A 230686-nucleotide genomic window follows, 5' to 3' on the forward strand; every position below is an offset into this window, starting at 1 on the left:
CCAGCGGCAACGTCGCAGCGATTCGTTGTCCGATGCCGACGAAACGGTCTACCGTCAGCAGGTCGCCCAAGCGGATCGGGTCTCTCCCAGCATGGCTGGGATCAAGGTCGATACGACCGCCGACATGCCGGCGATCCTCGAAGAAATTCGCCTCGGTCTCGTGTAAACGCAATACCGTTCAACGAAAAGGAGCCTCGGACCGTCGAAAGAATTAGCGGCGGGACGTAGTGGACGAGGTTACGAGTCCCAGCAATTTGGTCTGATGCAAAAGGACTCGTAACCTCGTCCACTACGCTTCGTTGGACGGTATTGCTTGTAAGCGATCCGGCCGCGTCGGGGCGTCTCGAATCGCCCGGCGGCCTCGATCTTCATCTCTTGTCGGCACGTGGTTTGCGACGTTTGTAGCGTATCGATCCGATGGGCGATCGTCCCGATTGGAAGCTCGTGGAGCGATATCGGCGATCGCTCGCGGTGTCGGATCTACCGAACTGGACGATACGAAACCAACTTGCAAATGGAGACCGATGATGAAGATGCGAATCTATTCTTGCGCGGCACTGGTGGCACTCGCTGTCGTGGGCTGTGAGGAACCGGGCGACTACACAACGCCCAACGCGGCGAGCCCGACGTCGACCGACGCGTTGCCCGTCGCCCCAATAACCGTCGCCCCGGTCGCGGTCGACCCGGCGACCAATGTTCCGGCGGCTAGCGATCCGAAGACTGGCGATCAGGCAGCACGTGTCGATGAGTCGACGTCAGCTGTTGCGATCTGCGAATTGGTACCGGTCGGCGACAGCAAAGTCCGCGGTGCGGTGCGATTTGCTCAGGAGGGTGATGTCGTTAAAGTCCGTGGCGAGGTGACCGGGTTAACTCCTGGAAAGCACGGCTTCCACGTTCATGAGAAGGGAGACCTCTCGGACAAGGAGACCGGCAAATCGACTGGCGGTCACTTCAATCCGACCGATCAGCCGCACGGAAAGATGACTGATGAAAAACGCCACGTCGGCGATCTCGGCAACATCGAAGCGAATGAAGAGGGGATCGCTATGATCAAAATCGACGATTCGGTGATCTCGTTGAAAGGCGAACATTCGATCGTCGGACGTGCGATCGTGATCCACGCCGAAGCCGACCAGTTCACGCAGCCGACGGGCGACGCGGGGGCTCGCGTTGCGTTCGGTAAGATCGAAAACGCTTCAGCTGAATAAGGCGTTTGCTGCTCATCAAGCTTTCTTTCCCTGCCGGGCGATCGAGGCGAGGCCGTCTGCCTCGATCGTCCATGCGGCAGGGTTTTCCGTTTAATGTGGAGATCAGACCGATGCCACAGTGGAGCGACAAAGACCAGCGGCAGTACGAACACATCAAAGAGAGCCAGCTGGATAGCGGAAGGTCGGAAGAGCGAGCCGAGGAGGTTGCCGCCCGGACTGTTAATAAACAGCGGCGCGAGGAAGGTCGCACTCCCAACAAGACGACGCAGGGAACCGGAAATCCCCACACTCCGTTGGAAGACCGGACTGTCGATGAACTGCGGAACATTGCGTCGAATCTAAATATCAGCGGCCGCAGCAAGATGCGGAAACATGAACTGATCGACGCGATTCGCAGTCGCCGCGCCTAGACCGATTCAATCGGTCGTCTCTTCTCCGCCGCCGAACCGGCGGCATGAACGGTTCTCAACCAGGCTGGTTCGCAAACGCTCGAAAGCGATTTGCCAGCTTTTCCGGCAGTCGGAGCTGACTGTGGCAAGTGGTGAGCCGAGCGGTTGTCGGCGTGCAAACCGCGACCGCCGCGGGGGCGGAAGAAGCTGGTTCAAGCGATGTTGGTACATCGTTTGCATTATCTCCCGCTTCGGCTGCTTGCAACTTGGAAGGCTACAGAAAGCGAATCACAAGCGGCATGACTTCTAACCAACAAAGGCAAACCCATGGCAACAAAACAACAGATCAGTGGAGAGTGGAATTCGATTCAAGGAGCCGTCAAAGAGAAGTACGGCCAGATCACCGACGATGAACTTCGCGAAGTCGAAGGGGAGAAGGAGCAGTTGATCGGCCTGATTCAACAGAAGGTTGGCGCGGCGCGAGCGGAGGTCGAGTCGTTTGTGAACAAGATCTATCAGGAGTGCGGCGAAAGTTGTTCGCATCTGTCGGATCGTGCGGCCAACTATGCCGAAGCGACGGGCCAGCGGCTCCGCGAAGGCTACGACCAATCGACGCGAGCTGTCGCCCGGCGTCCGATGGAATCGATCGTGACCGCATTTGGTGTCGGGGTGCTGGCTGGCGTCGCGATCGGATATTCGCTGGCCGCCGACCGCTACCGCGAACCGACCTGGCGCGACCGCTTGATGAACCGCTAACCCGCACCGGCGTGCGGCTGCTTCCGTCGTTCCAATTCACTCATTCATACAGGACCTCAATCTCATGTCTACTGGAAATCGAACTCAACAACGAAACGCGTCGAGTAACGAAGTAAATCGCCAAGTCGAAGGAGCCGCGCATTCGGCGGCTGAAAGTATTCAGGAGTATGGCAGCCATTACGTTGCCGAACCCGCCAAGGACATCTTCGGGCTGTTGAGCGATTACGCCAAAGACCGCCCCGACGTGATGGCGGTCTGGTCCTTCGGTCTGGGCGTCGTGGTCGGATGGAAACTGCGCGGCTAGCCCCAAACGCTCGCGGCAAATTTTGATGCCCCGCTTTTCCAAGCTGTTGGATGCGGGGCCGGTTTGCGTCGGCTGACGCAGACATGACCGATGGGAAACGACGTGACCAGGGAGTCATCAACAGGTGAACGAACAACCAACAGATCGAACGAATTCTGAACCGCCAGCGAACTGGAAGGGGCTGTTTTCGGTTCGCGTTTGCGCGATCATGTTGGTCTTGTACGCTCTGTATTACGCGCGGTCGCTGGTCATCCCCGTGGTGACGGCGATCGTTTTGTACCTGACACTGCGGCCGATCATTCGTCACGGGCAGCGGATCGGAATCCCTTCGACAGTCAGCGCCGTCGGGATCATCGCGGGGATCGCTCTGACGCTGGGGCTGGGAACCTACCTGGTTATCGAGCCAGCAAAGGCGACGATTGCCGAAGCCCCGCAGCATCTTAGCGTCGTCAAAGAGAAGCTCTCCTTTATCACCGACCGACTGAAAGAGGTCGACAAAGCGACCGAAGAGCTTGCCGACGCGGAGGAGGAAACGGCTGGCAAACCGAAGGAAGAACAACCGGTGCCGGTCGAGATCAAGCAGCCGACGTGGACCAGCGGTTGGTCCTACCTCAGCGGCACCGGCAACCTCGTCTCGTTCCTGACGATCTGCATCGCGATGCTCTACTTCCTGCTGGCCAACGGCGATAACCTGTTGCGCAGCATCATGCATTCGCTGCCCAACTTCACCGCCAGGCGGAAGCTTGTCGAAGTGATCCAGAAGGTGCAGGAGGGGCTGGGCAGTTACCTCGCCAAGATCTCCACGATCAATGCCTGTCTGGGAATGAGCGTCGGGATCGCGATGTGGGTGCTTGGCATGCCGTCGCCGGTGCTCTGGGGTGCGATGGCGTTTGCCTTCAATTTCATCCCGATCCTCGGCGCGATCACCGGCGGCGCGATCATCTTCGTAGTCGCGTTGGTCAGCTTCGAAGCGACCTATTATGCATTTTTTGTAGCTGCGACGTTTCTGACGCTCACCTCGTTGGAAGGCCAGTTCATCACTCCGGCGATACTCGGGCGATCGATGAGCATGAGTCCGGTGCTGGTCTTTCTGTCGATCGTCGTATGGGGCTGGATGTGGGGCGTGATGGGCGTATTTTTGAGCGTGCCGATGTTGATCGCAGCTCGCATGGCCTGCGAAGGTTACGAGGGACTGGGGCCGTTGGCGATGATCCTTGGTGCCGAGGTGCCCGAATCGAAGTCGGCCTCTGCAAGCGGACGCGGCGGGTCGGATTCGACCGCCGACAATCCACCCGCCCCACAAACCTATCTGAACATCGTGCAACCATCGGTCGCCGGCTCCGAGAACCAATGACCGCGCTGGAGTCGAGGATTTATCCGACACACTCCCCATCGCGCTGGAGTCGAGGCTTCAGCCGACTCGCTCCCCGACGCGCTGGAGTCGAGGATTCATCCGACACACTCACCGTCGCGCTGGAGTCAAGGATTTATCCGACACACTCCCCGACGCGCTGGAGTCAAAGGCTTCAGCCGACACACTCCCCATCCATCTCAGCTCGACGTCTTCGCCGACTGCCGGTATTTGCTCGGCTGAACTCCGACCACGTTTTTGAACGCCACCGAGAGGTATTCGTCGTGGCGGTATCCGGTGCGGCGAGCGATCTCGGCGAGCGAGAGATCGGTCTGCACCAACAGTTGCTTGACGCGATCGATCCTCAGTCGCGTGATCTCTTCGTGCGGCGACCGCCCCAAGATTTTGACGAACCGTTTTTCGAGCACTCGCCGCGAAACGGGGACTTCGTTCAACACGTCGACAACTTTGATTCCGTCGCAAGCGTGCTCGCGGATAAAACGGACCGCCGCGGCGACATCGGGATCGTCGGTCGCGAGGATGTCGGTCGATTGGCGAGTCTGGATCCCCAGCGGTTCCAGTAAAACCTTCTCCGCCCCGATCGTGTCGCCCGCCATCATCCGGTCCAGCATCGCCGCGGCTTCGTATCCGGTCCGCCGCGTGTTGCAACTGACGCTCGAAAGCGGCGGGTCGGCGAGGTCGCACAACAAGCGGTCGTTGTCGACACCAAGGACGGCGATCTGTTCGGGAACGGCGATGTTCAGCTCGCGGCAGACGTCCAGCAATTGCTGCGCTTTGATGTCGTAACAGGCAAAGATTCCGATCGGATGCGGCAGTTGTTTCACCCATTGGGCGAGCCGCGCCCGTTCGCTGTTCCACGAATATTCGGGATCGTGGCGGGGGATCGAATCGTACTGGTAATAGGTTCCGCCGGCCTGCTGGACGTATTGCTCAAAGGCTTGTTGCCGCCACTGCGACCAATTGAATCCCGAATCGCCACAGAAGGCGAGGTGCCGGAAGCCTCGCTCGACAAGATGTTCGACGGCGATCCGAGCGATCGCATCGTCGTCGGTTTCGACCCAGGGGACGCCGGGCAGGTGGCGAGCCGCGCTGACATCGACGACTGGGCACTGGGTGCGCCGAATCGCTTGAGCGATCTCGTCGGTCTCGATCCGAGCGATGATGCCATCTCCCTGCCAACGCTGCAGCCAGTCGGGCGGCCGCGCTCCGCGTTCCTGCTCCGGCAACACCAGCGACCAGCGTTGATGTTGCTGGATGTAATCGATGATGCCAGCCAAGACGCCGCGGGCGTAGGCGTTGGATGTTTCGACTAGCAGAGCCACCGAGCGACGCTGTTGCACAATCTTCATGGCTTCCGTTGGATTCCGTAGGTCCGCTGAGCAGTGATCGAGCCGAGGACCCATTATGCCAGCTAACTCTTTCGGGGGTGCGAGTGTTCGGTGAAAAAACTCAAATGTTGTGCGCACAAGCTCATGGCTTGAAATCCGGTACGGCCGATAATGTTTCCGTCGGTTGCGGTTTGTTGCCGCCCAGCTGCCGTTGTCGGAAACGTCGGCTGCCCAATGAGTGGACCGAAATCTAAGATGTGCGACAGGTAGAGCTGGATGAACGGAAAAGTAAACGGGGCGATGATTGGGCTGGGGTTTGGAGCTGAGTTTTTGCCGATCTATGCGGCGCATCCTCAGGCGAACATCGGGGCGATCTGCCGCCGCAACGCCGCCGAGCTGGAGAAGACGGGGAATCAGTTCGGGATCGAAAAGCGATACACCGACTACGATGCGGTCCTCGCCGATCCCGAGATCGATTTTGTCCACATCAACAGCCCGATCCCCGACCACGCCTGGATGACGCTCAAGGCTTTGGATGCCGGTAAGCATGTGATGTGCACCGTTCCGATGGCGACGACGATCGAGGATTGCCAGAAGATCGTCGAGAAGGTCAAAGCGACGGGGCTCAAATACATGATGGCCGAAACGGTTGTCTACAGCCGCGAGTATCTGTTCATTAAAGAGATGTTCACTAAGGGAGAGCTGGGGAAGATCCAGCACCTGGCCGCGTCGCATCCGCAAGATATGGACGGCTGGCCCAGCTATTGGGAACAGATGATCCCGATGCATTACGCTACGCATGCGGTCAGCCCCTGTCTGGGCTTGGTCGATGGATTGGCGGAATACGTCAGTTGCTTCGGTTCGGGAACGGTTCGCGACGACATCGCGGAGAAATCGGGGAACAAGTTCGCCGTCGAAAGTTGTCACATCAAGGTCAAGGATAGCGATCTGACGGCGCACATCTGGCGGTTCCTATACGATGTCGCTCGGCAGTACCGCGAGAGTTTCGATGTCTACGGAACGAAGAAGAGTTTTGAGTGGACGCTTGTGGAGAACGAACCGCACGTGCTTCATACCGCCAAGAAACCGGAGCCGGAGATTGCGGAGAAGGTGGAGGTGCCCGATTATGCCCATCTGTTACCCGCCGAGATTCAGAAGTTCACTCAACCGGCGGAGATCCACGATTCCGAACACCTCTCCTTTATTCAAGGTGGCGGTCACGGCGGTTCACATCCGCACTTGGTGCACGAGTTCGTCTCGGCATTAAAAGAGGATCGCGATCCGATGCCCAACGCGGTGACCAGCGCTAACTGGACCTGCGTCGGAATCTGTGCGCATCAATCGGCGCTTCGCGGCGGTGAGATCGTTCGCCTGCCCGAGTTCACATTGGGCTAAGTCGTCGCCCATGTTCCCGTTGCAGATAGTCGCCTTTCGCTCCGCGAAAGTGCGCTCGCCCTAAGCGTCTCTACAGAGCTTCAAGGCAAAACTTGTTCGTGCTCCTCTTCTGTTAGTTGAATAAACGCTATGCCTCGCTCTCGAACACAAAACTCCGCAACGGTCCTCTTCGTTTTATTCGCCTGCCTCGTCACGGCAGCGGGCAATCGTCCTGCTGCCGCGGCGGAACCGTTGCGGTTGTTGTTTATGGGAGACAACGGGCACCATCGTCCCGCAGCGCGATTCCTCGAACTGGCGACCGCGCTCCAGCCGCGAGGGATCTCGCTGCAGTACACCGATCGGATGGACGATCTCAACCCCGATACACTTGCTGGGTATGACGGGTTGGTGCTGTACGCAAACATCGACAAAATCGAAGACGATCAAGCCGCGGCGGTGTTGGATTTTGTCGCTTCGGGGAAAGGCTTCATTCCGCTGCACTGCGCCACCTATTGTTGGCGGAACCATCCCGAGATGATCGCGCTGATGGGAGCTCAGTTTCAACGCCACGGCGGCCGCGTTTTCTCAACTGAGATCGCCGCGCCACAGCATCCGGTGATGCAGGGCTTCGGCGGCTTCACCAGCTGGGACGAGACCTATATCCATCACCTGCACAATGAAAAAGATCGCACGGTGTTGGAGTATCGGGCCGAGGGAGAGCAGGCCGACGGAAAGCAGCGGGAACCGTGGACGTGGGTTCGCACGCATGGCAAGGGCCGCGTTTTTTATACAGCTTGGGGGCACGATCAACGGACGTTTGATCAGCCGGGATTTCACAACTTGGTCGAGCGAGGAATCCGTTGGGCCTGCGGCAGCGATCCAGGCGAAGTCCCCGCGTTTGTGTCGGCCGATCGATTTCCTGTGCCAACAATGACGACGATGCCTCGCGATCGCAAGCCGTTCGAATTTGTCGACGTTGGCCCGAAGATCCCCGATTACACGCCAAGCGAAAAGTGGGGCGTGCAGGCGGAGAATCAAACGTTGATGCAGCAACCGCTGTCGCCCGAGGAGTCGATCAAACATTTTGTCACGCCCGAGGGAATGGCGGTTCGCCGCTACGCCGACGAACGCGACTTTCAAGCCAAACCGATCGCGATGGCGTGGGATGAACGAGGCCGGTTGTGGGTTTGCGAGACCGTCGATTATCCCAACGAACTGGGACGCAAGCGAGATCGAATCCGGATCTGCGAGGATACCGATGGCGATCAGGTCGCCGACAAATTTATCCTGTTCGCCGAAGGCTTGAGCGTACCGACGGCGATCGCGATCGTCCGCGGCGGAGCTGTCGTGCAGGATGGTGCCGAAACGGTTTACTTGAAAGATACCGATGAAGACGACGTCGCCGATCAGCGAACCGTTTTGATCAGCGATTGGAATCTACGCGATACGCACGGCGGCGTCAGCAATTTCCGCTACGGATTGGACAACTGGATCTGGGCGATGCAGGGGTACAACAACAGTGCGCCGAAGGTGGGCGATGAATCGGCTCAGGCGTTTCGGATGGGATTTTGGCGGTTCAAGCTGTCGCAAACCGATCCGCCTCGAGTGACCGATCTGGAGTTTGTGCGTTCGACCGACAACAACACTTGGGGGCTGGGGATCAGCGAAGAGGGGCTGATCTTCGGTTCGACGGCCAATCGCAATCCAAGCGTCTTTATGCCGATCGCTAACCGCTATTACGAGAGCGTTCGCGGTTGGGCTCCGCCCGGCTTGGGGAGCATCGCCGACACGCATCGCTTCGCCCCGATCACTAAAAACGTTCGGCAGGTCGATCATCACGGCGGCTACACCGCAGGTGCCGGGCACGCGTTGTATACGGCGCGGGCGTTTCCGCAGCCTTGGTGGAACAAGACGGCTTTTGTTTGTGGCCCCACCGGGCACTTGGTCGGCACGTTTGTGCTGCGTCGCGATGGCGCCGGATACACGTCGACAAGTCCCTGCAATCTGTTGGCCAGCGACGATCAATGGTCGGCTCCCATCATGGCAGAAGTTGGCCCCGACGGCGCTGTTTGGGTGATCGATTGGTACAACTATATCGTCCAACACAATCCAACCCCTAAGGGTTTTACAACGGGGAAAGGGGCTGCGTACGAAAGCGATCTGCGCGATAAGAAACACGGCCGGATCTACCGCGTCGTTCCCACCGACGGGCAGACCGATCGGACACATGCCTTCACCAGCCTCGCCGATGCTACCGATGTTCAACTGGTTGAAACGCTCCGGCACCCGTCGTTTCCTTGGCGTTTGCAGTCGCAGCGTCTGCTGATCGAGCGGCAGAGCGAGGGCGTTTTGCAACCGCTGCTGGCCCTGCTCGCCGACTCAAGCGTCGATTCGATTGGACTGAACGTCGCGGCGATCCATGCGCTGCACACATTGCAGGGATTGGGTTACATCCGATTGGACGAGCGTCTGCTCGCGTCGGGTAGCGTCCGCCGTGGGCTGCAGGAGGCGTTGGGACATCCGTCGCCGGGAGTCCGCCGCAATGCGCTGGCGGTGCTGCCACACGATTCGCATGGGCTCGAACTAGTGATGGCCAGTAGGTCGCTGCTGGAAGACGCCGATCTGCAGGTGCGGTTGCAAGCGATCTTGACCCTCGCGGACATGCCGCCGTCATCGCAGGCGGGAGAACTGGTGGCCGAGTTGGCCCAGGCGACGACCGATCGCTTGTTGTTGGAAGCGCTCACGTCGGCTGCCGCTAGGCATAACAACGGATATTTGGCGGCAGTGTTGGCGTCGACGACTCAAGTTGCGCCAGCGAACTTGCAGATTGCAGCACGTGTTGCCGAGCATGTGGCACGCGGCCGTCCCGATGCCGAACAATTGCAGTCGCTGTTGGCGGGTGTCGCCGGTTCGTCGCATCCGGCGCTGGTCGATGCGGTTCTCGATGGGCTGATCCGCGGCGTTCCTCGCGACTTTGCATTGAAGTCGTCGCCGGCGTTGGATGCTGCGTTGGTCGCGGCGTTTGAAAAGTCGCCAGCCACTGCGAAAAACAAACTGATTCGACTGGCGCTGCAGTGCCGTACCAACGCGCTCGATTCCCATCTGGCCGCGACGGTGCTGTCGCTGACAAACCTAGTCGCCAACATGCAGGCGACCGATGCGGCGCGTGTCGCTGCGGCGAAGGAGTTGGTTGGGTTTCGCAGCGATGATGTTGAGGTTGTCGAAGAGATCCTCGACCAGATCACGCCTCAGACGCCGCCGGGATTGGCGACGTCGTTTCTGCAAGCGGTGCAGGGGAGCAAGTCGGATGTGGCGGGAGAGGCGATCGTCGACGCGGTTGCTGCGCTGACGCCGGGGCTGAAATCCGATGCGATCTCGGCTCTGCTGAGTCGCCCGGCCTGGGCCCGTTCGCTGTTGGACGGGATCGAATCGCGAGCGGTCGAACTGTCCGATCTCTCGCTGGAACAGAAGCAATCGCTGGGGGCGTTCCCCGATCCCGAGCTGAAGGCGCGGGCCGGCAAGCTGTTGGCGATGGGGGGCGGATTGCCCGATGCCGATCGCCAGGCTGTGCTCGATTCGCTGCATCATGTGACGCTGCAGAAAGGGGACGTCGACGCCGGGTTGGCTGTCTTTAAGAAGCATTGTGCCGCATGCCACGTGCACGGTGAAATCGGTAAGACGTTGGGGCCCAATCTGACCGGAATGGCAGTCCATCCCAAAGAGGAGTTGTTGACTCATATCATCGATCCCTCGCGGAGCGTCGAGGGGAACTTTCGGATGTACACCGTGCTGACGGCCGATGGGCGTGTCGTCAACGGAATGTTGGCGGGCGAGAGTCGCACCAGTCTGACGTTGATCGATTCGACGGCAAAAGAGCTCAGCATCCAACGCGAAGATATCGATGAACTTGTCGCTTCGCGGAAATCGGTGATGCCCGAAGGGTTCGAGAAACAGATCGGCGAAGTGGAGTTTACCGACCTGTTGGAGTTTCTCACGAACAAAGGGAAGTTTGTTCCGGTGCCGTTGGATCGTTACGCGACGGCGATCAGCACGCGGCCGCTGTTCTCAAAGACCAGCGACAAGAACTCGCCCGATCGGATGATCTTTGCCGATTGGCAACCGAAGATGTTTGCTGACGTTCCGTTTGTGCTGGTCGATCCGCAGGGAGCGACCAGGCCCAACATCATCTTGTTAAACGGACCACACGGAACGCTGCCGCCATCGATGCCACGCTCGGTCTCCATTGCCTGTAACACCGCGGCAAAGAAGATCCATCTGTTGGGCGGCGTCGGCGGATATTCATTCCCCTATGATCGCCAGCAGACGGTTTCGATGATCGTGCGATTGAAGTATGCCGACGGGCTGGTGGAAGAGCATCCGTTGGTCAACGGGATTCATATCGCCGACTACATTCGCCGCGTCGATGTTTCCAAAAGTGAGTTTGCGTTTGCACTTCGCGGTCAACAGATTCGCTATCTCGCGATCGTGCCCAAGCGTGACGATACGATCGAAACGATCGAACTTCGCAAGGGGCCCGATGGTTCGGCGCCGATCGTGATGGCGGTGACTGTCGAGCGGTGACAACGCGTGCGATAGAAGGTTCGGTCGCATCGACGCGAGGCTATTTCGCGTCGGCCATCGCTTCTAATTGCGTCAGCGAACGACTCTGTTCCTTCTCCAGGAAGGTTCGTCCGTATTTGACGTTCACATGATCCCAGGGGAGTTTGTCGGTCAGTCCGTATTGCGTGTGGACCTGTTGGTCGATGTCGATTCCCGCGTCGGCGATCGCGTCCCACCAACGCTGGGCGTCCATGTGTTCGGTCCAGCCGTCCATCCGCGCGCCGCGTTGCCAGGCGAGTTCGATCGCTTTGCCGGTGCGGCGATCTCCGCGGCTGAGCACGCCTTCCAGCAGGCTGGTGTCGATGTCGTGGCACTTGATGTTGATGCTGCGGATCTTCCGGCGGCTCCACAGATATTTGTGCGCCCATTGGAAATATTCGCGTCGCTGCATGCCGTTCCATTGATAGGGCGTGTGCGACTTGGGGACAAAGTTCGAGACGCTGGCGGTGACTCGCACATAGCGGCCTTTGACCTCTTTGCCGATCCCCGCGATGTGTTCGGCCATGTCGACGATCCCGTCGAGATCGACAGGCCGCTCGCCCGGCAAGCCGCACATGAAATAGAGTTTGACGCTGTCGAAGCCGTTCTCGAACGCGTTGCGACATCCGGCGAAGAGGTCTTCGTTTTTGATCTTCTTGCGAATCTGTTCCCGCATGTCGTCGCGGGCGACTTCCGGGGCGAGCGTCAGCGATCCGCGGCGTTCGGATCCGATCAGGGCAGGGAGAGTTCGCAGCGTTTCGTTGACACGCAGGCTGGGGACGCTGATGTTCACGCCCAGCGGCCGGAAGACTTCGTGCAGTCGTTTGACTAGCTCTTCGAAGTGCGGGTAATCGCTCGACGACAGCGACAGGATGCTGATCTCGTTGAATCCGGTGTTGCGATACGATTCCATCGCCGCGTTGATGATCGTATCGACGCTGCGGATTCGCAGCGGTCGCTTGATCACGGTGCTCTGGCAGAACCGGCATTGCCAGGGACATCCGCGCATGATTTCGATCGCGATCCGATCGTGGACGCATTCGACGTAGGGGACGATTGGGCTGGTCGGCAGCGGGATCCCTTCGAGATCGCGGATCACGCTCGGTTCGATCGTCTCGGGGACATCGTTTCGCGTGCGATTGAGTGCGACGACGCGGCCGTCTTGATATTCGGGTTCGTAGAAGCGGGGGACGTAAGCAAACGGCAACTCGGCGGCGATCTTCTGCAGCGCATCGGCGCGTTGCTGCACACCGGCGGCTCCTTCAGCGAATCCTGCGGCGCGGGCTTGCTCTCGCAGCTCCAGCCACATGTCGCAGATCATCGGCAGCGCCGGTTCGCCATCGCCGGTGACAAACAGGTCGATGAAATCGGCCATCGGTTCGGGGTTTTGGCAGCAGGGGCCGCCGGCAAGGACCAACGGATCGGCCATCGTGCGATCGGTTGCGTGCAGCGGAATGCCCGCCAGATCGAGCATCGTCAGGACGTTGGGGCTGCTGACTTCGTATTGCAGCGAGATCCCAAAGACATCGAAATCGGAGACCGCGGTAAACGTTTCCAAGCTGTACAGCGGCACGTTGTGTTCGCGCAGCTGTGCTTCCATGTCTTGCCACGGACAGAACGCGCGTTCCGCCACCCAGTCGTCGCGGCGGTTCATCAGGGAGTAGAGGACCTGCAGCCCGTGGTGGCTCATCCCGATCGTGTAGGCGTCGGGGAACGCGAGGCAGATTTTTCCTTTGACAGTGCGGTGGTCCTTGACGATCGCATTGCGTTCGCCGCCAAGGTATTGTGAAGGCATCGACACCTTATGCAGGATACGGCTTTCGACAAATTGCTTCCGTTGGCTATTGATCATCGTTGTCTGTCTTTCGGATGAGATCACGTCTGAATCGCAGAAACTGGCAATCTTTGGCTGGCCTCCCCTTGCCGATGCCCCTTGCCCCTCCCTAATTTGTCAGATATCCCCATGCCCTTGCAAGAGACGAATCGATGAGCGACTTTGAGACCGTTGGAAAAGTAGAAGATTTTGAAGATGGCAAAGGCCAAGCGATTCCGGTCAACGGACGGATGGTCGCCGTCTTTCGCGTGGGAGAGGAGTTCTACGCGATCGACGACCTCTGTCCCCACATGGGCGCATCGTTAGCCGAAGGGCACGTCGACGATGAGAAGGGAGTCACCTGTCCCTGGCACGCGTGGCGGTTCTGCATCAAAGACGGCACCTGGTGCGACAACCCCAAAGTCAAGACCGAAGCCTTTGAAGTCCGCGTCGTCGACGGCGAAGTCCAAGTCCTCGTCTCCGACGACTGATCGAACCCGTCGCGCTTCACAACGCCACGCCGCATCAGCCGCGGAGTGGCGATCGCATAGAGCCTGGTGCGCAAGCCCCGGGCCGGATTACATTTCCCGGACCTGCAACCGGTAGATGACGACTTCGCCGTACGCGTCGTCGGCGTCACCTTTGCTCGGATTCGACTGAGTGTAGCAGCCGGCTTTGAAGTAGCATCCAGCCTTCGATACCTGCCAATCCATCTTCAGCTCCTCTTCGTACCAAACCTTCACGCGCCCGCCGCCGGCTTGGATCTTTACGTCAAAAGGCGTTCCCAGTTGGTACTTGCGTTCGAGCATCACCGTATCCAACGCATTGCGTTCGATGAACAGCTTTGTTCCTTCCAGCCGGATCATGATCAGATCGTCTTGGGCGTCGTGGATCTGAGCGCAGACGACGTGCTTCTTTTTCGCGGGCGTCTTCGTGATCGCGACGCGCATCGTCATCGTATGGAGCGTTTGCCCGGCGGTGCTCCAGTCGGCATCTTCTCGGCCGCGATCGGTCATCTGCCGCAGTTCGCTGCGAGGGAATTTTGAACCCCTTGTTGTGGCGCCGCCACAATGGGCGCGAAAGACGATCCCGTCGCCCCCCTCGTTGACGAAGAAGTGTCGCGGATCGACAAACGTCTTGAGCTCGGGCGAAACGATCTCGTCGGCTCCGCCCGAATCATCGGCGTCGATGGGGAGTGTCAGTTTCCAGTTCGATAGATCCAGAAGCTTTGCCGGCGGGTCGGCATCCACCAGCGAAACGGGGATCGCCAGAGCGAGAAACATTACAGCAAATTGGAGCATGGTGGGGTCCAGTTAACAGTCGGTAGGGCCGGGGCTCGCGTTGGCGCCGGTGTCGTCTCCGCGTAGAGCGTAATTGTAATGCGGCGCGAGTCGTGAGAGAGATAGCGTTTTCGGTGTTTGATCTGTTTCGGAACCCAAGCCATTGGGTAGGGCCGGCCCCTTTGGGCCTCGTGCGTGTGTTGTTCGCGGCCGATTTCCCAGGGCGTTGCCCTGGGCTGGCGTATCGCCGCCCCTTTGGGCCTGATGAGACGCGAAACAATCGCTCATGTTTTGGCTTCGATGCACAGCGGGCCAATCGTTCGGTTTCGTTGCCCGATCGAATCGAGTGTTCTACGCCCCAACGGGGGCGGCCCTATGTCAGCCCAGGGCAACGCCCTGGGACTCGATGTCGGAAACGTTTCGGCTACCGTCTTCGATCCCGTCGGGATGTCGGTGGCAAGATCGTTTTCAAAATAGAGGGGCGCTGATGTATTTCACGCCCGGACAAACGACTGCACCCAATGAAAAATACCCTGAGCGGGACTCGAACCCTAGCGGAAATCGTTGTTCAAACGGCGCGGAATCGGATAACACCCCATTATCCACCCCACCGATTTTCCAAGTCACCGATCCGGTGGAAGCTGAATTGCTGGCGCTCTGCCGGTCGCTGGGACCTACAGGACGGAATGAGCTATTGATGGTTGCCGCGAGGAAGGGGGGCTGCAAAGCTAGTTTTGCTCTAGTCCTTCCTTCAATAAGTTCTTGTCAAGCGACTTATCTTCGGCAACGTCACTGGTAGCTTCGGTAACGGTATCGAGGAGTTTGACTTGCTTCATTGGCACGTTAGCTAGCTTCGTGGCCGACGTGACTGATGGTACAGCTGCGAAGAAATCCACTGGCGAATAAGTTTCCTCCGTAGGATGCCGTTCATCCCGGTGTTGCATCGAGGCGAGTGAGGTCTCACTCTCGCCTTGAAAACTAGCCATAGCTGCGCTGCGGTTCAGTTGATTTATGACCCGCAAGGCATCGAGGGCAGAAACGTAACCATCTCCTGAAGTGTCGGGGAATCTTATCGATCCGGAGAGTTCACTACCGTTGGGAACCTCAATTGCCGACGAACCAGAATGCCGGCCTAATAGGTTAATGATTTGCAATGCGTCCAGTGCCGTGACTCCGTTCTTCGCGTTTACGTCGTTTGGTTCAACAGTGTTTTGCCACGGCGAGATCAGCTGAACTTCAACTGGTAGCTTTCCGCTCTGACCTTCCTGGTTGATCGCGTGATCTCTGGCGACACTCACAAAACGATAAGACTTGCCGAAAGTTCCAACGTAAATTGATTCTTGCGCACTCGTTGCAGTGAGCCAAGGTACCATGGGGCCGTCGTCTTCCGCGACAAAGATATCGAACGAGCGAATTCCAGTGCCGGCGTTATCGTCCAACCCCGACCAAGTAACCGTGATCTCTCGTGAGTCCTGTGTCTCGGATGGGAGTTCGATAACGCTGGTCGGTGCCGTCTCATCATCAGAAAACTGTCCCCATGCGAGTTGGAGCGTCGTTGCTCCAGGACCGCTCGTGCTGGCAATGTTACCCTCGGAATCTAGAACAAGGATTTTGCTTACCGTAAACGGGCCATCGATTCGTTGATCCAGGATGTCACTTGCATCAAAGGCTAAATCGATCGTGGTGTCGCCAGGGACTAGGGGCAGGCGTTGATAGGTGTCCGCGATGGATTGCCCGTTGGGGCCCGTTAAGATAGCGGCGAAGGAGTACTCCCCAGCGTCTCGGATCTCCGCCTGCAACGAAAATGTGATTTCAGGTTCGCTCGTTTCGGTTTCACTCGAACTGTTCTGTCCAAAGTCTCCAAGGGAAGTCGATTGGATTAGAACTGGAAATTCGGGGAAAAGTCGTTCGTCAGGCAGCGCGGAAGACGTTAGGCTGCGAACGAAATCCAACTCATTGCCTTGGTCGTCTTGGACGCGAATGTTTCGGACTTCAAACCCCATCTCTTCCTCGCCGAAACTGCGAGAAAACGATTCGAATCGAAGCGAAAGTTGATCGTCCTCGCTGGAGACGGTTTTTTCTTGTGAAGAATAACCAACGGCGTTCCCGTCGCTGTCATACAAAAATGCAGTCACCGTCACGTCTCTCGGTTGCTCGCCCGTGACGTTTAGGGTCAATGTCGCATCGACATAGATGCCAGCGGGTGTGATGACACCTTCAAGATCGTTGAGTTGCCCGATGGATAGATCGTCGGTCTCGCGGAATTCGACATAGTTGTAAGACTTTGTTGTGTAGTCGACTTGGGAGGGGGGGGCGTTCTCGGCGCTAACCGATGAAATGCCGCGTAGTTGAAGTGATCCGTCAATTCGTTGCGTTTTCAGCAGGTGACCAGAGATTTCAAACTCAACGGTGTTGATGCCCGGTTCTAATTCGCCGCTAGACTCGGCGAAATAGGTATTGCCGTGTTCGTCTTCGAATCGAGCGTTGATGAAATAGGTTCCCGCAGTAGTCGCCTCGACTTCGCCAGAAACCACAAGCGTCTTTTCGCCTTCATCGTTGTCGCGAATCTGGTCATCCGTGAATCCAACGAACTCGAAATTTGCGAACTCAGCATCGGAGATGAATTGGAAGGCAGGTTGAGTATTGCGCCTGGGATTCGCTTCGTCGGCACTGTTGTTAGGCTGGTAGTTGACTACTTCATCAATGAGGCCGAGGCTTGCCAGATCTGCAAAGTATTCTTCATCGCTGCCATCCGACGTGTTGAAACCGTAAGCTGCTAGGCTATCTGGATTATATGAATCAAATCCGTACCGCTCGTATTTTATCTCAAGGAAGTCAGGGACCTGATCGCAATCGGAATCTGGGGCTGCATCGACACCTACAAAACAACTGCCAGGGACTCCGTCATTTGGGATTGGGTACGTGTCGCGCAAGTAGTCGTGAGCGCGTTCGTGAGCCAATGTGCTTTCAACGGCATCGATCCCCTCTGAAACGACTTCGCTTCTGGTCGGACTGCTATCCGGCGTTTCGAAGGTCCAGTAGCTTACGGTCTTCGATAGGGCAGCGTGGTCATACAGAATGATCTCTCTGTTTGATGGAACGTAACTGCCGTAGAGTGTGCCAGGAAATGATAGTGCAGGGCCACCATACAAATATGTCAACGTTCCGTCGTTTGCCCCATGCTCTCGGTGACTTGTCGCTCCATCTTGGTCTTCAGACCAATATTGGAACCAGTTCTTGATGCCATCTCCGTCATCGTCTCCAAATTTTTCAAAGAAGATGTCCAGCGGATCAGATTGTTGCTGGTCTAGGTGATGCCCTGTTGCGAGCCCTGTATCCTCGGAGTTCAGTGTTACAGTGAATGAGTTTCCCGTGCCATAATGTTCTGAGGCTGGGTAGACAAGCGTGCAAAAAATGGCATCGCCGTCTTCAATAAGTCCCTCTTCTATCAAAGCGAGACGACAGTTTTCATCGGTCGAATCGCTGTCGACTTGGATCGGTAGACTGAGCGACTGCGATTCGCCTGCTTCAAAATCCAGATCAAAATAGGCCTGGCTTTCAAATCCGCTTTCTTGGGTTGTTATGGCAGCGAGCCAAAGTGGTTGTTGTGTTGTCGGTTGGTGGCTCAGCGAGTGGCCGTCAGAGCCATCGATTGTTGGCTTCGGAAAAGCCGGAATTGCATGGAGGGACTTGATCGCGGGAGGAGTCGGCTCGGGAAGCGACCCATTGAGCGTCATGCTTACCGAGACATCTGCATCCGCGTTAAAGTCTCCGTGATAGACGCCAGCTGATTCCGACATCGCCCACTGGAACGCGGCTTGGACGGCTGCTGTCCCCAGCTCTGAATAGCGAACTCCGTCGACTTCAATTGTTGTGACGTTCGTTCCAGGGGCAATGTTGATCGGGTAGGACGATGCGCCTGAGCTGTTAGAAACGTCTTCGTTTGTGAACGGGAGGCTGATGGAAACACCACTGCCGTCGGCTTCTCTGCAGGTGCCGGTCCAAGGATAGCCCGGCGTGGTATAACAGTGGCTTGTGTTTCCTTCCCGTGTGATTTCAACGTCGATCGAGCCCTCCAGCTTGTGGATTAACGCAGGGTCAATTCTCGCAAAGATAGTGACTTCGGACGACGCAAGCTCAACGTTCTTGAAGAAGGGGCCGCCCGAGCCACCGCCAAGATAATCGATGGTTCCGTTGACGGTTACCTGAAAGCTCCGGTCGCTGGTGGCGCTGCCGGACGCACTGTAAAACAGTTCGCCCGTGGCCGTTCCGGGCGTTGGGACATTTTGCACCTGCGATGTAAACTCAAGGTCAACAGACTCGGCAAGTTCTTCGCTTTCAGTGCTAAGAATCCGCGATTCGCCAACGCCGAAATCAAATTGCTCTTCGAGCTTCCCGTTCGCAGAGAAGAGGAACAGCGGGAGATTCTCCGCATCCAAGCACAGTCGCGATTCGAGAACCTCGAAGGAGAAGGACAGGCGTAACTTAGAGCTAGGCCGCCGGTTCTTCAGATGAATTGGCTTGCGATTCATGTTGACCCCTTAGGAAAGTGTGGCAAGGTAGCTAAATGCTACATTGGGTGGGGCTGGCTCTCTAGCGGGGGATGATCGATGTCGTTCCGTATCGGATTTCCTTGACTGGCGCAGAGTGGTTCCGGCTCGAACGGCAGACGCACCAAGGCCGGTTGGTTAAGAGCGGTTGTCTGAAGCTTTGCTATGGGGACCGCGAGCAAACGCCAGCAGGACGGCACAGGCGGTAACGTCAAGAAGTTATGTAGAGCACCGCTATCGTTGCCTGGGCATGTCGGCGCACTGAGGTCGTTGTTAGCGAACGAATTGCACTTTGCGTCCGATATCCGCTACCGTCGGGGGCCTGCAGTTTCAACGACGAAGTCCATCTAAACTAACGGCTGATTTAAAGTCCCAGCAGGGACGACGGCGACTGGCCAATCAACATCAGCCGCCGGCGTTTTCTTGGGGGGCGATTCCGCGAAACACGCAAGTCGAGAAAGCACGCCAACCCGATGAAGATGAAAAAGTACCCTGAGCGGGACTCGAACCCACGACCTACGCTTTAGGAAAGCGTTGCTCTATCCAACTGAGCTACCAGGGCGGTTGATGGGGCTGATTATCGCTTCCCTTGCGGCGTTGGTAAACGGTGCCTGAGGATGAATTTCCAAATCGTTGTGGGCGATCGAGAGAAGGGTTTAGGCTAGAATTGAGGCTGCAAATCGGTGGCGTTCGGCTGCTGCCGACCGCTCGATCCTCGCTCGATCCTCGCTGGATGCCCGCCATGTCTCCGCTTCGAATCGCCTACTCTTTCTGCCTGGGGATGCTGCTGTTCGCATCGCCCGCATCGGCTCGCACCTGGACCGATAGCACGGGAGCTTACAAGATCGAAGCTGATTTTGTTGGCTTCGACGGCTCGATCGTGCAACTGAAAAAGGCTGATGGTTCGATCTCGCGGCTGCCGATCGCTCGATTGAGCCACCGCGATCAGGTGTGGGTTCGCGCGGAGATGAAACGGCAGACCATGCCGACCGATAAACCGGCAGCTTCGGCAGCGGAGGGACTGGCGTCGACCGATTGGCCCGGGTGGCGCGGTCCGCAGCGCGATGGGATCTCGCGCGAACAGGGGCTGCTGAAAGAATGGCCCAGCGGCGGCCCGCCTCTTCTGTGGTCCTCGCGTGGACTCGGCAACGGGTTTTCTTCTTTGGCGATCGCCGGCGACAAGATCTATACGATGGGAAAGAAAGCGGGGCAGGTTCAGCTGGTCTGCGCTAGCCGCGACGACGGGACGGTGATCTGGGAAACGCCGGTCGGCGACGGCAGCGATCCCAATTGTACGCCGACGTTGGATGTCGAAGCCGGTCTGGTCTACGGACTCTCGCATGCAGGAGACTTGCTGTGCGCGTCGGCCAGCGACGGCGCGGTCGTTTGGCGAAAGAACTTTCCGAATGATTTCGGCGGCCGGATGATGTCGATGTGGGGCTACAGCGAATCGCCGTTGATCGATGGCGATCGACTGATCTGCACTCCCGGCAGCGATCGAGCGGTGATGGCAGCTCTCGATAAAAAGACAGGGGATGTGATCTGGCAGACGCCGATGCAAGAGGGAACGGCGGGGTATGCGTCGCCGGTGATCAGCCACGCCGGTGGGATCAAACAGTATGTGAATCTGGTCGGCAAAGGATTGATCGGCATCCGCGCCGCCGATGGCGAGCCGTTGTGGCATTACCCTCGCGTTGCGAACACCACAGCCAATGTGCCGACACCACTTGTCGACGGGAATTTTGTCTTCTGTTCCAGCGGGTATGGCGACGGCGGCAGCGCGCTGTTGGAACTGAAGAAGCAGGGGCGGACGATCCGGTATCGCGAGGTCTATTATAAGGACAACCGCACGCTGCAGAATCATCACGGCGGGATGATCCTGATCGATGGCAAGATCTACATGGGGCATGGCCACAACCAGGGCTTTCCCCGCTGTGTCGATCTGCGCAGCGGACGGACGGTCTGGGGCGAAGGGCAACGCGGGCCGGGCAAAGGTTCGGCGGCGATCGTGGCGGCCGATGGGCATCTGGTCTTTCGCTACGAAGATGGCGTCGTGGCCTTGATCGAAGCGAATCCCGGCGGCTACCAATTAAAGGGAGAGTTCAAGCCGGCGTCGGTCAACGGCAAAGCTTGGGCGCATCCGGTGATCGCGGGCAAACGGTTGTATCTGCGCGATCAAGACGAACTGCACTGTTACGACATCGGTGCGGGATCATGATTAGAGAAAGGGTGGATGGAAAGGTGCGGGGTTTCAGGCAGGGAAAAGACCGAAGCGATCGCATCGGTATGGGAGCATAAAGGGATGGATGGAAAGGAAGCGACGGCCAGCGGCGTCTGGCGGATCTTGGACGCGTCGTGGAATCGGGCCAGCGAAGGGCTGCGGACGATCGAGGAGTACGCGCGATTTGTGCTCGGCGATCCGCAGTTGTCCGAACAGCTGAAACAGCTGCGCCATCAGACAGCTACCGCAGCGGAGGGCTTGCCGCGTTCGCAGCTGTTGGCCGCTCGCGACACGCCCGGCGATGTCGGCACCGCGATCGAAACGCCTACCGAAACCGAGCGCGTCGACGCGTTAGCGGTGGCGATCGCCGCTGCGGCTCGCGTGCAACAATCGCTGCGTTGCCTGGAGGAGTACGGCAAGATTGTCGACAGCGGGATCGGCCGCGCGTTCGAAGCCTGCCGCTACCGCTCGTACACGCTGTTTGCGACGCTGGAACAATTGAGTCAACGGCGCGATCGGTTGGCCGATTGCCAGTTGTATGTGCTTGTCGACGGCGGCGATTCGATCGAAGCGATGACTGCTACGATCGCAGAGCTTGCGGAGGCGGGAGCGGATTTGATCCAGTTGCGCGATAAGCGATTGAACGATCGCGAACTATATGAACACGCCGCGGCGGCAGCGGCGACGCTGAGGCCCAGCCGCTGTCTGTTTATCGTCAACGATCGCCCCGACATCGCGGCGGCGGTGCATGCCGACGGCGTGCACGTTGGCCAAGACGAACTGCCCGCCACGGTTGTTCGTCAGATCATCGGTCCGGAAAGATTGTTGGGGGTGTCGACGCACTGCGTGGCTCAGGTCGAGCAAGCGGTTTCCGACGGAGCCGACTACATCGGTTGCGGACCGACGTTCCCATCGGGGACGAAGTCGTTCGAAGCGTTTCCGGGAACCGAATTCTTACGCGATGCAGCGGCAACGACAACTCTGCCCGCTTTTGCGATTGGCGGGATCGGGGCGGAGAACCTGGAATATGTGCTCGACGCCGGATTCTCGCGCGTTGCGGTGGCGGGAGCGATCACGCGGAGCGAGTCGCCATCGGCGATGGTGGCGGAACTGAAACAACGGCTGCTGCGGCAGGATGAATCAACGAACAGGTGAACGTGTCGATGAAATTTTCTAGTCAAGGAACTGTCGGTCTGTTGTCGGCGATGCTGTTGTTGTTGGTTGTCGGCATCGGAGTCGCCGCGTCCGGTCCCGCCGCGGATGAAGCGGGGATCGAAAGCACGCAGTGCACGATCGAGTGCAAGGATGTGGGGGAGAGCAGTGGTGTGGCGGCGTCGTGGCGGCACGAGGGGATCTTGTGGACGCATAACGATTCGGGCGATTCGCCGCGATTGTTTGCGATGGATCAGCAGGGACGTCATCGCCAGGAGGTCGAGATCTCCGGCGCCAAGCATGTCGATTGGGAGGACATCGCGTCGTATGAGTTGGACGGCCGGCCGCAATTGCTGATCGCCGATGTCGGCGACAACGGGCGGCGGCGAAAAGAAGTCGTCTGCTATCGCGTGAACGAACCGAAGCTGGGGAACAAGCGGATCAAGGTCGACCAGATCTGGCGGATCCAATATCCCGACGGGCCGCGCGATTGCGAAGCGGTGGCTGTCGATGTGCAGGAGCGGGTGATCCTATTGGCGTCCAAGGTGAGAAATTTTGCGGCGGACGTTTATAGCGTTCCGTTGGAGACGGGGGAGAAGGATGCGAAGGTGATGGCAACGCGCGTGGGAACGATCGCGATGCCGATGATCACCGCGATGGATATCGATCCGCGCGATGGGCGGATCGTGGTCGCATCGTATGTCGACGCGATGATCTTTCCCCGGAAGCAGGTTGCTGGCGGCGGGAAGACCGATTGGGAAGCGACCTTCGCTCAAACGCCGACGCTGTTGCGGACGCCTTGGCGTCGCCAGGGGGAAGCGATCTGCTTCGACCGCCACGACGATGCTGTCTGGCTGACGAGCGAAAAGAAGCCGGCGCCGCTGATCCGCGTCGCGGTCCCTCGCTAGTGAGCGGCAGTTAAAAGACAACGGTCCTCGCTTAAACACAATGCCGTTCAACGAAGCGTAGTGGACGAGGCTACGAGTCCTGTTGCATGCATCAGACAAAATCGCTGGGACTCGTAACTTCGTCCACAACATCCCGCCGCTAATTCTTGCGACGGACCGAGGCTCCTTCGTTGCGCGACTGAGTACGAGCACGATGATTGAATCGTGCGTTCGGCGATCTAGCTGTCCAGTCGCCGCTTCGTCCAGTCCGCCGGTGCCCGTCAATTGCGACGGCGGCTAGGATTGTGAATATTCAAAGGTGACGGGTTCGCGACCAACGTCAGTTAACCTACCTTCAGCACGCGGTTTATCCACGGATTTGCTTGCCGCCACCCGACCAATCCAACGAGCGCAACGATGTCCCAATACGAAGTCGAACTGAAATTTCCGGTCGCCGATCTGGCGGCGCTTCGCAGGCAATTGATCGATCGCGGCGCGCGGCCGCTGGGGATCCAGCAGCATCGCGATACCTATTACAACCATCCCTGCCGCGATTTTGCCGAGACGCACGAGGCGCTGCGGATCCGCCGCGTCGATGATCAGCCGATGATCACCTACAAAGGGGCCAAGCTGGATAGTCCGGTGAAGACGCGGATCGAGCTGGAGTGGGCGTTGGGAGCTGGCGACGTCGACGGTTCGAACACCGAAGCGATGTTGGTTCATCTGGGATTCCGCCGCGTGGCCGAGGTCGCTAAGCAGCGAGAGTCGTTTGCGGTTCAGCCGGAGGCGCCGTCGAGCGAGTTGACGGTGACGTTGGACGATGTTCAGCGAGTCGGCACGTATGCGGAGATCGAATGCATCGCCGAGGCCGACGGGATCGAGCGGGCTCAGGAATATGTGCAAGCGTTTGCCGAATCGTTGGGCTTGCAGAATCCCGAAAAACGAAGCTATCTGCGGATGCTGCTGCAGGCCGATGGCTAGGCCCGCTCGCGGCGGATCGTCGTCGCATTCGAGGATCGCACGTGGCAAACCGCCACACATCGCAAGCGATCCCCCTTTGTTCGTTTCGGCTGCCGCGGTTTAAACTGCAAGTTGTTCCGCAGATCGGTGGCCCATCGTGCCGCCGCCGCGTTGCGATCTGCCGCGACGCTGCATTTCAGTTCTCACAGCCCAGGAATCGGTCATCTCCGAGCTCATCGAAAGCTCTCCCGCCAGCAACGACGACGCGGACGTTCCCGATCGGGAATCGCCCGTCGAGGATCGCGTGCCCGCCGCGGCGTCGAAGAACTTCATCGTATTGATGCTGTATCAGGTGGTCTTGCGGGTCGGTTGGATCTTCAAGACCGAGAGCGTGATCATGCCGGCGGTGTTGGACTTTTTGGGAGGCAGCGGGATGCTGCGCGGCTTGCTGCCGCCGATCAACCGAGTCTGCCAAAGCTTGCCGGCGCTATTGATGGCCGGGCAGATGCAGATGGCTCCACGGAAGAAGAGCTGGTTGTGCGTTTGCACGGTGTTGATGGCGATCTGTTTTGCGTTGCTAGCGGTCGGGTTCTGCTTGCTGGATGCGCATCCCGTCACGCTGCAGGTCTTTTTCATCGCCATCTACGCGATCTTCTTTGTCGCGACGGGGATGACGCAGGTGCTGTTTCATACGCTGCAGGGCAAGTTGATTCCGGTGGGAGATCGTGGTCGTTTGCTGTTGGTGACAAATGTCGTTGGCGTGACGGCGGCGGTCGGGGCTGTTTGGATCTGCATGCCAGCTTGGGTAACGGCTGAAGGAGTCGAATTCCATTGGTTGTTTGCCACATCGTCGATCGCGTTTTTCGTCGCCGCAGCGATCGCTTGGTGCGTCGACGAACCGGCGGTGATCAGCGAAGCGCCCGAAGCGGTTCAGGGAATACGGGCGCGGTATGCGGAAGCTGTCTTGCCGTTTCGCGACGACCCCAATTTTCGACGGCTCGCAATCGCAGCGGCTCTGTTTGGTTCGACGATCATGTTGTTCCCGCACTACCAATCGCTTGGCCGCGGCGGATTGCTGGGGGGCGATTTTCGCAGCCTGATGTTGTGGTTGATCGTGCAGAATCTGGGGACCGCCGCGTTCAGTATGGTCGTCGGTCCGTTAGCCGATCGTCGCGGCAATCGGATCGCGCTGCGGTTGGGATTGATCGGTGTGACCGCGGCGCCGTTGTTGGCGATCGGGTTGGTTTGGACCGAGATCGCGTGGGCGTTTCCGATCGTGTTTGTGTTGGTTGGGCTGACGCCGGTGTTGCTGCGATTGTTTATGAATTACACCTTGGAAGTCGCCCCGACCGACAAGCATCCGTCGTATCTGGCGGCGATCAGCGTCGCCACGGGATTGCCGGTGCTCTGTTCTCCGGTTGTTGGAATGATGATCGATCGGGTAGGTTTTTCGCCGGTATTTGTGGCGATTTCGCTGTGTGGCGTCGCAGCGTGGTGGATTTCGGGGCGACTGGAAGAGCCACGTTGTTCGCAGAGCAACCGAAAGCGATGATGGTCGTCGTTGGAACCGCGAGAGCGATCGCATGTGGCGGTCGTTCGAACGATCGGACTCTTAGGAAATTGAGATCATGAAGGTGGTATGGGGATGTTAGCCGAGCCGGGACGAACAGCTTACGACGTGAACTTTGGACTGCTTGGGTTTCCCGTTCGAATCTCGATCGGGTTCTGGATCATGGCGCTTGTTTTTGGGTACGACCTCGTCACTCAACTGGCCCAATTGTTTCCGGGCAGCCGGGGTCCATTGTTGCTGTTGTGGATCTTGTCGGTCTTCGTATCGATCTTGGTTCACGAGCTTGGACACGCCTTGGCGATGCGAGCGTGCGGGCAACATGCGTCGATTGTGCTGTATCACTTTGGCGGCTTAGCGATTCCGCAAAACACGTTTGGCGCGGGGTTTTCCAAAAAAAACAACTCGAAAGCAGAAAAAATTTTTATCACCGCTGCGGGCCCGTTAGCTCAGTTAATGCTGGCGGGGATCGTGATCGCGGTCGCTAAGGCTCGCGGGTTTGAGATTTTGTTGATGCCCGAATTTCTCGCGTCGTTGCCGAGCTTGGCAGGGGGACAACCCATCGATTCCCCTGGTATGTTTGGCTTGGTAAATTTTTTGGTCTGGCCCAGCGTGATGTGGGCTCTGTTGAACCTGATCCCGGTGTATCCACTTGATGGAGGGCAGATTGCCAAGGAAATCATTGAGCTTTTTGGTGGAACCGCCTATCACGCGATCGTCTTGTCACTGGTTTGCGCGGTGCTGATGGCGGCCTGGGGAGTCACTTCGGGGCGATTGTTCATGACCCTGTTGTTTGTTTCGTTAGCGTACAGCAACTACGAGATGTTAACCGGCGGCGGTCCGCGACGCCGCTTCTGAACCGCTGGATCGTTGGCGATTCGCGTTTGGTGGACTCTGTTTTTTGTCTCTTCAGAGGCCGTGGAAACTGCGATTCCGACGCCCTGTTTTTGTGGAAAAGATGTTGCATTAACTTGCAATGTTCGTACAGTTACGCGACAGAACGCCAGTCGTGGACTGCGTTTAGCGTCTTGAACGGTCAAGGCGTATACACCATTACGGTGTTCAATTCGTCGGCGGGTGTGGCCGGTGTCGGGTGAACCATTCGACACAAGATCCCGCCGGGCATTCCCCAAGCGGAGGAAAACAGTGGCAAAGAAAAAAGCGACCAAGAAGAAGGTTACCAAGAAAGCGGTAGCGAAGAAGGCACCTGCCAAGAAGGCAACCGCCAAGAAGGCGCCTGCGAAGAAGAAGGCAGCTGTCAAAAAGGCTCCCGTGAAGAAGGCTGCTGCTAAGAAGGCGCCTGCGAAGAAGAAGACGACCACGAAGAAAGCCCCCGTAAAGAAGAAGGCTGTTGCTAAGAAGGCTCCTGTGAAGAAGGCTGCCGTCAAGAAGAAAGCAACCAAGAAGGCTGCCAAGAAGGCTGCCGTCAAGCGAAAGACCACCAAGAAGCGCTCTTAAGCCTCTCTCATCGTCGATCCATTCAAGACGCTGTTCCACGAAGATGTGGAACAGCGTTTTTTGTTTGCCCAGCGAAGCTGGCAAACCCAGTCGGTGCTTGTCACCGACCAAGCCCTGTTCATGGGGAATTGAATCCGATTCGCAAGGGTTCCGCCGGTGACTGCGGGTCTGAAGGAAGCGATAGGATGACGATGGAACGTAGCGAAAGCGAACCCGATTCGGCTGCCGGCGGGGGCGAGCGTGCAAAAAGTCGCGATGCCCGATACATGAACAGCCGCCGGAAGTGTTTGGGGACGTCATCATCGTCAGGGAGCCAGTGCAGTAACTGGGGAGACCTGACATTATCCGTGGCCGCGTTAGCTCCCCCAAAGGCGAAGCGTGAGAAGCCGGTAAGGTCGCTTCAAGTGGAAACACAAGAAGCGATCGATGTGGTGTCAGGAGTCAGATGAACCCGTAGTAGTGAATAAGTCGCGGCCCGTGAAAGCTGGTAACAGTCTGGAGGACAAAACCGTGGCGACGACGTGCAAAGCATCGGCGGTAACCGAAGCGAGTCACGCCGGACAGAGATGACTCAAAAGGTCATCACTGGATGCGAAGGGGTGAAGTTTTACTTGTGATTGGAGAGAACACCGAAAACGAGCAATCGGCAGCCGACACAATCCGAGAAGATCGAAGGTCTCGGGGAACGGTCCACAGTGGCGATGCGGGGAACTGCTGAGCTGCTCGATTCGTCCGTCGGCGTGGAAGTAACTCAGCAAACTCGACGCCTCGCGATTGTCCTTTACTGGAATAGCACACGAGGCGTCCGCTGAGTGAACCGCCACCCTGCCAACCGATTCGACAGAAAGCGATCGACCCAACGAAAGACCACCGACCGACAGTCATGAAGCGAACCTACTACAGCCTCTACGACCGACTGCTTGATCGCCGAGCTTTGGCTCGCGCGTTCGAGAAAGTCCGACGTGCCAAGGGTGCACCTGGCATCGACGGGCAAGCGATCGATGCGTTTGAAGCTGATTTACTGGGGGAGCTGACGCGGTTGGTGAGCGAACTGCGGAGCAAGACTTACCGGCCCAGTGCGGTCCGCCGAGTTTCGATTCCGAAACCGGAAGGCGGCCAGCGGCATCTTGGCATCCCAACAGTTCGCGACCGAGTCGTCCAGCAAGCGTTGCTGGACATCCTGCAGCCGATCTTTGATCCTGACTTTCATCCATCAAGCTACGGTTACCGACCGGGCCGCAGTTGCCAACAGGCGGTTGCCAAAGCAACGATGTTCATCCGGCGATATGGTCTCGACCAAGTCGTCGATATGGATCTCTCGAAATGCTTTGACCGGTTGGATCACGGCTTGATTCTCTCGTCGATCCGTCGTCGGGTGACCGATGGCAGCATTTTGAATCTGATCAAAATGTTTTTGACCAGCGGAGTGATGAACGAAGGTGTCTGGGATGCGACGGAGCTTGGCAGCCCGCAAGGCGGTGTTGTCAGTCCCCTGATCGCCAATATTTACCTGGATGCTTTCGATCAGGAGATGATGCGTCGTGGTTACCGAATCGTTCGGTACGCCGACGACATTCTGATCCTGTGTCGGAGCAAGCGATCGGCGGCTCATGCGATGAGCGTTGCAGTGGAGATTCTGGAAGGTGATTTGAAGTTGACCGTCAATCGCGATAAGACGCACCTGACTTCAGCCTGTGAGGGTGTGAAGTTCTTGGGCGTCGTGATCGGCAGCATGCACACTCGCATTGCTGCCGAGAAAGTCGCGGCCTTCAAGGCGAAGGTCAAAGTGATCACTCGCAAGAACAGCCCGGTGAACTTGGAGAAGGTCATTGCTGACCTGAATCCGGTGCTTCGTGGCTGGGGCAGCTACTTCCGGATGGCGAACTGCAAAGGTCTGTATCGCGAGTTGGCTAGATGGATTCGGCGACGATTACGGGCCAAGCAACTCGCGTTGTGGAAGAAACCGACGCGTCTGATTCGCCGCTTGCGGCAGGTCGGCGTTCGTGGTGACCTCCAGAAGATGCGAATGACCGCGTGGCGTACGTCGCGTAGTTCTTACGCCAGTATGGCCATCAGCAATGGCTTCCTGGCGGAACTTGGCCTGTTTGACTTGACCGAATTGGAGACCGGAGTCCTTCCTGGATTAACCTAGGCAAGTAAAACAGGAGCCGTATACGGACCCGTACGTACGGTTCTGTGAGAGGGCTGAGTCAGCGGTCGCTCCGCTGGCTCACCCTACTCGATTGTAGCTTGATCCGCGTCGATGCCTCGCTCGATGCCTGCTCCGCGCAACCACCGCACCTCCGCTGCGGCTTTCGGCTTTCGTGCGGGCGTGGCGGGCGTGGCGGGCGTGGCGGGCGAAGTGCCGGATCTCACGCGAGCCGCATCGATCGACTTCTCGGATTGCCTCTGCAATCCAATCCCACGATTCGCCGCTGCTGTGCGGCTGTGGACTGTTCTGCGCGACCGCTCTCTTTGCGTCCGATCGAATTCACGCTGCGCCGCGGTAGCGCGGGAGGCTGTTTCGGGGACTGTAGGGACTCAAAAAACAGGCTCTTGCTGTCGTGGGAATGCCATCGCCGGGGGCGGCACGGTATCTGTCTGACGTCTGTCGCGGCTGTGCTTAAGTTTGTGACTTCCGATGCTCAAGCTCTGGGCATATCGCCCTTGAGAGGTAAGGGCGAGAAGGGGCGTGAAGAAAAAAAAGGAACGCTTTGGGACGGCGTTTTGCAGTGAATCGGAGGTCAAATTGCGAGTGGTCAAAAGTCTTTGGCATAGCCGTTGCAATAAGCACACCTCCAGCTGACCTAGCACCGATCCGGTCGAGACCACAATGGCCCGGGCAAACAACGGATCGAGGCAAGGAGCGATCAGCAAACACTGTTTAGGCGGCTGAGCGTTTCTGCCGTTCCTCGCGTTAGTCAAAAGTCCTCAGAAAACAGAAGAGAATCATTCATGTTACAGGTTGGAAGAATTCCGGGATGGTCGCTTGCGATCATCGCTATCGGGTTGTTGGGGGTGAGTCTGTCACTTACGTCGGTTGCATTTGCGCAGGATGCGGAACCGGCGACCACGGAAGCCACTGAGGCTGCCGGCGTAAGTGACGCTCCGCCCGTCGAAGAAGAGGTAGTGGTTGAAGAAGAAGTCGAAGCGGGTTCGGAAGTTGGTTACGCGTTGGACAACGCGATCTTGTTCTTATGTGCTGTTTTGGTTTTGTTCATGCAAGCTGGCTTCGCGATGGTCGAAGTTGGTTTGAACGCTGCCAAGAACACGATCAACATCCTCTACAAGAACGTGATGGACCTTTCGGTCGGTGCGTTGTTGTTCTTTGTGATCGGCTTCGGATTGATGTATCCGGGCAGCTACAAAGAAGATCCCAACCCTTATTTCGACTTTGGTGGCGTGGGAATCTACGCTGCTAGCGAAGGTCAAACCTTCAGCCCCGATGTCGATTGGTTCTTCCAAGCCGTCTTTGCTGCGACCGCTGCGACGATCGTTTCGGGTGCTGTCGCCGGCCGGATGCAATTCAAGGCTTATTTGATCTACAGTGCGATCCTGACCGGGATCATCTATCCAATCAGCGGCTACTGGAAATGGGGCGGCGGATGGTTGACCCAATTCGATGGCGGATTGGCTTTCCAAGACTTCGCCGGATCGGCAGTTGTCCACGCTTGTGGCGGTTTCGCTGGCTTGGCTGGTGCGATCATCTTGGGCCCACGCCTGGGACGTTTCGCGAGCGACGGAAAATCGGTTCCAATGCCCGGTCACAACATCGCTTTCGCAGCCCTGGGTGTCTTCATCCTGTGGGTTGGATGGTACGGATTTAACCCTGGCAGCCAATTGGCATTCCAATCGGCAGCCGACATCGACGCGACCACTTTTATCGCCGTCAACACAACCCTTTCGGCAGCCGCTGGTGTTGTCGCTGCAACGGTCGTCAGCTGGATCATGTTCGGCAAACCCGATCTTTCGATGAGCCTTAACGGTGCTTTGGGTGGATTGGTTGGCATCACCGCTAACTGCGATTGCTTCAGCAACACGTGGGCGATCGTTATCGGTGGCGTCTCGGGTGTGATTGTTGTCGCCGCGATCGTCGCTTTGGACAAATTGAAGATCGACGATCCCGTCGGTGCCTTCCCCGTACACGGTGCTTGTGGAGTCTGGGGCTGCTTGGCCATCGGATTCCTGCCAAACACTCACTTGGACGGTGGAGCGACAAACTTCATGGTGCAGTTGATCGGTACCGCCGCGATCTGTGCATGGGCGTTTGTCACGATGATGGTCCTGTTCCTGATCCTCAAAGCTGTTGGTGTTCTGCGTTGCTCGGCTGAAGAAGAGACCGCTGGCTTGGATATCTCCGAGCACGGTATGCACGCTTACCCAGCAGAAAGCTTGGCTCCAGCAGCCGGCTAATGTTCGCTCAAGAGTGGCTGTGAGCTAGCCTGGCTCGCGGACGCTATTTGAATCTTCTCGGCTCTTGCCTGGGCCAGAGGATACCCCAATGGCTCGCGGTGGATGTCCGCCTCATCCACCCGAGCCGGGGTTTTTACTTCTCTTTGCACCGACCGATTCCAGTCGGTGCCTCGATCGCAAACACGAGCGATCGACTCGCGATGCAGCCGGTTGTTGCCCCTTCCAAGATCAAGCCTAGTTGTCACGGCGTGTGATCGTTGGCTAGATTCATCGCAGTCTCTCACTCCTTTCGATCGCGCCGATCCACCGGAAAGCCCCGTCTGATGAAACTGATCATTGCCATTATCCAGCCCGACAAACTGGAAGCGGTCAAGAAAGCGCTGACCGAGGTCGAAGTCTTCCGCTTGACGGTTGTCGATTGCCAAGGCTTCGGCCGCCAGAAAGGTCAAACCGGCGTCTATCGCGGCCACGAGTTCTCCGTCACGCTGCTCCGCAAAGTCCAGCTGCAGATCGCCGTCAACGACGAGTTTGTGCAGCCGACAGTCGATGCGATCCTCTCCGGCGGTCGAACCGGCGAAGAGGGGCAGATCGGCGACGGCAAAGTCTTCGTCTTGCCAATGGACGATTGCGTGCGAATCCGCACAGGCGAACGAGGCACCGAAGCGATCTAAAGCGGGTTTGCGACGATCCCGAAGCACGCGATGATCCCGTGCGAGACGTTCCCGCAGGGACCGCAGACGGTAGCCGGAGGTCGTCGCGCAGCGGCGCCCTCCGGATGACGCGGCCCAAACGCTCGCGAAAATCCCGGAGGGATTGCAGATCGATGTGCGACCCCGTCGGGGGCGGTGTGCGATAACACGATTCGTACCGTGTTCGATCCCGTCGGGATCTTGGGGGGCGACTCGCACGGTTCGGCTGAAGCCTCCACTCCAGCTGTTCGCTACGCTCAAACCACCGGCTACCGTGTTCGATCCCGTCGGGATCTTGCGGACGACTCGCGCGGTTCGGCTGAAGCCTCGACTCCAGCGCTCGCTACGCTGGGTCGTAGCCTTGGCTGCCGATGCCGCGTCCCTTGGGCATGAACTTGCACAGACCGATGCCGAGGAAGTAGAGCAGGATCAGGGGGACCATCAGGGCGATCATGCTGTAGATGTCCGCAGGGGTCAGAATCATCGAGAGGACTGCGATCACCAGTACCGCGATCCGCCAGCTGGAGATGTAAGCTTCGGTTGCGAACAGCCCGATCCGCTGCAGGAACAGCATCACCAACGGCAGCTGGAACGCGATTCCAAAGCCCAGTGGCAGCAGCAGCACAAAGTTCACGTAGTTGCTGAGCCGCGGCACCAGGTCGACGTTAAGCGTGGCGTTAAACGTCAAAAGGAAGTCGAGGACATACTGCAGCACCAGGAAGAAAGCTAACACGACGCCCGAAACGAATAGCACGACGCTGAAGGGCATGTAGATGTAAACGTATTTGCGTTCGTGTTCGTACAGTCCCGCCGCGACGAAATTCCAGATGTGGAAGAAGATTCCAGGGCTGCCGATAATCGCACCGATCACCAGGCCTGCTTTCAGCCAGATCATGAACGGCTCTTCCATTTGGAACGAGCTGAGGCCCGCTCCGGCCGACCGCCAGATCGTGACAGGTTTTAGATTCTTTTCGGGGTTCTCGAAGACGGCGTCGGGGACCTGAGCATCGATCGTTGTCAACGAACCGCCAGTCGCCTCGGTGGCTTTGGCTTCCGTCTCGCCGGCAGTCGGTTTGGCTGGCTCCGCCGACGGTTTGGCGCCGGTTGGCTTGGGCTTGGCCGCTGGCTTCGCTTCGTCGTCCGGCTTTGCGGCAGGTTCTTTCTCGCTCTTTTTCGCTGTATCCGCTTTTGCAGCGGCTGCCGGTTTCGGCTTGGCAGCGGCGGCAGCTTTCGCCTTTTGTTCGTTCTCTTGGCGTTGGGCTTCCTCCTGCTCGACAGCTTTCTCGTCGACCATGTAGATAGTCTCGTAGATCATCCCCTTTTCGATCAGCCATCTCTTCATCGGCTGAGCATCGGCGGCGTGGGGATCGATGTCCATCTTGTAGAGCGTCTGGTCGGCCATGAAACGCGTGATCGCACCCTCCAGCGGCACCTGCACAAACTGGACGACTCGATCGGCGAAATAGAGTCCGATGGCGAGGCCAAAGGCGAGCCAGACCGCCGCTTTGAGCAGCGATTTGCGGAGTTCTTCGAGATGTTCGCCGAACGTCATCGTCGAACCCTCGAACAGATCGTCTTTGGGCGCTTTGGCGGTATTCAGTGCGTTTTGTGCTTTGGCTTGATTCACGGTTCTATCAAACAACTGAAAGGGAATGGATGGAAGGAGGTCGGTGGCATGTGGGGCGCCAGCGTCGCGATTTCATCGAATGCAGTCCCAGCGTACCGGGAGCTTTATCGTGTGGAATCAGCGGAAACGACTCGCCTGTTGGGCAACTGCGTCGCGGTAAACGCGAGCGAATTGGGTGGCCATGGGATCTCTCTGCCGTGGATGAATGAGACGATTTTTAGCCACGGCGAAAGCAAACAAATCAACCAGATTGGGACTGTTTGGACCGCGAGAATTTGGGGGAGCCTTTCCAGGTGTTTGAAACCGGTTATCCACACAGGCCTTGCCGTTGGCTGAGCCGCGTGGATCGGAAAGCCTTTTCAGTCTAGTTGATTCCCTCCACAAAGCAATACAATAGCGACGCCGATTGTTCTCTGGTGCGAAGCGATCGCTTCGCTTCGACAGTTTTCGGCTGCTCCCACTCGTTCTCCCTTTTCACCCCGGCGCCACCGATGCAAGCTCCGCTCCGCTTCCAACCCCTGTTTCGCGAATACATCTGGGGGGCGCGTCGGTTGGGGAGTGTGTTGGGCAAGCCGATTGGCGATGCTCCGCGGTACGCCGAGAGCTGGGAGATCGTCGACCACGGCGAGGATCAAAGCATCGTCGCCGACGGGCCGCTGGCCGGCCAATCGCTCTCGGATCTGCTCCGCACTTCCGCCGCCGATCTGCTGGGGGCCGAACTGGCCTGCGACCGCTTTCCGCTGCTGCTGAAATACCTCGACTGCGACCGCGTCCTGTCGGTCCAAGTCCATCCCGACGACGCCTACGCGCAAAAGATGACGCCCCCCGATCTGGGCAAGACCGAAGCCTGGTACATCATCGCGGCCGATCCGGGCAGTCTGATCTACGCCGGGCTCAAGGCTGGCGTGGGGCCCGATGAGCTTCGCGCCGCGTGCGCCGCCGGTCGCACCGAAGATGTTCTGCACACCTTGCAGCCATCGGCTGGCGATTGCGTCTTCATCCCCGCCGGGACGGTCCACGCGTTGGGGAGCGGTTTGTTGGTCGCCGAAATCCAGCAGTCGAGCGATACGACGTTTCGGCTGTTCGACTGGAACCGCGTCGACGATGCGGGGAACAGCCGCCCGCTGCACGTCAGCCAAGCGATCGAAGTGACCGATTACGGTCGCGGGCCTGTCGAGTTTCAAAAGCCGCAATCGCTGCCGACCGGCGGCCAGCGATTGGTCGGCTGCGATAAGTTTTTCCTCGATCGCTACTGCGGCGGTTCGCAACACGAAGTCGGCGGCGACGGGCGGTTCCGGATCCTGACAGTCGTCACCGGGGGGGCGTCTGTCGCTTGGGGGGATGGGCAGTCGATGCCTCTTCCGCTGGGCCAGACCGTTCTGTTGCCCGCGTCGCTGGGCCAGGTGCAGCTGTTGGGAGGCGACGCCGATACCGTCGTCCTCTGCATGGGAATGCCGTAACGCACGCGGGGACCCTCGACTTGGGTGGGACGCCTGGCATTAAATTGTGCGGCGTGTAGCGGTCCTCTGCCGCCGGGATCTGTTGTTGCAGAAGCGGCCGACGGCGTGCCGATCCCTAACACCAGTCATGACGCTTTGCTAGCAAGTGAAGTTGCCATTGGCGGGCGGTAGCTGAAAAACCTATGCTCCCACCCCTCCCCCTCTCCATCAGTTACTGGCAAAAGGCACATCCCATGCGATATTCCCTCGCGATCATCGCTGCGATTGGCTTCGTTTCGGTTGGCTGCCGCGGGTATAGGACGCCGTTCAACACGTCCCCCGGCACGACACAACAGCAACGATTTGAAGCGGTCGCACACGATCCTTACCCCGAAAACGACTTGGGGCCTGCAGTTGTCGGCGGTCGCCCGCGGGACTATCAGAAACCGATTGCCGAACCGGTCCGCGATAAGATGTACAGCGAGAAACGCTCCTGGTTTTCCAATTGATCCGCCTCGGCAGTGCTCCGGTCCGACCGGTCACAGCCCTCTCAATCGGTCGATCGCAGGGAAAAGTAGGACGATAAGGGCAGCTTGTATACGCCCGTACCCTACTCTAATGATCAGGGTTTACGTTATCGTTGATGTTTGAATCGTCCGCTACAACATCAAGCGGGACCGATCAGTGTTTCAGTTTGAGGTATCAGCCGGCACGCGCTAGCGTCCGGTTCTCCGGACAACCGGACGCTAGCGCGTGGCGGCTGATTTGCGCAGAGACAAATTACTGATTGGCCCTGCATCATCAAGTCGAGCCAGATGCCCAACCCGCCCCGCAAAAAGAAGAGCCCTCAAACGAAAGTCGCCAGCGAATCCGAGACCTCCATGGTGCGGCTGCAGCGCGTGTTGGCATCGGCCGGATTTGGCAGCCGGCGGAAGTGTGAGGAGTTGATCACCGAGGGGCGTGTCGATATCGACGGCCAACCCGTCATCGAACTCGGGACCCGCGTCGATCCGCGCGCGTCGAAGATCCGCGTCGACGGCGTTTCGATCAGGCCGGCCAAACTTGTCTACTTCGCGCTCAACAAACCTGTCGGGATCGTCACGACGAATCGCGATCCGCAAGGCCGCCCGCGGGTGATCGATCTGATCAACGAACACCAACGCGTCTTTCCCGTCGGTCGATTGGATCGCAACAGCGAAGGTCTGATCTTGATGACCAACGATGGCGACCTTTCGGAAATGCTCGCCCACCCGCGGCATGGCGTTCGGAAGACCTATCAGGTGACGGTGGCGGGACTGGTTCAAGCCGAGACGCTCAAGCAGATGCGCGAAGGCGTCCACTTCCACGAGGGACGGTTCCAAGTCGAGGGTGTCAGCATCAAGCGGACCCGCGGCAAAGCGACCGAGTTGGAGATTGTGCTTCGCGAAGGGAAGAACCGCGAAATCCGCCGGATCCTGGCTCGGTTGGGACATAAAGTCGTCCAGCTGAAGCGGACAGCGATCGGAACATTAAAGCTGGGCGATCTGCCGACCGGCGCCTATCGGCCGCTGAACAGTCGCGAAGTCAAGAAGCTGCGCGATGAAGTCGTTGCGTCGCAAGCGGCTGCCGAAGCCGAACAACCGCCGCGTCCTCGCAAGGGCGGAGCGCGAAAGGGTGTCGCTCGAAAAACCGGCCCCGCGACCGGAAGACCTACTGCCGGCCGACCCGCTGCGGGCAAGCCGTCAGCTGGCGGCAAGATGGGAGCTGGCCGAGGGAAGGGCGTCGGGCGATCGGCCCAAGCCAAGCCGGCTGGCCGACGACCCGGATCAAGCGATATCATTATTTCGTCCGAATCGACCGGCGGCTTGGGCGGGACCGTGATCGGAGCTCCCGAACTGGCAGCTCCTCCGGCGAAGCCCAAGCGTCCTGCGGCGGGCCGTCGCGGGACCAAGAAGGGTGCAACGCGTGGCGGTGCCGCAGCCCGCGGTAAACGCAAACGCCGATAGGCAGACGAACACGCCGCGGGGCATATGAACACGCCGATAGGCCAGAAAAGGCGTTGGATCTTTCCGGCCGTGGCAAAGCTTTCGTTCGGCGGACGATCTCCGCCGCCGCAGCGTCTCCGATTGGATCGCTGCTTCGCAACATCTCTGTTGGCGACGGAGGTGTATCCCACCCAGCAACTGCATCATTACTCGCGAGGATCGCTCGATGACCAGCCCGCTCCATGCTCAACACTACGCCGACTGTGCTGCTTCGCTTCGAGCGGTTGTGACCGCGTCGGACCTGATCGCCGAAAAGACCTACCGCCTGCGGTTGCACGCTCCCGAGATCGCCAGCCAGATCGTGCCGGGGCAATTTGTCATGATCCGCTTGGACGGATTCAACGATCCGTTGATCGGTCGCGCTCTGGCGGTCTACCGCGTCGTCGCTAATGGCGATCAACCGCCCGAGGAGTTGGAGGTCGTCTACATCGCCAAGGGCAAGCTGACGACTCGTCTGGCTCGCATCCAAATCGGCCAGCATATCGGCATCTGGGGACCGCTGGGCAATGGCTTTCCCACAGTCGAGTGCGAGCATCTGATCATGGCGGCCGGTGGAATCGGGCAGACTCCGTTTCTGGCGTTGGGATCCGAAGCCTTGGGCCGCGAATCGTTTCCGGGGCGGACCAGCGGTTACGCCGGTCGAGCGACATTGTTGTACGGAGTTCGCAGCGCGAGCCTCGCCGCTGGCTTGGACGACTTTGCCGCCGCCGGGATCGATCTGGATCTCTGCACCGATGACGGCAGTCTTGGGACGCAGGCGTTGGTCCCCGATCGCTTGGCAACCTTGTTGGCCGCGCCCGATCGCGCTGCGTCGACGCGCGTCGTCTGCTGTGGTCCCGAAATCATGATGCAGCGAGTGGCCGAGGTTTGCGCTGCGGCGGGCGTTCCCTGCACCGTCTCGTTGGAAACTCCGATGGCTTGTGGGATCGGGATCTGTTTCTCGTGTGTCGCCAAAGTTCGGCAGGCCGATGGCGAATGGGACTACAAGCGAACCTGCGTCGAAGGGCCGGTCTTCGACGCTGCTAGCGTTGTCTGGTGATCCACCAGGCTGGGGTGACTTTAGCGATTCTTTTCCGAATTCCAAAATTTCTGCCAACGGTCGCTGTTTCGTAAGTGACCGCGCCGCAACAGGTTGCGGATTGCAAGAGCGATTACCGCAGCGCAACTTGCACTTGCTCCAGTTGCTGCTCTGCAGCACTATCCCGACTTCGTTCGACCTCACCCGCGCCGTGAACCTGGCAGCATGGATGCTTGCATTGGGGTTCACTTAGGCTCGTTTGATAGCCGTCCATGGAGGGACTTTGGCAATGCACATGTTGTGCTATTTATTGCTCGCCGCTGGCGTTTCCGGCAGCAGCGATTCGGTTCTCGTCGAGTTCACACAGCCCGGTTGTCACGCTTGTGTCACGATGGAACCGGTGGTTGGCCAATTGCAGCGCGAAGGCGTTGCGATCCGCCGCGTCGACGCCGCTCGCGAAAGTCATCTCGTTCAACGCTATCGCGTTACCAGTTTCCCAACCTATCTTGTCCTTTCCGGCGGCCGCGAGATCGCTCGCCTGCAGGGGACGCAACCGATCCAAACGCTGCGGCAAGCACTTGCCAACCGCCAGGGCCAGCGGATCCGTGACACCGGAGCTCGGAACGTTCAACCGGAAGTTCCGCAGACACCGTTGTCCGCCGTTGCGGCGAGTCCTGTTTCTCAGGCGATCCCCGGCGAAGCGATGCCCAGCATCGATCTGGCACAAGCGGTCGAACGCGCTCAAGCCGCAACGGTTCGGATTCGAGTTCGCGAACAGGGAGCGGTAGGTGTCGCGACCGGAACGATTATCGACACACATGGAGAAGAGGCGTTGGTGCTGACCTGCGGCCACGTCTTCCGCGATTCGCAAGGCAAGGCACCGATCGAGGTCGAGCTGTTCATTCAAGGACAGATCCACACCGTGCCGGGGCAATTGATCGACTACGAAGCGAAGACCCGCGACATCGCCTTGGTCTCGATCAAGCCGGGCTTTCCGGTTCAGCCGGTTCCTGTGATCTCGAAGGATCAACTGCCGACATCGGGGACCGCCGCGTTCAGCTTTGGCTGCGATCGCGGAGCCGATCCAACTCGCCGCGACACGCGGATCACCGCTGTCAACAAATACAACCAACACCTGGGTGCATCAAATCTGGAGATCGCCGGCGCCCCGACGATCGGCCGCAGCGGCGGTGGGCTGTTCGATCACCAGGGCCGAATCGTTGGCGTCTGCAACGCCGCCGATTTTGAAGATGACATCGGCATCTATGCCGGTCCGGGGACGATCCAGTGGCAACTCGACCGCGTCAACCTCGCCTCGCTCTATCAGCCTCGCGCTGCAGTCGCCGCGGCAACGCCTCGTTCGAACGTTCCCGCACCGCCCACGCGTTTAGCCGCCGTCACATCGCCAGCCGCATCCGCTCCCGCGGCACAGATCGCCTCCAATCAAGAAGTGATCGTGATCCTTCGAGACAAGAACCGTCCCGACAACCCAACCAAAATCAAAACCTTCGACCAGCCGACACCCGACATGCTAAAGCTGCTCGGCCTGACTCGGTAACAACACGATCGCTTACCAGCACGAAGCGCAAGCGAGTGGTTTTCACGGCACCAGCGATTGGAGTTCGAGATCACTCGCTTGCGCGTCGTGCTAGTATGTTTGCCCCGGTTGCTGACCTTCTGCAGGGCGACTCACACTCCCATACCAGCACGAAGCGCAAGCGAGTGAACCCCACCGCACCGACGCTTGGCTTTCGATCACTCGCTAGCGCTTCGTGCTAGTATGTCGATCGTTAGGGTGCCGCTGATGCCGGGGCGGAGGAGCCATTGGGGCTGGCCGTTGGCGGCGGGAAGCTTGCGGTTGTCGGTCGCTGTCCAGACAAGGTAGTTGCCGTCCAGATCGACTTCCGGACTGCATCGCGTAATCGTCAGATTGTCCATCACGATCGGTTGCTCGCCGGCGATCTGGAATGTCGCTGATGCTTTCATGCCGATGATCCGATGCGGCGCGATGTCTCGCAGATTCACGATCGCTTGGACCGTCAAGCGATCCATGCGCAGGATCCGCACCACAGGATCGCCTTGGCGACACCATTCCGATTGGAATCGGAACTGTTTGACGATCGTGCCGGCGAAGGGCGAGACGCTGCTACGCTGTTCCAAGTCGATCTCCGCAACCGATAGTTCCGCTTCGGCGACCTGCCGAGCGTAGAGGTCCTCGCGCCGCGCGGCCTCTGCGATTTTCAGCTCCGCCGCACTGCGATCCTTGTTGCTGGCCGCACGGTAGCGCTCCAGGTAGGGGACGCGGCCGACTTCATCCAGCAGTTCGGTCTCTTTTGTATTCTTCGCCAGTTCGATTTCGGCGGCGCGGATGTTCCATTGGTTCTCCGCTTTGATGGTCGCTTGGTCGAGTTCCGCTCTTGCGACTTCCAGCCGCGCCTTGGATTCGACATCCCCAAGTTGAAACAGCAACTGTCCGGCGGCGACGTCTTCGCCGGTGCGCGCATGCAGCGTGGTCAGCAGTCCGTCCCGCTCGGCGGCCAAATCGACTTGGTCCAGAATCATCAATAGACAGTCGGTTTCGACGCCCGACGGTTGCGAGCGATCTTGCCCGTGACTGGTCGAACCGACGAGCAGTGCGATCGCGATCAGGAGGTGAAGTGGAGCGATAGGTTTCATGAGATTAGACATATTTGAACCAGATTCTCTTGGCCCAGTCGAAGAATTCGTAGAGTTTGCAGTAACCGATCGAACTCCGCCCGACGTGAATGTGGGCGATGACTTCGGTCCCCGGGCGGGTGCGGACTTCGGAATCGGCGGGCTGTTTCCCGATGTCGACGTAGACGCGGATGATGTTCCCTTGATCTTCGTCGACGTCGGCGCTGCGAGCGATCTCGCGGATCGTTCCCTCGCGGACCAGGGTGGGATGCGAGGCGAGAACATACGACGTCTTCAAAGAGCCTGTGTCAGCGTCGTCGTTTTCGGCAGCGTTGGTTGCTGTCGGTTGTTCGTCGATCACATCGCGAAGGTATCCGCTGCGTTTATCGGCCAGCTTCAGTTCCAATTCCCAGGGGCCCTTGGGATCGGCGATCGTTAATAATTTCTGCCCCGGTTGAACCGGACGCGCTGTCAGGCGTTGCGGCATGTCCCAGGTGACGATCTGGCCGTCGGCGGGGCTGGTGATCTGCAATTGAGCCTGCTTTTCGAGCAGCAGGTCGTATTGGTCTTGGATCTTGCCGAGGCTCGCTTCAAATCCGGCGCACTGGCGGACATTGGTCTGCCGTTGTTCGTCGTCTTTGAAGTCGCCGAGCAGTCGCTGCAAGCGGCATGTTTTCAGCTTCTGCCGCGTTTCGCGGAGCTTCCCTTCGACGTCGGCGATCTCGGCCGAGAGAGCCGGATTGGAGAGGGTCAGGAGAACTTGGCCCTGTTGGACCCATTGGCCGTCGCTGACAAGCAATTGGTCGACCACGCCTTCGGTCTGCGCGTAGACCTTGCTGCGCTGCGTCGGTTGCACGATTCCTTCGCATCGCAGTTTGAAGTCGGCCGGGACGAGGCTGAGGGCGGCGATGATCGCGACCAGCAACAGCGTGATCCCGATCGCTTTGTTGCGGTGGTGTCCGCGGAACAGGTTGGTGAAGTGTCCCAGTTCTTTCCAGACCGGCATCAGGAACAGACTGTTGTGGCGGCGGGCGTTGGCGACCGCGTTGACGACTGGCAGTTCGACAGCTTGCCACATCGGCAGGATCTCATCGCGGCACAACGGCCGCTGCAGACCTTCGATCGCAAGGACGCCCACGACGTCGCCGGGGCTCGCGTCGCGATCGCGAACGATGGCGGCGAGGTCGTCGGGATCGTTGGATGGTTCCCGTTTTTGGATCAGCGGGATGAAGGCGACCGATTGCGCATCGGTCGCTTCGTAATAGATGTCCAGCAGTCGCGTCAATTCGGGCGGCAGGTCGGAGGCTTGCTCGGGAGACCAGATCGCCAGCCGCGCGGTGGCTGATCGCGTGGCGAGCCGCTGGATTGCGACAACCGATTCGCTCCGCCGGTCGAAGACCTGTTGATTGCTGATCGCCCGCACGACACAACTCTGCCCGCGAAAGATCGACAGACTGATTCGCCCCTCGCCAAAAAATGCGTGCAGTTCGTTGACGACGTCAAACGCGACTTCGGTCTCGTGCAGGCTGCGGCCGACAATTTCGGCAACTCGCATCGCTCGGGCCTGCAATTCTGGCGGCTGCACCATGCGAGCGATTGGGGCTGGGCTGGCGACTTCGGCAATCGCCCGTTCGGTTGGTTCAGGTTCTGGTGGCGATGTGTCCGTTTCGAGATCCGTAGGATGCGTCGCAGGAATCGGGTCCTCAATCGGTTCGACTTGCGCGGCCGCATCGGGTTCATCGACGGTTTCCTCCGGGGCAGCGACTTCCTGCGAAGCGCTCTCCTGTTCTGTCGCTTCGTCGGGCGAGCTTGCTTCGTCGCTCGGAGGATTCTCTTGGCTTGCCGTTGCTGCGATGGCGGCTAGCGGTGCGGCGGTATCGAGAATTTTTGTGGAGGGTACCGTGTCGGGTTCGGCTGGCGCGATCGAGCGTTCGAGTTGGGTCTGCACTTGTTGCAGGTCGGCCAGAGTCCAGTGGCTTGTTTCGGGAAGGCGGCTGGGTTGGAACAATTCGACGACCGCTAGCGTCTGTTGTTCGCGGCGGATTGGAAAGACGAGTTGGCGGTGGAACAGAACCAGTTCGCGAATCGGGGCGTCGTCGATATCGTGCGGCGGCGCGTCGGGCGATTCATGATCGCCGCGGCTGTCGAATGCGGGGGATGATTCGGGAGTGATGAAGATGTCGGCCTGTCCCGCCGCGTAGACTCGTTCGGCGTTGGCGACGATGTCGGCGGTGAAATCGGAGTCGGGGGAAGCGTCGGCCAGTTCGACACCGTGGCTTGCCTGCCAGCGAAATCCGCCTCCTTCGGGACTCCACACGATCGCCGCTGTGGCGCTGCTAGCGTCGCACAGTTTGGGCAACCGCTGGGCGATCGAGGCCAGCGGATCGTCGGGCTGTACCGGTGCCGCAGCGATCGCCGACAGCAGTCGCGACAGGTCGGTTGGGTGATCGGAATGCATGCTAGTGTCGGCGGACATCGGTCGTGCAAGGCATCGGTTAAGTGGTTCGTCTGCGGGCAAGCTCGCGCGGAGATGCCGTTTGCGAATCGGCGTACTGGGCAGCGAGAAGCGGTCGGAGAACGATCGCATCGTCGCAGGAAACCGTGGCTGAACCCTCTCGGGCTGGAGGATCGGGAGTCGCGGAACGCTATCTCAAGTCTAGTTTGGCCACAGCGAACGTGCGGGTTTCGGTTGTCGATGTGTGGCAAGATAGGGTGGTTTGTGTTGATTTTGCCAGCATTTGGCGGTCAGCCGGCGGGTTGGCGGGACGTGGTGGGGAATCGGGCGATTTCGATTGGCTGCCGAGGATCGGTGCGACCGATCTAATCGTTATATTCGGCGCAGGCTGCCCGATGGTTAGGCTTTCCGCACATTTGACGAGGCGATGGACTCACCCCGCCCACCATTTCGAACCGCTAGCATTTCGCTATGTTGCGTCGTAGCTGTCTGCTGCGCCGTCGCGCGGGCCGACGATTTGGGCCTCGACGGGCCGCTGATCACGCCTCGCAGCCTGTATCGCAACAATCCAACCCGCTCGATCGACAAGGGATCGCCGCCGCCGAGAGACCATCGGTTTAGCGTCGAGTCGGGGTTGGTGAAGATGCCACGAGGCGAATCTGTGGCGGTGAGCGAGCCGGACGGCGCAGAGCCTTCGCCGCCGACGGCAACGGCTCCGCTGTCACAGCCGAATCTTTCTGCGCCTTTGCCGCGTGTTGATTCGCCTCCGCCAGTGGTCCGCGAACCGCAGGTAGCTCAGCAGGCGAGCGGTCGCGCGCGAGGGCCGGTCGTCGAGCGGTCGCAGAGTCGCGAGCCGGCTCAATCGCCAGCCCAAGCGGATGTGCGGACCGACGCGTTGCCGCAGTTGTCGACTTTGTATTTTCCCGTGATGCAACGCGTTGTCGCTGCTGAAACGCCAGCGATCGAGACTCAAAGCCCGCCCGAAGAACCGGGGCAGGGATCGCTTCGGCGGACGTTGTCGATCGACCCGACGCTGCAGTTGAGTGCTCCGGCGCTAGAGCCCACGGCGCCGATTCCGCTGGCAAAAGATCCGCTGCTGGCCGATCCGAACTTCGACGCTCAGCGGTTCTCGATTACTCAGATCATCAAAAACGCAAAGTCGACATCGATCCTGACCGATCGACCGGCGGTGATGTTGTCGGTCAACGATCTGTTGGCGAGGGCGTTGTTCCATTCGAAGACCGTCAAAATCTTGCGGATCCAACCTGTCGAAGACCGGCAGGTGGTCGATCAGGAATTTGGTCAGTTCGATTGGGCCGCGTTCTTCGAGAATCGGTTGGTTCACAATAACACGCCTGTGAACCAATTGAATCAAGCGGGCGTCGGTCAGTTGCTTATTCAGGGAGATGATCTGCAATTTCAAACTGGAATGCGAAAGCAGACGACGACCGGTGGGCAGTTCGAAGTCCGTGAATCGATCCGGTTTTTGGATGACAATTCCGGGCGATTGCAGCCATCGGATCAGGCGATCTCGGCGCTGAGTCTCGTCTATTCGCAGGAGTTGTTGCGCGACGGCGGCCGCGACGTGGTGCTGAGTCAAGCGTTGGTCGCCAGTTACCAGGCGGACCAATCGCAAGCCGAGTCGGTGGCGTTAATCAGCAGCCGATTGCAGGAGGTGCTGAATCAGTACTGGACGCTGTTCGAAAACCGCGGCAACTATTTCGTTCAGCTAGCTCTGACTCGATGGGCTCATGAGACGCTGATGCAGTTGGAGTCGCGGCGTCGGATCGATGCTCAGGAGAATTCGATCGAACAGGCGCGAGCACTGTTGCTGGAGGCGAAGGCGGATCTTGTCGACGCGGAGGTACAGGTCCGAATCGCCCAAGATAAGTTGTTCCGGTTGGTCAACGATCCGGCGCTGGATCCCGAGCACGTGGAGATCATCACGACGCATCCGCCGCTGATTGGAAGCGTCTTGTTTGAGCCACGCAGCGAGCTGTCGGCGGCGCTACAAAATCGGGGTGAGATCTACGAGCGGATCGCGGCGATCAGCGAGGCGGCGGTCCAGCATCACGTATCGTTGAATCAGTTGTTACCGCGATTGACGGTTTCGTTGGAATCATCGCTGAACGGGATCGAGGGGCAGCGGAAGTTGTTTGCTGCCAAGGCGAACAGCGTCGATACGTCGCCAACGATCGAAGCGAATTTCAACTTGGAATTCTTCCTGAGCAATCGGGCCGCGCGGGCGACAAACCGGCAGACTCAGTTGGCGTTGCGGCGGTTGCAGTTGGAATACGAAGACACGATCGAACAGGTGCGGCTGGACGTTTCCGAATCGATCCGCACATTAAACGCGTCGGCCGACGTGTTGGATCTGCGCAGCCGCACGTTGCAGGCGAGGCGAACCGAGTTGGACTATTTGAGGTTGCGACGCGATGTGATCCCGCAGGCCGATGCGTCGGTGAGTCTATTGATGGAACAGTTTTTCCAAGCGTTGTCGCGATTGGTTGCGTCGCAGCAGAGTTATTTGCAAGCGGTCGGGAACCAGCAGCGGGCGTTGGCCGATCTGCAGCGAGCCAAGGGGATGTTGATCCACAGCAGCGATGTCGCCGGCGATGCATTTGTCCCGGTGCCCACGATTCCACAGGCGCTTAAGGGCCAGTTGCGAGATAAGGCGGAGCTGCGGTCGGATATCGATCGGTCGGTTGTCCAGCCGGGGATTCAGCGGCGTTGGCAGCCGCAAGCGACGCTTCGGAATCCGGCGGTGTCGTCGCGCTAAAGAGGCTCGCGGCGAATCGCTTCGCAGCAGTGCAGGGTAGGGCAGCGGCGGGAAACCACTGTTCTTATTCGAGGTATCAGCCGCCACGCGTTAGCGTTCGGTTGTCGAATGAAACGGGACGCGAGCGCGTGGCGGCTAATTTGCCTAAGCCTATGCGTATAGCGGCCGTTGCGGGGCGGCGGCCGTCAACGACAAAACTTCGCTTAGTCGGGGAGAGGTGTCCCGGCCGAGCGAAGTTTCGCGTGACGATGGTCGGCGGCGCAGGCGAGTCTTCCTGTTGTACGCATGCGTTTTACGCGTTCATCGACAATAGTTTCTGTGCTGTCGAGCTGAGGCCCGACATCAACACCGACTGTTCCTCGACAGCTGCCGCGGCGGTTGTCGTGTTCGTGCTGACTTCGGAGACGCCATCGGCGATCCCCTTGATCGATCGAACTACCTGTTCGATGTTCGATTGAATGTCAGCGACATTGGTCTCGATGCTGTTGGTCGCTTTAGCGGTCTGCGTTGCCAGTTGTTTCACCTCGGTCGCAACGACTGCAAATCCTCGTCCCGCCTCGCCGGCGCGAGCCGCTTCGATGGTGGCGTTGAGGGCCAGCAGGTTGGTCTGTTCGGCGAGGTCTTGGATCACGCCAACAACTTTGCCGATCGATTTACTGTTGGAGTTCAGTTCTTCGACACACTGGGTTGCCGCGTTGGCATCGGTCGTCGCGGTCTGAGCCAAGGAGGCGGTTTGCGCGATGTTTTGAGAGATCTCATCGATCGCTTGGGCCATCTCGGTGACGCTGGCTGCGATCGACGATCCGACTTCGCTCGCTTGGCGTTTGTTCTCCATCTGGTGCGAGATATCGGTGGCGTATTTAACGACCTTCTCGACGTTTCCCTTGGCGTCGAAGACGGGATTGTAGGTGGCTTGCAGCCAGATTTCTCGCTTCCCTTTGGCGAAGCGTTTGTATTCATCCTGTTGGAACTGTCCTCGCGACAGGGCGTTCCAGAACGCGACGTAATCGTTGCTCTTGGTCCATTCGGGGTCGCAGAACATGCGGTGGTGATGACCGCGGATTTCGTCCAGCGAATAGCCCATCGCATCGCAAAACCGTGGGTTGGCTGTCAAGATCGTGCCGTCGGGACGGAACTCGATACAGGCCTGGGTCTTGTTGATCGCGTCGATTGCTGCCAATCGCTTGGCGCTAATATCGACTGCAAATTTGACCACTTTGTAGACTTTGCCGGCTTGATCGCGGACGGGGTTGTAGGTGGCTTGGATCCAGATTTCTTTGTGGTTCTTGCCAAAGCGTTGGTATTCCGAAGATTGGAATTCACCATTGGCAAGCGCGTTCCAGAAGTCCTTGTACTCCGCCGAATCAGCGTAGTGTGAGTCGACGAAGATGCGGTGATGTTGGCCACGAATTTCGTCGATCGTGTAGCCGAGGCAGCTCAAGAAATTTTTGTTGGCAGTGAGGATCTTGCCTGTCGGGTCGAACTCAATGATCGCTTGGGAGCGGTCGAGTGCACTATAAATTTGCGAATGACTGGATGGTTCGCTTTCGACGGCCTCCGTTGCCTGGTCGAGCACTGCGACACTAATGTCATTTGCTTCGTGTGCTGCGAAGATTCGATTGTTCCACATTTAATTCGCCCCTGCGTAAATTTGGCTGATCCACGAATGTGAACCTTTGCCGCGTTTGAAACATGTTGATACCGAAGCCTAGGTTGGCTTTGCTAGGTGTCAAGCTGCAAGCTGAGGAGAATCGGTTTGTTCGCCGGAGGTAACGTTCGGTTGTAGCTGTTCCATTGCCGCAGGGCGGTCGTCGGTGGAGCGCTTAAGCGCAATACCGTTCAACGAAGCGTAGTGGACGAGGCTACGAGTCCTTTTGTACGAATCAGACCAAATCGCTGGGACTCGTAACCTCCTGTCGATTACCCACAAGTCATTGGTCTGGTCCGAAGGCTTGCCAGCAGAGGGCGAAGTCGAGCATTCGCCGCGTGCCTCGCCAGATTACTTCGGCTCCCGGCGGACCGTCGCCTTGGCGGTGATTGTAGCCGCCAAGGGTCGCAAGGACCGGGATGAATTGTGACAGCTCAGGAGCTTGCTTTGGGGGAGCCGTCTTTTCCACCACTTTCCAGACCGACTTCCATTCCGCTTCGCTGAAGACGACATCACAGGGAAGCTCTGGACACTCGCGGCCTAAGAAGGTCACAAACATGATCCGCCATGCGATCACTTTGTAAAACATCAACGCGCGGATCAGTCGGTCTCTCGCTTCGAGTTGAATCTCTTCGACCCGGCAGCCAGTTTTGAAAACTCGAAAGAATACTTCGATTGGCCAACGAGCCACATACAAATCCACAATCCGCAGCGTCTGGGCAATCGTGTCGACCGGCAGAGAACTCAGTAACAGCCAGTCGACTTCGGTTCCGTCGCCTGGGCCATCGATCTCGCGCACCCAAACGACACTGATCTCGACCGGCGGCATCGAAGACTGCTTGTTGTGTGGCGCACGAAGAGTCATCCGCTTCGCTCGAATTTCTAACTTCGCAGTGCGTGCTTCACGGCCGGGGTGTTGTTTGTTTCCTGATCCTTTGGTTCGCTTGGGCGTTTGGGGAAGCTGGACTTCGCGGTAAGCGACCGGCTGGGCGGATGCGATTTCGGCACGCATTTTCTTATAAGCCGCAGGCCCGCCATCGGGGTCTTTCTCCGGCAACGAGCGTTTTCGCTGCGAGCGAATGACGAACTGAGCCGGTGTTTCATGCTGATCGGCTTCGACGAAAATGTCGTAGATGTCTCCTTCGCGATCGGCCAGCGAAACGATCTGAGTTTCAGGACATTTTCCGGCGATCTCGCAGGCCTTGCGATAACCATCGAGCCATCGTTGCCCTTCGCCGGTGTGTAGGGGTTGGCCTTCTCGCTTCTTGCTGGTGCCGAGCGATTCTTTGTCGCGATCGTAGAACTTAACACCGACCACCCCGAGACAAAGTTTCTCCGGCGTGAAGGCGATGTGGGAATGATCGTAAAGTCCACGGCGGCCTAAGCGATCGAGATTGCGGACGCCTTCGGGCGGATGCGCGGTGTAGTCCAGTTCGGTGGTATCTTGTGCGATGCAAACGGTGTCTTGGGCTTTGATTCGTTGGAGTGTCTTTTCAGCGTGAGCCCCGAGAATGGCTTCTGGATCGACGTTGGGGTTATCGAATAGACGGTAGGCGGCTTTGGTTTCGTCCCAGCCACTGCAAGCTTCGTTGATACTGGCCGAAGGGTTGGCCGCCAGCGAGGCGAGCAACGCTTCGGCTCGATCGTTGAGACGTTTGTCTCCAAGTTGAATATCTTGAAATTCGTATGCGATACTGGTCGGTTGCATGCTTTCACCTTAAGATTTCATTGTGCAAAATGAAATACTACAAGCGCAAATACCGTGCCAAAACGAGCTGTTTTTGCGGCGACTTGTGGGTAATCAACAGCTCGTAACCTCGTCCACTACATCCCGCCGCTAATTCTTGCGACGGTCCGAGGCTCCTTCGTTGAACGGTATTGCGCTTAAGCACGTCACAATGTGTTTTTCGGTTAAAACGCGGGCCCAGTCGGGCCGGGCAGGCATTAAAACGCGGGGCGATGCCCACGCGGTTAAACCAAAAAACTCTGTGCTAGCTGCTTAGGGGAGTTGGATCTGCGCCCAGAAGAAGCGTTGGCGGTCGGCGCGGGTCCGGACATCTTCGAGCATCACGCGCAGGTCGCCGTCGTAGGTCAGCCGCGTCGATTTGGAACGCCAGGAGACGCGGATAGGTTGGTCGAGTTTGACTCCCATTTCCGGAGAGAGCAGGATGGTGCACGAATCGGCTGGGATGCTGGTGATCTGCACGTCGCCGTTTGCTGTGATCTGGGCGTTGATGTCGCCGGGGCGAAGTCGGTCGGCATGCTCCCATAGAAAAGGGCTGACGCTGATCGACGGCTTGAGATCGTTGAGTTCCAGCCACCAGAAGAATTGATCGCCGCTGCGCATCGTCGAGACTTCGATCCGCTGCGGAATTGGTTGCCGGCGATGGCTGCGGAGCTGCATCCACTTCAGCATGTCGTCGATCTCTTCGTGGAAATCCTCTTCGCCGCGGCCGCGGTAGCTGACCAGCATCGTGTCGTATTGAGGCCGCAAGTAGCGTTGCAGGACAGCTCCGTTGCGAATCAGCGGCGCTGGGTAGCCAGCCAGTTCGCCGAGCACGAAGTACTGTGGGAAATATTTGCCGTTGTCCGAGTAGTGTCGGATGTGTTTGTCGGCGTCGGCGGAGATTGCCAAGAGCCCTGCCCAGAGGTCGGGATGCGACAGCGAGATATCCCAGGCGGCCGAACCGCCGGCGCTGTGCCCGCTGAGAAAGACGCGGTTGGGATCGATCGACGTCCGCCGCAACGCGTCGCGCAACGAGCTGAGCACGCGGTAGTGTTCGCGGGGTGTGAAGCGGTAACCCGAGAGATCCTCGTTCTGCCACTGTGGGGCGATCACAACAAAACCATGTCGCGACGCGGGGCCCAGCCGCTGTTGCAGTTCGGCGTTGTAGGATCCCGTCCACCAAGCGATCTGTTCGTCGAGGCTGCGACCGGGTTGGTGCAGGGTGACGATGCAGGGGTAGCTGCGGAGCGGGTCGTATTCGGGAGGCAGTTGAATTAGATATTCGTGGGCAGCGACTTCGCCACGAGCTGGCATCGCGATGCGATAAAGGCCCGGCGTCTCCGGATCGGCCGACTCTTCGGGCAGCGACAGCGGCGGCCGCGTGGTGCGGATGATTCGCGAGACGTTTTCGGGAGTCGCTCCTTCTTGGTTGGCCAGTTCGTCCAGGATCTGTTCACGCCGCGCCGAATCGCTGCTGGACAGATACTCATCGACCAGCTCCCGGACTCGGATCAACGATCGCGCGACAGCAAGGTTCTGTTCGCCGGTTCCCGCTCCCAACAACCAGCCACCGATCGCCAAAGCGATTCGATTTTCGAGGGTGATGTTGTCGACTTCGCCCAGCCGTTGGTAATCGCTCAAGCGGGCGATCGTGACCGGCTTAAGATCGCGTCGGATTTCTTCGAGCAATGGAAGAATCGGTTGGGCCGTTTCCGGAGCGAGTTGTTCGACCTGTTTGGTCAGCCGATCGACGAGGTCGCTGGCTAATTGATCGTCGTCGCGATACTTGCGGAGCGCGTCTTGGACTTTGATTCGGGTTTCGATGGCAACATCATCGATCGGAAAGCTTTGCAGCATTTGCTTGGCAAACTTCGGCTGGCCAGCATCGCGACGGAGGATCGCTTCGTCGAAGATCTGGCTGGCTTCCTGTTGGATCAGCGTTCGCAGTTGCCGCTTCAGCCCCTCGGCTTCGGGGAAGTCTTTGATCGCACGTTTTAGAGTTTCCCGAGCCGCGGCGTAGCGGCCCGCTTCGATGTAAAAGCGGAACAGTTGCAGACGGCCGTCGAGTTCGGATTGGTCGATCCAATTCGAAAGGATCGTGTTCAATTGCTTCGAGGGGAAGGCGGAGGTGGCGATCCGCATGTCCCAGACATACGATCGCGTCGACAGCAGCCCCTCGACTTTGACATAACGCGAGTTGAGTTCGGTGATCCCTTGGTGGATCGTCAGCGGACCTTTGGGGCCCTGCATGCTGAAGGTGCGGCGACCGTAGGGATCGAAGGGGGAGATCCCAAAAATCGATCCGACGGCGCTGACGACGCGGCCGCCGGCGACCGGCGTGCGTTGGTCTAGCAGGATCGGTTGGCCGGTGTCGGCGGGGGCGATGATCGTTGGAGGGACCACCATCGCGCGTTGGTTTAGATAGATCCGCCGCAGGCCGTCGTCGATCAGCCAGATCGGTTTCGCCTCCACCGCCCCTTCGGCGGCAGCTTGGAAAGCGTTCTGGTCGATCGAGGCGAGTTCGACGATTGAGCCTTGCAATTGCAAGCCGTTACGGAGTTGGATGATCCGCTCTGCCGCATCGAGTGCAGTCAGTGGCAGCAGAGCGGCCAGTAGGATCGTCCGGGTGCATGTTGCCAACATCGAGCTGGAGGTTCTCCAAATTAATCGTTCGACACGGTTGGGCAGACATTCGCCGAGTTTTCGATACACTGAGGCCTGCGATGCCGTGCGCCACAAGATAAGCGACATTGGTGGGGCTGTGGGCTCCGCCGGAGGCATCCCCTCGCGGCGGCGGTGGATCTAAAATAGTGATCCCTTCGGCGTCTGCTGTATTGTTCGGGGGGCTTGCTCCCCAGTCAAATCATTCCGCGAACTAGGAACCAACTGCAATGCAGCTGTCACGACTGACCGGCACGATCGCTGTGACTGGACCACTGTTGCTCATGGCGACAGCGATTGAGCTGCTGTCGGCGTGGTCGGGAGATCAGGCGTTTGCGACCTTTTTTGGTACGATCCGAATCGCGATGTTGGTCGGTTTGGTCGTCGGTTTGTCGATCCGCGACCAATAAGACCGATCGGCAACCGCCCGCTGCGGCAGTGCGATCGCAATCGCTGACCGCCGCGCATAACGTTCCCTGGTCGGTTCCAGGCGCCCGTCGAGCGCGATCGCCTATCGTCCGCTGAAGAACTTCTTGAGTGCTTCGCCCGCCGCGTCGCGGGAGTTTTCCGACATCTGCTTCTTTATGCTGGATGGAAGTTTCTGCGGCGGCTTTTTCTCCGGTGGCTTGCGTTTGCCCGACTCATCTTTGGAGTCCCCGTCGCCGACGGACAGTTCACCGCTGAGTTCTTCGTCTCCCTCGATGGTCTTCGAGGCGTCGATGTTCATCTGTCGCGTTTCGGGCTCACCCAACTTGCGGACCCGTTCGATGTTGTCCGCTTCGTCCAACCACGAATTGATGTCGACTTCTTCAAACTTGCTGTCGTCGCCGGAAGCGTTGACGGTTCGTTGGGCGGCATCTTTGACGTCGACGACTTCGGGCTTCTTAGCGCCACCCAAGCCGTACTCGACGAGCACTTCGAACTCCAGTTTGCCGACGGTCAGCGCATCGCCCGGCTTGAGCGCCTTGGCGCGATCCGGTGGCAGACGTTTGCCGTTAACAAACGTCCCATTGCGGCTTTTGAGATCCTGAATCAGCAGCTTCCCGTCGCGTTGGACGAGAATGCAGTGCTTACGACTCACCGATTCGCTCTTTGGGCGAAGCTGGCACTGATCGTTCCGACCGATCAAAAACTTCTCTTGGCTCACCGAGATCTCGCGACCGGCATGGCTTCCTGAGAGAACTTTCAGTTTTACCTGCATCTTGCACCTAGTTTCTTAAACGACAGTTTGACTCTTGTTTTTTTCGACGTTTGCTACTCAGAAGTTGGTAGGAACAAAATGGATGAAAGATATAACGGTCGACGGAAAATAAATTGTAAACCGCAGTCAAGTAAATCGGCTTGCAGGAGTATTAAAGAACAAGCTGAATGTTGCGAGGTGACCCAGAATACGCAGGTTTCCTCGTTTGCTGCCAAAAAAAGTGGTGATGATAAGAAAAAAAAGCTTAAACCACGTCGTTAAGGCAGGCGTAGTGGCGGCTAACGTACCTAAAATAGCGGTTCGCTAAAACACCTTTATGCAGCAATTGTACCAATTTGTTCTAAAGCGGCCAGCAAATTGGGGCGGAGAATTTTGTGTCAAGTAGGTGTGGCGTGCCTTTTGCCACCCTCGCTGGGGGTTAGCGGCGGTGGGTCCAGGCTGGAGAGCTGAATCTGGCGGCGGCGATTTCGGCGGCTCGAGTGGTCTCGGCGGCGGAGAGTTCGACGGGCGTGGTATCGGCATCGAGTGCTTTGGATAGCGTTGCTGTCAGGTGATCGGCGAACTGTGCCGGATCGCACGACTTGCCCGAAACGCATTGCAGTCCGGGTAGCATTGGAGCCGCGGGACTGGTCTGAAGCAGGATGCTGCCGTGCTGCAGGATCGCTCTGCCGACGCGTCGTTGGGCGCTGCCGGCGATCTTGTAGCCCGAGACGACGAGGTCTTCATCGGTCCGACGCTCGAAGCACAAGAAGGCGTCGTCGGCGGCTAGCGGCAGCCAACCGCTGTCGGCAAACCGGCGGGCGGTTTGCATCGCGATCGCCGCAATCGTCTCCATGATCGCGTTGTGGACAGTTGCGTAGATCGTCAGATCGGCGCCGTGCCGCGATTTGGGCGTCGCGATGCTAAGGCTGTAGGTGAGTTCCGCATCGTGCACAATCGCTCCCCCACCGGAACTGCGGCGGACGACGGGCAGGTCGGCGCTCCAGGGGTGCTGTTGGCGATCGTCGTACTGCTGGAAATATCCCAGGCTGAGCGTCGGCGATTTCCAGCGGTACAGCCGCAGGCAGGCTGCGGCTCCCTGGTCGACCGATTCGGCTAGCGCTTGATCGATCGCCATGTTCATCGCGCCGTCAAACGGGTCGCCGATGTGTCGGATCAAGCGAGCGTCCATGAGAGTCCTTTGTCTCGGGCCGGCGGATCAGTTGCCTTCGGCGCACTGCTTCTGATAGGCCTCGTGGTTCAGCAGCTTCGACGCGTCGGGTTCGCCGCTGACCCGTACTTTGATCATCCAACCGGCACCAAAAGCATCACTTCCCAGCAGGTCCAGTTTGCTCGGCAGTTCGGTGTTGATCTCGATCACTTCGCCGGCGACGGGGCTGTACAGCGGGCTGACAGCTTTGACCGATTCGACTTCGCCAAACTCTTCGCCCACGTTCAACTGGCGGCCGACTTCGGGCAGTTCCATGTAGACCAGGTCGGTCAATTGTTCGGCGGCAAAGGCGGTGATCCCGATCGTGGCGACGCCCGATTCAACGTGCACCCATTCGTGAGTTTCCGCGTACAGCAATTCTTCTTGATTCATCTTTTGATATCCCAGTTTCAGGCCAAGGCAGCGACGTTGATCAACGGTTTCGTTTGTAGAACGGTAAGGCGGCGACGGTGGCCGCGGCGCGTTTGCCGCGGATGTCGATCGTTAGCGGCGATCCGATTTCCGAGTGCTCTGCCGCGACGTAACCCATCGCGATCGGATATTGCAGTGTCGGCGAGACGGTACCGCTGGTGATCGCGCCGATGTTTTGCTCGTTGGCGTCGAGGATTTGGCAGCCTTCGCGGGCTGGCCGAACGCCTTCGACGCGAATCCCCACGCGGACGCTTTGCTGTGGGGCGGCTTTGATTTTTGCCAACGCTTCGGAACCGATAAAGGTGCGGTCTTTGAAGTTGCAGGCGAATCCGAGGCCGGCGGAAATCGGGTCGATCGATTCGCTCAGCTCATGCCCGTACAACGGCATCCCGGCTTCCAGTCGCAGCGTGTCGCGGCATCCCAGCCCGGCGGCTTGAATGCCATGCTTGCGTCCGGCGAGCATCAGGTTTTCCCAGATCCGAGCGGCTTCGTCGGCGCGGGTGATCAATTCCAAGCCGTCTTCGCCGGTGTAGCCGGTGCGGCTGACGATCACCGGTTTGTTGAACTGTTCGGTTACGTAGCTGTGGTAATATCCCAGCTTGTCGGCGGGGTGTTTGAACAGACCTTCGACCGTCGCCATGGCCAACGGGCCCTGCAGCGCGATCATCGATGTCAGTTCGGTGCGGTCGGTGCAGATCACGTCGGGGTATTCGGCCATCCGCGGCGTCAGCCACTCGATGATTTTCTGGCGGTTCGACGCGTTGACGACCAGCATGTGGAAGCGGCCGCCGGAAGGTTTTTCGATGTGGTAGACGAGCACATCGTCCAGGATGCCCCCTTCTTCGTTGCACATCAGGCTGTATCGGATGCCGCCGGGAGCGAGGTCGCTGACGCGGCGGGTCAGCAGGCGATCGAGCAGTTCGGCGGAGCGGTCGCCGTCGAAGCGGATGCGACCCATGTGCGAGACGTCGAACAGCGTCGCGGCGTTGCGGCAGGCGTTGTGTTCGGTGACGATCGACCCGTAATGGATTGGCATGTCGAACCCGGCAAAGGGGCTCATCGTCGCGCCGGCGGCGCGGTGCCAGGAGGTCAAAGGAGTGCTTGCGATGCTGTCAGTCATGGGATTGATAACGAGGCCAGTGGGGTGGGCGTCATTCGAGTTGCCAACACCAGCGGGACGTCTCCGGCGAATGATGGAGACGGCTTGTACATCGGGTAACTTGCAAGGAACTGGCGTCGATACATTGCATCGCTTATTGTAACGCTGCCCTTGTGGGCTGCTAGGGTATCGTGCAAACGCGACGGCGGTGTGCACCCTGGATTGGGATCAAGCAACCGTTTTCGCCCCGCGTTGGACTCAGGCAGAATATTCCATTGAAACGTCAGGCTCGTCCCGAAGCATCGATCATCCAACGCGAGGGTGTCTACCGCGAAGCCTCGCGGACCGCTTCGTTGGGGCTGGGCGTCAACGTCTTTTTGGTGATCTTGAAATTAGTCGGCGGGACGATCACCGGTTCGGCGGCGCTGATCGCCGACGCGATCAATTCGGTCGGCGACGTCGCCAGTTCGCTGGCTGTGCACGGTGCGCTTTGGATGGCCCAGCAGGATGAAGATGATGATCATCCCTATGGGCACACAAAAGCGGAGTCGATCGGGGCGCTGAGCATTGCGATTTTGATCGCGTTTTCGGCGGGCATGCTGGCGATCGAAAACATTCGTCATTTGCGCCAGGTCGTTTCGGTGCCGCCGCAGACCGCAGCGATCATCGCGGCATTGTGTGCGGTGCTGAAAGAGGCGATCTATTGGCAGACGCGGCGGGTCAGTAGCCGGATCGATTCGCGGTCGCTGCAAGCCGCAGCGTGGGATCACCGCAGCGATGCGATCTGCAGCGCAGCGATCGCCGTCGCACTCTTTGCGGCTCCCTACCTGGGACCGCTGGGCCGGTTTGCCGATCCCGTCGCGGCGATCCTGGTTTGTGCGTTGTTGATCGCGATCGGAGTGCGGTTGTTCTGGCAGACGGCACTCGAACTGATGGACCAGCAAGCCGATCCAGAGCTTACCGATTCGATCCGCCATCGCGCCGAGGAGATCGGCGAAGTCACGCGGATCGAAAAGCTGCGGGTTCGCAAAAGTGGCTTGGAGTTTTTTGTCGACATCCACGTCGAGGTCGATGCGCAGCTGACGGTCGGCGAAGGGCATCGGATCGGACATCTGGTGAAAGATGAATTGCTGCGCAGCTTCCCCCGTGTCCGCGATGTCCTGGTGCATGTCGAACCGGACGACTGATCCTTGTGCGGCCGAAGTCTTTGTTGCGTTAGTCCTGCCAACGCCAGAACGGCCAGGGACCCGAGCCGGTTGAGTTGGGGGGCTGTTCGGTGAAGCCGTCGCTGGCGGCCATCGAAACCAGATCGCCGGAGCCCTTTGACGGAACGAGGCTGACACGTCCTTGATCGTTTATCTGAACCAGTCGGAACCAGTGCAGCGGGAGCGTCCGCGTACCGGGATCGTCCAACATTACTCGTGGTGCGGGAGGGAGCCAGTCGCGTTTGCCAGCTTGGCGGCTGAGTAGCGGCAGGACAAATCGGCGGCAGCCAACCGCTGCACTGACCGGATTGCCAGGCAGTCCGATGATCGGTTTGCCCGTCGCGGTGACCGCTCCCAAGATCGGCTTGCCGGGTCGAATCGGCAGTCGATGAAAGATCACCTCGCCGTCGTTTTGCCCGATCGCGTCGGGGACGAAATCGTAATCGCCCATCGAAACGCCGCCGGTCAGGATCACGGCGTCGGAGTCTTCGATGGCCGCGGCCAATCGCTCGGCAAGCCCTTTTTGATTGTCGACGACTCGGTCGACGCACCGCACGTGCAACCAGTTCTTTCCCGAGAGCAAAGCGTTCAGCGTGGGGCCGTTTGAATCTCGCAGTTGCCACGGTTGGACCTCCGCATCGACGTCATGCAATTCATCGCCGGTGACCAGGATCGTGATTTGCAATACGCGAGAGACGTCGACCTGGCTGGCGCCAAAGTTTGCCGCCGCCGCGATCGCGCCGGCGTGCAGTGTCGTTCCCGCCTGTAGGATTGCCGAACCCTGGCTGGCGTTTTCACCTTGCCGGCGAATGTTCTCTCCCTTGCGACAGTTGGCGGTCGCGGGAAGCAAGCGGATCGAATCGGGAGACTCTTGCGTCTCCTCGCGTTTGACAACCAGATCGTACTCTTGTGGCACGATCCCACCAGTGAAGACTCGCATCGCGTGTCCCGGTTGAACGTCTGGTGTGGGATGCCCGGGGGCACTCTCTCCCGATACGGGGAGCGGTTCGTTGCGGCCGAGGTCGGTCAGGCGGATCGCGTAGCCGTCCATTGCCGAAACGTCGGCGGCTGGGCTGTCGCGATCGGCGTGTATCGGTTGGCTGAGGATCCGTCCCGACGCGTTGGCTAGCGAGATCGTTTCACTGGCGACTGGGGCGATCCGCCCGGCGAGTTCAGCGATCGCTTGGTCGGGCGTTTTTTCTGACTTCTCGATCATGGTAGGCGTTCCATTGTTCAGGGGTGTCGACGTCTTGGATCGCTTCGCGGCGGATCGTAATCGTTTGGTGTGGTGTGCGACGCAGCCAGCGCATGATGCTGCGGTCGGTTCCGCAAGCGACAGCTGTCAACTGTTCAAGGTAAGTCGCGGGGTAGATCGCGACGAGGGGTTCGGAGAACTGGCCGTCGGCAGTCGCCGCGGCGATTCGGTCGGGATCCGCTTCCCAAGCTGTGATCAAGGGAGCAAGGTCGGTGGAGGTGAGCGCGGGCAGATCGACTGACACGATCATGGCGGCGGCAAATCCCTGTTGGTTCGCCAGTTGTAGAACGCTGGCGATCCCGCTGGCTGGGCCTTGGGAGGCGCCGGTGTCGGGAACGGTTGGTAGCGATGTCGTCAGCTGTTGCGATGGGGCGACCGAGACGACGATCGATCGGCAGTAGGGAGTCAGGCAGGCGTCGACATGTTCCAGCAGCGTCGTGCCCGTGGGCATCGGCAGCATCGCTTTGGAAGAGCCCATTCGCGACGAACGGCCGCCGGCAAGGATCGCTCCCAGTAGCGAGGGGCGTTGTGTCGTTTGGCTGGAGTGGATTGTCATCGCGTCTGCGGGGGAGGGCGGTCCCGGCTGAGAGAGCCGGTTGTTGTTGCGGTCTGTTGGACGTATTGTTGGGGTGGTGGCGGCGAGTGTTCGTGTGTGTTATTGCGTGATGGGCGTCGGACATGCTGAGGATCGATCCAAAAGTCGATTTTGCATTTAAGCAGATGTTGGGGCATCCCGGACATCCAGCGGTCACGATTCACTTTCTTAATGCGATCTTGCAGCCACAGGTGCCGATCCAGCAGGTGGAGATACTCAATCCTATCCAAAGCAAGCAGCGTGCCGAGGATAAGTTGGCAGTCTTGGATGTTTTGGCCTGCGACCACCTTGGGCGTCGTTTTAATGTGGAAATGCAAACCACGCTTCCGTTTGCACTCCCCAAACGCTTGCTGTACTACAACTGTCTTAATTATGTTCGCCAGCTGTCCGAGGGAGAGGGGTATCGAGGGCTCGCTCCGGCGATCAGCATCTGTGTGCTCGATAAAGTGTTGTTTCGCGAGGACCCACGCTACCACTTGAGTTTCCGTTTGCGGAGCGACCAGGTGAGCGATTTGGTTTTTGTTAACGATCTGGAATTTCACACGCTCGAACTGCCCAAGTTTCAGCTGGCGTGTCATAATGTAAGTGCGTTTGCAGCGGAACAAAAATGGTTGTATCTGTTGCAGAACGCCGGATCGATGGACTTGGATGCGTTGGCGGAGTTGCTTGATGATCCGGTCTATCGCGAAGCCTTGGGAGTTTTGGACATGATATCAAAGTCGCCTGAAGAACTCGATCTGTACGAAGCACGGCTGAAAATGTGGCGTGATGAACAGGCGCGAATGGAAGCTGCGCAGATCGAAGGGCTTGAGCGGGGCATCGAGCAGGGGCGTGAGCTCGGAATCGAGCAAGGTCGCGATTTGGGAATTGCCCGAGGGAAGATTTTGGGGCGGCTGCAATTGCTCGCTTCAATGCTCGACATGCCCGAGCCCGCGAGCTGGGGTTCGATGAGCGAGGAGGAGTTGAACCGAGTCGAAGCTGAGCTGCGTGAGCAGTTATCGCGGCGAAACGGAGGCTCCGGCCGCTAGCTCGTTTTTGTCGCGGGCCGCCCGAGGGTTGGTCTGTGAGGCGAGCTGACCTTCTCCGCCGTGCTATCTGTTTTTATGGCTGCTGAGTTTCGGTGCTCTCTTTCGCAGCCGCTTTGGTCAGTACATCTTCGACCCACATCCGAGCACGCATCATCGTGGGGAAGCCGATCGTCGGAGCGGAGAGCATTGCGACGTGTCGCAGTTCGTCGGGCAAGCAGCCCGCTTCGAGTGCCTTGCGGGCGTGCGAATGGGTTCCTCCTTCGAGCCCCGCGCCGATCGAGATCGCCAGTTTTGTCAGGGCGACCGATTTGGCATCCAGCGGCCCCGACTTAGCCGCTGCGGCTGCGAATGCTTCGTAGGCCTGCATGTACTCGGGGAATTGGTCGTGCATCTGTCGGTAGGGCTTGGGGATCATCGGTGCGGTCCATTGGGCTGCGGTTGGAAAGGAATCGCGTTGCAGTTGCGGCGATCGACGATTGGGCGTTTGGCGTATTCGCCATCGCTTGGGGATTGATATCACATGATCTTCGAGCCGTTCGGGGCCGATTTGTTGAACCGGTTGTGCGGCTTGTGCCGATACGAGGGGCAGCGGGTTTCTTGTCAGTAGAAGCCATAGACGCTCTGCGCACACTACCCGAGGGGGATTTGGAATGATTCGTCGATGCCTGATCGCGGCGTTTGTTGCCGTCGCATTTTGCTGTGTTACTGAACAAGCGGACGCACAGCAACAAGCCTATGGGCAAAATTGGGGTGGAGCCAACGGTTCGCGCGACTGGAATCGCTTCTACCACTACCCATACGTCTATTACCCACAGAACTTTTACGCGCCGCAGTACTTCCAGAGTGCTGACGATTTGTATCATCGCTATCCTCAGGAAATGCGGATTCCGGTCTACAATAAGAAGTGGCACAACTACTATCCAGCCGGTCGCCGTTATCATTACGGCCATCACTTCATCCTGGACGTCTTTTAGTCTGCCTGCCATGTGGCCTCGTGGCGGTGGGACTCCATCGCTCACTTAACGGAGGCGGCTCATGTCCGCTGGCTCGCGCGGCACCAGTATCCGACCACTCGGAAAGATTCTTGAAGCGATCGGCGAGCCGGTTTATGTCGTCACTCGCGACGGCCGCTTCGAGTACTTTAACCGAGCGGCTTTGGAATGGCTGGGCTGCGAATCGCAGCCGTTGCTCGACTGGAAACCGTCGCCCGATCGCGATCCCGCGTCGGCGATCGACGCGCTGGCACTGTCGCTGCAGCCGCCAAAGATCCTCCGTCGCGGCCGACCGATCTCGCAACCGATCGCTCCCCGCGTCGAGACCCTTCAGGGGCCAGCGTCCCGAGAGATGTTGTTCATTCCGTTGGGAGAGACCGCCGTCGAATTTGTCGTGGCGGTGGGCGATTGCCACTGGTCGGGTGAGGCGAGTGCGGAGTCGATCGATCTGGTTTCGCTGAGTCGTCAGTTAGCCGCGATCCGCCAGCAGTATCCCCGGCTGAATCAGCTTGGTCCGTTGGTTGGAGCATCGGGGGCGGCGGAGCACTTGCGCCGCCAAGCTTCTTTGGCTGCAGAGTGCTCGTCGAACGTCTTTCTCGTCGGCCGATCGGGTTGCGGGGGCGATCAGCTTGCCTTGGCGATTCATCGCCGCCCGACCGAATCTCCGTCGGCGTGGAGTTCGTTGACGCCAATCGATTGTGCGTTGATGGATGCGGAGTTGTTGGAAGCGGCGCTCTCGCCGGTGATCGCTCGGTTGGGCGGCAGTTCGACCGCGCGGGCAACGGTTCTGCTTCGCAATCTCGATCGCTTGGCCGTCGAAGCTCAGTCGCCGTTGCGGCAAAGGTTGGCCGAGTTCGGATCGCGTTTGCGATGCATCAGTTTGTCGGAGTTGTCGGTCGCCGAATGTCTGCGAAGCGAACATCTGGATGGCGATCTGATCTACCGCTTGGCAACGCTCGAGATCGCCGTTCCCTCGTTGACTCAGCGGATCATCGACCTGCCGTTGATCGTTCAGTTTTTGATTGAACGCCGCGCCAAACCGAATCAAATCATCGACGGCATCTCGCGGCCGGCGCTCGACTTGTTGAGCACCTATCCGTGGCCTGGCGACTTCGACGAACTGGATGCTGCGATCCGGCACAGCATGCGGGAGAGCGGTTCGCCGGTCATTCAGCCGCAACATCTACCGTTGGCGATCCGGTCCTATACGCCCCCGGATCCGGCGGCGACCGCCGACGATCGGCCTATCGATTTGGATCGCTTGTTGGCGCGAATCGAACGCGAGTTGATCGATCGAGCATTGGAACGCAGCGATGGAAATCGGGCCGAAGCAGCTCGGCGGCTGGGGATCAGCCGGTCGCGACTGTTACGTCGGATCGACGACAGCGACGATTCAACCGAAGCGGAGGGCTGAGCCGATGCGATGCGTTTGGCTGCTTTGTGAATCGGGAAATCGTTGGCGTCCTGCGGTCGATCATTTTGCTGTGCAGATGTTGCCGGCGGCCGATGACGTCTTGGAGATCCGCAGCATCGCGAGTCCCGAGGCGTGTCTGACGGCGCTCGCCCAACAGGTCCCCGCGGTTGTTTTGTGGGAGCTTCCGGCGGCCGGGGCGGGCCCGGGTCTGGAGTCGATCTCGCGGGCTGGCGCTCGCGGGGCAAACCGACCGCTGCAGTTCGTCGCGTTGTCGCAGGAGTCGGTCGTGCCCAGCGGGATCGCTGACGAAGTTGAGCTGAACTTGCGCGAACTGGGCGTCGCTGGCGTCGTCGATCGCCCGGTTTCTTTGGCCAATTACGCGGCGATGGTGCGGCGATATTGGCAGCAAAATCAGCGCGACGACAATCTTTCGGCGGTGCGTGAGATCTGGGATCGATTGCCTTGGGCCGGCGATCGGTGAGCAAATCGCTGCATTGCGCGGCGATTTCGGCAACCCCGGTAGACCAACAGGCGTTCAGGAATTTAACCTCATGGGTTGGTTCCCCTGTTTTCTTCACATCTGCAACCGTGGGTTCGCGTCATGACACCCGATGATATTCGTTCGGCGATCGCCGATTTTCCCGATCCCGAAACCGGTCGTCCGATCGGTTCGACCGATCAAATCAAGAGCATCAGCTGTGATTCCGGGATCCAGGTGCAGGTTGGTTTGACCAGCCACTCGGCCGCGCTCAAAGAAGAGGTTGTCGAACAGTTGGCGTCGCGGATTGTCAGCCGATTCGCGGGGCAGAGTCCAGCGATCGAAATCGTCGAGCACGACCGTCCGCCAGCGCGACTGGGGCAGATTGGATTGCGAGTCAAAAGCGTAATCGCGGTTGGTTCGGGAAAGGGCGGTGTCGGTAAAAGTACGGTTGCCACCAGCTTGGCGCAGTGCCTGCAACGCTTCGGTTCGAAGGTCGGGCTGATGGACGCCGATGTCTATGGACCGAGCGTTCCGCATCTGCTGGGACTTTCGGGACGCCCGGAGGTCGATGAGAACAAACGGATCATCCCGATCAAAAAGGGCCCGATGCCGGTGATGTCGATGGGGTTCTTGGTCGAACCCGATCAAGCGGTGATTTGGCGTGGGCCGATGCTGCACAGTTCGGTCACTCAGTTCCTCCGCGATACCGACTGGGGGCTGTTGGACTATCTGATCATCGACATGCCGCCGGGAACGGGAGACGTCGCGCTGACGTTGTCGCAGATCTTGCCGCTGTCGGGGGCTGTGATCGTTTGCACGCCGCAAGAGGTCGCGTTGTTGGATGCCGTGAAAGCGATCGCGATGTTCGGCAAGGTGCACATTCCGATCTTGGGAATGGTTGAAAACATGAGCGGTTTTCAGTGCCCCGATTGCAACAAGCATTACGACATCTTTGGCAAAGGTGGCGCCCGCGATAAGGCGGAAGAATTGCAGACGCCGTTCTTGGGCGGCGTGCCGATCAACATCCCGCTGCGAATCGCGGGAGATCAAGGGAAGCTAGCCGAATGCTTGGACGACGATGCAATTCGGGCGCCGATGGATCAAGTCGCACGCGCGGTCGTCCGGACTCTGGCGGCGAAGAACGCTGCCGCTCCCGCGACGCCTCAGTTGCCAACGCTGTAGCCCGGCAATACGTTGCCTATCCGGCCGACCTTGGCGGCAGGTGAAACACAAAAAAAGCGACCCCATTCATTTGAATGGGATCGCTGATGTGGAGTTCTCGATGGCCGATGCCGCGACGCGTTTAGAACGTCACGATGGCGTCGATGCCAAACGTCGTTTGGTTGCTTCGCGGGCTGTTTGTCGGCGAGTTTGGATTGGGTTCGTTGATACCCAGCGGAACCGCGTCGACATCCCAGTCCCAGCGGACTTCGGGGCGGACGGTGATGAATTCCTTGGGTTTCAGGTTCAGCCCCAATGTCAACGCGTAGACGTCGGTGTGGTCATTGGTGTCGCGGCGATTGTTCCACCATTCGAAGCGAAGGCCGGCTGCGACATCGTCAGCTAGATCGTAGAAGAGGTAGTTGTTGATGCCAAACGTATCGCGAGCGAAGGTGTCGAATTGGTTCTTTGTGTCCAGGCGATCGATTTGCAATACGTGGTTGAAGTTCTCGACGGTCGTGCTGGCGACAATGCTGTGCATCTGGCCACGCTCTTTCATGTCCTGTCCACGCAGTTCGAGGTTCTCGTTCAAACGACCGATTGTGTTGGTGTAAGTGATGGTTGTGTAATCGGTCAGGACAACGCTTATGCCGCCTAGGAAGTTATCGCCATTGTCCGTGTAGCCCGAGTCCCATCCGAGCGTGTATCCACCCCAGACGGTCACAAATTCGTTCGCCTTGTGAGTGACCAATGCACCGGTATGGGTGAAAGGTTCGCTGTTAACCATCGTGTAGGAATGGCTGAAGAAGAAGTTGTCCGGTGCGCTGACAACCTCGTAGCCGATCAAAGTGAAGAAGTGTCCCATTTTGATCGAAGTGTTGCCGTAGGCTGCTTCGCCATACAGTTGTGGCATCGCGCTGCCGTAGATGCCATTGTCCCAACCGGTATCCCACGATCCGTTATCGACTCCGAAGGCTTGCGTGTCTTGCGCGTCGACGCCGTAGACGTAATCGATGCGTCCGCCGAGGTCGAGTCCGTGGGCTCCGTTAGCTTGTTTTCCGGCAAACAGCCACATCTGCGATAGGTTGACTCGGTCGGGGTGATCGTTGAATCGCATCGGCGAGCCGTAGGTGTAGTAGCCGAGTTGGGCCCATCCCCCGTATGTAAAGCCGTCCAAGCAGCTGGCGAAGCAACTTTTGGCTGGCGCTGGGCCGCATGATTCGCAGCTAGCGTTGCCGTAGTATCCGCCATCGCCCTGGTATTTGTAGCCTTCCCCTGAGATGGGGTAACTCTCGCTGGGATATTCTTCGTGCCCAAACTGTTGCCCGACGGCCAGACCTGCGTTGCAGATGCAAGCAATCGCAAAGAACCTGCTGATGAGATTCATCTTTGTAACTCCACGTGCCAATGCGTTCGCGTCGGGGCATGCGAAATGTAACCCCCCCGAGTACCGCCAAAAAGGGAATCTGGCGGCTGCGTTATCACTCTTACTATCGAAACAATCGCCACGACTATTAATGTCTTCCGGTGCAAAAGCTGCAAACCGGTGAGGGGGATTGCTTGGGTTGTGGCAGACTTTGCGGGTTGGGCGGACCGCGGGAGGCGTTAGGGAGTGTCGATGAGTGCTGGGGCGGAAACGCGTCAATGCTAGCGGGCGACGCGGAGCGTGCCGACTGAAATTGTGGGAAGCCAGCGGTGGGGAGGTGTGGCGTCGATCGATTTCACTGTGCAGCCGATAGTGAGTGGCCGGGTGTGGTTGGGAGATTCAACGAAAAAAGCCAGCGAGTTTGATGAACAAACTCGCTGGCTTCTGAATTAACACCAGCCCTCAGAGGGGAAGTCGAATTCGACTTTAGAAGGTGTAGATACCGTCGATTCCGAAGGTCGTTTGGCTAGCAGCACCGTTTTCGTTGACTGCAAAGACCGCGCGGTCCGAATCCTTGTCCCAGGTCCAGCGAACTTCGGGGCGAACGATCCAGTTGGCGTTGCCACGATAGTTCACGCCCAGCGTCAGGTCGTAGACGTCGTGGTTGTCGCCAGGGGCCAGGCCAAACTGGTTGCCTTCAACATTCCACCATTCGAAGCGAGCTCCCAGAGCCCAGCAGTCGTTGACTTGGTAGATCAGGTAGTTGTTGATATCAAACGTATCGCGTTCGTTCAACGACGATGTAGCACCTTGGATCGATGTCTTCAGGTAATCGATCTGGTTGATGTAGGACAGCTTGTTCGTCAACTGCTTCTGAGTGACGACGCTGAACATGTTACCCTTTTCGCCGCCATATCCGGGTTGCGAAACGGTGCCGAAGCGACCTGCAACGTAGGCGAAGGTGATGTTCGTGGTGTCGTCGATCTGTTGCGAGATACCACCGATGAAGTTGTCACCGTTGTCTTCGAAACCGGAGTCCCAACCGGCGGTGTAACCACCGTAGATCGTGGTGCTGTCGCTCAGGTTGTACGTAGCCAATGCACCGGTGTGCGTGAATGGCTCGCTGTTGTTCATGGTGAACGCGTGGCTGTAGAAGAAGTTGTCGGGAGCGGATACTACTTCGTAACCAATGATGGTGTAGAAGTGACCAACCTTGACCGACAGATCGCCGTAGGCGGCTTCGCCGTAGGCTTGTGGCAACGCGTGGCCGTAGATGCCGTTGTCCCAGCCGTTGTCCCAGTGGCTGCCTTGGTTACCGAACGCTTGCGTGTTCTGAGCATCGACACCGTAGACGTAGTCGACGCGTCCACCCCAATCGAGGCCGTCGGATCCGTCGGCAACCTTCTCCATGTAGAACCATGCTTGTTGCAGGTTCACGCGATCGGGATGATCATTGAAGTTCATTCCGTTGCGGCCAGCGGTGGTGTAGCCCAATTGCAACCATCCGCCCTTGTCCCAGCCCCAGTGATTTCCACACAGTTGCCAAGGGTCGCCCAGGTCGCAAGTTCCGCATCCGGCACAAGCCAAGCTTGGCAGGCTGCCGTCTTGGAAGAAGACGCCGCCGCCGCTAGCGCCGCCGCAGCTGTCACAGCCGTAGCTGTCGCAGCCCGCTTCGCATTCGCATGCTGGTTCGCAGCACGATGCATCGAGGCCACAATCGGGTTCGTTGTCGAAACAACCAACCTGAGCGACGTCGCCAAAGTAATTCGTATTGATCTGTTGTGCAGTTGCCGAGCCCGCGTGGATTCCGCATGCAAACGCAGCCAAGAGTGCAAGTTTGCTAATTTTCATTCGATATTCTCCCCAATCCGTGAGTGATGTGCTTAAAACCACTTCTCATGAAATGGTTCTCAGCGTGAACCAAATCCGCCTACCAAGAGTGAACCAATTGAAAAACAGTTTGATTCTGGGGGATTCATCGACAGCGCAGCATATATCCGCACGGGGAAGCACGGAAATCATCGCTGGAACTGCAGTTTGTGGTCCGTTTGTTCCGGTTATGAATTCGTTGCGGAATTCTCGGTTGCGGTGCTGCAGGTCAATGAAAGCTTGTCGCTGAGGTAAGCTTTTCGGAAGGTATCGAATGGTGGCCCGCAAGGGCCTGTTGCCTCCCTCGAACAGGGTTATTCAGGCTTTCCAAGTGAGTCACTGAAGAGCGCTTGAGAGAACATCGGGGCATCGAAGGCGGCCATGTCGTCGATCCCTTCGCCCAGTCCGATGAACTTCACCGGCAGTTCGAATTGCTCTCGAATGGGAATCACGACACCACCTTTGGCGCTGCCGTCGAGCTTCGATAATACGATGCCGGTGCAGCCCGCCGCTTCGCTGAACCCACGCGCTTGGCTGATCGCGTTTTGTCCCGCGGTAGCATCCAGCACTAACAGCACTTCGTGCGGGGCCGAAGGGACTGGTTTGCCGATCACGCGGCGGATCTTGTCCAGTTGTTGCATTAGATGTGTCTGTGTTTGCAAACGTCCTGCGGTATCGACGATCGCAACATCGAAGTTCTCGTCGACAGCTTTCTGCACCGTGGCAAAGGCGACGCTGGCGGGATCGGATTCCGGTTTTCCAGTGACGATCTCGCAACCGATGCGTTGCGACCAGATCGTCAATTGCTCGACTGCGGCGGCGCGGAACGTATCCCCTGCGCCTAGGACCACGCGGTTCCCTTCTTGGGTCAACCGGTTCGCCAGCTTGGCGATCGATGTCGTCTTGCCCGAACCGTTAACTCCGACAACAAGGATCACCGTTGGCCCTTCGTCAGCCATCGACAGTTCGGCCGATTCCTGCGTCAGCATCGCTTCGACTTGGTCGCGAATGGTTGCCAGGATATCTTCCATTTCGACTTTGCGACCGCGAAACTTCGTCGCCACGTCGTCGCGAATGCGACCTGCCGGGCCGGCACCCATGTCGGTCCGGACCAGCCGCGCGAACAGCTCGCCCAGGAACTCGTCCTCCACCAAGCGGCCATCGTTTTTGAAAAGGTCGCGGATATCGGTGTTCAAGACTTGGCTGGTCTTGGTCAAGCTCTTGCGGAATTTATCGAACAGGCCAGCTTGGCTGGTATCCGGATCGTCTGCTTTCTTTTTGGACCAAAATGCCATTGTCTTTACCGTTGTCTAACTGATGTTGGGCGAACGCGTCGTCGGTTGCGGCCCGCAGGTGGGGCGTGGCAACTCTGCCGACTTATTTTAACGCTCGCCGGCATTTGTGCGACCATCCCTTGCCATGACCGGCGGGACCCGTTCAGAATGACGCCGCAGTATTCGGCCAAACGCTACAGTTTGAATGCGACGTCGCTCGGATCGTCCGCAACTGGCTGCCGGGCGTCTCCTCTCCACTTCCCTGACCATGGTTTTTTCATGTTGCGACTCAAATCCAATTCGTCCCAACGCTGGCTTTCGCAGGTGGAGAGTAATCTCGACGAGATCTTGATCGATCACGCGCACTGCGAACGCAAGGCGGCATCGACCGCGATGGGGTTGATGAATTCCTACGCCGAGCGGCGCGAGTTGTGCGACGAAATGGCCAGCATCGTGATCGAGGAACTCGAGCACTACCGCATGGTGCTCGATGTGCTCGACAGCCGCGGGATCCGGTTTCGGCAGCTTAAGCCGAGTCCGTATGGCAGCCAATTAAATGCTTTGATCATTCGCACCGAACCGCAGCGGGCTGTCGACAAGTTGCTGGTCGCATCGTTGATCGAAGCCCGCAGTTGCGAGCGGTTCGATCTGCTGCGTAAGCATGCTCCGGACAAAGTGCTAGCCGATTTTTATGACAGCCTGTTCGAGAGCGAGGCGCGGCATCACGCGACCTACGTTCGGTTAGCCGAGGAGTTTGCACCGCGGGCCGAGGTTCAACGTCGGCTCAACGAATTGTCCGAAGCCGAAGCGAAGATTATCGAAGTCGGCAGCGAGTTGGCTCGCATGCACAGCTGAACGTGGGGCGGCCGATCGTAAGGCCTACTCTCGACGCGAGTTAAGCGAACTCGCTCGGCGACACCTTGAAAACTGCTAGCAACGCCGGGCCGCTCCGGTTTCTCGATTCGTCGCTTGCCTTCGGCGCGACATCGCCGAATACTTTTTCTTGCAACGCCCCAGTGCGTTTGCCCCTTCCGGGACGGAAGCGCGATCGATGGCCGCCGCAGGATTGTGGCGGTTCAACGATCTGTTGACGGGATTGTCAGCACGCCTCACATGCCCACCTCGATTTTGTGGATCGGAGGATCTGCGAGATCAGGCATGAAACGGATGTCTTTAGGTCACCGGAAGGAGAATCTGCTATGCATTCAACACTCAAGCTCAATGCGCTTTTGTTTGCCGCGATCGTTGGCGTCACCGAACCTGCGGTTGCTGCTCGCCCCGCTTCGATTCAATTCGATCTCTCGCCAGTCGCTGCGGCGCAACCCGTTGTTCCCGACGAAGACGCGTTTGTCCCTCCCGGGCACCGTTGGGTCCGGGTGCGATTGGACATCTCGTCGATGATCAATACCGCCGAACAAGCCAAGCCGCACGAATTCGTCTACCGCATCCAGTGCTCGTCGCTCGACAGCCGAGTCGTCGATTATTCGCCGCGGACTCAATTGGCCGCTTCGACAGTCGGCGGAATCCGCGTGGAACAGTCCGATGAGAAATCGAAAAGCCTCGGGCTGGCTCTGAAAGGTTCATATCTGAACTTGGTCGATGGAAGCAGTGGTGCGGACGTGGGATCGAAGGTCTGCAACAAGACGACGTTCGAGAAGGCCGCGCCGCAGGAGATTATGTATGCCAGCGGCACGATCGCTCGCGGCCAAGGCGTCTACTTCAAGCTTCGCGCCACGCCGGCTCAGGTGCTCGATGGGCAGAAGCCATTTACGATCACGCTGCAGGTGCCCGATAAGTGGCGCGGCGATCTGCTGTCGGTGCATCTCAGCGCGACCGAATCGCAGCGCAGTTTCGGCGCGTTGGATCGCGATACAGTGCAGTCGTCGCCCGCTCGTTTTCAGGTCGCTGTGTTCGACCAGTCCGATGACATCGCTCGTCGTTGGGCGTGGCAGCTAGCCGAGGCGGAGCAGCGGTTGCGTGAAAGTTCGCAGCAGTACGCAAGTTCGATTCGCGAGCGATCGCTGCCGACGATCTTCCATCACGTGGCGGCAGCGCTCGATGTGATCGAGCCGCGGATTTCGGAGGATTGGATGCAGCGTGCGTTGTATGGATCGATCGATCCCTATTTTGATAAGCAGATCCGCCAGTTGCCCGTCGCAGTGAAAGTTGCCGTGCTCGACTATGTCGATGCCAAGACGAACTTTCAGGGACTGGTTCGGTCGCAATCGCTTTCCCAGGAGGCGCGTTCGGGGCTGGCGGTCAAATAGTTGACCGCAGGGATCTTTCCAGCTGCCCGGAGCAGGGATGCTCTGACATGAGTGTTGAAAGAGAAGGCGTTTTTAATACGCTTGGCAACACGTTTCTAATTGGCGCTGAATCCAAACGACAGGCTGTGCTCGCGGCCCAGTGGATTCTTTTGATATTGGCGGAAACATCCGCTGCACAAATCGTAGCGTCGACGCTGGTAGACATCTTCGCCGATCGTGTCGCTTTCGTCGTCTCCCAGTCGTTCCAAGATCTCATTTAATTCGAGCAGGTGATCGGTGTCGACGTCCTCGACAAAATCGGTTGGCGTGTCGAAGACCGCTTTGATCTCGACTTGAACGGAGTACCGGAGATCTTCGTTGGGTGTCAGCTCGCAATTGCAACGATCACACGTGTAATGAATCATTCGGCAGAGGTCCTTAACCGCGAGGAGAGAAGCAAGGTGTGGGATCGAGCGTGTCGTCCCTGAGGCGTGAGGCATGTTACCGGCGGTCGCTGTCGCGTGGCAATACAAAAAGCGGTTGCCTTGATCGAAAGTCGATTCAAACGCAAACCCCAACGATGACGACCAATAGAATCATTATTCCGGCGCAGATTTTCCCAACCGTTCCCAACAGACGTCCCCAGAACGCAGCGTGACCGACGGGAATCGTCTCCTTCCACTGCTTGCCGCTCATCCATTCACCCAGCACCGCGCCGGCGGTTGCGCCGAGAGCGCCGAACAACAACGCGGCGATGACGGTGCCGAAGATTGGAATCGGCAAGCCCAGCAGCGCTCCACCCATCGCGCCGACCATCGAACCCACCACGGCCATCACCGTCGCTCTTTTGCTGCCGCCGGCTTTCTTCGCTCCCAACGCCGCGGCGGCAAACTCCAGCACCTCTCCCAGGACGGCAAAACCGATCGCCGCGACCACTTCGGTCGTTCCCAGCGAGATGCGTTGGCCGCTGGGGGCGACCAGGAAGTAGACGACCACCAGAGCTGCGGCGATCCAGTTTCCCGGCAGCGTGACGAAGTTGCTGCCCCACGCCACCGTGGTCAACAGGATCAAACCAATCGGCCAAATTAAGTGCCACCAAGCTTCCATGTGTCGATTCTCTTCCGATTTTCGCGTTGTTTCTGTCGGTTGTGCCGTTGGGGCAGCGAACCCTTGGCGGGGCGAGCGGTCCTTGTTTTCGGCTTTCTTAAGATTTGTTGAAAACCGGTTCCGCGCGGCTGCCAGGGCCTGTGAATTGGTGGTCGCACAATCAACCAAAGGTTAGAATAGGTGCGAAGACACACCCGTCATTGTTCAGACCTTGAGCAATGATGCTTGACAATTGGCCCCGGACGTTTGGAACCGCAGCGCTGCAATAGACATATTTAATCATACCCTGCAAGCTGACCATTCCTGACATCCACAATTTGCGGACCTTGCCTTCATTAGGATCAGGTTTGCATGGAGGACGATACAAAGAATGTCTACTTCGTCAGTTCTTGATTCAAGTGTGCTGATTCTAAATCGCTTTTATATGGCGATCCGTGTCGTCTCGGTGCGACGGGGCTTCACGTTGTTATATCGCCAGTGTGCTGAAGTCATCACGTTGGAAGATGAACAATATACCAGCTACGATTTCACTTCATGGTGTGAGTTGAGTCAATTGACTTCGCTCGAAAAGCAACCTGGCGAAGACTACATCAAAGCCGTCGGTTTCGATCTTCGCGTCCCGCGGATTTGTCGCTTGACGCGATTCGATCGCTTGCCGGTGCAATCGGTGCGGTTCAATCGTAAAAACTTATTTGCTCGCGATAGTCACCGTTGCCAATACTGTGGCCAGGACAAACCGTCGAACCAGTTGAGCGTCGACCATGTGGTGCCACGCAGTCATGGCGGCAAGACGACTTGGGAGAATGTCGTCTGTTGTTGTCTGCGGTGTAATTCTCGCAAGGGCGGGCGGACGCCGTCGCAGGCGAACATGAACCTGCTGACGACGCCGATCAAACCGAAGTTCAATCCGGTGTTGACCCAGCCGATCGTCGATCCGCGGTACGAATGTTGGAAGACGTTTTTACCCGCGGCGGGTTAGTCTTGGGCGAGATCGATGGCTTGCTTGGCAGCTATCTTAGCGCAGCTGCCAGAGGATCGTCCCGATGCCCATCGGGATGCACCACCAAGCGAAGAGATGCAGTCGTCCGCGGCGGCTCCACGCGATCAACCATCGCAGCGCGAAGATCCCCACCAAGAATGCGACCACGGCGCCGACTAGCAGCGGTGCCATGCGGTCCATCGTGAGATCGGATTGGGCGAGGTCTTTCATCTCAAGCACCGTAGCGCCCAGGATCGCGGGGATCGCCAGCAGGAACGAAAACGTGACGGCGTCTTCGTTGCTCAGTCCCAGCATCCGGCCGCCGACGATCGTCGACCCGCTGCGGCTGATCCCTGGCATCAAGGCGAAAGCCTGGAAGGTGCCGATCTCAAACGCCTTTCGCCACGATAGCGATTGGTAGGTTGCGTCGCGCGTCGGCAGGTATTTCAGCAGCAATAGAAGGCCGCCGGTCACCAACAGCATGCATCCCGCGATCAACGGGCTTTCCAGCAAGTGTTTGAACTGTGTCTTGATGATCACGCCTGCGATGCCGGCGGGGATCGTGCCGATAACCAGTAGGGGGATCACCCGTCGGTCGCTGGTCAGCATATCGAGGATTCGTCGCCAATAGACGACAAGAATCGAGGCAAGTGTACCGGCGTGAAGTACGATGTTCACGGTAGCGGACTCTTCAGTAATTCCTAATAATTCGCCGAAGATCACCAGATGTCCCGACGAACTGATCGGCAGGAATTCGGCGATCCCTTGGATAACCGCTAATAAAACCATTTCCCACATCGTCAGTTCGTCCGTTCGGGGGCGTTGCTCGCGTTGGTGGCGCGGTGAAGCATCTCTTGTGGAGGTGCGGAAATATCTTGAACCACTCTCTGTTAGAAGGCTTATCGACCGATGATTCCGCGGAACCCAGGAACGATTGCTGGTGATCTACTAAATTTTGCCAGAGGTTTCTGCATGGGGGCCGCCGATAGCGTCCCGGGGGTCAGCGGAGGAACGGTCGCGCTGATTTTAGGGCACTATCATCAGCTTGTCGCGGCGATCAGTCATTTCGATCGCGAGGCGCTTTCGCTGGCATTGGCGGGCAAGTGGCGTCGGTTGGCCGAACACATCGACCTGCGGTTTCTGATCGCGTTGGGGTTGGGCGTCGGGATCGCCATCGTCTCGCTGGCCAGTCTGCTGCACTGGTTGCTGGAGAACCGCCTGCCGGGAACGCTAGCGGTCTTCATGGGATTGATCGTGGCGAGCATCTGGATCGTTGCTCGCCAGATCCAACGCTGGAGTGCAACCGCTTGGGTGGCAGTCTTGCTGGGAACCGCTGTTGGATATCTGATTAGTTCGCTCTCGCCGTTAGCTGGCGAACCGGGCTTGCTCTATCTCTTCTTTTCCGGCGTGATCGCGATCACCGCCATGATCTTGCCCGGGATCAGCGGCTCGTTTGTGCTTGTTCTGTTGGGTGTGTATCACCATGTGATCGGGCTGGTGAAAGCATTGCCGCGCGGTGAGCTCACGCTGGAGGGCTTGATTCAGATCATCGTCTTTGCATCGGGCTGTGCGATCGGTTTAGCCGCTTTCTCGCGGGTCCTGCGGTGGCTGCTGGAACATTATCAAAATGTGACCTTTGCCTGCCTGCTTGGCTTGATGATCGGTAGCTTGAAAAGAGTCTGGCCGTTGCAGCAGCCGACTGCGGAGACGGCGGCCGAGAAATTCTCTCATCGTGTGTTCGAATTGGTTCCCATCAGCGAATGGGCTCAGCCTCTGTGGCCGTTGTTATTGTTGGGCATTGGGGCTGCGTCATTTGTACTAGCTGCCGAAGCGATCGCAGTTCGTATGTATACGCCCCGTGATGTGGATGCCAAGTTGAATGAAGGTGCGTGACATTAGTACACTTCTTTGGCGTCGACGTTGTGTGATAACAGCCGTCATAACTCCTATGACTGTTGAATTATCATCAATAAACGTGCTCTTTTAGATTGCAGCTTTCTATACGGGCGTATAGGATAAGCTGCGGATTTATAAGTGTACACAAGATGCCGCCATGCTTAGCCTTTGGGCTTTGCGTTTGCGAGGGGAACGATGGCTATTTCGACCCGGCTGACGACGCGACAACAGACCGTTTATGACATGATCCGCGACAAGATTGTGTTGCGTGGTTATGGACCAACGGTTCGCGAGATTGGAGAACATTTCGACATCAAATCGCCCAATGGCGTGATGTGTCATCTGAAGGCGTTGGAACGGAAAGGTCTGATCCGTCGCAGTCCCAATAAATCCCGCGCGATCGAATTGACCAACGATGCCGATCGTTCCGCGAAGAGTATGCCGATGGCTGGCCAAGTGATGGCAGGCAGCGGCACGCTAACCTTTGAGAAGGCCGAGCGTAAAGACCTCAGCGATATGTTCTACGGCGAGGATCGCTTCCTGTTGGAGGTCTCTGGCGATTCGATGGTCGATGCTCACATCACCGACGGCGACATGGTCGTTGTGCAAAAACAAGATCATGCCCAGGCTGGGCAGATGGTCGTCGCCCAGACCACGCAAGGTGATGTCACGCTGAAGTACTGGTATCCCGAAGAGGGACGCATCCGGTTGCAGCCGGCAAATCGCGAAATGGAACCGATCTACGTTCGCGAAGCGACCGTGATTGGCATTGTCGTCGGCGTTGTCCGCTCGGTCTGAGCGGTTCGGAAAGACTTAGGGCCTTCCCGGCCACGCCAGCAGACGATCGCCGTTCTTTACGCCGATCCGATTTGCCTCGGTTGGCTGGCCTCTAATGAGTGCAGCTGCATTCCGCAAAGGCTCGATCTGAGCCCAAAGCAATTCGCTGCAGCCGACTTAGCCAACCGGAGTTGCATCGAGATTCAGCGCTTCTAGCAGGGCATCGAATCGACGCGCCGCTTCGACGTGTCGCTCGACCCGCTCTTCAGCGGACCAGTTCGATCGGATGGCACTTACGCGGCCAGCAATCTCAAAATCAGACAAAGTTGTATCGGAATGAGACTCGGCGATACGCGAGGTTCGGCTGTTTAGCAAAGTTGATGTCGCCATGGATGATTCCTCCTGAATGGTAAACTTTTCAAACGCCAGAGGCTGCTGGCAATTTCCGAAAGATGCGAACTTGTTGCCTGAGCGCCAAATCTCGATCAATCGTTTAATCTGATGCCAACTAAAGCAATTGGCGTGCCAGTCGGCGGAAAAGTGAGGAAATAGTCGCTGGTGGCGACGTAGTTTGTTTTCCTCCCAGGAGTTAGGGCGTTTTTTGGCGAGCTTGTTTCGCGGCCGGGCGATCGGCGGAGTTGAAAAAAGTACCGAGCTGCTACCCGATCTTCCATTCTTGTCGTTCAAAGCTCTGTAACGAGAGCAGTTCCCCCGACTGTAAAAGCTGCACGCTTGGCGATCTCGATTTGTCGCTCGACAGGACGTCGATCAATTCCTGCCAGGTTGCGTGGTCGGAGGTTCCTTGCAGTTGCACATATTGCACCTGTCCGTTGGCGTCGTAGATCATCCCGTCGATATGCAGCGGCGGTGCAGGGCCGCGGTGGACGAACGATCCGTCGAGTTCCAGATGCGTGCGCGGCAAGCGTTCCAGTCGCTCGCAGAGCTGCTCAAAGGAACCGCCCAGCGGACTTAGAGGGGCCGTGTTTGCGGTCGGGCCCGCGGCAGGTGCGTTGGTTTCCGGCGGATCGGATTCCCCGGACCGCTGGGGGCCATGCAGGTTGATGTTGAACGATCGCAGCGTCGCCGGCGATGCCTTGCTCATGACGATGGCTTGGTGGCAAAAGGAGATGGGGTAAAAAACAAACGGCTTGGAGATCGGTTTTGATCTCCAAGCCGTTAATCATTTCAATTGGCCCGAGCGGGCAAAGAGGTTCTGCGGTTTGCCGTTTCCGGCTAGCCGAGCTTACTCTTCGGTGCTCTCGGGTTTGTCCGCGTCGGTTCCCGCCGCAGCACCCACCGGTTCTTCGGGGGCGATGTCTTCGCGGCGTTTTTCACCGTGGAACTTCAACCGCAGCGTCTTGCCTTCGTCGTCTTTGACGGCGTCGACAACGATCGTGTCGGAGCCTTCGAAGGCGCCTTGCAGCAGTTCTTCGCTCAACGGATCTTCGATGCGTTGCTCCAACGCACGACGCAGTGGGCGAGCACCGTAATCGAGGTTGGCACCCATCTTGATCAAGAATTCCTTCGAATCGTCGCTCAAGACCAGGTCGAAACCACGGTCCTGCAGACGCTCGCGAACCTTCGACATTTCGAAGTCGATAACTCGCTTGAGGTCATCTTCGGTCAAGTGGCGGAAGATGATCGTGTCGTCCAACCGGTTCAAGAACTCGGGGCGGAAGACGCGTTCGATCTGATCCATCACGCGGCTCTTCATGCTGTCGTACGAAGCGTCGTCGTCCGGCTTTTGGAAACCGAAGGCCGATTCGTTTTTGATCGCGTCGGCACCCGCATTGGTCGTCATGATCAAGATGCAGTTCCGGAAATCGACGTGGCGGCCGAACGAATCGGTCAACCGGCCTTCTTCCATCACCTGCAACAACATGTTGAAGACGTCGGGGTGAGCCTTTTCGATTTCGTCCAACAGCACGACGGCGTACGGACGGCGACGAATCTTCTCGGTCAATTGACCGCCTTCTTCGTAACCGACGTATCCGGGAGGGGCACCGATCAGACGGCTGACGTTGTGCTTCTCCATGTATTCGCTCATGTCGATGTGGATCAACGCATCCGAATCGCCGAACATGAATTCCGCCAGCGATTTGGCAAGCAACGTCTTACCGACACCCGTTGGTCCGGCGAACACGAAGCAACCGGTAGGTCGTTTCGGATCCTTCAGACCGCTGCGGCTGCGGCGAACCGCTTTGGCGATCGCGCTGACAGCGGCATCTTGGCTGACGACTCGCTTGTGCAGTTCGTCTTCCATTTTCATCAACCGCAGGCTGTCTTCGGTCGACAGTCGGGTCAATGGAATGCCGGTCATCTTGCTGACCACTTCGGCGATCACTTCTTCGTCGACCACACCATCGGTCTGCTGGCTCTTCTCGCGCCATTCGACGGTGATCTGTTCCTTCTTCTTGCGAAGCTTTTCAGCTTGGTCTCGCAGCGAAGCGGCCTTCTCGAAGTCTTGGTTGGCGACGGCGTCTTCCTTGCTCTTGTTCAGAGCATCGACTTCTTCGTCGATCTCTTTCAAGTCTGGTGGACGAGTCATCGTGCGCAATCGCACCCGAGCACCGGCTTCGTCGATCACGTCGATCGCCTTGTCGGGCAGGCAGCGAGCGGTGATGTAGCGTTCGCTCATCTCGACAGCGGCGACAACCGCATCGTCGGTGATCTGCACGCGATGGTGCTCTTCGTAGCGTTCGCGGAGTCCCTTGAGGATCTCGATCGTTTCCTTTTTGCCCGTCGGTTCGACGATGATCTCTTGGAAACGACGCGCCAGAGCGCTGTCCTTTTCAATGTACTTGCGGTACTCGTCCAGCGTCGTCGCTCCGATGCACTGGATCTCGCCGCGAGCCAGTGCTGGCTTCAGCACGTTAGCCGCGTCGATCGCGCCCTCGGCACCACCGGCACCTACAAGCGTGTGCAATTCGTCGATGAACAGGATCGTGTTCTTGGCACGACGAACTTCGTTCATGACCGCTTTGATGCGTTCTTCGAATTGACCGCGGTATTTGGTTCCCGCGACCATCATCGCGAGGTCCAGTACGACGATCCGCTTTTCAGCCAAGATCTCGGGCACTTCGCCTTCGATCACGCGCTGTGCAAAGCCTTCGACGATGGCGGTCTTGCCAACGCCCGCTTCGCCCAGCAGGACGGGGTTGTTTTTTGTACGGCGACACAGAACTTGGATCGAGCGTTCGATCTCGCGTTCGCGGCCGATGACAGGATCCAGTTCGCCCTTCTTGGCCAGTTCGGTCAGGTCGCGGCCGAAGCTGTCCAGAGCAGGGGTCTTCGACTTGCTTCCCTTGCCCGACGAAGCGCCTTCGCCGCCACCTTCGCGTCCGCCGCGGTCGCCGACTTCGGCACCTTCGAGTCCGTGGCCCAGCAGGTTCAGGACTTCTTCGCGAACATCTTCCAGCTTCAGTCCCAAGTTCATCAGAACCTGAGCGGCGACGCCTTCTTGTTCACGCAGCAGGCCCAGCAGGATGTGCTCGGTGCCGACGTAATTGTGGTTCAGGTTGCGAGCCTCTTCCATCGAGTACTCGATCACCTTCTTGGCGCGAGGCGTCTGAGGCAGCTTGCCCATCGTGACCATTTCAGGGCCGCTTTGGACCAGCTTTTCCACCTCTAAGCGAATCTTGCGGAGATCGACTTCCAGGTTCTTCAGCACATTGGCCGCAACGCCGCTTCCCTCTTTCACGAGGCCTAACAGGATGTGTTCGGTACCGATGTATTCGTGATTGAATCGCTGGGCCTCTTGATTGGCCAGTTGCATCACTTTGCGGGCGCGGTCAGTAAATCTTTCGTACATTCTTGGACCCTCTGGATCGTGGTCGCACTTAGTGCGATCAGCCGTTGCATGGATGCGTTTGCTGAAAGCGTTTCCTGAAACAATCGACCGCCGTGCAGCGGGCGATTGATCCTAAATAAATTATGAGCCGCGTCGGGCAGGGCTGCCGATTTGGCGATTTCTTAGCAATACCGTGTAGCTGTGCAAAAAATACGCCGCAGCGACGGCTCGGGGGCGAGATCCCGCTCCCAAGCTGGCGACTTCAGGGGGGCTGGCCGCCATCCGTTACCGGCTAAATCGATTCTACCGTTTTCCTGACTCAGCGGGGATAGGAGGTGATTGTCTGATTTGCCATATCTGCCAGTTCTGTCGCGCATGCTCAACTTGACTTCCCTTCGGCGGTTGCCATCTGGGGCGATTCTGCCACTTCGGCAGTCGGATCGCTTGGTCGATTTTCTTCTGTCGAACTGGACGCTTTGGCAGCATCCGCGGTCTGGCTTCCCTCGGAATCCGCTGGCGACTCCGATTCTTCTTCAGTCTCGGAATCTTCCTGTTGGGCCACCAAGTCGTCGACCATCCGCTTCAGTCGACGCTCCTCGATATCGCGTTCCAGCCACCATGCGTCCCCCGTTTCGAGTGCCGCCAAAGCGTCGAGCGTTTGGGCGGCCGCTGCAAAACGATCGGTCTTACGGTAGACGCTCGCTAGCAAAAGCAGCGACAGCGCGTCCCGCGGGTCGACCTCCAAGCAATGCACTAACAAAGCTTCGGCTTCAAACCATCGACCCTTCAAAAATTCTGTCCGGGCGGCGTCGTATCGGTCTTCTTCGCCCGAGGCGTGCCGCGGTGCTAGCAACATCGGCAAGCCGCGAACCGCCCGTACGAACAGCACCACCCAGATCCCCACAAACGCCCAACAAACCGAACGAACCATCAACGGTTCGAGCCACTGGGGATAAATGAACCGCGACACCAGCAATGTATTGATAGCAATCGCGAAACAGATCGCCGCCGGCAGGCCGCTCATCCGTCCGCGAAACCAGATCTCCGGGAGGCCTGGCCACATACAATAGACATAGTGAGACAACGGCATCGTGCAATTATTTCGCTTGGTGAGGAAATGCTTCTGCGCGGGGTGATTCTAAGAAGAAACCGGCCGTGGGGCCTAGAGCGGATTTTGCCAGCATTTCCATTTCGCGCAGGTCGCTGCGGAGATTCTCACCGCGGTGATCGCGAGCCTGCCAAGCTGAACGATCACGATCCGCTGGTGTCGATAAACGCTTTGTCATCCAGCGGGCGAACCCAGACGTTGCGGAAGCGGACCGCGTTGTCGTGGTCTTGCAGGAAGAGCGGCCCCGTCGAGGTTTTCAACTGACGCTCCCAGATTGCTTTCAAGTAGGGCGTCGCGCCGTAGCGATACGGATGATAGCTCGATCGCGGTTCGCCCAGTTGCAAGTCGCGTTGCACTTGTTGTCCGTTGAGCCACGCGGTGATCGAGCCCTCTTTAGTGATCTTGCCTTGGTCGTCCCGCCGCGGGGCGCGGTAGCGGATGTCGTAAACCTGCCATTGCCCGCGAGGACCGCAAGCATTTGCAAGCGGCTTGGAGAATCCATAGACCGACCCGGCGTCCTGTTGGCTCAGTTCCTGTTTGCCGTGGGAATCGATGATCTGAACTTCGTAGTTGCCGTGGATGTAGATCCCGCTGTTTCCGGTTCCTCCTTCGGGGATCAGGAATTCCACGTGCAGGTCGGCATCGCGGAAGTGCAGCGTCGAGACCAAGTGGTTCGATCGGACAGCTTGCTCCCCTTGGGAGACCGTCGAAACCAAGCTGCCGTTTTCGATCGGCCAGTTGATCGCCGTTCCCTGCGTGCTGCGAAACTTCGGCTCCGATTCGCCATCAAATAACACGATCGCATCGGCTGGCGGTTCGACGGGCAGTTGCGATTGGTCGGGGCGAAACTCTTCGGCCGCCAGAGGCAGAGCGAATCCGATCAGGCTGAGGGCAAGGGCACGTATCATTAATAAGAGGCTTCTAGGAGAGGTGTCTTGTTGTTCGTCCGATCTCCGCGATCGCGGAGGTGTTGCTGGCAAAGTATATCATCCGTCGGCCGGTTTGCTGTCCAATCGCCGCGGCGAACGGTAGACTCTGGCGATGTCAAATCCGCAGAATCTCCCGCCGTCCGACGCTCCCGGTCCTCAACGCAACCCTTCGATGCGGCATTGGATGTTTCCGATGTTGTGTGGGTTTTCGTTAATCGCCTACTTCTGGCCTTCGGGCGGGATCGATCCGTTTGTCGCTTCCAAGGCGTGGCTCTCCTGGATGATCGCGGCGACGATGTTCGCGTTGGGCAGTCTGTTGCCCGAGGATGAAGTCCGTCGACTGCGTCGGCAATTGCCACAGGTCTGTTTGGGAACTCTGACCCAGTGTCTAGTCATGCCGCTGGCGGCGCTAGCGGTCGTCCGGTTCGGCGGACTCGAAGGGGGCTACCGGTTGGGAGTGATCCTTGTCGGATGTGTTCCCGGCGCGATGGCATCCAACGTGTTGACTCTGGCCGCTGGCGGCAACGTCAGTTATTCGGTCAGTCTGACGACGATGGCCACGCTCGCTTCGCCGATCACCGTCCCTTGGCTGTTGGTCTTGATGGCGGGGATCAGCGAATCGGAGGCGCGCATCGAACCGCTGTCGATGATGCTCACGCTCGCTTCGACAGTCTTGTTGCCCGTGATCGCCGGGTTCTCGTTAGCGCGTTGGAGTCCGCGGTTCAAAGCGATCGCCGAACCTGTCGGTCCAATCTTGGCGAACTTTGTCATCCTGTGGATCATCGCCGTCGTGGTGGGACTGAACCGCGACCGCTTGGCCATGATCCCGCTAAGCCTGTTGGCGTCGCTGTTGGTCGTGAACCTTGTCGGTTACGTCGGTGGTTATACCGCGGGAGCTCTCGCGCGGATGGACGAACCGATGCGTCGAGCGTTGACGCTAGAGGTCGGGATGCAGAACGCGGGGCTCGGGACGATGCTGGCCGTCGGCAGCTTTGGCGACCAGTTTCCCGAAGCCGCCATCCCCACAGCCGCCTACACGTTTGGCTGTGTCTTCACCGGCACGATCCTCGTCTCGCTGTGGCGACCACGTTCTGCAGCTGCCGTGTAGTACAATTTGTTGTGGTCGTCTTCAGGTAGGCGGCTTGTGAAGCTAGTTGTGGATGACGCTCGATGACTGGCGTCGGGCTACCGATGGCGAAACTCTGATTCCGATTGCACCACTGGATTGACGATGGCTGATTTGCTGCATGTTGTCGCGATGAACGTGCCTTGTCCGTTTCATCTCGAACTTAAATTTTCCGATGGCGATTCGCGTGTGGTCGACTTGCGACCGCTGTTGAACGGCCCTGCCTTCCTGCCGCTTCACGATCCCGATGTGTTTGCATCCGCGACGATCGATCCGGTGACAAAAACAGTCTGTTGGCCATGTGGAGTCGATTTGGCTCCCGAAGCGCTGAGGTCCCTATCGCCAGCTGATATCCAGCCAGCCGGCTAGCGAGACGCGATATTGCGGAGCGGTGTTGCGGTGGCATCGCTAGTCATCGGACATCGCAATCGATCAAGCCAGCAGCTTCTCGATCACCTTCGCCGGTTGGCCGTCGATCAACGATTGCTCGCGTCCGTTCTGTTCGTAGGTCAGGTTTTCGGCTTCGAGTCCAAACAGGTGCAGCAGAGTGGCGTGGTAGTCGAAATGGTTGACTTGGTCTTCCACTGCGTGGTGGCCAAATTCGTCGGTCGCGCCATGCATTCCCGATCGGAAGCCGCCGCCGGCGACCCACATCGTGAACCCGTAGGTGTTGTGATCGCGGCCGATATTCGCTTCGTTTTGGATCACCGGTAACCGGCCCATCTCGCCGCCCCAGTGGACGACGGTGCTGTCGAGTAATCCGCGTTGCTTGAGATCTTTCACGAGCGCGGCGGCCGGTTTGTCGATCTTCTTGCACGATGCTGGCAACGCTTTGACGATGCCGCCATGGTGGTCCCAGTATTGGTTTTTCGTGAACAGTTGCACAAACCGCACGCCTCGTTCGACAAGTCGCCGCGCGATCAGGCAGCGTTCGCCAAACTCTCGCGTCTCGGGTTGGTCCAGCCCATACATCGCGTGGGTTGCTTTCGATTCGCGGCTCAAGTCGGTCGCTTCGTCCGCCGCAAACTGCATCCGTTCGGCGAGTTCAAAATTAGCGATCCTCGCTTGCAGTTCGTGTTCGCCCGTCCGTTGTTCCGCATGGCGTCGGTTCAACGATTGCAGCAGGTCGAGGTAATTGGATTGAATCTCGCCGTCGAGATGGGGCGGCGGCTGCAGGTTCAAGATCCGCGGCTTCACCGGTCGGATGACGGTTCCTTGAAACAGCGACGGCAACCAACCGTTGGACCAATTCAAGACGCCTGCGACCGGCAGGCCCTTCGGGTCGGTCATTGCGATGTAGGCGGGCAAGCTTTCGCTTTGGGTTCCCAACGCATACGTCAGCCAGCTGCCTAGCGCCGGACGTCCCGCCAAGGGGCGACCGCCGTTCATCGCGTAGATCGATTGGCCGTGGTTGTTCACACCGGTGTGCATCGATCGAATCACCAACGCATCGTCGACGATCGTCGAAAATTCGGGAAGCAGTTCGGAAACGTCGGTCCCATGTTCGCCGTACTTCTTGAATTTCCAAGGCGATCCAAAAACCTTCGAGCTTGCTTGCGCCGCGTTGTCGTATTTGATCTTGCCGGGAAACTTCTGCATATGCAGTTCGTTTAATATCGGCTTCGGATCCAGTAGATCCATCTGGCTGGGGCCGCCTTGCATGAACATCGAAATCATGGCGGTCGCCCGCGGCTTCAGCGGTGGCTGCTTCGGCTTCAGATCGAAACCTTCGGTCCCCATCTTCGGCTTCTTCGGTTCGGCACTGGCTTTCTGGGCCATCAGGCAAGCCAACGCCAGCGGCCCGCCACGCATCGCCGATGAGGCGAGGAAGTGTCGGCGCGAAGATTGCATGTCGGAATTGTTGTTGGTCATCGGTTTTCCGTCGTTTCGCAGGCGGGGATTTTTTGGGAGGGGAGCGGGGCTGTCGCCGACGTTAGTATCGGCGGGGAAGCTGCGGTCGCCGTTAATCCACGTAGAGGAATTCGTTGGAGCTGAACATCGCTTGGCAGGCGCTGGCCAGTGCCAGTCGGTGAGCCGCTTCGGCGGATAGTTTGGCGTCGCGCGATTTGAATGCGGAGGTTTGTCGCGCGACGAAGTCGGTCAGTTCGGTCAGCACGCCATTTTCGATCTCTCGATTGAAGCATCGCTGCCAAGCGTTGGAGATCTGTTGCGGGACTTCGCTCTCGGCTCGGATCGCCTGAGCCGCCAGCTGGTCCGCTTGCTCGATGACAAACGAACTGTTCATCAGCAGCAACGCTTGCGTAGCGACGTTTGAGTAGTTGCGGATGGTGCAGTTGGGGGCGACGGTGGCCAAGTCGAATGTTTCCAGGACGCCCAGCGGTCGGCTGCGGCGAACTTGAACGTAGACGCTGCGGCGACTGGCCTCTTCGCCGAGCTGCGATTTGCCCGTCGGCTTGCGTTCTCCGTCGAGCATCTCCTTGCCCAATACGACTTGCCCCACAGCGTCTTCTTTTACCGGTACCGGCGGGCCGTGCAAGCGATTCGTGATCGTGCCGTTTGCGACGAGCATCGCGTCGCGGATCGCTTCGGATTCCAGCCGTCGGACCGTCATCCGTGCATACAGCCGATTGTCGGGATCGACGCGATCCAGCTGCTCGGTTCGCGTGGAAACCTGCTGGTACGTTTGCGACAGCATGATCATCCGATGCATGCGTTTCAGGTTCCAACCGCCACGCATCAGGTCGGTTGCGAGCCAGTCGAGCAGTTCGGGATGCGTCGGCTTGGAGCCTAGGAAACCGAAGTCGCCCGGCGAATCGACGATGCCTCGTCCGAAGTGGTTTAGCCAAACGCGATTCATCAGAACGCGAGCCAGCAGTGGATGTTTGCCGTTGGTCAGCTGGCGTGCGTAGGCGAGACGTCGGCCAGTCGTGGGGAGATCGGGATCGTTCGCCTCGATCTCCGTGGGCTCGCTGCCTTTCAGGACGGTCAGTTCGCTAGGCCCCAGTTCCTGGCCCGGCTGTTTGTGGTCGCCGCGAATGAACAGATGCGTTGGCGGCACGTGGTTCGCGGGTTCGGTTAAGACGCGAATGAACTTCTCTTTCGGGGCGGTGGCGCGAATCGCTTTGATCTCGTTCAGCATTTTGGCGAGGTCCGTTTTCGCATCGATTTTACGGCAGATCTGGGCGGCTTCGCGATAGCGTTGGAGCTCGGCAAAGCCATCGGGTGAAAACGTTTTCAGCGTGGATGCGTCGACCAGCGGTCCGGGGAACTCCGCCGCCAATTGTTGCTGCTCGCTCGTCCAAGTGTCGGCCGGAATCGATACCAGCGTTGCAATGGCTTCTCGCTGCTCGGATGGAACCTGAGCGAGCTGATCGCTGCGAGTCTGTTCGATCAATTCCTGCTCCAACGCATCGGCGGCTCTTTCGATATCCGAAGCCCGACGCGCTCGCTGTTGAGCGTACAGGTAGAGCGAACCAGGCGAAATGTTGCCGACGTTGGGGAACTCTTCTAGCAGGGCAACCTGCTCGGCGCTCCGCTTCGACTTCTCTGTCTTGAAAGCGGTCTCGAGCGCTTCGCGACGGTCGGCGGGAACCACCAACAGTTCTTCGTAGAGTGTCCTGTCGAGATGTTCTTGCTGGCGTTTTGTGCGGTTTTCAGTGGCTTGTTTGGCTTTCTGTTCGATCTCCTTGCGGACCTGTCGATCTTCTTCGGTATACAGCGACACGCGGCGTTGCCGGGGAGCTTTCCATTTCTTTGGATCGAGTGCCGGTTCGAAAATCGCGCGGAACCGGAAGTAATCGGCTTGGCTGATCGGATCGTACCGATGGTCGTGGCACTTCGCGCATCCAACCGTCAGCCCCAACAGCGAGGTCGATACGATCTCGATCGTGTCGGAAATCGTTTCGTTGGCTGCCAGGTCGCGGTCGATGCCTCCCGATGCAGTGCCGTCGGGAGCCATGCGAAGAAAGCCGGTGGCGGTGAGTTGAGCGATCCGCTGGGGCGTTAGCTGCGAAGCGTCCTTCCCCGTCGCCATCTCGTCTCCGGCCAATTGTTCGCAGATAAATTGGTCCAACGGTTTGTCGTCGTTAAAGCTGTCGATAACGTAGTCGCGGTAGAAGTAGGCGAACTCGCGTTCGGTATCTTGATTTGTGTAGCCATCGGAATCGGCGTAGCCGGCGACGTCCAGCCAATGCCGGCCCCATCGCTCACCGTAGCGGGGCGAGGCGAGCAAGCGATCGATCAGCGCCGCGTAGGCGTGGGGGCTCGGGTCGTTAACGAATTCGTCGACCATCTCCGGATCCGGCGGCAGCCCCCACAGATCGAACGTCGCGCGGCGGATCAGGGTGTGTCGATCGGCGGCGGCCGAAAAAGCGAGCCCTTCGCGATGCAGCCGATCGAGGACGAATGCGTCGATTGGGTTGTCGCTGACGTTCTCTTTGACAACGGGCGGCTCAGGGGACGCGATCGGTTGGAAGGCCCAAAAGCTGCGTTCCTCCTCGGTGATATAGTCGCCATCGTCGAGCGTCAGCGGTTCTTCTCGCGCGGTCTTGGCGCCGTCGAGGATCCACTGGCGAATCGAAGCGATATCCTCGGCGGACAGATTTTTTTCGCCCGGCGGCATGTCCCCCGACTCCACCCGTTCAAGCAGCAGCGATTCGCTATCATTGCCCGGGACGATCGCTTCGCCCGAATCACCGCCAGTCAAAATCCAACGTTTCAGTCGGACATCGAGCGATCCTTCGACGACGCCACTTTCGCCATGGCAATGAAAGCAGTGCGCCTTCAAGATCGGACGAACATCCTTTTCGAAAGTCAGCGGATCGGCAGCAATTGCCCGGCTGGAGAGGATCGAAACGGCAGCGAGTAGCGCAAAGGTAGGTAGGAGACGCATTTTCAGGATCGCGGTTGGAGGGCGAAAACGCAGGCGGGAGGAACCATGCTACACGATTCAGGCGTGAGATTAAACACTTTTCGCGAAACAACCTCAGGGCAAGCTGTCATAAAGCCGCGATTGCGGCTTGAAACAATTTGGCACCGAGGAGCGAAGCTCCGATCCTTGGGCAAGCACAGGTCAAACGAAGCGAGCCCCGCGAGCGGAGTTCAGGCTTGGGGGGATTTCGCCATGCTCAAACCACCTCGTAGCCGCGGATGCGGCGGCCGCATAAAGCCTGCGGCGCGAGCCGCAGGAAAGATTGGACACACTTGATATGTGAGTCCCGGCAGGGACGACAGATTCAGCGCACCGTTCGCTGCCTCCAGGGTTTTCCATTTCATCGATCGCGGCCGGTGGTCCTGCGGTTGGCACCGCAGGCTTTATGCGATCGCCGCGACTGCGGCTTGAAGCAACTCGGCACCGAGGGGCGAAGCTCCGATCCGTTGCCTAGCCCAGGTCAAACGGAGCGAGCCCTGCGAGCGGAGTTCAGGCTTGGGGGGATTTCGCCGTGCTCAAACCACCTCGTAGCCGCGGATGCGGCGGCCGCATAAAGCCTGCGGCGCGAGCCGCAGGGAAGGTTGGACACACTTGATATGTGAGTCCCGGCAGGGACGACAGATTCAGCGCACCGTTCGCTGCCTCCAGGGTTTTCCATTTCATCGATCGCGGCCGGTGGTCCTGCGGCTCGCGCCCAATGGCACTCACTTTGACGTTGGTTCTTCTGGATCGTTGGGTTTACTTTTCTTTCTTCGTTTCTGGAAGTGGGTGGTTTTGGGGCGGCGGGCGTAGGCCTCGCGTGGATAACTGCGGCCTGGGCGGTTGGGAAGCTTTTGCTTTGAGGCGTAGTGCAGCACGCGATCCAAACGTTCGATCCAACGACCGGGGTCACTGACTTCAATCCCCTGCAGCATGTGACGGTAGACAGACCACACGCCCGTAAAGCTTAATTCGCGGGGCTCACACTCGGCAATCACTGCGGCTTGGCGACGCAATTGGGTCGCTAAATTGTACGCTACCATCGACAAGGCGAACTCTTTGAGAAACATCTCCTTCGACTTCGCTCGGATCTCTTCGGTACCGATTACCAGTTTGATGTTGCGGATATCGACTTCGATATCGTTGCGTTTCCAGTACAGATCGCGCAGTTGCTTGGGCGTCGCATCGATATCCTCGACGAGGTAGAGGCTCTCTTCCCCGATCTTCAATTCATGGATCATCGCCGCTATGACACAGTCGGATGGGAGGTCTGGATTGGTTACTCGTTCCTTGGCCGAAGGAGTCCAGGACACCCGGTAGCTTTTCGAAGTGGCTGTCGAATGGATTAGCTCTGCCCGCTTCCGAATTCGATTGAATCGATCTTTCTTTAGCCGTAGAACAAAATTGTGTCCATTCAAATGGGCATGATAAGCAGTCGAAAATATTCCGAACCCAGCGTCGGCCATGATGATGGATTTAGCCGGGAGTCGCTTCATGAGAGTTTGAGCAAGCCGAGTTTCTGAGACGGCGTTTGGGCCATACATAGCTCCAATCTCCTCAGGCACTGCTGCCCCCGAGCTGAGTTCATGTGCGAAAACCACATACGCGATTGGCCACACACTTTCGCCGTACTGGTTAGAGGCGGGTGGGTAAGCGGCCTGAAGCTCGGCCACTGGAGCCAGTGTAAAGGTCGTTCCATCGATCAAGAACACACGCCGGTCACCCCATGTCGGCGCCGTCGAGTTAACGATCGACGACGCGACACGCTCTTGGAACCAATGAGCTGCCTTCAAGCTGAGCCGATGTCGTGCATCGCTGTAACTGCTGCTCTTCGTCGAAAGCGAACCCTCACGAAGTCGCTTGTTCGTCTTGAGTTCCGGGGGAGCCGTTGCGATAAAGTGGAGAACGGCATCTCGCAGACTCGCCTTGGGGTTGAGGCGTTGGAAGAGCATCAGCCACAGAACTACACTTGTTTTATAGACGGCCGCTGGCCCAAGCTCTTCAAACACATCGGCATCGCCGATGTCCGTCCACTGTTTGAGCAGTTCGAAAGCCGCACTAAGTTTCTGAGTTCTTGCATCGCTCGACATGGAATGGCTTTTTCTGGCAGTCAAAAGAAAACCAAACCGCTAGCGCAAATTCAGTGCCAATCGCATGTGGTGGGAAGGGAAATGTTACTGGAATGTGAAAATGAGTGCCATTTGGCTCGCGCCGCAGGCTTTATGCGATCGCCGCGACTGCGGCTTGAAACAATTTGGCACCGAGGGGCGAAGCTCCGACCCTTGGGCTAGCACAGATCAAGCGAAGCGAGCCCTGCGAGCGGAGTTCAGGCTTGGGGGGGATTTCGCCGTGCTCAAACCACCTCGTAGCCGCGTATGCGGCGGCCGCATAAAGCCTGCGGCGCGAGCCGCAGGAAAGATCGGACACACTTGATATGTGAGTCCCGGCAGGGACGACAGATTCAGCGCACCGTTCGCTGCCTCCAGGGTTTTCCATTTCATCGGTCGCGGACGGTGGTCCTGCGGTTGGCACCGCAGGCTTTATGCGATCGCCGCGACTGCGGCTTGAAGCAATTTGGCACCGAGGGTCGAAGCTCCGATCCTTGGGCTAGCACAGGTCAAACGAAGCGAGCCCCGCGAGCGGAGTTCAGGCTTGGGGGGATTTCGCCATGCTCAAACCACCTCGTAGCCGCGGATGCGGCGGCCGCATAAAGCCTGCGGCGCGAGCCGCAGGAAAGATTGGACACACTCGATATGTGAGTCCCGGCAGGGACGACAGATTCAGCGCACCGTTCGCTGCCTCCAGGGTTTTCCATTTCATCGATCACGGCCGGTGGTCCTGCGGTTCGCGCCGCAGGCTTTATGCGATCGCCGCGACTGCGGCTTGATACAATTTGGCTCCGAGGGGCGAAGCTCCGATCCGTTGCCTAGCCCAGGTCAAACGGAGCGAGCCCCGCGAGCGGAGTGCTGGCCTGGGGGGATTTCGCCGTGCTCAAACCACCTCGTAGCCGCGTATGCGGCGGCCGCATAAAGCCTGCGGCGCGAGCCGCAGGAAAGATCGGACACACTTGATATGTGAGTCCCGGCAGGGACGACAGATTCAGCGCAACGTTCGCTGCCTCCAGGGTTTTCCATTTCATCGGTCGCGGCCGGTGGTCCTGCGGTTGGCACCGCAGGCTTTATGCGATCGCCGCGACTGCGGCTTGAAACAATTTGGCCCCGTGACCGATGTGCCGGCCCAAGGGATCGGTTTACGCCAGGATCGGACGGATGACTTTCGCTTCGGTGACGCCGGTGAGGCGTTGGTCGAGCCCTTGGAACGGGTAGGTGAATCGGCTGTGGTCGATTCCCAATTGGTTCAGGATCGTGGCGTTGAGATCGCGGATGTGAACCGGATCGGCTGTCACGTTGTAACTGAATTCGTCGGTCTCGCCGTGGACGACGCCTTGTTTGATGCCCGCTCCGGCCATCCAGACGGTGAAGCACTTGGGATGGTGATCGCGGCCGTAGGTCTTCTTCGTCAGCTTCCCTTGGCAGTAGATCGTGCGTCCAAATTCGCCACCCCAGACGACAAGCGTGTCGTCCAGTAGGCCGCGCTGTTTGAGGTCGGTCAGCAGCCCCGCGTTGGGTTGGTCGGTGTCCTTGCATTGTTTTGGTAGGTCGCCCGGCAGGTTGCCGTGCTGATCCCAGCCGCGATGGAAGATCTGCGTGAACCGCACGCCGCGCTCGGCCATTCGCCGCGCCAGGATGCAGCAGTTTGCATAGGTTCCCGGTCGCATGACATCGGGGCCGTACAGGTCCAAGACGTGTTGCGGTTCGTCGCTCAGATCGGCCAGTTCGGGGATCGATGTCTGCATCCGAAACGCCATCTCGTACTGCGCGATCCGGGCGTTGGTCTCCGGATCGCCGATCGCTTCGTAGGTCTGTTGGTTCAGCCGCGAGAGGCTGTCGAGCATCCGGCGGCGGACGCCCGCATCCAAGCCGCTGGGATTCGACAGGTACAGCACCGGGTCGCCGGCGCTGCGCAGCGATACGCCTTGGTATTTGCTTGGCAAAAAGCCGCTCCCCCACAGTCGGTTGTAGAGCGCTTGGGCTTGTTGGCGGCCGGACCATGAAGCTGTCATGACCAGGAACGACGGCAGGTTTTCGTTTTCGTTCCCCAGCCCGTAACTGAGCCATGAGCCGAGGCTCGGTTTGCCCGGCAATTGGTCTCCGGTGCAGATGTAAGTGATCGCCGGATCGTGGTTGATCGCTTCGGTCCACATCGACCGGATCATCGAAATCTCGTCGACCTTCTTGGCCATGTGCGGAACCAATTCACTGGCCCACGTTCCCGCCTTGCCGTGCTGAGCAAACTTGTAGATCGAAGGAGCGATCGGGAAACGCGATTGCCCGCTGGTCATCGTCGTCAGACGCTGGCCTTGGCGGATCGTTTCGGGGAGATCTTTGTCGAACCAGTCCGCCATCTTCGGCTTGTAGTCCCACATGTCCATCTGGCTCGGCGCGCCCGACATGAACAGATAGATCGCCCGTTTGGCTTTCGGTTGGTGATGCGGCAGGTTTGCCAGTCCCGGCGTGCCTTGGAGCTGAGCATCCGCGGTGGCGGCGTGCAGCGGGCTGCCGGGCATCGACGCTAGCGCGGCGGTCCCGAGGCCCAGCGAGGCGTTGCGAAAGAAGTGGCGACGCGTGAGTAATCGTTTGTATTGGTCAAATGCATCGATGGTCATTTTGTCACCACTTCATCCAGGTTGATTAACGTGCTCGCCACGGCGGTCCAAGCTGCAAGTTCGATCGGATCGATCGAATCGGGCGTGGGCGATTGCCCCAGCTTGATCAAGCGGTTTGCATTTTCGGGGTCTTTGCCAAACGCGGCGCGGGCGTCGTTTAACAGTCCGATCAGTTCAGCCGTTTCGGTTTCCGAAGGAACGCGCGAGGTCAGCGTTTCAAAAGCCCAAGCGATCTTTTGAGCGTCGTCGCTGCCTCCTTCGGCGATCACGCGTTGGCCGAGGTTTCGCGAGCATTCGACGAACTGCAATTCGTTCAGCATCATCAACGCTTGCAGCGGCGTGTTGGTTCGCTCGCGTCGCGCCGTGCACGATTCGCGGCTCGGGGCGTCCAGCATCGTCATCGTCGGCGGGGCGCTCGTCCGTTTCCAGAACGTGTAGAGGCTGCGGCGGTAGATCTTTTCGCCGCTGTCGGGTTTGAAATTGACGGTGTCCGAACCCGAATATCCAACCGCTTCCCAAAGTCCTTCGGGTTGCGGCGGCTTGACGCTCGGGCCACCTTGTTTCTCGACCAGCAATCCGCTGGCCATCAACGCTTGGTCGCGTAACATCTCCGCATCCAAACGGAAGCGTGCCCCGCGGGCCAGCAGTCGATTACTCGGATCGATCTCGCGTTGCTTGGGCGACACGCGTTGGTCGCGGCGGTAGGTCTGCGACATCATGATCTGTTTGATCATCCGCTTCACATCCCAGCCCGAATCACGGAAATCGATCGCCAGCCAATCGAGCAGTTGCGGATGGCTTGGCGGTTCGCCTTGAGCTCCAAAATCTTCGCTCGTCTTGACGATTCCCGTTCCAAACAGCTGCTGCCAGTAACGGTTCACCGCAACGCGAGCTGTCAGGGGATGGCTGGGATCGGTCAGCCATTTCGCGAGGCCCATGCGATCATTCGGGACGCCTTCGGGCAGCGGCGGCAGCGCGGCCGGAACTGCTCGCGGCACCTCTTCTCCCTTTTGATCGTATTCGCCACGCAGCAGGATATGGCTGGGACGAGGCTCTTTGAGTTCCTTCCAAACCAACGTCGTCGGAAACGACTTTTCGACGGCATCGATCTGGTTCAGGATGCCATCTTTTTGAGCTCGCAGCACCAGCCAATCGGGATCGATGCTGGCGACGCGGCGATAGTAGGCGCGGATCGCATCGGCTTGGTCGGCGGTTCGCGCGGCGGCATCCAGTTTGGCAATCTCCACAATCGATGCGGGAACCGGAGCCGAAGGAGATCGGACGGCAAACGCGAACCGGCTCGGTCGCCCACCGTGGCTGACGACCTTGAGATCGATGTGATTCACGCCCTTCTTCAGGTCGACTTCGTATTCGTCTCGCAGCGACGCAAAGTCGCGCTGCTGCTTTACCTCGCCTTGCTTCTTCTTATTGACATACAAGACGTAGCCATCTTGAGTGCCCAACAGCAGCGTCACCTTTTGAGGCGTCTTCGCCTCGATCGTGCGATGCAATACGACGACCGAGGGCTCATCGCCAACGGTCGGCAGATCGTGCGCTGCGGCATTGGCGTAAGTCGGCTGCTTTTTCCAAGGCAGTTCGCGATTGCTGAACTTTTCATTGGCCTTAAATTCGCGGCCCTCCGAGGCGAAGGTGCGGTAGTAGCCGGCGGCGGCGTATTCCACCGGGAACGGTCCGGTTTGATCCCAGTCGCCGAGGACCAATTGCTGGTCGGCAGCCGGTTGCGGAACGGCGTCGCTGACACTCAAACGGACCTGTCCGAATTGATGTCCCGCCCATTGCGATTTGAAGTGCAGCTTGATTCGCAACCGCGAATCGGCACCGTCGGACAGGAAGCTCGACGCGACAAACCACGCCGATCGCGTGCCGGGATTCAAATGCCCGCCGATCGCCCAGCCGGCGTCTTTGTCCTGCTTGCCGTCGAACGCATATCCGATCGCAAACTTGCCACCGGGCTGTTCGTAGTCGGCTTCGCCATAGATCAACTTCACTGGCAACCAGCGATTGCCCGACATCGGCGATGCGATCTCGACCTCCATCTCCGTCAGGACCGCATTGCCATTGCTGCTGATTCCGCCCGGCTTGTTCTTATCGGCCAGGACTTCCAATTGCAGCAGTTGCCAGTTGTCGCCGGTTGGCACGGGAGCTTCGATCACCAGCGTGTCGGACGCCGCCGGAGTTCCGGTCGCTTTGACCGAACCATCTTCTAATTGCTCCAGCTTCAATTCGCTTTCGGTTGTCACTTTATCGGGAATCAGCGGCACCCAGTTGATCGCTTGACCGCCGCTCAGTCGCTGTTCCCAACGTTGCTGTGCCTCGTCGACACCCGTCAGGTCGCCTTCCATTTCGACGTCCAGCATCTGCAGTTCTTCCCGCAGTTGTTTCAGTTGGCTCTTGTGCTCTGCCGTCGGCACTTGAACCGTCGGCGGGTGATCCTTCTTGTTTCCGTCCAACGCCCGGCCATCGAGGCTGTTGAAATACGCAAACAGCGAATAGAAGTCGCGAGCCGAGATCGGGTCGAACTTGTGATCGTGGCAGACCGCGCAACCGGTGGTCATGCCCAGGAAGACGGTGCCAAAGGCGGAGACGCGATCGACGCAGTTCCGCACGTAGACTTCGTCGTAGATCGATCCCCCTTCGCTTGTCGTGACGTTCAATCGATTGAAGCCGCTGGCGATCTGTTGCTGCAGCGTGGCGTTGGGGATCAAGTCGCCGGCGAGTTGTTCGGTGATGAATTCGTCCAGCGGTTTGTTGTCGTTAATCGCTGCGATCACCCAATCGCGATAGGGCCACATCTCGCGGTAGTTGTCCAAGTGCAGGCCGTGCGTGTCGCCATAGCGGACCAGGTCCAACCAGTAGCGGGCTTGGTGTTCGCCGAACCGCTTCGACTCCAGCAATCGGTCGATCAATTTTTCGTAAGCGTTAGGCGACTGGTCGGCGACAAAATCGCGAACCTCTTGCAGCGTTGGCGGCAGGCCGGTCAGGTCGAAGGTGGCGCGGCGGATCAGCGATCGTTGATCGGCGGGTGGATTGATCGACAGTCCCGCTTGCAACGCCTTGTTGGCGATGAATTGATCGATCGGACCATCGACGGGGATCGCGGGATCGGAGATCGCCGGCGGGTCTACTTTTTGTGGCGGCAGCAGCGACCAGTGGGCGCTAAAGGGAGCCCCTTGGGCGATCCAGTCGGTCAGCAGTTGCTTCTGCTTGGCCGTGAGCGGTTTGTGGAAATCAGCCGGCGGCATGAGCTCGCCTTCGTCATCGCTGGCGATCCGCGCGACCAGAGTGCTGGCCTCGACGTCGCCGGGGACGATCGCTCGATCGCCGCTGTCGAGTTCCGCCAGCGCCGGATCCGCTTCATCCAATCGCAGCCCCGCCTGACGGTGTTCCGCATCGGGACCGTGGCAGGAAAAGCAATGGTTGGACAGGATAGGACGAATGTCGCGATTGAAATCGACCTGCGATTGTTCGGCAAAACAACAAAGTTGCCAAACCAGGCACAGACCCATCGACGATAGAATGCGTAGCAACATGGGCGACTGCAAAGTGGATGGAAGGTAATTAGGTGGGAGCCGGCGGGACGTGTTCCAGCGGTCCTTCTTATTCTATACGTCCGTGAAACCAGATATCAACGAATTGAACGATTCGTTCAGGATCTCACGTCGATGACAGTCCGGGGACGGCGGTCGATTGTGTCGGTCACGCGGCATATTCGACTTGTGGCGGGGCCTGCGATAATAATGGCTGTGGGCCGGCCGTCCAGTCGTTCCTTTCGCATTGAGCGGGTTTCTGCACAACGATCACATTGGCTGAGTGAAATGAAGATGAAAGTTCGCAGCGGCGGCGGTTTCCGAGCGATCCTCTATACGCTCAAGAAAGGACGCGAGGTCGGCGGCGTCTTTAAGATGTATCACGCCATGCGAACGCGGAACGCTTGCAAGACCTGCGCCTTGGGCATGGGCGGCCAAAAGGGTGGGATGGTCAATGAGCGAGGGGCCTTTCCCGAGGTCTGCAAGAAGAGCTTGCAGGCGATGGCAGCGGATTTGCAGCCGGCGGTTTTGCCTACCTTCTGGGATCAGCATCCCGTCGAACAGTTATCGCGGATGACGCCGCGCGAACTGGAGCATTGCGGGCGGCTGGTCCAGCCGGTGATCTATCGCCGCGGGGCTTCGCATTTCCAAACGATCTCGTGGGAGGAATCGCTATCGCGGATCGCCGCCAAGCTCCGCTCGCTGACTCCCGACGAAACGTTTTGGTATTTCAGTGGCCGCAGCAGCAACGAAGCGGGCTTTCTGTTGCAGTTGTTGGCTCGACTCTACGGAACGAATAACGTTAACAACTGTAGCTACTACTGTCACCAGGCGAGTGGCGTCGGGCTGCAGTCGTCGATCGGCAGTGGAACGGCAACGATTGTGTTGGAGGATCTGGAGCAGGCCGATCTGGTTTTTGTGATCGGTGGCAACCCGGCCAGCAATCATCCGCGGATGATGACCAGTCTGATGCACGTTCGCCGTCGCGGCGGTCACGTGGTCGTGATCAATCCAGTTCGCGAAACCGGGATGGTCAACTTTCGGATTCCCAGCGATCCGATCAGCCTGCTGTTTGGAACCAAGATCGCCTCGCATTATGTGCAACCTCATATCGGCGGCGACCTCGCATTGTTGTGGGGCATCGCCAAACAGTGCTGCGAAGACGAGACGATCGTCCGCGCGTTCCTCGATGCCCATTGCACCGATTCAGCCGCCTGGCTGGAAGCCGTCGCTGCGATGTCGTGGGACGAGATCGTGGCAAAATCGGGGATCGATCGCGATCAGATCCGCACCGTTGCTGGCGTTTATGCAAAGTCGCAGCGGACCGTTTTCGCGTGGACGATGGGGATCACGCATCACGCTCATGGAGTGCAAAACGTTCAAGCGATCGCCAACCTCGCGATGGCTCGCGGAATGCTTGGCCGTCCCGGATGCGGGCTGCTACCGATCCGCGGGCACAGCAACGTGCAGGGGATCGGTTCGGTTGGCGTGACGCCAAAACTGAAGGACGCGATTTTTGAGAACCTGCAATCCAAGTTCCACCTGGAGCTGCCGACCAGCACCGGATTGGACACGTTGGCCTGCATGGAAGCCGCTCACGATCGGCGGATGAAGTTTGGACTCTGCCTAGGCGGCAACCTCTACGGTTCCAATCCCGATTCGCGTTACGCAGCCGAAGCGCTCTCGCGGTTGGAGATGTCGGTGATGCTCAGCACGACGCTGAACACCGGGCACGTCAACGGTCTGGCCGATGAAACGATCATCCTGCCGGTGCTGCCTCGCGACGAAGAGCCCGAAGCGACGACGCAGGAGTCGATGTTTAACTTCATTCGGATGAGCGACGGCGGGCCGCGACGCGTGCCGGGGCCGCGCAGCGAAGTCCGCGTGATCGCCGATCTGGGACGTCGCGCGATTGGCGATAGCGATCTGATTTGCTGGGACCAGTTGCAGCAGACCTCGACGATTCGCAACTGGATCAGCGAAGTGGTTCCCGGCTACACAAAGCTCGACAAAATCGAAGCGACCAAACAAGAGTTCCAACTCGATGGCCGAACGTTTCATGAACCAAAATTTCCCACCGCCGATGGGAAAGCGGTCATGCACACGCATGCCATGCCCGATCTGAAGGGGACCGATTCAAATGAGTTGCGGTTGATGACCGTTCGCAGCGAAGGGCAATTCAACACGGTCGTCTACGAAGAGGAAGACCTTTACCGGAACCAAGACCGCCGCGACATCATCTTGATGCATCCCGACGACCTGCAGCGGTTGGGGCTTCAGCACGATCAACCGGTTTCGATTCGCAGCGATACCGGCCAGATCGATGGCTATCTGGCCCGCGGTTTTGATTCGATCCGCCCCGGCAATTCGCTGATGTATTACCCCGAATCGAACTGTCTCGTCTCTCGCTATGCCGACCCGCAAAGCAAGACGCCTGCGTTCAAGGGGATCGTGGTCACCGTCACGCCGTTGGCCTAGTCGGCTGCGGTCTGGATCAAGCGGATCAGCATTGTGGCGATCGGGAGCGTTTGATTCGGTTGGCCTTCGAATCGGAAGGCTTGCAGTGTGGCGACCGCATCGTCGTCGGGACCGATCGACGATAACATCGCATCCCATTGCTTCGATTCATCGGGGCTGAGCCCTCGGTACCAGATCACATAACTGAACAGTTCGCCGCCGCGCACGATGACGCTTCCAAATCGAGCGGTCTGCTGTTCGGGCTCGGGGACGCACCAGGTGGCGAAAGCGAATCCGGGCGTCGAGGAATCGCCGATCGCCTGCGACCAGCGAACCGATTTTGTGTCGTCGTCCCAGGTGCCGTTGGTCGAGTCGGGGGGCTGCCGAAGGTGCAACGAAACCTCTACGAGATCGTGGCGGCTGAACATGTCAGGAGCCAACGCCACCATCACTTTGTTGCCGATGACGTGCGCCTCATCGACATGTCTTGGTGTGGCAGCGCCCGCGGCTTGTTCTTGCTGTGCAACGAGTTGCTTGTATTCATCGGTCTCCTTGAGATACGTTCGAATCGATTTTTCGAGCCTCGACCAGTCTTTCAAAATGTCCAGGCAGCGCGTGTCCGCGTCGGGGTTTTGGAGCGTGAGTTTCCGTGACAGTACGTCGTGGGCGAAAAGGATGAACTGTTTGGGATTCTGTTGTTGTACAAGCCTGGCGATAGCTGGAATCTGTTGCACTGAAAAATAGTTGCGTTCGGCGAGATATTGTGCCAAGCGGAAGATGGGGCTGTGGTTGTTGGGGGCGCTCTCGGCTTGCCCGTACATCCACAGCTGCAGGCTCGCGTTTTTGAGGTCTTGGCGGAGTTCGCCATCGAGCAGCGATCGAATCGATGTCGTGTCGATCGGTGGATCGGCGTCGCCTGTTGCACTGGGAGGGAATTCGAAATCGAGCCATCCCAGGGCGAGGTCGATCAGTTCGTCTGCCGCCTGTTGGCTGGTCGCCAACGAACCGGCCAAGTCATCGTTTCCGCGGAACCGTTCGCTGTAGATCGAGACCGAACCCAACGGGCTGTCGAAGCGGGTGAAGGTGCCCACGCCGCCAACATCGACTGGCATTGGGCCCGCGAATCGACCGATGAACGTCGGCAATCCCTCGCGATCCTCGGCGCGTCCCTCGGGATAGAGCGTTGCGATCCGTCGCAGTTCCTCGTTCTGTTGCTTCTGCTGCTGCGAGGAGGGGTTTTGCGACGACTCCTTCACCGAAAGCGTCCGTGTGATCTCGTTCCCCTCCGGCTTGAGATCGATTTTGTAAACCGTTTGGATGCAGCCGGTGCAGGCGGCCAATAGAGTCATCGACGCAACAATGAGTGGCTTTCGCATGACGAGTCCTTCGGATGGGAGAGACTTTGGTCAACGGGAACCACCGGTGCTGTGAGGTTCGCCGTGGGAACGGGGCCGGAGGGGGAGGCCCGGTCCGTTCACATCAGCATATCACGCTGGGATGTTGCGTTGGGGTAGAAGTTACGCTTCGTCGGCTGAAGCCTTGACTCCAGCGCGCGCGTCGTCGGCTAAAGCCTTTACTCCAGCGCTTCGGCGATCGCTTGTTTCATCTTCTCGACGACGTCGGGGTGTTGGTCGGCGATGTTCTTCGTTTCGCCGATGTCGTTGGCGAGGTCGTAGAGTTCCAGCGGTTTGTTTTTCCCAGGGATGACAGCTTTCCAGTTGCCGATGCGGGCTGCCTTTTTGTCGCCGTAGCTCCAGAACAGGTATTCGTGTGGTCGCTGGGATTGGCCCAACAGCGTCGCGGCAAACGAGATCCCATCGACTCCCGCGGGCGGATCGATGCCGGCGAGTTCGCATGCGGTCGGCAGCCAATCGTAATGCGCCAACATTTGGTCGCTGGTCGAACCGGCGGCGATCTTGCCGGGCCATCGCGCGATCGTTGGCATTCGGATGCCCCCTTCGTAGAGATCGCGTTTGTAACCTCGCAGCGGGCCGTTGGAATCGAAGGTCTCGTGTTTGTGATTCCCTTCGCTGTGCGGCCCGTTGTCCGAAGTGAATACGACCAGCGTGTTGTCGTCGATTTGTTTCTCTTTCAGCAACGCCATCAAGCGTCCCACGTCGCCATCCATCCGCGTGATCATTGCCGCAAAACCCTTCTCCGGATTTGGCCAATCGCGATCGGCGTAGATTCCGTAATCGGGGACCTCCATCCCGTCCTTGTTGACTCGCCCACCTTCGTTATTGGCGTGCGGGATCGTCCAGTGGATGTGCATTAGGAACGGCTTGTCTCCCTGCCCGCGAACGAAGTCCAACATCTCTTCGGTCATCACGTCGTGGGAGTAGGTGGTCCGCTGGCTCGACACGCGGCCGCGAGCCAATGGTGCGTCGCTGATCACATTGCCTGGCAGAGGAACCTTTTGATCGTTCCGCCACAGCTTGGCAGGGTAGTAGTTGTGAGCTTCGCCTTGGTCCAGATATCCCATCCAGAAATCGAAACCCTGGCGGTTCGGATGTCCCGAGTTCTCGGTGTTCCCCAACGCCCACTTTCCGATACCGCCCGTGGTGTAGCCGGCTTGCTGCAGCAGTTCGGCAACTGTGACGTCCGATTCCTTGAGCACGTAGGGTGCGTTGGAATCGATCGCCGTATGCCCGGCGTGCATCCCAGTCCAAAGGCTCAGCCGCGACGGGCGGCAGACGGTGTTGCCGGAATAGTGGCTGGTCAGCTTCATCCCCTCGGCGGCCAAGCGATCGATGTTTGGCGTCTTGATCGTCTGTTGCCCAAAGCAACCGAGGTCTCCGTAACCGAGGTCGTCGACCATGATATAGATCAGATTCGGCCGATCCGCTTCGTCCGCTCCGACCGATGTCGCCTGCGTCGTCTGTCCGATCAGGATCGCCAAAAGGATGCAGGACAATGGCAGCCGGCGGGATCGCTGTCGAGTTGTGGAGGGGAGGTGGAGGCTGTTTTCGAGCGGTCGAGTCATCGGGGGCTTCTTTCGTTGGCAAGTCGATTTGCCGCAAACGTGGCGGAGTTGTGTCGGTCGATTCTAATTGGCGTTGGCTCGGCAAGGCAACAATCCTGCCGCATCGTTTGGGAACGCGTGCATCGAGCGGGCGCTTGTATTACGCTATGAGTGACTGGATCTCGCGGCGCCATTATCGTTCGGCCAGCGGTTGCCAGCTTCACCATAATATCCCATGGCGGACTCCTCATGAATCGACTTGTTCTCCTCCTGCTTTGCGCAACAACAGCCTGTTGGGCCGCTGCCGGTTCGGCTGCTGAACGGCCAAACATTTTGTGGATCACCAGCGAAGATCACGGTCCGGAGATGGGGTGTTACGGCGATGAATTTGCCACCACGCCAAACGTCGATGCGTTGGCGAAAAAGGGGATGCGGTACAAGTTGGCTTGGTCGACAGCTCCCGTTTGTGCACCGGCTCGAACGACGCTGATCACCGGTCTGTATCCGCCGTCGTGCGGCGGGCAACATATGCGCAGCATGGCTCAGCTGCCCGAATCGATCCCGTTGTATCCGGCGCTGCTGTCGAAAGCGGGTTATTACTGCACCAACAATTCCAAGCAGGATTACAACGTCAGTCCGCAAGGGCCATTGGGCTGGGCCGATTCGTCGCGGAAAGCTCACTATAAGAATCGCGATCCGGAGCAGCCGTTTTTTGCGATCTTCAACGAGACGTGCAGCCATGAGAGCAAGATCCGCACGCGGCCGCACAAACAGATCCATGATCCGGCGAAGGTTCGCGTTCCCGCTTATCACCCCGACAACGAAGACACTCGCCGCGACTGGGCCCAGTATTACGATGTCGTCACGCAAGCCGACGCTACGGCGGGCAAGCTGTTGCGTGAACTCGACAAGCAGGGACTAACCGATTCGACGATCGTCTTCTACTACGGCGATCACGGTTCGGGGATGGCTCGCGGCAAACGCTGGACCTACAACTCCGGTCTGGCGGTTCCTCTGGTTGTCTACTTCCCTGAAAAATGGCGACACCTGGCTCCCAAGGAATATCAGACCGGCGGCGTCAGCGATCGGTTGGTCGGATTTGTCGATCTCGCTCCGACGTTGTTGAGCCTGGCGGGCGTTCAACCGCCGGAGTGGATGCAAGGTCAAGCGATCGCCGGGCAATACGAAACCGAAGCTCCCGAATATATGTACGGCTTCCGCGACCGGATGGATGAACGCTATGACTTCATCCGAACCGTCACCGACGGCCGCTATCAATACATTCGCAATTTCAATCCACACTTCATCTACGGCCAGTTTGTTTCGTACAACTTCCAAACGCCATCGACTGCTGCGTGGAAGCGAGCTTTTGACGCGGGGCTTTGCAACGCGGACCAGTCGCATTTCTGGAATCTCAAGCCGGCCGAAGAGCTGTACGATCTGCAGGCCGATCCCGACGAAGTCAACAACTTGGCCGATTCGCCCGACCATCAGCAGAAGCTTGGCGAGCTGCGCGATGCGCTTTATCAATGGTGCCACGACATCCGCGACGTCGGCTTTTTGCCTGAAGGGGAGATCCACAGTCGCAGCGAGGGATCGACGCCGTACGAGATGGCTCGCGACGAGACCAAGTATCCGTTTGAGAAGATCTTTGCCGCGGCGGACCTCGCCACGCATCGCAATCCCGAAGACCTGGACCAGTTGAAGTCGCTGCTGGCCGACAGCGACAGCGCGGTCCGCTATTGGGGAGCTGTTGGGATTTTGAATCGCGGCGGCGATGCGGTGAACGCTTCTAAGCAGGCGTTGCTAGCGGCGCTTGGCGACGATTCGCCCTACGTTCGCGTCGCTGCCGGTTATGCGTTAGGCAAGTTTGGCGACAAGGAACTGCAGCGTCAGGGGATCGAGTGTTTGATCGATGTCGCGCCGTCGAAGCCCGGGACAAGCGTCTTTGCTGCGATCGCCGCCCTCAACGCGATCGACAAACTGGACGAGAAGGTCGCTTTCGCCAAAGCGGAGATCGGCAAGATGCCGGTCGGCGAGATCGTGTCGCCCGACAAACGTTATGGTGGCTATCCTCAGCGGCTATTAACAAAAATTCAGGACGACTTTAAGGCGAACGCTTCGTCGCGGTAAGCCTTGATTTTGCTGAGGTTTCGCAGGTTGGGGCCTTCGTTTTCGGTCCGATCTGCCCGTTCGAATCGATTCGTAGCGCCCTGATAGGATCGCCGCCGGGCCTTACATTAATGACGGCTCGCGGGGCACGCATGCCACGCGGCGATGGCGGCGTTGCAAGTCGCCGGGCTTTCTATCGACAATCCACACGTTAGGGCAATGATTCACCGCACGAAAGAAGAACCTCCGATTTGGCTAGCGACTCGAGCCGCACCGGTGCTGTTTTGGGCATCGCTGCTGTTCCTGGTCTGCCAAGCGGTGGCGGTGGTGATCTTTGTCGATGTGCCCAATCTTCGCGAGTCGTTCACCGACAATCCGGCTGCGGAAATCGAGGCGACGGAATCGCTCGACGCGATCGATCCGGCGGCTGACCTTCCCGTAGAGGTTCCTGAACTGGTTGCATCGGACCTGTCGTGGGAACCGATCGAACTAGCGACCTTGATCTTGATGGGGCTGATCTGGCCGCTGGTGATTGCCGAGTCGGTCTATCATTGGCGAACGCGACCTTGGACGCGGGAAACGCGCCGGTTCCACTTCTACTCGCTGCTGTATTGCTTGTGCCCGTCGCTGCGGATGTGTGCGCAAAGTCTGGAGATGGGGGATCGGTTGTGGCTGCCCGGTTGGGGCTGGCGGCGCGCGGACGATCGACTGCGGCGACGGTTGGAGCGAACGTTCAGCATGCCGATGATCTGGATCGCGTTGATGATCCTGCCGGTGTTGGTGATCGAGTTGTGGTTGAAGACGCAGGTCGCCGATTACCGCTGGTTGCGGATCGCGTTGCACGTCAGCACCGGCGTGATCTGGTTCAGCTTTGCCGCCGAGTTCATTCTGATGGCTTCGGTCGCCGAGAAGAAGCTGACCTATCTGAAAGAGCACTGGATCGAATTGGCGATCATCCTGCTGCCGCTGCTGTCGTTCATGCGATCGCTGCGGCTGTTGCGAGCGACCGGGGCGTCGAAGTTGATTCGGCTGTCCCAGTTGAACCAAATCGTTCGCACCTATCGGCTGCGCGGCACCGCGATGCGAGCCTTGCGGGCGTTGATCCTACTGGACCTGTTCCAGCGACTGACACTGCGAGCGCCGGAGAAGACAATCGCCAAGTTGCAGCTGCAGTTGGAGGAATTGGAAACCGAGGCGAAGCAGATTCGCCGCAAGATCGGTCGCTTGGAGCGAACGATTCGGAAGCAGGAAGCCGAGGCGAGCGCCGCGGAATCGGAAGCCGCCGACGTGGAAGCGGAGGTCGATTCGGCGAGCAGCGATGCTGCGGGCACACGCAGCGCCACAACCGGATCGGTTTGACGCCGCCCGGTTTGCTCGCGGCTATTTTTTCGTCAGGAAGCGAACGAAGATCTCGACCGCTTCGTCGAGTTGTTGGATCTCGATCCATTCGTCTTTGGTATGGGCTTGATCGATCGAGCCGGGGCCGAAGACAACCGTTGGGATTTCGAGAGCTGCGATTCGCGGGGCGTGCGTTCCGAAGGGAACTCCGATCGCCTGGCGGTTCGCTCGCGTCGGTTCCGCCGCTTCGATCAACTGTTGGCACAGCGTCGCGTTGTCGCGGTCCAACAGTGGGTTGCTGATCGTGTCGGTCGGCAGGAACTCAAAGTCGACGTCGCAGTTCTCGCGAAGATATCGATCGACAGCAGCGATCGCTTCTTCAGCGACCTCTCCCGGAACTAAGCGTCGATCGATTTCGATCGTGCACTGTTCGGGGACGATGTTCACGCTCGCACCGCCATGGATCGTGCCGACGCTCAGCGTGCGGCCGCCACACAGCGGATGGACGATGCCGCCGGATTGCAGTTCGGCCGCGTAGGCCTCCAGGCAGCTGACGATTTTTGCCATCTTGTAGATCGCGTTGACGCCGAGAGCTGGATTGCTGCTGTGAGCGGCGGCGCCGCTGGTGCGTATTTTCCAACGCACAGTCCCTTTGTGCGCCACGACGACGTTCAGATCCGTCGGTTCGCAGACGATCGCAAACTGAGGATTTTCCGGCAGCAACGCCGATCGCTGTGCGGCGGGCAGGGCGAGTCGGCGAGCCAGTTCCGCGGCTCCTATTTGCGTTCGCTCTTCATCGCACGTGAACGACAGAATCACCGGCGCGTGGTCGCCATTAAGCGGGATCAAACGGATCGCGGTGGCCAGCATCGCCGCCATCGAACCTTTCACATCGCAGGTGCCGCGGCCGTACAGGCGGCCTTCCTTTTCGATCGCGTCGTAGGGATCGACGATCATCCCCGCGACGGGAACGGTGTCTTGATGGGCATCCAGTAGAACCGTGGGGCGGTTCGGATCGCCGTCGATGCGAGCGACAACATTTCCACGTTGAGATTCGATTTCGTGGTACTCGTAGGGTAAACTGTGTTCCTTGAAGAACTCACACAGCCATCGGCTGACTCCCGCCTCATACCAACCGTCGCCAACCGGTTCGTGCCCCATCGGATTCTGACTGGGGATCGCGATCAGTTGTTTCAGAATCGACAACGGTGTCTTACTAGCAATCACTGGAAGCCTCTCATGCGAAATAACGGTTCTACCACGTCCGCCACAATGGCTGTTGATGATAAGGTCTTCTCCGCGGTTCGGCTATCGCGGCGTCAGTTGATCGGTGCCGCGGCGGCGACGACCGCGCTGGCGGCGACTAACCGCTTGGCAATCGCAGCCGATGGCAAGTCGGACGGCTACATCGACGCACACGTCCACGTTTGGACTCCCGATACCAACAAATATCCGTTGGACAAGGCATACGACAAATCGTCGATGCAGCCGGCCAGTTTTACGCCCGAACAATTGATGGCTCACGCAAAGCCCGCGGGTGTCAATCGGATCGTGTTGATCCAGATGAGTTTTTATGGCGTCGATAATTCGTACATGTTAGACGTGATGGCCGCGCATCCAGGCCGGTTTTCCGGAGTCGCCGTGATCGACCCGGCTGACAAGCCGCGGCAGACGATGCGGCAGCTGAAGTCGCAGGGCGTGCGAGGCTTCCGAATCGTGGCCGGTAAGCAACCGGCGGATCAGTGGCTCGATAACCCTACGATGCACAAGATGTGGTCGATCGCGGCGGACGAGGGGCTGGCTATCTGTCCGTTGATGAACCCCGAATACCTGCCGGCCGTCGATGCGATGTGTGCCAAGTATCCCAAGACACGCGTCGTCGTCGATCACTTTGCCCGGATCGGCGTCGATGGCATGATCCGAGATGCCGAGGTCGAAACGCTCTGTCGGTTGGCACGCCACGAAAATTCCTACCTCAAAGCTTCCGCGTTTTATGCGCTCGGCAAGAAGCAAGCTCCTTATACCGACTTGGGGCCGATGATTCATCGCTGCATGGACGCCTACGGCAGCCAGCGGATGATGTGGGCCAGCGATTGCCCCTACCAAGTTGAAGAAGGGCACACGTATCAAGAATCGATCGATCTGGTCCGCGAAAAGCTCGACTTCTTAAGCGACCAAGACCGCGCCTGGATGCTCGGCAAAACCGCCGAAAAGGTCTTCTGGAGCTAGTCGTCGGCCTAAGCCGCCAAGGTGCCGGCCAGCTCACCGAACGGGCGAGACGATTGCAGGCGATTAGTAATCATCGACCGCCTCGCGAAAATCATCGCCCGAAGGATTGTCACGGCGGTTGAACGCTTGAGCGATGTGGACCCGCTTTTCGTGACAGTAGGCAACCACGACGAGACGCAGACTGCCACTCTTTCCGGAACCGGGAAGCGCCCAACGAACCTTCAGTACCTTGCCTCCTTTGGCGGTTGCCTTCAGGGGCGAGATCGAGTCGCCCAACGCTCGGTTGCAATCGCCGGACGAGAAATAGCCGCACAGGAATTCCTTTAAAGCCTGTTTGTTCGACTCGTACTGATCGGTGGTCATTTGTTGGCGAAGTTCGATCAGTAGGCGGGCATCACCACCGACCTGCCATGTGCCGTCCGATGGCTGGTAGTCCATTACCAGTCGTCTCCAAGTCCGGCATCGGCGGCGTTAAGCAATGCCGCTTCATCAACCAAGGGTGTTTCCATCCATGGATCACTTTCGACGATTTGTTGCATTGCAATCTGTAGATTGATTGCCTTTGGTTTCCCTTCACGACGAAAGTGCTTCCACGCGATTTGCCAACCGGGGTTCTTGTGCGAGAAATCTGAAGCAGCTTGTGAGGTTGAATCTGCAAAGAAGTCGGTTACTTCTGGCACCAGTAGCATTGTGTCTGGACTTAGAAACTCAAAGTGTGTTGGGCATTTCTCCAGAACCATTGGCTTGGCACCGTCCCATCGACTGTCCTGTCTAGCGATCCCAAGGCTTTCAAGCTTTGCGATTAACCGTTGAGGATATTTGGAAATGACGGGACCATTTCGCAATGCAATGTAGCTATTTCCAGTTACCGCTTCACCTTGATCACGCAGCGTTGCAAGATCCAGATAGAACAGGACTTTGTTCAAAACTACGGCGTTTAATTCATGACCTGGGGCAGCGTGCAGGGCCGCGGACGCGGTTTCAATCAATCGCTGGCTTTTTTCAGCTGGTGTCATGGCTCTGTCCGCTCTCGGCTACCGAAGGTAACATCGTCCGCAATGAATGAATCCGGCAGAGATCGTTGCCTTACTCCGAAGATTCACGGCACGCGCCTCGAAGCTGGTCTTCGATCTCCAGTTGTATTGATCGTACGTCAGGCGATCGCATTTATCAACGATTCCCCCCAGGGCTAATCAGTGTTTGTGCTTAGGCGGATTAGCCAGCACTCGCTTGCGCAGCGTCGGCTTTGTCCCACCGCCGTGCACGCGAACTGTGTCAGCTCAAGCTGACAATTCAACGCAGGTCGGCGCGGCTGAACGGTCGCGTTGGCATCAAGCTCAGTTCATCGCCGACGCTTCCGCATCGATTTCCGTTTCGGGAGCGGAATCTTGGATATAGGTTCGTCCGCGATACATGTAGGCCACGATGATGAACAGGAACGCTGCGACAAGCATCAGGCCGGTGAAGAACCAGTAATAGGATGCGCCCGGCAATTTTGAGCTGCCATCATCGTTGGAGATCACCGCGTTGACACCGGCGGTGATGAAGTTGCCCAGCGAAACCGAGAGCATGTAAAAGCTCATGATGATACTTTTGATGCTGTTGGGCGCTTGTGTGTAACTGAATTCCAGGCAGGTGATCGAAACCATCACCTCCGCTGCGGTCAGGATGATGTAGGCCAATACCTGCCAGCCGATGCTGGGCGTGCCGCCGTTCTGGATCGCGGTTTCGATCAACGCGCTGATCGAAAAGGCGCCGACGGTCAGGAACATTCCAATCCCAACGCGTCGCAGCGGTGTCATGCTGAAGACTTTGTTGAACGTCGGGTAGATCAGGTAGCTGAAGACGGGGACGAGAATCAGGATCAAAAACGGGTTGGCCGCTTGGATCTGGCTCGACAGCAGTTCAAACCCGAAGACCGTGCGGTCCATGTGATTGGCTTGCAAAACCCAAGCACTTGCCGTTTGATCGAACAGACTCCAGAAGACCGCAACAAGAATGTAGATCGGTGCCAGGTTGAGGAGTGCTTTGAGTCCGTCGCCGGTAAAGGCGTCTCTGAAGACAACCGCTCCACGCGCGGGAATGTGGACGAATCGGTTTCGACCCATCCAGAACAGGAAGGTCGCAATCGCCATCAAGATGCCGGGGACACCAAATGCGACTTGTGGCCCGAAGCGGTCCAGAAGCCACGGCGTCAGCAGCGTCGATGCAAAAGCGCCCAGGTTGATCGCCACGTAGAACCAACCGAAGACCTTCTCCAGCATGTGCGAGTTCTTGCTGCCAAATTGATCGCCAACGTGAGCCGAGACGCACGGTTTGATCGCTCCGGTGCCAAACGCGATCAGCCCGAGACCAACCGCCAGGCCGATCCGGGTTTCGTTCAGCGCCAACGCCAGGTGGCCGAAGCAGTAGAGGATCGAGAGCCAGAGGATCGTCTTGTATTTACCAAACAACCAGTCGGCGGCGAAGGCACCGATCAGCGGCGTGAAGTAGGCGGCCATCACAAACACGTGGACCCAGAACTTGGCGTCCCCATCGCTCATCGGATCGGTTTCGCCATTGCCGCCCAGCAGGTACGTGGTCATGAAGACGGTCAGGATCGCCTTCATGCCGTAGAAGCTGAACCGTTCGGCCGCTTCGTTGCCGACGATGTAAGGGATGCCCGGGGGCATCGTATCGATCGGATAGGGAGTCGTCTGAAACTTTGGATTGGTTGGTTGGCTGGCGTTACTCATCGATCCCTCAATCGTCAGGTGGGCTCAGGCAGGAAGCTTGGCGTCAATGCTGATGTTAATATAGACCAGTTGCGTGTGGCGATACCAGCAGCGGGACAGGGGAGCGGACAGGAAGGGAGAACTCTTGGTATCGTCGGCCAAGCTGCTGTGGGCGAGCCGTTGGAGCCGCGTTGGCACAGCACGACACGTTAGACCGCGATTTCAGGGGCGCCGACCAGGATCGGCTGTTTGCCGTCGTGGAAGTAGACGCGGTTGCGGCCCATTCCTTTGGCTGCATACAACGCCTCGTCGGCGCGGCGAACGATCGGACCGACCAGCAGGTCGTTGCGGCACTCGGCCACCCCGACACTGATCGTGAACTCGATTTCCTGGTCGCCGACGATGACCGATTGATCGGCCACGATTTTGCGGAATCGGTCGAGTCGATCGGCGGCGACTCGCAGCGGCGGAGGCATCAGGGCGACAAATTCCTCGCCGCCAAAGCGGGCGACCATGTAAGCGCCCTCGATATGGTTGGTCAGCAATTGGGCCATGTGTTGCAGCACCGCGTCCCCTTCGGGATGCCCGTAGCGGTCATTGATTTGTTTGAAGTGATCGACGTCGATCATCGCGACCACAAATCCGGGGCCCCCTTTCTGCCACGCCGAGAACATTTCGTCGAGCCGTTGGTCGGCGGCGCGGCGATTGGGCAATTTGGTCAGCGCGTCGGTTCGGGCTTCGGAGATGTACGCCTCGATCGAACGCGTCTGCTTCTCCAATTGACGCTCGGCATCGTCCAGTCGCTGCTTGAGCGATTGGTTGCTGGTCATGATGTCGTCGAGCACTTTGACGATCGGCGTCGTCTTTGGATTCCCCGTTTCGATCGTCTCTTGGACGACGCGGGCGGCGGAACTGAGTTCGTCTTGATAACGGGTGACGTTCCCCGAGTACTCGCTAGTCCAGCGGCTGAGCGCTTCGATGATGCCCAACAGTTCCGCACCTTGCAGCGGCGCGGTTGCATCGCGCCGTCCTCGGCGCCGTCCCCAACCGAACCCGCCCCAGATTCCCAGAGCAAACAGCAACGCGCCGACGCCAACGCCGGTCAAGAAAATCATCGATTGGCTAAGCGGCACGTCGAACGCCCTCCTCGCTGAGAGTCGTCATCAATTGCGGTTCGTCATAAAAAGGTGCCAGGCTGGAAGGCTCCGTTGCGAAGCCGTCCAGCGTGTTGGAACGTTGCGGTTATCGGGATGGTCGTTCAACGATAAGTCTATTGATCCGCCGACAGGTTGCTCAACTCGTGCCGGAACGCGCCGCCGCCATCGATGTGTTCGCCGCGGGCGATGACAACGATCCCGCTCTCGGTGACCATGAACCCGCGGGCTCGGTCGGCTTCAACGTCGTAACCAATCGTCGTTTCGGGCGGAATCACGACGCCCTTGTCGATGATCGCGCGGCGGATCTTGGCTCGGCGACCAACCTCGACTCCTTCAAACACGATGCTATCTTCGACGTCGGCGTAGCTGTTCACACGGACGCCGGGGCTGAGGATGCTGCGTCGCACGTGGCCACCGCTGCAGATCGAACCCTGGCAAACGATCGAATCGAGCGCTTCGCCGCGGCGGTCCATATCCCCTTCGCTGCCGAAGACAAACTTCGGTGGCGGCATGTTGGGTTGATAGGTGCGGATCGGCCACTTGTCGTCGTAGAGATTCAATTGTGGATCGACGGTGATCAGATCCATGTTCGCTTCGAAGTAGGCATCGAGCGTACCGACGTCGCGCCAGTAGGCGTCGTTTTTACGGTTTTCGTCGCGGAACGGAAACGCAAAGACGCGATGGTCGCCGATCACCGCGGGGATGATGTCGTTGCCAAAGTCGTGGCGGCTGCCCGACAGGGTGGCGTCGCGACACAGTTGTTCAAACAGGAAGCGAGCCGAAAAGACGTAGATTCCCATCGACGCCAGGCAGTGGTGATCGTCGCCGGGCATCGTTTGTGGGTGCTCGGGCTTCTCTTGGAAACCGATCACGCGGTTGTCCTCGTTGATCTGCATCACGCCAAACTGCTTCGCCGATTCGCGATCGACTTGCAACGCTCCGATCGTCAGGTCGGCTTTGGTCTGGATGTGGAAATCGACCATCGATTCGTAGTTCATCTTGTAGATGTGATCGCCCGCCAAGACGACTACATATTCGGGCCGCTCGCGCTCGATCGCATAGATGTTTTGGTAGACCGCGTCGGCGGTTCCTTGATACCACTGATCGTCGATCCGCTGTTGCGGTGGAACGACGTCGATGAATTCGCCCAGTTCGCGGCAGAAGTAGGGACGCCAGCCGAGGTTGATGTGGCGGTCCAAACTCTGCGCCTTGTACTGCGTCAACAGCAGCAGTTGTCGCATGCCGCTGTTAAGGCAATTCGAGAGGACAAAGTCGATGATCCGATACAGTCCGCCAAAAGGGACCGCCGGCTTGGCGCGGTCGCGTGTCAAAGGCTCCAACCGCGAACCTCGACCGCCAGCCAGAATGACCGCCAGTGTATTTTGCATTTTTCCAATCATGTCGCCGCCTCTGTGTTGTGCTGTCCTTCGGTTGCAAGAGCATTCCTAAGTAATGTATCGGTTTGTTGACGACCGATCCAACACGGTGATTGCTAGGGAAGCGTGTCGTATGGATTGCAAAATCCTTCGGAATTTGTGGCTTGGGCCATCCATGGGCGAATCGAGCCCACTAACTGCAAGTGCGTCGCTGCAACGCTAAGGATCAAGCCCTTCGGGGATGCCGTTGGGAAATACCGATCGTAGGACTTCCTGGATATATGCCTGCCGGTTCGCCGGCTTGGGATGCGTGCTCATCATTTCCGGCGGCCCGTTGCTGCCGCTCGCTTCGTCGAGGATCTGCATCACGCCCAGCATCGCCCGCGGATCGTATCCGGCTTGCGCGGTCAGCAGCACGCCCCAGCGATCGGATTCCAGTTCGTCGTCGCGGCCATATTTCATGTTCAACATCTGGCCGATCGCTTGAGCCAGTTGAGCCGAACTGATGTCGCCGCCAGCAACGCCCGCCGCGCCAACGAGGCCGCTGGTCAGTTTCTGTTTCGCCAACCGCTGCGCTCCATGGCGGCTGAGAACGTGCCCGATCTCATGTCCCAGAACGCCAGCCAGTTGCCCTTCGGTCTGCAGTTTGCTGTACAAAGCCGCAGTGATAAACACCTGTCCGCCGGGCAGCGCAAAGGCGTTGATCGTTTGCGGATCCTTCAGCAGATGGAACTCGAACTGAAACGGATTGGTTCCCTGTTTCACGCGGACGTAGTCGTCGAGTCCGCTCAGCAGTCGCTGGCCAACTTGGTCGACGTGTGCTCGGGCCTGCGGATCGGGATGCAGTCCGCCGTGCTGAGCTGCCATCTCCGGAGCGGCTTGCAAACCGAGCGAGATCTCTTGATCGGGGCTCATCGCAACTCGCTGCTTTTCGCCCGTGATCGGATTCCGTTGCCCGGTCGACAGATACGAGATGAACGAGAACAACGCCAACCCGGCGGCGATCATCAACCGCAGCTTCAGACCGCTGTTGCTGCGGCGACCAAATCCAAAAGGCATTCCCAAATCCTCCAATCCGAATCAGGCGTCGAGATCCAACGGTTCCGACGAATCGTCGACCGCCGGTCGCGATCGGGCCCTTCCGGGTGCGTTGGTCAAAAAACGGCCGAACAGTAACGCGTGCATGATTTCCAACAACAACCAACCCAGGACCCCCACAAACGTGCTGGCGACAAGATTCAGCGGGATCACCAGAAACAGCCCCAACGCAAACGCGACGTACCCCAGATGCGCCGGCCAGTCGATCGGGAAGTGGAAATCGATCGCCACCAGGATCACCGCGGCGGAAAATAGGCCAACGATCACCGAGGGATTATTCACCCACTGCAACAATTGCATCGCGTCCACAAATCTTCCTTCCAAATGGCGAGTCGGCGTTTGGTCGCAACGCGTGCCGCACGATCATCCGCCGCCCACGCGATGCGGCCGGCTGAATTTAGAGTATGCCGAACTCGAGCGGGGCTGAACAGTTGTGTACTGAAGAGGCGATGGCGGAAATGCAGTTTGCCCGGCGACCGATCGCCGGGCTGCGAAGATCTGGTTGTGGGGGACTTTCACAACGTTTCTGTCTTCATCGAACAGCTTCCTGGAATCGATGCAGTGCGATTAGAACGACTCTGCAAATTCGGAGTATCCCTGGGCTTCGAGTTCATCGGCGGGGATGAATCGGAGCGCGGCAGAGTTCAAGCAGTACCGCAGCCCGGTCGGTTCGGGGCCGTCGCTGAAAACATGTCCCAGGTGCGAATTGCCATGTTTGGAACGGACCTCGGTCCGCGGCAGGAACAACTTGTAATCGGTCTGCTCTAAAACGTTGTCGCGGACCAGCGGTCGAGTGAACGACGGCCAGCCAGTCCCCGATTTGAACTTGTCCTTGGAGCTGAACAATGGTTCGCCAGAGACGACGTCGACATAGATCCCCGCCTGTTTGTTGTCCCAGTAGGTGTTTTTGAACGGCGGTTCGGTGGCGTCCTGTTGAGTCACGCGGTACTGCAAATCGGTCAGCTGGTCGCGCAGCACCGTTTCGCTGGGCCGCGGGTAACGGCTGCTGGCGTCTGCCGAATCGGTGCTCCCAGGAGCGGCGGCTTTTGTTTTGGGGTGGTAGTTGCGGTCGTCTCCCCAAGCCGCATCGATGAACTCGTCGCGTCCCGACATCCGGCGATAGAAGCTGTAACGCAGCGGATTCTTCTTGTAGTAGTCTTGGTGATAATCTTCGGCCAAATAGAAAGTCGAAGCGTCTTGGATCGGCGTGATGATTTCCTTTTCGAAGCGTCCCGATTCGATGAGCTGTTGCTTCGACGCGGCCGCTTGTTCGCGTTGAGCGTCGTTGGCGACAAAGATCGCCGACGTGTACGAGCTGCCTTGATCGACGAACTGGCCGTAGCGATCGGTCGGGTCGATGTTTCGCCAGAAGATTTCCAGCAGATCCGAATACGCGATTTGGTTTGCATCGAAGGTCACGCGGACCGCTTCGACATGTCCGGTCTCGGTATGCGAAACCTCCTCGTACGTCGGGTTCTTCTTATGTCCGCCGGTGTAGCCCGATTCGGCGGCGATCACGCCGGGCTGCTTTTCAAGCGGCGGCTCCATGCACCAGAAGCAGCCGCCGGCGAAGATAGCGGTTTCGATTTTCGCGTTGGCGGGGATCGCTGGCTGTTTGTGGGAACTGGAGCTCCGGTCGCTGGCGATCAACCAAACCGAAAAACCTGCGATCGCAAGGAGTGGAATCAATAAGAAAAGGGTGCGTTGCGTGGTCACAATGAATCTCCCAGATAAAGACTAGGTGCTGTCTGCACCCTGTTGGACGTTGGTGCAGCAGGATTCTTACGCAAAAAACGTTCAGAAACTCACCGATCTCTCGTGGTGGGGCGGGGCGGTTTGTTTAAAAGCTCCTGTGTCGCAGTTCGGGTAGGTTGGGTGGTTAAGCTTTTTCTGGGCCTCAAGGCAGGAAACGGGTCTGCATCGAGACCTGTTTGCCGCTCTCCAGGATGCGAGTCCCCAGTTGGATGAAGCCTGCCTTCCTGTGAAAATCGAGAGACGCATTGTTGGGCGGATTGAGGTCCATTTCCGCACACACTTGCACGCTGCCCGTCTGCCGTGCGAGTTCGTAAATGCGAGAATAGATCAGGCGGCCAAGCCCGATCCCGCGACAGGTCGCGGAGACCACGATGCGGTCGATATACAAGAAGTTCTTTAGACGCTTGGCGAACCATCGGTAGTTGCCGTTGTCGTAACCGCACGCATCGGTCATCGCCAATACGAATCCGACGACTTCGCAATTCGTTTCCGCGACCAGACGCACGCTGCTGAGTTCATAGAGTTCGGCAAAACGGTCCGCGTCGATGGGGCTAGTGACATCGACAGCCGCCTGGTTGAGTGCGATCACTCGGGCGGCGTCATTAGGTGTCATCTCGCGTAGGATCGGGCGATTCATCGCGTGCTCCTTTCTTGCATGACGGTTCTGTTCATGCGTGTTCTTTCTTGCTGTTCTGCAGCGAGCAGGGATCGGGGGAGTAGAGGGCTGTGTCGAACAATCTCGTCGAGGTTAAGACGAAGTTTGACGCGATCGAATTTCAATGCGTTGTCTCGTCGCGCGAGCCGACTTGCCGGCGTTAAAGTTGGCTGGGGAAGGAGACCGTAACGGGAGAGCCTTCGGCATATTGGACGTTGGTCGGCGGCTGAGTATTGAGGAACGCAAACGCTTCGCCGTAGGTTGCTGCAAAGTCGACGTCGATTTCATAATCCTCGATTTGGCAACATCGCCACTGCGGATGTCGGACCTCGTACTGCAGTGTTCGCCGAGGCCCTTGGGAGTAGCCCCAGTAGTGCTCGGTTATGAATTCGCCGAGCGAGTCGGCGGTCGGAAGGGCGAGTTCGGAATCGATGTTCGCCGAGAACCGATTGTGCGACGCGTTTTGCCACGAGTACCAATGCCGATTGGGTTCGTTGCAATGGTCCATTGGCAACGCGGCGTAGTTCTCGTGAAAGAGGTTGTTTGCGATCAACGGAATGATCCGCTTCGGAACGAGTTCCTTAATGAAGGTGACAGCCCGAATCGATGGGTTGTTTTTGGGGGAGACGTAGAACCGCAGATTCACCTCTTCGAAACGCCGATGGAAAGGGATCGGGATGCCGACCAGACGCGTCTCTTCAAACATGAAGGCGACAAGGCTGACGTAGACCTGGCCCTCGAACGCGTCGATTTGAGTTCCCCGCGGAACATACGGTTCCAGGACGGATGCCTGCACGTTGTAGTTGGCGAGTAGCAGATGCTTCCAGTGAGCCGACAGGAACTTCATGGGCGTCTCGCTTGATACATCGTCTGGAAGAGGCGAATCGCAGAGGCTCGGTTCGCGGGAACCGAGTCGTCAGGATTGCTGTAGAGGCGTCGCTGCACCGATGGCAGGGGCGGATGTATTTTAACGACTGGCGACCGCCGATGTGGCGGCGACCAGATGAGTGATCAGTGCTCGGTCGTCTTTTAATCGGAGATATCAGCTGGCGCTCGTTAGCGTCCGGTTCCATAGAACGACGCAGCGCGAACGCGTGCCGGCTGATTCGCCGAAGCACAAATAGATAGCTGTCCCGAAAGGGCGTGCGCGCGGCTTTCGGGAGTTGCGAAGAGGCGATTCGTTGAACGTCACGCAGGCAGCCGCGCTACGGACTAATTTTTCTGCCAGACATCATTCTTCTAAGCGTCACGACCGAAGTGTTGAATAACTCAATCGGTGCTGTTCTTATCGTGCTGATCGTAAGATCGCAGGATGAGGCTGGCAGGATGAGGCTGGCAGGATGAGGCTGGCAGGATGAGGCTGGCAGGATGAGGCTGGCAGGATGAGGCTGGCAGGATGAGGCTGGCAGAATGAGGCTGGCAGAATGAGGCTGGCAGAATGAGGCTGGCAGAATGAGGCTGGCAGAATGAGGCTGGCAGAATGAGGCTGGCAGAATGAGGCTGGCAGAATGATTGCGGCAGAATGATTGCGGCAGAATGATTGCGGCAGAATGATTGCGGCAGAATGATTGCGGCAGAATGATTGCGGCAGAATGATTGCGGCAGAATGATTGCGGCAGAATGATTGCGGCAGGATGATTGCGGCAGGATGATTGCGGCAGGATGATTGCGGCAGGATGATTCGATTTGCGATCGATAAACAAGATCGAACGTCTCGCAGCAACCACGGTCGCTACGGACTCATCATCCTGCCACTCGTCATCCTGCCACTCATCATTCTGCCAATCGTCTAAGCGACTCGACCAGGCTGTTGATCCACGCAGTCGATCCCGTGCTCGAGGCATTGAGTGTTCATTTCTCACATGACGGTTTTGTTCATTAATGCCCGTCCTTCTCCCTCTTTTTTTGCCGTCGCTTTGTCGTCCTTCTCGATGTCACGGAATGATGGAGGATTTCAGATCGGGCGGTTGCAGGCTGGCAAGGAAATGCAGCAGGTCCTGCTGGTGAGCTTTGGGGAGTTGCAAGTACAGGTTGCGAGCTGCGGTCGCTTCGCCACCGTGCATGCGGATCGCTTCATCGAGCGAGTGGGCACGGCCGTCGTGCAGATAGGGTGCGGTCCCGGCGACGCCCCACAGAGGCGGCGTCCGCCATTCCTGTTGGATGTTTGTTGCGACCGTTTCGATGATGTCTTGGGTGAACGAGCCGAAGTACCCGCCGCTGCGAACCTGCTGCTCCGTGATGATCGTTTGGGGAAGAGCGGGGATCGGGTCCCAGAGCTCTGGTCCCATGTCGTGAAGTAACAGGTCGCTGTAGATGTCTTGGGCGGCAGCTAGCGTCTGGACGTGACAGCGGTGGCAGTTGGCTGAACGGAAGGCGGTGCGTCCCGCGTCGACTCGCGATTGCAGAGCCGGGTTTGCCGAAACCTGCGGCCGTGGTGCCGGTAGGACCTCTAGGAATTCGACCAGCTGTAAAATCTGCAGCCGCGTGATGTCTCGCGCCTCGCGATCGCGTGAGTTGTGAGGCCCGCGGATTTGGCTAGCGTCTTCATGCTGAAGCCCAAGCTCGTTGGCGCAAGCGACTTCGACAAAACGCTTGAGCGTGGGGATCTGGCCGCGCCAACCAAATCGTCCCGGCTGTGTCGCTGAGACCATCGAGACGCGGCCGCTGATACCATCGCCACTCGCGGCCTGGCTCTTGGCCATTTGCTGCAAGGTTTCCAGCGGAATCGCATCGATCTGTTTAACTCCGAACAGTGCCGGAGTGTTGCGTTCGCTCAGCAGTTTCCGATGCACCGCATTGGATTCGATTTCGTGAACCGGCCGCCGCCGCGCGAAGGCTCTTTTGCGAACTCGATCGATCCGTCTGTCGCGGGTTTCCGAGCCGGTGTTGCTGCGAAGTCCCAGTCGCTCCAATCGCCACGCCTCGTATTGCGGACTTGTGCTGTGGCGTGGCAGCATGAAAAACATCGATCCAGGCCGCTCCAGCAGTCCTTGATGCTCGAGGTCGAGCGCCTCGCGATCCGCTGGTTGGGCGCGTTTTTTTGTCAGCAAGCTGATCAGTTGCACATTCCGTTCATTCCCGCTGGCGCCGCCTCCCGGGTGACATGCTGCACACGATTTCGCATTGAACATCGGCCCCAGTCCGTCTCCTTCGGGCGAATCGACCTGTCCCGCGGCCCACTGGCGTTCGAAAAGGTGACGGCCTGCGGATGCGTCGGGATTGGTCATCGTTAGCTTGGTCAGCGGATCGGGAGCCGAGTGGTGCCAGCCGAATCCGCAGAGCGTCGACGCCAAGATGAAGAGGTGTGAGAGCGTCATGTGCCGGTTTCCTGTCGCAGAGAGAAGGGCGGCGGCATCGTGAGTGCCGCAGCTTCGCCGTTCAGGTGAGCAACAGGCATGCCGTTTCAATCACCGGTTACCAGTTGCTACCAGCTGGTCCAGCCAAGCGATGCGCCGAATTTTTCCGCTGGCCCGATCCCTCACCCCCAGCACGTTGCCGGTTGGCCGCTCCAGGTGTTGCAAAGTGAAGCAGCGTTGTAGCAATCTGCGCGAGGAGCTCTAGAGCTTCTGCCACGGGAGGACGATTATCCGCGTGGATACGAAAAAAGCCCTGGCTTCGCGGGGAAGCCAGGGCTCTTTGTGTTTTTGTTTTGCGGACAAGTGGGCGTTGAGGGACTCGAACCCCCGACCCCCTCGGTGTAAACGAGGTGCTCTAACCAACTGAGCTAAACGCCCTTGGGGTGCATCGTTTGCGATGCGGGAATCGCGGCCGTTGGGCTGCGATCTGGGCCGACCGTCGAATCGGCGGTCGGTTGCTGAGTTATTGCTATCGGCAGCGTGTGGCCGATTCTGAAGTCGAACTGTTTAGCCCGAAATCATGCGGTTGCGGCGGGAGCGGCGTTCAGCACGCAGGCGATTGCGGCGATTGATTTCGCTCGGCTTCTCGTAGAATTCGCGGCGTCGCATCTCTTTTTTGATGCCGCTGCGCTCAACCAGCTTGCGGAACCGACGGACAGCTTCTTGAATCGTCTCCCGATCACGGACAACCAACTTAACCATTATTTTTCCTGCACATTAGGTTCGTGTTTCGCCCTCCAAAATTGAAAGGTTGGGGCTTTCGTCGGAACGGTCGATTCCAACGTAGCGATAAACTTTGAGAACTCCCAAGCATACATCGCAAACAGCTAGGTCGGACATAGTAACAACCGATAACCTGCTTTGTCCACTGGACTTCTGCATTTTTAGCTGTATTCGTCGCCCTGGACCGGCGGGGTACTAGACCTCGCTGGATGGTGTTCTCTGTTTCATAAATCGGTCATTTTTGGGCAGATCATGACCCCCTTGCCGTAAAGCCTGCCAAAATCCCCTATTCTTCGCAGGCGTTAGCAGAGGAACAATCGGACCGGGGGGCATTTTTTGCTGTTCCAGCGGCCGATGAAGCCTTGCATTAGGAAGGGGCACGATGCCCGCCATTGATACAGCATTATCAGATTCCGAGGCAAGGATGTCCCCCGCAAACCCTCCAACTGCTGCGACGATGAAACCGGGCGATCTGCTGCACGACCTCGATCGTCGTCAGGATGATGTCTTAACCCAGTTGGATGAGCTGCAAGCCAAGCTCGACGGTGTGCTTGCCGAACTGGGAATCACGGCGATGGGGGACGGCGATCTCGACGCGGCGGAGTAGCCGACGCGAATTGCCCACGAAAAAAACGGCTCGATCGCTCGACGCCGGTTTGATTTGATCTCGCTCGCGGCGACGCGCTGCCGCGCTAAATCGTCGGTTTGCTGCTCGGTAGGTCGGGCCTACTTGTAGTCGTCCGCGTCCAGCGAAACGCAAACGATCTCTTCATCGTTGCGAGCGAACAGATGTTTGCCGCTGTACGCCGGGTGCGACCAGACGACCGAGCGGCCGAAGCATTCGCCAGTCGGTTCGAGGACGTGGAAGCGGCCGATTTCGTTGTACTCTTTCGAATCGATCGCCGCGATGATCAGGTCGCCCGTCTCGCTGAACAGGAAGAACTGGTCGCCGTATTTGGTGACAAAAGCTGTGCCGTGTTTGGCGCGTCGCTCGCCACCGGTTGTCGGTGCAAAGGTGGTCCACAGTCGATCGGAGGTCTTGGTGTCGATCGCTGCGAAGTGGCCGACTTGGCAATCGCTGCCGTAGATCACGCCGTCGACGATCATCGGCGTCGAGTTGGCGCAATAGATCGATGTCTTCTGCTCGCCGCGCCACAGTTCCTTGACGGTCGGTTGGTCGCTGCCCAGTTCCAGCATCACCGATTCGGAGCCGATCCCGCTGGCGAACATCAGGTTTCCGTCATGCTGCGGCATCGTGATCGACATGCCGTAGAGCGGGGTGAGGGGGACGTCCCAGAATGGCTTGCCCGTCTTGGGATCGAGGCTTTCGATTCCCTTGGGGCTGAAGGTGATCAGTTGCCGTGTGCCGCCGGCTTGGATGATGCGAGGCGGACAGTAACCGATGTCGTTGCCAACGGTGGGGCGTTTCCAGATCTCTTTGCCGGTCATCTTGTCGAGCGAGACGACCGATTGAGTTTCGCCGCCAACCATGCAGATCAGTTGATCGCCATCGACCAGTGGGTGAGCCGCGTGTCCCCAGATCGGGACTGCGGAGTTGAAGTCCTTTTTAAAGTTGCGCTGCCAGATCACGCTGCCGTCGGCAGTCGACAAGCAGAACAAGTCCCCTTCGGCACCGAGAGCGTAGACGCGGTCGCCATCGACGGTGGGTGTGCAGCGTGGGCCGGCCGGGTAGGAGATGCTGTAGGGGCAATCGTAGGCGTGTTCCCAAATCTTCTTGCCGGTCTTGGCGTCGAAGCAGAGGACGCGTTCTTGGCCGCCGAGGGTCGCTCGGGCTCCCGGATCGTTGACAGCTTCGCCCGAGGTGCGGACGTAATCGGTTACATAGACACGTCCATCGGCGACCGATGGCCCGGCGTAACCTCCCTTGATCGGCATCCGCCAGACGGTCTTCAGGCCTTCGGCGGGGATCGACTCGATCCATCCGGTTCCGCTTACGTTACCGTCGCGATTTTCCCCCATCCACTGCGGCCAATCGGCCTGAGTTGGGATGGCGGCGGCCAGAGCGAGGCAGAGTGTCAGCAGCGATCGCATGGGGGAAGCTCCTTGGGAAGTGGTGGTTCGGTGTCGCGAGTGTTTACAAAACAAATGCGGCAGCGTCCGTTGGTCGCTGCCGCATTTGCGATTCACTATAGCTTGGCGGTCGCCGTGCGGGCCACCGCTTCGACGTACCAACGACCTGAATCGCCGATACGTCACTTTAGTCCCCCGGCTAGTCCGAGCGACTATTTGGTTGGGAACAGCGGTCCGCCGTATTGCGCTTCGCTGCCCAATTCCTCTTCGATGCGAAGCAATTGGTTGTACTTTGCCATGCGGTCGCTGCGGCTGGCCGAACCGGTCTTGATCTGTCCGGTCGACAGAGCGACGGCCAAGTCGGCGATCGTGCTGTCTTCGGTCTCGCCACTGCGATGGCTGGAGATGCTGGTGTACTTGGCGCGGCTGGCCAATTGGATCGCTTCGATCGTTTCGGTCAGTGTGCCGATCTGGTTGACCTTGATCAGGATGCTGTTCGCGATTCCTTCGTCGATGCCGCGTTGCAGGCGTTCGGTGTTGGTCACAAACAGGTCGTCGCCGACCAATTGGACTTTGTCGCCCAGCTTTTCGGTCATCAGCTTCCAGCTGTCCCAATCGTCTTCGGCACAACCGTCTTCGATCGAGCAGATCGGGTAGTTGGCACACCAGTCGGCCATGAAGTCGACCATTTCGCTGCCGCTGAGTTCCTTGCCGTCGATCTTGTACTTCTTCGAATCGCCGTCGTAAAACTCGGTCGAAGCTGCATCCAAAGCGATGAAGATCTGTTCGCCCGCTTTGTAGCCGGCGTTGTCGATCGCTTGCATGATCAGGTCCAACGCTTCGCGGTTGCTGCCCAGGTTAGGAGCGAAACCACCTTCGTCGCCGACCGAAGTGTTCAAGCCCTTGCTGGACAGAACCTTCTTCAGGCTGTGGAAGATTTCGGTGCCGGCACGCAGGCCGTCGCTGAACGAATTGAAGCCCAGTGGCATCACCATGAACTCTTGGATGTCGACCGAGTTGTCAGCGTGCGAACCACCGTTGAGGATGTTCATCATCGGTGCTGGCAGGATCGACGCGTTGACGCCACCGAGGTAGCGGTACAACGGTTGTTGAGTGAATTGAGCGGCGGCGCGGGCGGTGGCCAGCGAGACGCCCAGGATCGCATTGGCTCCCAATTCGCTCTTGTTGGCGGTGCCATCGAGTTCGCACATGCGGCTGTCGACGGCGCGTTGGTCGATCGCGTCCATGCCGGCCAGAACCGCAGCGATCTTGTCGTTTACGTTAGCAACAGCCTTGAGGACGCCTTTGCCCATGTAGACCGATTTGTCGCCATCGCGGAGTTCCCAAGCTTCGTGGACGCCGGTGCTGGCACCGCTAGGAACCGCGGCGCGGCCAAAGCTGCCGTCCATCAGAGTGACTTCGCACTCGATGGTTGGGTTGCCGCGCGAATCCATGATCTGACGGGCGTGTACGTTTTCAATCAAGCTCATATTAGTGTCCGATGCTTGTTGGGAGGAATCGATTGCTCGCCCTGTTTCAACCCGGTGGCGTCTATCGCTGCGGGCAAGGCGTGTTATAAAACGGAGGGCTGGGTCGATATTTTGCCTCAAAGCCCAAGATTTGAGAAGCGGACGCGTTAATCCTCACCAGTCGTCGCGAGGTGAAACGGCCGCAATTCGAACTCCTGGATTTGATTGCATGTTTACAGGTCTCGTCGAACATCTCGCCACCGTCGCTCAGGTTTTGCCGCAGCCACCGGGCAAGCGGATCGAGGTCGATGCCGGCCCCGTCGCCGAAGGGGCTCAGATCGGCGATAGCGTCGCCGTCAATGGCTGCTGCTTGACCGTAATCGAGATCGACGGCCAACGGCTCGCTTTCGAAGCGGGCGAAGAGACGCTCAGTCGAACCGTTTTGGGAGGGCTGGTCGCGGGTTCGCTTGTGAATTTGGAGCGGGCGTTGCGAGCTGGCGACCGATTGGGCGGACATTATGTTTCCGGGCATGTCGACGCGTTGGGGCAGTTGATTTTGCGAGAAGAGGACCCGCCGTGGGCTAAACTGTGGTTTGGCGTGCCGCTCGAGTTGACTCGGCAGATGGCATCCAAGGGGAGCGTAACGGTCGACGGTGTCAGTCTGACGCTGGTCGACGTGCAGGACGACCGCTTCAGCGTGGCGTTGATCCCACACACATTGCAAGCGACGACGTTGGGCAGCCGCGCCATCGGCGATCGCGTGAATATCGAAACCGACTTGCTGGCGAAATACGTCCAGCGTCAATTGGAAACAGAAGACAGATGGTCAACCGACAAACCGCCAGCTACCTGACAAAACGATTCCAGCAGACGGGCATGCGCCCGCTGTCTCGGTTTGGCCAGAACTTCTTGATCGACCTGAATCTCGTCGATCTGATCGCCGACAGTGCGGATATCGATGACCGCGACCTCGTGCTGGAAATCGGTACCGGAACCGGTTCTCTGACCTCTCGCTTGGCAGCCCGTGCGGCGCATGTGATCACTGTCGAGATCGACACCAACCTGGCTCAACTGGCTGAGGAAGAGCTGGAGGATCTGCCAAATGTCACGATGCGGTTGCACGACGCGCTGAAAAACAAGAACAACTTCGACCCCGAGCTGCTGGAAAACATCCGCGAGGAGTTCGACAAATTGCCGGCCAAGCGGCGGCGTTTCAAATTGGTCGCCAATCTGCCGTACAACGTCGCCACGCCGATCATCTCGAATCTATTGCGCTGCGATCCGATCCCCGATGTGATCTCGGTGACGATCCAGAAGGAGTTGGCTGACCGAATCGTCGCTCCTCCAGGAACGAAGGACTACAGTGCGCTCAGTATCTGGATCCAGAGTGTCGCCAATGCAAGCATTGTCCGCACGCTGCCGCCGGGCGTCTTCTGGCCGCCACCCAAAGTCACCTCGGCGATCATCCGGATCGACACCGATGCCAATTTACGGGCGCGGATCGACGACATCGACTTCTTCCACGAGAAGCTGCGGGCGCTCTATTTCCACCGCCGCAAGTTCCTTCGCAGCGTCGTGCTGAGCGCGATGAAGGGCGAGCTTGATAAAGCCCAAGTCGATGCCGTGCTGGAAAAACTGGGCTTCAGCGGCGAGATCCGAGCCGAGCGGCTGACCGTCGCCCAAACGATCGAGTTGATCAATGAACTGGGGACCGCGGGCGCCGAGGCCAAGTAACGCCGAGCGGTTTTCATTAGGGGCAGGGTGATGGGCTATCACCGCCTCACTGCACTCGCCCGGCGAAGCTGGGAGGGTCGGAAAACGAGCGTTTAGCAAGTTTTTCGGGGAGGGCGGTTCTTCGGATCGATCGCGTTCGATGTGTGCAGACTCCCCTCCCCGAACTTCGCTTCGCTGGTTCGACCCTCCCCTGTCAAACTTCGTTTGGGGGAGGGTGAAGTGTCGAACTGGCTGTTGCGTGTCGTCGCTTTGCGACTGCTGTCGTCGCCGCGCGACGCCTGAGGTTGTCACTCTGCACCAAAATTGCAAAAAATGAAGATTCTAGAAAAGAATCTTGCGAGATCGGCCGATTTGGCTGACTATTGGGATAGGTAGCGTACGCGCGGAGAGTTCTTGATTTGACAGCAAAGGCAACGGTTGCGATGAAACAGAAGCCAGGTAGTCCGCACATTTCACGATTTGCAGCGGTGGCTGTCACCGCGCTGATCTGCAGTTCGGGCGAGACCGCATCGGCTCACAGCGCTCCCGCTTCGGAGAGCAACGCGATCCAGCAGATCGAACGCTATTGTTCCAAGAGTTGGCAGACGGCTCACATGCCTCGCGATGAGTGGAACGATAGCACTCAGCAGGTGTTGGCGGAGTTGTTGGAGCGGATTCCGCGCGAGCGACTGACCGCGGCGATCGGTGCTTCGGCATCCGAGGAGCGTCGCGAGCTGAACCGATCGATCTGGCGGATCGTCAAGCGTTGGGTTCGTCGTCAGCGGCACGCCCCGTTGGACGATTTCGATACTCCCGGCGTTGTCGACGATCAATCGTCGCGCGTCGACGACCAGATCGAGCAGGTCTTGCGCGTCGCGTCGACTCAGTTGAGCGACCAGCAGCGGCGGATCATTGAGCTGCTGAAAGAAGGTCTGACGGTTGCTGAGATCGCGGGCCGAATGGATCTGACGCCCAGCCGGATCAGCAACGAGAAGCATCGCGCGATCAAGCAGATCCGTCGCTATCTGTGCGACGCTGCGTAGGCCGCAGGTCTCTGCAAAGCTGTGGTCGGATCCGATTGCAGCGTCTTCATCGGCTGCGTCGTTGTTAGGACCGGTACGATCGCTATCGTCGATGGCGAGTTCGCAGCGGTTGGTTTGGGATTCGCCCGGTTTGCGGCAGCGACGCGACGTAGGGTTCGGGATAGCCGCCTTGTTTGGCAAATCCGTGGGTCCCAACCGTAGTTGCACCGATGATCGAAACCTTAGACGCTCCATTACAAGATACGCTCAGCCGCGAAGCTGAGGTTGCTTCTTCCGCCTCGCTCTCGTCCGAATCGGGGCACGCAAACGCTGGCGAAACCGCTGCGGCCAGTCTGCGAATTGGCCGCGAAGCGATCGAGATTCTGCAATGCCCCGGGTGCGGCGGCGCTTTGTCGGTCGCGGCCGATGCGATGCAGTGCGACGCGTGCGAGCGAACCTATCCGGTCGCCGATGGCGTTCCGGTACTGGTTGTTCCCGAGAAGAGTCTGTTCGATATCGAGACGTTCACCAATGCGGAGCCGACGTTTTTTCGGCCTGTCGGCAAGGTCCGTGAACTGATCAGTGGCTGTCTGCCCGATGTGACGTTAAACGTTTCATCGGACAAGGTTTACGCTCGGATGTTGCAGCAGATGCTGGAGAAGTCAGAGCATCCCGTGGTGCTGGTGATCGGTGGCGGTGTGATCGGCGGTGGGATGGATTGTCTGGTCGACGATCCGCGGATCACGCTGATCGAAACCGACGCAGCGATCGCGCCGCGGACCAGTTTGGTCTGCGACGGACACGATCTCCCCTTTGCCGACCAATCGGTCGACGCGGTGATCGTGCAAGCGGTTTTGGAGCACGTCGTCGATCCGCATCGCTGCGTTCAAGAGATTCACCGCGTGCTGAAGCCGGGCGGGTTGGTCTATTCCGACACGCCGTTTATGCAGCAAGTTCACGGCCGGCAGTTCGACTTCACCCGCTTCACGCGGCTCGGCCATCGCCGCTTGTTCCGGATGTTCGACGAGATCGAGAGCGGAATCAGTTGCGGTCCCGGGACGGCGCTCGCTTGGTCGCTGCGATACTTTCTGCTCAGCTTCTTCGCCAGCGATCGGATGCGGGCTGCGGTCAGCCTCGCCTCGCGGTTGATGTTCTTCCCGCTGAAGTACTGCGACCGCTACCTCGTCGACAAAGCCTCCGCCAGCGATGCCGCTTCGGCGTTCTATTTCTACGGCAGTCGCAGCGAGACGCCGTTGTCGGATCGCGAGCTGGTCGCGTCGTATCACGGCGGGTTTTAGGTTGGGGTCGTGAGGTGCGCTTTGTCGGCTGAAGCCTTGGCTCCAGCGCGGGGAGTTGCGTTTTGTCGGCTAAAGCCTCGACTCCAGCGCGGGGAGTCGGGACTCGCAGTTGCTAGGTACGGTTGTTTTCTTGTTTGATGATCTGGCCGTCTTGGAAGTGCAGGGTGCGCTCGGCGTGTGCGGCGACGTTACCGCTGTGGGTGACCATCACCAGCGTGACCCCTTCGGTCTCGTGCAGGTTCGCGAAGATCGCCAGGATCTCTTCGGTGGTGCGGCTGTCCAGGTTGCCGGTCGGTTCGTCGGCAAAGATCAACTTCGGTTCGTTCGCTAGCGATCTCGCGATCGCTACACGTTGTCTTTCACCGACACTCAGCCGCATCGGCAGGTGGTTCGCGCGATGCCCAATCCCGACGCGTTCGAGCAGTTCCTGGGCTCGCTGGTACTTCTCTGCCGAAGATCGTCGCGGGCCTTCGAACATCGGAACTTGGACGTTTTCGATCGCCGTAAGGGTTGGCAGCAGATAGAACGATTGAAAGACAAAACCGAGTTCCAGGGCTCGGAATCTGTCGAGCGATCCATGTTGGGTTAGCGGTTTGCCGCGGTAGAGGACTTCGCCCGAGGTCGGCACGTCCATCCCGCTCAGGGTGCACAGCAGCGTGCTCTTGCCACTGCCGCTGGTTCCCATGATCGCGACGTATTCGCCTTGGAAGATTTCCACATCGACGCCGCGCAGCGCTTCGACATTCCCGTTGGGATAGACTTTTCGCAGTCCCTTGCATTGCAGCAGTGGTTGCGTTTGCTCGTTGGTTTTATTCATAGCGTAGGCCCTCCGATGGCAGCAGGCGCGAAGCACGCCAAGCTGGATAGGCGGCACCGATCAGGCCGACAAAAAATGCGATCACCATTCCCGAAGCGATCACCCACGGGGCGATATGCCCGCTGAGGAAGCCGTTGACTTGCGGAAGTTTGGTGATGTAGTGGCTGCCGACGATGGCGACGCCCGCCCCGAGTGCGGCGCCGAAGATGCTGAGCACAATCGATTCGCCGACGATCATCGCGATCACGCGACCGCGTCGCCAGCCCATCGCGCGAAGCACGCTGATCTCGCGGATCCGCTCCATCACGCTCATGATCATCGTGTTCAGCATCCCGATCGTGCCGACGCCGACCGCGATCAGCGACGTGACCCAGGCCATGGCGCGGGTCAGTTTCAGTTGGAAGTTGTCGCGGACGTAATCGTCGGTCGATGAGGCGTCCAGGTTCAGGCTGTTGCCATCGGCATCGTTCAAGTTGTCGATCCGCTCGCAGACAGCTTCGATCGCATCGGCATCCGCTTTGATCTCGGGATCGACTTGAACTGAAAAGCCGGTCACGCTCCCTTCGCGCAACATCAGGTCTTGCAGACGCCGCAGCAGCATGATCGCGGCACCGCGTTTGAGCAGCGTCTTGGAGTCGTAGATGCCGACGACGTTAAACGTCTCGTCTTGGATCTCGATCGGTTGATTGACTTTGGCGTGCATTTTTTCGGCTAACGCTTCGCCCAGCATGACCGCATCGACATCGTCGGGCTCCAGCGGCCGGCCCTCGATGATCTCGATATCGTTGAACGCGAAGGTGCCATGTTTCCATCCCTGCAGCAGGACCGGGACCTGGTTGTCGTCGATCTCCATCGCGATCTGTTCCAGCAGACCTTGGGAGACGGCAGCGACGCCGGGGACTTTGCGGATGTCGTCGGCGACCGCTTCGTTCATGTCTCCAGCGATCTGCAGCAGCGATCCTTTGGGAGAGATCACGATGTCGGAGCCTTCGTTTTTGAAGGACTGCAGAACGGCGGATTGAAAGTCGTCCGAAACGCCCAGCAGCGCGATCGTGGTCGCGACGGCGACGGCGATCCCGCACATCGTCAACAGCGATCGAGCTTTGCGACGCAGCAGGTTCTTTAGAATGAAAGTTGCAAAATTCACGGTGTGGTCACAGTTTTGATGGTGAGTTGTGCTTCGTTGGTCGCCGTTCGCTCCGCGAAAGTGCGGATGCGAAACGTCTTTTCGTGGAGCGAAAGGCGACCGTGGAGGATCGAATTGCGTGTTGTTTGCGGTGGTATTGCTATCGGCGGGCGAGTTCGGACAAGAACGATTTCGTTTCGGCGACGATCGCTTTGGGATTTTCTAGCGGTGCCAAATGGTTGGCCTCGGGGATCACGGCTTGTCGGCAATCGGCAAGCCGTTCGTTTAAAAACTTGCTGGTCGCTTCGAAGGGAGAGTGTTCATCGTACAGTGCCAGGACGGGAACGCTAGTTGCCGCGATTCGATCGGCGTCGAGCCCGGCGGTGGCGAAGGTGTCGGTTCCGGCGGAGGTCCCCGAGAGGCGAACGAGACTCGACAGCCAACGCTCACCGATCGGCCCAAGCTGTTCGCGCAGATGCTTTCGCTGGCGGTCGTCCCAGCTGCCGACGATCGAGAACAGGTGAGGGAAATCGACGACCGGGCCGATGTCGGTGTCGACCTGCAGCAGCGTCTCGCGGAGGCTGGTCCAAACGCTCGCCTGTCCCATGTTCGGTTCCAGCGATTGCAAACCGGGGAAGTAGGCGTCCGAGAGGATGATCGCGCGGACGCGGTCGGGGTGCAGCGACGCGAGGTGAGTCGCGACGACGCCGCCAAAGCTGTGTCCCAGTAGAGCTGCCGATTCGATCTGCACATGATCCATCCAACGCAGCAGATCCTCGGCGATCACGTCGCTGGTGTAGTCGGCGGGCGTGACGTTGGTCGCGCCGTGGCCGCGCATGTCGACCGCGCTGACACGGTATTCATCGGCCAGGCCTTCCATCACGCCGCCAAACATCCAGATCGACAGGTTGCTGGTGAAGCCATGCAGCAGCACGATGTCGGCCCCTTCGCCCGATTGTTGGTAGTGGACTTTCAGCGGTGGTAGGTCGGCAAAAGGCATTTTGGAAGATGCTGGCGCGTCGGAAGGAGTGGGTTGGAAAAGGGGAGGGGAGGGCGGTCGTCGGCGGCTTCTTAAAGGCTGCGGTGCAGGAAGTCGACCAGTTCACTCACCTGGAGATCCTTGACTTGTTTGGCCGCCAGTTCCGAGAGGAACGGGTTGAAGTCGAGTTTGGTTTGGAAGTGCTCTTCGAGCGTCTCGCCCAGCACGACCGCATCGATCGAGGCAAAGCCGAGGTCTTGGAAAAACATCGTCTGTTCGTCGATCGGGGCATCGTAGGTCTGCCCCTGGAAATCGGAGAGGATCTCTTGCAGGTCGGACAAAATTTCTGGACGTGTTTTGGAGGTCATGGTGGTTGGCGTGAGGCGGTTTGTTTGTCTTGATGTGTGGATGATTGGCGAGCAGTGCGGCTGGCCGACTGGCTATTGTGCGGAGGTCGATGTCGAAGAATGGATCCATCCGCCGCCGAGCACTCGGTCGCCATCGTAGATCACGGCAGCTTGGCCTGGAGCCACGCCATCGACAGGTTCGTCGAACAGGACCTCGAAACGGTCGGTCCCCTGCGGTGTGACTTGTGCGGCTTGCGGCGGGCTGTTGTACCGGATCTGCACGCTGCACGAAAACGTTTCGGCGGGGGGATCGATCAACCAGTTGGCTTCATGAGCGATCAAGCCGTCGCGAGCCAAGTCGGCCTTCTGCCCGATCACCACGCGGTGCGTGTCGGGTTCGATGCGGACGACGAAGTAGGGTTCGCCCATCGCCACGCCGAGGCCTTTGCGTTGGCCGATCGTAAAGGCTTCGATGCCGGGATGCTCGCCGACGACATCGCCAGCGGTGGTCACGATCTGCCCGGCGGTGTTGCCACCGCCGCTGCGGTCGCGAACAAATTGGCCGTGGTGTCCGCTGGTGACAAAACAGATCTCTTGGCTGTCCGGTTTCCCGGCGACTCGCAATCCGATCGCTTCGGCTTGTTGGCGGATCCAGGGTTTATCGTAACCGCCGACGGGCAACAGCATCCGCGACAGTAGGTGCTGGCCGATTCCAAACAGCACGTACGATTGGTCCTTGCGATCGTCGACGCCACGCCGCAGCGCGAAACTGCCGTCGGCTTCTTCGGACAATTGAGCGTAGTGGCCGGTGGCGACGTATTGGGCATCGATGCTGTCGGCGTATTCGAACAGTCGGCCGAACTTGATCCAGTTGTTGCACTGCACACAGGGATTGGGCGTTCGTCCCTGGGAATACTCATCGACAAAATAATCGATGATCCGGCGGAAGTCCTGCTTCAGGTTGAGGGCATAAAAAGGAATCCCCAGCCGATCGGAGACCCGCCGCGCGTCGGCGGCATCGCTAGCGCTGCAACAACCCTGTTTGTGGTCGGCGCGGCCTTGGACGATCGGCAGCACGGGCGATTCCGAACCGTCGGGAGCGCGGCAGACATCGGCTGATTCCTCGCCGTGCCGCATGAAGACGCCGACGACCTCGTGCCCTTGCTGCAACAACAGGTGGGCTGCGACGCTGCTGTCAACGCCTCCGCTCATCGCTAAAACAACCCGTGCCAATGCAGTTACCTTTTCGTTTGTGTCTGTCGTTTGTGCTGGACCGTATCGCCGCGGCCGGACCCACTGTGCTTGGACTCGGGGCCGCCTATAATTGGCTGCGCCGCTACTTCTACATTATTTAGCAGCGTCAACACACGCTTCGTTCATACCCTAATGGTTAACGATTGGAGAGAGTTATGGAAGGTGATCTAAAACAAAGAGCCGAAGAGATCCGGCAGCGCTTGGTCCAACTCGGAGACTCTCTTTGACTACGCTGGCAAATGTGAACAAGTGGCGGCGATCGAAAAACGCATGTCCGAGCCGGGGTTTTGGGACGATTCCGAAGCGGCTCAGGCGGTCGTGGTGGAACTCAAGTCGCTTAAAAGCGTAATCGGACCTATCAACAGTTCCAACAAATCCGCCGCCGGATTGGATGAGCTGTTGGAGATGATGGCCGAAGAGCCCGAATTGGAAGCCGACGTGATCGCCGAGGTGGAGCGTTTAGAGGCGGTTTTGGACGATCTGGAGCTGCGTTCGCTGCTCAACGGACCCAACGATTCGGCCAGCTGCATTCTTTCGATCAATGCTCGCGATGGCGGAACCGACGCCAACGATTGGGCCGATATGATGCTGCGGATGTATTCCGCTTGGGCCGTCAAAAACGACTATTCGATCGAATTGTTGGATCGCCAAGACAACGAGCAGGCCGGGATTAACCACGCCGCGATAGCGATTCGCGGGCCGTTGGCGTACGGCTATTTGAAGGGTGAAGAGGGGATGCATCGCTTGGTGCGGATCAGCCCCTTTAACAGCGAAGGGAAGCGGCAGACAAGTTTTGCAGCGGTTTCGGTCGCGCCGGAGATCGATAGTTCGGTCGAAGTCGAGATCGAAGAGAAGGATGTCGACGAGGATACCTACCGGGCCAGCGGGGCAGGGGGGCAGCACGTCAATAAGACCGACAGCGCTGTGCGGCTGACTCACCGTCCGACCGGCGTCGTCGTTCAGTGCCAGAACCAACGCAGTCAGCATCAGAATCGCGCCACCGCGTGGAAGATGTTGCGGGCCAAGTTGGCGCGGATCGAAGAGGAGCGGCGCGAGCAGGAGGAGCAGTCCAAATATGCGTCCAAGGCGCGCACCGGTTTCGGGTCGCAGATCCGAAACTACTTCCTGCATCCCGACCAGCGAGTCAAAGATGCGCGGACCGGGCACCTGGTCGGCAATTTCCACTCGGTCCTCGACGGCAGTGAATTGCAGTCGTTTTTGGATGCGTTCCTGCAGTTCCGAGCTGCAGAGAATGCCCGCTAGCAGCGGTTTTGAATTCGAGAGATTGGAAAGCTCTTCTGGCAGCTTTCTCGCTCGCTCACCAACGGATCGGCGGAAGTGGCGTTTTGATACCACTTCCGCCGAGCGTTTTTGCGGGCGTCAGTCTAACCGCTTGTTAGTAGCTGACCTGCTGGATCATGTTCTGCGATCCGGGGTTCGGCAGTCGCGTTGGCGAGCGTATCGCTTGCGGCAGCGTCGCGGGGATCGGAGCGATCGACGCTTGGGCGTTCGACGGCGAATCGAGCGTTGGCATGTCCGGCGGAGTGCTGATCACTGGCGTTGGCGCCTCGGGGGCCATCGCTGGAGCAGCTTCCGTGACCGGCATCGACGAGACGCCAGGGGCACTTGGGTCAAACGGTCCACGCGATACCGGGCATGGTGCTTCGATGGCATCGGGATGTGGGCAAGGTCGGAAGAAGCGGCCCTGTTCACACGCTTCGCGGTACGCCGGCGAGTGCCAGCCACCTTCGGACATGTGAATGTGGTTGTAAGCAAGCAGCGTTCCCTTTTGGCGGTGCAGGTCACGCATCGCCAGGTTGTAGGAGACCAGGGTTGCGTAGTAGTCGCTTTCGCTGCTGATCACTTGGCGTTGAGCCTGCAACAGGAAGTTGATGTTATCAGCACCGCGGCGGTAGCGTTCACGTAGGACTTCCAATTGGCGGCGATCGGCGACCCAGCGGTTGAAGTTGGTTTTCAGCAGCTGGTATTGGCGTTGCACGTCTCGCGACGCATCGGCCAAGTCGTGGCTGATGCGTAGCTCGGTCTCGTTCATCAACGCTCGTTCTCGCGACAGGTTCAACTGGGCGTGGGAGATCGCCACGGCAGCTCTGCGAAGTCCGACCGGGAAGGCCAGTTCGAGGCCAGCTTGCCATTCTTGGAAATCACCACCAGCGATCTCGCCGTACATGCTGTCCAGGTAGGTGTCGTCGTCGCCGATCAGGTGATCGCCCAGACCACGCCAGCGGTACTGACCGAGGAAGTCGAGTCGCGGCTTCTTGTTCAGTCGAGCTGCGGTCAGTTCGAGTTCACGCTTTTTGATGTTCCATTTCTGGCGACGGATCTCGACGCGTCGCTCCAGGCCCTCGTTGAGGATCGTGTTCCAATCGAAGACCACGCGGGCGTCGTGAGGGTCGGTCGCTGGTTTGATCAACCGTCCATCGGCGGCTGGCAAACCGAGCATGTATCGCAGGCTTTGTTCCAGCTTGTAGAGGCCGGCCTCGCCAGCCAATCCGTTTTCGACTTGAACTTGGAATTGGTAGTATTGCGATCGGGCTTGAGCTTCTTCGTCGCTCCGGCCAGCACCGACGTTCAGGCGAAGTTCTTGGTACTGGAACGTTTGCAGAGCTGCTTCGCGACCACGCAGTTGAGCTTCGAGGTTGCGGTAGGCAAAGTACAGATCCCAGTAGGCTTGTTCGACATCGTAAGCCGTCTGGATGACCGCGGCTTCAAAGTCGGTCAGGCTGATGTCGTTGTTGACCCGTGCGATCAAGACGCCGTTGTATACGCCGATCTGGCTGTTGGGGCCGGCGATGCGGTTGAATTCCGTTCCGCGTCCCTGCATCAACGGTTGTCGGTATTCACCTTCGAAGAAGCCCGCAAAGTCGCTGGAGAAGAAACGTCCGGGCGAGTTGGGTCGGTCGTAGATGACGTTGTGTCGAGCGGTGAAGGTCGCACCTGTGGCGGTCGTCTTGCTCAGCTCGGTGTTGTAGTTAGCCAGTGTTTGTTGGAACGCCAAGGGGCGGAAGAAGGCGACCGCACCGGTGGGGTCGACGTTCTGCGGTTGGTCGTTCTTTTGCCAGAACAGTTGGCCGGCGAATTGCGCGTCGAAGTCCGACAGCGCCGCTTCGACACCGCCCAGCGGATTCGCTTCGACAAGCGCCGGGTCGTAGATCGTCGATGTCGCATTGGGTGCGTCGACGACGCTGACGCCCAGGGTCCGCAGGACGGGCCCTTGGCCGATCGCCATCTGGACCGCTTGTTCCAGGGTCAGTTCCCAGGAGGGCAGTTGAGAGGGATCTTCGAGAGTCAGCGGTTGCGCCGTCGAATTGGCTGCCGCGCTCGCTTCGTTGCTTAGCGTTTTGACATCGGGATACTCGATCCTGGTCGCCACCGTGTCGTAATACGACTTGGTCGTATCGCGCGGCCCTGGGGGTAGTTTCCAGTTGGCGATGCACCCGGGCAGCGCACAACCGCTTGCCGCCATGAGCGCCGCCGCGAGAAATTTCTGCGTGCGTGTTTTGAGTCGAGCCATGAGTCAATGCTTCTGCTAGAGTCCAAGAAGTCCGTCATCCCATAAATACGATTGGAATAACGCAGACGTCATCAGACCTATCGACCGTGGAACCGGACGATCTAGAGCATTGGGCAGAGAAGTTAGCATGCCAATTTGCAGAGAACTCTAGCTAACCGGCAAACTAGGGCGCGAAGCCTCGGTTCAGGTAAACCTTGACGGCATCGCCCTTTTGGGGTGGCGCGATTATCGCGGGCAGCGAACCAATACCAGCATCTGAGTCTGGAAGTCGGGACCTTCGTCGCTGGGTGTTTCCGGAGTCCATTTCATCTGCTTTGCCGACTCTTCGGTCAGGGCAAAGAATGACGATTGTGCCGCTCGCGGGAACATCTGAGCTTGGCCACCCGCCGATCCAAAGGTCAGGTGATGTGCCAACGCTTTGTCGTCGGCGTGGCGGATCGCCGATGGGTCGACCGACGAGAGTTCGCTGATCGTCGTCAATAGATTCGGTTCCATCACCATCTGGAAGCCGACGCTTTTGATCACACTTTGGTGATTGAACAGCGACAGCATGAAGCGGTCCAAGCGTTTCGCTGAACCTTGCAGCAGCAACAGTTGTGTATCGCCCTCGACAGCTTGCGGCGCGTCGAGGTTGACCGTGCCGATCATCTTTCCTTGCACCAGTTGCCCGACATGGTCGCGGCTCATCGGTTGTGGTTGGACGTTGCTGATTCCCGCAGTCTCCAACGCGTACTCCAGTTCGTTGAGGTCGCGGCCACGCTGCGTCAGCTCCACTTCTAGCAGTACCGCAAACTCCAGTTTGTTGGTCGGTTGGGCTGAAGGCGAAACAAGCTCGCCCGGCGCTGCGGCTGGTCGAGCGGTCGCCGCGGGAGCCATCGCGATCCGTTCTTCTGGTGCGGTTGTTTTGTCAGGTTGTGCTGTTGTTTCAGCGGCTTCCGGTGGCGTGACCGCTGGGGCAGGAGCTGCTGGAGTTGTCGCGGCGTCGTTCGATGCGATCGCTTCGACAGCCGGTTGGGCTGCTGGAGCGGTGGTTTCGATCGGCGACGGTTCGACCGCGTCGCTGGAGTCGGGTGTGCCGGGCGTCGCGACGGCGGCGAGCCCACCGGCGGCCTGGGGCGAGCCCGGTTGGACGTCGGGATTGCTCGAGTTCCAAGCGACCATCAGCGTTAAGCTGGCCGCGAGGGCTGCGAGTCCGCCGAGCCATGCGCGTTGGTGACGCTTGAAATTTCCCCGTCCTTCGCGAGCTTGAGCCAGGCGGATGGGGTGCGTGTCGGGCAGACCTTCGGCGTCGGCTTGAGCCAGTACCGCAGTCCAGACGCGGTCGGAGAAGTCGGTTCCCAGGCGGGCGTCCGATGGCATCGAAGCGCGGACGTCGGCCTGCAATTTCCGTAGCGCTTCGAGTTGTTGACGAACCGAAGCATCGTGTTGCAGCAGTTGTTCGACGTGTGCCTGTTCATCCGCGCTGAGACCATTGTCCAGATAAGCGCTGAGCAGTTCTTCACGGGCTTCGTTGTTCATGGCACTTCAAATCCCGACGTCATTCGGGGCAAGGAAATTCAAGGCGTCATCCGCTCAGCTGTCGCCTGGACGTTGGGCGAAAGTTCCCCTTCGCTGGTTGTCGCAGCGGGGGTGCTAGCGGATGATCGGTGGGACGGCGTCGACCGATGCGAGTTCGCGTCCCATTTTTTGGGATGCAAGTGGGGAGACAAAAGTTCCTTCTCAAACCACCTAAGTTAAACGAATTCGCGATTAAACCGCCCTTGGGTTTGCTGTAAGTGATTGTCCTCAGTGAGGTTATGGCTTTCTTGCCGCTTGCGTTGCGGAGATCTGGCGGCCGCGATTCGGAGCCGTGCGGCGTTTGTTGGCAGGTGAAAAATCGATAAAATCTTGGCCTGTCGGCTGGACCTATACTATTTTTAGTCTTCGATCGCGTCGCCGATCGCCTTTTCGTCGAGCGCCAGGCCGGGCAAGTCGCTGCGGTGGCGAGCTGATTCGATGAACGATTCTAACAGGACTTGAGCGGCGACGGCATCGATCCGCTTCTTCCGCCCCTTGTTGGTCAGTTTGGAAGGTGCCAGCCGTTGGTCGGCGGCGGCAGTGGAAAAGCGTTCATCAAACAGCCGCACCGGCAGGTCGGTGGTTTGCTGCAACCACTTCGCAAACTTGCGGGCCTCGATCGATTTCTTGCTCTCGGTGCCGCTCAGATGGATCGGGAATCCGACGATCCATCCCGCGATCCGCTCTTCGGCGGCCAGTTGGCAGAATGCTTTTCCTCGCTGCTCGGCGGCTCCTTGAGGAACGACGGTCAGCGGGCTGGCGATGATCCGATCGGGGTCGCAGACCGCAACGCCGATCCGGACGGTGCCGTAGTCGACCGCGGCGATTCGCCCCTGGCTGGGGAAGGGGGCCGGTTGTGGGCTCTCGTCGCTCATCTTTCCTCAATCTGAATAAGTGGAATCATCACGACTCTTAATACTCGATTCTCCGCCGTGGGGCTATCGCAGGCTGGCGTCTCCAATTGTGGAATATCGGGGGCGCGGTAAGATTCCAGGATGCCTACGATCCGCCAACTGCCGCCCAATCTCGTCAATAAAATCGCCGCTGGAGAAGTCATCGAGCGGCCTGCTTCGGTCGTCAAAGAGCTGTTGGAAAACAGCATCGATGCAGGATCGACGCGGATCGAAGTCCACTTGGAAGCGGGGGGAGCCGATCTGATTCGGATCAGCGACAACGGCTGCGGGATCGCTGAGGAACAGATGACTCTGGCGGTCACTAGCCACGCGACCAGCAAGCTGCCCGACGAGGATTCGCTGTTCCACGTCGGCACCCTTGGGTTTCGCGGCGAGGCGTTGGCGTCGATCGCTTCGGTCAGCCAGATGATTATCCGCAGCCGAACGCCCGATGCGGCTGGCGGCAGCGAGATGTTGATCCATGGTGGCGTGATCGATCCGCCGGCTCCTTGCGGTTGCCCGGTCGGGACCGTGATGGAGGTCCGCAATCTGTTCTTTAATACGCCGGTGCGACGCAAGTTCATGCGGACGCCGCAGACCGAGACCAGTCATATCGTCGAGGCGTTTACGCGGATCGCGCTGGCCAATCCGCAGGTCCACATGGTCTTGCAAAACGGCAACCGCGTCGTCCACGATCTCCCCGCGACCGAACAGATTCGAGAACGCATCCGAGCCTTTTTTGGCGACGAGATCGCCAGCGGTTTGATCCCCATCTCGGGCGACAATGGCGAGGTGAAGCTGACAGGTTTTGTCTGCGACCCCAGCGTCAGTCGAGGCAACAATCGGATGCAGTATCTGTTCCTCAACGGTCGCCACATTCGCGACCGTGCGTTGCAGCATGCTTTGGGCGAAGCCTACCGCGGGCTGTTGATGGTCGGCCGGTTTCCGATCTGCTTCATCAATTTGGACATGCCTTCGGACCTCGTCGACGTCAACGTTCATCCAACGAAATTGGAGGTTCGGTTCACCGAGAGCGGCCGGATCTACAGCCAGTTGTTGCAGACGCTGCGGCACAAATTTTTGACAAGCGATCTGACCGCGCGCGTTGGCAATTCGATCTCCAGCAACGCGCCCGAGGCGGCTGAACCGAAAGCCGAGGCTGTCGAATCACCCAACGATCTGGAGCAGCGCCAGCGTCAGGACGTGATCCAGTGGGCGCGGTCGAGCGATTCGGCTGCCGATCGCGACCTGCCAAACATTCGCCCGTCGATCCGTTCGCTGCCGGGAGAGTTGCCCGATTTCCAACCCTTCCCTGGCGGCGCTCGTGCCGTGTCGCCGGCTGGCGATCGCGACGGCGATTCGTTTGGAACTCCGTTTGAGCCCAGCCCGCGGTTGCCGGGGGCGGAGGTCGGCGGTGATGGCGACGCGGCGCAGCACGATCAAGGTGATGGAGCGACGCGAGTCGATGGGCTGCATCCGTCGAAGCCGCACAGTCATCTCGGCTACCAAGTTCACAATCGCTATCTGGTCACGCAGGACGAGACCGGAATGGTCGTCGTCGATCAGCATGCGTTGCACGAACGGATCCTCTACGAACGCGTTCGCGAGAAGGTCTTGAATGGCAGTCTGGAGACGCAGAAGTTGTTGGTTCCCGAGCCGGTTTCGTTGACGCCGTCGGAAGCCGCAGCGGCTCTGGAAGCCAAGGAGCTGTTGGCTCAAGTCGGAATCGAGATCGAACCCTTCGGCGGCGACACCGTCGTCGTTTCCGCTTATCCCGCGATGCTGGCGAAGCTGCGACCCGAGGATATGTTGCGGCAGGCGTTGGAGTCGCTGATTTGTGCTGGCAAAGATCCCGAGGTCCGCGATCTGTTGGACCATCTGCTGCACACGATCGCTTGTAAAGCTGCGATCAAAGCGGGCGATCGCTTGACGTCTGAAGAGATCACCAGCCTGTTGGAACAGCGGGACATGTATCAGGACACGCACCACTGTCCGCACGGTCGCCCGACCGCGCTCTTCTTCAGCCGCGAGGAACTCGACCGCATGTTCGGCCGCATGGGAGCTCGCAAAGTAAACCCGACCGGCCACAAGTAACTGATCGTTTTGCTGGGTCAGGTCGTGGCTGTGCGGGGCCTTCCGCACGGAGCTTTTTTTTGAAGCCTGTCCCCGACGCCAGGCATCTCACTCGAGCCCGTCTATCGCGTGCTGAACCGATAGCTGGTCTGCGTTTGATAGGTTTTTCCGGGCCGCAGGATCGTCGATGGGAAATTGGGCTGGTTGGGGCTGTCGGGATAGTGCTGCGTTTCCAAGCAGAATCCGCCGCGATGGACGTAGGGTTTGCCCGCCTTGCCGATCAGGCGGCCGTCCAGAAAGTTGCCGCAGTAAAACTGAATCCCCGGTTCGGTCGTGTGGACTTCCATCACGCGGCCGCTGGTCGGTTCATAGACGCGAGCGGCGAGCGTCATCGCTTTGTTGTCGTCCGGTTTGTTCAAGACCCAGTTGTGGTCAAAGCCGCGGCCGAACTCGAGTTGCTGATTCTCCTGGTCGATGTCGCGGCCGATCGGTTTGGGCTGCGTGAAGTCCATCGGTGTGCCAGCGACCGCGGGCAGTTCTCCCGTTGGGATCGCGGTTGCGTCGACTGGGGTGTAGCGATCGGCATTCAACATTAATTCGTGATCGAGGATCGTCCCCTCGCCTTCCCCTTTGAGGTTGAAGTAGGTGTGTTGGGTTAGGTTGACGGGAGTCGCTTGGTCGGTCGTCGCGTGGTAATCGACGAGGATCGCGTTGTCATCGGTCAGTGTGTAGGTGACGCGAATCTGCAGGTTGCCCGGATAACCCTCCTCTTTGTCGCGCGCTAGGTACGACAACTGGATCGCGTTTTGTCCTTCGATCGGTTTTGCATCCCAGACGACTTTGTCGAATCCGATGTTACCGCCGTGCAGATGGTTCGGGTTGTTGTTGGTCGCCAGCGAATAGGTTTTACCGTCGAGCGTGAACTTGCCATTGGCGATGCGGTTGCCGTAGCGGCCGACGATCGCGCCGAAGTAGGGGCGATCGACGGCGTTGATGTAATCTTCGACGCGGTCGTAGCCCAGTGCGACATCGGCCATCTTGCCGTTGCGATCGGGAACGACGATCGACGTGATGATCGCACCGTAATTGGTCACGCTGACGGTCATCCCCGACCGATTTTTGAGCGTGTAAAGTTGGATCGAATCGAAGTCGTCGACCTCGACGGCGGCGGCTGGGGGTGCCAGGAGCAACGTGACGGCAGCGATCAGCAGCAGCGATTTTAAGGGGCTGGTTTTCATGGTTTCTCGGCAATAGGGGAGGGATGTTGGGCGCAAGACCTTCCTATCCTAGCCGTGTCGCCGCGCGAAGCAACGCGATGGGGCGTCGCCGGGGTGCGATATTTTGTCAGCCGGAAGGGTGCTCACCCCGACTTAGCTTTGCTGCGGAACTTGCCCGGCGTCATCCCGACGATCCGGCGGAAGACGACATACATATATTCGGGGTTATCGAATCCGCATAAGGTTGCGATCTGTTCGGCTGGCAGTTCGGTGCTGGTCAGCAGTTCGCAGACCCGTTTGATTTGAACGTGGCGGATCTCTTGTTGCGGCGTTCGGCTCAGGTATTGGCGCAGCTTGCGTTCCAGCGAGCTGCGGGAGATCGCGACGTTATCGGTCACGTCGACGACGTTGATCCCGCGGCAGGCGTTCTCTCGGATGTAGCGGAGGGCGGCGGCGATGTCGGGATCGTCGATGGCGACGACATCGGTCGATTGCCGCTCCGCCACGCCAAGCGGTTGGATCAGGTGTTCTGTCTTTTGGGGGACTTCGCCGTTCATCAACTGAGTCAGCAGCTCGGCAGCTCGGAACCCAACTCCTTCGGCGTTAGGGATCACGCTGGACATCGGCGGACTGCAGACGCGGCACAGCAGCGTGTCGTTGTCGGCGCCGATGATCGCAACTTCTTCGGGGACCGACAGCCCTTCCTGTAGGCAGGCGTCGACGACTTGTTGTCCGCGCAGATCGTTGCAGGCCATGATCCCACAGGAGGAAGGGAGCGTTCGTAGCCAGGCTCGCAATCGCTGTTGTTCCTCTTCCCAGGAAAGTGCATCGGGGCCATACCAGGGCGATTCGTACTGGTGGCAGCGGCGCTGTGCCGCTTCGACGCGCTGAGAAAATGCGTCCTGCCGACGCTCCGACCAAGCCTCATTTGTGAAGCCGCAAAATCCAAACTCGCGGAAGCCACGTTCCAGCAGATGCTCTGCTCCCATGCGTCCGATCGCTGCGTCGTCGGACCAGACGTAGGTCCGTCCGTGCGACTGATGCCTGTCGGTCAGTTCGATCAGAGGGACTCCGGTCGCTTGGACCGTCTGCAGTAGTTCCGGGGTGGTGGTGCGCGAGATGATCCCGTCGCCCGCCCAGTTGGCTAACCAGCGTGGAGGCTCTTGGGTGAGGTCATGCTGGTCCAGGAAGACCGACCAATCGTCGAACATTCGCATGTGTTGGATGATCCCCGAAAGGACCTGCCGGCCGTAGATGCTGGACGTTTCGACGATCAGGGCGACGTGGCGTTTCATGGCATTTGCGGCGGTATTTGGTTGGCGGAGTTGTCGATCGGCGGTTGTTGGCGATCTTGACAATATATCTTAGAACGTTGACGCCGTAACGCATGGATTTCGTAGCGGGGCGATCTTAGACTCAAAATGGCACTTTAGGTTTATTCCCAGCGCCATCCCCATTCCCGGCGTGGTCGTTTTGCGGGTATCGCCGCAGCCACTTTGGCGGGGATCCATCATCTGGCGGTTGGTTTGCGTTTGGGCTGTTGTGCCGCGCTCCATCTATCTGTTGGTCGTCCGCCGCGATTTGTTTGTTTTGCCTTCATGTTCTTCTCGGAGTTGATGAGATGAGATCGAGTAACCAATCTTTCACCCCGAGAAGGGGCTTCACGCTGGTCGAGTTATTGGTCGTGATCGCGATCATCGGCATTTTGGTCGGGCTGTTGTTGCCGGCGGTCCAAGCCGCTCGCGAGGCGGCTCGTCGGATGCAATGTTCCAACAATCTTAAGAACAATGCATTGGCGATGCATAACTACCACGATACCTACCAGTCGCTGCCTCCGGTCGGTTACGACTTTTTTGGCGTCAACCTCGACACGCATTCGTGGGTCGCTCGGATTCTGCCGTTCATCGAACAGGGGCCGCTCTACGAGACCGTCGACTTCAATATCCGCGTCAACGGCAGCGCTGCGCAGCAGGCGTATCGTGAAACGGAGCTGAGCGTGATGTCGTGTCCTTCGGAGGCGACGGCTTTGGGAGAATCGAATAGCAGTCCTACCTGGTCGCATCGCCGCGGCAGTTACGCCGTGAACATGGGAAACACCAATTACCGTCAAGACCATGCAAATGGTTGGGATGGCGTTTGGACCTATTCCAACGGCGGTGCTCCGTTTAAGGTCGGGACCGAAAAGCGGTTTCGTGATGTGACCGATGGAACCTCGACTACGTTGCTGATGGCGGAGGTTCCGATCAATACAAACGAAACCGGTTGGCGAGGGATGTATGGCGTCACGCGATACACCTCCGGTGCCGGCTTTACCGCTTATCTGTCGCCCAATTCGACGGGGTCGGTCGATGGTGGTCGGTTGTGCTGGGGAGCTGACGATTTTCGCCCGCGCTCGATCCCATGTCACGCCGGTGGTAATTGGTGGAGTGCAACGTTCCCGTCGATGTCGCTGCATCCCGGCGGCGTGATGACGGCGCTGGTCGATGGTTCGGTTCGCTTTGTCGGCGAAACGATCGATTTGAACATCTGGCGTGAAGTCGCGACCAGCCAGGGTGGCGAGCCGGCATCGCTGTAGGCGATCGTTGGCGGAGTTTTGTTGTTGAAGTGGCCGAGCAGCGTTGTTCGGTCGATCGCCCGCAGGGCGGTTCGGTTTCTGAAGTTTTGTCGGTGTAAGTATCGGTTGGGAGAAGTGCGTGGTGTTTTCTGAGCTTCGTTTGTTTGCGGCGATTGCGATCTTGACGGTTCCGTTGGCCGTTGGTTGCGGCGGTACGCGTAGCGATCAGATTCCGGTTACCGGGAAGGTGAGTTTCGATGGCCAGCCAGTGGAGCAGGGGACGATCACGTTTATGCCGGTCAGTGGTGTAGGGCAGACGACTGGTGCGGAGATCGTTGCGGGCAGTTACTCCACCACCGTTTCTCCCGGAGAACAAGCGGTGCAGATCACCGCGAATAAGACGGTCGTCAAAGAGAATCCGACCGAAGAAGAGGTTCAACGCGGATTGACCGAATCGACCGAGCAGTATCTGCCCGTTAAATACAACCGGCAATCCGAACTGCGTGTCACCGTGTCGGCTGATGCGACCACGCACGATTTCGATCTGCAGCCGTAAGCTGGCTGTGCTGCCACGCTCGACCTGTCTCTATCTTTAGTGTCGGCGTGTTGCGATGTGGGGCGGTCTCGCCGCGGCGTATCTTTTATTAAGCCGCTGGCCGACGCCGACTTTTGCCTGCCGTTGTGTCTCGCAAGTTTGTGGATCGGCCCAGCGAAGGTTCGGGCGGCGGCGTGGGCTATCCGCTGTGAATCTCCAACTGCACCTCGCCGGTGATTTCGGCAGGGGAGGGGAGGGCAGGGGGGGTGATCTCGATCGCCAGTTGATTACTCAGCTGCAGTTGGTCGGTGATATCGATCCGAACGGGGGCCTGTTGGGCGGTGAGGTTTGCTAGCAGGGTTTCATTTAGCGAAACGTGCGCGGTTCCAACGCAGGCGATGATTGCTAGCTCGACGCGTTCTGCCGGGCCGAGTCCAGTCGGTCGGTTGAAATGACGAACGTACAGGATAGGCCCCTGGTAGTCGGCGAGGAATTGGTCCGACGGTTGGTCGATCCGGCCTGTGATCGGCTGGGCGTCGGCGATTTCCAACGGCGTTAATTTCCAGGGACCTCGCAACCGGATCGTGTGGGGTGAGCTTGACGGCATCGGATTGGCTGGACTTTCTCTCGGGGGGGATGTTCTTGCAGGTTGTGCTGAATTCAGGCTAGGCTGGCGATCGCTCTGTTTTGGCCGCCGGGTCGCGGCGTTCGGTTGCCGATGATCCTTTCGGGCGTTATCGGTCACCGATACACTTAGAAACGGGAGCTTCTCAATGAACCAATACCTTCTTCCTTGTCAAGGAGCGTTAATCGTGCCTAATCGTGTGAGCCGAATCGAATTGTCGCAGTCGATTCGAAGACACAAGACGTTCTCTGTCGGCAAGTTGCTGTTGGCGCTGCTGCTGGTTGGCGGCGTCGCCGGGAATTGCCAGGGGCAGGATCCGTCGGAATCGAGCGAGGAGGCGTTGGCGGTTTACGCCGACGCGGCCAACTTCCAGAACAACGGCGCGTTTGACCTGGCGATTGCGGAGTGGAAGAAGTTTTTAAAGACGCACGGTAAGGATCCGCTGGCTTCCAAAGCGGCTCATTATCTAGGGATCAGCCAGATGCGGAAGGAGGAGCCCGATTACATGGCGGCTTCGGCGGCCTTCCAGCAGGCGTTGGCGGCGAAAGATTTTGAGCTTGTCGAAGAAGCGCTCAGCAACCGCGGTTGGTGTTTGTTTGCCGCCGGGCAGAACGATCAAGCCAATCAAGCGAAGCGGTTCGCCGAGGCGCTGGCGGTTTTCGATGAGTTGTTGAAGAAGTTTCCCAAGACGACGTTCGCCGATCAGGCGCTCTTTTACAGTGGCGAAGCCGCGTATGCATCGGGCAAACCAGCCGACGCGGTGAAGTATTACCAGCGGTTGATCGGATTGCCCAAGGGCAAGGACTCGCCGCTCTATTGCGATGCGATCTACGCCAAGGGAGTCGCCTTGGAGGATCAGCAACTGTGGAAGGAAGCGTTGGCCGCCTACGCTGGATTGGTCGACGGGTGTGCCGATTCGGATCTGTTGCACGAGGTCCAGATCCGCCAAGCGGACATCAACGTTCGCTTGGAACAATATAAAGCCGCGGCGCCGCTGTTTCGGAAGGTCGCCGATTCCAAGACGCGGTTGTCCGATTACGCGCTCTTTCGGCTCGCCTTCTGCGCCGTGCAATTGCAGGACCCCGGTTCGGCAGCAAAGGCCTACGACGAATTGATCACCAATTACCCGGACAGCCAGTTTGCATCGGCGGCGTTGATCGCTGCCGGGCAGAGCTATTATCGAGCGGGCAAGTTCGACGAAGCGGCGGCGAAGTTCCAAGCTGTCTTGAAGTTGGACGATGCGGTAGCGGCGACCGAAGCAGCTCACTGGCTGGCGACGATCGCAGCGAAAAATAACAAGACCGACGAAGTGATCGCGATCTCTCGAGCCGCGATCGCCAAGGGCTTGGACGGCTTCTTCGCCGCCAGCGTGAAGATGGATCTGGCCGATGCGCTCTCCAAAACGCCAGCGACCAGCGAGGAAGCGATCGAGTTGTACGTGGCGATTGCCAAGGAGTCGGCGGGCCAGCCCGTGGCGGCTCGGGCGCTCTACAACGCCGGCTTCACCGCGCTGCAAAATCGCGATCTCGCCAGTGCGGGCAAGTTCGCCGATCGGTTCATGGCCGAGTATTCGAAGGATCCGTTGGTCCCCGATGTGTTGTACGTGGCGGCGGAGTCGCAGCTGCAGACCGGCAAATCGAAAGAGGCGGCGGAGACCTACGCTCGGCTGTTGCAGCTCGCCGCAGATCATCCCTCGCGTTCGCTGTGGATCTTGCGCGGTGCAACCGCTTCGTTTCTGGCGGAGGATTATGCGGCGGTCGTCGATCGTTTGAGCAAGGCGATGGGAGAATTGAAGGCTCCCGAACAGCAAGCCGAAGCGGAGTTCATGATCGGGTCGAGCTATTACAAGCTGGACAAAAAAGACGATGCGTCGAAAATGCTGGAGAAGAGTCGTCAGACGAGCAGCCAGTGGAATCAAGCGGCCGACGTGCTGGTGACTCTGGGACGCGTTCAGCTGGACTCCGGCAAGCCCGATCTGGCGCAGAAATCGTGGACGCAGGTGATCGCCGAAGCGCCTACCTCCGGAGCCGCTTTCCAGGCTCGCTATCGCTTGGCGTTGTTGTTGTCCGGCAAAGAGGACTTCGACGGGGCGAAGAAGTATTACGACGAGATCTTGGCCGCTGAGAACCAAGGTGCACTCAAGCCGTACGCCCTTTATGGCAGCGGTTGGTGCCAGATGAAGAAGGAGAAATACGAAGAGGCGTTGGTCCAGCTGGATCAGGTCTTGAAGGAATTCAAAGATCATCCGGTCGCCAAAGACGCTCAATTGGCTCGCGGTATCTGCTTGCGAAAACTGGGCCGCGACGACCAGGCTCGCAGCGCTTTCGAAGACCTACTGCGGCGTGGCCCTCAAGGTTTGGAACTGGGGCACGCGCTCTACGAACTGGCGCTGTTGGAAGTGGGGGACAAACAACCGGCCAAAGCGTCGGTCTATCTGAAGCGTTTGGTCGGCGAAGTCCCTCAGTATCCCGACCTCGACAAGGTCCTTTACGAACTGGCTTGGGCGATGCGCGACCAGGGAGACGAGGCTGAAGCGATCCGCCATTTTGGCCAGCTTGTTTCCAAATTCCCCAAGACGACGTTGGCTGCCGAAGCGAGCTATCACGTCGGGCAGCAGCAGTTCGATGCGGGCAATTTTAAGCAGGCCGCGGGTGCGTTCTCGACAGCCGCCGAACATACCACCGATCCGGCTCTGTTGGAAAAGGCCTATTACAAGTTGGGTTGGTCGGGCTTCCAGATGAAGAATTACGACGGTGCAAAGCGTTCGTTCGAAAAGCAATTGAAGGCGGCGCCCGACGGGCCGCTGAAGGTCGACGCGATGGTGATGATCGCCGAATCGATGTTTAAAGAGGGGCAGTTTGCGCAGGCCTTGGAAGCTTATAAACAGGCGCGTACGATCGTGTTGGCCGAGGGGAAAGGGGCCAGCAGTTCCGACCCGGCTGCTCAACAGTTGCGCGAGCTGGTCTTTTTGCATGGCGGCCAATCGGCACAGCAGTTGAAGAAATGGGACGAAGCGTTGCAGTGGTTCGACCAGATGCGAGATCGCTTTCCCTCGACCGCCTATCTGCCCCAAGTTTTTTATGAAACGGGATATTGTTATCAGCAACTGAAGCAATATCCGAAGGCCTTGCAGTATTACGGTCAGGTGGCGGCGAACTATCGCGATGAGGTCGCCGCTCGAGCCCGCTTTATGATGGGCGAGATCCATTTTTCGCAGCGCGAGCTGACCAAGGCGATCCCCGAGTTCCAACGCGTGATGTTTGGTTTTGGCGGGGAGAAGGCGCCGCCGGAGATCAAAAACTGGCAAGCCAAGAGCGCGTTCGAAGCGGGCCGCTGCGGGGAGTTGCTGATCCAGAGCACCACCGGTGAAAAGCGAACCAATGCGATCCAAATCGCTCAGGGGTTTTACAATTACATTGCTGAAAAACATCCCCAACACGAACTTGTCGCCAAGGCAAGCGAACGTAGCGGCGTGTTGGATCGACTGTAAGGCCCGCCACGGAGCCGCCAGTTTTTAAGCTCGGGCGGCTGTTTGGCCGCTAGCGACAAATCGATTCGGGCGCACCAAACATCCCCTAGGGCATGTTCGCTGCACGGGAATCTGATTAACATTGGATGGTCGCCTGCGGCTCCATCGGCCCGTTTCGGAGCGAGCTATCCAAGCGGGTTTCCGTTCTGCAGTCATCGGAACTTTTGCCAGTCGTTAACTCGGGCGAACTTCTTAGGGAGAACGTGTGTGGATTTGACAATTCGATCAGCACCCCAATGGCTTCGGTTGGGAATCCTTCCGATCGCGATCGCTTTCTGCGGTCTGTGGGGCGTTCAACAGTTGGCCGCACAGGACGCTTCGCAGATCGTCGACGAAGCGGCGCTGAATCAATTGGTTCAGCCCGATCCGGCGGCTAGCGATTCCCTGGCGACCGATGCGGTGGAACCGGCGGGGATCGATGTCTTGTCGTTGATCTCCAAGGGTGGCATCTTCATGATCCCGATCGGCGCGATGTCGCTGCTGGTCGTCACGCTTGGGGCCGAGCGGTTGTTTGCCCTGCGGAGAGGACGGATGGTCCCCTCGGCGCTGCGTCGCAAGCTGGAGATGTTGGCCGATCCGATCGATACGTTTGATCCCGAGGTTGCTTATCAGGCGTGTCGCCGGCATCCTTCGCCAACCGCCCGCGTCGTCGCGTCGGCACTGCTTCGCACCGGCCGGCCGCTGGCGGAGATCGAACGGACCGCAGCCGAAGCGGCACAACGCGAAGCCGATCGGTTGGCGGGGCCTATCCGTTGGTTATACCTGGCCACTGCGATCACGCCCTTGATGGGATTGTTGGGGACGGTCTGGGGCATGATCCGCGCGTTTCACGACACGACTCAATTGGCCGCCGGTCAAAACAAAGCCGAATATTTGGCCGAGGGGATCTACGTGGCATTGGTCACCACCTTGGCCGGTTTGATCGTGGCGATCCCCGCGGCGATTCTGGCTCACCATTTTGAAGGGACTTTGACCCGGGCGTTTCACCGGATCGAAGAGATCTGTTTTTTGGTCGCCCCGGGCTTGGAAAGGTTCACTGGCCGGATGCGGCTCGATTTTGATGGCCACTTGGTTCCGCTGACCTCTGCCAAACCGCCGGTCGCGCCGCCTGCGGAACGTCCCGTCGGGAAGACTTCCGCCGCGCCAGTTCGCTAGACTCCTGCGAGTACAAATGTTATGGCCGTGCAACTGAAAAAGTCTCAAGCGACAAGCACGCTCAGCTTGACTCCGCTGATCGATGTCGTCTTCTTGTTGCTGATCTTTTTTTTGGTGGCATCGCGATTTGCTCAGGAAGATCGGCGGATCCCGATCGAACTCCCTTCGGCGACTAGCGCCACGCCGATGACCGAACAGCCGAAAGAGATCGTCGTCGACATCGATTCCGAGGGGGCGCTGGTGCTCAACGGGAACACCGTCACGGCCGACGAATTGGAAACCGAATTGGTCCGCGGCGTCGCCAGCAATCCGGTCCATCAATCGGTTGTGATCCGCGCCGATCGACGCGTGCAATTTCAATCCGTTGTCACGGTGATGGATCTTTGCAACCGCACCGGTGTCGCTGATTACACCGTCACGACACAAGAAGGCCCCGGCGAATATTAGTTAACTGAAAGCATGTCTCTGAATCCCCATTCGAAACTGCCGTCGGACGAAGTGCCGCCCGAAAGCGACCACATGTGGCCGCTGGATTTGGCTCTCGTTGCGCTTGGTGGTTCGTTGATGTTTATGGCGGCCAGTCGCCTGGGGTGGGACGATCCACGTTGGCTGTACAACGCCAAAACCTACGCGATCGTGATTCCCGCCGGCATGATTTTGCTCGACCTGATGCTGCGGAACTTTGTTTCGCGGTACATGCAGCGGTCGTTGCAGTTTGGTTTTTTGGTCAGCATGTTTGTCCATCTGGTGCTGTTGATCCTTGCGATCAACGTCGTGATCTTTGCGCGGTATTGGCCCGATGCCGTCGTCGGTGCTCAGCCGCAGAAGACGCCGGTCCGCAAGACGCTGCCCGATAACCTGTTTCGCGTGAATCCCGATACCGTCGCCAAGCAGCCCGATTGGGCCAAGCCGGTCGATGCGACAAGTGAAGCTCGCGTGACCCCAGTCGAAGCGAAACGCTTGCCGCGAATCGCCGAGGTCGCCAAGCGGTTGGAGATGCCGACGCCGCCGCAAGTCGAACATCAGCCGCAGCCGTTTTTGGTTCCGCGAGATCAGCCGACCGAAGCGCAGCCGACGCTGGCCGATGCGCCGTCCAAGCTGGCTCGGCAGATCGCTGCGGTCACGCCCGAGATGCGTTCGACAACCGAATCGATTCAGACGCCCGATGTGCCGCAACAACAATCCGCGTCGCAATCGCCGCAGGCCAGCGCAGCGACGATCGCCCGCAGCCGCGCCGCCGGCGCGTCGGCTCAGCGGCCGCAATCGGCTCCCGAAATGCAAGCCTCGCCCAATCCCAGCGCCACGATCGCACGACGCAATACGCAGCAGGCGGTTCCGGAAATCCAGGCGCCCAGCGATGCCGCTGCGATGCTTCGCCGCGATGCGAGCTCGCGGACGACGCCGTCGATGTCAGCTCCCGCGGCGCCCAGCTTGAGCGTCGCGCGGCAGTCGGAACGGTCGACGCGTCAGTTGTCCGATCGCGGCAGCGGGCCGCCGCGTCGCGCGTCGATGTCCAGCGGCGCCTCGTTGGCGCCTTCGACGGCGCAGAGCGAATTGCCTAGCAGTCTCAGCGGAACTTCGACATCTCCCGCCGCGGCGGCGCAGCGTTCGCCGGGTGAGCAAGGGATGCCGTCGATCGCTTCGAGTATGGCCAACAGTTCCAGCCCGCTGACCGGCCGATCGCGAGGGACGGCGCGGTCGATGGCGATGTCCGCGGGTGCCGGACCGGTAGAGGTTCCGCAGCCGCGAGGAAGCGAAGGAGATGCTGCGTCGGGAGACGAACCCGGCCAGCAGTTGGCGGCTCGCGGAGCGATGACTGGCCGGGCGACAGCGGCCAGCGACGCGATGGCGTCGATCGGGACGCCGATGCCACTGAACATCATGGCCGACGATGGGCCCGCCGGTTTGGGACGCGAACTTGCGCCGCGGATGGGCTTTCCCTCGGACCGCCCCGACGATCGACCGATGATCGCGTTGCAGCCGAATCAGCAGCGGTTTCAACGGCGGCAGCTGGGCGGCCTGACGCCGCCGCCCGCCGAGCGCGTCGCATCGGTCGAACCGTTTCAGCGCCGCTTGATGCGGACCGCCGGCGGCGCCGCGCCTGCGCCGGCTGGGATGGTTGGTCCGGAGACCGAAGAGGCGATCGAACGGGGGCTGGCTTATCTGGCCGCTCGGCAGAAGCCCGATGGCAGTTGGTCGCTGCAAGGGCATGGCGAAGATGTGAGTTTGCGTAGCGATACCGCCGCAACAGCTCTCTGCGTGTTGGCCTTTCAGGGAGCCGGTTACACACATTTGAAGCATCAGTATGCCAATACCGTTGCCCGGGCGATCGGCTTTCTAACGAAGCATCAAAGCGAAAACGGCGACCTGTTTCGCAGTGAGGATCCAACTTCGAACCTTAACGTCTGGCTGTACAGTCACAGCATCGCGGCGCTTGCGGTTTGCGAAGCCTTTGGGATGACCAAAGATCCCGAGCTGACCGATCCGGCGCAGCGGGCTATCGATTTTATCGTTGCCAGCCAACATCCAACCCGCGGTGGTTGGCGGTATCAGCCGCAGGTTAGCAGCGATACCAGCGTGACCGGTTGGATGACGATGGCGCTGAAGAGCGGCGAGCTGGCGGGGCTGAAGGTTCCCGAGAAGACGTATCAAGGGATCGACAAATGGGTCACGCTCAGCCAGGATTCCGCGGGCAAGCCGTACCTGTTTCGCTATAACCCGTACGCTCTGGACACGCCCGCACAGCGGCATGGTCGCGAAGTCACGCCGACAATGACGGCGGTCGGGATGTTGATTCGGATGTATCGCGGTTGGCGACGCGACAATCCGAACATGGAAGCTGGCGCCGATTATCTGCTGACCCATCTCCCCGAGCTCGGCAGTCCCCGCCGGCCTCAGCGCGATACCTATTACTGGTACTACGCGACGCAGGTGATGTTTCACATGGGCGGCGAAACGTGGGAGCGGTGGAACAATAAACTGCATCCGTTGCTTATCCTCGGCCAGGAAAAAGATGGCCCCGACGTCGGCAGTTGGGATCCCAAGCTGCCGATTCCCGATCGCTGGTCTCCGCACGGCGGACGGCTGTATCTGACGACGATGAATCTATTGTCGTTGGAAATCTATTACCGACACCTGCCGATCTACGAAGACACCGCCCGCTGATTGTTGGTCGCGGCATCACCCTCCCTCAGGGAGGGTCGAACCCGCGCAGCGTGGTTCGGGGAGGGAAGTTTTCGGTGATCCCGCGTCGGTCGATCCGGCGGAATGCCCTCCCCGAAAAACTCGCTAAACGCTCGTTTTTCGACCCTCCCAACTTCGTTGGGCGGGTGCAGTTGATAGAGATTTGTAGATGTTCTCGCGTGCGAAAGTGACGATGGGATCAATTTCAGTGCGAGCTTGCTGGAGGGCCGGTGTCTAGTTGTGGTGTTGGTTGTTTGTCGGTGTTGCTTGGATTGGAATCTCTGTCCCTTCTTCACCCTCCCTCAGGGAGGGTCGAACCCGCGCAGCGTGGTTCGGGGAGGGAAGTGCGACAAGTCGATGTCGGTCGATCCTACGGACGGCCCTCCCCGAAAAACTCGCTAAACGCTCGTTCTTCGACCCTCCCAACTTCGTTGGGCGGGTGCAGGTGTATTGATGCTGTTGACTTGAATGCTGCACGATGATCCCGAGGGGAGTGATTGTTGTGGCATGTTAAGTTTTGCGTTCCGTTGATCGTTTGACGCTCTTCATTCCTGATCCGATAGCCTTGCGAGGTTTAAATTTGTAGGGCAGGCCCAATTCATAGGTGATCGCACGAGCGATCGCTTCGGCATCCTCTTCCACTTGCTTGTCAGTAAATCGGAGGACTTGCCAGCCGAGGCTTTCGATGTGTTTTTGGCGTTTCAAGTCGTCGCTCAAGACACTGTCGTGATAGCCACCGTCGATTTCGACAACCAGCATCATCTGAGGGCATGCAAAGTCGACGATCCATGGATGAATCGGATGTTGTCGCCGAAACTTTAACCCGCATAGCTGTTTCGCTCGGAGGACACTCCATAGCAAGCCCTCGGAGGCTGTTTGGGTTTGCCGTAACGCTCGTGCCCGTGAAATATCATCATCTGGTTGGTGTTCCGCCATGATTGCGTCTCTCGGGCTGGTTCTACTTCAATCGTTCGGATTCGCTGGTTGGGTGTCGTTGATCGTGAGGCTATCGGTTGCAGCACTACGTGAATTATATCGCCGGTGTCGGTCGATCTAGCGGTTTATCTGTCGGTGTTGCATGGGTCCGAATCATTTGCCCAACTTCACCCTCCCTCAGGGAGGGGCGAACCCTCGCAGCGCGGTTCGGGGAGGGGAGTTATTGGTGATTCCGTGTCGGTCGATCCTGCGGACGGCCCTCCCCGAAAAACTTGCTAGACGCTCGTTTTTCGACCCTCCCAACTTCGTTGGGCGGGTGCAGTTAATAAAGATTTGTAGGTGTTCTCGCGTGCGAAAGTGACGATTTGATCAATTGCAGTGTGACCTTGCTGAAGTGGCGGTGTCGAGTGTTGGTGTGATCGTTTTGTTGTGCTGATTGGACGGGATTCTCTGGCCCTTCTTTACCCTCCCTCAGGGAGGGTCGAACCCGCGCAGCGTGGTTCGGGGAGGGGAGTGCGACAAGTCGATGTCGGTCGATCCTGCGGACGGCCCTCCCCGAAAAACTCGCTAAACGCTCGTTTTTCGACACTCCCAACTTCGCCGGGCGGGTGCAGTTGCTGGATGGGAATCGGTGAATGCTCGCGATTGATTTCTTCGTTGGCTACAATGCTGCCAAGACCACGCGTCGCTTTACTGTCTAACTTCCCGCCTTGAGAACCTTCATGATGACAACGTTGTTTCGCAGCTTGCTGGCTGCTTGGATCCTTCTGCCCGCATCCGCTTTGTTTGCTCAAGACGTTGCGATCGACCAGCTCGATCCCGAGATGGCGGTCGCCAAGAAGACTGTCGATGGACTCGACTGGTACGACGTCACGCAGTGGGGTGTCGAGGGACGGATTCTTCCCGATCAAAAGCGCGAGCAGTGGTTCGATCGCTTTCCCGCGTCGGCGAAAGGGGAGGTGACTTCTAATGTCTGGAGCCTCAGTCGCGATAGTGCGGGGATGATGGTCCGCTTCAAAACCGATGCGACCGAGATTCACGTCCACTACAAACTGAAAAAGTCCCGCCTGGCCATGGCGCATATGCCTGCGACCGGTGTCAGCGGCGTCGATCTCTACGCCCGCGATGAAGCTGGTAACTGGCGATGGGTTCAGGTCACGCGGCCATCGTCGCAGGAGATGAAGGTCAAGATCGTCGGCGATTTGGCAGAGGGGATGCGAGAGTATGCCGCCTATTTGCCGCTGTACAACGGCGTCGAATTCATGAGCATCGGTGTGAAGCCGGGCAGCCACTTCGAAGGTCTCGCGCCGCGTCCCAAGCCGATCGTCTTCTATGGAACCAGCATCACCCACGGCGCGTGTGCCAGTCGCCCCGGCATGGTTCATACGGCGATCTTGGGCCGCCGAATGGATATGCCAGTCGTCAACTTGGGCTTCTCCGGCAACGGCCGCATGGACAAAGAGGTTGGCGATTACCTGACGCAAATCGATGCCGCGGCGTTTGTCATCGATTGCTTGCCGAACATGGGGCCTGCGGATGTCACGGCCAAATGTATTCCGCTGATCAAACAGCTCCGCGCCGCCCACCCGTCGACTCCGATCATCCTTGTCGAGGATCGTCGCAACACAAACGATTGGATTCTGCCAGCCCGGCAAGCACATCATACGAAGAACCACGCCGCGTTAAAAGCAGCTCACGCTAGCTTGGTCGCCGACGGGGTGACCGGCCTGCATTACATCACCGGCGATACTTTGTATGGCGACGACTCCGAAGGAGCGACCGATGGTTCGCACGCTAGCGACCTCGGGTTCATGCGACAGGCGATGCAGTTCGAACCGATTTTGCGCGGCGCTCTCGGTGAGGGACGCTAGTCCCCGCTTCCGGGTGGAACTCGAGTTTTGAACCTCGAGGGTCGGTGGACGGATATCGCTAAAGTCTGCGATACTCTCAGCACGTCCATCTCTTTTTAGCTGCCTATAGCTGCCACCGGCCTCCACTCGATTCCATCGAATCATGCTGAGCATTGAAACTCTGATCCTGATCATCGGCATCCTGCTGCTGCTGGGCATCGCGTCGAACAAGTTTTCGGCGCGGGCCGGTGTGCCGGTGCTGTTTGTCTTCTTGATCGTCGGCATGTTGGCCGGTTCCGAGGGGATCGGCGGGATCGAGTTCGAGGACTATTCATTAGCCTACGGGATCGGAACGGTCGCGTTGTGTCTGATCCTGTTCGACGGCGGCATCCGAACGCCCTATTCGTCGATCCGATCGGCCTGGAAGCCGGCGGGCGTCTTGGCGACCATCGGTGTCTTTATCACGGCATTGATCACCGGCGCGGCGGCCGCTTGGGTTTTGGAGATTTCGATCTGGCAGGGGATGCTGTTGGGCAGCATCGTCGGTTCGACCGATGCTTCGGTCGTCTTTTCGGTGCTCCGTGGTGGCGGCGTTAACATCCGCCCCAAGCTGGCCAATACGCTGGAGGTGGAGAGCGGGTCGAACGATCCGATGGCGATCTTCTTGACGATCGGTTTGATTCAGGTGCTCAGCGGCGAAGTCCCTTTTGGCTTCGGCTTGATCACGTTGTTTCTGAACCAGATCGTACTTGGCTCGGTCGTGGGGATCGGAATCGGTTGGGGCGGGGCGTGGCTGCTCAGCCACGTGCGACTCGAAGCCGCCGGGCTGTATCCCGTGATGGCATCGGCGCTGGCCCTGTTTTCGTTTGGGCTAGCTGCCGCGTTTGGTGGCAGCGGATTTTTGGCGGTCTACCTAACGGGAATCGTGATCGGCAACCGGCGCCCCGTCTTCTATCGCGGGATCTTGCTGTTTCATGATGCGGTCGCCTGGATCTGCCAGATATTAATGTTTACCGCGCTGGGGATCCTTTCGTTCCCGAGCCGGTTGGTTGGAGTCGCGGTTCCCGCATTGCTGATCTCGTTTGTGTTGATCTTCATCGCCCGCCCGATCGCCGTCTTCCTCTGTGCCTCTTGGTTTAAGTTCTCGTTTCGAGAGCTGACCTTCTTGTCCTGGGTGGGGCTGAAGGGAGCGATTCCGATCACGCTGGCTACCTTCCCGATGCTCGCGGGACTGCCGAGTGCCTCGTTGATGTTCGACACCGTCTTCTTCGTCGTCTTGACCTCGGCCTTGGTACAAGGCTGGACGCTGCCTCATATCGCGCGCTACTTGAAGCTGGAAGTGCCGACGCGTTTGCCGCCGCCGGTCACTCTCGAAATCAGTTCGTTGACCAACGTCGACGGTGACATCGTCGATTACTTTGTCGACGAGTCGTGTCAGGCGACGGGGCGGATGATCAAGGACCTGGCGTTGCCCGAGGGAGTTGTGATCGCGCTGCTGGTTCGCGACGAACAGATCATTCCACCGCAAGGGCGTTCGGTGTTGCATAGCGAAGATCATGTGATCGTCGTCTTGCGGCCGCGCGTTCGGGCGTTGGTCGACAGGATCTTTGCGCATCGCGAACAGTTGGAGAGTCCGATCCCGGCGGAGTTGGAGTTTCCGCTGCGAGGGTCGATCAAGGTCGGGGAGATCGAGCAGTTCTATGGACTTTCGATCGACACCGACAACGATGCGACGCTCGATGAATTGGTGCGGAAGCGACTGGATCCAGCCGACGTCAAAGTTGGCGCGACGGTCCGGTGCGAACAGCTCGCGTTTCGTGTCCGCGAGCTATCGTCCGGCGGGACTGTCGAATATGTCGGCATGACGATCCTGCCGCAATCCGATCCGAACAGCGGCGTCGAAGCGGAAAGCTAGGTTCCCAATAACGTTTGCAACAACACGGCATACCTGCGCGGAAGGGGAAGGCTCCCAACTGCCCATCTCGGAAAAAACTCCGTGCCTTAGCGCCTCCGTGAGATTCTTCGATACCTGGCGTGAGGTCTCTCACCAAGGCACGAAGGCACAGAGGGGAGCGATCGTGTCTGTTCCGAACACGTCCCTCCTTGTTTCCCATCCACAGCCGTGCAGCGGCGGTAGCGTATAGCTGCGGGCGTGAGCCCGCAGATCCCGTGGCATGGTGTTACGCGTAGCCGCGAAGCGGCGACAGCAATCGCTTGGGAATGCCCGAGTTTTTGGCAGAATGATCGGGGGCAGAATGATAAGGTTAGCGATCGGTAGAGAAACGCGAACGTCTCGAAGATATTCACCATCGCTGCCGAGTAATCATCCTGCCCTTAATCATCCTGCCCCCATCATCCTGCCCACATCATCCTGCCCCCATCATTCTGCCCCCATCATTCTGCCATTCTGCTGCTGCCATTCTGCTGCTCGAGAGACCAACTTTCAGTAATGATTGGGACGCTGCTCGACGCGAATCCCGGTCACGCTTTCCGGTGCAGGGAGGCGGCGATGTCCGAGGCTTGCTGCTGGCGGGACCAGGGATTGGCTGTTCGTTGCGGTGGTCGCTTGATTTCGCTCCGCTAGGTCCTAGGATGGAACGTTCGATCGATCAACACTGTTGCGGAAACGGCTTCCGCCGGTGGGATGACAAGCCGCAGACAACTGGTTGCCTGCGAGTGCATAAAGAGCTGCTATTGGCTAGACTGTTCTGCTGAATCAACGCATTGATTGGGAACACGTTCCATCGACTCCACTGAGCCCCGAACCATCGGATTTACAAAATGAAATTTCAACTTGCGATCACGCTTGGATTGTTTTCTTGCCTTCTTCCTGGATCCGCCTTCGCTGAAGACGTGAAGGTTGAAACCGTACTCCGCGGATTGCAGAATCCTTCCAGCGTTAGCTTTAGCCCCAACGGCGAACTGACGGTTTGCGATTCTCGTGGCCTGGTCGTGATGCTGAAGGAGGGCAAGCCCGTCAACTACGTCACCGGGTTCGATACCGAGTTTTGGAAGAGCGACGACACCGGGAAGAAGTGGTACGCCGTCGGACCGCTGTCGGCGATTTGGGTCGGTGACACGTTAGTCGTCAGCGATTCGGGCAAAGGGGATGGCGAAGAGACGTTGCTGATGTTCAGCGCTGGCGGCAAAGCGTCGACCGGCGTGGCAACCAATCCTGTTGGCCCAACCAGCGACGACGCTGCCGACAAGGGCGAAGGCAATTTGACCGGCCTGAGTGCGACGGCTGACGGCAAGCAGATCTTTGTTGCTGGACAAGGCTTTGACGGAAAGTCGTGGGTCCTTTCAGCTGATCCGCAAACCAAGAAAATGCAACCCTTGCTGTCGGCTGACGAGAACGGTATCGCGACCAATTCGCCGATGCAAACTTTGGTCGGCCCCGACAACACGCTCTACGTCCTGTACTCGGGCAAGGGCGGCGCAGCGGATGGCTTGATCGTTCAATGGGACTTGGCAACCAAGAAGCCAGTTGCACAGTGGAAGCTTGACGGCGTTATCAATCCAATGGGAATGGCTCATATCGATGGGACCAAGTTCGCCGTCGTCGAAAACAATTGGGCGCTGAACAACGTGAACGAAGGCCGCGTCGTGACCGTCGACCTGGGCGCAGAGGGGAAAGCTGAAGTCGCCGAGACCGGTGTGAAGTTGCACGGTCCCGTCGCCTGTGCCTTCGGTCCTGACAACCGTCTGTATGTCACGCAGATTGGCGAAAAGATGGACGCCGCCGCGGGTAGCGTCGTCGCCATCAGCGGCCTGAAGTAAGCCTCTTTAAGTTCTTGCAGCAATTCCGGCAAGCGAGCCAAACGTCTCGCTTGCCGTCTCTTTCAAATTGCAGGCATGAGGTCTCTCACGGAGGCACGTAGGCACAGAGTGAAGACATTGTTGATGTCCTAAACTCTCATTCCCATGACGCCTGAACCTCCGTGCCTTCGTGCCTCCGTGAGAATCCTTCCGGTTCCCACGCTTGAGGTCTCTCACAGAGGCACCAAGGCACAGAGTGAAGCTATCGTGTCGGTCTCCGGCGCGTTTGTCCCTGCATTCCATCCACAGCCGTGAAACGGCGGTAGCGTATAGCTGCGGGCGTGAGCCCGCAGATTCGGTGGCATGTTGTTACGCGAAGCCGCGAAGCGGCGCCAGCAATCAAACGCTGCCGCCGCTTCGCGGCTAATGCGTGCTTTTGCACGCTCCCGGTCCGTGCGCTGATGCCCACGGCTAAATGCTTCCGCCGCTTCGCGGCTCAGACAAGTTGCGCGTCGGCAGCGAACTTGCGTTGCATAGTTGGGTCTGTCAGAATGCATTCGCTGGAAGAGGGGGTGAGTCGTCGGTCAGGGATCTGGTGAGAATATGACGCCCAGGAGTAAGCTCCGGTCTTGCGCACCATTGCGAACAAGTCAAATCCCTCTGTTTTTCCCCGGTTGTTCAGGTGAGAAGTACCGTTCGGCGCTACAACGAATCATAAAGGAATCGAGACATGCATTGTCGCGGAGTTCTACTTCTACTTATCGTCTTGTCGGGATGCGGCGCGGAGTCGACGCCGGTCACAAGCCAGCCGGATTCATTTGACACAACGGATGTCGACGTAATGCCGCTCGTAGGCGATACCGGAATTGAAGGGCGTTGGCGGATTGTCTCATTACTCAAGAACGGTCAGGAAGCAATCGACTCGAGTGGCGTCCCGATCGAGATCGAGTTTGTCAATGGAAGACAAATCATGACACAGGGCGGTATGTTGCTCGATGACTCTGGCTACGTGATCGACCCCGGCACTACACCTAACTCGATTGACATCATTCACAACGCAGGTGGCGGCAAGACCGCCACAACGCAGGGAATCTACGAGGTGAATGGCGACGAAACCAGATTATGCATGGGCTCTCAACAAAGTCGACCGAAGGAGTTTGCGTCAACGTCTGAGTACAACGTGACAGTGCTTAAGCGCATCACTTCCAAGTAACACAGCGGCGGTTCTCGGTCACATCCGGATAATTGCCGAACAATCTCATGCACTGGAGAGCCGGCGGTTGGCTCGGTTTCAAATGGAGCGACATCACCGCCGCCCCAGTGATACGTGTCGTTCTATAGACTTGCAATCTACATCGATTACGATTCGACACTCAATGAATTGGGGCGTAAGCGGTTGAGGCGAGCGTTACCAACGCGTGTAACCGCACGGATAGCGTCGGTCGTTTCACGCTGTGCTCGCGTCAACGTTGGCAGGTTCGCTGGTCGATTGCTCGGCTTCGGGGAGCATTAGTAGGGCTCCGATCAGAAAGCAGATCGCGCCGGCGAGGGTGAAGGCGACTGAGGTCGTTGGCCAGTCTTCTGGAGTTGTTGGCAGCGAGATGCCCCAGAAGGCGGAGAGCAGGAAGCTGATGCAGCCGAGTAGGTTGATGGCGACGATCCACCAGGCGATTTCGCGTGGTTGGAACGACCAGTGGGCGTGGCAGGTTTCGATCCAGGCGAGATAGCCCGAGGCGAAGAAGAGTAGCGAGCCGAGGATGTTGGGCGTCCAGACCGCCAGGTCGGATTGGAACCAGTTTAATCCTGGGATCATCCCGTCGAAGGTGTTGAAGTTGAAGAGGATCGTCCCGGCGAACTGCAGGGCACAACTGAGCCAGCCGACGTCGTGAGGACGCCAGCCGATCAGTTTCCGCGATTGGTTCGATGATCGCCCGGCGTTGGCGGCTTGAAACAGCTGCAGCCAAGCCGCGGTGGTGAAGGGAATCGAGCCAGCGAAAAAGATCGCGTTGATGTTGGCTTCGAGTCCCGACGCTTTAGCCAACTCGGGCATGAGCGTCAGCAAGCTTCCTGCGGCAAACAGCGACGAACCGATCGCAAAGATGCAACCGATCCACCAGTTAAGGCTCTGTGGGTTGAAGACCCAGGTCGCCAGAGAGCTTGCCGCCCGGCGAGGGCCCAGCGACTTGCGATGCTGACGCGACGTCCAGATCGATTCGACTTCGCCGGCAAGCTTGTAGACTCGCCGGGAAACGAAAGGCCACGCACCCGCCGCAGCGATACAGACGCTGTCGTCTGCAGAGCTGATCGCGTCGCCGCCGTCGTTGATCTGGATGCTCGTCACGTGCTGTGTCTGCTGCTCGGATGTCGTGGGTGCGTCGGGCCAATTCGATCAGTGATGGAAACCCGAGGCTTCTTCTGGCGTGATCTGCGACTGGACCGGGTGCTTCTTAAAGTAATCGATCGAGCGTTTGATGTCCTCGATCAACAGAGCTCCCAGGTCGCGACTGACACCATGCCGAACCAGGATCCGCTGGATCGCAAGGTCTTGGCGGTTCGCGGGCAATGCGTACGCGGGGACTTGCCAACCGCGACTGCGCAGCCGATCGGCGAGATCGTAAAGACTGAATCCCGGCTCGACGCCCTCCTTGATCTTCCAGCAGAGTGCCGGGATGCCCGACTCCATGTCGCCGTCGTAGATCACATCGAAATAGTCCAGCTTTTCCAGCTCGCGTGCCACGAACTTCGCCGTCTCATAACAGGCGGTGTGGATCTTGCGATAACCCTCTTTGCCCAGCCGTAGGAAGTTGTAGTACTGGCAGACGACGGGACCGCCGGGACGCGAGAAGTTCAGCGCGATGTCGCGCATGTTTCCGCCCAGGTAATTGACCCAGAAGATCTCTTCTTGCGGCAGGTCCTGTTCCTCGCGCCAGATCACCCAGCCGACGCCCAGCGGCGACAGGCCGAACTTGTGCCCCGAGGTGTTGATCGATTTGACCCGAGGCAGGCGGAAATCCCAGACCAGATCGGGAGCACAAAATGGAGCCAAGAAGCCGCCGCTGGCTCCGTCGACGTGCATCCGGATGTCCAGCCCGGTCTCTTTTTCCAGTTGGTCCAGGGCGTCGGAGACCTGTTGGACCGGTTCGTATTGGCAGGTGAAGGTGACGCCCAGAGTTGGCACGACGCCGATCGTGTTTTCATCGCAGCGCTTGATCACTTCTTCGGGAGTCATGATCAGGCGATCGTTCTCCATCGGGATCTCGCGCAGTTCGACGTCCCAGTAGCGGGCGAATTTGTGCCAGCAGACTTGGACCGGGCCGGTGATCAGATTCGGTTTGTCGTAAGGTTTGCCGGCCGCCTTGCGCTTCGCCTCCCAAGCTCGCTTCATCGCCATGCCGCCCAGCATCGCCGCTTCGCTGGAACCGGTCGTCGAGCAGCCGATCGTGTTGGCGGCGGCCGGGGAGTTCCAGAGGTCGGCAAGCATGTGCACGCAACGCGCTTCGATCTCCGCGGTCTGCGGATATTCATCCTTGTCGATCATGTTCTTGTCCATGCACTCGTCCATCAACTTGTGCACTTCGGGCTCGGCCCAGGTCTGGCAGAAGGTAGCCAGGTTCTGACGCGAGTTGCCGTCGAGCATCAGTTCGTCGTGGACCAGCGAATAGACGTGCCGCGGGTCGTGCTCTTCGCCTGGGAACTTGTATTTCGGCAACTGACCCGCAAGGTCGGTCGATCCGTAAACGTCGTCGTCGAGTAGTTCGCGAATCGAATCTTTATCGTGCAGGGGCATGTTTCTAAATCCTTTGCCGGGTAGTTTGGGCGGACGGTCTTTGGTTTTTGGTTCGTTGGCGTGGGCGGGTTTGCGACGCCGCCAAGGGAAGTTGGCGGTACGGATTATGCGGAGGCTAGGGACTGTTGCCGTTTGGCAGTTCGGCCGGGTTGTCGTTGCTGGGGCTTCGTTTTAACAGTTCGCGATAGGATTGCCGGATCGCCGCAAGGGTGCGGATGTCGGTCAGTCGATTGTCGCATTCACGCCGCAGTGCGCAGCCGTGACGGCACAACATCCGGCGGTCGCGAAGCGGCATCGGTTGGCCTGCGAGATCGCCCAGCATCGTCATCATCCGCAGCGCAGCGTTGCGGTCCGCGGCGACGTAGGGTCGCAATTGGTCGAAGACCAGCGACGCGAAGCCGGCAAACGTGACCGGCGTCGCCACCAGGCGGAGGTTCTGCGATTCGTCGAAGCGATGCGAATCGGGCAGCTCGCGAGCCGACAGGTTTTCCAACGCCGACTGCAACCAATCCATACAGCTGATCGCCGTAAAAGGATCATTGACTCCAGGCGAAAGCGCCCGCATCGCAACTTCGACCAATTGATTGATCTGAAAACGCAGGTCTTGCGTGGTGGTCCGTTGAACGCCAAAGACAAACATCGCGGCGAGTTCTTTGCGGATGTCGTCGTCGATCCGTTCCCGGGGTGCAACAAGCATCAGCAGGCTGGCGGGCGTGACGAAGTCGCCGGGGCTGCGGTCGATCTTCATCACCAAGTCGTGTTGGCAAGCGATTTGCATCAAGCCGTTGCCATCGATGTATTCCAAATATCCGCTAGTGGTCGCATCGATTTGCACGGCCGTGGAATCGAAGCAGTCCGGCATTTCAAGCTTCTGTTGGCGGTCGATCTCTTCGTCCCGCGGTTCTCCGACGCGAGCGGGGAACTGCCCATCGATGTGTCGGTTAATCCCTTTGCCAACATTGGCAATGATGTTGGAGACGTGGATCGTTTCGGGAATATGATGAATGAAGAAGATCAGCACGCCGACGCTGGCGATCGCCATCAGGACGCCGATGACCACAGCGATCTGAGGCACAAACGCACCAGCCAGATCGCCGACCGCGTCGCCGACCGCGTCGCCGACCGCGTCGCTGCCCGGCGGCGCGCTCTCGGCGCTGCGAACGGTTCGCAAGACCATCAAGCAATAGATGAAGGTCGAGATAAAAACGCCCAGCGTAAACTGGTTGGCTTTATCCGCCATGAAGTTGTTCAACAGTCGCGGGCCGATCTGCGACGTCGTGTGCGAGATCGAGAGGATCGTCATCGAAAACGTCACGCCGGCAACCGTGATCATCGATCCGGCGACTGTCGACAGCACCGCCCGCGCACCCTCGGGTTGATTTGTCGACAGCCAGTCGATGTCATCGATCCAGTCCGAGCCGAGCGATTCGTCCAGCGCCGTGGTGGCAAATGAGAGCAGAATCGAACCGACAACCAGCAGTGAGGGGACGAACCAGTAGCTGTCCCGAACGCGTGTCCAGAGCGTGATGATCGACGCATTCATTGGGATGCTGGACTCTCAAAAGAGGTGGAGATGAAACCGAAGAGGAGTCACGCGGCTGGCTGCGTTAAGCCGGATGGTGGCTTTCGCGACGCACGCCGGCGGTCACTGGCTGACGCCGCACCAACGCTCTCCAGGCATCGTGGCTGAACGTTTGAAAAGCCCACACGCCATGCCGAAACGCGGGCGTGAGGGCTGAATCGGACGCTTCGGCCGATGGCGAATCCTGCCGCCGTCTATTTCATGTCTCGCGTGGTGACACGACTTTTGCCGGAGTCGCCCGAGTCGCGGTGCAGGGCGGAAGCTTGCTGCTTGACTGGCCTTTATTCAGCGGACATGGGGACTTCGGCTTGGTCGACGTCTCCCGGACGCAGCGACTCGTCAAACGAGAGGACATAAGCGGCCATCGCCAGTCCCATTAACACGATCGCGGTCCAGAACCGCCAATCGTGATGGATCTTCTTCGACTTCGCAGCGTTGTGGTGCGATGTATGTTGATGGTCGCTGTTGTGCTTGTGTTCTTTTGGTTTTGACATCGGATGGACGGTTTCTATGGAAAAGAGTTGTTGACGGTTTTGCTGTCGCGATTGCTACGGCAACCGAGTTGCAGAGCGGGCTAATTGTATCACTCGCAGTGGTTCCGAACGACTCCAGGATCATGCGGCACTCTTCGATCAACCGGCGACGGCTCCGCTTTTTGCGAACGCGTGAAAACCGGTCAACGCAAACTGCACGCCCATCGACAGGACGATCAGTCCCATGAACCGCGTCATCGTGTCTCGCAAGAATCCGCCGCCGTTTTGTGCACTGGAGAAGCGGGCAGCCAGCAGCATCACAACCCAGGTGCATACCGTTGCGACGGCGACCGATATCAGAGCGGTGATCGGCAGCTTCAATTGAGTGTGTACCGCCGACGGCGTGATGACTCCGGTGATCGTCCCTGGACTCGCGGCAAACAGGATCAAGGGCGTCAGCGACTGATGCGACTTCGATGCCTCAGCGTCCGCATGGCGATTGAGCATCGAGAAGCCCATCCACGCCAGCACGCCGCCGCCGGCCACCATGAATGCGTCCAGTGAAATGCCGAAGACGTGCAGCAGGCGTGTTCCAATCAGGGCGGCGATCGAGAGGATCACGAGGATCGCCAGAGCTGCCTTGGTGGCGTCGGTTGCCTTTTCGTCGAACGGTCGATCCGTCTCCGCCGCGGTAAACATCGCCGCGCAGATCGCGGGGTTCATCAACGAGAGGACGGTTACGATCGCTTGAATTTGATCATTCATTGTTTGGCTTTTTTCTGTTAGGCGTGTGGCTTGTTCGCATCAGCACCCTCGCTCGCGACGCGTTGCAAAATTGAGCGATGCGGGCCTGGGCCGCTCCCCGGCCGCGGCTAGGCGACATTGCTTTTCGGATTGGAATCGGGCGTCCTTCCCATTCGTACTTCGCGCCCCGTCAGGCTGCGGTACACGATCTCAATTGTCAGCGAAACGACAATCATGCCGACCAGAATCCACAGATGGTTTCGCGTCGCCGGATTTTCGTCGACCTTCACGCACAACACGATCATGGCGACCAGTGTGCTGAGCGCTGCTAGGCCGGATAGCCATGCGTGGCTGTTGGTCTGACGGGCTAAACGGACGTTGGCAACGTTGACAGCCAGGAACAGCAACAGGAAACCTGCACTGCCCATCGTCGCGATCGCATCCAGAGGGACAAAATTCGCGACGACCAGCGCCAGGACCGCAGTGATCAGCGTCCCTTCCTGATGCTGGCCACGAAACGATCGCTTCAGTTCCGACGGCAGTTCACCCGTCTTGGCGATGATATAAGCCAGGCGTCCGGTGCTGTAGAACGTGGCGTTGATCGCCGAACTTGTCGCCAACAACGCGGCAATCGCAATCGCGATGTATCCGGTTCTTCCCATCACGTCTTGTGCAGCGACCGAGAGTGCGGTGTCGCTGTCTTTGGCCACCTCCGCGAAACTCAGGTGCCCGACAACGACCGCGACGATCAGCATGTAAATCACAATCACGATCAGCACGCCGCCGACGTAGGCGATCGGCAGCGAGCGTTTGGGATTGGCAACATCCTTCGATGCGTTGGCGATCAGTTCAAAGCCTTCGTAGTTCAGGAAGATCAGCATCGCTCCGGCGACTAAACCCATCGGCGATACATAATGTTCCGTCCCTAATCGGCTCCATTCCATTGGGGTGGCCAGTCCAGCCACGATGAAGGCGGCTAAGAGCAAGATTTTGACGATGTTAAAAACGTTTTCCGCTCGGACGACTAAGCTGCCTCCCAACGCGTTCACTCCCACCAACCCAACGATCACGCCACTGATCAGCGCATGAGTCCAGAAGGGTCTGTCGGGTTCGGGGAAAAAGCAGGCTCCGTAGCTGCCGAAGGCGTAGGCGTAAACGGCGACCAGCACGACGTAGCTGAGCAGCAGCAGGATATTCGCCGCTCCGGTGAAGATGCCGGTACCGAAAGCCCGGTTCAGGAAATCGACGGTGCCGCCGACGCCGGGATATCTGAGCGTCAGTTTCAGATAGGAGTAACTGGTCAACAACGCCACGATCCCCGCGATCAAGAACGCGATCGGCGCGCCGCCTTGAGTTGCAGTGATCGTGAGTCCGGTGACCGCAAAGATCCCGCCGCCCACCATGCCACCGATGCCGATGGATAGTGTGGAGAAGGTACCGAGTTTGGGCTCGCTGGTGGACGACACTAAGGAGAAAGTCCTTCACAGAAATTGAATCGAGAATCGAATCTCGAGAATTCTATCAGCGGCTTCGGGAACCGGGCACCCCGCAATGGCAAACCTGCAGGTCTGCTCGCGCGGCCGCCGGTCGCGGTGAGCCGCTGAACCTATTCCAGTTCCGGAGTGCGGTCGGGCTCGTAGATCCCGGGAATGGGCAGATCGAGCAGCACCACGCGGATCAGGTAGATGGCGACCGGTACGCCCAGAACCAGGCCCCACATTCCGAAGAAGTGTTCCGCGATCAACAGGATCGCAATCACCAGCACAGGATGTAGATGTCCGATCTTGCCAATGATCCGCGGCGACAAGACCATCCCTTCGATCAAGTGGATCAACGCAACCGCCGCGATCACCTGTACCGCCATCAGCAGCGATCCGCCGGGCTGCAGGATGGCCATTCCGCAAAGTGGAACGCCCGACAGGATTACTCCAACCACCGGGATAAAACTGAACACGAACACGACCATCGCCAGGATAAACTTGTATTCGACGCCGATTATCCACAGGGCAATCAGTGTCAGGAAGGCGTTGATCACTGCGATCACGACTTGTCCCTGGAAGGATTTGCCGATCAGTTTGCCCAGCGCGATCACTCCCGGTGCGATTTCATCGAAGACCGATCGCAGTCGCGTGTTGCGAATGTTCGCCACGCCGGTCTTCACGCTATCCCATTCGATCAGCATGAAAACGGCCAGTAGCAGTGCGGTGCCGATCTGGATCGGGACTCTTAACACGTGGCCGAGCGCTTGGTCGAATTGCTTCACGCCGGCGGCGAGTATCTTGGGTCCGTCCTCGGTTGCATGTTCACGCACCCAGTCAGCCGCCGGGCTGGTGGCCCACCATTGCTGACCAAATTCCCGTTTTGTTGCCGATTCAAAATCGAATTGTTGGTGCGCCGCCGATTCCTTCGCTGTCTGTTGATGCTGGTCGACAGCTTCCAAGAAGGCCTGTTTCCCTTTGGGGTAGGCGGCTGCCAAGGTTTCGAAGTAGGCGTAGTCGATCGGCACGTTATTGGAGTCGTCGGCAAATTGAGTTTCGTAGAACTGTTTGAACTCAGCTTGGTATGCGGGGGATTCACGAAACTCCGCCCATTTCTGGATCGAAATCGCTTGCGCCCATTCGCTCTTGAGTTGAGCCAACAACACGGGATCGGCATTGACGTCGGCCCAGATTCGCTGCCGGATTCGTTCGTCGCGGAGAGATTCAAAATCGGTCTGCTGCGTTAGGCTTTTCGCCTCGTCCTGCTTGTCATCGGAGGCTTGGCTTGCTTGCCAACGCGAAACGTAATAATCCTGTTTTGCATGGAAGATGTCGGGTGCTTTGAACTCCATGAACCAAGTCTTAAACGGCACGCTTGCACCGCTCGCTTGCGACTGCAGTTGAAGCACTTGAGCCTGTTCGTAGTTGGCTTCGAATTCAGCTTTGAGCCGTGAGTGCAGTTGAGGGAATTCCTGGTACAGCCCCGCACCGCTACGACCGGCGGCAAGAAACTGAGCGAGCCCTTTTTTGTAGCGTGGATCCTCGGGGGGGCCAAACTGGCGTTTAAACTTCCACGTTCCGGCCGTGTTGGACAGCAATGTGTTCTGCAGTTCGACGGCATTCGTCTGTTTCATCTGCGTCACCAGGCTCTTGCCTTCGTGAATCAGCGGCGGGACGAAGAATCGGCCGAGTCCGTACAGCGACAAGCATAGACACGAAAAGATCGACAGTGTCAGGATCAGATCCAACCGGTGACTGTCGGGACGATGAGGTGCAATGCGGCGGGCGATTGCTCCCACCAGGCTGCGGACGATGAAACAGAACAAGAATGTCAGGAACCCAACCAGGAAGAACTCTCGCAACGCGTAGGTCAACGCCACGAACACACCCCAAATCAGCGGCTTGTGCCACCAGTTCTGTTGAAGGATCGAATCGGGTGATTGGGCGGTGGGGGTGGATGGATCGCTGGGCATGGGAAACTTGCGTTGGGGAGCGTAGCTAGGCCAGGGAGGGCGGGGCGATGAACTACTTGTTGCCTTTCGCTGCGGAACTATCGCGTTTCGATTTGAAGTAGAAAATTGCGACTGCCACGCAAGCCACCAGGATCATGATGATCCAGGCGGATAACTGCTCCAGCATCGCCATCGCCAGGACCATCAACGTCAAGGAGATGCCAACGACCAACAGCAGCCAGTCGATGTGAACCCCGGCCAAGCAGCAGGTCAACGCCAGCAGCATCACTGCAAAGTAGGAAGCGGAATCGCGATTGATGATCTCACGACGCTCCAGCATCAGCAGGGCCGCGAGGAAACCAACCAAGATCCCCCAGTGAGACAATTCTCTGATGATCGTCTTGTGGATCGATTGCCCCGCCTGCTTGGCGCTGCGGACGCTTTTCCAGAGCCCAAGTGCGGCGTAAACCAGGACCACAAACAACCAGTACTCCCAAGCGCCCGTATCGGTCGCCTGGGTGAATCCGATCCCAGCGATCGCCAGGACCAGCATCGCGCACAGGATGCCAAGCCGAGTTGTCCAGGCGCCTCCAGATTTCGAATGCGCTTTCGAGTCGACTTTGTCGGCAGACGATACCGCTTCAGTAGACGTGTTCATGAGTTCACCGTTGCTGATTGTTTTGTAATGTTTGTTGAGCCGTATTCTATCCACTTATGCCGCCGCATAAACGGGCGTGCCAATATCCTCCCAGGCACCATGGCTGTACATCCGACAGCCGCCTCCCCGAACTTCGCTTCGCTGGTTCGACCCTCCCCCTTCAAACTCCGTTTGGCGGAGGGTGAAGTCGTGATCCGCCCGGCGAAGCAGGGAGGGTCGAAAAACGAGCGCCGAGCAAGTTTTTCAGGGAGGGCTGTGCCGCCGGATCGAACGGCGGCGATGCGTGAGGCTTCCCTCCCCGAACTTCGCTTCGCTGGTTCGACCCTCCCCTTCAAACTCCGTTTGGCGGAGGGTGAAGTCGTGACCAGCACTTCACCCGCGCGGCGGAGCAGGGAGGGTCGAAGAACGAGCGCCGAGCAAGTTTTTCGGGGAGGGGCGTGTCGCCGAATCGAACAGTGGTGAGTTACCTGGGGCAGGACGGACTGGCGGCTGGAGGCGAAGCGTCTCCGGTGTTTTCTCGCTTTCAGCGAATACGGAAACCACGCTTCTACTGGCCGGCGGATGTCATTGCGGATAAGGCTTCGAGCGTGCGTTGGGCTTTTCCGGTGTCGATCGCATCGGCGGCTTGTTCCGCTGCGGCGATCAGGCCGCCTTCGGGGTTGCACAACCAAATCGAAGCGGCTGCGTTGGCGACGACGATGTCTCGAGCTGGCCCTGGTTGTCCGCCGAGTACTTGTCGGATGATCGCTGCACTTTCGTCGGGGCCGTCGGCTTGCATCGTTTCGGGGCCCGATGGACTCAGCCCAAAACTAGCCGGCGTCCACTGGATCTCTCGGCAGCCCGCGGCCGTGACTTCGATCACCGACGTCGGGCCATCGAGCGTCACTTCGTCGAGACCGTCGAGGCCGCGAACGACGGCGGCATGCTCTGTTCCCAATTGATGCAGCGCTTCGGCCAGTTGTCGCTGCGTGGATGGTTTGCCGGTACCAAGCACCTGGTGCGACGCGGCGGCGGGATTGCAGAGAGGTCCCAGTAGATTGAACAGCGTCGGCACGCCCAGTTGGCGGCGAATCGCACCGACATGACGCATGGCGGGATGCAGTCGCGGCGCGAAGCAAAAACAGATCCCAACCTCCGCCAAGCATCGCTCGACAACATCGCGATCGGTGTCGATGTTGACTCCCAAGGCGGACAGCACATCGGCCGATCCGCTCTTGCTGGTGATCGCGCGGTTGCCGTGTTTGGCTACGGGAATGCCAGCTGCTGCGGTGACGATCGCTGCGGCGGTGCTGATGTTAAACGTTCCCGAGCCGTCGCCTCCGGTGCCGCAGGTGTCCAACAGGATACCCCCGGCCGATGCGACTGGCGTCATGTGCTTGCGCATCGCGCGGGCGGCGCCAACCAGTTCGCTGACGACTTCTCCCTTGGCTCGCAACGCTAGCAAAAGCTCTCCGATCGCCTCGTCTTCCGCCTCGCCCTGCAACATCGTTCCGATCAACGCCTGCACATCGTCGGCGGCCAAGTCGTTGCCGGCCTGGACCGTGCGGATCGCTTCGTCAATCTGGATACTCATATTCACCACAACGTTGTCGGCACAGGGGAGAGGCAATGTAAGGTTGTCGCGTCGCAGCAAGCGAGCGAGCCGGTGGTGGTCAATATAACGGCCGCGGCGATCGGTTGGGACCGCCGCGGCGGCAATCTTCGCTGGCTGAGGGGCGATTGTGCGTTTCCCGGTCGGTCGAGACAAAATCCCCGTTTCGCCACCTCGCCGACAACCGTACAATCGCACCTATGGCTAGAAAAGTGATTATCGACTGTGATCCCGGAATCGACGACGCGATCGCACTCACGATGGCGTTGTTTGACCCGCGTCTGGAAGTCCTGGCGGTTACGGCGACAGCCGGAACTGTCGATGCCGACCAGGCGACAACCAATGTTCAGGTGCTGATCCAGCAGCTGGACCCGCCGAAATATCCGCGGATCGGGGTCGCTTCTCCATGCGAAGGGGCGGCGGTTATCAATGATATCGTGCTGCACGGTTCCGATGGCTTGGCCGGCTGCAATTACGAGCCGAGCGATCGCCAGCATCGGCACCTGAGCGAAAAAATCATCTCCGAGTTGCTGCGGCAGCACCCCAACCAGGTCTCGCTGATCTGCTTGGGCCCGTTGACCAATGTCGCCCGCGCTTTCCAACGCGAACCTGGGCTCGAATCGCTTGTCGACCGGTTGGTGGTCAGCGGTGGCGCCGTCGCTTGTCCGGGCAATATTTCGCCCGTTGCCGAGATGAACATGTACTTCGATCCGACCGCTGCTCGCAGCGTGATCGAATCGGCGACAACCAAAAGCCTGGTCCCGCTGGACGTCACCGATCAAGTCGAGTTCTCGATCGAGCTGATCGAAAACCTACCGTCGAAGCAGACTCGAGCGGGCCAGTTGCTGCACAAACTGTTGCTGTTTGCATTCCGCAGCTATGTTCAGAATCTGGGCCGCGAAACGATTTCGCTGTACGACCCCGTGGCGCTGCTGGGCTTCTTGGAGCCCGAGCTGTTCACTTGGGAAGATATGGCGATCGACATCGAGACTCGCGGCGAACTGACTCGCGGCCAGACGGTTTGCGACGCCCGGCGGCATCGCGAATGGTCGCTGAACGCCGAGGTCGCCCGCTCGATCGACACAACCGCTGCTGTCAATCAGATCGTCCGCGGCCTGCGATTCGCAGGGCAATGTACGTAATCGCTGGAGTCGAGGCTTCAGCCGACCTCCTCCCCGACTCGCCGTACATCGGCTAAAGCCTATGACTCCAGCGCTGGAGTCGAGGCTTCAGCCGACCTCCTCCCCGGCTCGCCGTACATCGGCTAAAGCCTATGACTCCAGCGCTGGAGTAAAGGCTTCAGCCGACCTCCCTCTCCGCAGCGGTTTAGCCTGAAATTCGCACCAGTTCAAAGGTGTGAGCCACTGGTTCGCGACTCGCTTCCGCCGCCTGCTGAAGCTCGGCGGCTCGCTTGCGGAACTCGCTGTAATTCGGCCAGTCCTCCATGTATCTTCTCGCCATCACTGCCGAATACTGCTTCACTTCTTCGAAGTGATCGTAGTGGGCCTGCACCGCTTTGGGATCATCGACATCCACTTTGTAGTAGCTCTGCATCCAGCGGCGCGTATTCAGTAGGCTGCAAGCGGTCGCCTCGGCGTTTCGTCGCTGCGAGTTGAGTTCGGCGACGCGCCGGGCCTGTTTGTACTGCGGCGTCGCCTTGTTGAAGGCGAGGTTGAGTCCGCTGGCAAGATCGGCTGCTTGGTATCGCCCCACCGCCGCGCCATCGATCCGCAGTTCGTAAGTTCCTTCGGAGAGTCCGGTCACGCTCAGGATCTGCTGAGCTAGATCGTCGCCGATCGGCAGCAGATCGAACAGTTCCATCGGGCCCGCGTTGATCGGAAACGGCAGGGCCTGCTCGCGCGACACAAACTTCACGCCCGCCTCGCTTCGCTCCACCGTCTCGACTTCAGCGTTGACGCTTTCGGCGACCTTGCCCGCTGCCGCGTCGATCATCGTTCTGGAGATGGTCGCGGGAACACCCTGGGCTTTCAGGAACAACCACGCCATCATCAATCGCCCGGGCGATCCGGGATGGACGCGGTCGGGGCCGATGATAGTCCAGGTCGGATCAAGCTTTTGCTGCTGAAGATTGAGTGCCGTCATCGGTCCGTGCAGATCGATCACCGGGGCGTTGTTCTCGAGCGCCAACTGGCGAACGATCGCGGCACAGCGACCGAGGCCGTCGTTGCAGCCGGGCTGGTTGTTGTCGCGGTCCAGGACAACGGTCTGGTCGAAGGGAGACGGTGTCATGAAGTACAGCTTCGGATTGTTCGCCTCGTCGCGGAGCCGCGCCACCACCTCTTCCATCTTCGCTTTGTATCGTCCCAACGCCTGCTGTTGCCGGACCTTCTGGGCGTCGGTCGGGTTCGCCGTGTAGGAACCGCGACTGACATCGTTCATGCCAAACATGATCACAACCGACGTCGGTCGCTTATCGATGACATCCTCCTTGAGTCGCGAGAGCGAACCGCTGGCGGTATCGCCCGAGCGACCGGCGTTGAAGAATTGAACCGTCCTCTCGGGGAATCGCGTCAGGTAATAGTCGGCGATCAGGGTTTGAACGTACCCGCCCGCGGTGATGCTGTCGCCCAGGAAGCAGACGCGTTCGCCATCGGCAAAAGGAGTTGCAGGGATGGCGGGTGGCCTTGCCTCGGGGGTGACGGTTTGTGGCGAATCGGCGTCGGTGTTTTGGCTGGATAGGAGAACGCACGCTGTAAACAGGGCAATGTTTCGAAGTCTCATTCGTTTCCTTCAACGAGGGCCTAGCGGTTGGCGGGTTGGGGTTCGCCTTAGTTCCGCCGACAGATAGACCGCCGGTATGTTGCGAGTTGCGTAGCACTAATGTAACGCACCGGAGAGTCCGGTTTGAGTGATTCGCAGCGGAGCGGCTTTGCCGTGCGGCGATTCCTTGGTGGGGATCGTCGCTGTGCGAATGCAGTGGGCTGCGGTTAGAGGCGTTCAGGATGTGGGATCAGCCGGCACGTGCTGGTATTCAGTTCCCTGGTCCAGCCGGACGCAATCGCGTGCCAGCTAGTCTGTCTGAATCGTCAGTGCTGGATCGACCCAGCGGATTCGGCTGAGCTCGAGATCGATCCAGTCGTTCGCTATTTCTTCTTCGGCTTGTAGATTTCCGTCGCCGTGCCGAAGTGGACTTCGCCCGCGTTCATCAGCGTTTCGCTGAGCGTTGGGTGCGGGTGGATGCTGTCGGTGATATCGTGGACTTCGCAGCCCATCTCGATCGCCAAGACGGCTTCGGCGATCAATTCGCCAGCTCCGGCACCAACGATTCCACAGCCGACAACGCGATGGGTTTCAGGGTCGACGAGCCACTTGGTCGAACCTTCGGTCCGGCCGATCGCTTGAGCGCGACCGCTAGCAGCCCAGGGGTAGACCTCGACATCGACCTTGCGGCCGGCAGCTTTGGCTTCGCCTTCGGTCAGGCCAGCCCAAGCGATTTCGGGATCGGTGAAGACCACTGCGGGAATCGCCACTTTGTCGAAGGCGGAGTTCTTGCCAAGCACGACTTCGGCCGCGACCCGACCTTCGTGGTTGGCTTTGTGTGCAAGCATCGGTTCGCCAGCGACGTCGCCGATCGCCAGGATGTGCGGGTCGGCGGTCCGCTGTTGCGAATCGCACTCCACAAAGCCTTTGGCGTTGACGACGACCTGGGTGTTCTCCAGGCCAAAGCCTTTGCTGACGGGGCGGCGGCCGATCGAAACCAGCACGCGGTCGTAGACTTCGTTGCCAAACTTGTTTGGCCCTTCGAAGGTCACGTGAACGCCGTCTTTCTCTTCGGCAAGCGAGCCGACTTTGGTGTTCAGGAACAACCGGCCGTCGACTAGTTTTTCGATCCGCTTCTGCAGCGGCTTAACCAGATCGCGGTCGGCGCCTGGCAGCAGGCCGTCCATCAATTCGACGATCGAAACCTTGCTGCCCAGTTGAGCGTAGACGCTGCCAAGCTCCAGGCCGATGTATCCACCGCCGACAACCAGCATCGTTTCGGGAACGTCTTTCAGTTCCAACGCGCCGGTGCTGTCCATCACGCGATCGCTGCCGATGTCAAACGCAGGCGGAACAAAAGGAACGCTGCCGGTCGCGAGGATGCAATGATCGAAAGTGATCTTTCCGCCTTCGGGGATCGACGCGTGGTCCCCTTCCAGCTTCAGGGTGGTGCTGTTTTCAAAGACGCCCTTGGCGTGGATGACTTTCACGCCGCGGCGTTTGGCCAGAGCTTGAAGGCCACCGGTCAGGTTCGAGATCACAGTTTCTTTGCGACCGCGAACCTTATCGATATCGATCGACGGAGCGCCAGGATAGCTGACGCCCCAGTCTTCGTTGAGTTCCTGAACTTCGCTGATCACCCGAGCAACATGCAACAAAGCCTTGCTGGGGATACAGCCCCGCAGCAAGCACGTTCCGCCGAGCCGCGAATCGGCTTCGACAATCGTGACGTCCAGACCTTCGTCGGCGGCCAGAAATGCGGCCGCGTAGCCGCCTGGACCCCCGCCCAATACAACGAGCGATGAATGCATGATGTTTGTTCAGGATAGCGAGTTGAGGAATCTGCAAGAGTCGCAGCAGAAACCTAGCGAGACAGGAATTCGACCACGGAGTTAGCATCTACCGGCAGGCTGATGTCGCTAGGGCCGGGAAGGCCTTGGATGGTTGCCTTCAGGTTTTCGCTGTCGAATGCCACCCAGTCGAGGGCGTCGGGCGAAGCGTTGGCGATCACGCCGCGGTACAGGTTCTTCAGGCCTTCGCGGTCGCGAACTTCAACCACGTCGCCTGGACGCAGCAGGTAGTTTGGCTTGGTAACTTTGACGCCATTAACCAAGAAGTGGCCGTGGGTAACGCCTTGGCGAGCTTGAGGGCGAGTTTTGGTGAACCCGCAGCGGCGGACGATGTTGTCCAGACGGCGTTCGCACATCAGGAGCAACAACTCACCCGTGTTTCCTTGCTTGCTGCTGACCGCATCGAAGTAGCGGCGCAGTTGTCGTTCGCCCAAGCCGTAATAGTGCTTGATCTTTTGTTTCTCCATCAACGCCAGACCGTAGTTACTGGGGCGACGGCCGCGGGTGTGCATACCTGGAGGGGTATTGCGGCGTTCCATCGCGCGGGCAGCACCGGCGGTTTCATAGATCATGGCGCCTAGACGGCGATTAATACGTGCTTTGGGTCCGGTATAACGGGCCATCGACAATGCTCCTAAGGGAGTGCAAGAAAGGGGTGTAAGTCGTTACCTCGCGTAGATTTACGCAATGGCACGATCCCAGCGGCAGGGCCACATTTTGGTCCTGGAGGGTCGCGCCTGATTTCTTTTGAAGTCCAGGATTGTCACTGGAAACCTTGCTTTTTGCAAGGGCGAAGCTGGCGAATCACTAGCGAATGGCAACATTCGCACGATAGGATTGCTCAGTCGACATTGACGTAGACAAACTTGCGGTTCTAGTATCCGGACCCAATTAGAGGAGTTTGGTCGATTTTGCGGATTAGTCTGGATTCGACGGGACCCGCTGGCCGAAACCCTTCTGATAGGAACGTTGCGATGCCCCGACGCTTGCCGTTGGTGGAGCATCGCTGCAAAGAAACACTTCAAGGAAGAAGGGTTTTGCGAATCGCGACCGGTCTGGCTGAGACAGACGACGCCCGCATGCTCCGACTTCTCAAAATTCGCCAGTTTGAGGGAACATCGTTATGCGATGCCGTATAGTGACATGGAACCGCGTCGCCGTTGCCAGCATTGCAGTTATGGCGATCGGATCGACCGGCTGTAAGACAACAATGCCAGGCAAGAACTTGTTCTCGTGGGGCAAAAAGCCTTCCGCAGAGACTCTGGCCGGCAGTGGCCCATCGGCCACCTACCCAGCGCCACCAAGCGAAAATCACACGCCAACCGCGATCGCTTCGGCTGCGACCGGCAAGTCGGGCCAATCGGCGAACACGCAAGTTGCCGCATCGACCACGACCGCTCCTGCCAGTCCTTATGGCAGCGCAAGCCCTTATGGAACGCCCGGTGGCAGCTCGCCCTACGGCACGCCGACCGCAGCGGCTCAAGCTAACGGTTACAACAGCACCGCAGCCGCTTCGCCTTACGGTGGCGTAACGCCAACCAGCCCTTACGGCGGCGCAGCACCTGGTGCAGCTCCAGCCTCGCCATACGGTGCAGCAGCTCCTTACGCGGCGACTCCAAGCACACCGCCGACCTACACAGCAAGTGCGGCTAACAACCCTGCCTACGGTGCCGCGACTCCAGCATCGCCGTACGCAACACCAGCCAGCAGCACATCGCCTTACGCTGCTCCAAGCCCCGCTGGTTACACAGCACCAGCCGCTCCCGGTGGCTACGCTGCACCACCTGCAACGCAAGCGACTTACGCAAACCCAGCGGCGCCAGCCACTCCAGCAACTCAAGTGGCTTCGAGCCCAAGTGGGTACCGTCCTGGCAGCACCAGTTCGGCAACCGCTTATCCCGGCATGAACAGCTCGGTAGCACCATCGACTTACACGACACCTGCGACTCAATCGCCTGGATCGTCTTATTCGATGCCCACCGCGACTTCGCCAAACAACAGCGGATCGATCTACCGATAACTGCGGCGACGTTTGTCTAGCTAAAAGCATTTGAAAGCCGCAGCGTTCCTTAGGGACGCTGCGGTTTTTTCGTTTGGTGATCGCCGAGTCGCGAGGTGGTGGCGATCCGCTGCGGCGCAGCTCCGTGGATCGGAAGCGAGTTTGGGCAACCGTGGCGATTTTGGTTTACAATTGGGCGAAATTGAAATCTTCTACTCGCTTAGGTTCACCAAGGCATGAAAGCTCCTTTTGTCGTCGCGTTGGCTCTCGTATCGTTGTTCGTTTCGTCCGCTGCCACCGCGGACGAAGCCTTTCCCAAGGGGCAGTGGGTTTCGCTGTTTAACGGCAAGAACCTCGACGGCTGGACGCCGAAGATCAAGGGCTACGATCTGGGCGACAATTATGGCAACACGTTCCGCGTCGAAGATGGCGTGATAAAAGTCGGCTACGACGCCTACGATTCGTTTGATAAACGCTTCGGGCATCTGTTTTATAAGCAGCCATTTTCGAACTATCGCTTTCGCGTCGAGTACCGTTTTGTCGGCGAGCAATGCAAGGGAGGCGAGGGCTGGGCGCTTCGCAATAGCGGCGTGATGCTGCATGGCGAGTCGCCCGAAGAGATGACCAAGGACCAGGACTTTCCGACCTCGATCGAGGTTCAGTTGCTCGGCGGCGATGGCAAACGTCCGCGGACCAACGCCAATCTTTGCACCCCCGGCACAAACGTCGTGAAGGAGGGCAAGTTGTTCACGCCGCACTGCACCAGTTCGTCATCGAAGACCTATCACGGCGACCAGTGGGTGACTGTCGAGATCGAAGTCCGGGGGAACGATGTGATCCGCCACTTGATCGATGGCGAGGTGGTTCTGGAATACACCAAGCCGCAGTTGGATGAACGCGACGCCCACGCCGCCAAATTGATCGAAAAGGCGGGGACGAAGATGTTGTCCGGCGGATCGATCTCGCTGCAATCCGAGAGCCATCCGATCGAGTTCCGCAAGGTCGAGATCATGCTGTTGGATTGAGGCAGATCAAAACAGCGTATAGATGAAAGGGGCTGCTGCGGTGCTCGACAGCATCAGCAGTGCACCGAGCAGCAGTAGCGCGATCAGGATCGGAGCGAGCCACCACTTTTTGTTGAACCTCAAGAATTCAACCAGCTCGCTCAGGAACGATTGCTCGTGGGAAGCGTTGGCGATTTCGGCGAATTTGTCGTCTTGATCTTCCATTGTTCACGCTCGAGTTGATTGGGGCGGGAGGCCCCGCGGCCTGCTGCATCGATGTTGGGGCTTTCCGTCGCGCCTTGCCTAATATTGTTTCAAGTAACGCTCGGCCCCGACCTCTGGCTCCGCCGCGATCCAGTGGCTGGGCCGCTTCGATTCTTTGCGGCCCAGCGGATCGTGCCCCGCGATTCGCAGGATCAGCCCCAGCGGCGTGATGATCCCATAATAAATGATCGCTAAGGTCATGTGAGAGACCAGCCAGCGGATTGGAAAGACGGCGATCATCCACCCGACAAGCAGTGGCTTCAGTATCCGCGGAACCACCGCACCGATCGCGGCGCTGGCGACAGCAGCGGCGGTCATTGCTCCCGCTAGGTTCGTCGAACCTGCGTGCCAGCGGAAGCCGGCGGCGACGGCGAGGATCAGTCCCAGTAGGAAGCCAAACTGGCGGAGCGTCTTGTCGTCGGGAGCGGTCGCGATCTCGGAACGCTTTCTGGGGTTGAGACTCTCGGGGTTGAGTGATTCGATTGTCGGTTCTTGGTGCGAGTTTTCGGATTTCAGCACGATGCAGTTTTCTAAAACCAAGACGTCGATCTCGGTCTTCGCGAAACAACGAAAAGCGTCTTCGGGAGTGCAAACGATCGGTTCGCCGCGAACGTTGAAGCTTGTGTTGACCAGGACCGGGCATTGAGTCTGTTGGTAGAAGTCGGTCAGCAGTTGATGCAGTCGCGGGTTGCGGACGCGATCGACGGTTTGCAGTCGCGCCGTGCCGTCGATATGAGTCACTGCGGGGATCTCGTTGTGCGGACTCCGTTTCGGTTCGGCCACCTTGGTGACAAACGACATGTAGGGGCTGTCGTGCGGCGGTGCGATGTCGAACCAATCGGCCGCCAGTTCTTGAAGTACGATCGGGGCAAACGGCCGAAAGCTCTCGCGGCGTTTCACTTTGTCGTTCAGGCTCGACTGCATTTGTGGAGCCCGCGCGTCGGCCAAGATGCTGCGTGCGCCGAGCGCTCGCGGACCAAACTCCATCCGGCCGTGAAACCAGCCGACGACCTTCCCTTCCGACAAGAGTTCCGCCACGCGGCGCGTGAGCTCTCGATCGTCATCGATTTGTGTGTAGCGAGCCGCTTGTCGATCGAGGAACTGCGAAATCGCGGCGTTGGTGTAGCTGGGGCCCAGCAGGCTGCCGGCTTGTGAATCTTGGTCCGGTTGAACAGTGCGTTGTTTGTTCAACAGTTGGTGCCAAGCAAGCAGCGATCCGCCGAGTGCGCCGCCTGCATCTCCGGCAGCCGGTTGAACCCAGATGCGCTCAAACGGTCCCTCCCGCAACAGTCGCCCGTTGGCAACGCAATTCAGCGCGACGCCTCCGGCAAGAACCAGGTTTTTGCAAGCGGTTCGTCGGTGGATGTGCCTGGCCATCGCCATCACGATCTCTTCGATGACCGCTTGAACGCTGGCTGCCATGTCGAAATGTTGCTGCTGCAATTCCGATTCGGGGGCTCGTGGCGAGATCTGAAATAGGTCCCTGAACCGACGATTCGTCATCGTCAGTCCGCGGCAGTATTGGAAGTAACGCATGTCCATCCAAAAGCTGCCGTCGTCGCGGATGTCGATCAAATGCTCACGGATCGTGTCGGCATAGATCGGCGATCCGTAAGGCGCCAACCCCATCAGCTTGTATTCGCCGCTGTTGACCTTGAATCCGCAGTGATAGGTGAACGCGGAATAGAGTAGTCCCAGCGAGTGCGGGAAATTGATTTGGTGATCGGTTTGGAGTTTGTTTCCGCGACCGACGCCCCAAGTTGTTGTGGCCCACTGACCAACGCTATCGAGCGTTAAGAAGGCCGCTTCTTCGAACGGGCTGGGGAAGAATGCGCTCGCCGCGTGGCTCTGATGATGCCCGGTGAAGATCAGCTTGGCTTTGGGCGCGTCGGCGAGTTCTCGCCGCAATCTGCGTTTGATGAATAACTTGTCCTTTAACCAGACCGGCATCGCGGCGGCAAAGCTGCGGAAGCCCGCGGGAGCGACCGCCAGATAGGTCTCCAGCAGTCGTTCGAACTTCACAAACGGCTTTTCATAGAAGGCGACGTAGTCGAGATCGGCTCGCGAGAGTCCGGCTTGTTCCAGGCAAAAAGCGATCGCATGTTCGGGGAAACTTGCGTCGTGCTTGCACCGCGTAAAACGTTCTTCCTGCGCCGCCGCAACGATCGCTCCGTCGACGATAAGTGCCGCCGCGCTGTCATGATAAAAAGCGGAGATCCCCAGGATCGCGGTCATGGAAGCTTATGCGAGGTTCATTGGTAGGGGCGAAGCACGGGGGACGCACTGACGATGATATCCGATTCGAATTGCCGAAGCGTCGGCGTTAAAGCGGCGGGGCGTCCGGTGACGGCAGCTTTATGCTGCCGGAATATGCACGGTTGCAACGCAGCCGGTGGGGCTGCTGTCGATGGCGATCCGGCCGCCGGCTAGTTCGATCACGCGTTGGGCTTTGCAGAGGCCCAGCCCAAGTCCGCGGCCCGCTTCACGCCCGCTGAAGAATGGGTCGAAGGCGTGCCGTCGTTCCCGTTTGTTCAGTCCCGGCCCGCTGTCGGTGATCCTCAGTCGCAGCATTTTGTCAGCGCGAACCAGTTCGACGGCGATCTGACCGGGAGGGTGGATCGCTTCGCAGGCGTTGCGCAACAGAGAGCGGATCGCGTCGGCAATCTGTCCGCGGTCGATGGTGGCTCGGCAATCGGGGGTGACCTGCGAGGAGATCGCGATGCCGTCGATCGCGCTGCTGGCGGTGAATTCATCCACGATCTGGCGGACCAATTCCGAGACGTCTTCGGGGTCGTTGTCGTCGGCAATCTTCGGCTGCGGCGGATTCGCGAAGAACATCGCGTCGGCGATCATCTCATACGCACGCATCGCTTGGTTGACGATAGCCGCGAGCATTCGCTTGCGATCGGGAGAGTTCTCGTCGCGGGCGAGGCTCTGCGCCCGAGTCGAGATGTTGGCCAGCGGATTGTTGATCTCATGGCTGAGCCCATAAGCAAACTCCTTTAACGCCGCGAGCTTCTCTGCCTTGAGCGTCTTAACGAGCTGAGCGTTTGTCGCAGCGGCGCGGTCGGTAGTTTGCAGAAGCCGCGCGAGGTCGAGTTTGTTGCCGCCGAAATCGGGACATGTTTGCGGGAGGTTGGTGGCGTCGACCAATCGAGGCCAGGTCTGTTGCCAAGCCGATGGAACGACCGGGCCGGTGACCTGCAGCCATCGCTCGGGGGAATCCCACGCGGTGGCATCGCGGTGCAGTTCGCACCAGTGGGGATGGAAGCTCTGGAGATCGCTGGGCGAATCGCTTTGGCGGTCGCTGTCGCGGAATGCAGCAGCGAGCACAGCGGGAGCTTGGTTGGCTAGGTTGCTGAGCGTCAGGAGAGCCGCGTTATTGGAAGCTGCACACTCCAACAGCATCCAAATCCGCAGTGCGGGATCGGATTCCAGCAGCGCTCGAAGCGCGTCGGAGGTGGGTTGCAGGAACTGTTGAGCCAGTTGGTTTGCGGTGGCGGTCGACAGCGGCAGCCACCAGCGTGAGCCATTCCACGAGATCGACGGCAGCAGCCCGGTTTGGTTCATGGGGATTCCGCGTCGGTCCGGCATCCAGTCGGGCATCGGTTGCGAGACTGGTGGATCGCCGATTTCGCTGGCTTACAGTTCGGTAACGTCTAGTGTTCCGCTTTGCGTTCGATCTCCAGCAGATCACAGCCGCGAGCGATCAGATCTTCGATCGCAAAAGGCTTCTGCATGAAGTCGTTGGCGCCTGCGTCGCGGAGCGATTGAACTTTATCTTGTTCGATCATGCCCGAGATGCAGATGATTTGAACGCTGTCCATGGCAGGATCGCTGCGGACGCGTTGGCAAACCTCTTTGCCGTTGATATCGGGAAGCATGACATCGAGGATCACCAGGTCGGGGCGAAACTCTTTGACTTGCATCCCCGCATCGAAGCCGTTGTTGGCGGTGCGGAGATCGAAGCGGCCATCGCGCTCCAGGCCTTCGACGATCAGTTCGACCAAATCGACATCGTCGTCGACGACTAGGATCTTCTTCTTGCCGCTTTCGAGAGCGTCGGTCGGAATCCCGTTGTCCTTCATAAAGGAATACAGGAGGTCGCGTGGAATCCGCCGGAATCGGCTGCCAGGGACTCGGAAGCCCTTGAGCGTTCCGTTGTCAAAACAGCGAATGATCGTTTGTTGGCTGACCTTGCAAATCTTGGCAGCCTCGCCGGTGGTAAAGACCGTTTTTGTGGTCATAGCATTCATCCTCCCTGCATGAGCCTGAGTTCGCCAGGCAATCCGTCGCTCCCGTCCGAAAGAACGACCGGGTGATTGAGACAGTCTGGTAGCTGAAGGAACGTCTTAAGCTTCAGATCTGGCTCGTCGACAAAAACCCGTTGCGTTGCCTATACGTGATAGGGGCAGCCTACAGGTCGCATTCGGCAAGGGCATCCGGCCCTTCCCTGATTGCCAGGTTTGCCAACTCTGGGAATTATACCTAAGACGCGTGACCGGTCAAGATGAATTCGTTTGGGGTAAGCTGCGGCTTTTTAATAGCTTGCGACGATTGGCGGCCTTCTCAATTCGGGCTTGCCGATTGGGGGGGCGGAGTCTGGGGCCGACGCTCCGGCTTGCTGGTTTTTGCCATGTTTTGCGACTCGAGGCGAGCCAGAAGGAGGGCGATGTCGGCGGGCGTGATTCCGCTGATCCGACGCGCTTGGGCGATCGTGATCGGCCGTATCTTCTCGAATTTTTGAAAGGCTTCGGTTCGCAGCGAGCGGATGTTTTTGAAGTCGAAATCGGCGGGGATCTTCTTTTCCGACAGCCGGTTCATCCGCGCGATCTCGGTCTGTTGCCGATTGACGTATCCGGCATACCGCGTGTCGAATTCGACTTGTTGAGCCGCTTCGGCTGAGAGTTCTCGCAGTTGCGGGACGGCTTCTTCGATCTGCTGCCACGTCGTTTCGGGGCGGCAGAGGTACTTGGCGGCTGGTTGTCCCTCGATGCGGCCCGCCTTGAGCCACTGAGTTCCCTGGTCGATCTCGGCCAGTTTGGTTTCAAATCGCTGCCATCGCACGGGATCGATCAAGCCGACGTCGTTGGCGATCTTGGTTAAGCGGCGGTCGGCATTGTCCTGCCGTAGGGTGAGTCGATATTCGGCGCGGCTGGTGAACATGCGATACGGTTCGTCGGTCCCGCTGGTGACGAGGTCGTCGATCAGTACGCCCATGTAGGCGTCTTCGCGGCCGAGAATCAGTGGTTCGCGGCCGGCAACGGTCAGAGCTGCGTTGGCGCCGGCCAACAGGCCTTGCCCGGCGGCTTCTTCGTATCCGGTGGTGCCGTTGATCTGGCCGGCCAGGAACAGTCCGTCGACTAGCTTGCTCTCCAGGTGGGGGCGAAGCTGCTGTGGCGGGCAATAATCGTATTCGACGGCGTATCCGTAGCGCATGATCTGGGCGTTTTGCAGGCCGGGGATCAAGCGGAACATCTGGTCTTGGACATCGCGAGGCAGGCTGGTCGAGACGCCGTTGACGTAGACCTCTTGGGTGTTGAAGCCCTCGGGTTCGAGGAACAGTTGATGCGAGTCGCGTTCGGCAAAACGAACGATCTTGTCTTCGATCGACGGGCAATAACGCGGCCCGGTACTGTCGATCTGGCCGCTGTACATCGGCGCCCGCTGGAGGTTGGCGCGGATCAGGTCATGGACTTGGGCGTTCGTGTGGGTGATCCAGCAGGGGAGCTGCGGGGTGGTGATCGCATCGGTCATGAAGGAGAACGGTTGCGGATCGTCGTCTCCCGGCTGGCGTTCGGTTTGCGAATAATCGATCGTGCGGCCGTTCAGCCGCGGAGGGGTGCCGGTTTTGAAGCGTTCCAGTTGGAAGCCGAGTCGATGCAGGGCGCCGCTGATCCCGGCCGTTGTCCCTTCGCCGGCGCGGCCCCCTTGGGTTTTGGCTTCGCCGGTGTGCATGATTGCTTGCAAAAAAGTCCCCGTCGTCAGCACGACGCAGCGGGCGCGGTAGAGCGCGTCCCCTTTGACTTTAACTCCCGTGATCTGCGGGCGTCCGTCGATCGTTTCGGTGACCAAGTCCTCGACGACTTCCTGCCGCAGCCAGAGGTTGGGCTGTTCCTCGATTAAGCGTTTGATCTCGATCTGGTACGCCTTTTTGTCGGCTTGGGCACGCGGGCTGTGCATCGCCGGCCCCTTGCGTCGATTGAGCATGCGGAACTGGATGCCGGTCCGATCGGTCGCGATGCCCATCAGGCCGCCGAGGGCATCGACTTCGCGGACGATATGCCCCTTGGCGACGCCGCCGATCGCCGGATTGCAGCTCATTTGGCCGACGGTATCGAGGTTGGTCGTCAGCAGGGCCGTCTTGGCTCCCAGCCGGGCCGCCGCCGCGGCAGCTTCGGTTCCGGCGTGCCCGGCGCCGATTACTAGGACATCAAAATCGTATTCCGCCGCAAACATATTGTTTACCTAGATGAGCCGTGTGTTTGATTCAAGTTGATCCGCTGAAAATGCCGAACCGAACAAGGGGTGTGCATGACCGGCACGACCCGCAATTTGAGTGCGACAGGAAGAATCAGCATTCGCGACGATGGTTTGCTCGTGCAAATCGCAGCTCGCGACCGATCTGACCGGAGCGATAGGGATCCATGGGACAAAAGCGAATTCACCGAACGTTGGCGGTCTTGTGTGCCATTCCTTTATATTGTTGCACAAACGTCGCCGTTGCCCAGGCACCTGCGATGCAGGCCAGCGTGATCGCAACGCCTCCGGCGACGCAGGACTTCGGGGCTGGAGTGTTCCTGAACAACACCAGCTTTGATATCCCCTTTTCGGTCGAGCGGACGGGGGCCCAGCCGGTCGAGGTTCAATTATTTGTCTCGCGAGACCAGGGGAAGACGTGGAAGTTCTTCGCTCGGCAGCCGGCTAACGAAAGCGGGTTCCCGTTCCAGGCTCCCGAGGATGGCGATTTTTGGTTCTCCACGCGAACGATCGATGCTCGCGGGATCTCGTATCCGACCGGCAACATGGCGCCGCAGTTGCGCGTGTTTGTCGACACGACCAATCCGCAGGTTCAGGCGACAACCGATTCGGATATCAACGGCCAGATCGTGTTGGATTATGCGATCACCGATGTGGCGGTCGACGAAGAGTACATGCAGTTGGAGTACATGACCGATGCGGTTCGGCAGTGGATGCCGATCTCGATCGAAGGTCGCCCGGGGCGTCGTCCCGAGGATGGTGCTTTGGTGGGGCGGATCACGTGGCAGCCGCAAACCGAATGGCGTCAGGTCTACGTGCGAATGATCGTCCGCGACAAAGCGGGCAACCAAACCGTCTTCAACGAACAGGTGCAACGCCCTCGCGTGGCATCGAATCCGATGACGTTCGCTAGCGGCCAACGTCAGCCGGGCCTGGGGATGGCTGCGACCGCGGTTTCGGATCGCTCGACTTTCCGTGGCAGCCCAACTTACGCTCAGCCTGCGACGACTCCCGGTTACACTCAGCCAGCCTATCGGTCGGCTCAAGCGGCTCCTGTCGCCAATCCGGCTTATCCTCCCGCGACAGCGCCCGCACCGTCGACTGGTCAGCCGGCTGCGGCGACGAACCCCGCGTACAATTACACGCATCCCACGACGTCGCAGTATCGCGGCGCGGTCCCGATGACGGCGCGAGCGGTTAGCGATACGCAAGGCTTTGGGCTCAATCCTCCGCTGCAGCAACAGCAGCAGCAACCGCCTGTCGGTGGGCAGACTCCGAATTTCGCAGCGACCGAGCCAGCGGCTTCGTCGTATTCGCCTCCTAGTGCGCCGCAGCAAAACCAGTCGATGCAGCGACCCGCGGCACCTCGCGAGGCATTCCGTCCGCTGCAGGGGACTCAGGTCAGTGCGTCGACGCCAGCAGAGACTCAGTCGCCGGCGGAGGCCAGCGGCGAACGACAGGCTCGATCGTTGTCCTTGAACGACACGCCGAGAGTGACGCGGTCGAAGCAGTTCAGTCTCGATTACGAAGTGGAATCGGTCGGCAACGGCGGGGTCGAAGCGGTTGAGCTTTGGGGAACTCGCGACGGCGGCCAGACTTGGCAGCGTTGGAATGCTGATCCCGACAAGCAGAGCCCGTTTGATATCGAAGTGTCCAAAGAAGGCATTGTTGGGTTCCGGATCGTGATCGTGGCGGCGAATGGGTTGACCACGCCGCGGCCTGTCTCGGGAGATCCAGCGGATATTTACGTGCTGGTCGACACCACGGCGCCACAGACTCGGGTGACCGGGGCGACTTATGGCGACGAGAGCTATACCGGTTCGTTGATCATCGATTACGCCTGCAACGACGAAAACTTTGGCCCACGTCCGATCAGCCTCGCCTTTTCCGATTCGCTCGACGGTCCCTGGACCACGATCGCCACCGGATTGGCGAACACGGGGCGTTACATTTGGCCAGCCGATCCGCAATTGCCTCGCGAGATCTACTTGCGAGTCGAAGCGACCGACAAGGCGGGGAACGTCGGCGTGCATGCGTTGGACGTGCCGATCTCGGTGCAGGGCTTGTCGCCGCAAGGCCGGATCAACGGGTTCCAGCCGATCGAAGGGCAACCCGAAGGCACACAAGCCGCTCTGCCCCGAGCAAGCTTTCGATAGAACCAGCGTCGGTTTTCGGTTTCCGCGATTCCGTGTTACTTGCTATCTGCCCTATAATGTGTAGGTGTCGAAGGCAAGTGGGGCACGGGAGGCTTGGCCGATGTCGGACGACGCCGTCAATAATCCTCACGACCGGTTTGTTCGCCGGTTCTTAGGCGAGATCGATCAGGTTCGCCAGCTCGTGTTGTGGCGTCTGCCGCCAGAGGTCGTGGCGGAGTTGGATCTCGATACCATCGCTCCCGCGAAGCAGTCGTTTGTCGATCAGACGTTGCGGGAGAGCCTTTCGGATCTGGTCTTTGAAGTCGCGTTGGCTGGCGGCGGCGAGGCGTTGGTTGTGTTGTTGTTCGAACACAAATCGACCCCCGATGCGATGACGTCGTTCCAGGTGTTGCGTTATATCGTTGGGGTGTTGGACCAGCGGCAACGCGATTCGCTGCCGTTGTGCTGTGTGATTCCGATTGTGTTGTATCACGGCGTGCGGCCATGGAATGTCGCTCGATCGCTGCCGGAACTGATCGATGCTCCTGCATCGCTGCAGCCCTATGTTCCGTCGTTTACGATGCCGTTGATCGATCTGAGCTGTTGCACCGATGAAGAATTGCGTACCGAATCGCTTTTCTTCGCGTACATGTCGCTGCTAAAATACATCGGGCGCGATGAACTGCCCGAGCGGCTGCCAGAGCTTTTGCGGCTGTTTCGCAAATTGCTCCCCCCGGCGACGGGATTGTCTAGCCTTGAAACGATCCTCCGCTATCTGGTCAGCGGAACCGACCGAGTGACTCGCGACCAGTTGCGGACGGCGGTCGCCGACGCATTGCGAATCGAAGGAGAGAGCCTGATGCCAACTATCGCTGAACAGTGGTTACAAGAGGGGATTGAGAAGGGGGTTCAAGCAGGTGTTGAAAAGGGGGAATGGATCGGCCGGATCCGGACGCTTCAGGAGGTCTTGAGCCGCAAGGTCGATTCTGTCGAGTCGTTGATGTCGCTGCAGGTGAGCGAGCTTCAGCAGCTGGCCGGCGATTTGAGCGAGGCGTTGCCAAAAGAAGGGCGTTGAGCTCGAGCGACTGTCGGGTGTTGTCGTGGCGGAAAGCCGCTACAGTTTTCGATTGAAATGCACACCGCTCCAAATGTTCGTCACGTTTATTTGCCCGCCGATCGATTCCGACCATGCCGCTTCTGAACGCTTTTGATCTGCTGACCGCCGCCAGCGACTCCGCCCCCAGCGCGGTCACCGTCTTGTTTGGCGACGATCCGATGCTGCGTAGCTGGACGTTGCGGAAGCTGTTGGGCTTGGATGCGGCGGAAGAGGATCGCCCCGACAGTATCGATCTCGATGGCGAACTGGCGGAGTGGAAGGATGTCCGGGATGAATTGCAGACCGGATCGCTCTTTTCGATGGGGCAACCGCGATCGATCGTCGTCCGCGACGCCGACAAATTTGTCTCCAAGTACCGCGCGGAATTGGAGGCGTACGTCGCCAAGCCCTCTTCGGCGGGGTTGCTGCTGTTGGAACTGAAGTCGTTTCCCGGCAACACGCGACTCTATAAAGCGATCAACAAAACCCATCTGTTGGTCCAGTGTGCGATTCCGACCGGCAGCGGCCGCAGCACCAAGCCCGATCTGAACAAGCTGAAGTCGTTTTTGTGCGGGTTCGTCGCGGCGCGACACCAGTGCAAACTGCAGAAGGGGGCCGCCGAGACGCTGGTCGAGCTGTCCGGCACCTCGCTGGGGCTGCTCGATACCGACATCGCCAAGCTAGCGGTTTGCGTCGAGCGGGGGGCACCGGTCACGGACGACATGGTCCGCAAGTTTGTCGGCGGCTGGCGCAGCAAGACGACCTGGGAGATCATCGATGCAGCGACCGAAGGGAATTCGGGTGAAGCGCTGCGACAACTGGATCACCTGATCGCCAGCGGCGAGAAGGCGTTTGCACTGCTACCGCAGATTTCCTGGTCTCTGCGGCGACTGGGGCTCGCCGCCGCGGCGATCGATTACGCGGAGAAGTCGGGCCGCCGGATCTCTTTGTCCGACGCGCTGCAGCAAGCTGGCTTCCGTCCGTTTGATATGAAGAAGGCCGAAGCTCATCTCCGGAAGATCGGTCGACCTCGCGCCCAACGGATGCTCGGCTGGCTGTTGGATGCCGACTTGAAGCTCAAAGGAACCCACTCGACCGACGATCGGGCGCGTTGGGTTTTGGAGGAGTTGTTCCTCAAAATGGCTAGCTGAGCTGCGGTTTTGGCCGTTTGAGAATGCTTGCAAAGGCTGCTGCGGAAATTCTGTTCCGGCGGGTGATATCAGCTGTCGGAGTTCGGGGAAGACACGTTTTGCCCGACTTTGTCCCGTTTTGCGGCATTTGGTGGGAGGTTACCGGAAAATAGTCGAGATATCCGACAGCGAACGCGTTGACAGGTAATTTGAAGAATTTGTACGATATGGGGCTTCGACAAGCTGATAAGTCAATATGTCCGCAAAGAGCGTTGCTCCTAATTCCGTAATCTGAGATTCCGTCATGGCCGTTCCAAAACGCAAGCATTCTAACAGTCGTACCAACAAGCGACGTTCGCACGATCACTTGAGCCGCAAGCAATTGACCTATTGCCCCCAGTGCAGCTCGGCAACGCCGACTCACACCGTATGCCCAAAGTGTGGGTACTACATGGGACGCACGATTGTTGAAGTCAACGAAGAGTAGACCGCAGCTCGGTTCATCTCATCTGACATCTCTACACTAAGCAATCGCAAATCGCTTGGATTTGCTGCATTGCCGTTGGTCTATGGACGCTCATGGTTTCGCTCGAAGTGCAAAAGATCGGTTTTCTGTTCCCCGGGCAAGGCGCTCAGTCCGTCGGCATGTGCCGCGACCTGATTGAGCAGAAGCCGGTTGCCCGCGAGGTGTTTGATCGCGCTTCGGCAATCCTGGGCTATGATCTGGCCGACGTTTGTCTGGCGGGCCCCGAAGAGCGGCTCTCGGCAACCGAATACAGCCAGCCAGCTCTGTTTGTCAGCAGTATCGCTGCAGTCGAGGTGCTGCGAGCCGAGCAGCCGCAGGTCGTTGAAAAAGCGACGGTCGCCGCGGGGCTGAGCCTTGGCGAATATACCGCTGTCTGTTTCGCTGGCGCCTTGGACTTCGAATCCGCTGTGCGATTGGTGCAGCGACGCGGTCAAGCGATGCAAGCCGCTGCCGATGCTGTCGAAAGCGGCATGTCGAGCGTGCTGGGCATGGACGCGGAAAAACTAGCCGCGTTGTGCGAACAGGTCGCGGAGCCGGGCGAAGTCTTGCAGATCGCTAATTTGCTGTGCCCAGGAAATATCGCCGTCTCGGGCCACAAGACCGCGTTGGCCCGACTGGAACCCGCCGCGGCGGAAGCGGGAGCGATGAAAGTGGTCCCGTTGAGCGTGGCTGGCGCATTTCACACGCCTCTAATGGCATCCGCTGTCGAAGCGCTGACCGAAGCGTTGGCGGAGATGCCGATCGTCGAAGCCAAGATCCCGGTCGTGTCGAATGTCGATGCCAGTGCACACACCTTGCCCGATGAGATCCGCAGCCTGTTGGCTCGCCAAGTCGTCAATCCCGTGCGGTGGGAAGATTCGGTCCGGCAGATGATTGCCGATGGAACCGAAGGCTTCTTGGAAGTTGGTGCCGGACGCGTGCTGCGAGGCATTTTGCGTCGGATCGACCGCAAGATGCCAGCCGACGGCTTCGGCGACGCGAAATAGCCGACTGTGCCACCGCGGCCTCTCTTACCTTCTCGAATCAATCCACGAACACCGAACAAAGAACTAGACGTATGAAACTCTCGCTCTCCGCAGATTTGAACGGACAGGTAGCCATCGTGACCGGCGCGTCGCAAGGGCTTGGCAAATCGATCGCCCTGACTCTGGGAGCCAACGGTGCGACTGTCGTCTGCGTCGCTCGCAACGCCGAAAAGCTAGCTGCAACGGTTTCGGAGATCGAAGCGGGTGGCGGTAAAGCCGAAGCCTTGGCTTGCGACGTCACCGATCGCAAAGCTGCTGCCGAAGCGATCACCGGAACGCACGAAAAGCACGGCCGTCTGGACATCTTGGTCAACAACGCCGGCGTCACTCGCGACAAGCTGATGCGTGGAATGACCGACGAGCAGTGGGACGAAGTGATCGCGACGAACCTGACGAGTTGTTTTGTATGTTGTCGTGCTGCGGCAAGCATCATGCGTCGCGCGAAATATGGCCGAATCATCAACATGGCCAGCATCTCGGGGATCATCGGAAATCCAGGTCAAACGAACTACTCGGCGTCGAAGGCGGGTATGATTGGTTTGTCGCGATCGCTGTCGCGTGAACTGTGCAGCCGCGGTGTGACCGTCAACGCGGTCGCTCCCGGATTTATCGCCAGCGAAATGACAGCCGCCTTGGGCGACGTGGTGTTGGCTGAAGTGGAGAAACAAATTCCAGCGAAGCGCGTCGGGCAGCCGGAAGACGTGGCGGCGACTGTCCTGTTTTTGGCAAGCCCTGCGGCTAGCTACATCACCGGGCAGTGTCTGGTTGTCGACGGCGGCATGACGGGCTGATCGAACCGGTTTTTGTCAGATTTCTGTCCATAAGGGGCGGATGCTGCGAAATATCGGAAAAAACCGGGCTCTTGACGCTAGGAGAATGCCTGGCGGATATTGACCCTGTTTGTACGCATCCTCTATCTTTTGGAATCCTCAACGTTTGACGCACGTGTCGCAAAGCGGCGCTCGAATCAAATCATTAATTTTAGAAAACACTGAATACCAGTTTTTGGAGAACGCCGGATGGCATCGATTGAAGAACGCGTGGTCGACATTGTCGCAGAGCAATTGGGCGTGGACAAAGAGAAGATCACCCGAGATACCTCGTTTGTAAACGACCTGGGTGCGGACTCCTTGGACACCGTCGAGCTTGTGATGGAACTGGAAGAAGAGTTCGACATCAACATTCCCGACGATTCGGCTGAGAAGATCCAAAAGGTCGGCGAAGCGATCGACTACATCGAAAAGGAACAGGCTGCTTCGTAAGCCTGACTTTTCAATCCGTATGACGCAGTGCCGCCAAAGCCAGGACGCTTGAATAAAGCCTCGCGTCTGGTCTGGCGGCATTACTTTTATTATGGGGCGACTGTTCGAGTCACCTTCGCGTCTGTCGCGTTCTACGGCGACCGGCGGGATCAATTGGAACCTAAAACATGAATCGACGGGTCGTTGTGACCGGGATGGGCGTCGTCACTCCGCTTGGTTGCGAAGTTGACGAATTGATGCAAAACCTGCTGGCTGCCAAGAGTGGCATTCGGGACTTGGTTTACCTTGACACGAACGAGTTCAAGGTCAAGTTTGGTGGAGAGGTTCACGACTTCTCGCCAGAGCCCTACGTGGTCAAGAAAGAAGCGAAGCGAGTCGACCGGTTCTCCGCGTTTGCGATGTACAGCGCGGGCCGAGCCGTCGATCAATCGGGCATCGATTTCTCGAAAGAGAATCCCGATCGCTGTGGCGCGATTATTGGATCGGGTATCGGTGGTCTGTGGGAAATCGAAACCCAGATGCAGCGTTTGATCGCCAAGGGGCCCGATCGGGTCAGCCCCTTTGTGATCCCCAAGCTGATGCTGAACGCGGCTGGCGGTAACGTTTCGATCACCTATGGCCTGCGAGGACCTAACTTCGGCGTCGCCACGGCTTGTGCTAGCGCTGCCAATGCGATGGGCTGTGCGCTGCGATCGATCCAGACTGGCGAGACCGATGTGATGGTCACCGGCGGTAGCGAAGCGGCGGTCACGCCGATGGCGTTGGCTGGTTTCCAAAACATGAAAGCGCTTTCGACTCGCAACGACGATCCGCAGCGAGCCAGTCGTCCGTTCGACAAGGATCGCGATGGGTTTGTGTTGGCCGAAGGCGCTGGCATCCTGGTCTTCGAGGAATACGAACACGCCAAAGCTCGCGGTGCAAACATCCTGGCCGAGATCCTTGGCTTTGGCACCACAGCCGATGCGGGGCACATCACGTCGCCCGACGCCCAAGGCGCTGGAGCCGGCCGCGCGATGGCCGAAGCGTTGTCCGATGCGAAGCTGAATCCAGCGGACATCGGATACATCAATGCCCACGGCACCAGCACTCCGCTGGGCGACAAGGCGGAAACGCAAGCTGTGAAGACAGTCTTTGGCAGCGACGCGAAATCGGTCTCGATCAGCAGCACCAAGAGCGCCCTGGGGCACTCGCTGGGAGCCAGCGGCGGGATCGAATTGGTGATCTGCATCAGTGCGATCAACAATGGCAGCATCCCACCGACGATCAACCTGGACACTCCCGATCCCGATTGCGACCTCGACTACACGCCTCGCGAGGCGCGTCAGAAGAACGTCAAGATTGCGATGAGCAACAGCTTCGGCTTCGGTGGCCACAACGCATCGGTCATCTGCGGCAAGGTTTAGTCCTTGTTGTTGAGTTTGCCGCGGCGATCGCGTTGCGATAGCCGTGTCGAGGAATCGCCAACCGCTGGGTTCGCCCGGCGGTTGGACCACGCCTAAGCTTCGGCTCCCGCGGGATCGCGAATCCATGGACTTCGGCTGGCTCTCGCTGCTCCCTCCGCTTGTCGCCATTCTGCTGGCGATCTTCACGCGTCGAGTGATCCCCTCGTTAGTTCTTGCTGTTTTTGTCGGCGTTGCGATCTTGCAGTTCGCCGGCGATCAGTCACGGTCTTTGTCGCAACGGATGTTCGTCGACACGCCTTGGTCGATGGTCGAGGATCACCTCTGGTATGCGGTCACCGGCGGTGGCTCGCTGGATCCCTTTGCCGCACTTGTCTCGGTTGTTTCGCTCGACTTTCGCGGTGCTGGCGATTCGCTCTCAGCGCTCGCCACTTCGGATCATCTGCGCGTCTTCTATTTCACGATGCTCTTCGGCGCCTTGGTCGGGATCCTGCATGCCGGCGGGGCGATGCGGAGTCTTGTGTTGCGGTTGGCGATGCATGTGCAGACGCGTTGCGGCGGCCAGTTGCTGATCTGGCTGTGTGGGATGCTGATCTTCTTCGACGATTACGCGAACACGCTGTTGGTCGGAACGACGATGCGGTCGACGGCCGATCGGATGCGATTGTCTCGCGAAAAGCTGGCTTATCTGGTCGATTCGACCGCCGCGCCGGTGGCGGGACTGTCGTTGGTCAGCACGTGGGTTGCGACCGAGATCAGTTACATGAGCGAAGGCCTGGCGGCTCAGGGGAATCCGCAGGGGCTCAGCGGGTTTGATCTCTTTTTGCAATCGCTTCCCTATCGTTTCTACCCGATCTTTGCCCTGGTGCTTGTCGTTGTGATTGCGGCGACGGGACGCGATTTCGGGCCGATGAAGGCGGCGGAAGATGGTGCCGCCAAGGAACCGGAGGATGTTCGCGAGAGCAGTTTGCCGCAGTTGCACGATGCTCCCGCTTGGACCGCTATCGTGACGATCGCCGCAACGATCGGCGCGATCTTGTTTGCGCTGTATCGAACCGGCAGCGTCGAGGATCCCGACGTGGGTCTGCTGAGGTACTGGGGCCAGTATGTTGGCAATGCCGATCCCTACAACGCGCTGATCTGGGGTGGGCTTGTCGGTTTGCTGCTGTCGTTGACGACGACCTATTGGTGCGGTGCGAAATCGATCGGGCCGTTGATTGTCGGAGCGTTCGACGGGATGCGTCAGTTGATGCCAGCGATGGTGGTGCTGTTGTTGGCGTGGACGCTATCGCGGCTGACGACCGCCGATTTTCTGGACACTCAGGGTTTTCTTGGCGATTGGATTCGCGAGGCCAATGTCTCGTCGGTCTGGATTCCGACGCTGGTCTTTGTCGTTTCGGGAGTCGTCGCGTTTGCGACGGGAACCAGTTGGGGAACGATGGGCTTGCTGGTGCCGCTGTCGATCCCGATCGCGATCGCCAGTTCGAGCGATCCCACGATCCTGTATGCCACGGCGGGAGCTGTCTTGTCGGGTGCGATCTTTGGCGATCACTGCTCGCCGATTTCCGATACGACGGTCTTGTCGAGCCAGGCCAGCGGATGCGATCACATCGCGCACGTCAAGACTCAGATCCCCTACGCGCTGCTGGCGGCGGGCGTTTCGATTTTGTTTGGCTCGCTCCCCACCAGCCTTGGCGTCTCGCCGTGGTGGATGTTGATCGTCGGCTGCGTCGCAACGTATGCCGTCGTCCGGGCGTTCGGTAAGCTGCCCAGCGATTCCGCCGAATAAGGCGGCTGGCAAGCTATTCGACCAGCGTCGGCTCGGTCGCGTTGCTGGCTCGCGTCTCTTTTAATCCGGTGCCATCGCGCGTGTAGCCCAGCACGTCGTGCAGCTTGGAAAACTTGTTGACTCCGGTGCTGAATTCGATCTCGCGGCCATTGAATTGGCAGGGATGTTGGTACCCGCACGCGTACGATAGCGACAGCAGTTCCTTGCGGAAGCTTTGGATGTAGCGGGTCATTCGCTTTGCTTTGTCGTCGACGTCCAGTCCCGCTTGCAGCCAGCGGTTCTGGGTCGCGACGCCCGCGGGGCAGTGGTCGGTGTGGCACTTGCGGGCTTGGATGCATCCGATCGCCAGCATCGATTCGCGGGCGATTTGGATCGCGTCGCAGCCCATCGCAAACGCGATCACTGCGCGGTCGGGGAAGCCCAATTTTCCGCTGCCAAACCAGACGATGTCCTTGGAGATTCCTTGGGCTTGGAAGATCGGGTAGACGCGAGCGAATCCGATCTTAAATGGCAGTGAGACGTGATCGGAGAAGGTCAGCGGCGCCGCTCCGGTTCCTCCTTCGGCACCATCGATCGTGATGAAGTCGGGGCCTTCGCCACGCTCCCGCATCCGTCCGGCCAGCTTGTGCCAAAAGCCGGTCGATCCGATCGCGCTTTTGATTCCCACCGGCAGTCCGGTGCGAGCGGCGATCCGTTCGATCCAGTCGATCAGTTCGTCGACGGTATCGAATTCGGAGTGAGCGTTGGGAGAGATGCAATCGCGACCGATCGGGATCCCGCGCGTTGCGGCGATCTCGGCGGAGACCTTTTTGCCAGGCAGGATTCCGCCTTTGCCCGGTTTGGCTCCTTGGGAGAGTTTGACTTCGATGCAGCGAATCGATTCGTTGGCTTCGACGCGCTCGGCCAGCACGTCCAGCGAAAACCGTCCCGTCTCGTCGCGAGCCCCGAAATATCCGGTTCCGATCTGCCACATGATATCCGCGCCGTGGCCATGGTAAGGGCTGATCCCTCCTTCGCCAGTGTTGTGAAAACAGTGGGCTTCGCGGGCGCCGATGTTCATCGCCGAGACGGCGTTGGAGCCGAGCGAGCCAAACGACATGGCGGAGATGTTAATCACCGATTGCGGATGGTAGGGCCGTGCCCGATCGTGCGATTGCCCCATGATCTTCAGGCAGGGAATCGCTGTCTTGTCGTCGCTGATGTATTCCGCTTTGTGTTCGGGAAACGGAAAGACAGCGTGTTTGATGATCGGGTATCCGATGCTATAGATCTGCTCGGTCGTGCCGAAACCGAAGTTGCTGTTCTCGCCTTTGGCCGACGCGTAGACCCAGCTCCGCTCATCGCGATTAAACGGCATCTCCTCTTTGTCGTTGGCGACCCAATATTGCCGCATCTCTGGACCGATCATCTCCAGCCAATATCGGATGTGTCCAACGATCGGGAAGTTGTGCAGGATCGTATGCTTCCGCTGCATCGTGTCGTAGATCGCGACGATCAGCAGCAGGCCAACGGTTCCGCCAATTGTCAGCAGCAGCCAGTGATCGGTGATGGCAGCGAACATGTCAGGTCATCCGGTTTGCGGTGATATCGTTGATCGCAGATCGCGCTCGCTGCGGTCTTCGATCGACGAAAACGAGGCGAGCGGATGATGGGTCCAAGGCGGCAGTTGATGCCGTCGCACACGCGTCGCTTAGGTTGCCGCTGGCGGATTCGGCTCTGCTGGAGTCGGCTCTGGAGCGGCAGTCGGTGCGACGGGCGTCCGTTTCCTGGCCCAAGCGGCAGCGCCCAGCACAGCCGCGTCGTCTCCCAGTTCGGCTTGCACGACGCGGAAGCGATTTTTGTAGGGTGCCAGCACCGATTTCTTCGCGGTTCGCGTGACGGTGCCGATAATCAGATCGGGCATCGCTTCGACCAATCCGCCACCCATCACGATCGTGTCGGGAGCCAGCAAGTGGACGATGTTCACGACGGCCAGTCCGATCGTCCGCGAAGCCTCTTCGATCAACTCTTTGACTTCGGTGTCGCCATGCTTGACCGAATCGGCCAACGCACCGCTGCGAATCTCCGAGAGATCCATGCCGGTTTCTTTGTAGAGATGAGGTGCCATCCCGCGGTAAGCCGCTTTGGCCGCTTCGGCTGCGATCGCCAACCGGCTCGCCTCGGCTTCCAAAGTCCCCGACAGATCGTAGCCGCTGGTTCGCGATCCGCTGCTGATCCGGGTGTGTCCGATCTCCATGCAACTGATGTCGGCACCGTGCAGGATGGTGTCTTCGTAAACGCATCCGCCGCCGATTCCGGTCCCTGGAAAAATGCCGACGGTGCATCGCGACTTCTTCGCCGCTCCGTCGACATATTCGCCGTAGACGCCCGCATCGACATCGTTCAGCACATGCACGGGGCAGCCGAATTGTTTGTGAAGGATCTTGCCGATGTTGACGTTTTCCCAGCCCAGGTTGACGCAGACGTGGACCAATCCGGTGTTCGGGTCGACGGGGCCGGGGCAACCGATGCCGATGCCAGCGATCTCTTCGACCTTCGTATCGGTCTCTTCCATCGCCCGCTCGATCGCACCGATGATCCGTTCGATCACCGATTCCGCTCCCGAATTCCCTTTGGTGCGACGCCGACGCCGGCCCAGCGGCTTGAGGTCATGATCGTAAACAACCGCCAGCATTTTCGTGCCGCCTAGGTCGAAGCCAATCCACTTCTTCTTGTCTGTGTCAGCCATGGGGGTCTCGTGATCGGTTGCGATAGGGAAACGGAGGGTGCGTGAACAGGCAGAATAGAGGTTTTTTGCCGATTATTACAGCCCAGCAGGCCGCCGATCGTGGCGTTCGGCGACGGCCGCTACGCTAAAATCGTTCGGTTTGGGGCGGATTCATCTTAGCGATTCGCATTTTTTCCAAATTCTTTTCGCACCGCGACAATAAACTCCCGCCGCCAAGCATCTAGGTTTGTGCCAGTGCCTGTCCGCCAAGTGAAAACCGAGTGAACCAACGCGAATCGACACGATTGAGTGCCGACCAGGCGGCGCAGTTGTACGCGCAGCATGCGGCGTCGTTGTTGCGGTTTCTGACAGGTTTGACGGGGAGCGCTGACGACGCCCAAGACTGTTTGCAAGCGACCTTTGCGATCCTCCAAGAGAAAGGGGGCGCTTCGGCTGCTGGAACTCGCCGAGCTTGGCTGTTCCGCGTGGCTTACAACGAAGCGATGCAGTTGTTTCGCCGTCGCAAATTGGCGGGGCCGATGGAATCGGCGGAAGAATTGCAGCACGCGTCGGCGGGGCACGATTCGCCAGTCGATCGGTTGCTTCGCCAGGAGCGATTGCAGCAGGTGCGGCGCGAGTTGTCGCAGTTGCCCGAGGAACTGCAAGTGATCGTCAGATTAAGGATCGTCGAAGGGTTGAGGTTTCGCGAGATCGCCGACCAATTGCAGATCCCGCTGGGGACGGCGTTGGGGCGAATGCAGACGGCGCTGCGAAAGTTGAGCCAGCAATTGGGCGAAGACTTGTAGGCAGTGGCCGAACCGTCGCCGAGCTTTTGAAAATTGAACCGTTAAGAATTTGAAGACTGTGACAGCTATGAGTAACCAAGAACAGATCGATCGATGTCGGCTGTATCTGCTCGACGAACTGCAGGGGGACGATCTGCAAGCGTTTGAATTGCAGATGCAGTCGTCGCCCGAGTTGTTGGAGTGTATCGCCCAGCAAGCCGATTTGTTGGTCGATCTGGGAGAGGCTTGCCAATCGATCGCCGATCAACCGACCGTGGCCGCGGCTCGCACGTCGACCTCGTTCCTGCGAGTGGCTGGCGTGTTGGCGAGCCTGGCCGCGTTGGTGCTGTTTGTGATTTGGTTTGCACCGGTTGGGCATGCACCGCAGGCCAGTCGGACCAACGGTGGTGGAGTCGACGATGCCTTAGTCGCTCACGCCTGGGCAGAGAATCGCGTCGTCTTTCGCGGCGACGATCTCGACGTCGGGCAGGATGCGACCGTGATCGACTTTGATACCACCGTCGACGAAGTCCCTTCTTGGTTGAGCCTTGGTGTCGCGCAGGTCGAACGCACCGGCGATTCCACATCAGACGAAGGGACCGATCATGAACGAGGTTAACATTTTGTCGAACTGGCGCGGCGCAGTGGCTTGCATCCTGTTGTTGCTTGTCGCCGCGGGCAATCTTTCCGCGGAATACGATCTCTCACGCGACGCGATCGCTCAAGCCGATGGTTCCGCTGCGGAGCCGCCTGTCGAAGGTGAACGCCGAGTGACGGAGTTCGTGAAATCGCATCTGCCCGAGTTGGAGTCGGTGCTTGCTTCGTTGAAGAAACACTCTGCCAAGGAATACCAAAAAGCGATCGGCGACCTTGCGCGAACGTCACGGCGGTTGGAACAGCTGCAGCAGCGCGACCCCGACGGATTTGAATTGGAACTCACCTTCCTGCAATGGCAGACGCGAGTCGACATCGCGTTGGCTCAGTTGCAGGTTCGCGATAACGAAAAGACGCGAGCGCAGTTGCGGAGGTCGCTTGCCAGTCGCGAGCAGGCTCGGGTGGCGAGGGCGCGGCACGATAAGGCTCGGTTGACCGAGCGGATCGCTCGCCTGCAGACCCAACTGCAACGGCTGACCAATCAGCTGGAGAACGTCGACGTTCAGAAGAATGCGGACAAAGCGTATGCCGGGGCGATTCGGCGACTGGATGCCAAACAGGCCCGCCCCAATGCCGCTTCGCGGACGAAGAAGAACGCCAAGCCGAAGCCCGCGGCTGATCCCAAAACGCCAGAAAACAAATAACCCGTCTCGGATTTCCCAATGAAAGAGCGACAAATGATGCATCGAATCGGTCTTGATCAATGGATCGTTTCCAGTCGAGCGGCCTGTTGTGCGGCGGCGATGTTGGTCGCCAGCGTGGCGTTTGCGGCGAAGCCCGATACGCTTGGCGACGATTCCGTCCTGCCGGAGTTGAGCACGCGATTTGCCGTCAGCAACGAGACCTCCGAGATCCCCGACTTTCAAAAGCACATCAGTCCCCTGATGGGACGATTGGGCTGCAACGGTCGTTCCTGCCACGGATCGTTCCAGGGGCGTGGCGGTTTCATGCTGTCGCTGTTCGGCTACGATTTCGAAGCCGATCACAAGGCGATGCTCGAAGCCGATTCGGGGCGGATCGATACCGCCGACGCCGACGAAAGCTTGGTTTTGGCCAAGCCGATCGATGAGGACATGCACGAAGGTGGCAAGCGATTCGACAAAGACGGCTGGGAGTATCGCGTGCTGCGAACGTGGATCGCGGCCGGAGCAAACTACGATGCCAAGCAACGCAAAAAACTGGAACGCTTGGAAGTTGGCCCGGCAGAGATTCTGTTCGATCAAGACAAACAAACGACTTCATTGCGGGCGGTAGCTCATTGGGAAGATGGCACGCGTGAAGAGGTCACCGGTCTGTGCCGGTTCCACACCAACGACGACGCGATCGCGACAATCGATGAGACGGGGAACGTCACCTGCACCGGCGTGGGTGACACGCATGTCGTCGTTTCTTACGACAATGCGGTCGTTCCGGTCACGGTGATTCGGCCTGTTTCGGAATTGACCGGCGACGACTATCCGCAGCTGGAAACGCGGACCGAGATCGATCGCTTGATCGCGGTCAAGCTGCAAAAGCTGGGGATCGTGCCGTCGGAGATCTGCTCCGACGCGGAGTTCCTGCGACGGGCGAGCCTCGACATCTCGGGGACGCTGCCAACCGCGGCCGACGCGGCGGCGTTCATCGCTGACAACAGCAGCGGCAAGCGTCAACGCAAGGTCGAAGAACTGCTCTCCAGCCCCGGTTATGCCGCTTGGTGGACGACTCGGTTCTGCGACTGGACCGGCAATAGCGATGCTCAACTGAACAACGTCTCACCGATCCGTCAGGCACCGACGCAACATTGGTATGAATGGATCCATCGCCGCGTCGAAGAAAACATGCCCTATGACGAAATGGTCGAAGGGATCGTCGTCGCTCAATCGCGTGCGGAGGGGGAATCGTATCGAGAGTATTGCGAAGCGATGGGGGCCGCGTGTCGCAATGGCGAGATGGACGGGTTTGCCGATCGCCCTGGACTGACCTATTTCTGGGCGCGTCGCAATTTCCGACAGACCGAAGACCGAGCGATCGGATTTGCGTATTCCTTTTTAGGTATCCGGATCCAATGTGCTCAGTGCCACAAACATCCTTTCGACCAATGGTCCAAACAGGACTTCGATGAATTCAAGAATCTGTTTCAAACGGTAGGACTCAGGCAGAAGCCGCGCGACAAGGAGGACTTGGAACAGTATGAAGCGATGATGACGAAGATGGATTCCGACCTGAAGGGGAACCAGCTTCGCAGAGAGTTGCAAAAGGAATTCAGTAAGGGGGCGGTGATTCCGTTCCCCGAGATCGTCGAACGCCCGGTTCGCGGCAATGCCAAAATGGTTCGCAAGCCAGGGCAGAAAGCGCGTCGAGTGGTCGAGCCGCCGACGGCCAAGCTGTTGGGAGGCGACTACGTCGAACTGGATGGGATGGCGCGAGAGCAACTGATGCAGTGGCTCCGCGATCCTAACAACCCCTACTTCGCCAAAGCGATCGTAAACCGCGTATGGGCAAATTATTTTGGCAGCGGGATCGTCGATCCGGTCGACGATTTGAATCTCGCCAATCCGCCAAGCAATGCTCCGCTGATGGACTATCTTGCCGATGGGTTCGTCGAAAGCGGATACGACATGAAGTGGCTGCACCGCACGATCGTCGGCAGCGATGCGTATCAACGAAGCTGGCAGACGAACGACACCAACGCGTTGGACGTTCGCAATTTCAGCCACTTTGTGCCGCGACGACTGCCCGCCGAAACGCTTTACGACGCGATCTTGGTTGCGACAGCTAATGACAAGCAGGCGGCTCAGCTGTGCAGCAGCCGCGACGGTCGCGCGGTGGGGATTGCTTCGAGCAGTCCTCGCAACAACGGCCGCGGCTCGTCGTACGCCTTGCAGGTCTTTGGCCGTTCGATTCGCGAATCGAATTGCGATTGCGACCGGTCCGAAGATCCGAACCTGCTGCAAACGGTTTATCTGCAAAACGATGAGGATGTCACCAATCGGCTGTACGACCGCAATGGTTGGCTGGCTGAGCAGATGAAGAGCTTGGGCCAGCCGATGCTGGTTGGCGACGCGGCGATGGCGAAAGCGAAGCAACAAGGCAATGCGGCGCGGCAGCGTCAAATTACGATGCTGAAGAAGCGTCGGCAGGAACTGGTCCAGACGCTCGCCAAGGTGGAAAAGAATGCCTCCAGTTCGGAGGAGCAGCTGAAAAACAAGACCGCTCGATTGACCAAGCAGATCGCTCAAGTCAACCGGCGAATCAAAGCATTGCAAACGGGCGAAGTCCAGGACGTTGTCGCTGGCAAGGCGGCAAAGCTGGACAGCGAACAATTGACCAGCTTGGTCCAGCAGGCCTATCTGCGAACCGTCGCACGTTATCCGGAGCCGGAGGAATTGAGTAGCTCGCTGGCTTATATCGAAGCGGGCGATTCCGTTGCCAGCGGTGTGGGCGATCTTTTGTGGGCGTTGTTGAACACAAAAGAGTTTGTGTTGAATCACTGATGCCTTCGGGTGACGCAAGCAGAATGAAGACGCAAGTTTAGATCGGTGTGATAAGAAATTTGGAGCGATAGTCGATGGGTATCTCAAAAACGTGTGATGGTGTCAGCCGACGCGATGTGCTGCGAGTGGGAGCGTTGGCTGCAGGTGGGTTCTCGCTGACGAACTATCTGAGTATCGCCGAGGCGGGCGAGGTTCAAGCGGGTGCCAAGGCGACATCGGCGATTTTCATCAACCTGCCCGGCGGTCCGTCGCACATGGACACCTTCGATCTGAAGCCCGCAGCCGATGACAAGGTTCGCGGTCCATTCCAACCGATCAAGACGAACGTGCCGGGGATCGAATTTTCCGAGCACCTGCCCAAGCTGGCCGGCTGTGCCGACAAGTTTGCGATTCTGCGTGGTGTCAATCACACGCTGGCCGCTCACGCGTTGGGGCAAGAATATGTGAACACCGGTTCGCGTCCGCTGCCTTCGTTGGAGTATCCCGGTTTCGGATCGGTCGTCTCGATGGAACGCCCCGGCGATCGCGAGATCCCTGGATTTGTGGCGGTCCCCAATATCAATCAACGTCCCGGTTTCTTGGGAGTTCAGTACGCGCCGCTGAATACCAACGCAACGCCTCGAGCCGGGCAGCCGTTTGCTGTCCGTGGCATCAAGCTGGCCAACGGGATGACGGTCGATCAGATGCGTCGTCGCCAAGATCTGTTGAGCAGCTTGGATCGGCGTATGGCGTCGATCGAAAAATCGAGCTCCTTGCTGCAGGGACTCGATCGCTTCAGCGAGCAAGCCTATTCGATGATCACGTCGACACGCACGCGGCAGGCTTTTGACATCAGCAAGGAATCGGAAAACATCACCAAGATGTTCGACGATCAAACCTTCAGCCAAAGCTGTCTATTGGCGACGCGGTTGGTGGAGTCGGGAGTGCGGTTTGTGGGGCTAACGCTCGGCGGCTGGGATACGCATGTCGACAACTGGACCAAGTTGAAGACGGGGCTGTTGCCGCAATTTGATGCCGGGCTCAGCGGACTTCTGAATTCGTTGGCAGCCAAGGGGCTGTTGGAATCGACAGCGGTCTTTGTGACCGGCGAGTTCGGGCGGACTCCGAAGATCAACACCCGTTCGGCCGAAGGTGGCCGCGATCACTACCCACGCTGCATGTTCATGCTGATGGCGGGTGGCGGCGTCCGCGGCGGCCAGGTGATCGGCGAGAGCGACGACACCGCATCAGCTCCGCGACATGAAGCGATCACCCCTGACGACGTCGCGGCCAGCTTCTATCACAATCTGGGGATCGATCCGACGAAGGAATATCACACCGAAACGGGCCGCCCGATCACGCTGGTCCGCGATGGCAACGTGATCCCGCAGCTGTTTTCATAGCGGGTTGTGAGCTGAATTTGTCGAGCAATCTAATTAAATGAGCGAGTCGGGAGTTTGAGATCCCGATGACCGCGCTGCGTCATTTCTTGTTTCCGCCGTAAACCATCAGCACAGCGGCTGCGATGATAACGAAAGTAACCAGTCCGATGGCGAGAAGACCAAGCATTGTCATGTCATTCCTGTGAGTGGGGTTTTCTAAAGCATATCCAGCGGATCGATGTCGACAACGTATTGGATGTCTTCGCCCGATCGATGTTCGCTAGTTGCGGCGCGGATCACATTTCCCAGAGATCCCGCATCGGGACACTGCAGTAGGATATGGAATCGGTATTTGCCACGCAGTTTGGCGATCGGCGGCGGTGCGGGGCCGAGGATTCTAATTTCGGCTTGTTGTGCATCGCGAGCCCGTTCCAGGCTGCTGACCAAGTTGTCGGCGAAAGCTTCGGTTAAGGTCTCCTCGCTGCCGCGGATGATGATCCGGGCGATACGGCCAAATGGCGGATAGGCGAACTTCTGGCGTTGCTGCAGTTCCTCTTCGGCGAACTGGAAATAATCGTGTTGCGAGGCGGCTTGGATCGCCGGATGCTCGGGCGTATAGGTTTGCACGACGACTTCGCCCCCAGCATCTCCACGGCCCGCGCGGCCAGCAACCTGAGTGACTAATTGGAACGTCCGCTCGGCGGCGCGGAAGTCGGGGAAGTGCAACGCCGAATCGGCATTGATCACGCCGACGAGGGTGACGTTGGGAAAGTCGAGCCCTTTGGCGATCATCTGCGTTCCCAGCAGGATGTCGATCTCGCCGCTGCGGAATGCCGACAGCACGCGTTCGTGGCTCCCCGGGCGTCGCATCGTGTCGCTGTCCATCCGAGCGATGACCGCTTCGGGGAACTTTGCCTTGACTTCCATCTCCAGCTTCTGCGTTCCCAGCCCCGAATAACGGATGCCATCGAATCGGCATTCGGGACACCAGGGAGGCGTTCCGATCTGGTAATCGCAATAGTGGCAGACGGCTTTGCTGCCATCGCGGTGATGCGTCAGCGGCATTTCGCAATCGGGACAGGCGACGACGTGACCACACGAAGGGCACTGGATCGTCGTGGCAAAACCGCGGCGGTTCAGCAGCAAGATCGCCTGTTCTCCTTTAGCCAACGCCGCGCGAGTCGCTTGCATCAGCGGGCGGCTGATCGATCCGCCGGTGCGATCTTCCTTCAGTCGCAGGTCGACAAGTTGCACGTGAGGCATCGGGCGATCGCCGACGCGTCGATGCAGCGGGATCCGTTTGTAAATTCCCTTCTTCGCGGCGTTCCACGATTCGAGCGCCGGAGTGGCCGATCCGAGAATCAGCGGAATCCCCTCCAGATGCGCTCGGTAGCGGGCGACATCGCGAGCATGATACCGCGGGATCGTGTCCTGTTTAAACGACGCGTCGTGCTCTTCGTCGATCACGATCAGTCCCAGGTGAGGCGTCGGAGCGAAGATCGCACTGCGGGCACCAACGATCACTTGAACCTGTCCTTCGGCGATCCGTTGCCAATGATGGTTCCGTTCGACGGGGCTCATATGGCTGTGCAGCACGGCGACGCTTTCGAAGCGATCCTGGAACCGTTGGCGAGTCTGCGGCGTCAGGCTGATCTCTGGGACCAGCACGATCGCTTGGCGGCCGAAGCGTTGCAGGTGTTCGATCGCTTGGATGTAGACCTCCGTTTTGCCGCTCCCCGTGACGCCGTGCAGCAACAGCGTCGAATGTTTTCCCGAGTCGAGTGCGCTGCAGATTTCGGCAAGTGCCGCGGCTTGTTCTTTGGTCAAACTGTGGGCGTCGGTCAGCACGTTGTTCCGCGACGGCAGGATGCCTGGCGTCATCACGCGGCGGACCTCGCCCACGATCAATTTTTTTTGCAACAGCTGGCGGATCGGTCCCTCGGTGCAGCCGGCTTGGTCGGCCAGATCGCGGAGCGTCATCGGTTCGGCGGCGGCGATCAGATACTGCAACGCATACTGCTGTTTGGCTGGCAGTTTCGCCACGACCTCGTCGTCCAGCGCTTGTTGCGTCGGAGTGAAGAAGGTGGTCGCACGCGTGCCGGCTCCCATCCGCACTCCCGCCGGAATCAAGGCGTCGAAAACCTGGCCGGGTTGCGCCTGGTAGTAGTGCGCCATCCAGAGCACCAACTGGATCAGGTTGGCGTTGCAAAGCGGTTTTTCGTCGAAGCAGGAATCGATCGGTTTCAGTGCCATCCCGCCGGTCGTCGTCGCGGTGACTTTCGTGCACCAGCCCGTGATCGGTTTGCGTCGCTTGCCCAGCGGAACTTGCAATCGCATTCCGGGGCGAACGCTGTCGACAAGTTCGCTGGGAACGCTGTAATCGAACGGGCCAAAAGGCATTTCCGAAAAGACGACCGTTGCAACGGTGATCTGTTCATGGACATCGGTTTCCCACGCGGGCCCATCGAGGCTGAACAGCGAGCCTTGAGGGTCGTTGGCGGCGGGATCGGAATCGGATGACATGAATTCGTTCGGCAAGGAGAGTTCGGTCATTTCAGGATAATCTGCCGGAGACGATTTGAAGAGATGGTGTAGCCACGCCCACCGCCACTACCATCGGTGCAACGCTCGACAACAACGGTCAATCTTGTCTAACCGCAATGCCGTCAACGAAGCGTAGTGGACGAGGTTACGAGCTGTTGATTACCCACAAGTCGTCGCAAAAACAGCTCGTTTTGGCACGGTATTTGCGCCTGTAGTATTTCATTTTGCACAATGAAATCTCAAGGTGAAAGCATGCAACCGACCAGTATCGCATACGAATTTCAAGATATTCAACTTGGAGACAAACGTCTCAACGATCGAGCCGAAGCGTTGCTCGCCTCGCTGGCGGCCAACCCTTCGGCCAGTATCAACGAAGCTTGCAATGGCTGGGACGAAACCAAAGCCGCCTACCGTCTATTCGATAACCCCAACGTCGATCCCGAAGCCATTCTCGGGGCTCACGCTGAAAAGACACTCCAACGAATCAAAGCCCAAGACACCGTTTGCATCGCACAAGATACCACCGAACTGGACTACACCGCGCATCCGCCCGAAGGCGTCCGCAATCTCGATCGCTTAGGCCGCCGTGGACTTTACGATCATTCCCACATCGCCTTCACGCCGGAGAAACTTTGTCTCGGGGTGGTCGGTGTTAAGTTCTACGATCGCGACAAAGAATCGCTCGGCACCAGCAAGAAGCGAGAAGGCCAACCACTACACACCGGCGAAGGGCAACGATGGCTCGATGGTTATCGCAAGGCCTGCGAGATCGCCGGAAAATGTCCTGAAACTCAGATCGTTTCGCTGGCCGATCGCGAAGGAGACATCTACGACATTTTCGTCGAAGCCGATCAGCATGAAACACCGGCTCAGTTCGTCATTCGCTCGCAGCGAAAACGCTCGTTGCCGGAGAAAGACCCCGATGGCGGGCCTGCGGCTTATAGGAAAATGCGTGCCGAAATCGCATCCGCCCAGCCGGTCGCTTACCGCGAAGTCCAGCTTCCCCAAACGCCCAAGCGAACCAAAGGATCAGGAAACAAACAACACCCCGGCCGTGAAGCACGCACTGCGAAGTTAGAAATTCGAGCGAAACGGATGACTCTTCGTGCGCCACACAACAAGCAGTCTTCGATGCCGCCGGTCGAGATCAGTGTCGTTTGGGTGAGCGAGATCGATGGCCCAGGCGACGGAACCGAAGTCGACTGGCTGTTACTGAGTTCTCTGCCGGTCGACACGATTGCCCAGACGCTGCGGATTGTGGATTTGTATGTGGCTCGTTGGCCAATCGAAGTATTCTTTCGAGTCTTCAAAACTGGCTGCCGGGTCGAAGAGATTCAACTCGAAGCGAGAGACCGACTGATCCGCGCGTTGATGTTTTACAAAGTGATCGCATGGCGGATCATGTTTGTGACCTTCTTAGGCCGCGAGTGTCCAGAGCTTCCCTGTGATGTCGTCTTCAGCGAAGCGGAATGGAAGTCGGTCTGGAAAGTGGTGGAAAAGACGGCTCCCCCAAAGCAAGCTCCTGAGCTGTCACAATTCATCCCGGTCCTTGCGACCCTTGGCGGCTACAATCACCGCGAAGGCGACGGTCCGCCGGGAGCCGAAGTGATCTGGCGAGGCACGCGGCGAATGCTCGACTTCGCCCTCTGCTGGCAAGCCTTCGGACCAGACCAATGACTTGTGGGTAATCGACAGGAGGTTACGAGTCCTTTTGCATCAGACTAAACCGCTGGGACTCGTAACCTCGTCCACTACATCCCGCCGCGAATTCTTTCGACGGTCCGAGGCTCCTTCATTGAACCGTAATGCGGTTAAACAACTGAAGCCCCTCCGATTCGCTAGCCGAGCGTTTTGCGGAATCGGGCTAGGCTGAGCCCCAGTACGATCACGTTGCAGAGAAACAGCCCGGCGACGGGGGCTAGCAAATCCAGCAGGTCAGCCCCTCGCAAGACGACGCCACGCAGGATCTCGATGTAATAGGTTACCGGGATCCCGAACGAGGCGAGGTAGATCGGCCAAGGCATCTCGCTGCGAGGAAACATGAATCCCGATAGCAGCACCGAGGGCAACATGATCATGAAGGCAAACTGCAGCGCTTCGAGCTGCGTTTTGGAGATCGTCGAGACCAGCAGGCCAAGGCCCAACGAGCAGGTCATGAACAGCAGCGTGAGGCAGAGCAGCAAGGTGAGGCTGCCGTGGATCGGGACGCCAAAAACGAAGACCATCGCCGACAGCACGATCAGCGTGGCGATGAAGCCAAGGACGGCGTAGGGGACCAGTTTTCCGAGCAGCAGCCCACTGCGGCTGACCGGTGTAACAAACAGTTGTTCCAGCGTCCCCAGTTCGCGTTCGCGGACGATGGCGAATGAGGTCAGGAAAACCGTCACCAGTTGCAGGATGATGCCGACCAATCCTGGCACGAAGAAATGGGAACTGTCGAGGTCGGGGTTGTACAGCAATCGCGGCCGGATCTCGATCGGAACCGCACCGCGTCCCAGTTCGTCTCGGGCGGGAGCCACGTGAAGGTTTTCGCTCATGTTCTGAGCGATCGCGATCGACAGATTTAGGCCCAGCAATTGAGCGGTGTTCAGGGCGGTCGTGGCGACTTGGGAATCGCTGCCATCGATCAGCAGTTGCACCGAAACCTGCTCCCCGCGGACGATCCGGTCGCTGTAGTTGGGCGGTATCCGCAAACCGACGCTGGCACGCCCCGAGGTCATCGCGCGGCGGAACGATTCGTCGTCCAACACTCGCTCGACCGTCGTGAATCGCCGCGTGTTGTGAAACGCGTCGACAAGCTCGCGCCCCTGACGTCGGCCGTCCTGATCGTAGACGACCATCGCGATGTTTTCGATCTGCGTATCGAGAGCGAATCCGAAAATGATCGTCTGCATTAACGGAACGAGCAGCAGGAAGACGAGCGTCGATGGCTGGCGGCGGACGTGAGCGAACTCCTTGGTCAGGACCGCGACAAGGCCGCTGGACCTTCGCCGCGGCGGAGATCCGCTGGGCGTCGCTGGACCTGGTTTCTGCAGCGGCTCCGAATCGCCAACCGCTTCGTTGGCGGCAGCTTCCGTTGGCGAGGGAGCTTGAAAACTGTCGGGATCGCGTTCGGCAGCTTGCGTCAACGTGACAAAGACATCTTCCAGGGAAGGTTCGACCGGCCGCAGTTGGACTAGGTTGGGTTCGATCTCCATTCGGGAAAGGAGTTCGCGATTGGACAGTTCCTCCGCCAGCAGCAGATGGATGGTGTCGCCGAACAGCGTCGCATCGAGGACGCCGTCGATCTCTCGCAATTCGGACAGCCTTGCCGTTGGCGAATCGATTCGCATTTCGCAGCGCCGCGTCCCGGTGGGCGTCACGTCGGGCAAGCGTTTCAAATCCGATGGTTTGCCTCGCACCAGCAGCCGCGATAGATAGATGTATCCCACATCGGTGCAGCGTTCGGCTTCGTCCATGTAGTGCGTCGTCACAAACAGCGTCACGCCGCGCCCCGAAAGTTCGAACAGCAGATCCCACAGATGCCTTCGCGCGACGGGATCGATCCCGGCGGTTGGTTCATCCAGGAACAGTAGGTCGGGTTCGTGGATCAGGGCACAGGCCAGAGCCAGCCGTTGTTTCCAGCCGCCCGAGAGCGTGCTGGCGAACTGGCTGACACGGTCGCCCAGTCCGGTGAGCTCGATCACTTCGTCGGCTCGCCGCTCTAATTGGCTCGGCGAGAGCCCGTAGATTCGTCCGTAGAAATCGATGTTCTCTCGAGCGGTCAGGTCGCCGTACAGACTGAAGCTCTGCGACATATAACCGACGCGATGCTTGATCTGTTCCGATTCGGTGCGGACGTCGTGCCCTAGGACCGTCGCGTCGCCGCCGCTGGGCGGGAGGATGCCCAACAGCATCCGAATGATCGTCGACTTGCCGCTGCCGTTGGGGCCCAGCAGTCCAAAGATCTCTCCTTTGCGGACGTCGAAGCTGACGTCTTGCACCGCGACCAGATCGCCAAAGCTGCGCGAGAGATTTCGCACCGAAAGAACGTTCTCATTCATCGGCGTTCTTCGCTGACGGTTGCTCGATTTCGCCCAGCCAGAGGTCGGCGGACATTCCCGGACGCAGTCGATCCAACCCTTCGACGATCGTCGCCTTGATGCGGAAGACTTGTTTCGATCGCTCCTCGGGCGTCTGGATGTTGCTGGGGGTGAATTCGGCTCGCCGCGCGATGAAGCTGATCTCGCACGCGAACCGCTCGTCAGGAAAACTGTCGACGCTCATCGGCAACCGCTGGCCGACCTGAAGGTCCAGATGGTTTTCGGGGACGTAGGCGCGGACCCACAAGTTGGTGTTGTCCATCAACGACATCACCGGTCCGCTGGCACTAACGAGGTCGCCCGGTTGCAGCTCCAACGCCTCGACCACGCCGGCGACCGGGCTGCGGATCACCAGTTCGTCCAGCCGCTGGCCGATGGCATCGAGCGTGGCTTGAGCTGCATCGCGGGCGGCGGCAGCTTGCCGGACCAATTCGTTGCGATAGCCGTTTTTCATCAGCTCCCACGCGGCCTCCGCTTCGGCCAGCTTCGCCTTGGCTTCGTCCAGTTCCTCCTGCCGCGTACCCGCTTCCAGCAATTGCAGTTCGTTGTTGCGGACTGTCAGGTTGGCCCGAGCCGACTTCATCTTCTCGTCCGCCTCTTCGTACTCTTGCTGCGAGACGGCGTTGCTGTCGCGGAGATTGCTGGCTCGATCAAGGGTACGTTGGGCGAGCGTCAGTTCGACTTCCGCCGCTTGTTGGCGGCCCTTGGCGGCGGCGATCTCTTCCGGTCGCGGGCCGTTGGTCAGCTTTTCCAGTTGAGCTGCGATCTGGTCGACGCGCGCCTTGGCTTGGCGGATCTCTTCGGGCTGGTATCCGGCGGCCAAGCGATCGAGATCAGCTTGCCGCGCCGCGAGTTGGGCGGCCGCTTCGCGCTGCGATTCGATCAGATCAAACGGTTCCAGCCGCACCAGTTCCTGCCCCTTGGAAACGGTGGCTCCCTCTTCGACCAGCACTGCCGCGACGCGTCCGCCGACGCGCGACCCGATCCGGATCTCATCGGCTTCGATAAAACCAGAAACCTTCAGCGGCCCGGTCGCGCGTTGGCTGTACGCCAGAACGCCGATCAACACAGCGGTCAGGAGCGCCAACGGTGCAATGCGTTTTATCATTGGTGGAGGTTGTGCGTAGTGAATGAAACAGCGGTGGAGAAGCAAATCTAAGTTAGTTTAACCGCGTGGGCATCGCCCCGTGCGTCTTGACGTTACGCACGCGAGTAAAACGATCGATGGGGACGCGCGGCCCGCTGGGCACGCGGTTAAACGAATTGAGTCGGTTGGGTTGGAGTCGAGGCTTCAGCCGACGGCGCGCATCCCCTCGACGGCGCCGTGTGACGCGCGGCCCGCTGGGCACGTGGTTAAACGAATTGAGTCGGTTGGGTTGGAGTCGAGGCTTCAGCCGACGGCGCGCATCCCTCGACGATTGGCGTGTGACGCGCGGCCCGTTGGGCACGCGGTTAAACGAATTGTGCGGACCTGAGGACTGTCGGGGGCGCGAGTCAAACGATTGGCGTGGGCCCCGCGACATTTGGTGGCGAGTCGCTTATAGTTCGATCCGGCGGTGGCGGAGTTTCGGTGGAGAGTGTTAAGAGGGTCTTCGGTGATGCGGATTGGGATTCTGGGCGGGTCGTTTGATCCGGTGCACTATGGGCATCTGATGTTGGCAGAGCGGGCTCGTGAACAGCTCTCTCTGGACAAGGTCTTGTTCGTCCCTGCGGCGATGTCGCCGCTGAAGCCAACCGGTCCGGTGGCGTCGAGCGAGGCGCGGGTTGCGATGTTGCAATTGGCGATCGGAGGAAACGAAGCGTTTGAAGTCAGCCGCGTCGAGATCGATCGCGGCGGCGTCAGCTACACCTTGGATACGGTGACAGCGATTCGTGAACAGTTCCCACAGGCGGAGCTGTTTCTGATGATGGGAGCCGACCTCGTCGGTCAGCTCGGCGACTGGAAGCAGCCTGAAAAGATCTTCGCGATCGCCAAGCCAGCGATCATGAATCGTGGCGGCTATGACGCGGCGACGGCTGCGGAGATCGAACCGTTTTTGACCGACAGTGATTCAGGGCAGGTTGCCTTTCTGCAGATGCCGCAGATCGAACTATCGAGCAGCGAGCTGCGCGATCGGATCGGTGCGGGTAAAAGCATTCGCTATCACACGCCGCGAGCTGTCGAAGAATCGATCCGCGCCGAAGGCTTGTACGTTTAGGCGGTTGGTCGCAGGCGACGCTTCGAAGAGTTCTTGGGTAGATTGGTGGAGCGTCGTTGGTTCAGGAGAGGCTCGACCAAATCATCTTCACTCCCGATGCCGTCATCACGACGATCAGGAAGACAAAGATCAGCCGGTTTCCCTTTTTGATCGCCAGTTTCGCACCGACGACGCCGCCGACCACGTTCCCCATCGCCATCGCTAGGCCCGGCAACCATTCGATATAGCCGTAGACCGCGAACAGGCCGACCGCGGCGAGGGTGACTAAGAAGCCGATCAGGTTTTTGATCGCATTGGAAGCCAGCAGGTCGCCGGTGTTTAGAAGGCTCATCGCCATTAACAATAGGATCCCCATGCCCGCTTGGATGAAGCCGACGTAGATGCCGATTGCAAAAAACAGCGGCGACGTGACCCATCGCGACCTGTCGCTGGCTTGGCGAGTTTCGATCAATCGCTTGGGGTTCATGGCGATCAGGACGGCCATGCAGAGGAAGATCACACCAAAGATCGCTTCAAAAATTCCCGACGGCAGGTAGATCGCCAGCAACGCACCGACAGGCACGCCAGCCAGAGTTGGGATCGTTAATTCGAGCGCGAGGGATCGGTTTAAGTACCCGTGTTTGTTGAACGTAGCAACTGCGGAGGCGCTGGAGAATAAGACGGCGACGCGGTTGGTACCGTTGGCAATTTTTGGGTCGAGCCCAAATAGCATCAGCGCCGGGAGGGTCAAGAAAGAACCGCCTCCTGCGATCGTGTTGATTGTCCCCGCGATAAATCCCGCGACGATCAATACAACGTACCAAGCCAATTGTTGCATTTCGTAAATCGATTCTTTCAACAGGGCTCAACGCATCCTGTCGGTCGGTGAGGGGAGCGTTGGCCGCCGGTCGGATCCGCTCGCAGGCTGTGTGCCTGCGGTATCGACCGGTGAGCAGAGATCCGCATGGTCATCGCGTTCCAAGGTGGTGCCTTGGAACGAGCGGATCGAGGGTGAGGCTAGATCAGTCGAGGATGTCGAGCAATTCGACTTCGAAGATCAACGCTTCGTTTGGACCGATGGTTGGCGGTTCGTTTGGATCGCGCGAGGGGGATCCACGCAGGCCGTAACCGAGGTCTGGCGGAATGTAGAGCATCCACTTGTCGCCAACTTTCATCTTCTGCAATCCTTCGGTCCAACCGCGGATGACTTGGCCGACGCCAAACTGAGCCGGTTGGCCGCGCTGGACCGAGCTGTCGAAGACTTCGCCGTTGATCAGCTTGCCGGTGTAGTGGACGCTGACGGTGCTTTGTGCCGTCGGCGATGCGCCGGTTCCCTCTTTGATGACTTGGTATTGCAAGCCGCTCGGGAGGGTCACAACGCCTGGTTTCTTGCCGTTTGCGGCCAGGAAGGCGTCGGCTTTTTCTTTGTTGGGGCCAGCGATCGCTTCCATCTTCTTTTCTTGTTCGCGAACGCGGGCTTCAGCTCGCTGTTGCAGCTGGGCGTCGATCGCTTGGAAAGCAGCTTGGATCTGTTCGGTCGTGATCTTTGGATTCGCCTTGCTGATCGCGTCGAAGATGCCCAAAGCGACCGAGGCGGTGTCGAGATCGCCCGCTTCGAAACCTTGGCGGCGCAACTGGCTGCCCATTTCGAGGCCGAGGGCGTAGCTGTTTACGTCTTTTACGCCCGATGCGGGGGCGGGGATCGAATCTTGGGACATAGCGTCTTGGATTGGCAGGGTGGAGAGGCAGGAGCAAAGCAGCCCGCAAAATAGCAAGCGTTTCATGGAGATGTTCCTAAGGGTGGAAATGTCGCCGCGGTGCAAAGTGGGCTGCGGCTGGTGTTTTACAGGATAGCAGGCTGGTCCGGTTGTGGCGAACCACGCCGGTCGACCACCGCCGGGCAAAAGTTGTTTTTTTGCGTTTGGGCGGATCCGCTGCGGAGCGATAGATGGCGGTTCGTTGATGAACCGTTGGGGGGGGCAGGGGATGGCTTCAGCTGAAACGCTGTATTGCCCCCGATAGGCCGTCGCAGGTTGGGCTCGATCGCCCTTCCCGCGTCGCTCTTTCAATCGATTGTGAAAATCGCGTTAGCTGGCGTTTTTCAGGGCTTCTAGTGCCGCGTCGTAGTTAGGTTCGCTGGTCACTTCGCTAACGGTTTCGGCGTACAGGACGGTTCCCTTGGAATCGAGTACGACGACCGCGCGGGTCAACAGCTTCAGTTCATCGATCGTCATGCCGTAAGCCGCACCAAATTCACCGGTTTGGTAATCGCTGGCGGTCTGCATCGAGACGTTCTCGGCGCCACAGAAGCGAGCTTGCGCGAAAGGAAGGTCGCGGCTGATCGTGACTGCGTTGATCGAATCGCCCAGAGCGCCCAACGATTCGTTGAACTTCTTGGTTTGGATCGCGCAGACGCCGGTGTCCAGCGAAGGGACGATGCTCAGCAGGGCTGGCTTTCCCTTGAGGTCGGCCAGGGGCAGCGTTTGCATCCCGTCTTTGTAGTAGTGCAAGGTGAAATCGGGGGCGGTGCTGCCCACGGTCAGTTCTTCGCCTTGCAACGTCATTGGGTTGCCTTTGAATGTGATCACTCCGCTGCGCGCCATCTTCGTATCTCCGCTATTTGGGTTGGATTAACTTCATCGCATTGCATTCGTCTGGGTGCCGCGAATGCGTTGAGTGAAGTATGGCGAAGATCGATGGCGTGGCAAAGGGCGTGTGTTTCCACCGCCCTGGATGCTGTTGTGGATCGCTGGATTATGACCAGGCGATCCTGCGGTAGATCCGGTGGCGATCAGCCTCGATTACCAGTGGACTTCGATCTGGTTGTCGACTTGGTCGGCGCCGGGGACGCTGCGGACAGCTTCCTGGGCCATCTGTTTGATAAAATAACTGCGGACGGTGCCGCTGAGGACGACGTTTTGGCCGTCGGCATGCGGTCGGATGCCCATGCCACGCAGGTGCGGATGTTGGCGGATGACGCTGTCGACGCGGATTTGCAACGGTTCGATGTCGTGTTGGGCCGGAAGGGTTTGTGTGCTCATTTGATCTGCCATAGGGTTTGTGGGGAGGATTGGCTTTCGCCATAAAAAGGATTCGGCAGTCAAATGCTTGCACCCTTAGGATAATTTGGTGTTCGTGCTTAGAAAATGTATCGGCAGCGGTATCGGTGACGGTTGTGCCGGATCTAACGCGGGTCGGCTGGCAAAATGGTCGCACGAGGTGCTTTGTGGTCATTTTGCAGTGGAAGTGGCTGGCGTTGGGGTGGGGCGTTATAACCGAAACACCCGCTCTGAAACGGGACGTTTGCAGAGGAAATGTTGTGCGGGCGATTGCAGGCGGGCGGTCGAGCCGGTTGGGGGTGATTACCGTGGAGGGATCTGCTGGTAGAAGTTTTGCAGTGATTCTCGAGTTCTTTGATCGAGCTGATTTATGCCCGTGTATTGGTTTGCCCTACTGATTTCCGTTCTGTTGTCGGCCTCTTCGACCGACATGCTGACGCTGCCGAGCCCGTTTGTGACGGCGTTTGGGATGGTGATGTTGTGGGGTGTCATGGCCAAAGGGTTTGCGATCCTGAATGCTCAGCAGGTGCTGCGACAGCAGGCGAGCTTCGATCAGGCGGCTCGTAAGCTCTCGCGTCAGTTGAATTGCTTGCGTTGGTTGTGGCTGCCGCTGGGAGCCGTTGGGCTGACGGCCTGCGGTTTTTCGCAAGCTGTCGAAGATTCGCCGATCGGTGCATCGATGGCGTTGGGGGCGATGGGGATGTTGATTCCTAGCCTGGCTGCCGTGGCGTCGACTTGGCTGGCCGAGCGGCAGTTTTCCGATTGGGTCGGCGAAGCGGAGCCGGTTCAAAACGAGAGCGATTCGCCGTCGCGGTTCCCGACGCTGCATGCGGTGATGGAATCGCTGCGGTTGCAAGCGGCGTGGATCTTGTTGCCGGTCTTATTTGTGTTTGCCGTGATCGATGTGGTGAATTTCGGGTTTGTCGGCGCCGATTCGCAGCATCGTTGGGTCGGCGGCGCGGCCGGTTTACTCTGCTTGCCCTTCTTTTTGCCGATGCTGATCCGTTTCATTTGGAACACGCGGCGGTGCGAACACGATCCGCAATCGGCTTGGTTAGTCGATGTCGTTCGCGCGTCGGGCTTGCGGCATTTTCGAATCCGCCGGTGGGAAACCGAAGGGCGGATCTGCAGCGCTTTGGTCGCCGGATTCATTCCCGGTTTCCGGATGTTGTTGCTCAGCGACGCCCTCTTGGACCGACTGGATCGCAAATCGACGACGATGGTGGTGCTGCACGAATTGGCACATGTCCGCCGCTGGCACATCGCGCTGCGGATGTTGACGCTGGTTCCGACCTGGGGGATCGTCGGTTTCATCGGTTCTCATTTTGCGGGAGCTCCGCTGCAGCAGGGGGCTGTCGTCGCGGCGGGCTTGCTGCTGACGCTGTTAGCGCTGCGTTGGGTTTCCCACGCGACCGAACTGGATGCCGATCGCTACGCCTGCTCGCTGGCCGCTCAGATCGCGGCGGCGGATTCGGGGAATCGCTTGCAGGGGGCGGTTCCGGCGTCGGAGGTCGATGCAGCTTATGTGCTCGCATCGGCGTTGGTCGATGTCTGCTGCGACAATCCCAAAGCTTGCCGGGCCAGTTGGATGCACCCGAGTCTGGCGACTCGCGTCGATCGACTGCATCGGGTCGCCAATCCCGCTGTCTCGCAGCAATCATCGCTGCAGCAGGTCTGACATTAGGCGGCGAGACCGGCCGCTGGAGTGGAGCCTTCAGGCGATTTCAGCTAGCTGGATTCAGCGAGTCAAATTCAGTGCCGCGTGAGTCGGCTGAAGCCTCGACTCCAGCGCTCGTAGCTGTTCGGGCTCTGTTTTTCCCGGCGGAATCGTATTTTCTGGAAATCTCAGAAAAACGCGAACCCGTTCGGATCGCAGGCGTCTAAGTGGGCGAAGCAGGTCGTATTTATTGGCGGCTGAGTCGGAAACTGTTACCGATTTGGGCCGATAAATGATTGACAAGAGTCCGTCGCATTGGCGATGATCTTGTTAGGGACCGTCGCCCGGTGCGGTGAAGGTCCTGGTTTCAATGTTTGTTTTCCGGGGCTGGTTGTTGTTAACTAGCCCTACATTTTCTGAACTTCTCTATTCGCGTTGCTATCGCGAAGGAGGCCTCAAGTGCGTAACGAAATTATTACCAATGCTGTTGTTAACGTCGTCGATCGTGAAGATCGCGTGGTCGTTATTGGCTGCTTGGTCGTAGTGCGCCGCCTCCATCTGCGCCTAAAACAGCAGCTTCTAAGTTACGCGAAAGCCTTTGCCAGTCGCGGCATGCCTACGGGCATGCCGTATCCGATGACCCGCTGTTGGCGGGTCTGTACGGAGACGACGTCAGCGATGCTGATGTCCGGTGGCACGCAAGGGCTGTCATCGAGCGGGCTGGCATTGATGCCAGCAATGGCCGGATCGCGAAACGCCTGAACTTCAGGCCGCTCGTACAAATCTGGTGATTACTAGGGCTTTCGGCTGTGAAAGTTCGCTCGTGCACGATCCCTGCGGGATGATCGCGTTCGATCGGCGTATCCACTGCTTGCCCAAGAATCGGGTTTCTTTGATCTGTGTTGTCGTGCCTACAGAGGACGGCGATGCGTTGATTGGGAACCACCGCGGAACTTCGCTCGCACCTTCGGTGGATGTGTGCAGCGTGTTCTTGAGACGGAATTGTTTCAATCGATTTCCATTCAACGCCGGGTGTGGCTAGGCCCCCAGAGCGCTGCGTGGAGCAAGACGCTTCGGGAAAAGGAAAACATTAGTATGTCTACGGCATTTCTTTCGGATCTGCGAAATCAGACCGTTGCCGAATTGGTAACCGCCGCTCAAGCAGGCGACCGGCTCGCATTTGGTGAATTGTTCGATCGCTACCGACCTCAGGTCATCGGATTGGCGATTCGTCGCTTGGGTAGCGTCGACGAGGCTGAAGAGTTGGCACAGGACGTGTTTGTTCAAGCGATGCAAAAGATCGATCAGTTGCGTGTCCCAGAAGCCTTCGGCGGCTGGGTTCGTCAGATCGTACATCGGATGGCGATCAATCGGTTCACGCGGCGGCCTCGCGCCGTCGCGTGCGACCCGGTGACACTCGATGCGACTTGCTTCGATTCGGGAACTCCCGAGGATGTGGCGATCGATCGCGAGAACGCCGCCTACATCCACGAGGGCCTGGGCCGACTTGGCGATATGGATCGGCAGACGTTGGAAGCGTTTTATCTCGATGGGCAGAGCTTGATCGAGATGAGCGACGCCTTCGACGCGCCGGTCGGTACAATCAAGCGACGGCTGCACGTCGCTCGCAAGCGACTGGCCAAGGAGCTGGACGTATTGCAGGCGGTTTGAATCGGGCGGCTGGAAACGGCTTGCCGATTGCGAGAGTTCTTCTCGAGCGGTCGGTGAGCTGCGTTGTTGTGCCTTCGCTCAGTCGTTCGACTTGCGGGGCAGAGCGACCATGATCCAGGCGGCGATCCAGGCGAGTCCGCCCAGCGGCGTGATCGCTCCCATCACGGGAAGGTTGAGCGCGACCAGGAGGTACAGGCTGCCGCTGAAGAGCAGGGTGCCAAGAGTCATCAGCGTGATGATCGTCAGATATTTGCCGCGGTTGTAATGCCCGGCGACCGCTGCCATGGCGACCAACGCGACGGCGTGCAGCAGATGGTATCGCACGCCCACGTCGGCTTGTCCGACTCGCTTGGCGGCGACTTCCTCATAGCCCTGATCGATCAACCAGGTCTCCAGCCCATGAGCGGTGAAAGCGCCGGCCATGATTCCGCTGGCTCCTAAAAAACCGGCGATCATTAGAACGCGGCGGACCGCGATTCCAGAGGCTTGGTTTGCGTTCATCTTGTTCGCCGTTAGGTTTGGGCCAGTAGGTTCGCGACGCTGGCGATCAATTTGTCCATCGCAAACGGCTTGCGAATGTAATCGCTGACGCCCAACAGTTCGGCGTACGCCTTGTGTCGGCTTCCCTCGTTGCCGGTGATCATGACGACTGGCAGCGGTTCTTCGCGGACGCGGCGGAGCTTTTCCAAGACCAGGAATCCGCTGCGCTTGGGCATCATCATGTCCAGGATCATCAGTTGCGGATTCTCTCGCTCGGCCAACGCGAGTCCCTGGTTGCCGTCTCGCGCCACTACCACCTGGTACCCGTTGGCTTCGAGAGCGTAGCGGATCGAATCGACGATCTCGTTGTCGTCGTCGACGATCAGGATCTTTGGAGCATCGGCTTGCGACTGAGTTTCGGCAGCAGGATCAGTCATACGTGGGAATCCAGATTCAAGGGGAGGGCGGGGTGGACGGTCTGTCATCTTAAAGGACGCTAAACGTTGGCGACAGACCGCAGCGAAGGTTGGCGAAATGATTCCGCCAATCGTTTTATCTTACTTCGATGGCCGTGCAATCGGAACGATCCGAACAAAGCGTTATTTTGCCTAGTCGTTAACTTTTTCTGGCCTTCCCAGACGATCAATCTCTTCGTACTCGTCACAGTTTGCGTGGTACGTTTTCTTGTTCCGATTCAGCACCGCCACATTGGGGAAGTCTAGAGTGACCAATTCATCTGCAACCGTTGAAAGCCAAGTAACAACTATCGATCGTCGTCGTGATGACCGTCGCACGGATGCAGACCAAGTGGTGGCCGAGGCAGCAGCAAAGCCAACTCAACGCAAGAAGCAACGTCGCCGCCAGATCGACCCCACCACTTGTGAGCGGGACTACAGCGACAAAGAGATCGAATTCATGCACGCTTTGGACGAATACAAGCGAAACGCCGGTCGCATGTTCCCAACCTGCAGCGAAGTTCTGGAAGTGATCCGCGGTCTCGGTTACGTCCAACTGACCGACGAGCAGGCTGCGATGTTGCAGACCGATGAATTCGATTGCGAAGAAGATTCGTACGGCCAAGATAGCGACGACGATGAATTCGCGGATCTCGGCGACGAAGCCTAAGCCAAAATCCGACGGGTGGTTTCTGCCCGTCACCCTGTGGCCGGGCGAATTGCTCTGCCTCTCAAAAGCAAAACCTGCCCTGGAGATTCTATCTTCTGGCAGGTTTTGTCGTTTATGGGCGAATCTCGCTAAGATGGATCGATGCGAACTCTGGCAAGCGTTTCGATTGGCACTCTCGTTCGGCTGTGGGCTTTCCCCTACACGCTGCTGGGGGTGGTTGTTGGTTTGGTTCTGCTGGGCCGGCCGAAATTGGTCGATGGCGTGATCGAAATCTATGGTCCGGGCGTCGCTTGGGTTTTGCAGCGGTTGCCGGTCTCGGCGCTTGCCATCACTTTGGGGCATTCGGTTTTAGGGCAAACGCAAGCCGCTTTGGATCTGACGCGGCGGCACGAGCGGGTTCACGTCCGCCAGTTTGAACGCTGGGGATTTTTGATGGGGCTCGCCTATTTGGGGGCTTCGGGCTGGCTCTGGTGGCGAGGGAAAGACGCTTATCGCGACAATCCGTTTGAAATAGAAGCGTACGCGGTCGATGATTGCCGAAGAAATCCAGGTCGCGACTGATGTTGTTTTCGCCCACGAAGGGCAGGGCGACGCTTAAGTCGTTTGGTTTCAACGCGTTGCGCTGCGTTTTGCAGCTGTTGCATGCGTTGGATCTCCGATCGCCGAACGTTTGCTAGTTCGATAACCCGTCTGGCACGAAAATCGGTTCTGCCCAGCGCCGGCTACTTTTTGGCGTTGATGCTGTCGATAACTCCGCTATACTGCTGGACTTCGATCGATCGGATTCAGGCGTTTGGCCTGTCAATATATTGGATATTTAGAACAAAGAGCGTAGATCAATGGCACGCCAGTGTGAAGTTTGTGGCAAGCGGGTCCAAATGGGCAACCGCATTGAAACCCGCGGTAAGGCAAAGTATTTGGGAGGCGTTGGTACCAAGATCACTGGTATCTCGCGTCGCAAATTTGTTCCCAACCTGCAACGCGTCAAGGTTTCGTTGACGACCGGCGAAAACAAGTCGATCCGCTGCTGCACCCAGTGCATCCGCAGCGGCTCGATCCGCAAGGTTGTCAAAGTGAAGCCGTTTGAGCTTGAGAGCAAGACCAAGAAATAGGAATCGCTCGATTGGCTATTTCACTCGATCAGGTCCGCAAACTCGCGCTGATGGCTCGTTTAGAGCTGTCCGATGACGAGCTGGGTACGATCACGCCCCAGTTGGAAGGTATCGTCGCGTTTGTGGACAAGCTGATGGAGCTCGATACCGATGGGATCGAGCCGATGGTGCATGCTGTCGAAACCGTCAACCGCTGGGTACCGGACCAGTTGGGCGATAGTCTGTCGCGCGAGCAGGCCTTGGCTAATGCTCCGAATCACGACGAGGAATGTTTTCTTGTGCCGCCGGTCTTGGGTTAAACGCTCCCGCTCTCCAAGCAAGAACCGCTTCCTCGACCCCGCTGTACGGACACGCTGAGTCAACATTTGTTTCGGCGAGGCGTCAGTCTTCGTGGGGTGTCAGTTCCCTCTCGCGAAAAGTCCCAAGACAATGACTATCCCGCTCGATTCTGCCGCCAAGTTGCTGGGGCTGTTGGCATCTGGTGAGCTCACCGCGCGCCAAGCGACTCAGGCGTCGTTGGATCGGATCGCGGCGACCGATCCCGAAGTCGGCGCCTTCACGTTCGTCAACACCGAAGCGGCGTTGGCTGCTGCCGATTCCATCGATCAGCGACGACGCGACGGCCAGCCTCTGGGAGTTCTCGCGGGCGTCCCGATCGCCGTGAAGGATGTGTTGTGTACGACCGACATGCCGACGACCTGTTCGTCGCGGATGTTGGAGAACCACATGTCCCCTTACGACGCAACGGTTGTCGCGCGGTTGCGTGCTGCCGATGCGGTGATCGTCGGCAAGACGAACATGGACGAATTTGCGATGGGAGCCAGCACGGAAACGAGTGCGTTTGGCAAAACCACCAACCCCTGGAACCCAAGCCTCACGCCCGGCGGCAGCAGCGGCGGCGCTGCGGCTTGTGTCGCCGCGGGTGATGTTCCGCTCTCTCTGGGCAGCGACACCGGTGGTTCGATTCGCCAACCGGCTGCGTTTTGTGGGATCACTGGGCTGAAGCCGACTTACGGGCGTGTCAGCCGCTACGGGCTGATCGCTTTCGCTAGCAGCCTGGATCAAGTCGGCCCGATGGCGTTTGATGCTGTCGATTGTGCGACGCTTCTGAATGCGATCGCCGGATCCGACGCTAGCGACAGTACTTCGCTGCCTGTCGAAACGCCCGACTTCACCGCGGGGTTGGATCGCATCGAGGGTGAGTTGCGGATCGGTATCGTCAAGCATCACCTGGAAGCCGAAGGGCTCGATCCAGAGGTCCGCCAGGCCGTCGACGATGCGATCGAGGTCTTCCGCGATGCGGGAGCGAAGATCGTCGAAGTGGAGTTGCCGCATTCGGACTACTGGGTGCCGACCTATTACGTGATCGCGCCGAGCGAAGCGAGCAGCAATCTTTCCCGCTACGACGGCGCCCATTACGGCCACCGCAGCCCTGTCGCGGCGAGCGACGCGGGAGATCGCGGTCCGTTGGTAGCCACCTATTGCCGCAGTCGCGGCGAAGCGTTTGGCGCCGAGGTCAAGCGGCGGATCATGATCGGGATGTATGCTTTGAGCGCCGGTTATGGCGACAAGTATTATGTGAAAGCGTTGCAGGTCCGCCGGTTGATCCGCCAGGACTTCGATTCGGCTTTCCAAAACGTCGACCTGTTGTTGGGCCCGGTGACTCCCACCCCGCCATTTGCGATGGGAGAGAAGATCGACGATCCGTTGCAGATGTATTTGTGCGACCTGTTCACTGTCGGCGCGAACTTGGCCGGCATCCCCGCCCTTTCGATGCCCGGCGGACTGACTAGCAACAACCTACCGATCGGGATCCAGTTGCAGGCTCCGCCGCTGCAAGAGGCCAAGCTGCTGCAAGCCGCCGCCGCATTCCAACGCGCCACCGATTGGCATACTAAGCGTCCTTTGTAACCGGCGCAGGTCGTTGGACCTGTGATCGGTCTGGACCCATCGTCCGACTGCCGCAACCTTTCTGGAGATTCTTTCCGTGGACCAGCCTTACGAAATCGTGATCGGTTTGGAGGTGCATGTTCAGCTGAGGACAACGACCAAGTTGTTCTGCCGCTGTGCGACTCAGTTCGGTGCGCCGCCGAACACGAACGTCTGCCCGGTCTGCTTGGGGATGCCTGGCGCATTGCCGGTGATTAACGAGCATGCGGTTCAGTTGGCGCTGCAGACGGGGTTGGCTCTTGGCAGCACGATCCCGCCGATGACCAAGTGGGACCGCAAGCAGTACTTTTATCCCGATCTGCCCAAGGGCTATCAGATCAGCCAATTCGATCTGCCGATCTGCGATGGTGGTCACTTGACGATCGCCGATCCGGCCGATGAATCGCAGACTCGCACGATTCGGTTGATCCGCGCCCACTTGGAAGAGGATGCTGGCAAGAGCATGCACGACGAGGCCAACGGGCGGGCTGACAGTCGGATCGATCTGAACCGCTGTGGCACTCCGTTGTTGGAAATTGTTAGCCAGCCCGACATGCGCAGCGCGGCTGAGGCCAAAGCGTTTCTGACCGAACTGAAGCTGTTGCTGACCTATCTGGACGTCTCCGATTGTGAGATGCAGGAGGGAAGTCTGCGGGTCGATGCGAACGTGAATCTCAAGATCGAGAAAGCTGGCGATACGATCGCCACGCCGATCGTCGAGATCAAAAATATGAACAGCTTTCGCGCCGTCGAACGCGCGATCGCTCACGAGGCGCAGCGTCAGTACCACGAATGGGAAGAGACGGGGCTGACGATTGAGGATCGCACCAAGCGGACCTTCGGCTGGGACGATGCTGCGGAGCGAACGGTCCCGCAGCGCGAGAAGGAGGAGGCGGCTGATTATCGCTATCTGCCCGACCCCGATCTGCTGCCGATCTGTTTGTCGACCGAGACGGTCGAAGCGACGCGAGCCGCGTTGGCGGAATTCCCGGCGGTCGCTCGCCAGCGTTTGCAGGCCGATTACGAGATCAAAGCCTACGATGCCGACGTGATCGTCAATCAGGGCCGCGGTGTGGTGGAGTATTTCGAAGCGGTTGCCAAGGGGAGCGGCGACGCGCGGCGTGCCAGTTCGTGGATCCAGCAGGATGTGCTGCGAACGATGAAGGAGCAGGGAGTGGGGATTGGCGATTTTGCCGTCTCTGCCGACACGCTAGCGGAATTACTTGGGCAGGTTTCCGCCGGAAAACTGGATAACGCGCGAGCCCGCGACGTTTTTCAACATCTATTAGAGAAGGGGGGAAGCGTTGCCGAAGCGATCAAGGCGTTGGGGATCGAATCGGTCGACGCGGGCGAAATCGAATCGCTTTGCCAGGAGTTGCTCGACGCGAATCCGCAAGTCGTGGAGGATGTGCGAGGCGGCAAGATGCAGGCCATTGGTTCGTTGATCGGTCAAGCCAAAAAGAAGAATCCCAACGTGAACCCGAAGCAGTTCCGCGAGATCTGCTTGCAGCTGATTGAATCGGCCGGGTAAGTCGTCCAGTTTTGTTTTCGCCCGGCGGCGGGAATTCGCCGTGGGTTGTTCTCTGCGATGCGGCGCCTCGGAAGTGGCGGCGCGGTCGCGTCGAAGCGAGGGCGTTGGTATGTCGATCATCACTCTGTTAACCGACTTTGGTGTCTCGAGCCCCTATGTGGCTCAGATCAAAGGCGTTCTGGCGACTCGCCAGCCCGAGTCTCACGTGATCGATCTGACCCATTCGGTCCCGCCGCAGAATGTTCAAACCGCTGCGATCACGTTGGACGATCTCGCCCCCTGGTTTCCGTCTGGAGCGGTCCATGTCGCGGTCGTCGACCCTGGCGTTGGCAGCGACCGTCGCATCTTGGCGGCTCATGTCGGCGACTGGTATTTTGTCTTGCCCGACAACGGGCTGATCTCGCCGTTGGCCGACCGCTTCGCAGTCAAGAGCGTTGTCGCTTTGGATCGCCGTGAATTCTGGCTCTCTCCGGTTAGCAATACGTTCCATGGACGCGACGTGATGGCTCCGGTTGCCGCCGCAATCGCCCGTGGCGTTCCGCTTGAGGAGCTTGGGGAATCGGTCGACGATTGGCATCGGGTTCACATTCCGCGTCCGTGTGTGATGTCGAAGTCGATTCAGGGGGAGGTGATCTACGTCGATTCGTTTGGCAATCTGATCACCAACATCTCTGCCGACGATGTGCATGGCGACGATGTCTTTCGGATCGGCGATCGCGCTGTCAACGGCTTGGTCCGCAGTTATTCCGATCGCACCGCCGGGCAGTTGGTTGCGCTGATCGGATCGTCGGGGCGATTGGAGTTTGCTGTCGTCGATGGCAATGCTGCGGTTCAGCTCGGGGCAGGGCAGGGGGCTGCGGTCGGGGTCGACTTGGTTGGCGAGACGCAGCAGGTCGGGGACTCGCAATGAACGCCGGCAGTTTGTGCGAGCGATGTGCTCATGTCCGTGAGATCGTCTCGGGCAAAGGCTCGCGATTCTTGATGTGTCGCCGTGGTTTGGCGAGCGACCAGTTTGCAAAGTATCCGCCGCAGCCGACGCTGGTCTGCGTGGGGTTTCAGTCGCGGGTCGATGGCAAAGAAAAAGGCGAACACGATTTTTGATCGCGTTCGCCTTAATGCGTTTGCAAGAACTAAGTCGGTCCGACGTGCGGCGGCTTACGGGTGCAGGTGAGGTTCTTTGCCTTCGTAGGCGCGGTAGAAGTCGTGGATCGCTTTCTTGAGTGCCACGGCGGATTCGGGGGCAGCCGTTTGCTTGCACTTCATCGCGGCAACCATCACCGCGTGTGCGGTGGTCAGCTTCTTGGTGTAGTTTTCGCCGTCGGATTTCAGGCGTTGCGTCATGAAGTATTGGGCGATCGTTTGTTGGATTCGCGTCGCGTGATCTTCTTTCGTCGTGACCCAGCGAACCAATTGGTTCAGGTCTTGAGCGTCGTGCTTGCCGGCGAGTTCGTCGATCTGAGCGATCGCCTTTTCGATGGTCGAGTGGTCTTCGATCATCGAAACGAACCGTCGTTCGTCGTCGTAGATACCGCAGGGAACTTCGCAGTGAGCGCTGGCCGATTTCGCAGTGAACGCCAGCAACATTGCCATCGCGAAATAGATTGTGTTACGCATCAAATGGTCTCTCTTTCCTTGGTGACTCATAGTGTGCTTGGCATCGGGGGATGCCTGGATTGTTGGATCCGGCGAGTGCCCGGTGGGCGACCCGCGACACCGCAGTCTACGCTATGGAAACCATTTTTGCGAACAATGGCGGCAATTCGTTTCGGCGGCTCACCCCGGTGCTCTGATATCGCATTTGGCGTAAAATGGATTCCCGCGGGCTTCACGCGTTTCCGGCCTTTCTCCTCAGCAAAAACAGCCCCTTTTATGATCGATTTGCGAAGTGATACCGTGACTCGGCCAACCGCTGCGATGCGGCAGGCGATGGCGGATGCCGAGGTTGGCGACGACGTGATCGATGTCGATCCCACGGTTCAGCGATTGGAACAGCGGACGGCGGAACTGCTTGGCAAAGAGGCGGCAATCTATATGCCCAGCGGGTCGATGACCAATCAGATCGCGATTCGTGTGCATTGCGGCCGTGGGGAGGAGTTTCTTTGCGAAGCCGATTGCCACGTCTACAACTACGAGCAGGGAGCGTTTGCGTCGCTCAGCGGTTTGGTCGCGCGGACGATTCAGGGGGATTCGGGCGTGTTGCGACTGGATCAGGTTCGCGGGATGGTCCGCCCCGATAACGATCATTCGGTGCGAACGCGAATGATCACGCTGGAGAACACTCACAATCGCGGCGGTGGTCGCGTGCAGCCGTTTGAAAACGTGAAAGGGATCTGCGATTGGGCCAAGCAGCAAGGTTTGACGCGGCATCTGGACGGCGCGCGATTGTGGAATGCCGTCGCTGCGACGGGGATCGATGAGGCGACTTGGGCCGCTGAATTTGATTCGGTCAGCGTCTGCTTCAGTAAAGGCTTGGGAGCTCCTGTCGGATCGGCGTTGGTCGGCAGTCACGAATTTGTTCAGGAAGCTCGGCGAGCTCGGAAGCTGTTTGGCGGTGGGATGCGACAGGCTGGCATCATTGCTGCCGGCGCGCTGTATGCGATCGAGCATCACCGCGGTTGTTTGGTGGACGATCACACGCATGCTCAATTGTTAGCCGAGGCGGTTCGCGATTCGCCCGGCATCGATTTGCCGACGCCCACGGTCGACACAAACATCGTGATCGCATCGGTCGATCCCGCTTGGGGAACGGCGGCCGAATTTCGAGATCAGTTGGCGGCGGCGGGCGTGTCGGTGATGGCCTTTGGTCCGCAAGCTGTCCGGTTCGTAACGCATCGGGATGTCGATCGCGCGCAGATCGATCGGGCTTGCCTGGCGATTCGCACTGTCGCCCAGAAGAACCGCACGAGCGTAGCGACTTGATCGGAACGGCAGGCTCGGAATCGCAAGGGTTGCGCACTGGGCGGGTTGCTCCGTGGCAGCTTGCGCTGGCGGCGAGTGCTGTATTTTTGGTCGCGTTGGTTCTGCGGCTTCCTTCTTGCTTCGATAGCCTGTGGGTCGACGAGCTCCACACCGCGTGGACGATCTGGGGCGATTTTAGCGATGTTCCGTCGCGAGCTCGGTTGGGGAACCAGTCTCCCGTCTACTTCGCGGTGATGTGGTTGTGGCATCAGGTCGTTGGGGATACTGAGGTCGCATTGCGTCTTAGTTCGGTCTTGTTGGTGGCGTGCAGCTGTCTCTTGCTGGTCGTGGGTATCTATCGACTGCATCGCGATCTATTGCTTGGGCTGTTGGCTGGTGGGCTGTTGGCAGTCGATCGGAACAGCATCTTTTTTGGCACCGAACTGCGTCCCTATGCTGCGGTAATTCTGTTGTCGACGCTATTAGTGCTGGTCTGCGCTGGTGCTCTCGATCGTCGCAGGTTTTGGCGAGCGATCGCGTTGGTCGTTGTCGTCGCCGCTTTGTTCTGGACGCACTACACGGCGCTGTTGGTCGCTGCGGGAGTCTTGGTTGCGTTTGCGGTGAAGCAAATCGTCCGGCAGCGTTGGAGCGGTGCTTCGGTAGCGAGTGTTGCTGTCGATGCGATGTTGGTCTGGAGTGCTGTCGGCGTTGCGGCGGCTGTGGAGTACCGCGCGATCGTTCAGTTGTGGGGCAGGCGAGGGGAGTGGGAAGCGTTTGCCGTTCCGCGGCCGTTGAACGGGGCGAATTCGCTGAGCGAGAATCTGTCGGTCGGCTTTGGCGACATCGGCGCGATGTGGCCTTGGGGGCCAGCGTTTTTGATTCCGTTGTCCTTGCTGGTGCTCGCCCGTTTGGCAGGGGCTCGGTTTCGAATGCGGCGGTGGCTTCCGTTTGTCGCCGCGGTTGTGTTGGTCACTTTGGTTGCGTACGGATTGGCGACGCTGAAGGTCTCCGCAGTTTGGCATCGTCGCTACATTGTCGGCCTTCTGCCGGTCTTGGCGTGGGGATCGGCGGGGCTCTGGCTCGCCGCGATCCGC

Annotated in this window: 184 protein-coding genes and 2 tRNA genes (2 of these 186 running past the window's edge); 92 read left to right on the forward strand and 94 right to left on the reverse strand. The window is 58.8% G+C overall.

Annotated elements, in window-relative coordinates; all coding sequences use genetic code 11:
• The 6 genes from CA51_RS00745 to CA51_RS00770 form a co-directional block, all read left to right on the forward strand.
• A protein-coding gene (locus tag CA51_RS00745; protein ID WP_145117243.1) for a bifunctional aminoglycoside phosphotransferase/ATP-binding protein crosses the window boundary here: on the forward strand, positions 1–166 show its end. 1364 nt of this gene lie to the left of the window's left edge; the window shows 166 of its 1530 coding nt (coding positions 1365–1530); its start codon lies off the left edge, out of view; the stop codon is at positions 164–166.
• 361 nt (positions 167–527) lie between these two features.
• The gene (locus CA51_RS00750; protein ID WP_231745917.1) at positions 528–1208 is read left to right on the forward strand and encodes a superoxide dismutase family protein; all 681 of its coding nucleotides are present in this window, start codon (positions 528–530) and stop codon (positions 1206–1208) included.
• A 110-nt stretch (positions 1209–1318) separates the two neighbouring features.
• The gene (locus CA51_RS00755) at positions 1319–1618 is read left to right on the forward strand and encodes a Rho termination factor N-terminal domain-containing protein (protein ID WP_145117244.1); all 300 of its coding nucleotides are present in this window, start codon (positions 1319–1321) and stop codon (positions 1616–1618) included.
• A gap of 306 nt (positions 1619–1924) precedes the next feature.
• Positions 1925–2353 (forward strand): CsbD family protein, encoded by a 429-nt coding sequence (locus tag CA51_RS00760; protein WP_145117245.1) that lies wholly within the window; start codon positions 1925–1927, stop codon positions 2351–2353.
• A 64-nt stretch (positions 2354–2417) separates the two neighbouring features.
• Complete coding sequence (locus CA51_RS00765) at positions 2418–2657, forward strand: hypothetical protein (RefSeq protein WP_145117246.1); 240 nt, start codon at positions 2418–2420, stop codon at positions 2655–2657.
• 124 nt (positions 2658–2781) lie between these two features.
• Positions 2782–4011 carry an AI-2E family transporter gene (locus tag CA51_RS00770; RefSeq protein WP_231745918.1) on the forward strand — a complete coding sequence of 410 codons (1230 nt, stop codon included), beginning with the start codon at positions 2782–2784 and terminating at the stop codon, positions 4009–4011.
• A gap of 197 nt (positions 4012–4208) precedes the next feature.
• Here the strand turns inward: CA51_RS00770 and CA51_RS00775 are convergent, their stop codons facing one another.
• Positions 4209–5378 carry a XylR family transcriptional regulator gene (locus CA51_RS00775; RefSeq protein ID WP_145117247.1) on the reverse strand — a complete coding sequence of 390 codons (1170 nt, stop codon included), beginning with the start codon at positions 5376–5378 and terminating at the stop codon, positions 4209–4211.
• A 255-nt stretch (positions 5379–5633) separates the two neighbouring features.
• Between CA51_RS00775 and CA51_RS00780 the strand changes: the two genes are divergently transcribed.
• Both CA51_RS00780 and CA51_RS00785 read left to right on the forward strand, forming a co-directional pair.
• The gene (locus CA51_RS00780; RefSeq protein ID WP_145089038.1) at positions 5634–6752 is read left to right on the forward strand and encodes a Gfo/Idh/MocA family protein; all 1119 of its coding nucleotides are present in this window, start codon (positions 5634–5636) and stop codon (positions 6750–6752) included.
• Between the two features lie 129 nt (positions 6753–6881).
• Positions 6882–11312, forward strand: coding sequence for a PVC-type heme-binding CxxCH protein (locus CA51_RS00785; protein ID WP_145117248.1), 4431 nt, complete (start codon positions 6882–6884; stop codon positions 11310–11312).
• A gap of 40 nt (positions 11313–11352) precedes the next feature.
• On the opposite strand, the gene CA51_RS00790 is transcribed toward CA51_RS00785, so the two are convergent.
• A complete protein-coding gene (locus CA51_RS00790) occupies positions 11353–13182 on the reverse strand; it encodes a TIGR03960 family B12-binding radical SAM protein (RefSeq protein WP_145117249.1) in 1830 nt (609 codons plus the stop codon).
• Positions 13183–13316: 134 nt separating this feature from the next.
• On the opposite strand from CA51_RS00790, the gene nirD reads away from it, so the two are divergent.
• Positions 13317–13634 carry a nitrite reductase small subunit NirD gene (gene nirD / locus CA51_RS00795; RefSeq protein WP_145102120.1) on the forward strand — a complete coding sequence of 106 codons (318 nt, stop codon included), beginning with the start codon at positions 13317–13319 and terminating at the stop codon, positions 13632–13634.
• An 87-nt stretch (positions 13635–13721) separates the two neighbouring features.
• Here nirD and CA51_RS00800 read toward each other — a convergent pair whose 3' ends face one another.
• The 3 genes from CA51_RS00800 to CA51_RS00810 form a co-directional block, all read right to left on the reverse strand.
• Positions 13722–14444 carry a polysaccharide lyase family 7 protein gene (locus tag CA51_RS00800; protein ID WP_231745919.1) on the reverse strand — a complete coding sequence of 241 codons (723 nt, stop codon included), beginning with the start codon at positions 14442–14444 and terminating at the stop codon, positions 13722–13724.
• A gap of 707 nt (positions 14445–15151) precedes the next feature.
• Positions 15152–18955 (reverse strand): dockerin type I domain-containing protein, encoded by a 3804-nt coding sequence (locus tag CA51_RS00805; protein ID WP_145117250.1) that lies wholly within the window; start codon positions 18953–18955, stop codon positions 15152–15154.
• 506 nt (positions 18956–19461) lie between these two features.
• Positions 19462–19535 (reverse strand) — tRNA-Arg (locus CA51_RS00810).
• A 180-nt stretch (positions 19536–19715) separates the two neighbouring features.
• On the opposite strand from CA51_RS00810, the gene CA51_RS00815 reads away from it, so the two are divergent.
• The 10 genes from CA51_RS00815 (at position 19716) to CA51_RS00860 (ending at position 32302) form a co-directional block, all read left to right on the forward strand.
• Entirely contained in the window at positions 19716–21191 is a 1476-nt protein-coding gene (locus CA51_RS00815; RefSeq protein ID WP_197451498.1) for an outer membrane protein assembly factor BamB family protein, read from the forward strand.
• 84 nt (positions 21192–21275) lie between these two features.
• Positions 21276–22349 (forward strand): thiamine phosphate synthase, encoded by a 1074-nt coding sequence (locus CA51_RS00820; protein WP_145117252.1) that lies wholly within the window; start codon positions 21276–21278, stop codon positions 22347–22349.
• A gap of 8 nt (positions 22350–22357) precedes the next feature.
• Positions 22358–23254: a hypothetical protein gene (locus CA51_RS00825; protein WP_145117253.1), complete on the forward strand. Its 897-nt coding sequence runs from the start codon at positions 22358–22360 to the stop codon at positions 23252–23254.
• A gap of 396 nt (positions 23255–23650) precedes the next feature.
• Positions 23651–24214 (forward strand): class IV adenylate cyclase, encoded by a 564-nt coding sequence (gene cyaB / locus CA51_RS00830; protein WP_145117254.1) that lies wholly within the window; start codon positions 23651–23653, stop codon positions 24212–24214.
• Positions 24215–24350: 136 nt separating this feature from the next.
• Positions 24351–25745, forward strand: coding sequence for an MFS transporter (locus tag CA51_RS00835; protein ID WP_145117255.1), 1395 nt, complete (start codon positions 24351–24353; stop codon positions 25743–25745).
• 93 nt (positions 25746–25838) lie between these two features.
• A complete protein-coding gene (locus tag CA51_RS00840; RefSeq protein WP_197451499.1) occupies positions 25839–26618 on the forward strand; it encodes a metalloprotease in 780 nt (259 codons plus the stop codon).
• Between the two features lie 288 nt (positions 26619–26906).
• Positions 26907–27218, forward strand: a complete 312-nt coding sequence (locus tag CA51_RS00845; RefSeq protein ID WP_145117257.1) for a hypothetical protein — start codon at positions 26907–26909, stop codon at positions 27216–27218.
• Between the two features lie 883 nt (positions 27219–28101).
• The gene (gene ltrA / locus CA51_RS00850; protein WP_145117258.1) at positions 28102–29370 is read left to right on the forward strand and encodes a group II intron reverse transcriptase/maturase; all 1269 of its coding nucleotides are present in this window, start codon (positions 28102–28104) and stop codon (positions 29368–29370) included.
• An 803-nt stretch (positions 29371–30173) separates the two neighbouring features.
• The gene (locus CA51_RS00855; RefSeq protein ID WP_231745920.1) at positions 30174–31631 is read left to right on the forward strand and encodes an ammonium transporter; all 1458 of its coding nucleotides are present in this window, start codon (positions 30174–30176) and stop codon (positions 31629–31631) included.
• A gap of 323 nt (positions 31632–31954) precedes the next feature.
• Positions 31955–32302, forward strand: coding sequence for a P-II family nitrogen regulator (locus tag CA51_RS00860; RefSeq protein WP_145117259.1), 348 nt, complete (start codon positions 31955–31957; stop codon positions 32300–32302).
• Positions 32303–32663: 361 nt separating this feature from the next.
• On the opposite strand, the gene tatC is transcribed toward CA51_RS00860, so the two are convergent.
• Positions 32664–33947, reverse strand: a complete 1284-nt coding sequence (tatC, locus tag CA51_RS00865) for a twin-arginine translocase subunit TatC (protein ID WP_231745921.1) — start codon at positions 33945–33947, stop codon at positions 32664–32666.
• A gap of 491 nt (positions 33948–34438) precedes the next feature.
• Here tatC and CA51_RS00870 point away from each other — a divergent pair, with 491 nt between their 5' ends.
• From CA51_RS00870 to CA51_RS00890, 5 genes are all read left to right on the forward strand, one after another.
• The gene (locus CA51_RS00870; RefSeq protein ID WP_145117260.1) at positions 34439–35407 is read left to right on the forward strand and encodes a type I phosphomannose isomerase catalytic subunit; all 969 of its coding nucleotides are present in this window, start codon (positions 34439–34441) and stop codon (positions 35405–35407) included.
• 233 nt (positions 35408–35640) lie between these two features.
• Positions 35641–35895 carry a membrane or secreted protein gene (locus tag CA51_RS00875; protein ID WP_145117261.1) on the forward strand — a complete coding sequence of 85 codons (255 nt, stop codon included), beginning with the start codon at positions 35641–35643 and terminating at the stop codon, positions 35893–35895.
• A gap of 306 nt (positions 35896–36201) precedes the next feature.
• Positions 36202–37371 carry a pseudouridine synthase gene (locus CA51_RS00880; RefSeq protein WP_145117262.1) on the forward strand — a complete coding sequence of 390 codons (1170 nt, stop codon included), beginning with the start codon at positions 36202–36204 and terminating at the stop codon, positions 37369–37371.
• 205 nt (positions 37372–37576) lie between these two features.
• Positions 37577–38449, forward strand: a complete 873-nt coding sequence (locus tag CA51_RS00885; RefSeq protein ID WP_145117263.1) for a dihydroorotate dehydrogenase electron transfer subunit — start codon at positions 37577–37579, stop codon at positions 38447–38449.
• Between the two features lie 268 nt (positions 38450–38717).
• Positions 38718–39986, forward strand: a complete 1269-nt coding sequence (locus CA51_RS00890; protein WP_145117264.1) for a trypsin-like peptidase domain-containing protein — start codon at positions 38718–38720, stop codon at positions 39984–39986.
• 197 nt (positions 39987–40183) lie between these two features.
• On the opposite strand, the gene CA51_RS00895 is transcribed toward CA51_RS00890, so the two are convergent.
• Together CA51_RS00895 and CA51_RS00900 are read right to left on the reverse strand one after the other, a co-directional pair.
• Positions 40184–41104 (reverse strand): efflux RND transporter periplasmic adaptor subunit, encoded by a 921-nt coding sequence (locus CA51_RS00895; protein ID WP_197451500.1) that lies wholly within the window; start codon positions 41102–41104, stop codon positions 40184–40186.
• Positions 41105–41108: 4 nt separating this feature from the next.
• Positions 41109–43559, reverse strand: a complete 2451-nt coding sequence (locus CA51_RS00900; RefSeq protein WP_197451501.1) for an HlyD family efflux transporter periplasmic adaptor subunit — start codon at positions 43557–43559, stop codon at positions 41109–41111.
• Between the two features lie 724 nt (positions 43560–44283).
• Here CA51_RS00900 and CA51_RS00905 point away from each other — a divergent pair.
• Positions 44284–46317: a TolC family protein gene (locus tag CA51_RS00905; protein WP_145117267.1), complete on the forward strand. Its 2034-nt coding sequence runs from the start codon at positions 44284–44286 to the stop codon at positions 46315–46317.
• A gap of 292 nt (positions 46318–46609) precedes the next feature.
• On the opposite strand, the gene CA51_RS26445 is transcribed toward CA51_RS00905, so the two are convergent.
• The 3 genes from CA51_RS26445 to CA51_RS00920 all read right to left on the reverse strand — a co-directional run bounded on the left by CA51_RS26445 (position 46610) and on the right by CA51_RS00920 (position 52334).
• Positions 46610–47947 carry a methyl-accepting chemotaxis protein gene (locus CA51_RS26445; RefSeq protein ID WP_145117268.1) on the reverse strand — a complete coding sequence of 446 codons (1338 nt, stop codon included), beginning with the start codon at positions 47945–47947 and terminating at the stop codon, positions 46610–46612.
• A gap of 301 nt (positions 47948–48248) precedes the next feature.
• A complete protein-coding gene (locus CA51_RS00915; protein WP_145117206.1) occupies positions 48249–49673 on the reverse strand; it encodes an IS4 family transposase in 1425 nt (474 codons plus the stop codon).
• 291 nt (positions 49674–49964) lie between these two features.
• The gene (locus CA51_RS00920) at positions 49965–52334 is read right to left on the reverse strand and encodes a carboxylesterase family protein (RefSeq protein WP_145117269.1); all 2370 of its coding nucleotides are present in this window, start codon (positions 52332–52334) and stop codon (positions 49965–49967) included.
• 248 nt (positions 52335–52582) lie between these two features.
• Here CA51_RS00920 and CA51_RS00925 point away from each other — a divergent pair, with 248 nt between their 5' ends.
• Positions 52583–52762, forward strand: a complete 180-nt coding sequence (locus tag CA51_RS00925) for a hypothetical protein (protein ID WP_145117270.1) — start codon at positions 52583–52585, stop codon at positions 52760–52762.
• Positions 52763–52863: 101 nt separating this feature from the next.
• Here the strand turns inward: CA51_RS00925 and CA51_RS00930 are convergent, their stop codons facing one another.
• From CA51_RS00930 to gcvT, 4 genes are all read right to left on the reverse strand, one after another.
• The gene (locus CA51_RS00930; protein WP_145117271.1) at positions 52864–53553 is read right to left on the reverse strand and encodes an FHA domain-containing protein; all 690 of its coding nucleotides are present in this window, start codon (positions 53551–53553) and stop codon (positions 52864–52866) included.
• 418 nt (positions 53554–53971) lie between these two features.
• Positions 53972–54724, reverse strand: coding sequence for a lipoate--protein ligase family protein (locus CA51_RS00935; RefSeq protein ID WP_145117272.1), 753 nt, complete (start codon positions 54722–54724; stop codon positions 53972–53974).
• 27 nt (positions 54725–54751) lie between these two features.
• Positions 54752–55135: a glycine cleavage system protein GcvH gene (gcvH, locus tag CA51_RS00940; protein ID WP_145117273.1), complete on the reverse strand. Its 384-nt coding sequence runs from the start codon at positions 55133–55135 to the stop codon at positions 54752–54754.
• 40 nt (positions 55136–55175) lie between these two features.
• Positions 55176–56294 carry a glycine cleavage system aminomethyltransferase GcvT gene (gcvT, locus tag CA51_RS00945; RefSeq protein WP_145117274.1) on the reverse strand — a complete coding sequence of 373 codons (1119 nt, stop codon included), beginning with the start codon at positions 56292–56294 and terminating at the stop codon, positions 55176–55178.
• A gap of 254 nt (positions 56295–56548) precedes the next feature.
• Between gcvT and CA51_RS00950 the strand changes: the two genes are divergently transcribed.
• The gene (locus CA51_RS00950; protein ID WP_197451503.1) at positions 56549–57460 is read left to right on the forward strand and encodes a cation diffusion facilitator family transporter; all 912 of its coding nucleotides are present in this window, start codon (positions 56549–56551) and stop codon (positions 57458–57460) included.
• Between the two features lie 28 nt (positions 57461–57488).
• Here CA51_RS00950 and CA51_RS00955 read toward each other — a convergent pair whose 3' ends face one another.
• Both CA51_RS00955 and CA51_RS00960 read right to left on the reverse strand, forming a co-directional pair.
• Positions 57489–58694, reverse strand: coding sequence for a molybdopterin molybdotransferase MoeA (locus CA51_RS00955; protein ID WP_145117275.1), 1206 nt, complete (start codon positions 58692–58694; stop codon positions 57489–57491).
• The gene (locus CA51_RS00960) at positions 58651–59289 is read right to left on the reverse strand and encodes a molybdenum cofactor guanylyltransferase (protein WP_145117276.1); all 639 of its coding nucleotides are present in this window, start codon (positions 59287–59289) and stop codon (positions 58651–58653) included. The genes CA51_RS00955 and CA51_RS00960 overlap by 44 nt, the downstream gene beginning before the upstream one ends.
• 122 nt (positions 59290–59411) lie before the next feature.
• Here CA51_RS00960 and CA51_RS00965 point away from each other — a divergent pair, with 122 nt between their 5' ends.
• Positions 59412–60356, forward strand: coding sequence for an Rpn family recombination-promoting nuclease/putative transposase (locus CA51_RS00965; RefSeq protein WP_145117277.1), 945 nt, complete (start codon positions 59412–59414; stop codon positions 60354–60356).
• Between the two features lie 73 nt (positions 60357–60429).
• On the opposite strand, the gene CA51_RS00970 is transcribed toward CA51_RS00965, so the two are convergent.
• Complete coding sequence (locus CA51_RS00970; protein WP_197451504.1) at positions 60430–60771, reverse strand: carboxymuconolactone decarboxylase family protein; 342 nt, start codon at positions 60769–60771, stop codon at positions 60430–60432.
• A gap of 235 nt (positions 60772–61006) precedes the next feature.
• On the opposite strand from CA51_RS00970, the gene CA51_RS00975 reads away from it, so the two are divergent.
• The 4 genes from CA51_RS00975 (at position 61007) to CA51_RS00990 (ending at position 64425) form a co-directional block, all read left to right on the forward strand.
• The gene (locus tag CA51_RS00975) at positions 61007–61330 is read left to right on the forward strand and encodes a calmodulin-binding protein (RefSeq protein ID WP_145117278.1); all 324 of its coding nucleotides are present in this window, start codon (positions 61007–61009) and stop codon (positions 61328–61330) included.
• A 61-nt stretch (positions 61331–61391) separates the two neighbouring features.
• Positions 61392–62762, forward strand: a complete 1371-nt coding sequence (locus CA51_RS00980) for a helix-turn-helix domain-containing protein (RefSeq protein ID WP_145117279.1) — start codon at positions 61392–61394, stop codon at positions 62760–62762.
• A 4-nt stretch (positions 62763–62766) separates the two neighbouring features.
• On the forward strand, positions 62767–63243 hold the full coding sequence (locus CA51_RS00985; RefSeq protein ID WP_145117280.1) for a hypothetical protein: 477 nt from the start codon (positions 62767–62769) through the stop codon (positions 63241–63243).
• Positions 63244–63363: 120 nt separating this feature from the next.
• Complete coding sequence (locus CA51_RS00990; RefSeq protein WP_145117281.1) at positions 63364–64425, forward strand: Mrp/NBP35 family ATP-binding protein; 1062 nt, start codon at positions 63364–63366, stop codon at positions 64423–64425.
• Between the two features lie 121 nt (positions 64426–64546).
• Here the strand turns inward: CA51_RS00990 and CA51_RS00995 are convergent, their stop codons facing one another.
• The 3 genes from CA51_RS00995 to ftsY all read right to left on the reverse strand — a co-directional run bounded on the left by CA51_RS00995 (position 64547) and on the right by ftsY (position 68934).
• Positions 64547–65791 carry an outer membrane beta-barrel protein gene (locus CA51_RS00995; protein WP_145117282.1) on the reverse strand — a complete coding sequence of 415 codons (1245 nt, stop codon included), beginning with the start codon at positions 65789–65791 and terminating at the stop codon, positions 64547–64549.
• A gap of 465 nt (positions 65792–66256) precedes the next feature.
• A complete protein-coding gene (locus CA51_RS01000) occupies positions 66257–67621 on the reverse strand; it encodes a porin (protein WP_145117283.1) in 1365 nt (454 codons plus the stop codon).
• Between the two features lie 332 nt (positions 67622–67953).
• Positions 67954–68934 carry a signal recognition particle-docking protein FtsY gene (gene ftsY / locus CA51_RS01005; protein ID WP_145117284.1) on the reverse strand — a complete coding sequence of 327 codons (981 nt, stop codon included), beginning with the start codon at positions 68932–68934 and terminating at the stop codon, positions 67954–67956.
• Between the two features lie 258 nt (positions 68935–69192).
• On the opposite strand from ftsY, the gene CA51_RS01010 reads away from it, so the two are divergent.
• Complete coding sequence (locus tag CA51_RS01010; protein ID WP_145117285.1) at positions 69193–69768, forward strand: MiaE family protein; 576 nt, start codon at positions 69193–69195, stop codon at positions 69766–69768.
• A 344-nt stretch (positions 69769–70112) separates the two neighbouring features.
• Positions 70113–71180 carry a hypothetical protein gene (locus CA51_RS01015; RefSeq protein ID WP_145117286.1) on the forward strand — a complete coding sequence of 356 codons (1068 nt, stop codon included), beginning with the start codon at positions 70113–70115 and terminating at the stop codon, positions 71178–71180.
• Positions 71181–71275: 95 nt separating this feature from the next.
• Here the strand turns inward: CA51_RS01015 and CA51_RS01020 are convergent, their stop codons facing one another.
• The gene (locus CA51_RS01020; protein ID WP_145117287.1) at positions 71276–71584 is read right to left on the reverse strand and encodes a hypothetical protein; all 309 of its coding nucleotides are present in this window, start codon (positions 71582–71584) and stop codon (positions 71276–71278) included.
• A gap of 136 nt (positions 71585–71720) precedes the next feature.
• A complete protein-coding gene (locus CA51_RS01025; protein ID WP_145117288.1) occupies positions 71721–72266 on the reverse strand; it encodes a DUF456 domain-containing protein in 546 nt (181 codons plus the stop codon).
• Positions 72267–72636: 370 nt separating this feature from the next.
• On the opposite strand from CA51_RS01025, the gene CA51_RS01030 reads away from it, so the two are divergent.
• Entirely contained in the window at positions 72637–73245 is a 609-nt protein-coding gene (locus CA51_RS01030; protein ID WP_145102339.1) for an HNH endonuclease, read from the forward strand.
• Between the two features lie 36 nt (positions 73246–73281).
• Here the strand turns inward: CA51_RS01030 and CA51_RS01035 are convergent, their stop codons facing one another.
• The gene (locus CA51_RS01035; RefSeq protein WP_145117289.1) at positions 73282–74043 is read right to left on the reverse strand and encodes an undecaprenyl-diphosphate phosphatase; all 762 of its coding nucleotides are present in this window, start codon (positions 74041–74043) and stop codon (positions 73282–73284) included.
• Positions 74044–74154: 111 nt separating this feature from the next.
• On the opposite strand from CA51_RS01035, the gene CA51_RS01040 reads away from it, so the two are divergent.
• Positions 74155–75138 carry a DUF368 domain-containing protein gene (locus tag CA51_RS01040; RefSeq protein WP_145117290.1) on the forward strand — a complete coding sequence of 328 codons (984 nt, stop codon included), beginning with the start codon at positions 74155–74157 and terminating at the stop codon, positions 75136–75138.
• Positions 75139–75336: 198 nt separating this feature from the next.
• Positions 75337–75939, forward strand: a complete 603-nt coding sequence (gene lexA, locus CA51_RS01045; RefSeq protein WP_145117291.1) for a transcriptional repressor LexA — start codon at positions 75337–75339, stop codon at positions 75937–75939.
• Positions 75940–76095: 156 nt separating this feature from the next.
• Here lexA and CA51_RS01050 read toward each other — a convergent pair whose 3' ends face one another.
• From CA51_RS01050 to CA51_RS01070, 5 genes are all read right to left on the reverse strand, one after another.
• Positions 76096–76605 (reverse strand): hypothetical protein, encoded by a 510-nt coding sequence (locus CA51_RS01050; protein ID WP_145117292.1) that lies wholly within the window; start codon positions 76603–76605, stop codon positions 76096–76098.
• Positions 76577–77020 carry a hypothetical protein gene (locus tag CA51_RS01055; RefSeq protein WP_145117293.1) on the reverse strand — a complete coding sequence of 148 codons (444 nt, stop codon included), beginning with the start codon at positions 77018–77020 and terminating at the stop codon, positions 76577–76579. Before CA51_RS01055 ends, CA51_RS01050 begins: the two co-directional genes overlap by 29 nt.
• Before the next feature lie 141 nt (positions 77021–77161).
• Entirely contained in the window at positions 77162–79729 is a 2568-nt protein-coding gene (locus tag CA51_RS01060) for an ATP-dependent Clp protease ATP-binding subunit (protein WP_145117294.1), read from the reverse strand.
• Positions 79730–80087: 358 nt separating this feature from the next.
• Complete coding sequence (locus CA51_RS01065) at positions 80088–80798, reverse strand: hypothetical protein (RefSeq protein WP_145117295.1); 711 nt, start codon at positions 80796–80798, stop codon at positions 80088–80090.
• 161 nt (positions 80799–80959) lie between these two features.
• The gene (locus CA51_RS01070) at positions 80960–81724 is read right to left on the reverse strand and encodes a 3-keto-disaccharide hydrolase (RefSeq protein ID WP_145117296.1); all 765 of its coding nucleotides are present in this window, start codon (positions 81722–81724) and stop codon (positions 80960–80962) included.
• A 133-nt stretch (positions 81725–81857) separates the two neighbouring features.
• Between CA51_RS01070 and CA51_RS01075 the strand changes: the two genes are divergently transcribed.
• On the forward strand, positions 81858–82853 hold the full coding sequence (locus CA51_RS01075) for a bile acid:sodium symporter family protein (protein ID WP_145117297.1): 996 nt from the start codon (positions 81858–81860) through the stop codon (positions 82851–82853).
• 123 nt (positions 82854–82976) lie between these two features.
• Entirely contained in the window at positions 82977–83240 is a 264-nt protein-coding gene (locus CA51_RS01080; RefSeq protein WP_145117298.1) for a DUF2442 domain-containing protein, read from the forward strand.
• A gap of 63 nt (positions 83241–83303) precedes the next feature.
• Here CA51_RS01080 and CA51_RS01085 read toward each other — a convergent pair whose 3' ends face one another.
• The 5 genes from CA51_RS01085 to CA51_RS01105 all read right to left on the reverse strand — a co-directional run bounded on the left by CA51_RS01085 (position 83304) and on the right by CA51_RS01105 (position 96018).
• Positions 83304–84743: a DUF1501 domain-containing protein gene (locus CA51_RS01085; RefSeq protein WP_145117299.1), complete on the reverse strand. Its 1440-nt coding sequence runs from the start codon at positions 84741–84743 to the stop codon at positions 83304–83306.
• A 91-nt stretch (positions 84744–84834) separates the two neighbouring features.
• Positions 84835–87723: a PSD1 and planctomycete cytochrome C domain-containing protein gene (locus tag CA51_RS01090; protein WP_145117300.1), complete on the reverse strand. Its 2889-nt coding sequence runs from the start codon at positions 87721–87723 to the stop codon at positions 84835–84837.
• A 743-nt stretch (positions 87724–88466) separates the two neighbouring features.
• On the reverse strand, positions 88467–89855 hold the full coding sequence (locus CA51_RS01095) for an IS4 family transposase (protein ID WP_231745922.1): 1389 nt from the start codon (positions 89853–89855) through the stop codon (positions 88467–88469).
• Positions 89856–90991: 1136 nt separating this feature from the next.
• Positions 90992–92467, reverse strand: a complete 1476-nt coding sequence (locus tag CA51_RS01100) for a DUF1501 domain-containing protein (RefSeq protein WP_145117302.1) — start codon at positions 92465–92467, stop codon at positions 90992–90994.
• Positions 92464–96018, reverse strand: coding sequence for a PSD1 and planctomycete cytochrome C domain-containing protein (locus CA51_RS01105; RefSeq protein ID WP_145117303.1), 3555 nt, complete (start codon positions 96016–96018; stop codon positions 92464–92466). Before CA51_RS01105 ends, CA51_RS01100 begins: the two co-directional genes overlap by 4 nt.
• Positions 96019–96309: 291 nt before the next feature.
• Here CA51_RS01105 and CA51_RS01110 point away from each other — a divergent pair, with 291 nt between their 5' ends.
• Positions 96310–98493, forward strand: a complete 2184-nt coding sequence (locus CA51_RS01110) for an FdhF/YdeP family oxidoreductase (protein WP_231746233.1) — start codon at positions 96310–96312, stop codon at positions 98491–98493.
• Here CA51_RS01110 and CA51_RS01115 read toward each other — a convergent pair.
• Both CA51_RS01115 and CA51_RS01120 read right to left on the reverse strand, forming a co-directional pair.
• Positions 98490–99848, reverse strand: a complete 1359-nt coding sequence (locus tag CA51_RS01115; RefSeq protein WP_145117304.1) for a hypothetical protein — start codon at positions 99846–99848, stop codon at positions 98490–98492. The genes CA51_RS01110 and CA51_RS01115 overlap by 4 nt on opposite strands.
• Before the next feature lie 197 nt (positions 99849–100045).
• Positions 100046–101455, reverse strand: a complete 1410-nt coding sequence (locus CA51_RS01120; RefSeq protein WP_231745923.1) for an arylsulfatase — start codon at positions 101453–101455, stop codon at positions 100046–100048.
• A 228-nt stretch (positions 101456–101683) separates the two neighbouring features.
• Here CA51_RS01120 and CA51_RS01125 point away from each other — a divergent pair, with 228 nt between their 5' ends.
• Positions 101684–103567, forward strand: a complete 1884-nt coding sequence (locus CA51_RS01125) for a sulfatase-like hydrolase/transferase (RefSeq protein ID WP_145117305.1) — start codon at positions 101684–101686, stop codon at positions 103565–103567.
• 198 nt (positions 103568–103765) lie between these two features.
• Complete coding sequence (locus CA51_RS01130; protein ID WP_145117306.1) at positions 103766–104905, forward strand: potassium channel protein; 1140 nt, start codon at positions 103766–103768, stop codon at positions 104903–104905.
• Positions 104906–104926: 21 nt separating this feature from the next.
• On the opposite strand, the gene CA51_RS01135 is transcribed toward CA51_RS01130, so the two are convergent.
• The gene (locus CA51_RS01135; RefSeq protein ID WP_197451505.1) at positions 104927–106111 is read right to left on the reverse strand and encodes a M20 family metallopeptidase; all 1185 of its coding nucleotides are present in this window, start codon (positions 106109–106111) and stop codon (positions 104927–104929) included.
• A 45-nt stretch (positions 106112–106156) separates the two neighbouring features.
• Between CA51_RS01135 and CA51_RS01140 the strand changes: the two genes are divergently transcribed.
• Positions 106157–107113: an amidohydrolase family protein gene (locus tag CA51_RS01140; protein ID WP_145117307.1), complete on the forward strand. Its 957-nt coding sequence runs from the start codon at positions 106157–106159 to the stop codon at positions 107111–107113.
• Between the two features lie 63 nt (positions 107114–107176).
• On the opposite strand, the gene CA51_RS01145 is transcribed toward CA51_RS01140, so the two are convergent.
• From CA51_RS01145 to rpsU, 14 genes are all read right to left on the reverse strand, one after another.
• Positions 107177–107551 (reverse strand): hypothetical protein, encoded by a 375-nt coding sequence (locus CA51_RS01145; RefSeq protein WP_145117308.1) that lies wholly within the window; start codon positions 107549–107551, stop codon positions 107177–107179.
• Entirely contained in the window at positions 107551–108129 is a 579-nt protein-coding gene (locus CA51_RS01150; RefSeq protein WP_145117309.1) for a Panacea domain-containing protein, read from the reverse strand. Before CA51_RS01150 ends, CA51_RS01145 begins: the two co-directional genes overlap by 1 nt.
• Positions 108130–108450: 321 nt before the next feature.
• Positions 108451–109848, reverse strand: coding sequence for a POT family MFS transporter (locus CA51_RS01155; protein ID WP_145117310.1), 1398 nt, complete (start codon positions 109846–109848; stop codon positions 108451–108453).
• A 188-nt stretch (positions 109849–110036) separates the two neighbouring features.
• Positions 110037–110942, reverse strand: a complete 906-nt coding sequence (locus CA51_RS01160; protein WP_145117311.1) for a GGDEF domain-containing protein — start codon at positions 110940–110942, stop codon at positions 110037–110039.
• Between the two features lie 155 nt (positions 110943–111097).
• Entirely contained in the window at positions 111098–112372 is a 1275-nt protein-coding gene (glgC, locus tag CA51_RS01165) for a glucose-1-phosphate adenylyltransferase (protein WP_145117312.1), read from the reverse strand.
• A 207-nt stretch (positions 112373–112579) separates the two neighbouring features.
• Complete coding sequence (locus CA51_RS01170) at positions 112580–113419, reverse strand: M48 family metalloprotease (RefSeq protein WP_197451506.1); 840 nt, start codon at positions 113417–113419, stop codon at positions 112580–112582.
• A gap of 21 nt (positions 113420–113440) precedes the next feature.
• Entirely contained in the window at positions 113441–113767 is a 327-nt protein-coding gene (locus CA51_RS01175; protein ID WP_145117313.1) for a hypothetical protein, read from the reverse strand.
• 258 nt (positions 113768–114025) lie between these two features.
• Positions 114026–115174 carry a peptide-methionine (S)-S-oxide reductase MsrA gene (msrA, locus tag CA51_RS01180; protein WP_197451507.1) on the reverse strand — a complete coding sequence of 383 codons (1149 nt, stop codon included), beginning with the start codon at positions 115172–115174 and terminating at the stop codon, positions 114026–114028.
• A gap of 181 nt (positions 115175–115355) precedes the next feature.
• Positions 115356–115850 (reverse strand): GNAT family N-acetyltransferase, encoded by a 495-nt coding sequence (locus CA51_RS01185; protein WP_145117315.1) that lies wholly within the window; start codon positions 115848–115850, stop codon positions 115356–115358.
• Positions 115851–116028: 178 nt separating this feature from the next.
• On the reverse strand, positions 116029–116715 hold the full coding sequence (locus CA51_RS01190) for a YqjF family protein (protein ID WP_145117316.1): 687 nt from the start codon (positions 116713–116715) through the stop codon (positions 116029–116031).
• Between the two features lie 358 nt (positions 116716–117073).
• Entirely contained in the window at positions 117074–117730 is a 657-nt protein-coding gene (locus CA51_RS01195) for a hypothetical protein (protein ID WP_197451508.1), read from the reverse strand.
• Positions 117731–117802: 72 nt separating this feature from the next.
• Positions 117803–119185: a di-heme oxidoredictase family protein gene (locus CA51_RS01200; RefSeq protein WP_145117318.1), complete on the reverse strand. Its 1383-nt coding sequence runs from the start codon at positions 119183–119185 to the stop codon at positions 117803–117805.
• A 343-nt stretch (positions 119186–119528) separates the two neighbouring features.
• Positions 119529–119602: transfer RNA gene (locus CA51_RS01205), tRNA-Val, on the reverse strand.
• 129 nt (positions 119603–119731) lie between these two features.
• Complete coding sequence (rpsU, locus tag CA51_RS01210; protein ID WP_145117319.1) at positions 119732–119926, reverse strand: 30S ribosomal protein S21; 195 nt, start codon at positions 119924–119926, stop codon at positions 119732–119734.
• 478 nt (positions 119927–120404) lie between these two features.
• Here rpsU and CA51_RS01215 point away from each other — a divergent pair, with 478 nt between their 5' ends.
• Complete coding sequence (locus CA51_RS01215; protein WP_231745924.1) at positions 120405–120554, forward strand: hypothetical protein; 150 nt, start codon at positions 120405–120407, stop codon at positions 120552–120554.
• 119 nt (positions 120555–120673) lie between these two features.
• Here CA51_RS01215 and CA51_RS01220 read toward each other — a convergent pair whose 3' ends face one another.
• The gene (locus CA51_RS01220) at positions 120674–121999 is read right to left on the reverse strand and encodes a PQQ-binding-like beta-propeller repeat protein (RefSeq protein WP_231745925.1); all 1326 of its coding nucleotides are present in this window, start codon (positions 121997–121999) and stop codon (positions 120674–120676) included.
• A 191-nt stretch (positions 122000–122190) separates the two neighbouring features.
• Positions 122191–123468, reverse strand: a complete 1278-nt coding sequence (eno, locus tag CA51_RS01225) for a phosphopyruvate hydratase (protein WP_145117320.1) — start codon at positions 123466–123468, stop codon at positions 122191–122193.
• Positions 123469–123676: 208 nt separating this feature from the next.
• Here eno and CA51_RS01230 point away from each other — a divergent pair, with 208 nt between their 5' ends.
• The 4 genes from CA51_RS01230 to CA51_RS01245 all read left to right on the forward strand — a co-directional run bounded on the left by CA51_RS01230 (position 123677) and on the right by CA51_RS01245 (position 127480).
• Positions 123677–124300: a riboflavin synthase gene (locus CA51_RS01230; RefSeq protein ID WP_145117321.1), complete on the forward strand. Its 624-nt coding sequence runs from the start codon at positions 123677–123679 to the stop codon at positions 124298–124300.
• Positions 124270–125181: a 16S rRNA (adenine(1518)-N(6)/adenine(1519)-N(6))-dimethyltransferase RsmA gene (gene rsmA, locus CA51_RS01235; RefSeq protein ID WP_231745926.1), complete on the forward strand. Its 912-nt coding sequence runs from the start codon at positions 124270–124272 to the stop codon at positions 125179–125181. The genes CA51_RS01230 and rsmA overlap by 31 nt, the downstream gene beginning before the upstream one ends.
• A gap of 422 nt (positions 125182–125603) precedes the next feature.
• A complete protein-coding gene (locus tag CA51_RS01240; protein ID WP_145117322.1) occupies positions 125604–126203 on the forward strand; it encodes a sigma-70 family RNA polymerase sigma factor in 600 nt (199 codons plus the stop codon).
• 209 nt (positions 126204–126412) lie between these two features.
• Positions 126413–127480, forward strand: coding sequence for a methyltransferase domain-containing protein (locus CA51_RS01245; protein ID WP_145117323.1), 1068 nt, complete (start codon positions 126413–126415; stop codon positions 127478–127480).
• Positions 127481–127592: 112 nt separating this feature from the next.
• On the opposite strand, the gene CA51_RS01250 is transcribed toward CA51_RS01245, so the two are convergent.
• The 5 genes from CA51_RS01250 to mnmA form a co-directional block, all read right to left on the reverse strand.
• Positions 127593–128297 (reverse strand): ABC transporter ATP-binding protein, encoded by a 705-nt coding sequence (locus CA51_RS01250; protein WP_145117324.1) that lies wholly within the window; start codon positions 128295–128297, stop codon positions 127593–127595.
• Positions 128290–129444 carry an ABC transporter permease gene (locus CA51_RS01255; protein WP_145117325.1) on the reverse strand — a complete coding sequence of 385 codons (1155 nt, stop codon included), beginning with the start codon at positions 129442–129444 and terminating at the stop codon, positions 128290–128292. The genes CA51_RS01250 and CA51_RS01255 overlap by 8 nt, the downstream gene beginning before the upstream one ends.
• Before the next feature lie 139 nt (positions 129445–129583).
• Entirely contained in the window at positions 129584–130423 is an 840-nt protein-coding gene (locus CA51_RS01260; protein WP_145117326.1) for an alpha/beta fold hydrolase, read from the reverse strand.
• 71 nt (positions 130424–130494) lie between these two features.
• Positions 130495–130770 (reverse strand): acyl carrier protein, encoded by a 276-nt coding sequence (locus CA51_RS01265; protein WP_145117327.1) that lies wholly within the window; start codon positions 130768–130770, stop codon positions 130495–130497.
• Between the two features lie 72 nt (positions 130771–130842).
• Entirely contained in the window at positions 130843–131982 is a 1140-nt protein-coding gene (mnmA, locus tag CA51_RS01270; protein ID WP_145117328.1) for a tRNA 2-thiouridine(34) synthase MnmA, read from the reverse strand.
• 176 nt (positions 131983–132158) lie between these two features.
• Here mnmA and prfB point away from each other — a divergent pair.
• A protein-coding gene (gene prfB / locus CA51_RS01275; protein ID WP_338052322.1) for a peptide chain release factor 2 occupies positions 132159–133266 on the forward strand; the annotation gives its coding sequence in 2 pieces (ribosomal slippage) (positions 132159–132227 and positions 132229–133266; 1107 coding nt in all).
• A 133-nt stretch (positions 133267–133399) separates the two neighbouring features.
• On the opposite strand, the gene CA51_RS01280 is transcribed toward prfB, so the two are convergent.
• The 3 genes from CA51_RS01280 to ruvX all read right to left on the reverse strand — a co-directional run bounded on the left by CA51_RS01280 (position 133400) and on the right by ruvX (position 137967).
• On the reverse strand, positions 133400–135535 hold the full coding sequence (locus CA51_RS01280; RefSeq protein ID WP_145117329.1) for a TolC family protein: 2136 nt from the start codon (positions 135533–135535) through the stop codon (positions 133400–133402).
• Between the two features lie 225 nt (positions 135536–135760).
• Positions 135761–137053: an anti-sigma factor family protein gene (locus tag CA51_RS01285; RefSeq protein ID WP_145117330.1), complete on the reverse strand. Its 1293-nt coding sequence runs from the start codon at positions 137051–137053 to the stop codon at positions 135761–135763.
• A 398-nt stretch (positions 137054–137451) separates the two neighbouring features.
• The gene (gene ruvX, locus CA51_RS01290) at positions 137452–137967 is read right to left on the reverse strand and encodes a Holliday junction resolvase RuvX (protein ID WP_145117331.1); all 516 of its coding nucleotides are present in this window, start codon (positions 137965–137967) and stop codon (positions 137452–137454) included.
• Between the two features lie 120 nt (positions 137968–138087).
• Here ruvX and mutL point away from each other — a divergent pair, with 120 nt between their 5' ends.
• Positions 138088–140079: a DNA mismatch repair endonuclease MutL gene (gene mutL / locus CA51_RS01295; protein WP_145117332.1), complete on the forward strand. Its 1992-nt coding sequence runs from the start codon at positions 138088–138090 to the stop codon at positions 140077–140079.
• Positions 140080–140180: 101 nt separating this feature from the next.
• Here the strand turns inward: mutL and CA51_RS01300 are convergent, their stop codons facing one another.
• Entirely contained in the window at positions 140181–141296 is a 1116-nt protein-coding gene (locus tag CA51_RS01300) for an aldose epimerase family protein (RefSeq protein WP_145117333.1), read from the reverse strand.
• A gap of 122 nt (positions 141297–141418) precedes the next feature.
• On the reverse strand, positions 141419–142570 hold the full coding sequence (locus CA51_RS01305) for a XylR family transcriptional regulator (RefSeq protein ID WP_197451509.1): 1152 nt from the start codon (positions 142568–142570) through the stop codon (positions 141419–141421).
• A gap of 326 nt (positions 142571–142896) precedes the next feature.
• Between CA51_RS01305 and CA51_RS01310 the strand changes: the two genes are divergently transcribed.
• Positions 142897–143850, forward strand: a complete 954-nt coding sequence (locus CA51_RS01310; RefSeq protein ID WP_145117334.1) for a DUF1559 domain-containing protein — start codon at positions 142897–142899, stop codon at positions 143848–143850.
• A gap of 121 nt (positions 143851–143971) precedes the next feature.
• Entirely contained in the window at positions 143972–144385 is a 414-nt protein-coding gene (locus CA51_RS01315; protein WP_145117335.1) for a hypothetical protein, read from the forward strand.
• A 178-nt stretch (positions 144386–144563) separates the two neighbouring features.
• Here CA51_RS01315 and CA51_RS01320 read toward each other — a convergent pair whose 3' ends face one another.
• Positions 144564–144971 carry a hypothetical protein gene (locus CA51_RS01320; RefSeq protein ID WP_145117336.1) on the reverse strand — a complete coding sequence of 136 codons (408 nt, stop codon included), beginning with the start codon at positions 144969–144971 and terminating at the stop codon, positions 144564–144566.
• Between the two features lie 205 nt (positions 144972–145176).
• Here CA51_RS01320 and CA51_RS01325 point away from each other — a divergent pair, with 205 nt between their 5' ends.
• From CA51_RS01325 to CA51_RS01340, 4 genes are all read left to right on the forward strand, one after another.
• Complete coding sequence (locus CA51_RS01325; protein WP_197451510.1) at positions 145177–148479, forward strand: tetratricopeptide repeat protein; 3303 nt, start codon at positions 145177–145179, stop codon at positions 148477–148479.
• A gap of 252 nt (positions 148480–148731) precedes the next feature.
• Positions 148732–149673: a MotA/TolQ/ExbB proton channel family protein gene (locus CA51_RS01330; protein WP_145117338.1), complete on the forward strand. Its 942-nt coding sequence runs from the start codon at positions 148732–148734 to the stop codon at positions 149671–149673.
• A 21-nt stretch (positions 149674–149694) separates the two neighbouring features.
• On the forward strand, positions 149695–150120 hold the full coding sequence (locus CA51_RS01335; protein WP_145117339.1) for an ExbD/TolR family protein: 426 nt from the start codon (positions 149695–149697) through the stop codon (positions 150118–150120).
• 12 nt (positions 150121–150132) lie between these two features.
• Positions 150133–152838 carry a prenyltransferase/squalene oxidase repeat-containing protein gene (locus tag CA51_RS01340; protein ID WP_145117340.1) on the forward strand — a complete coding sequence of 902 codons (2706 nt, stop codon included), beginning with the start codon at positions 150133–150135 and terminating at the stop codon, positions 152836–152838.
• A gap of 528 nt (positions 152839–153366) precedes the next feature.
• Here CA51_RS01340 and CA51_RS01345 read toward each other — a convergent pair.
• Positions 153367–153792, reverse strand: a complete 426-nt coding sequence (locus CA51_RS01345) for an endonuclease domain-containing protein (RefSeq protein WP_145117341.1) — start codon at positions 153790–153792, stop codon at positions 153367–153369.
• A gap of 725 nt (positions 153793–154517) precedes the next feature.
• Between CA51_RS01345 and CA51_RS01350 the strand changes: the two genes are divergently transcribed.
• The 4 genes from CA51_RS01350 (at position 154518) to CA51_RS01365 (ending at position 160614) form a co-directional block, all read left to right on the forward strand.
• On the forward strand, positions 154518–155663 hold the full coding sequence (locus CA51_RS01350; RefSeq protein ID WP_145117342.1) for an SGNH/GDSL hydrolase family protein: 1146 nt from the start codon (positions 154518–154520) through the stop codon (positions 155661–155663).
• 142 nt (positions 155664–155805) lie between these two features.
• Positions 155806–157557, forward strand: a complete 1752-nt coding sequence (locus tag CA51_RS01355; RefSeq protein WP_145117343.1) for a potassium/proton antiporter — start codon at positions 155806–155808, stop codon at positions 157555–157557.
• 866 nt (positions 157558–158423) lie between these two features.
• Positions 158424–159422: a PQQ-dependent sugar dehydrogenase family protein gene (locus tag CA51_RS01360; protein ID WP_145117344.1), complete on the forward strand. Its 999-nt coding sequence runs from the start codon at positions 158424–158426 to the stop codon at positions 159420–159422.
• Positions 159423–160131: 709 nt separating this feature from the next.
• Positions 160132–160614, forward strand: coding sequence for a TIGR03067 domain-containing protein (locus CA51_RS01365; protein ID WP_145117345.1), 483 nt, complete (start codon positions 160132–160134; stop codon positions 160612–160614).
• Positions 160615–160848: 234 nt separating this feature from the next.
• On the opposite strand, the gene CA51_RS01370 is transcribed toward CA51_RS01365, so the two are convergent.
• The 9 genes from CA51_RS01370 to trpD all read right to left on the reverse strand — a co-directional run bounded on the left by CA51_RS01370 (position 160849) and on the right by trpD (position 171648).
• Positions 160849–161742 (reverse strand): hypothetical protein, encoded by an 894-nt coding sequence (locus tag CA51_RS01370; protein WP_231745927.1) that lies wholly within the window; start codon positions 161740–161742, stop codon positions 160849–160851.
• Positions 161743–161790: 48 nt separating this feature from the next.
• Positions 161791–163188, reverse strand: a complete 1398-nt coding sequence (gene gad, locus CA51_RS01375) for a glutamate decarboxylase (protein ID WP_145117346.1) — start codon at positions 163186–163188, stop codon at positions 161791–161793.
• Positions 163189–163303: 115 nt separating this feature from the next.
• Positions 163304–164731, reverse strand: coding sequence for a DUF2254 domain-containing protein (locus CA51_RS01380; RefSeq protein WP_145117347.1), 1428 nt, complete (start codon positions 164729–164731; stop codon positions 163304–163306).
• 320 nt (positions 164732–165051) lie between these two features.
• Positions 165052–165264 (reverse strand): hypothetical protein, encoded by a 213-nt coding sequence (locus tag CA51_RS01385; protein WP_145117348.1) that lies wholly within the window; start codon positions 165262–165264, stop codon positions 165052–165054.
• Between the two features lie 138 nt (positions 165265–165402).
• On the reverse strand, positions 165403–166008 hold the full coding sequence (locus CA51_RS01390; RefSeq protein ID WP_145117349.1) for a MarC family protein: 606 nt from the start codon (positions 166006–166008) through the stop codon (positions 165403–165405).
• A 107-nt stretch (positions 166009–166115) separates the two neighbouring features.
• The gene (locus CA51_RS01395) at positions 166116–167453 is read right to left on the reverse strand and encodes an APC family permease (RefSeq protein WP_145117350.1); all 1338 of its coding nucleotides are present in this window, start codon (positions 167451–167453) and stop codon (positions 166116–166118) included.
• A gap of 140 nt (positions 167454–167593) precedes the next feature.
• On the reverse strand, positions 167594–169438 hold the full coding sequence (locus CA51_RS01400; protein WP_145117351.1) for an AI-2E family transporter: 1845 nt from the start codon (positions 169436–169438) through the stop codon (positions 167594–167596).
• Positions 169439–169490: 52 nt separating this feature from the next.
• Entirely contained in the window at positions 169491–170075 is a 585-nt protein-coding gene (locus CA51_RS01405; protein WP_145117352.1) for a hypothetical protein, read from the reverse strand.
• A gap of 547 nt (positions 170076–170622) precedes the next feature.
• Entirely contained in the window at positions 170623–171648 is a 1026-nt protein-coding gene (gene trpD, locus CA51_RS01410; RefSeq protein ID WP_145117353.1) for an anthranilate phosphoribosyltransferase, read from the reverse strand.
• Positions 171649–171878: 230 nt separating this feature from the next.
• Here trpD and CA51_RS01415 point away from each other — a divergent pair, with 230 nt between their 5' ends.
• Positions 171879–172808, forward strand: coding sequence for a nucleoside hydrolase (locus tag CA51_RS01415; protein WP_338052324.1), 930 nt, complete (start codon positions 171879–171881; stop codon positions 172806–172808).
• Positions 172809–172992: 184 nt separating this feature from the next.
• Here CA51_RS01415 and CA51_RS01420 read toward each other — a convergent pair whose 3' ends face one another.
• From CA51_RS01420 to rpsD, 3 genes are all read right to left on the reverse strand, one after another.
• A complete protein-coding gene (locus CA51_RS01420; RefSeq protein WP_145117355.1) occupies positions 172993–174408 on the reverse strand; it encodes an SGNH/GDSL hydrolase family protein in 1416 nt (471 codons plus the stop codon).
• 362 nt (positions 174409–174770) lie between these two features.
• Positions 174771–176198, reverse strand: a complete 1428-nt coding sequence (gene lpdA, locus CA51_RS01425; protein ID WP_145117356.1) for a dihydrolipoyl dehydrogenase — start codon at positions 176196–176198, stop codon at positions 174771–174773.
• Between the two features lie 53 nt (positions 176199–176251).
• On the reverse strand, positions 176252–176860 hold the full coding sequence (rpsD, locus tag CA51_RS01430) for a 30S ribosomal protein S4 (RefSeq protein WP_145117357.1): 609 nt from the start codon (positions 176858–176860) through the stop codon (positions 176252–176254).
• 500 nt (positions 176861–177360) lie between these two features.
• Here rpsD and CA51_RS01435 point away from each other — a divergent pair, with 500 nt between their 5' ends.
• Both CA51_RS01435 and CA51_RS01440 read left to right on the forward strand, forming a co-directional pair.
• On the forward strand, positions 177361–178257 hold the full coding sequence (locus CA51_RS01435) for a hypothetical protein (protein ID WP_145117358.1): 897 nt from the start codon (positions 177361–177363) through the stop codon (positions 178255–178257).
• Between the two features lie 215 nt (positions 178258–178472).
• Positions 178473–179261, forward strand: coding sequence for a 3-keto-disaccharide hydrolase (locus CA51_RS01440; protein ID WP_145117359.1), 789 nt, complete (start codon positions 178473–178475; stop codon positions 179259–179261).
• A 6-nt stretch (positions 179262–179267) separates the two neighbouring features.
• Here the strand turns inward: CA51_RS01440 and CA51_RS01445 are convergent, their stop codons facing one another.
• The 5 genes from CA51_RS01445 to mnmG form a co-directional block, all read right to left on the reverse strand.
• Positions 179268–179465 (reverse strand): DUF5989 family protein, encoded by a 198-nt coding sequence (locus tag CA51_RS01445; protein ID WP_145117360.1) that lies wholly within the window; start codon positions 179463–179465, stop codon positions 179268–179270.
• A 78-nt stretch (positions 179466–179543) separates the two neighbouring features.
• Positions 179544–181739, reverse strand: coding sequence for an SxtJ family membrane protein (locus tag CA51_RS01450; RefSeq protein WP_145117361.1), 2196 nt, complete (start codon positions 181737–181739; stop codon positions 179544–179546).
• A gap of 120 nt (positions 181740–181859) precedes the next feature.
• Positions 181860–183074, reverse strand: a complete 1215-nt coding sequence (locus CA51_RS01455; protein ID WP_197451511.1) for a sensor histidine kinase — start codon at positions 183072–183074, stop codon at positions 181860–181862.
• Positions 183075–183163: 89 nt separating this feature from the next.
• Positions 183164–183751, reverse strand: coding sequence for a response regulator (locus tag CA51_RS01460; RefSeq protein WP_145117363.1), 588 nt, complete (start codon positions 183749–183751; stop codon positions 183164–183166).
• A gap of 322 nt (positions 183752–184073) precedes the next feature.
• A complete protein-coding gene (gene mnmG, locus CA51_RS01465; protein WP_145117364.1) occupies positions 184074–185963 on the reverse strand; it encodes a tRNA uridine-5-carboxymethylaminomethyl(34) synthesis enzyme MnmG in 1890 nt (629 codons plus the stop codon).
• A gap of 188 nt (positions 185964–186151) precedes the next feature.
• On the opposite strand from mnmG, the gene CA51_RS01470 reads away from it, so the two are divergent.
• The 9 genes from CA51_RS01470 (at position 186152) to CA51_RS01510 (ending at position 196347) form a co-directional block, all read left to right on the forward strand.
• Positions 186152–188140, forward strand: a complete 1989-nt coding sequence (locus CA51_RS01470) for a hypothetical protein (RefSeq protein WP_145117365.1) — start codon at positions 186152–186154, stop codon at positions 188138–188140.
• A 100-nt stretch (positions 188141–188240) separates the two neighbouring features.
• Entirely contained in the window at positions 188241–189194 is a 954-nt protein-coding gene (locus CA51_RS01475) for an Rpn family recombination-promoting nuclease/putative transposase (protein ID WP_145117366.1), read from the forward strand.
• A gap of 113 nt (positions 189195–189307) precedes the next feature.
• Complete coding sequence (gene holA, locus CA51_RS01480) at positions 189308–190366, forward strand: DNA polymerase III subunit delta (protein ID WP_145117367.1); 1059 nt, start codon at positions 189308–189310, stop codon at positions 190364–190366.
• Positions 190367–190649: 283 nt separating this feature from the next.
• Positions 190650–190832, forward strand: coding sequence for a 50S ribosomal protein L32 (gene rpmF / locus CA51_RS01485; protein ID WP_145117368.1), 183 nt, complete (start codon positions 190650–190652; stop codon positions 190830–190832).
• A gap of 92 nt (positions 190833–190924) precedes the next feature.
• On the forward strand, positions 190925–191857 hold the full coding sequence (fabD, locus tag CA51_RS01490; RefSeq protein ID WP_145117369.1) for an ACP S-malonyltransferase: 933 nt from the start codon (positions 190925–190927) through the stop codon (positions 191855–191857).
• 71 nt (positions 191858–191928) lie between these two features.
• The gene (fabG, locus tag CA51_RS01495; RefSeq protein ID WP_145117370.1) at positions 191929–192687 is read left to right on the forward strand and encodes a 3-oxoacyl-[acyl-carrier-protein] reductase; all 759 of its coding nucleotides are present in this window, start codon (positions 191929–191931) and stop codon (positions 192685–192687) included.
• A 228-nt stretch (positions 192688–192915) separates the two neighbouring features.
• Positions 192916–193158, forward strand: a complete 243-nt coding sequence (acpP, locus tag CA51_RS01500) for an acyl carrier protein (RefSeq protein WP_145117371.1) — start codon at positions 192916–192918, stop codon at positions 193156–193158.
• Positions 193159–193325: 167 nt separating this feature from the next.
• The gene (gene fabF / locus CA51_RS01505; protein WP_145117372.1) at positions 193326–194561 is read left to right on the forward strand and encodes a beta-ketoacyl-ACP synthase II; all 1236 of its coding nucleotides are present in this window, start codon (positions 193326–193328) and stop codon (positions 194559–194561) included.
• Positions 194562–194685: 124 nt separating this feature from the next.
• Entirely contained in the window at positions 194686–196347 is a 1662-nt protein-coding gene (locus CA51_RS01510; protein WP_145117373.1) for a Na+/H+ antiporter NhaC family protein, read from the forward strand.
• Between the two features lie 13 nt (positions 196348–196360).
• On the opposite strand, the gene CA51_RS01515 is transcribed toward CA51_RS01510, so the two are convergent.
• Both CA51_RS01515 and CA51_RS01520 read right to left on the reverse strand, forming a co-directional pair.
• Positions 196361–197908 (reverse strand): FMN-binding glutamate synthase family protein, encoded by a 1548-nt coding sequence (locus CA51_RS01515; protein ID WP_145117374.1) that lies wholly within the window; start codon positions 197906–197908, stop codon positions 196361–196363.
• 129 nt (positions 197909–198037) lie between these two features.
• The gene (locus CA51_RS01520; RefSeq protein ID WP_145117375.1) at positions 198038–199075 is read right to left on the reverse strand and encodes an ROK family protein; all 1038 of its coding nucleotides are present in this window, start codon (positions 199073–199075) and stop codon (positions 198038–198040) included.
• A 260-nt stretch (positions 199076–199335) separates the two neighbouring features.
• Here CA51_RS01520 and CA51_RS01525 point away from each other — a divergent pair, with 260 nt between their 5' ends.
• From CA51_RS01525 to CA51_RS01545, 5 genes are all read left to right on the forward strand, one after another.
• Positions 199336–199860, forward strand: a complete 525-nt coding sequence (locus CA51_RS01525; RefSeq protein ID WP_145117376.1) for an RNA polymerase sigma factor — start codon at positions 199336–199338, stop codon at positions 199858–199860.
• Between the two features lie 67 nt (positions 199861–199927).
• Positions 199928–200458 (forward strand): hypothetical protein, encoded by a 531-nt coding sequence (locus tag CA51_RS01530; protein WP_145117377.1) that lies wholly within the window; start codon positions 199928–199930, stop codon positions 200456–200458.
• The gene (locus tag CA51_RS01535; protein ID WP_145117378.1) at positions 200445–201137 is read left to right on the forward strand and encodes a hypothetical protein; all 693 of its coding nucleotides are present in this window, start codon (positions 200445–200447) and stop codon (positions 201135–201137) included. Before CA51_RS01530 ends, CA51_RS01535 begins: the two co-directional genes overlap by 14 nt.
• A gap of 18 nt (positions 201138–201155) precedes the next feature.
• Positions 201156–203966 (forward strand): DUF1549 and DUF1553 domain-containing protein, encoded by a 2811-nt coding sequence (locus CA51_RS01540; protein ID WP_231745929.1) that lies wholly within the window; start codon positions 201156–201158, stop codon positions 203964–203966.
• A 74-nt stretch (positions 203967–204040) separates the two neighbouring features.
• Positions 204041–205348, forward strand: coding sequence for a DUF1501 domain-containing protein (locus CA51_RS01545; protein ID WP_145117379.1), 1308 nt, complete (start codon positions 204041–204043; stop codon positions 205346–205348).
• Positions 205349–205543: 195 nt separating this feature from the next.
• On the opposite strand, the gene priA is transcribed toward CA51_RS01545, so the two are convergent.
• Entirely contained in the window at positions 205544–207880 is a 2337-nt protein-coding gene (priA, locus tag CA51_RS01550; protein ID WP_145117380.1) for a replication restart helicase PriA, read from the reverse strand.
• Positions 207881–208123: 243 nt separating this feature from the next.
• On the opposite strand from priA, the gene CA51_RS01555 reads away from it, so the two are divergent.
• Positions 208124–209548, forward strand: a complete 1425-nt coding sequence (locus tag CA51_RS01555) for an IS4 family transposase (protein ID WP_197451512.1) — start codon at positions 208124–208126, stop codon at positions 209546–209548.
• Between the two features lie 161 nt (positions 209549–209709).
• Here CA51_RS01555 and CA51_RS01560 read toward each other — a convergent pair whose 3' ends face one another.
• Entirely contained in the window at positions 209710–211914 is a 2205-nt protein-coding gene (locus CA51_RS01560) for an ABC transporter permease (RefSeq protein ID WP_145117382.1), read from the reverse strand.
• Positions 211907–213061 carry an HlyD family secretion protein gene (locus CA51_RS01565; RefSeq protein ID WP_145117383.1) on the reverse strand — a complete coding sequence of 385 codons (1155 nt, stop codon included), beginning with the start codon at positions 213059–213061 and terminating at the stop codon, positions 211907–211909. Before CA51_RS01565 ends, CA51_RS01560 begins: the two co-directional genes overlap by 8 nt.
• Positions 213062–213551: 490 nt before the next feature.
• Here CA51_RS01565 and nadD point away from each other — a divergent pair, with 490 nt between their 5' ends.
• A complete protein-coding gene (nadD, locus tag CA51_RS01570; RefSeq protein WP_145117384.1) occupies positions 213552–214151 on the forward strand; it encodes a nicotinate-nucleotide adenylyltransferase in 600 nt (199 codons plus the stop codon).
• Positions 214152–214212: 61 nt separating this feature from the next.
• Here nadD and CA51_RS01575 read toward each other — a convergent pair whose 3' ends face one another.
• The 4 genes from CA51_RS01575 to CA51_RS01590 all read right to left on the reverse strand — a co-directional run bounded on the left by CA51_RS01575 (position 214213) and on the right by CA51_RS01590 (position 217171).
• On the reverse strand, positions 214213–214968 hold the full coding sequence (locus tag CA51_RS01575) for a sulfite exporter TauE/SafE family protein (RefSeq protein ID WP_145117385.1): 756 nt from the start codon (positions 214966–214968) through the stop codon (positions 214213–214215).
• A gap of 184 nt (positions 214969–215152) precedes the next feature.
• The gene (locus CA51_RS01580) at positions 215153–215914 is read right to left on the reverse strand and encodes a BamJ family beta-barrel-assembly machinery protein (protein WP_231745930.1); all 762 of its coding nucleotides are present in this window, start codon (positions 215912–215914) and stop codon (positions 215153–215155) included.
• Positions 215915–216217: 303 nt separating this feature from the next.
• Positions 216218–216733, reverse strand: a complete 516-nt coding sequence (tpx, locus tag CA51_RS01585) for a thiol peroxidase (protein WP_145117386.1) — start codon at positions 216731–216733, stop codon at positions 216218–216220.
• Positions 216734–216931: 198 nt separating this feature from the next.
• Positions 216932–217171: a BON domain-containing protein gene (locus tag CA51_RS01590; protein ID WP_145117387.1), complete on the reverse strand. Its 240-nt coding sequence runs from the start codon at positions 217169–217171 to the stop codon at positions 216932–216934.
• 388 nt (positions 217172–217559) lie between these two features.
• Between CA51_RS01590 and CA51_RS01595 the strand changes: the two genes are divergently transcribed.
• The 3 genes from CA51_RS01595 to CA51_RS01605 all read left to right on the forward strand — a co-directional run bounded on the left by CA51_RS01595 (position 217560) and on the right by CA51_RS01605 (position 220517).
• A complete protein-coding gene (locus CA51_RS01595; RefSeq protein WP_145117388.1) occupies positions 217560–218867 on the forward strand; it encodes a M48 family metalloprotease in 1308 nt (435 codons plus the stop codon).
• Between the two features lie 438 nt (positions 218868–219305).
• A complete protein-coding gene (locus CA51_RS01600) occupies positions 219306–219608 on the forward strand; it encodes a hypothetical protein (protein ID WP_145117389.1) in 303 nt (100 codons plus the stop codon).
• 333 nt (positions 219609–219941) lie between these two features.
• Entirely contained in the window at positions 219942–220517 is a 576-nt protein-coding gene (locus CA51_RS01605; protein ID WP_145089419.1) for an RNA polymerase sigma factor, read from the forward strand.
• Positions 220518–220595: 78 nt separating this feature from the next.
• Here CA51_RS01605 and CA51_RS01610 read toward each other — a convergent pair whose 3' ends face one another.
• A complete protein-coding gene (locus CA51_RS01610; RefSeq protein WP_145117390.1) occupies positions 220596–221018 on the reverse strand; it encodes a DUF423 domain-containing protein in 423 nt (140 codons plus the stop codon).
• 11 nt (positions 221019–221029) lie between these two features.
• Entirely contained in the window at positions 221030–221434 is a 405-nt protein-coding gene (locus tag CA51_RS01615) for a response regulator transcription factor (RefSeq protein ID WP_145117391.1), read from the reverse strand.
• 286 nt (positions 221435–221720) lie between these two features.
• Here CA51_RS01615 and CA51_RS01620 point away from each other — a divergent pair, with 286 nt between their 5' ends.
• The 8 genes from CA51_RS01620 to CA51_RS01655 all read left to right on the forward strand — a co-directional run bounded on the left by CA51_RS01620 (position 221721) and on the right by CA51_RS01655 (position 227795).
• On the forward strand, positions 221721–222122 hold the full coding sequence (locus tag CA51_RS01620) for a hypothetical protein (RefSeq protein ID WP_145117392.1): 402 nt from the start codon (positions 221721–221723) through the stop codon (positions 222120–222122).
• A 141-nt stretch (positions 222123–222263) separates the two neighbouring features.
• Positions 222264–222683, forward strand: a complete 420-nt coding sequence (locus tag CA51_RS01625) for a hypothetical protein (RefSeq protein ID WP_145117393.1) — start codon at positions 222264–222266, stop codon at positions 222681–222683.
• A gap of 278 nt (positions 222684–222961) precedes the next feature.
• Positions 222962–223234, forward strand: a complete 273-nt coding sequence (gene rpmB / locus CA51_RS01630; protein ID WP_145089443.1) for a 50S ribosomal protein L28 — start codon at positions 222962–222964, stop codon at positions 223232–223234.
• An 11-nt stretch (positions 223235–223245) separates the two neighbouring features.
• Positions 223246–223533, forward strand: a complete 288-nt coding sequence (gene gatC / locus CA51_RS01635) for an Asp-tRNA(Asn)/Glu-tRNA(Gln) amidotransferase subunit GatC (protein ID WP_145117394.1) — start codon at positions 223246–223248, stop codon at positions 223531–223533.
• A 130-nt stretch (positions 223534–223663) separates the two neighbouring features.
• On the forward strand, positions 223664–225145 hold the full coding sequence (gene gatA / locus CA51_RS01640; RefSeq protein ID WP_145117395.1) for an Asp-tRNA(Asn)/Glu-tRNA(Gln) amidotransferase subunit GatA: 1482 nt from the start codon (positions 223664–223666) through the stop codon (positions 225143–225145).
• 67 nt (positions 225146–225212) lie between these two features.
• The gene (gene gatB, locus CA51_RS01645; protein WP_420821490.1) at positions 225213–226694 is read left to right on the forward strand and encodes an Asp-tRNA(Asn)/Glu-tRNA(Gln) amidotransferase subunit GatB; all 1482 of its coding nucleotides are present in this window, start codon (positions 225213–225215) and stop codon (positions 226692–226694) included.
• 109 nt (positions 226695–226803) lie between these two features.
• Positions 226804–227604, forward strand: a complete 801-nt coding sequence (locus CA51_RS01650) for an SAM hydrolase/SAM-dependent halogenase family protein (protein WP_145117397.1) — start codon at positions 226804–226806, stop codon at positions 227602–227604.
• Positions 227601–227795, forward strand: a complete 195-nt coding sequence (locus tag CA51_RS01655; RefSeq protein ID WP_145117398.1) for a hypothetical protein — start codon at positions 227601–227603, stop codon at positions 227793–227795. Before CA51_RS01650 ends, CA51_RS01655 begins: the two co-directional genes overlap by 4 nt.
• A 54-nt stretch (positions 227796–227849) precedes the next feature.
• On the opposite strand, the gene CA51_RS01660 is transcribed toward CA51_RS01655, so the two are convergent.
• Positions 227850–228308, reverse strand: coding sequence for a superoxide dismutase [Ni] (locus CA51_RS01660; RefSeq protein ID WP_145117399.1), 459 nt, complete (start codon positions 228306–228308; stop codon positions 227850–227852).
• 255 nt (positions 228309–228563) lie between these two features.
• On the opposite strand from CA51_RS01660, the gene CA51_RS01665 reads away from it, so the two are divergent.
• Both CA51_RS01665 and CA51_RS01670 read left to right on the forward strand, forming a co-directional pair.
• Entirely contained in the window at positions 228564–229613 is a 1050-nt protein-coding gene (locus CA51_RS01665; protein WP_145117400.1) for a threonine aldolase family protein, read from the forward strand.
• An 86-nt stretch (positions 229614–229699) separates the two neighbouring features.
• A protein-coding gene (locus CA51_RS01670) for a glycosyltransferase family 39 protein (RefSeq protein WP_197451513.1) crosses the window boundary here: on the forward strand, positions 229700–230686 show its 5' portion. 603 nt of this gene lie beyond the right edge of the window; only the first 987 of its 1590 coding nucleotides appear in the window; it begins with the start codon at positions 229700–229702; its stop codon lies off the right edge, out of view.

Source organism: Rosistilla oblonga (assembly GCF_007751715.1).
Taxonomy (GTDB): domain Bacteria; phylum Planctomycetota; class Planctomycetia; order Pirellulales; family Pirellulaceae; genus Rosistilla; species Rosistilla oblonga.

Excerpts from the sequence above, each read along its gene's own strand:
- CA51_RS00760 (WP_145117245.1), top strand. The coding sequence starts at position 1,925 with ATGGCAACAAAACAACAGATCAGTGGAGAGTGGAATTCGATTCAAGGA.
- CA51_RS01595 (WP_145117388.1), top strand. The coding sequence starts at position 217,560 with ATGCCCGTGTATTGGTTTGCCCTACTGATTTCCGTTCTGTTGTCGGCC.
- CA51_RS00775 (WP_145117247.1), bottom strand. The coding sequence starts at position 5,378 with ATGAAGATTGTGCAACAGCGTCGCTCGGTGGCTCTGCTAGTCGAAACA.
- CA51_RS00935 (WP_145117272.1), bottom strand. The coding sequence starts at position 54,724 with ATGGACGCTCGCTTGATCCGACACATCGGCGACCCGTTTGACGGCGCG.
- priA (WP_145117380.1), bottom strand. The coding sequence starts at position 207,880 with ATGACCGAACTCTCCTTGCCGAACGAATTCATGTCATCCGATTCCGAT.
- CA51_RS00920 (WP_145117269.1), bottom strand. The coding sequence starts at position 52,334 with ATGTTGGCAACATGCACCCGGACGATCCTACTGGCCGCTCTGCTGCCA.
- CA51_RS01575 (WP_145117385.1), bottom strand. The coding sequence starts at position 214,968 with ATGCAACAATTGGCTTGGTACGTTGTATTGATCGTCGCGGGATTTATC.
- CA51_RS00815 (WP_197451498.1), top strand. The coding sequence starts at position 19,716 with ATGTCTCCGCTTCGAATCGCCTACTCTTTCTGCCTGGGGATGCTGCTG.
- fabG (WP_145117370.1), top strand. The coding sequence starts at position 191,929 with ATGAAACTCTCGCTCTCCGCAGATTTGAACGGACAGGTAGCCATCGTG.
- CA51_RS00860 (WP_145117259.1), top strand. The coding sequence starts at position 31,955 with ATGAAACTGATCATTGCCATTATCCAGCCCGACAAACTGGAAGCGGTC.
- CA51_RS01145 (WP_145117308.1), bottom strand. The coding sequence starts at position 107,551 with ATGGACTACCAGCCATCGGACGGCACATGGCAGGTCGGTGGTGATGCC.
- CA51_RS00820 (WP_145117252.1), top strand. The coding sequence starts at position 21,276 with ATGGATGGAAAGGAAGCGACGGCCAGCGGCGTCTGGCGGATCTTGGAC.
- CA51_RS01120 (WP_231745923.1), bottom strand. The coding sequence starts at position 101,455 with ATGACTCGACCGCTCGAAAACAGCCTCCACCTCCCCTCCACAACTCGA.
- CA51_RS01105 (WP_145117303.1), bottom strand. The coding sequence starts at position 96,018 with ATGTTGCTACGCATTCTATCGTCGATGGGTCTGTGCCTGGTTTGGCAA.
- CA51_RS01390 (WP_145117349.1), bottom strand. The coding sequence starts at position 166,008 with ATGAATGATCAAATTCAAGCGATCGTAACCGTCCTCTCGTTGATGAAC.
- CA51_RS01540 (WP_231745929.1), top strand. The coding sequence starts at position 201,156 with ATGAAAGAGCGACAAATGATGCATCGAATCGGTCTTGATCAATGGATC.
- CA51_RS01450 (WP_145117361.1), bottom strand. The coding sequence starts at position 181,739 with ATGACCGCGATCCTGGGGATCTCCGCTTTTTATCATGACAGCGCGGCG.
- CA51_RS01650 (WP_145117397.1), top strand. The coding sequence starts at position 226,804 with ATGTCGATCATCACTCTGTTAACCGACTTTGGTGTCTCGAGCCCCTAT.
- CA51_RS01090 (WP_145117300.1), bottom strand. The coding sequence starts at position 87,723 with ATGCGTCTCCTACCTACCTTTGCGCTACTCGCTGCCGTTTCGATCCTC.
- gcvH (WP_145117273.1), bottom strand. The coding sequence starts at position 55,135 with ATGAATCAAGAAGAATTGCTGTACGCGGAAACTCACGAATGGGTGCAC.
- CA51_RS01470 (WP_145117365.1), top strand. The coding sequence starts at position 186,152 with ATGGGACAAAAGCGAATTCACCGAACGTTGGCGGTCTTGTGTGCCATT.
- nadD (WP_145117384.1), top strand. The coding sequence starts at position 213,552 with ATGCGGATTGGGATTCTGGGCGGGTCGTTTGATCCGGTGCACTATGGG.
- CA51_RS00800 (WP_231745919.1), bottom strand. The coding sequence starts at position 14,444 with ATGCTCCAATTTGCTGTAATGTTTCTCGCTCTGGCGATCCCCGTTTCG.
- CA51_RS01310 (WP_145117334.1), top strand. The coding sequence starts at position 142,897 with ATGAGATCGAGTAACCAATCTTTCACCCCGAGAAGGGGCTTCACGCTG.
- CA51_RS01365 (WP_145117345.1), top strand. The coding sequence starts at position 160,132 with ATGCATTGTCGCGGAGTTCTACTTCTACTTATCGTCTTGTCGGGATGC.
- CA51_RS01565 (WP_145117383.1), bottom strand. The coding sequence starts at position 213,061 with ATGATAAAACGCATTGCACCGTTGGCGCTCCTGACCGCTGTGTTGATC.
- CA51_RS01520 (WP_145117375.1), bottom strand. The coding sequence starts at position 199,075 with ATGGCTGACACAGACAAGAAGAAGTGGATTGGCTTCGACCTAGGCGGC.
- acpP (WP_145117371.1), top strand. The coding sequence starts at position 192,916 with ATGGCATCGATTGAAGAACGCGTGGTCGACATTGTCGCAGAGCAATTG.
- CA51_RS00755 (WP_145117244.1), top strand. The coding sequence starts at position 1,319 with ATGCCACAGTGGAGCGACAAAGACCAGCGGCAGTACGAACACATCAAA.
- CA51_RS01060 (WP_145117294.1), bottom strand. The coding sequence starts at position 79,729 with ATGTACGAAAGATTTACTGACCGCGCCCGCAAAGTGATGCAACTGGCC.
- nirD (WP_145102120.1), top strand. The coding sequence starts at position 13,317 with ATGAGCGACTTTGAGACCGTTGGAAAAGTAGAAGATTTTGAAGATGGC.
- holA (WP_145117367.1), top strand. The coding sequence starts at position 189,308 with ATGCCGCTTCTGAACGCTTTTGATCTGCTGACCGCCGCCAGCGACTCC.
- eno (WP_145117320.1), bottom strand. The coding sequence starts at position 123,468 with ATGAGCTTGATTGAAAACGTACACGCCCGTCAGATCATGGATTCGCGC.
- CA51_RS01625 (WP_145117393.1), top strand. The coding sequence starts at position 222,264 with ATGCGAACTCTGGCAAGCGTTTCGATTGGCACTCTCGTTCGGCTGTGG.
- CA51_RS01150 (WP_145117309.1), bottom strand. The coding sequence starts at position 108,129 with ATGACACCAGCTGAAAAAAGCCAGCGATTGATTGAAACCGCGTCCGCG.
- CA51_RS01320 (WP_145117336.1), bottom strand. The coding sequence starts at position 144,971 with ATGCCGTCAAGCTCACCCCACACGATCCGGTTGCGAGGTCCCTGGAAA.
- CA51_RS01530 (WP_145117377.1), top strand. The coding sequence starts at position 199,928 with ATGAGTAACCAAGAACAGATCGATCGATGTCGGCTGTATCTGCTCGAC.
- gatA (WP_145117395.1), top strand. The coding sequence starts at position 223,664 with ATGACTATCCCGCTCGATTCTGCCGCCAAGTTGCTGGGGCTGTTGGCA.
- CA51_RS01385 (WP_145117348.1), bottom strand. The coding sequence starts at position 165,264 with ATGTCAAAACCAAAAGAACACAAGCACAACAGCGACCATCAACATACA.
- fabD (WP_145117369.1), top strand. The coding sequence starts at position 190,925 with ATGGTTTCGCTCGAAGTGCAAAAGATCGGTTTTCTGTTCCCCGGGCAA.
- CA51_RS01085 (WP_145117299.1), bottom strand. The coding sequence starts at position 84,743 with ATGACCAACAACAATTCCGACATGCAATCTTCGCGCCGACACTTCCTC.
- CA51_RS00825 (WP_145117253.1), top strand. The coding sequence starts at position 22,358 with ATGAAATTTTCTAGTCAAGGAACTGTCGGTCTGTTGTCGGCGATGCTG.
- CA51_RS01660 (WP_145117399.1), bottom strand. The coding sequence starts at position 228,308 with ATGCGTAACACAATCTATTTCGCGATGGCAATGTTGCTGGCGTTCACT.
- CA51_RS00980 (WP_145117279.1), top strand. The coding sequence starts at position 61,392 with ATGTCCGCTGGCTCGCGCGGCACCAGTATCCGACCACTCGGAAAGATT.
- CA51_RS01215 (WP_231745924.1), top strand. The coding sequence starts at position 120,405 with ATGAAACCGGGCGATCTGCTGCACGACCTCGATCGTCGTCAGGATGAT.
- CA51_RS00970 (WP_197451504.1), bottom strand. The coding sequence starts at position 60,771 with ATGATCCCCAAGCCCTACCGACAGATGCACGACCAATTCCCCGAGTAC.
- CA51_RS00840 (WP_197451499.1), top strand. The coding sequence starts at position 25,839 with ATGTTAGCCGAGCCGGGACGAACAGCTTACGACGTGAACTTTGGACTG.
- CA51_RS01260 (WP_145117326.1), bottom strand. The coding sequence starts at position 130,423 with ATGCCTTTTGCCGACCTACCACCGCTGAAAGTCCACTACCAACAATCG.
- CA51_RS01610 (WP_145117390.1), bottom strand. The coding sequence starts at position 221,018 with ATGAACGCAAACCAAGCCTCTGGAATCGCGGTCCGCCGCGTTCTAATG.
- rpmF (WP_145117368.1), top strand. The coding sequence starts at position 190,650 with ATGGCCGTTCCAAAACGCAAGCATTCTAACAGTCGTACCAACAAGCGA.
- CA51_RS01220 (WP_231745925.1), bottom strand. The coding sequence starts at position 121,999 with ATGCGATCGCTGCTGACACTCTGCCTCGCTCTGGCCGCCGCCATCCCA.
- CA51_RS00930 (WP_145117271.1), bottom strand. The coding sequence starts at position 53,553 with ATGCAGGTAAAACTGAAAGTTCTCTCAGGAAGCCATGCCGGTCGCGAG.
- CA51_RS01170 (WP_197451506.1), bottom strand. The coding sequence starts at position 113,419 with ATGCCTTTTGGATTTGGTCGCCGCAGCAACAGCGGTCTGAAGCTGCGG.
- CA51_RS01245 (WP_145117323.1), top strand. The coding sequence starts at position 126,413 with ATGATCGAAACCTTAGACGCTCCATTACAAGATACGCTCAGCCGCGAA.
- CA51_RS01110 (WP_231746233.1), top strand. The coding sequence starts at position 96,310 with ATGAAAGTTCGCAGCGGCGGCGGTTTCCGAGCGATCCTCTATACGCTC.
- CA51_RS00790 (WP_145117249.1), bottom strand. The coding sequence starts at position 13,182 with ATGATCAATAGCCAACGGAAGCAATTTGTCGAAAGCCGTATCCTGCAT.
- CA51_RS00925 (WP_145117270.1), top strand. The coding sequence starts at position 52,583 with ATGCAGCTGTCACGACTGACCGGCACGATCGCTGTGACTGGACCACTG.
- CA51_RS00990 (WP_145117281.1), top strand. The coding sequence starts at position 63,364 with ATGACACCCGATGATATTCGTTCGGCGATCGCCGATTTTCCCGATCCC.
- mnmG (WP_145117364.1), bottom strand. The coding sequence starts at position 185,963 with ATGTTTGCGGCGGAATACGATTTTGATGTCCTAGTAATCGGCGCCGGG.
- CA51_RS01020 (WP_145117287.1), bottom strand. The coding sequence starts at position 71,584 with ATGATTCATTACACGTGTGATCGTTGCAATTGCGAGCTGACACCCAAC.
- CA51_RS00915 (WP_145117206.1), bottom strand. The coding sequence starts at position 49,673 with ATGCAACCGACCAGTATCGCATACGAATTTCAAGATATTCAACTTGGA.
- CA51_RS01605 (WP_145089419.1), top strand. The coding sequence starts at position 219,942 with ATGTCTACGGCATTTCTTTCGGATCTGCGAAATCAGACCGTTGCCGAA.
- CA51_RS01100 (WP_145117302.1), bottom strand. The coding sequence starts at position 92,467 with ATGACCATCGATGCATTTGACCAATACAAACGATTACTCACGCGTCGC.
- CA51_RS00955 (WP_145117275.1), bottom strand. The coding sequence starts at position 58,694 with ATGATCGAGAAGTCAGAAAAAACGCCCGACCAAGCGATCGCTGAACTC.
- CA51_RS00875 (WP_145117261.1), top strand. The coding sequence starts at position 35,641 with ATGCGATATTCCCTCGCGATCATCGCTGCGATTGGCTTCGTTTCGGTT.
- CA51_RS01035 (WP_145117289.1), bottom strand. The coding sequence starts at position 74,043 with ATGTGGGAAATGGTTTTATTAGCGGTTATCCAAGGGATCGCCGAATTC.
- glgC (WP_145117312.1), bottom strand. The coding sequence starts at position 112,372 with ATGCAAAATACACTGGCGGTCATTCTGGCTGGCGGTCGAGGTTCGCGG.
- CA51_RS01000 (WP_145117283.1), bottom strand. The coding sequence starts at position 67,621 with ATGAAAATTAGCAAACTTGCACTCTTGGCTGCGTTTGCATGCGGAATC.
- CA51_RS01285 (WP_145117330.1), bottom strand. The coding sequence starts at position 137,053 with ATGAACAACGAAGCCCGTGAAGAACTGCTCAGCGCTTATCTGGACAAT.
- CA51_RS01405 (WP_145117352.1), bottom strand. The coding sequence starts at position 170,075 with ATGAACACGTCTACTGAAGCGGTATCGTCTGCCGACAAAGTCGACTCG.
- CA51_RS01190 (WP_145117316.1), bottom strand. The coding sequence starts at position 116,715 with ATGAAGTTCCTGTCGGCTCACTGGAAGCATCTGCTACTCGCCAACTAC.
- rpsD (WP_145117357.1), bottom strand. The coding sequence starts at position 176,860 with ATGGCCCGTTATACCGGACCCAAAGCACGTATTAATCGCCGTCTAGGC.
- CA51_RS00780 (WP_145089038.1), top strand. The coding sequence starts at position 5,634 with ATGAACGGAAAAGTAAACGGGGCGATGATTGGGCTGGGGTTTGGAGCT.
- CA51_RS01155 (WP_145117310.1), bottom strand. The coding sequence starts at position 109,848 with ATGAGTAACGCCAGCCAACCAACCAATCCAAAGTTTCAGACGACTCCC.
- CA51_RS01615 (WP_145117391.1), bottom strand. The coding sequence starts at position 221,434 with ATGACTGATCCTGCTGCCGAAACTCAGTCGCAAGCCGATGCTCCAAAG.
- CA51_RS00995 (WP_145117282.1), bottom strand. The coding sequence starts at position 65,791 with ATGAATCTCATCAGCAGGTTCTTTGCGATTGCTTGCATCTGCAACGCA.
- CA51_RS01305 (WP_197451509.1), bottom strand. The coding sequence starts at position 142,570 with ATGAAACGCCACGTCGCCCTGATCGTCGAAACGTCCAGCATCTACGGC.
- CA51_RS01455 (WP_197451511.1), bottom strand. The coding sequence starts at position 183,074 with ATGAACCAAACCGGGCTGCTGCCGTCGATCTCGTGGAATGGCTCACGC.
- CA51_RS00765 (WP_145117246.1), top strand. The coding sequence starts at position 2,418 with ATGTCTACTGGAAATCGAACTCAACAACGAAACGCGTCGAGTAACGAA.
- rpsU (WP_145117319.1), bottom strand. The coding sequence starts at position 119,926 with ATGGTTAAGTTGGTTGTCCGTGATCGGGAGACGATTCAAGAAGCTGTC.
- CA51_RS01440 (WP_145117359.1), top strand. The coding sequence starts at position 178,473 with ATGAAAGCTCCTTTTGTCGTCGCGTTGGCTCTCGTATCGTTGTTCGTT.
- CA51_RS01080 (WP_145117298.1), top strand. The coding sequence starts at position 82,977 with ATGGCTGATTTGCTGCATGTTGTCGCGATGAACGTGCCTTGTCCGTTT.
- CA51_RS01125 (WP_145117305.1), top strand. The coding sequence starts at position 101,684 with ATGAATCGACTTGTTCTCCTCCTGCTTTGCGCAACAACAGCCTGTTGG.
- CA51_RS01025 (WP_145117288.1), bottom strand. The coding sequence starts at position 72,266 with ATGGAAGCTTGGTGGCACTTAATTTGGCCGATTGGTTTGATCCTGTTG.
- CA51_RS01055 (WP_145117293.1), bottom strand. The coding sequence starts at position 77,020 with ATGAGCAAGGCATCGCCGGCGACGCTGCGATCGTTCAACATCAACCTG.
- CA51_RS01400 (WP_145117351.1), bottom strand. The coding sequence starts at position 169,438 with ATGCCCAGCGATCCATCCACCCCCACCGCCCAATCACCCGATTCGATC.
- CA51_RS00785 (WP_145117248.1), top strand. The coding sequence starts at position 6,882 with ATGCCTCGCTCTCGAACACAAAACTCCGCAACGGTCCTCTTCGTTTTA.
- ltrA (WP_145117258.1), top strand. The coding sequence starts at position 28,102 with ATGAAGCGAACCTACTACAGCCTCTACGACCGACTGCTTGATCGCCGA.
- cyaB (WP_145117254.1), top strand. The coding sequence starts at position 23,651 with ATGTCCCAATACGAAGTCGAACTGAAATTTCCGGTCGCCGATCTGGCG.
- CA51_RS01560 (WP_145117382.1), bottom strand. The coding sequence starts at position 211,914 with ATGAATGAGAACGTTCTTTCGGTGCGAAATCTCTCGCGCAGCTTTGGC.
- CA51_RS01545 (WP_145117379.1), top strand. The coding sequence starts at position 204,041 with ATGGGTATCTCAAAAACGTGTGATGGTGTCAGCCGACGCGATGTGCTG.
- CA51_RS00870 (WP_145117260.1), top strand. The coding sequence starts at position 34,439 with ATGCAAGCTCCGCTCCGCTTCCAACCCCTGTTTCGCGAATACATCTGG.
- CA51_RS01130 (WP_145117306.1), top strand. The coding sequence starts at position 103,766 with ATGATTCACCGCACGAAAGAAGAACCTCCGATTTGGCTAGCGACTCGA.
- CA51_RS00855 (WP_231745920.1), top strand. The coding sequence starts at position 30,174 with ATGTTACAGGTTGGAAGAATTCCGGGATGGTCGCTTGCGATCATCGCT.
- gad (WP_145117346.1), bottom strand. The coding sequence starts at position 163,188 with ATGCCCCTGCACGATAAAGATTCGATTCGCGAACTACTCGACGACGAC.
- CA51_RS00805 (WP_145117250.1), bottom strand. The coding sequence starts at position 18,955 with ATGAATCGCAAGCCAATTCATCTGAAGAACCGGCGGCCTAGCTCTAAG.
- ruvX (WP_145117331.1), bottom strand. The coding sequence starts at position 137,967 with ATGAGCGACGAGAGCCCACAACCGGCCCCCTTCCCCAGCCAGGGGCGA.
- CA51_RS01185 (WP_145117315.1), bottom strand. The coding sequence starts at position 115,850 with ATGAATCGCCCGATCCTACGCGAGATGACACCTAATGACGCCGCCCGA.
- CA51_RS01435 (WP_145117358.1), top strand. The coding sequence starts at position 177,361 with ATGCGATGCCGTATAGTGACATGGAACCGCGTCGCCGTTGCCAGCATT.
- CA51_RS26445 (WP_145117268.1), bottom strand. The coding sequence starts at position 47,947 with ATGTGGAACAATCGAATCTTCGCAGCACACGAAGCAAATGACATTAGT.
- CA51_RS01335 (WP_145117339.1), top strand. The coding sequence starts at position 149,695 with ATGGCCGTGCAACTGAAAAAGTCTCAAGCGACAAGCACGCTCAGCTTG.
- CA51_RS01580 (WP_231745930.1), bottom strand. The coding sequence starts at position 215,914 with ATGAAACGCTTGCTATTTTGCGGGCTGCTTTGCTCCTGCCTCTCCACC.
- CA51_RS01010 (WP_145117285.1), top strand. The coding sequence starts at position 69,193 with ATGTTGCGACTCAAATCCAATTCGTCCCAACGCTGGCTTTCGCAGGTG.
- CA51_RS01555 (WP_197451512.1), top strand. The coding sequence starts at position 208,124 with ATGCAACCGACCAGTATCGCATACGAATTTCAAGATATTCAACTTGGA.
- mutL (WP_145117332.1), top strand. The coding sequence starts at position 138,088 with ATGCCTACGATCCGCCAACTGCCGCCCAATCTCGTCAATAAAATCGCC.
- CA51_RS01300 (WP_145117333.1), bottom strand. The coding sequence starts at position 141,296 with ATGAAAACCAGCCCCTTAAAATCGCTGCTGCTGATCGCTGCCGTCACG.
- rsmA (WP_231745926.1), top strand. The coding sequence starts at position 124,270 with ATGGTCAACCGACAAACCGCCAGCTACCTGACAAAACGATTCCAGCAG.
- lpdA (WP_145117356.1), bottom strand. The coding sequence starts at position 176,198 with ATGCATTCATCGCTCGTTGTATTGGGCGGGGGTCCAGGCGGCTACGCG.
- CA51_RS01200 (WP_145117318.1), bottom strand. The coding sequence starts at position 119,185 with ATGACGCTCTCACACCTCTTCATCTTGGCGTCGACGCTCTGCGGATTC.
- CA51_RS01280 (WP_145117329.1), bottom strand. The coding sequence starts at position 135,535 with ATGGCTCGACTCAAAACACGCACGCAGAAATTTCTCGCGGCGGCGCTC.
- CA51_RS01030 (WP_145102339.1), top strand. The coding sequence starts at position 72,637 with ATGTCTACTTCGTCAGTTCTTGATTCAAGTGTGCTGATTCTAAATCGC.
- CA51_RS01475 (WP_145117366.1), top strand. The coding sequence starts at position 188,241 with ATGTCGGACGACGCCGTCAATAATCCTCACGACCGGTTTGTTCGCCGG.
- trpD (WP_145117353.1), bottom strand. The coding sequence starts at position 171,648 with ATGAGTATCCAGATTGACGAAGCGATCCGCACGGTCCAGGCCGGCAAC.
- CA51_RS00960 (WP_145117276.1), bottom strand. The coding sequence starts at position 59,289 with ATGACAATCCACTCCAGCCAAACGACACAACGCCCCTCGCTACTGGGA.
- CA51_RS01460 (WP_145117363.1), bottom strand. The coding sequence starts at position 183,751 with ATGACCACAAAAACGGTCTTTACCACCGGCGAGGCTGCCAAGATTTGC.
- CA51_RS00985 (WP_145117280.1), top strand. The coding sequence starts at position 62,767 with ATGCGATGCGTTTGGCTGCTTTGTGAATCGGGAAATCGTTGGCGTCCT.
- tpx (WP_145117386.1), bottom strand. The coding sequence starts at position 216,733 with ATGGCGCGCAGCGGAGTGATCACATTCAAAGGCAACCCAATGACGTTG.
- CA51_RS01340 (WP_145117340.1), top strand. The coding sequence starts at position 150,133 with ATGTCTCTGAATCCCCATTCGAAACTGCCGTCGGACGAAGTGCCGCCC.
- CA51_RS01350 (WP_145117342.1), top strand. The coding sequence starts at position 154,518 with ATGACAACGTTGTTTCGCAGCTTGCTGGCTGCTTGGATCCTTCTGCCC.
- CA51_RS01515 (WP_145117374.1), bottom strand. The coding sequence starts at position 197,908 with ATGTTCGCTGCCATCACCGATCACTGGCTGCTGCTGACAATTGGCGGA.
- rpmB (WP_145089443.1), top strand. The coding sequence starts at position 222,962 with ATGGCACGCCAGTGTGAAGTTTGTGGCAAGCGGGTCCAAATGGGCAAC.
- CA51_RS01240 (WP_145117322.1), top strand. The coding sequence starts at position 125,604 with ATGAAACAGAAGCCAGGTAGTCCGCACATTTCACGATTTGCAGCGGTG.
- CA51_RS01655 (WP_145117398.1), top strand. The coding sequence starts at position 227,601 with ATGAACGCCGGCAGTTTGTGCGAGCGATGTGCTCATGTCCGTGAGATC.
- CA51_RS00885 (WP_145117263.1), top strand. The coding sequence starts at position 37,577 with ATGACCAGCCCGCTCCATGCTCAACACTACGCCGACTGTGCTGCTTCG.
- CA51_RS01380 (WP_145117347.1), bottom strand. The coding sequence starts at position 164,731 with ATGAATGCGTCGATCATCACGCTCTGGACACGCGTTCGGGACAGCTAC.
- lexA (WP_145117291.1), top strand. The coding sequence starts at position 75,337 with ATGGCTATTTCGACCCGGCTGACGACGCGACAACAGACCGTTTATGAC.
- CA51_RS01230 (WP_145117321.1), top strand. The coding sequence starts at position 123,677 with ATGTTTACAGGTCTCGTCGAACATCTCGCCACCGTCGCTCAGGTTTTG.
- CA51_RS01040 (WP_145117290.1), top strand. The coding sequence starts at position 74,155 with ATGATTCCGCGGAACCCAGGAACGATTGCTGGTGATCTACTAAATTTT.
- CA51_RS01535 (WP_145117378.1), top strand. The coding sequence starts at position 200,445 with ATGAACGAGGTTAACATTTTGTCGAACTGGCGCGGCGCAGTGGCTTGC.
- CA51_RS01065 (WP_145117295.1), bottom strand. The coding sequence starts at position 80,798 with ATGCCGTTGTCTCACTATGTCTATTGTATGTGGCCAGGCCTCCCGGAG.
- CA51_RS01510 (WP_145117373.1), top strand. The coding sequence starts at position 194,686 with ATGGACTTCGGCTGGCTCTCGCTGCTCCCTCCGCTTGTCGCCATTCTG.
- CA51_RS00965 (WP_145117277.1), top strand. The coding sequence starts at position 59,412 with ATGCTGAGGATCGATCCAAAAGTCGATTTTGCATTTAAGCAGATGTTG.
- CA51_RS00880 (WP_145117262.1), top strand. The coding sequence starts at position 36,202 with ATGCCCAACCCGCCCCGCAAAAAGAAGAGCCCTCAAACGAAAGTCGCC.
- gcvT (WP_145117274.1), bottom strand. The coding sequence starts at position 56,294 with ATGACTGACAGCATCGCAAGCACTCCTTTGACCTCCTGGCACCGCGCC.
- CA51_RS00890 (WP_145117264.1), top strand. The coding sequence starts at position 38,718 with ATGCACATGTTGTGCTATTTATTGCTCGCCGCTGGCGTTTCCGGCAGC.
- CA51_RS01070 (WP_145117296.1), bottom strand. The coding sequence starts at position 81,724 with ATGATACGTGCCCTTGCCCTCAGCCTGATCGGATTCGCTCTGCCTCTG.
- CA51_RS01360 (WP_145117344.1), top strand. The coding sequence starts at position 158,424 with ATGAAATTTCAACTTGCGATCACGCTTGGATTGTTTTCTTGCCTTCTT.
- CA51_RS01075 (WP_145117297.1), top strand. The coding sequence starts at position 81,858 with ATGTCAAATCCGCAGAATCTCCCGCCGTCCGACGCTCCCGGTCCTCAA.
- CA51_RS01160 (WP_145117311.1), bottom strand. The coding sequence starts at position 110,942 with ATGATTTTCTTGACCGGCGTTGGCGTCGGCGCGTTGCTGTTTGCTCTG.
- CA51_RS01115 (WP_145117304.1), bottom strand. The coding sequence starts at position 99,848 with ATGCGAAAGCCACTCATTGTTGCGTCGATGACTCTATTGGCCGCCTGC.
- CA51_RS00895 (WP_197451500.1), bottom strand. The coding sequence starts at position 41,104 with ATGAAACCTATCGCTCCACTTCACCTCCTGATCGCGATCGCACTGCTC.
- CA51_RS00900 (WP_197451501.1), bottom strand. The coding sequence starts at position 43,559 with ATGTCCGCCGACACTAGCATGCATTCCGATCACCCAACCGACCTGTCG.
- CA51_RS01345 (WP_145117341.1), bottom strand. The coding sequence starts at position 153,792 with ATGGCGGAACACCAACCAGATGATGATATTTCACGGGCACGAGCGTTA.
- CA51_RS01015 (WP_145117286.1), top strand. The coding sequence starts at position 70,113 with ATGCATTCAACACTCAAGCTCAATGCGCTTTTGTTTGCCGCGATCGTT.
- CA51_RS01590 (WP_145117387.1), bottom strand. The coding sequence starts at position 217,171 with ATGAGCACACAAACCCTTCCGGCCCAACACGACATCGAACCGTTGCAA.
- CA51_RS01355 (WP_145117343.1), top strand. The coding sequence starts at position 155,806 with ATGCTGAGCATTGAAACTCTGATCCTGATCATCGGCATCCTGCTGCTG.
- CA51_RS01420 (WP_145117355.1), bottom strand. The coding sequence starts at position 174,408 with ATGAGACTTCGAAACATTGCCCTGTTTACAGCGTGCGTTCTCCTATCC.
- CA51_RS01445 (WP_145117360.1), bottom strand. The coding sequence starts at position 179,465 with ATGGAAGATCAAGACGACAAATTCGCCGAAATCGCCAACGCTTCCCAC.
- ftsY (WP_145117284.1), bottom strand. The coding sequence starts at position 68,934 with ATGGCATTTTGGTCCAAAAAGAAAGCAGACGATCCGGATACCAGCCAA.
- fabF (WP_145117372.1), top strand. The coding sequence starts at position 193,326 with ATGAATCGACGGGTCGTTGTGACCGGGATGGGCGTCGTCACTCCGCTT.
- CA51_RS01665 (WP_145117400.1), top strand. The coding sequence starts at position 228,564 with ATGATCGATTTGCGAAGTGATACCGTGACTCGGCCAACCGCTGCGATG.
- CA51_RS00750 (WP_231745917.1), top strand. The coding sequence starts at position 528 with ATGAAGATGCGAATCTATTCTTGCGCGGCACTGGTGGCACTCGCTGTC.
- CA51_RS01140 (WP_145117307.1), top strand. The coding sequence starts at position 106,157 with ATGGCTGTTGATGATAAGGTCTTCTCCGCGGTTCGGCTATCGCGGCGT.
- CA51_RS00975 (WP_145117278.1), top strand. The coding sequence starts at position 61,007 with ATGATTCGTCGATGCCTGATCGCGGCGTTTGTTGCCGTCGCATTTTGC.
- CA51_RS01265 (WP_145117327.1), bottom strand. The coding sequence starts at position 130,770 with ATGACCTCCAAAACACGTCCAGAAATTTTGTCCGACCTGCAAGAGATC.
- CA51_RS01250 (WP_145117324.1), bottom strand. The coding sequence starts at position 128,297 with ATGAATAAAACCAACGAGCAAACGCAACCACTGCTGCAATGCAAGGGA.